The sequence below is a fragment of the Achromobacter sp. D7-1 genome (assembly GCF_059760445.1).
In genome coordinates this window covers 1-191,862 of the sequence record NZ_JCBAMT010000002.1, presented here as the reverse complement: position 1 = coordinate 191,862, position 191,862 = coordinate 1, and the positions used below count along the sequence as shown (strand labels likewise).

188 protein-coding genes, 4 tRNA genes and 1 pseudogene are annotated in these 191,862 nt (G+C 64.2%); 116 read left to right on the top strand and 77 right to left on the bottom strand.

From position 1 onward, the window contains the following. Nucleotides 1–83 precede the first annotated feature (83 nt). Complete coding sequence (locus AC6LKD_RS02205; RefSeq protein ID WP_207467133.1) at nt 84–980, bottom strand: phytanoyl-CoA dioxygenase family protein; 897 nt, start codon at nt 978–980, stop codon at nt 84–86. Between the two features lie 159 nt (nt 981–1,139). On the opposite strand from AC6LKD_RS02205, the gene AC6LKD_RS02200 reads away from it, so the two are divergent. After that, the gene (locus AC6LKD_RS02200; RefSeq protein WP_013390801.1) at nt 1,140–1,436 is read left to right on the top strand and encodes an acylphosphatase; all 297 of its coding nucleotides are present in this window, start codon (nt 1,140–1,142) and stop codon (nt 1,434–1,436) included. Between the two features lie 78 nt (nt 1,437–1,514). Here AC6LKD_RS02200 and AC6LKD_RS02195 read toward each other — a convergent pair whose 3' ends face one another. The 6 genes from AC6LKD_RS02195 to AC6LKD_RS02170 all read right to left on the bottom strand — a co-directional run bounded on the left by AC6LKD_RS02195 (nt 1,515) and on the right by AC6LKD_RS02170 (nt 6,766). Then, entirely contained in the window at nt 1,515–2,420 is a 906-nt protein-coding gene (locus tag AC6LKD_RS02195; protein ID WP_498114927.1) for an EamA family transporter, read from the bottom strand. A gap of 42 nt (nt 2,421–2,462) precedes the next feature. Then, nucleotides 2,463–3,518: a threonine aldolase family protein gene (locus AC6LKD_RS02190; protein WP_498114925.1), complete on the bottom strand. Its 1,056-nt coding sequence runs from the start codon at nt 3,516–3,518 to the stop codon at nt 2,463–2,465. 5 nt (nt 3,519–3,523) lie between these two features. Beyond that, entirely contained in the window at nt 3,524–4,258 is a 735-nt protein-coding gene (locus tag AC6LKD_RS02185) for an amino acid ABC transporter ATP-binding protein (protein WP_041652034.1), read from the bottom strand. A gap of 57 nt (nt 4,259–4,315) precedes the next feature. Beyond that, nucleotides 4,316–5,005, bottom strand: coding sequence for an amino acid ABC transporter permease (locus AC6LKD_RS02180; protein ID WP_498114923.1), 690 nt, complete (start codon nt 5,003–5,005; stop codon nt 4,316–4,318). A 9-nt stretch (nt 5,006–5,014) separates the two neighbouring features. Then, nucleotides 5,015–5,761, bottom strand: coding sequence for an amino acid ABC transporter permease (locus tag AC6LKD_RS02175; RefSeq protein WP_207467139.1), 747 nt, complete (start codon nt 5,759–5,761; stop codon nt 5,015–5,017). A 93-nt stretch (nt 5,762–5,854) separates the two neighbouring features. Further along, nucleotides 5,855–6,766, bottom strand: coding sequence for an amino acid ABC transporter substrate-binding protein (locus tag AC6LKD_RS02170; protein ID WP_498114921.1), 912 nt, complete (start codon nt 6,764–6,766; stop codon nt 5,855–5,857). 171 nt (nt 6,767–6,937) lie between these two features. On the opposite strand from AC6LKD_RS02170, the gene AC6LKD_RS02165 reads away from it, so the two are divergent. Then, nucleotides 6,938–7,870 carry a LysR substrate-binding domain-containing protein gene (locus tag AC6LKD_RS02165; RefSeq protein WP_498114919.1) on the top strand — a complete coding sequence of 311 codons (933 nt, stop codon included), beginning with the start codon at nt 6,938–6,940 and terminating at the stop codon, nt 7,868–7,870. An 18-nt stretch (nt 7,871–7,888) separates the two neighbouring features. Here the strand turns inward: AC6LKD_RS02165 and AC6LKD_RS02160 are convergent, their stop codons facing one another. Together AC6LKD_RS02160 and AC6LKD_RS02155 are read right to left on the bottom strand one after the other, a co-directional pair. Further along, nucleotides 7,889–8,563, bottom strand: a complete 675-nt coding sequence (locus tag AC6LKD_RS02160) for a flavin reductase family protein (RefSeq protein ID WP_498114917.1) — start codon at nt 8,561–8,563, stop codon at nt 7,889–7,891. An 18-nt stretch (nt 8,564–8,581) separates the two neighbouring features. Beyond that, nucleotides 8,582–9,064, bottom strand: coding sequence for a VOC family protein (locus tag AC6LKD_RS02155; RefSeq protein ID WP_013390792.1), 483 nt, complete (start codon nt 9,062–9,064; stop codon nt 8,582–8,584). 164 nt (nt 9,065–9,228) lie between these two features. On the opposite strand from AC6LKD_RS02155, the gene AC6LKD_RS02150 reads away from it, so the two are divergent. The 3 genes from AC6LKD_RS02150 (at nt 9,229) to AC6LKD_RS02140 (ending at nt 11,822) form a co-directional block, all read left to right on the top strand. Then, on the top strand, nt 9,229–10,152 hold the full coding sequence (locus AC6LKD_RS02150) for a LysR family transcriptional regulator (RefSeq protein WP_207467150.1): 924 nt from the start codon (nt 9,229–9,231) through the stop codon (nt 10,150–10,152). 96 nt (nt 10,153–10,248) lie between these two features. Continuing rightward, the gene (locus tag AC6LKD_RS02145) at nt 10,249–11,094 is read left to right on the top strand and encodes an urea carboxylase-associated family protein (protein WP_013390790.1); all 846 of its coding nucleotides are present in this window, start codon (nt 10,249–10,251) and stop codon (nt 11,092–11,094) included. Nucleotides 11,095–11,147: 53 nt separating this feature from the next. Then, nucleotides 11,148–11,822, top strand: a complete 675-nt coding sequence (locus tag AC6LKD_RS02140; RefSeq protein ID WP_498114915.1) for a GntR family transcriptional regulator — start codon at nt 11,148–11,150, stop codon at nt 11,820–11,822. An 18-nt stretch (nt 11,823–11,840) separates the two neighbouring features. On the opposite strand, the gene AC6LKD_RS02135 is transcribed toward AC6LKD_RS02140, so the two are convergent. From AC6LKD_RS02135 to AC6LKD_RS02120, 4 genes are read right to left on the bottom strand one after another with little or no spacing between them, the layout of a single operon-like run. Beyond that, nucleotides 11,841–12,242, bottom strand: a complete 402-nt coding sequence (locus AC6LKD_RS02135) for an ectoine synthase (protein ID WP_013390788.1) — start codon at nt 12,240–12,242, stop codon at nt 11,841–11,843. Between the two features lie 30 nt (nt 12,243–12,272). Beyond that, nucleotides 12,273–13,622, bottom strand: coding sequence for an amidase (locus AC6LKD_RS02130; RefSeq protein WP_498114913.1), 1,350 nt, complete (start codon nt 13,620–13,622; stop codon nt 12,273–12,275). Continuing rightward, entirely contained in the window at nt 13,606–15,114 is a 1,509-nt protein-coding gene (locus AC6LKD_RS02125; RefSeq protein ID WP_498114911.1) for an amino acid ABC transporter permease/ATP-binding protein, read from the bottom strand. The genes AC6LKD_RS02130 and AC6LKD_RS02125 overlap by 17 nt, the downstream gene beginning before the upstream one ends. Before the next feature lie 22 nt (nt 15,115–15,136). Then, complete coding sequence (locus AC6LKD_RS02120) at nt 15,137–15,988, bottom strand: transporter substrate-binding domain-containing protein (protein ID WP_498114909.1); 852 nt, start codon at nt 15,986–15,988, stop codon at nt 15,137–15,139. Between the two features lie 436 nt (nt 15,989–16,424). Between AC6LKD_RS02120 and AC6LKD_RS02115 the strand changes: the two genes are divergently transcribed. Beyond that, complete coding sequence (locus AC6LKD_RS02115) at nt 16,425–17,549, top strand: hypothetical protein (protein ID WP_498114907.1); 1,125 nt, start codon at nt 16,425–16,427, stop codon at nt 17,547–17,549. Between the two features lie 81 nt (nt 17,550–17,630). Here AC6LKD_RS02115 and AC6LKD_RS02110 read toward each other — a convergent pair whose 3' ends face one another. The 6 genes from AC6LKD_RS02110 to AC6LKD_RS02085 form a co-directional block, all read right to left on the bottom strand. Beyond that, a complete protein-coding gene (locus tag AC6LKD_RS02110) occupies nt 17,631–18,086 on the bottom strand; it encodes a DoxX family protein (protein ID WP_498114905.1) in 456 nt (151 codons plus the stop codon). A gap of 11 nt (nt 18,087–18,097) precedes the next feature. Next, nucleotides 18,098–19,984, bottom strand: coding sequence for an amidohydrolase (locus AC6LKD_RS02105; RefSeq protein WP_498114932.1), 1,887 nt, complete (start codon nt 19,982–19,984; stop codon nt 18,098–18,100). Nucleotides 19,985–20,112: 128 nt separating this feature from the next. Then, nucleotides 20,113–20,376 (bottom strand): XapX domain-containing protein, encoded by a 264-nt coding sequence (locus AC6LKD_RS02100; RefSeq protein WP_492275702.1) that lies wholly within the window; start codon nt 20,374–20,376, stop codon nt 20,113–20,115. 41 nt (nt 20,377–20,417) lie between these two features. After that, nucleotides 20,418–21,122 (bottom strand): pirin family protein, encoded by a 705-nt coding sequence (locus AC6LKD_RS02095; protein WP_492275701.1) that lies wholly within the window; start codon nt 21,120–21,122, stop codon nt 20,418–20,420. An 81-nt stretch (nt 21,123–21,203) separates the two neighbouring features. After that, nucleotides 21,204–22,796 carry an MFS transporter gene (locus tag AC6LKD_RS02090; protein ID WP_498114903.1) on the bottom strand — a complete coding sequence of 531 codons (1,593 nt, stop codon included), beginning with the start codon at nt 22,794–22,796 and terminating at the stop codon, nt 21,204–21,206. A gap of 116 nt (nt 22,797–22,912) precedes the next feature. Further along, nucleotides 22,913–23,599: a hydrolase gene (locus AC6LKD_RS02085; protein WP_013390778.1), complete on the bottom strand. Its 687-nt coding sequence runs from the start codon at nt 23,597–23,599 to the stop codon at nt 22,913–22,915. A gap of 319 nt (nt 23,600–23,918) precedes the next feature. Here AC6LKD_RS02085 and AC6LKD_RS02080 point away from each other — a divergent pair, with 319 nt between their 5' ends. Next, on the top strand, nt 23,919–24,842 hold the full coding sequence (locus tag AC6LKD_RS02080; RefSeq protein WP_498114901.1) for a LysR family transcriptional regulator: 924 nt from the start codon (nt 23,919–23,921) through the stop codon (nt 24,840–24,842). 72 nt (nt 24,843–24,914) lie between these two features. Here the strand turns inward: AC6LKD_RS02080 and AC6LKD_RS02075 are convergent, their stop codons facing one another. Genes AC6LKD_RS02075 through AC6LKD_RS02040 form a run of 8 tightly spaced genes read right to left on the bottom strand, consistent with a single transcriptional unit; the run spans nt 24,915 to nt 31,481 of the window. Continuing rightward, a complete protein-coding gene (locus AC6LKD_RS02075) occupies nt 24,915–25,340 on the bottom strand; it encodes a RidA family protein (protein WP_237709964.1) in 426 nt (141 codons plus the stop codon). Then, nucleotides 25,318–26,544 carry a pyridoxal phosphate-dependent aminotransferase gene (locus tag AC6LKD_RS02070; RefSeq protein ID WP_013390775.1) on the bottom strand — a complete coding sequence of 409 codons (1,227 nt, stop codon included), beginning with the start codon at nt 26,542–26,544 and terminating at the stop codon, nt 25,318–25,320. The genes AC6LKD_RS02075 and AC6LKD_RS02070 overlap by 23 nt, the downstream gene beginning before the upstream one ends. Then, nucleotides 26,541–27,665: a threonine ammonia-lyase gene (locus tag AC6LKD_RS02065; RefSeq protein ID WP_498114899.1), complete on the bottom strand. Its 1,125-nt coding sequence runs from the start codon at nt 27,663–27,665 to the stop codon at nt 26,541–26,543. The genes AC6LKD_RS02070 and AC6LKD_RS02065 overlap by 4 nt, the downstream gene beginning before the upstream one ends. A 23-nt stretch (nt 27,666–27,688) precedes the next feature. Next, the gene (locus AC6LKD_RS02060) at nt 27,689–28,417 is read right to left on the bottom strand and encodes an amino acid ABC transporter ATP-binding protein (RefSeq protein ID WP_492275696.1); all 729 of its coding nucleotides are present in this window, start codon (nt 28,415–28,417) and stop codon (nt 27,689–27,691) included. A gap of 26 nt (nt 28,418–28,443) precedes the next feature. Continuing rightward, nucleotides 28,444–29,106 (bottom strand): amino acid ABC transporter permease, encoded by a 663-nt coding sequence (locus AC6LKD_RS02055; protein ID WP_498114897.1) that lies wholly within the window; start codon nt 29,104–29,106, stop codon nt 28,444–28,446. After that, nucleotides 29,103–29,819, bottom strand: a complete 717-nt coding sequence (locus AC6LKD_RS02050) for an amino acid ABC transporter permease (protein ID WP_179216474.1) — start codon at nt 29,817–29,819, stop codon at nt 29,103–29,105. The genes AC6LKD_RS02055 and AC6LKD_RS02050 overlap by 4 nt, the downstream gene beginning before the upstream one ends. A 22-nt stretch (nt 29,820–29,841) precedes the next feature. Further along, nucleotides 29,842–30,729, bottom strand: coding sequence for an amino acid ABC transporter substrate-binding protein (locus tag AC6LKD_RS02045; RefSeq protein ID WP_498114895.1), 888 nt, complete (start codon nt 30,727–30,729; stop codon nt 29,842–29,844). 14 nt (nt 30,730–30,743) lie between these two features. Further along, the gene (locus AC6LKD_RS02040; RefSeq protein WP_498114893.1) at nt 30,744–31,481 is read right to left on the bottom strand and encodes an HAD family hydrolase; all 738 of its coding nucleotides are present in this window, start codon (nt 31,479–31,481) and stop codon (nt 30,744–30,746) included. A 102-nt stretch (nt 31,482–31,583) separates the two neighbouring features. Between AC6LKD_RS02040 and AC6LKD_RS02035 the strand changes: the two genes are divergently transcribed. Then, nucleotides 31,584–32,279 (top strand): GntR family transcriptional regulator, encoded by a 696-nt coding sequence (locus AC6LKD_RS02035; RefSeq protein ID WP_498114891.1) that lies wholly within the window; start codon nt 31,584–31,586, stop codon nt 32,277–32,279. A gap of 192 nt (nt 32,280–32,471) precedes the next feature. Here the strand turns inward: AC6LKD_RS02035 and gyrB are convergent, their stop codons facing one another. The 3 genes from gyrB to dnaA form a co-directional block, all read right to left on the bottom strand. Continuing rightward, nucleotides 32,472–34,919: a DNA topoisomerase (ATP-hydrolyzing) subunit B gene (gene gyrB / locus AC6LKD_RS02030; protein WP_013390767.1), complete on the bottom strand. Its 2,448-nt coding sequence runs from the start codon at nt 34,917–34,919 to the stop codon at nt 32,472–32,474. A 95-nt stretch (nt 34,920–35,014) separates the two neighbouring features. Further along, nucleotides 35,015–36,124: a DNA polymerase III subunit beta gene (dnaN, locus tag AC6LKD_RS02025; RefSeq protein WP_013390766.1), complete on the bottom strand. Its 1,110-nt coding sequence runs from the start codon at nt 36,122–36,124 to the stop codon at nt 35,015–35,017. A gap of 2 nt (nt 36,125–36,126) precedes the next feature. Further along, the gene (dnaA, locus tag AC6LKD_RS02020; RefSeq protein WP_013390765.1) at nt 36,127–37,590 is read right to left on the bottom strand and encodes a chromosomal replication initiator protein DnaA; all 1,464 of its coding nucleotides are present in this window, start codon (nt 37,588–37,590) and stop codon (nt 36,127–36,129) included. A gap of 395 nt (nt 37,591–37,985) precedes the next feature. Here dnaA and rpmH point away from each other — a divergent pair, with 395 nt between their 5' ends. The 5 genes from rpmH (at nt 37,986) to AC6LKD_RS01995 (ending at nt 42,241) form a co-directional block, all read left to right on the top strand. Next, nucleotides 37,986–38,120 (top strand): 50S ribosomal protein L34, encoded by a 135-nt coding sequence (rpmH, locus tag AC6LKD_RS02015; RefSeq protein ID WP_003816025.1) that lies wholly within the window; start codon nt 37,986–37,988, stop codon nt 38,118–38,120. A gap of 49 nt (nt 38,121–38,169) precedes the next feature. After that, a complete protein-coding gene (locus tag AC6LKD_RS02010; RefSeq protein WP_013397083.1) occupies nt 38,170–38,541 on the top strand; it encodes a ribonuclease P protein component in 372 nt (123 codons plus the stop codon). After that, entirely contained in the window at nt 38,538–38,810 is a 273-nt protein-coding gene (yidD, locus tag AC6LKD_RS02005; protein ID WP_013397082.1) for a membrane protein insertion efficiency factor YidD, read from the top strand. Before AC6LKD_RS02010 ends, yidD begins: the two co-directional genes overlap by 4 nt. A gap of 48 nt (nt 38,811–38,858) precedes the next feature. Then, a complete protein-coding gene (gene yidC / locus AC6LKD_RS02000; protein ID WP_498114889.1) occupies nt 38,859–40,535 on the top strand; it encodes a membrane protein insertase YidC in 1,677 nt (558 codons plus the stop codon). A gap of 257 nt (nt 40,536–40,792) precedes the next feature. Further along, nucleotides 40,793–42,241 carry a catalase gene (locus tag AC6LKD_RS01995; RefSeq protein ID WP_013397080.1) on the top strand — a complete coding sequence of 483 codons (1,449 nt, stop codon included), beginning with the start codon at nt 40,793–40,795 and terminating at the stop codon, nt 42,239–42,241. A gap of 81 nt (nt 42,242–42,322) precedes the next feature. Here the strand turns inward: AC6LKD_RS01995 and AC6LKD_RS01990 are convergent, their stop codons facing one another. The 14 genes from AC6LKD_RS01990 to AC6LKD_RS01925 form a co-directional block, all read right to left on the bottom strand. Continuing rightward, nucleotides 42,323–43,201 carry an ABC transporter permease gene (locus tag AC6LKD_RS01990; RefSeq protein WP_498114887.1) on the bottom strand — a complete coding sequence of 293 codons (879 nt, stop codon included), beginning with the start codon at nt 43,199–43,201 and terminating at the stop codon, nt 42,323–42,325. 11 nt (nt 43,202–43,212) lie between these two features. Then, entirely contained in the window at nt 43,213–44,046 is an 834-nt protein-coding gene (locus AC6LKD_RS01985; protein WP_498114885.1) for an ABC transporter ATP-binding protein, read from the bottom strand. Nucleotide 44,047: 1 nt separating this feature from the next. After that, the gene (locus AC6LKD_RS01980; RefSeq protein ID WP_013397077.1) at nt 44,048–45,091 is read right to left on the bottom strand and encodes an ABC transporter substrate-binding protein; all 1,044 of its coding nucleotides are present in this window, start codon (nt 45,089–45,091) and stop codon (nt 44,048–44,050) included. Nucleotides 45,092–45,141: 50 nt separating this feature from the next. Next, nucleotides 45,142–46,047, bottom strand: a complete 906-nt coding sequence (locus tag AC6LKD_RS01975; protein ID WP_013397076.1) for a TauD/TfdA dioxygenase family protein — start codon at nt 46,045–46,047, stop codon at nt 45,142–45,144. Nucleotides 46,048–46,193: 146 nt separating this feature from the next. Then, entirely contained in the window at nt 46,194–46,868 is a 675-nt protein-coding gene (locus AC6LKD_RS01970; protein WP_492275695.1) for a GntR family transcriptional regulator, read from the bottom strand. An 83-nt stretch (nt 46,869–46,951) separates the two neighbouring features. Beyond that, entirely contained in the window at nt 46,952–47,908 is a 957-nt protein-coding gene (locus AC6LKD_RS01965; RefSeq protein WP_013397074.1) for a Bug family tripartite tricarboxylate transporter substrate binding protein, read from the bottom strand. Between the two features lie 45 nt (nt 47,909–47,953). Beyond that, nucleotides 47,954–48,805, bottom strand: a complete 852-nt coding sequence (locus AC6LKD_RS01960) for a fumarylacetoacetate hydrolase family protein (protein WP_013397073.1) — start codon at nt 48,803–48,805, stop codon at nt 47,954–47,956. 4 nt (nt 48,806–48,809) lie between these two features. After that, nucleotides 48,810–49,205, bottom strand: coding sequence for a RidA family protein (locus tag AC6LKD_RS01955; RefSeq protein WP_013397072.1), 396 nt, complete (start codon nt 49,203–49,205; stop codon nt 48,810–48,812). 357 nt (nt 49,206–49,562) lie between these two features. Next, nucleotides 49,563–50,762, bottom strand: a complete 1,200-nt coding sequence (locus tag AC6LKD_RS01950) for a M20 aminoacylase family protein (RefSeq protein ID WP_492275693.1) — start codon at nt 50,760–50,762, stop codon at nt 49,563–49,565. Between the two features lie 42 nt (nt 50,763–50,804). After that, nucleotides 50,805–51,821, bottom strand: a complete 1,017-nt coding sequence (locus AC6LKD_RS01945) for an ABC transporter ATP-binding protein (protein WP_013397070.1) — start codon at nt 51,819–51,821, stop codon at nt 50,805–50,807. After that, on the bottom strand, nt 51,818–52,825 hold the full coding sequence (locus AC6LKD_RS01940; protein ID WP_498114882.1) for an ABC transporter ATP-binding protein: 1,008 nt from the start codon (nt 52,823–52,825) through the stop codon (nt 51,818–51,820). The genes AC6LKD_RS01945 and AC6LKD_RS01940 overlap by 4 nt, the downstream gene beginning before the upstream one ends. Nucleotides 52,826–52,836: 11 nt before the next feature. Next, nucleotides 52,837–53,757: an ABC transporter permease gene (locus tag AC6LKD_RS01935; RefSeq protein WP_013397068.1), complete on the bottom strand. Its 921-nt coding sequence runs from the start codon at nt 53,755–53,757 to the stop codon at nt 52,837–52,839. After that, nucleotides 53,754–54,728 (bottom strand): ABC transporter permease, encoded by a 975-nt coding sequence (locus AC6LKD_RS01930; RefSeq protein WP_013397067.1) that lies wholly within the window; start codon nt 54,726–54,728, stop codon nt 53,754–53,756. Before AC6LKD_RS01930 ends, AC6LKD_RS01935 begins: the two co-directional genes overlap by 4 nt. Nucleotides 54,729–54,735: 7 nt before the next feature. Then, nucleotides 54,736–56,322, bottom strand: coding sequence for an ABC transporter substrate-binding protein (locus AC6LKD_RS01925; protein WP_013397066.1), 1,587 nt, complete (start codon nt 56,320–56,322; stop codon nt 54,736–54,738). Between the two features lie 115 nt (nt 56,323–56,437). Here AC6LKD_RS01925 and mnmE point away from each other — a divergent pair, with 115 nt between their 5' ends. Continuing rightward, a complete protein-coding gene (mnmE, locus tag AC6LKD_RS01920) occupies nt 56,438–57,790 on the top strand; it encodes a tRNA uridine-5-carboxymethylaminomethyl(34) synthesis GTPase MnmE (RefSeq protein WP_013397065.1) in 1,353 nt (450 codons plus the stop codon). 38 nt (nt 57,791–57,828) lie between these two features. Here the strand turns inward: mnmE and AC6LKD_RS01915 are convergent, their stop codons facing one another. Continuing rightward, a complete protein-coding gene (locus AC6LKD_RS01915; protein ID WP_013397064.1) occupies nt 57,829–58,185 on the bottom strand; it encodes a hypothetical protein in 357 nt (118 codons plus the stop codon). 42 nt (nt 58,186–58,227) lie between these two features. Here AC6LKD_RS01915 and AC6LKD_RS01910 point away from each other — a divergent pair, with 42 nt between their 5' ends. Continuing rightward, nucleotides 58,228–58,785 (top strand): hypothetical protein, encoded by a 558-nt coding sequence (locus AC6LKD_RS01910; RefSeq protein WP_013397063.1) that lies wholly within the window; start codon nt 58,228–58,230, stop codon nt 58,783–58,785. Nucleotides 58,786–58,809: 24 nt separating this feature from the next. On the opposite strand, the gene AC6LKD_RS01905 is transcribed toward AC6LKD_RS01910, so the two are convergent. After that, nucleotides 58,810–59,145, bottom strand: coding sequence for a hypothetical protein (locus AC6LKD_RS01905; RefSeq protein ID WP_498114879.1), 336 nt, complete (start codon nt 59,143–59,145; stop codon nt 58,810–58,812). A gap of 184 nt (nt 59,146–59,329) precedes the next feature. Between AC6LKD_RS01905 and AC6LKD_RS01900 the strand changes: the two genes are divergently transcribed. Then, nucleotides 59,330–59,782 carry a GNAT family N-acetyltransferase gene (locus tag AC6LKD_RS01900; protein WP_492275689.1) on the top strand — a complete coding sequence of 151 codons (453 nt, stop codon included), beginning with the start codon at nt 59,330–59,332 and terminating at the stop codon, nt 59,780–59,782. Between the two features lie 56 nt (nt 59,783–59,838). Here AC6LKD_RS01900 and AC6LKD_RS01895 read toward each other — a convergent pair whose 3' ends face one another. Further along, nucleotides 59,839–61,206, bottom strand: a complete 1,368-nt coding sequence (locus tag AC6LKD_RS01895) for a ClcB-like voltage-gated chloride channel protein (protein ID WP_492275688.1) — start codon at nt 61,204–61,206, stop codon at nt 59,839–59,841. A 489-nt stretch (nt 61,207–61,695) separates the two neighbouring features. On the opposite strand from AC6LKD_RS01895, the gene AC6LKD_RS01890 reads away from it, so the two are divergent. From AC6LKD_RS01890 to AC6LKD_RS01870, 5 genes are all read left to right on the top strand, one after another. Further along, nucleotides 61,696–62,373 carry a response regulator gene (locus AC6LKD_RS01890; RefSeq protein ID WP_013397059.1) on the top strand — a complete coding sequence of 226 codons (678 nt, stop codon included), beginning with the start codon at nt 61,696–61,698 and terminating at the stop codon, nt 62,371–62,373. Further along, nucleotides 62,363–63,847 carry a sensor histidine kinase gene (locus tag AC6LKD_RS01885; RefSeq protein ID WP_498114877.1) on the top strand — a complete coding sequence of 495 codons (1,485 nt, stop codon included), beginning with the start codon at nt 62,363–62,365 and terminating at the stop codon, nt 63,845–63,847. The genes AC6LKD_RS01890 and AC6LKD_RS01885 overlap by 11 nt, the downstream gene beginning before the upstream one ends. A gap of 120 nt (nt 63,848–63,967) precedes the next feature. Then, complete coding sequence (locus tag AC6LKD_RS01880) at nt 63,968–64,966, top strand: Bug family tripartite tricarboxylate transporter substrate binding protein (RefSeq protein ID WP_013397057.1); 999 nt, start codon at nt 63,968–63,970, stop codon at nt 64,964–64,966. Between the two features lie 112 nt (nt 64,967–65,078). Beyond that, nucleotides 65,079–65,516, top strand: coding sequence for a tripartite tricarboxylate transporter TctB family protein (locus tag AC6LKD_RS01875; RefSeq protein ID WP_013397056.1), 438 nt, complete (start codon nt 65,079–65,081; stop codon nt 65,514–65,516). Then, the gene (locus AC6LKD_RS01870) at nt 65,513–67,039 is read left to right on the top strand and encodes a tripartite tricarboxylate transporter permease (protein ID WP_498114875.1); all 1,527 of its coding nucleotides are present in this window, start codon (nt 65,513–65,515) and stop codon (nt 67,037–67,039) included. The genes AC6LKD_RS01875 and AC6LKD_RS01870 overlap by 4 nt, the downstream gene beginning before the upstream one ends. Nucleotides 67,040–67,261: 222 nt before the next feature. On the opposite strand, the gene AC6LKD_RS01865 is transcribed toward AC6LKD_RS01870, so the two are convergent. Further along, nucleotides 67,262–68,428, bottom strand: a complete 1,167-nt coding sequence (locus tag AC6LKD_RS01865; protein WP_013397054.1) for a pyridoxal phosphate-dependent aminotransferase — start codon at nt 68,426–68,428, stop codon at nt 67,262–67,264. Nucleotides 68,429–68,504: 76 nt separating this feature from the next. Between AC6LKD_RS01865 and AC6LKD_RS01860 the strand changes: the two genes are divergently transcribed. After that, nucleotides 68,505–69,575 (top strand): AbrB family transcriptional regulator, encoded by a 1,071-nt coding sequence (locus AC6LKD_RS01860; protein WP_013397053.1) that lies wholly within the window; start codon nt 68,505–68,507, stop codon nt 69,573–69,575. A gap of 232 nt (nt 69,576–69,807) precedes the next feature. Further along, complete coding sequence (locus AC6LKD_RS01855) at nt 69,808–70,014, top strand: cold-shock protein (RefSeq protein WP_006216596.1); 207 nt, start codon at nt 69,808–69,810, stop codon at nt 70,012–70,014. A 687-nt stretch (nt 70,015–70,701) separates the two neighbouring features. On the opposite strand, the gene AC6LKD_RS01850 is transcribed toward AC6LKD_RS01855, so the two are convergent. After that, nucleotides 70,702–71,124: a hypothetical protein gene (locus tag AC6LKD_RS01850; protein WP_498114873.1), complete on the bottom strand. Its 423-nt coding sequence runs from the start codon at nt 71,122–71,124 to the stop codon at nt 70,702–70,704. A 1,430-nt stretch (nt 71,125–72,554) separates the two neighbouring features. On the opposite strand from AC6LKD_RS01850, the gene mnmG reads away from it, so the two are divergent. Genes mnmG through AC6LKD_RS01820 form a run of 6 tightly spaced genes read left to right on the top strand, consistent with a single transcriptional unit; the run spans nt 72,555 to nt 78,758 of the window. Continuing rightward, nucleotides 72,555–74,474, top strand: coding sequence for a tRNA uridine-5-carboxymethylaminomethyl(34) synthesis enzyme MnmG (gene mnmG / locus AC6LKD_RS01845; RefSeq protein WP_498114871.1), 1,920 nt, complete (start codon nt 72,555–72,557; stop codon nt 74,472–74,474). Further along, on the top strand, nt 74,471–75,160 hold the full coding sequence (gene rsmG, locus AC6LKD_RS01840) for a 16S rRNA (guanine(527)-N(7))-methyltransferase RsmG (RefSeq protein WP_492275685.1): 690 nt from the start codon (nt 74,471–74,473) through the stop codon (nt 75,158–75,160). The genes mnmG and rsmG overlap by 4 nt, the downstream gene beginning before the upstream one ends. Beyond that, on the top strand, nt 75,157–75,957 hold the full coding sequence (locus tag AC6LKD_RS01835; protein WP_013397050.1) for a ParA family protein: 801 nt from the start codon (nt 75,157–75,159) through the stop codon (nt 75,955–75,957). The genes rsmG and AC6LKD_RS01835 overlap by 4 nt, the downstream gene beginning before the upstream one ends. A gap of 9 nt (nt 75,958–75,966) precedes the next feature. Continuing rightward, a complete protein-coding gene (locus AC6LKD_RS01830) occupies nt 75,967–76,791 on the top strand; it encodes a GNAT family N-acetyltransferase (RefSeq protein WP_498114869.1) in 825 nt (274 codons plus the stop codon). Nucleotides 76,792–76,834: 43 nt separating this feature from the next. Beyond that, nucleotides 76,835–77,761 carry a ParB/RepB/Spo0J family partition protein gene (locus AC6LKD_RS01825; RefSeq protein ID WP_492275683.1) on the top strand — a complete coding sequence of 309 codons (927 nt, stop codon included), beginning with the start codon at nt 76,835–76,837 and terminating at the stop codon, nt 77,759–77,761. Beyond that, the gene (locus AC6LKD_RS01820; RefSeq protein ID WP_498114867.1) at nt 77,754–78,758 is read left to right on the top strand and encodes an asparaginase; all 1,005 of its coding nucleotides are present in this window, start codon (nt 77,754–77,756) and stop codon (nt 78,756–78,758) included. The genes AC6LKD_RS01825 and AC6LKD_RS01820 overlap by 8 nt, the downstream gene beginning before the upstream one ends. On the opposite strand, the gene AC6LKD_RS01815 is transcribed toward AC6LKD_RS01820, so the two are convergent. Continuing rightward, entirely contained in the window at nt 78,712–79,644 is a 933-nt protein-coding gene (locus AC6LKD_RS01815) for a LysR substrate-binding domain-containing protein (RefSeq protein ID WP_013397046.1), read from the bottom strand. The two genes, AC6LKD_RS01820 and AC6LKD_RS01815, sit on opposite strands and share 47 nt — an antisense overlap. 116 nt (nt 79,645–79,760) lie before the next feature. Here AC6LKD_RS01815 and AC6LKD_RS01810 point away from each other — a divergent pair, with 116 nt between their 5' ends. The 4 genes and pseudogenes from AC6LKD_RS01810 to AC6LKD_RS01795 all read left to right on the top strand — a co-directional run bounded on the left by AC6LKD_RS01810 (nt 79,761) and on the right by AC6LKD_RS01795 (nt 84,296). After that, nucleotides 79,761–80,348, top strand: coding sequence for a cysteine dioxygenase family protein (locus AC6LKD_RS01810; RefSeq protein WP_498114865.1), 588 nt, complete (start codon nt 79,761–79,763; stop codon nt 80,346–80,348). Nucleotide 80,349: 1 nt separating this feature from the next. After that, nucleotides 80,350–81,492, top strand: a pseudogene (gene metC, locus AC6LKD_RS01805) (cystathionine beta-lyase); the annotation flags it as partial. Between the two features lie 39 nt (nt 81,493–81,531). Next, nucleotides 81,532–83,130, top strand: a complete 1,599-nt coding sequence (locus tag AC6LKD_RS01800; protein ID WP_498114930.1) for a rhodanese-like domain-containing protein — start codon at nt 81,532–81,534, stop codon at nt 83,128–83,130. Nucleotides 83,131–83,294: 164 nt separating this feature from the next. Then, on the top strand, nt 83,295–84,296 hold the full coding sequence (locus AC6LKD_RS01795) for a Bug family tripartite tricarboxylate transporter substrate binding protein (RefSeq protein WP_013397043.1): 1,002 nt from the start codon (nt 83,295–83,297) through the stop codon (nt 84,294–84,296). 15 nt (nt 84,297–84,311) lie between these two features. Here AC6LKD_RS01795 and AC6LKD_RS01790 read toward each other — a convergent pair whose 3' ends face one another. Genes AC6LKD_RS01790 through AC6LKD_RS01775 form a run of 4 tightly spaced genes read right to left on the bottom strand, consistent with a single transcriptional unit; the run spans nt 84,312 to nt 88,869 of the window. Next, the gene (locus tag AC6LKD_RS01790) at nt 84,312–85,073 is read right to left on the bottom strand and encodes a DeoR/GlpR family DNA-binding transcription regulator (protein WP_013397042.1); all 762 of its coding nucleotides are present in this window, start codon (nt 85,071–85,073) and stop codon (nt 84,312–84,314) included. 17 nt (nt 85,074–85,090) lie between these two features. Then, entirely contained in the window at nt 85,091–86,773 is a 1,683-nt protein-coding gene (locus AC6LKD_RS01785) for an ABC transporter permease subunit (RefSeq protein WP_498114863.1), read from the bottom strand. A 31-nt stretch (nt 86,774–86,804) separates the two neighbouring features. Continuing rightward, entirely contained in the window at nt 86,805–87,812 is a 1,008-nt protein-coding gene (locus AC6LKD_RS01780) for an ABC transporter ATP-binding protein (protein WP_498114861.1), read from the bottom strand. 49 nt (nt 87,813–87,861) lie between these two features. Then, nucleotides 87,862–88,869 (bottom strand): ABC transporter substrate-binding protein, encoded by a 1,008-nt coding sequence (locus AC6LKD_RS01775; RefSeq protein WP_013397039.1) that lies wholly within the window; start codon nt 88,867–88,869, stop codon nt 87,862–87,864. A 194-nt stretch (nt 88,870–89,063) separates the two neighbouring features. Between AC6LKD_RS01775 and hisN the strand changes: the two genes are divergently transcribed. From hisN to rpoC, 17 genes are all read left to right on the top strand, one after another. Continuing rightward, the gene (hisN, locus tag AC6LKD_RS01770; RefSeq protein WP_498114859.1) at nt 89,064–89,870 is read left to right on the top strand and encodes a histidinol-phosphatase; all 807 of its coding nucleotides are present in this window, start codon (nt 89,064–89,066) and stop codon (nt 89,868–89,870) included. A 57-nt stretch (nt 89,871–89,927) separates the two neighbouring features. Next, a complete protein-coding gene (locus AC6LKD_RS01765) occupies nt 89,928–91,313 on the top strand; it encodes a glutamine synthetase family protein (protein WP_498114857.1) in 1,386 nt (461 codons plus the stop codon). 31 nt (nt 91,314–91,344) lie between these two features. Next, nucleotides 91,345–92,733: an aldehyde dehydrogenase family protein gene (locus AC6LKD_RS01760; protein ID WP_498114855.1), complete on the top strand. Its 1,389-nt coding sequence runs from the start codon at nt 91,345–91,347 to the stop codon at nt 92,731–92,733. A gap of 24 nt (nt 92,734–92,757) precedes the next feature. Next, complete coding sequence (locus tag AC6LKD_RS01755) at nt 92,758–93,921, top strand: iron-containing alcohol dehydrogenase (RefSeq protein ID WP_498114853.1); 1,164 nt, start codon at nt 92,758–92,760, stop codon at nt 93,919–93,921. A 113-nt stretch (nt 93,922–94,034) separates the two neighbouring features. Beyond that, nucleotides 94,035–94,121, top strand: a tRNA-Tyr gene (locus AC6LKD_RS01750). A 147-nt stretch (nt 94,122–94,268) separates the two neighbouring features. Further along, nucleotides 94,269–94,342 (top strand) — tRNA-Gly (locus AC6LKD_RS01745). Nucleotides 94,343–94,354: 12 nt separating this feature from the next. Continuing rightward, nucleotides 94,355–94,429, top strand: a tRNA-Thr gene (locus AC6LKD_RS01740). 56 nt (nt 94,430–94,485) lie between these two features. Further along, nucleotides 94,486–95,676, top strand: a complete 1,191-nt coding sequence (tuf, locus tag AC6LKD_RS01735; RefSeq protein WP_013397021.1) for an elongation factor Tu — start codon at nt 94,486–94,488, stop codon at nt 95,674–95,676. A 143-nt stretch (nt 95,677–95,819) separates the two neighbouring features. Next, nucleotides 95,820–95,895 (top strand) — tRNA-Trp (locus tag AC6LKD_RS01730). Between the two features lie 64 nt (nt 95,896–95,959). Next, nucleotides 95,960–96,340 (top strand): preprotein translocase subunit SecE, encoded by a 381-nt coding sequence (gene secE / locus AC6LKD_RS01725; protein WP_013397034.1) that lies wholly within the window; start codon nt 95,960–95,962, stop codon nt 96,338–96,340. A gap of 9 nt (nt 96,341–96,349) precedes the next feature. Beyond that, nucleotides 96,350–96,883, top strand: coding sequence for a transcription termination/antitermination protein NusG (gene nusG, locus AC6LKD_RS01720; RefSeq protein WP_006389586.1), 534 nt, complete (start codon nt 96,350–96,352; stop codon nt 96,881–96,883). Between the two features lie 66 nt (nt 96,884–96,949). Continuing rightward, a complete protein-coding gene (gene rplK / locus AC6LKD_RS01715; protein WP_006389587.1) occupies nt 96,950–97,381 on the top strand; it encodes a 50S ribosomal protein L11 in 432 nt (143 codons plus the stop codon). 2 nt (nt 97,382–97,383) lie between these two features. After that, the gene (gene rplA / locus AC6LKD_RS01710; RefSeq protein ID WP_013397033.1) at nt 97,384–98,082 is read left to right on the top strand and encodes a 50S ribosomal protein L1; all 699 of its coding nucleotides are present in this window, start codon (nt 97,384–97,386) and stop codon (nt 98,080–98,082) included. A gap of 249 nt (nt 98,083–98,331) precedes the next feature. Next, nucleotides 98,332–98,856, top strand: coding sequence for a 50S ribosomal protein L10 (rplJ, locus tag AC6LKD_RS01705; RefSeq protein ID WP_013397032.1), 525 nt, complete (start codon nt 98,332–98,334; stop codon nt 98,854–98,856). A gap of 81 nt (nt 98,857–98,937) precedes the next feature. Further along, on the top strand, nt 98,938–99,318 hold the full coding sequence (gene rplL / locus AC6LKD_RS01700) for a 50S ribosomal protein L7/L12 (protein ID WP_013397031.1): 381 nt from the start codon (nt 98,938–98,940) through the stop codon (nt 99,316–99,318). A 162-nt stretch (nt 99,319–99,480) separates the two neighbouring features. Further along, on the top strand, nt 99,481–103,593 hold the full coding sequence (rpoB, locus tag AC6LKD_RS01695; protein WP_013397030.1) for a DNA-directed RNA polymerase subunit beta: 4,113 nt from the start codon (nt 99,481–99,483) through the stop codon (nt 103,591–103,593). Beyond that, complete coding sequence (gene rpoC, locus AC6LKD_RS01690) at nt 103,593–107,837, top strand: DNA-directed RNA polymerase subunit beta' (protein ID WP_013397029.1); 4,245 nt, start codon at nt 103,593–103,595, stop codon at nt 107,835–107,837. Before rpoB ends, rpoC begins: the two co-directional genes overlap by 1 nt. Nucleotides 107,838–107,945: 108 nt before the next feature. Here the strand turns inward: rpoC and AC6LKD_RS01685 are convergent, their stop codons facing one another. Continuing rightward, nucleotides 107,946–108,341 carry a TssQ family T6SS-associated lipoprotein gene (locus AC6LKD_RS01685; RefSeq protein ID WP_041654618.1) on the bottom strand — a complete coding sequence of 132 codons (396 nt, stop codon included), beginning with the start codon at nt 108,339–108,341 and terminating at the stop codon, nt 107,946–107,948. A gap of 156 nt (nt 108,342–108,497) precedes the next feature. Here AC6LKD_RS01685 and AC6LKD_RS01680 point away from each other — a divergent pair, with 156 nt between their 5' ends. After that, entirely contained in the window at nt 108,498–109,763 is a 1,266-nt protein-coding gene (locus AC6LKD_RS01680; RefSeq protein ID WP_498114850.1) for a serine/threonine-protein kinase, read from the top strand. 12 nt (nt 109,764–109,775) lie between these two features. On the opposite strand, the gene AC6LKD_RS01675 is transcribed toward AC6LKD_RS01680, so the two are convergent. From AC6LKD_RS01675 to AC6LKD_RS01665, 3 genes are read right to left on the bottom strand one after another with little or no spacing between them, the layout of a single operon-like run. Further along, on the bottom strand, nt 109,776–112,100 hold the full coding sequence (locus AC6LKD_RS01675; protein ID WP_498114848.1) for a CHASE2 domain-containing protein: 2,325 nt from the start codon (nt 112,098–112,100) through the stop codon (nt 109,776–109,778). Between the two features lie 10 nt (nt 112,101–112,110). Next, complete coding sequence (locus AC6LKD_RS01670) at nt 112,111–113,220, bottom strand: FecR domain-containing protein (protein WP_498114846.1); 1,110 nt, start codon at nt 113,218–113,220, stop codon at nt 112,111–112,113. Nucleotides 113,221–113,256: 36 nt separating this feature from the next. Then, nucleotides 113,257–113,973, bottom strand: coding sequence for a response regulator transcription factor (locus AC6LKD_RS01665; RefSeq protein WP_013397024.1), 717 nt, complete (start codon nt 113,971–113,973; stop codon nt 113,257–113,259). Nucleotides 113,974–114,243: 270 nt separating this feature from the next. Between AC6LKD_RS01665 and AC6LKD_RS01660 the strand changes: the two genes are divergently transcribed. From AC6LKD_RS01660 to AC6LKD_RS01580, 17 genes are all read left to right on the top strand, one after another. Further along, nucleotides 114,244–114,945: a response regulator transcription factor gene (locus AC6LKD_RS01660; RefSeq protein ID WP_013397023.1), complete on the top strand. Its 702-nt coding sequence runs from the start codon at nt 114,244–114,246 to the stop codon at nt 114,943–114,945. 573 nt (nt 114,946–115,518) lie between these two features. After that, the gene (gene rpsL, locus AC6LKD_RS01655; RefSeq protein ID WP_005017264.1) at nt 115,519–115,896 is read left to right on the top strand and encodes a 30S ribosomal protein S12; all 378 of its coding nucleotides are present in this window, start codon (nt 115,519–115,521) and stop codon (nt 115,894–115,896) included. A gap of 166 nt (nt 115,897–116,062) precedes the next feature. Beyond that, entirely contained in the window at nt 116,063–116,533 is a 471-nt protein-coding gene (rpsG, locus tag AC6LKD_RS01650; protein WP_006216561.1) for a 30S ribosomal protein S7, read from the top strand. An 18-nt stretch (nt 116,534–116,551) separates the two neighbouring features. Further along, complete coding sequence (fusA, locus tag AC6LKD_RS01645) at nt 116,552–118,654, top strand: elongation factor G (protein ID WP_013397022.1); 2,103 nt, start codon at nt 116,552–116,554, stop codon at nt 118,652–118,654. A 78-nt stretch (nt 118,655–118,732) separates the two neighbouring features. Then, nucleotides 118,733–119,923 carry an elongation factor Tu gene (gene tuf / locus AC6LKD_RS01640; protein WP_013397021.1) on the top strand — a complete coding sequence of 397 codons (1,191 nt, stop codon included), beginning with the start codon at nt 118,733–118,735 and terminating at the stop codon, nt 119,921–119,923. 75 nt (nt 119,924–119,998) lie between these two features. Continuing rightward, entirely contained in the window at nt 119,999–120,310 is a 312-nt protein-coding gene (gene rpsJ / locus AC6LKD_RS01635; RefSeq protein ID WP_003806903.1) for a 30S ribosomal protein S10, read from the top strand. 446 nt (nt 120,311–120,756) lie between these two features. After that, nucleotides 120,757–121,446 carry a 50S ribosomal protein L3 gene (rplC, locus tag AC6LKD_RS01630; protein ID WP_013397020.1) on the top strand — a complete coding sequence of 230 codons (690 nt, stop codon included), beginning with the start codon at nt 120,757–120,759 and terminating at the stop codon, nt 121,444–121,446. A gap of 4 nt (nt 121,447–121,450) precedes the next feature. Next, on the top strand, nt 121,451–122,071 hold the full coding sequence (rplD, locus tag AC6LKD_RS01625) for a 50S ribosomal protein L4 (protein WP_013397019.1): 621 nt from the start codon (nt 121,451–121,453) through the stop codon (nt 122,069–122,071). After that, nucleotides 122,068–122,364, top strand: coding sequence for a 50S ribosomal protein L23 (rplW, locus tag AC6LKD_RS01620; RefSeq protein WP_006216557.1), 297 nt, complete (start codon nt 122,068–122,070; stop codon nt 122,362–122,364). Before rplD ends, rplW begins: the two co-directional genes overlap by 4 nt. Continuing rightward, a complete protein-coding gene (rplB, locus tag AC6LKD_RS01615) occupies nt 122,365–123,192 on the top strand; it encodes a 50S ribosomal protein L2 (protein ID WP_013397018.1) in 828 nt (275 codons plus the stop codon). A gap of 12 nt (nt 123,193–123,204) precedes the next feature. Beyond that, on the top strand, nt 123,205–123,480 hold the full coding sequence (gene rpsS, locus AC6LKD_RS01610) for a 30S ribosomal protein S19 (protein ID WP_006216555.1): 276 nt from the start codon (nt 123,205–123,207) through the stop codon (nt 123,478–123,480). A gap of 3 nt (nt 123,481–123,483) precedes the next feature. Next, nucleotides 123,484–123,813, top strand: a complete 330-nt coding sequence (rplV, locus tag AC6LKD_RS01605; RefSeq protein ID WP_013397017.1) for a 50S ribosomal protein L22 — start codon at nt 123,484–123,486, stop codon at nt 123,811–123,813. A 9-nt stretch (nt 123,814–123,822) separates the two neighbouring features. Then, nucleotides 123,823–124,617 carry a 30S ribosomal protein S3 gene (rpsC, locus tag AC6LKD_RS01600; RefSeq protein WP_006216553.1) on the top strand — a complete coding sequence of 265 codons (795 nt, stop codon included), beginning with the start codon at nt 123,823–123,825 and terminating at the stop codon, nt 124,615–124,617. A gap of 2 nt (nt 124,618–124,619) precedes the next feature. Then, nucleotides 124,620–125,036: a 50S ribosomal protein L16 gene (rplP, locus tag AC6LKD_RS01595; protein ID WP_006392071.1), complete on the top strand. Its 417-nt coding sequence runs from the start codon at nt 124,620–124,622 to the stop codon at nt 125,034–125,036. 11 nt (nt 125,037–125,047) lie between these two features. Next, nucleotides 125,048–125,239, top strand: a complete 192-nt coding sequence (gene rpmC / locus AC6LKD_RS01590; RefSeq protein ID WP_003806912.1) for a 50S ribosomal protein L29 — start codon at nt 125,048–125,050, stop codon at nt 125,237–125,239. A 2-nt stretch (nt 125,240–125,241) separates the two neighbouring features. Continuing rightward, a complete protein-coding gene (gene rpsQ, locus AC6LKD_RS01585) occupies nt 125,242–125,523 on the top strand; it encodes a 30S ribosomal protein S17 (protein ID WP_006216549.1) in 282 nt (93 codons plus the stop codon). A gap of 112 nt (nt 125,524–125,635) precedes the next feature. Beyond that, nucleotides 125,636–126,139 carry a hypothetical protein gene (locus tag AC6LKD_RS01580; RefSeq protein ID WP_013397016.1) on the top strand — a complete coding sequence of 168 codons (504 nt, stop codon included), beginning with the start codon at nt 125,636–125,638 and terminating at the stop codon, nt 126,137–126,139. 12 nt (nt 126,140–126,151) lie between these two features. Here the strand turns inward: AC6LKD_RS01580 and AC6LKD_RS01575 are convergent, their stop codons facing one another. From AC6LKD_RS01575 to AC6LKD_RS01550, 6 genes are read right to left on the bottom strand one after another with little or no spacing between them, the layout of a single operon-like run. After that, nucleotides 126,152–127,219, bottom strand: a complete 1,068-nt coding sequence (locus AC6LKD_RS01575) for a branched-chain amino acid ABC transporter permease (protein ID WP_013397015.1) — start codon at nt 127,217–127,219, stop codon at nt 126,152–126,154. A gap of 11 nt (nt 127,220–127,230) precedes the next feature. Beyond that, nucleotides 127,231–128,241, bottom strand: a complete 1,011-nt coding sequence (locus AC6LKD_RS01570; RefSeq protein WP_207467313.1) for a branched-chain amino acid ABC transporter permease — start codon at nt 128,239–128,241, stop codon at nt 127,231–127,233. Beyond that, on the bottom strand, nt 128,238–128,987 hold the full coding sequence (locus AC6LKD_RS01565; protein WP_498114841.1) for an ABC transporter ATP-binding protein: 750 nt from the start codon (nt 128,985–128,987) through the stop codon (nt 128,238–128,240). The genes AC6LKD_RS01570 and AC6LKD_RS01565 overlap by 4 nt, the downstream gene beginning before the upstream one ends. Beyond that, nucleotides 128,984–129,754: an ABC transporter ATP-binding protein gene (locus AC6LKD_RS01560; RefSeq protein ID WP_498114839.1), complete on the bottom strand. Its 771-nt coding sequence runs from the start codon at nt 129,752–129,754 to the stop codon at nt 128,984–128,986. Before AC6LKD_RS01560 ends, AC6LKD_RS01565 begins: the two co-directional genes overlap by 4 nt. Nucleotides 129,755–129,769: 15 nt before the next feature. Next, a complete protein-coding gene (locus AC6LKD_RS01555; protein WP_013397011.1) occupies nt 129,770–130,942 on the bottom strand; it encodes a substrate-binding domain-containing protein in 1,173 nt (390 codons plus the stop codon). A gap of 12 nt (nt 130,943–130,954) precedes the next feature. Then, nucleotides 130,955–131,851, bottom strand: a complete 897-nt coding sequence (locus AC6LKD_RS01550) for an alpha/beta fold hydrolase (RefSeq protein WP_498114837.1) — start codon at nt 131,849–131,851, stop codon at nt 130,955–130,957. Nucleotides 131,852–132,019: 168 nt separating this feature from the next. Here AC6LKD_RS01550 and AC6LKD_RS01545 point away from each other — a divergent pair, with 168 nt between their 5' ends. Next, nucleotides 132,020–132,979 carry an AraC-like ligand-binding domain-containing protein gene (locus AC6LKD_RS01545; protein ID WP_013397009.1) on the top strand — a complete coding sequence of 320 codons (960 nt, stop codon included), beginning with the start codon at nt 132,020–132,022 and terminating at the stop codon, nt 132,977–132,979. A 91-nt stretch (nt 132,980–133,070) separates the two neighbouring features. Here the strand turns inward: AC6LKD_RS01545 and AC6LKD_RS01540 are convergent, their stop codons facing one another. Further along, nucleotides 133,071–134,498 carry an NAD-dependent succinate-semialdehyde dehydrogenase gene (locus AC6LKD_RS01540; protein WP_013397008.1) on the bottom strand — a complete coding sequence of 476 codons (1,428 nt, stop codon included), beginning with the start codon at nt 134,496–134,498 and terminating at the stop codon, nt 133,071–133,073. Nucleotides 134,499–134,690: 192 nt separating this feature from the next. Between AC6LKD_RS01540 and AC6LKD_RS01535 the strand changes: the two genes are divergently transcribed. The 19 genes from AC6LKD_RS01535 (at nt 134,691) to rplQ (ending at nt 144,836) form a co-directional block, all read left to right on the top strand. Further along, nucleotides 134,691–135,443: an aspartyl/asparaginyl beta-hydroxylase domain-containing protein gene (locus tag AC6LKD_RS01535; RefSeq protein ID WP_041656915.1), complete on the top strand. Its 753-nt coding sequence runs from the start codon at nt 134,691–134,693 to the stop codon at nt 135,441–135,443. A gap of 353 nt (nt 135,444–135,796) precedes the next feature. Next, nucleotides 135,797–136,165 carry a 50S ribosomal protein L14 gene (gene rplN / locus AC6LKD_RS01530; RefSeq protein WP_006216531.1) on the top strand — a complete coding sequence of 123 codons (369 nt, stop codon included), beginning with the start codon at nt 135,797–135,799 and terminating at the stop codon, nt 136,163–136,165. 11 nt (nt 136,166–136,176) lie between these two features. After that, nucleotides 136,177–136,497, top strand: coding sequence for a 50S ribosomal protein L24 (rplX, locus tag AC6LKD_RS01525; RefSeq protein WP_006389623.1), 321 nt, complete (start codon nt 136,177–136,179; stop codon nt 136,495–136,497). A 12-nt stretch (nt 136,498–136,509) separates the two neighbouring features. Beyond that, the gene (rplE, locus tag AC6LKD_RS01520) at nt 136,510–137,049 is read left to right on the top strand and encodes a 50S ribosomal protein L5 (protein ID WP_013397006.1); all 540 of its coding nucleotides are present in this window, start codon (nt 136,510–136,512) and stop codon (nt 137,047–137,049) included. Nucleotides 137,050–137,061: 12 nt separating this feature from the next. Then, nucleotides 137,062–137,367, top strand: a complete 306-nt coding sequence (rpsN, locus tag AC6LKD_RS01515) for a 30S ribosomal protein S14 (protein WP_006216527.1) — start codon at nt 137,062–137,064, stop codon at nt 137,365–137,367. 10 nt (nt 137,368–137,377) lie between these two features. Continuing rightward, nucleotides 137,378–137,773, top strand: coding sequence for a 30S ribosomal protein S8 (rpsH, locus tag AC6LKD_RS01510; RefSeq protein WP_006392029.1), 396 nt, complete (start codon nt 137,378–137,380; stop codon nt 137,771–137,773). Between the two features lie 12 nt (nt 137,774–137,785). Further along, a complete protein-coding gene (rplF, locus tag AC6LKD_RS01505; protein ID WP_013397005.1) occupies nt 137,786–138,319 on the top strand; it encodes a 50S ribosomal protein L6 in 534 nt (177 codons plus the stop codon). A 21-nt stretch (nt 138,320–138,340) separates the two neighbouring features. Further along, nucleotides 138,341–138,706, top strand: a complete 366-nt coding sequence (rplR, locus tag AC6LKD_RS01500; RefSeq protein ID WP_013397004.1) for a 50S ribosomal protein L18 — start codon at nt 138,341–138,343, stop codon at nt 138,704–138,706. Nucleotides 138,707–138,721: 15 nt separating this feature from the next. Continuing rightward, nucleotides 138,722–139,243, top strand: coding sequence for a 30S ribosomal protein S5 (rpsE, locus tag AC6LKD_RS01495; protein WP_013397003.1), 522 nt, complete (start codon nt 138,722–138,724; stop codon nt 139,241–139,243). A gap of 3 nt (nt 139,244–139,246) precedes the next feature. Beyond that, on the top strand, nt 139,247–139,432 hold the full coding sequence (gene rpmD / locus AC6LKD_RS01490; RefSeq protein WP_006216520.1) for a 50S ribosomal protein L30: 186 nt from the start codon (nt 139,247–139,249) through the stop codon (nt 139,430–139,432). A 9-nt stretch (nt 139,433–139,441) separates the two neighbouring features. Continuing rightward, entirely contained in the window at nt 139,442–139,882 is a 441-nt protein-coding gene (gene rplO / locus AC6LKD_RS01485) for a 50S ribosomal protein L15 (protein WP_013397002.1), read from the top strand. 14 nt (nt 139,883–139,896) lie between these two features. Then, entirely contained in the window at nt 139,897–141,222 is a 1,326-nt protein-coding gene (gene secY / locus AC6LKD_RS01480) for a preprotein translocase subunit SecY (RefSeq protein WP_013397001.1), read from the top strand. Nucleotides 141,223–141,230: 8 nt separating this feature from the next. Further along, nucleotides 141,231–141,449, top strand: coding sequence for a translation initiation factor IF-1 (gene infA / locus AC6LKD_RS01475; protein ID WP_003806927.1), 219 nt, complete (start codon nt 141,231–141,233; stop codon nt 141,447–141,449). A gap of 34 nt (nt 141,450–141,483) precedes the next feature. Beyond that, on the top strand, nt 141,484–141,597 hold the full coding sequence (gene rpmJ / locus AC6LKD_RS01470) for a 50S ribosomal protein L36 (protein ID WP_003806928.1): 114 nt from the start codon (nt 141,484–141,486) through the stop codon (nt 141,595–141,597). 43 nt (nt 141,598–141,640) lie between these two features. Then, nucleotides 141,641–142,006 carry a 30S ribosomal protein S13 gene (gene rpsM, locus AC6LKD_RS01465; protein WP_006216517.1) on the top strand — a complete coding sequence of 122 codons (366 nt, stop codon included), beginning with the start codon at nt 141,641–141,643 and terminating at the stop codon, nt 142,004–142,006. Nucleotides 142,007–142,021: 15 nt separating this feature from the next. Further along, on the top strand, nt 142,022–142,423 hold the full coding sequence (gene rpsK, locus AC6LKD_RS01460) for a 30S ribosomal protein S11 (protein WP_006216516.1): 402 nt from the start codon (nt 142,022–142,024) through the stop codon (nt 142,421–142,423). Nucleotides 142,424–142,434: 11 nt separating this feature from the next. After that, nucleotides 142,435–143,058 (top strand): 30S ribosomal protein S4, encoded by a 624-nt coding sequence (gene rpsD / locus AC6LKD_RS01455; protein WP_013397000.1) that lies wholly within the window; start codon nt 142,435–142,437, stop codon nt 143,056–143,058. Nucleotides 143,059–143,272: 214 nt separating this feature from the next. Beyond that, the gene (locus AC6LKD_RS01450) at nt 143,273–144,259 is read left to right on the top strand and encodes a DNA-directed RNA polymerase subunit alpha (RefSeq protein WP_006216514.1); all 987 of its coding nucleotides are present in this window, start codon (nt 143,273–143,275) and stop codon (nt 144,257–144,259) included. 184 nt (nt 144,260–144,443) lie between these two features. Then, nucleotides 144,444–144,836 carry a 50S ribosomal protein L17 gene (gene rplQ / locus AC6LKD_RS01445; protein WP_006389635.1) on the top strand — a complete coding sequence of 131 codons (393 nt, stop codon included), beginning with the start codon at nt 144,444–144,446 and terminating at the stop codon, nt 144,834–144,836. A 73-nt stretch (nt 144,837–144,909) separates the two neighbouring features. Here rplQ and AC6LKD_RS01440 read toward each other — a convergent pair whose 3' ends face one another. Then, a complete protein-coding gene (locus tag AC6LKD_RS01440) occupies nt 144,910–145,347 on the bottom strand; it encodes an HIT family protein (protein WP_013396999.1) in 438 nt (145 codons plus the stop codon). Between the two features lie 113 nt (nt 145,348–145,460). Here AC6LKD_RS01440 and cutA point away from each other — a divergent pair, with 113 nt between their 5' ends. Both cutA and dsbD read left to right on the top strand, forming a co-directional pair. After that, nucleotides 145,461–145,808: a divalent-cation tolerance protein CutA gene (gene cutA, locus AC6LKD_RS01435; RefSeq protein ID WP_498114835.1), complete on the top strand. Its 348-nt coding sequence runs from the start codon at nt 145,461–145,463 to the stop codon at nt 145,806–145,808. Between the two features lie 86 nt (nt 145,809–145,894). Beyond that, nucleotides 145,895–147,709, top strand: a complete 1,815-nt coding sequence (gene dsbD / locus AC6LKD_RS01430) for a protein-disulfide reductase DsbD (RefSeq protein ID WP_498114929.1) — start codon at nt 145,895–145,897, stop codon at nt 147,707–147,709. Between the two features lie 90 nt (nt 147,710–147,799). Here dsbD and AC6LKD_RS01425 read toward each other — a convergent pair whose 3' ends face one another. Beyond that, nucleotides 147,800–148,648 (bottom strand): IclR family transcriptional regulator, encoded by an 849-nt coding sequence (locus tag AC6LKD_RS01425; RefSeq protein ID WP_013396996.1) that lies wholly within the window; start codon nt 148,646–148,648, stop codon nt 147,800–147,802. Nucleotides 148,649–148,803: 155 nt separating this feature from the next. Between AC6LKD_RS01425 and AC6LKD_RS01420 the strand changes: the two genes are divergently transcribed. The 7 genes from AC6LKD_RS01420 to AC6LKD_RS01390 all read left to right on the top strand — a co-directional run bounded on the left by AC6LKD_RS01420 (nt 148,804) and on the right by AC6LKD_RS01390 (nt 157,091). After that, on the top strand, nt 148,804–150,570 hold the full coding sequence (locus tag AC6LKD_RS01420) for an FAD-dependent oxidoreductase (protein WP_498114833.1): 1,767 nt from the start codon (nt 148,804–148,806) through the stop codon (nt 150,568–150,570). Then, a complete protein-coding gene (locus AC6LKD_RS01415) occupies nt 150,567–151,334 on the top strand; it encodes an SDR family NAD(P)-dependent oxidoreductase (RefSeq protein ID WP_498114831.1) in 768 nt (255 codons plus the stop codon). Before AC6LKD_RS01420 ends, AC6LKD_RS01415 begins: the two co-directional genes overlap by 4 nt. A 76-nt stretch (nt 151,335–151,410) precedes the next feature. After that, on the top strand, nt 151,411–152,598 hold the full coding sequence (locus AC6LKD_RS01410; protein WP_013396993.1) for an ABC transporter substrate-binding protein: 1,188 nt from the start codon (nt 151,411–151,413) through the stop codon (nt 152,596–152,598). Nucleotides 152,599–152,630: 32 nt separating this feature from the next. Next, complete coding sequence (locus AC6LKD_RS01405; protein WP_013396992.1) at nt 152,631–153,554, top strand: branched-chain amino acid ABC transporter permease; 924 nt, start codon at nt 152,631–152,633, stop codon at nt 153,552–153,554. Next, on the top strand, nt 153,551–155,323 hold the full coding sequence (locus AC6LKD_RS01400; protein ID WP_013396991.1) for a branched-chain amino acid ABC transporter ATP-binding protein/permease: 1,773 nt from the start codon (nt 153,551–153,553) through the stop codon (nt 155,321–155,323). Before AC6LKD_RS01405 ends, AC6LKD_RS01400 begins: the two co-directional genes overlap by 4 nt. A gap of 35 nt (nt 155,324–155,358) precedes the next feature. After that, nucleotides 155,359–156,069, top strand: coding sequence for an ABC transporter ATP-binding protein (locus tag AC6LKD_RS01395; RefSeq protein WP_013396990.1), 711 nt, complete (start codon nt 155,359–155,361; stop codon nt 156,067–156,069). Nucleotides 156,070–156,206: 137 nt separating this feature from the next. Continuing rightward, a complete protein-coding gene (locus tag AC6LKD_RS01390) occupies nt 156,207–157,091 on the top strand; it encodes a DMT family transporter (RefSeq protein ID WP_498114928.1) in 885 nt (294 codons plus the stop codon). Nucleotides 157,092–157,147: 56 nt separating this feature from the next. Here the strand turns inward: AC6LKD_RS01390 and hemB are convergent, their stop codons facing one another. The 3 genes from hemB to AC6LKD_RS01375 form a co-directional block, all read right to left on the bottom strand. Beyond that, the gene (gene hemB, locus AC6LKD_RS01385; RefSeq protein WP_013396988.1) at nt 157,148–158,164 is read right to left on the bottom strand and encodes a porphobilinogen synthase; all 1,017 of its coding nucleotides are present in this window, start codon (nt 158,162–158,164) and stop codon (nt 157,148–157,150) included. Then, nucleotides 158,161–158,784: a ribosome biogenesis GTP-binding protein YihA/YsxC gene (gene yihA, locus AC6LKD_RS01380; RefSeq protein WP_013396987.1), complete on the bottom strand. Its 624-nt coding sequence runs from the start codon at nt 158,782–158,784 to the stop codon at nt 158,161–158,163. Before yihA ends, hemB begins: the two co-directional genes overlap by 4 nt. Before the next feature lie 114 nt (nt 158,785–158,898). Further along, nucleotides 158,899–159,027 carry a hypothetical protein gene (locus tag AC6LKD_RS01375; protein WP_255509206.1) on the bottom strand — a complete coding sequence of 43 codons (129 nt, stop codon included), beginning with the start codon at nt 159,025–159,027 and terminating at the stop codon, nt 158,899–158,901. Between AC6LKD_RS01375 and AC6LKD_RS01370 the strand changes: the two genes are divergently transcribed. The 3 genes from AC6LKD_RS01370 (at nt 159,026) to ccsB (ending at nt 163,300) form a co-directional block, all read left to right on the top strand. Continuing rightward, nucleotides 159,026–159,727: a c-type cytochrome gene (locus AC6LKD_RS01370; protein ID WP_041656906.1), complete on the top strand. Its 702-nt coding sequence runs from the start codon at nt 159,026–159,028 to the stop codon at nt 159,725–159,727. The two genes, AC6LKD_RS01375 and AC6LKD_RS01370, sit on opposite strands and share 2 nt — an antisense overlap. Before the next feature lie 118 nt (nt 159,728–159,845). Further along, complete coding sequence (locus AC6LKD_RS01365) at nt 159,846–161,924, top strand: cytochrome c biogenesis protein ResB (RefSeq protein WP_498114828.1); 2,079 nt, start codon at nt 159,846–159,848, stop codon at nt 161,922–161,924. Nucleotides 161,925–161,932: 8 nt separating this feature from the next. After that, nucleotides 161,933–163,300 carry a c-type cytochrome biogenesis protein CcsB gene (ccsB, locus tag AC6LKD_RS01360; RefSeq protein ID WP_013396984.1) on the top strand — a complete coding sequence of 456 codons (1,368 nt, stop codon included), beginning with the start codon at nt 161,933–161,935 and terminating at the stop codon, nt 163,298–163,300. Between the two features lie 15 nt (nt 163,301–163,315). Here ccsB and AC6LKD_RS01355 read toward each other — a convergent pair whose 3' ends face one another. Genes AC6LKD_RS01355 through AC6LKD_RS01335 form a run of 5 tightly spaced genes read right to left on the bottom strand, consistent with a single transcriptional unit; the run spans nt 163,316 to nt 170,230 of the window. Beyond that, nucleotides 163,316–163,699, bottom strand: a complete 384-nt coding sequence (locus AC6LKD_RS01355; protein WP_013396983.1) for a DUF4150 domain-containing protein — start codon at nt 163,697–163,699, stop codon at nt 163,316–163,318. Nucleotides 163,700–163,745: 46 nt separating this feature from the next. After that, entirely contained in the window at nt 163,746–164,804 is a 1,059-nt protein-coding gene (locus tag AC6LKD_RS01350) for a pentapeptide repeat-containing protein (protein ID WP_498114826.1), read from the bottom strand. Further along, nucleotides 164,801–167,428, bottom strand: coding sequence for a DUF2169 family type VI secretion system accessory protein (locus AC6LKD_RS01345; protein WP_498114824.1), 2,628 nt, complete (start codon nt 167,426–167,428; stop codon nt 164,801–164,803). The genes AC6LKD_RS01350 and AC6LKD_RS01345 overlap by 4 nt, the downstream gene beginning before the upstream one ends. Nucleotides 167,429–167,430: 2 nt before the next feature. Further along, on the bottom strand, nt 167,431–167,835 hold the full coding sequence (locus AC6LKD_RS01340; protein WP_013396980.1) for a hypothetical protein: 405 nt from the start codon (nt 167,833–167,835) through the stop codon (nt 167,431–167,433). A gap of 7 nt (nt 167,836–167,842) precedes the next feature. Continuing rightward, nucleotides 167,843–170,230: a type VI secretion system Vgr family protein gene (locus AC6LKD_RS01335; RefSeq protein WP_492273843.1), complete on the bottom strand. Its 2,388-nt coding sequence runs from the start codon at nt 170,228–170,230 to the stop codon at nt 167,843–167,845. A gap of 526 nt (nt 170,231–170,756) precedes the next feature. On the opposite strand from AC6LKD_RS01335, the gene tssA reads away from it, so the two are divergent. From tssA to tssH, 10 genes are all read left to right on the top strand, one after another. Further along, nucleotides 170,757–171,806 (top strand): type VI secretion system protein TssA, encoded by a 1,050-nt coding sequence (gene tssA / locus AC6LKD_RS01330; protein ID WP_498114823.1) that lies wholly within the window; start codon nt 170,757–170,759, stop codon nt 171,804–171,806. 39 nt (nt 171,807–171,845) lie between these two features. Then, nucleotides 171,846–172,397 (top strand): type VI secretion system contractile sheath small subunit, encoded by a 552-nt coding sequence (gene tssB / locus AC6LKD_RS01325; protein ID WP_013396977.1) that lies wholly within the window; start codon nt 171,846–171,848, stop codon nt 172,395–172,397. Nucleotides 172,398–172,428: 31 nt separating this feature from the next. Next, nucleotides 172,429–173,931, top strand: coding sequence for a type VI secretion system contractile sheath large subunit (gene tssC, locus AC6LKD_RS01320; protein WP_013396976.1), 1,503 nt, complete (start codon nt 172,429–172,431; stop codon nt 173,929–173,931). Nucleotides 173,932–174,002: 71 nt separating this feature from the next. After that, nucleotides 174,003–174,470 (top strand): Hcp family type VI secretion system effector, encoded by a 468-nt coding sequence (locus AC6LKD_RS01315; RefSeq protein WP_085947903.1) that lies wholly within the window; start codon nt 174,003–174,005, stop codon nt 174,468–174,470. A gap of 13 nt (nt 174,471–174,483) precedes the next feature. Continuing rightward, entirely contained in the window at nt 174,484–175,299 is an 816-nt protein-coding gene (locus AC6LKD_RS01310) for a type VI secretion system accessory protein TagJ (RefSeq protein WP_498114822.1), read from the top strand. Continuing rightward, nucleotides 175,299–175,850: a type VI secretion system baseplate subunit TssE gene (gene tssE / locus AC6LKD_RS01305; RefSeq protein WP_013396973.1), complete on the top strand. Its 552-nt coding sequence runs from the start codon at nt 175,299–175,301 to the stop codon at nt 175,848–175,850. The genes AC6LKD_RS01310 and tssE overlap by 1 nt, the downstream gene beginning before the upstream one ends. Continuing rightward, a complete protein-coding gene (gene tssF / locus AC6LKD_RS01300; protein WP_498114820.1) occupies nt 175,850–177,754 on the top strand; it encodes a type VI secretion system baseplate subunit TssF in 1,905 nt (634 codons plus the stop codon). The genes tssE and tssF overlap by 1 nt, the downstream gene beginning before the upstream one ends. Before the next feature lie 25 nt (nt 177,755–177,779). Beyond that, nucleotides 177,780–178,415, top strand: coding sequence for a DUF3540 domain-containing protein (locus tag AC6LKD_RS01295; protein WP_498114818.1), 636 nt, complete (start codon nt 177,780–177,782; stop codon nt 178,413–178,415). 4 nt (nt 178,416–178,419) lie between these two features. Further along, nucleotides 178,420–179,523: a type VI secretion system baseplate subunit TssG gene (gene tssG / locus AC6LKD_RS01290; RefSeq protein ID WP_492273847.1), complete on the top strand. Its 1,104-nt coding sequence runs from the start codon at nt 178,420–178,422 to the stop codon at nt 179,521–179,523. Nucleotides 179,524–179,537: 14 nt separating this feature from the next. Further along, entirely contained in the window at nt 179,538–182,147 is a 2,610-nt protein-coding gene (tssH, locus tag AC6LKD_RS01285) for a type VI secretion system ATPase TssH (protein WP_498114817.1), read from the top strand. Between the two features lie 4 nt (nt 182,148–182,151). Here tssH and AC6LKD_RS01280 read toward each other — a convergent pair whose 3' ends face one another. Together AC6LKD_RS01280 and AC6LKD_RS01275 are read right to left on the bottom strand one after the other, a co-directional pair. Then, nucleotides 182,152–182,913 (bottom strand): FHA domain-containing protein, encoded by a 762-nt coding sequence (locus AC6LKD_RS01280; protein ID WP_498114815.1) that lies wholly within the window; start codon nt 182,911–182,913, stop codon nt 182,152–182,154. A 27-nt stretch (nt 182,914–182,940) separates the two neighbouring features. Continuing rightward, nucleotides 182,941–183,312, bottom strand: coding sequence for a TssQ family T6SS-associated lipoprotein (locus tag AC6LKD_RS01275; protein WP_013396967.1), 372 nt, complete (start codon nt 183,310–183,312; stop codon nt 182,941–182,943). 139 nt (nt 183,313–183,451) lie between these two features. On the opposite strand from AC6LKD_RS01275, the gene tssJ reads away from it, so the two are divergent. From tssJ to AC6LKD_RS01245, 6 genes are all read left to right on the top strand, one after another. Then, a complete protein-coding gene (gene tssJ / locus AC6LKD_RS01270; protein ID WP_498114813.1) occupies nt 183,452–183,991 on the top strand; it encodes a type VI secretion system lipoprotein TssJ in 540 nt (179 codons plus the stop codon). An 18-nt stretch (nt 183,992–184,009) separates the two neighbouring features. Further along, nucleotides 184,010–185,344, top strand: a complete 1,335-nt coding sequence (gene tssK, locus AC6LKD_RS01265; protein WP_498114812.1) for a type VI secretion system baseplate subunit TssK — start codon at nt 184,010–184,012, stop codon at nt 185,342–185,344. A 27-nt stretch (nt 185,345–185,371) separates the two neighbouring features. Next, nucleotides 185,372–186,649: a DotU family type VI secretion system protein gene (locus AC6LKD_RS01260; protein WP_498114811.1), complete on the top strand. Its 1,278-nt coding sequence runs from the start codon at nt 185,372–185,374 to the stop codon at nt 186,647–186,649. Further along, a complete protein-coding gene (gene tssM / locus AC6LKD_RS01255) occupies nt 186,646–190,275 on the top strand; it encodes a type VI secretion system membrane subunit TssM (RefSeq protein WP_498114809.1) in 3,630 nt (1,209 codons plus the stop codon). Before AC6LKD_RS01260 ends, tssM begins: the two co-directional genes overlap by 4 nt. A gap of 13 nt (nt 190,276–190,288) precedes the next feature. After that, a complete protein-coding gene (gene tagF / locus AC6LKD_RS01250; protein WP_492273855.1) occupies nt 190,289–191,023 on the top strand; it encodes a type VI secretion system-associated protein TagF in 735 nt (244 codons plus the stop codon). A gap of 19 nt (nt 191,024–191,042) precedes the next feature. Beyond that, nucleotides 191,043–191,862 (top strand): protein kinase family protein (locus AC6LKD_RS01245; protein ID WP_498114808.1); only part of this gene is annotated, 820 nt, incomplete at its 3' end.

Sequence of the window (191,862 nt, the reverse complement as noted above, 5' to 3'; positions counted from 1 at the left end):
CACCGTGTGATGGTGGTCGGCGGCGCCAGATGTGTATAAGACCCAGCCTTATCGCAGGGACTCTTGCGGCCCCTGCGCCCCCGTTATCGCGGCCAGACTTTGGACACCGCCCGGATCGTGGCCCAGGCCACCCAGCGCGGGCTGGTCAGCCGCGCGCCCGGCAAACGGCGCATCACGTCCACGGCCAGCCCGCCGCGCTTGTGCCACTGCTTCTTGCGGGTCTGGCTGTCGGTCCAGCGGCCTTCCAGCCACGGGAACTCGCGGCGTCCAGGCTTGTAGACCGGCGGCGTGTTGTAGATCAGGATGTAGGCCAGGCGCGGCGACTGCGAGGTGTTGGGTCCGGTGAAGTGCAGGGTACGGGCGTCGTGCACCGTGATGCCGCCCGGGTCCAACGGTTCCGGCACCGCCTGGTCGCGCGCGAAATCGCCGCAGCATTCCAGCGGATGCAGGGTCTTGTCGCCGCCCGGCGATCGATGCTCCAGCACGTCCCACTGGTTGGAGCCCGGGATGAACTGCATGCAGCCGTTTTCTAGCGTAGCCGGCTGCAGCGCCAGCCAAATGCTGAGTTCGTTGTAGATGAAGTCCGGCGAGCGGAACGCTTCGTCCTGGTGCCACGGGGTTTCCGGTCCGTGTGGGCCAGGCTTGAGCAGGGCGTGCTCGCCGTACAGGGCGGCCTCGGGGCCCAACAGTTGGCGCGCCAGTTCCAGGGTGCGCTCGTGATACTCGGTCTTCAGGAGGCCCGGGGCATAATGGCGCGGATCGTGCAAACTGGGAAACTTGGCGGGTTTGGACGGGTCGTCACGGCTCACAAAGTCATACTGCGCACCCTCGTTGTAGCCGGTCTTGTTCGCAAACAGGTCGAGCAGCGTCCTGCGGATGTAACCCACCTCGTCCTGCGGGCACATGTCGTTCAGGGCCAGGTAACCTTGCTCCCTGTAGCGCGCTGTCTCAGCTTCCGACAACAAACTGGTCTCTTCCATAATGGCTTCTCCAAGCTCTGGTAACGGTGTTCCCGTTGGCACGTTTTGACATGAGCTCTAACGTATCGCCAGGCGACCCCCGGGCCTATAGACCATCCGCCGTAGTCACTACCGTCTACGTACATCGCCGAGCGCGGCGCCTCATCCAAGAGAGAAACAATGCAAGACCCTAAAGCCGATACCCATATCGAGACCGTGCACGTCACGATTACCGGCACCGTGCAGGGCGTGGGCTACCGCCACGCCACGGTGCGGCGCGCCCACATGCTGGGCGCCAAGGGATGGGTGCAGAACCTGCCGAACGGCACGGTCGAAGCCCTGGTGCAAGGCACCGCCGATCAGGTCGACCACATGCTGGAATGGCTGCGGCGCGGTCCCCCGGGCGCCAGCGTGGAAGAGATCACCACCCGCCGGGAGTACACCGATAAGCGTTACATCCGTTTCGAGCAACTCTGAGGCCGCCGGGTCTGCTCGCCGTTACGGCTTAGTCCGCACGGGCGAGGCGGCGCGGGGTAGGGTTCTGGGAAGCCCGAATCAGCGTGTGCGCAGCCAGCGCCCGCCCAGCTGGTTGAAAAGCAGGCCGGCCAGGACGCAGGCCACGCCCAGCCATTGCAGCAGCTCCAGCCGCTCGCCAAAGGCCATCGACGCGGCCCACAGCCCCACTACGGGAACCAGCAGCGAGAACGGCGCGATCTTGGCGGCGGCGTGGCGCGTCAGCAATTGCGTCCATAGCGTGTAGGCCACCAAGGTGGCCAGCACCGCCAGGTACAACACCGACAGGATTTCCCCCCAGCCCATGCCCAGGATCATGCCGGTCACCGGCTCCCAGCCGTCGATCAGCACGGCCAGCAGCAGGAAAGGCAGCACCGGCGCGGCGCTGCTCCAGGCGATGAAGGCAAACGGGTCGTAGCCGGGCGCCTTGCGGCTGGCCAGCCGCACGATGATGTTGGACACGGCCCACATGAACGCGCCGCCCAGCGTCAGCGCGAAGCCCAGCATGGTCATCTGGCCCGGTCCTTCGCCGCGGCCGCCAGCGATGACCGCCAGCCCCAGCGCCGCCACGCCCAGCCCGATCCAATGATGGCGCTGCGCGCGCTCATGCAGCAGGGGCGCGGCCAGCAGCAACGTGAAGAACGCCTGCGTCTGGATCACCAACGACGCCATGCCGGCCGGCATGCCGAACTTCAAGGCGGTGAAGAGCAGCCCGAACTGGCCCAGGCCCTGCACCAGCCCATAGGCCGCCACCCAGCGCCAAGGCAGGCGCGGCGCGCGTACGAAGAGAATCAGGGGGAAGGCCGCCAGCGCGAATCTCAGCGCGCCCAGCAGCATGGGGGAAAGACCCCGCATGCCGACTTTCATGGCGACGAAGTTGGTGCCCCAGATGACCACGACCGCCAGTGCGCAGAGATAGTCTTTTCGGGAAAGATGGGTCGTGGTCATGCGGCATTATCGCATCGCGCCCGCCCCCCGAAACGGAGCAGATCAGCCGGCGTTCAGCACCGTTTCGAAAGCCCGCACGGCCGCGTCGATGTCGGCGTCGCCGATGTGGCGGTGGGTCACGCAGCGCAACCGCGTACGGCCCCAGGGGCGCACCAGCAGGCCCGCTGCCTGCAGCGCCGCGACCCACTCGGTATTGCTCATGCCGGTGCCGGCCGTCTCTACCTGCACGATGTTGGTCTGCGGTTCAGTGGCCGAGATCGTCCGCCCCAGGCGGTTGATGCCGGCGCTCAGGCGGCGCGCGCGGACGTGGTCCTCGGCCAGCCGCCCGCTCATTGCCTGCACGCCTTCCAGGCCGGCCGCGGCCATGATGCCCGATTGGCGCTGCGTGCCGCCCAACATGCGGCGCAGCACGCGCGCGCGGGCCATGACAGGCTGGCTGCCGACCAGCACCGCGCCAACCGGCGCGCTCAAGCCCTTGGACAAGCACAGGGACACCGTGTCGGCATGGCGGGCGATCTCGCCCGCCGCCACGCCCAGCGCCACGGCGGCGTTGTACAGGCGCGCGCCATCCAGGTGCACGGGCGCGCCCGCCGCACGCGCCAGACCGAGCACCGCCTGCATGTGGTCCAGCGGAAGCACCGCCCCGGCGGCATTGTTGTGCGAGGTCTCCATCGTCACCAGCGCCGTCTTCAACCTGTGGCCGCCGGACAGCAAGGCTTCCTCCAGGCGGTTCAGGTCCATGGCGCCATCAGAACCAGGCACGCCCAGGTAGAACGACCCGGTGAACGTGGCGGCGCCGCGCTCGGACGTGTACATGTGGGCAGCCGACTCCAGCACCACCTGTTCATTGCGCTGCGTCTGCGCCAGCACCGCCAACAGGTTGGCCATGGTGCAGCTGGGCACGAACAGCCCGGCTTCCTTGCCCAGCTGCGTGGCCACGTAAGCCTCGAGTTCGCGCACGGTAGGGTCGCCGTCCAGGCCGTCATCGCCGATGGGCGCGGTGCGCATGCGTTCGTACATGGCCGCGGTGGGATGGGTGACCGTGTCGCTGCGCAGGTCGACGGGTGCGCGGGCGGCGGCGGGGTGGGTCTGGGTCATGGCTGTCAGTGCTGCAGGATTTTGGAAAGAAACTGGCGCGTGCGCGGCGCACGCTCCTCCACATCGCCGAAGAACTGCTCCTTGTCGCAGTCTTCCACGATCTTGCCGCCGTCCATGAAAATCACACGGTCGGCGACGCGGCGGGCAAACCCCATTTCATGGGTCACCACCATCATCGTCATGCCTTCGGCGGCCAGGTCGGTCATCACGTCCAAGACCTCGTTGACCATCTCCGGATCCAACGCCGAGGTCGGTTCGTCGAACAGCATGACCACCGGGTCCATCGACAGCGCGCGCGCTATCGCCACGCGCTGCTGCTGGCCGCCCGACAGTTCGCCGGGATGCTTGTCCTTGTGCGCCGACAGGCCCACGCGCTCCAGCAGCGCCAGCGCGCGCTGGCGGGCTTCGTCCTTGCCGCGCTTGAGCACCTTGAGCTGGCCCAGGCACAGGTTCTCCGTCACCGACAGGTGCGGGAACAGTTCAAAGTGCTGGAATACCATGCCGGCCACCGCACGCAGCTTGGGCAGGTTGGTGCGCGGATCGCCCACCGAAATGCCGTTGACCTGGATCTCGCCCTTCTGGAAGGGCTCCAGCGCATTCACGGTCTTGATCAGCGTGGACTTGCCCGAGCCCGACGGCCCGCAAACCACCACGACCTCGCCACGGCCCACGGTGGTGGAGCAATCGTCCAGTACCTGGAAGTCGCCGTACCACTTGCTGACCTGCTTGATCGCTATCATCGGGGGCTGGGAAGAGAGTTGCATTGTTGGAACCTGTGGATAACTGGAAGGGCTGCGCTAGCGCAGCACTCGCGTGCGCTTTTCCAGCAGCTTGACCAGGCGGGACGCCGTGAAGCAGATCACGAAATACACCACCGCCACGAACAGATAGAGCTCCACCAGACGGCCATCGCGCTGGCCGATCTTGGCCGCCGCGCCGAGGAAGTCGGTCAAGGACAGCACATACACCAGCGAGGTGTCCTGGAACAGGATGATGATGCGCGTCAGCAGCGCCGGCAGCATGTTGCGGAAGGCCTGCGGCAGCACCACGTAGCGCATGCCCTGCCAGTGGTTCAGGCCCAGCGCCATGCTGGCCGACACCTGGCCGCGCGCGATCGACTGTATGCCCGCGCGCATGATCTCGCAGAAGTACGCGGCCTCGAACAAAGTGAAGGTGATCACCGCCGAATTGAACGCCCCCACGCGCAGCGGCGTGGGCGACCCCACCACCCAGGCGGCAATATAGGGCACCAGGAAGTAGAACCAGAAGATCACCAGCAAGAGCGGAATCGAACGCATCACGTTCACGTAGATATCCGCCGGCACCGACAGTATCTTGAAGCGCGACAGCCGCATCATCGCCAGCAGCGTGCCCAACGCCAGGCCCATCACGCCCGCCAGCGCGGTCAGCGTCAGCGTGAACGTCATGCCCGTCTTGAACAGATAGGGCAGCGCCGCCCAGATCACATCGAAATCGAATTTGCCCATGGTGTCGTCCTAGGGCCTTTTCGCCGAACCGATCAGTCCGGGAACCGCAACATGGCGTTCGAGCAGGCGCATGCCCAGCACCACTATGCCGTTGATGATCAGATAGATCACCGTGGCGGCGGAGAACGCTTCGAAGATATGGAAGCTGAACTCCTGCATGGAGCGGGCCTGTCCCGTCAGTTCCAGCAGGCCGATGGTCAGCGCCACCGAGGAATACTTGATGGTGCCCATGAACTCCGAGGTCAAGGGCGGCAGCACAATGCGGAAGGCTTCGGGCAGGATGATGTAGCGGTACACCTGCGTCTCGGTCAGGCCCAGCGCGGTGCCCGCCTGGAACTGGCCGCGCGGCAGCGACTGTATGCCCGCGCGCACCTGCTCGGCCACGCGCGCCGATCCATAGAACCCCAGGCACAGCACCGCCGGCACGAACTGGCCCCAGGGCTGCGGCATCTGCTTCATGGCCAGGCCCCAGGCATGCGGCAGCAGCTCGGGCAGCACGAAATACCACAGGAACATCTGCACCAGCAGCGGGATGTTGCGGAACACCTCCACATACGTCGCGCCCAGCGCATTCAACAGGCGCGAACTGGCGGTGCGCATCACGCCCAGCCACGCCCCGAACAATAGCGAGAACACCCATGCGGTAAGGGCCAGCGCCAAGGTCCAGCCCACGCCGATGAAGATCGTTTCCAGGAAGGTATGCACGCCGTCCGGCGACATCTCCAGGAAGACGCTCCAACTCCAGTTGTAATTCATGCCCGTCCCTTGATGGCGATGCCGGCCGCGCCTGGCGGCCGGTGTCCTTGCACGGCGGTGCGCGGGATGCCCGGCATCCCGCGGACAACCTGCTTACTCGTACGCCTTGGGATCGCCGGAATCGGTCGGATTGGCCAGCGCGCGCTTCAGGGCATCGCTCATCGGGTACTTCAGGTTGATCTGCTTGGGCGGGATCGGCGCATTGAAGTACTTGTCGTAGATCGCTGCCACCTTGCCCGTCTTGATCAGATCGCGCACCGCGTCGTCCACCACCTTCTTGAAGGCCGGATCGTCCTTGGGCTCCATGATGCCGTAGGGCGCCATTTCCAGGCCCTTGGTGCCGATCACGAAGGCGTCGGGATTCTTCGACGAAGCCACCGCGCCATAGGCGATGCCGTCGTCATTGGCCGACCCCGCGGCGCGGCCCGATTCCACCATCAGTATGGTTTCGGCGGTGTCCTTGGTGGGCGCCATGGTGATGCCCAGGTTGCCCTTGGCGTTCAGCTGCGAGATCAACCGGAAGGTCTGGCCGCCGGCCTGCGCGGCGATGGACTTGCCGCGGAAGGACTCCAGGTTGTTGGGATCCACGCCGCCGTCCTTGCGCGCCACCAGCACCACCTGCGCCACGAAGGTCGTGGGCGCAAACGACACCAGCTTGTGGCGGTCCAGGTTGTTGGTGGTGTTGCCGCATTCCAGGTCGATGGTGCCATTGGCCAGCAGCGGAATGCGCGTGGCGGAAGTCGTCGGGTTGTAGCGCACCTCCAGCTTGGGCAGCTTCAGGGCGGCCTTCACGTACTGGGCGACTTCCTGGCAGATCTCCACCGTGTAGCCGATCGGCTTCTGGTTGCCGTCGAGATAGGCGAAGGGGACCGAGGTCTCCGGGTGGCCCAGCGTGATCACGCCGGTTTCCTTGATCTTGTCCAGGCGGCTGGGGCCTTCGGCGTGGGCGGAGGCCGTGCCACCCAAGAGGGCCACGGCGGCGGAGATCGCAGCAAGTGCTTTCATCTGATTCCCTTGGCGCCGTTCGAGCGGCGCATGCTTATGTTCACGATCGACGGCGCCAGCCTGGCTGACAGCCGCCTCGTCCCGCGATGAGCCCCGCGGCTGGCGAAAAGTATCAACTAGCGGTATGGTTTTATCCAGTTCCAATCAAGTATTCCTCTATACGGATTTGACATGGCCATTCCACGGATGGGCCTGAGGCACATCGAGGCGTTCCGCGCCGTCATGATGACCGGCTCAATGACCGCCGCCGCGCGCCGCGTGCACACCTCGCAGCCGCACGTTAGCCGCTTAATTGCGCAATTGGAAGCCATTACCCAGTTCGCCTTGTTCGACCGCAACGGCAGCCGCCTGAGCCCGACGCAGGACGGCTCGCGCTTCTTCCAGGAAGTGGAAAAGACCTTCATCGGCCTGGCCGGCCTGGAGTCGGCCGCGGCCAGCATCCGCTCGTTCAGCGCCAGCCGCCTGAGCGTGGCCGCCATGCCGCGGCTGGCCGGCGGCCTGCTGGCGCGCATCGTCGCCGCCTTCAAGACGGAATACCCGGACGTGATGGTGTCCATCCATTCCGGCAACGCCAGCACGGTGCACAACTGGATCAGTTCGGGGTTCTGCGACACCGGGCTGGCCATGCTGTCGGGAGACTCCCCCGGCATCCAGGTCGAACCCGTGCTGACGATGAGCTGCGTAGCGGTGGTGCCCAAAGGCCATCGCCTGGCCAAACTGAAAAAACTCAAGCCCGCGGACTTCGCCGGCGAGCCGTTCGTGGCCTTTACCAGCGGCACGCCGCTGCGCGAAAAGATCGACGCGGTGTTCAGGACGGCCAAGGTCGAACGCCAGACCGTGGCCGAGGCCGGCCTGGGCTCGTCCATCTGCGCCCTGGTCGGCGCGGGTCTGGGCGTGGCCCTCATCAACCCGCTGGCCGCGCGCGAGGAATACACCGCCCACAATGTCGAGATCCGCCCCTTCAGCCCCGCCGTGCCGGTGACGGTGGCGCTGCTTTATCCGCCGTACCACACGCGCACGCGGCTGGTCAGCGTGTTCTCACGCTATGCGCACCAGCTCATGCTGGAGGAGATGGGGGATCTGAAGGCGCGGACGGGGCGGTGACGCCGCGCGCTTGTGCCATCAGCGCTCTGCGGCGCCTTGCTCCAGATACCGCTCGGCCTCGCCCGACTGCTTCAACGCCTCCCACTGCGCCAGCGTCAGCTGAGGCATCTGGAAGGCCGCCTGCGGCCGGCAATACCAGCCAGGGTTGTGCAGCCGCGCCAGCAGGTCCATGGCGGGGCCATCCAGATACAGATGCTCGCGGTCCGCGACCACGTCGTCTCGCACGTGCATGGCCGCGACTTGCGCCACGATCAGGCTGCGGCGGTCGATGCGCATCAGTTCATGTACCCGGCACTCGAACGCCACCGGCGATTGCGCCACCCAGGGCACCTCGATGCGCCGCGACGGCGACAGCTCCAGGCCGGCTTCCCGGGACTCGTCCACGCCCGCCGGAAAGTCCACCGCCGTCACGTTCATCCGTCCGGCCTGCGGAGCGGACACCAGGCTCACGGTGAACTCGCCGCGTTCGGCAATGTTGCGCGCGGTATCCTTGGGCGCGTCGCCACGCACGCCGATGCCGACGCAGATCAACGGCGGATCGCCGGACATCAGGTTGAAAAACGAGAACGGCGCCACGTTCGTCGTCCCTGCGGCGTCGCGCGACACGATCCAGGCGATAGGCCGCGGCACGATCGCCGCGGTCAGCAGCTTGTAGCGCGCCGGACCCGCCAGGTCATTCAGATCAATGAACATGGCTTATCCCCAGGCCCCTCAGTCCCGGCCCTGCGAGGGCGCGGCGCCTTGCGCGGCCTTCGCGTCGGCGAAGGCGCGGTCGCTGCGCTTGCAGCGGCAGCGGCCGATCTGGTGCAACTCGATCAGGTTGCCGACCGGGTCGCGCAGGAACAGTTGCATGAGTTCGGGCGCCGCCACGTTGTCCAGCTTCCAGTAGTCCACGGCCAGGCGCTGCAGTTCCGCCTCGGCCGCCGCGATATCGCGCACCGCCAGCGCCACATGGTTTTCCACAGGATCACAGCCCGGACCTTGGGAATAGGGCGACGGCCCGTCGCTGCCCAGCAGATGGATCTGGCAGTCGTTGCCCATGTCCAGGAAGTACCCGGCGATGCCCGGAATCTCCCAACGGCCACGGTCCGTGTCCAGCCCCAGCACGTGTCCATAAAACGCGCCCATGGCCGCGACCTTGTCCAGCGGCATGCGCACGGCGTGATGATGCAGCTCCAGAACTTCCAGCGCCATTTGTCTCTCCTTGGTTTTCATCGGCCTGCGCCCACGCGCGGCCAAGGCTGGAATGTTGGTCCCGGTCCGAACGCCGGGGAATGCCGTCCCGAGCAATCGAGAAGTGCACCAGACGCAACCCTGGAACGCCCGTCGGGTTTGTCCGCCGCGCTATGCTTGGACGCATGAAACCGCTAGACCTGAATCTGCTATTGACCCTGGACGTGCTGATCCAGGAAGGCAGCGTCGTCGGCGCGGCGCGCCGGCTGAACCTGAGCACTCCCGCCATGAGCCGCAGCCTGGCACGCATCCGGGAAGCCGTCGGCGACCCCGTGCTGGTGCGTTCCGGCCGGGGCCTGGCGCCCACGCCCCGCGCGCTGGCCCTGCATGAACAGGTGCGCCACGTGATCGATCAAGCGCAGGCCGTCTTCACGGCCTTCGGCGAAGACGTCAATCTGGCGACCTTGACCCGCGTCTTCACCTTGCGCGCCAACGACGTTTTCGTGGGCGGCTACGGCGGCCGGTTGCGCGAACACTTGCGCCGCTATGCGCCGCGCGCCGTGCTGCGTTTCGTCTCCGAAGGCAATCACGACGCCGACGCACTCAGCGGCGATGCCGATCTCTATATCGGTTCTTCGCAGAAGTTCGGCGCCGATATCAAGGTGCAGACCCTGTTCACTACCGCCTTCTGCGGTCTGGCGCGCAATGAACACCCGATCTTCAAGGCGCCCATCACCCCGCAGCGCTTTTGCGCCTACGACCACGTCAGCGTCTCACGTCGGGGACGCGCGCAAGGACCTATAGACGACACCCTGGAAGAACTCGGGTTGGCGCGCCACGTCACGCTGATCACGCCCACCTTCCACGCCGCTATCTTCGCCCTGGCCGATTCCGACCTGGTGCTGCCGTCGATGCCCCAGAACCTGATGCCCGGCGTCGAGCGCCTGGGCCTGAAGCTGCGCGCCTTCGAGGTGCCGGTACCCATGCGCCCGGTCACGGTGGTGCAGGCTTGGCCGCCAAGGCTGGACAGCGACCCGGCACACCGATGGCTAAGGCAGACGATCAAGCAGGTCTGCGGCACGCCTGCGGAAGCTTCCCCGACCCTGTAAAAATAGGGCTTCAGGCCTTTTCCTCTCCTGTATACTGCCTCACAATTGTTCAACAATCCTGGCGTTGGATCCAGGAGCGTTTCCAGGAGGCAGGCCATGTCGAATTACCCCGCGGCGTATCAGGTGAGCAAGGGTTCGGTATTGAATGTGGACCGGGATTTCTACCGGACGCTCATCGCCGACCCGGCGCAGCGCAAGCTGCTTGAAACGCACGTCGTTCCCATCCGCAGCGGCTTCGCCTGGAAGGTTCCGGCCGGCCACGTTTTCCGTATCGTCACGCTGGAAGGCCCGCAAGTGGCGGACTTCAATATGTGGAACCTGCACAATCCGCGCGAACGCATGTGGGCCTCCCGCACCCGCCAGCTGCAACAGGCGCATGTGAGCACCCACGACCGCATCTGGTCCACGCTGCCGTACCTGCGCCCCATGGTCACGATCACCGATGACACGCTGGCCGGCTACGGCACGGACAGCGACGGCGGACGCGTGCACGATCTGCTGGGCACGCGCTGCGATCCCTACGTCAACAAGCTGCTCAGCGGCGAGGACTTCCACTTCCATTGCCATTCAAACCTGACGCGCGCCGTGGCGCCGCATGGCCTGACGGAGTTCGATGTCCACGATGTTCTCAACGTGTTCCAGGTCACCGGGCTGAACGACGACGACAAGTACTTCATGAAGGCATGTCCGGCCAAGCCGGGCGACTATCTGGAGTTCTTCGCCGAAATGGACCTGCTCTGCGCCTTGTCCACCTGCCCCGGCGGCGACCTGTCCGTGCCGATGTGGGGCCCCGATGCGCGCGATCCCATCGACGTGTGTCGCCCCCTGGGCGTGGAGGTCTATGCGCTGGATCCGGCCCTGCTGCAAGGCTGGACACCGCCCGAGGTTTCACCGTATAAGGGCGTCCACGGACTGCACCCTGAAAAGGTCGAGTGGAAATAACAACAACAGGCGCCCGGCCACGCCGCGGCGCCTTGCCAGGAGCCCATGCCATCATGCCCGCCGAACGCGACAGCGGAATCTCGATCGCCGAACGCATCAGCCACCAGCTGCGCGATGACATCATGGAAGGCAAGCTGCCCCCCGGCACGCAACTGGTCGAAGTCGATCTGGCTGCTGACTATGGCGCGTCGCGCAACACGATCCGTGAAGTCCTGCATCAATTGGGCCGCGAAGGGCTCGCCACGTTCATCCGCCACAAGGGGGTCGTGGTCCGCCGCATGGAACGCAAGGATCTGCGCGAGATCTACGCGGCGCGCCGTGCCCTGGAACTGCAGGCCATCGCCGGCAGTCTGCCGTTGCAGCCCGCCTTGCTGGACAAGATGCTCGCGGCCATCGACGCGGCCGAGCGCGCGCTGTCCAGGAAGAAATGGCGCAATGTCGGCACGCTGAGCCTGCAGGTGCACCAGCATATCGTCGCGCAGCTGGGCAGCCGCCTGCTGGACGAGTTCTTTCTTACGCTCTGTGCGCAGCTGCGCCTGGTGTTCGCGTCCGAGGTCGACGAAAGCCTGATCCAGACACCCGATTGGATCGAGCGCGAGCGCCGCATCCACGGCCTGCTGGTGGAGGGCCGGCGCGACCTGGCCGCGCAAGCCCTCACAGACTATCTCGACGATTCCGAACGCACGCTGATGGCCGTGCTGACCCGCCTCAAGCAGCAGGCCAAATAGGGCTGCTGGGCGCGCCGTCTATGCGCGCGCCTGCGCTTCAGGTTCGGCATAGCTGCCGTCCGCACGGTGTGTCTCCTGTCCGCTCAAAGGCGGATTGAAGACGCAGACCAGGCGCAGGTCTCCCTTCACGGCCCGCAGTACATGCTGGTCGTTCTTGTCCAGCGCGTAGAGGGTGCCGGGCCGTATGGCGTGCGTCGCGCCCGTGGCGACGTCCAACACCTCGCCTTCGCCTTCCATGCAGTAGTTCGCCTCGTAGTGATGCTTGTAATGCAGGTGCAGTTCAGCGCCTTCGAAAACTCGGGTTTCGTGCACCGAATACCCGATGCCGTCACGCTTGATGATGATGCGCTTGCTCTCCCAGCCCGGTCCCCGGGCGTGGCGTTCGGTGTCGGTCAGGTCGTCGCTGTGGATAACTATCATGGATGAGATCCGCGGATGGGGTGGAAAAAATCAATGCTGGCGGCACGAGGCCGATCCGAGCGCATCTTCGATCTGCGCGGCGGCCAGCAGCAAGGCTCGGTCACCGCCGCGCAAGCCGGTCGCCATCAGCCCCACCGCTTGTTTCGCGGCCGGATCGCCCGGCATGGAAATGCTGGGCAGGTCCAGGCGATTGGCGAATTCCGTCAGGCTGAATGCCCGGCCGTTCTCGCGCAGATAACTGTCGTTGTCGTCCAACCGCGCGACCGCCGGCGGCAGCATGGGCACTGTCGGCGTCAGCACCGCATCCGCTCCCGCGATGGCGCAGTCGTACTCCCGCCGCAAATCCGCCAGCCGGCCCTGCGCCGCGATATAGGCATGCGCAGGCACCTGCGCTCCCAACAACATGCGCGGCCCCACGCGGGGATCGTAGCGGGCTGCGTCCGCCGCCAAACGGGACGCATGCAAGGCATACGCGTCAGCCGCGATGATGCCGCCGTCACGCGCTACCTTGCCGGCCAGCGCCAGGCAAGGCATGGATTCGCGGCGCAGCGCGACGCCCGCATCCATCAGGCATTCCAGCCATGCGGCGAAGGCGCGCCTGACTTCGGGTTCCAACAGATCCTCCACGTGGTCCGGCACCACGAACACCTTGCTCGCCAGCGGCGTCGCGCCTTGAACGCCCGGCGCCGGCATGGCCGCATCCCAGGGCGCCAGCACCTTATCCACAAGCAGGCACTGCGCGGCGTCGGCGGCGATGATGCCGGGCACATCGAAGGTGGGCGACAGATACATCATGCCCGCGTCCTCATAGCGGCCGCGAGACGGCTTGAATCCGGCAACGCCGCAGAACGCGGCCGGAATCCTGGCCGATCCGCTCGTATCCGAGGCCAGAGCCAGGCTCACCATGCCCTGTGCCACCGCCACCGCGCCGCCGCTGCTGGAGCCGCCCGCGACACGAGGCACGTCGGCCATCAACGGCGATAGCGGCGTGCCGTAGCGGGCATTCAGCCCCAGCGCGCCGTAGGCGAACTCAGTCATGTTGTTCTGCGCCAGCAGCACTGCGCCGGCGCGCCGCAGCGCATGGACCAACGCCGCGTCCCGCCTGGCGGCGGGCGCGTCGGCCAGCACCCGCGAACCCGCGTGCGTCGTCCAGCCGTGCACGTCGAAGCAAGCCTTCACGCCCAAGACCATGCCGGCCAGCGGCTCGTCATCCGGCGCTATTGCGCGCAAGGCATCCCGCGCCCGCGCCTCGGCCAGCGCGTCCTCGTCGCGGCGCGCCACCAGGGCGAGAGCCGCGCTAGCGGGGTCCGCCGACGCCCGCTCCAGGCAGGTCGACACCGCGCGCAGGGATATGTCGCAGCGCTCAGGAGACATGGACATGGCTCAGGAAATCCTTGACGCGCGGGTCCGCGCTGGCCAGCACATCGGCCGGCGGCGCATCCAGCAGGACGCGGCCGGTCTCCATGAACACCACGCGATCGGACACCTTGAATGCGAACCCCATCTCGTGTGTCACGATCAGCATCGTCATGCCTTCGCGCGCCAGCGTTTCCACTACCTTGAGCACTTCGGCCACCAGTTCCGGATCCAGCGCCGACGTCGGCTCGTCGAACAGCATGATGGAAGGACGCATGGCCAGCGCGCGGGCGATCGCCACGCGTTGCTGCTGACCGCCGGACAGCTGATGCGGATACTTGTGCGCGTGATCCAGCATGCCCACTTTGTTGAGCAGGACCAGCGCTTCGCGGCGCAATACGCCGGCGCTGCCGCGACCGTGGTACTCCGGGGCCAGCATCACGTTTTGCAGCACGGTCTTGTGCGGAAACAGATTGAAGCTCTGGAACACCATGCCGATATCAAGGATGCGGTCGCCAGGTCCCGCCTGCGCGCCGGTCCCCGGCGATCCCAGGAAGGGTTTGCCATGCAACAGCACCTCGCCACCGTCCAGCGTCTCCAGGCCGTTCAACGTGCGTATCAATGAGGTCTTGCCCGAACCGGACGGACCGATGATGCTGATGACTTCCCCGGCCTGGACCGTCAGGTCTATGCCCTTGAGTACTTCATGGTCGCCGAAGCGCTTGCGGGCCTGCCGCACTTCCAGCGCGGGCGCATTGCCGGCGGCGGTCAGCGCCGGTCCGGACTGTCCTTCCTGGATCTCGCGCCGCGCCGATTCGTCCAGGGCCAGGGGCTTGGGCGCGCGCCGCAGGATGTTCATATGCGACTCCAGCCAGCCCAGCAGCTTGTCGAACAGCGTGACGATCAGCACGTAGTACAGCGCCACCGCCAACATGGTCTCGAACACCAGGAAGTTCTGCGTGTACAAGCGTTGTCCGACCAGCAGGATCTCGGCCAGCGAGATCACCGACACCAGCGAGGTCAGCTTGGCGATCGTGATGAACTCGTTGCTCAGGGCGGGCAGCGCGATCCGCAATGCCTGCGGAATCACGATCATGCGTTGGATGCCCGCATAGCGTATGCCCAGCGCCCGTCCGGCCTCGATCTGACCGCGCGGCACGCCCAGGATGCCGCCGCGATGGATCTCGGCGATGAAGGCCGTTTCGCTTACGACCAGGGCGGTCAGGCCGGCGTAGAACGGGTCCGACAACAGCGCGCCCGCCGCGGGGAACACCTGCGGCAGGTTGTAGATGAACACCAGCAGCACCAACAGAGGCAAGCTGCGGAAGAACCAGATGTACAGACCCGCCAGGCGGCTGACGAAGGGGTTCTTCGCCTGCTTGCCCAGCGCCAGCAGGAAACCCGCCGCCACGCCTATCACCCACGTTGCCGTGCTTAGCTTCACCACCACCCAACACGCTTTCCAGAAGTCGGTGTCCCAAAGCAGGCTGACGGCGTAATCCCAATCGAAATGCATGGTTGCGGCTTCCCTCGCGGCCTTATCGCGCCGGGCCTGCCAGGGCGGCCTGGACTTCGGCGGCGGACGGCTCCTCCAACCCGTAGCGGGCCAGCAGCGCCTGGTACTCGCCGCTATCGCGGGCCCGCTGCAGCGCACCGTTCAGCGCGCTCTGCAGTTCTTTCGATTCCTTGTTGATCCCCAGCCCGATCACGATCGGATAGAGCAGGGAGGTCGAGGTGACTTTCAAGCTGTCCTTGGACTGCGCCAGCATGCCGTGCACCACCGCCGCATCCTCGATCATCGCGTCCGCCGCCTGCGAGCGCAGCGCCATCATCGCCTCGGGAGAGGTCGGAAACTCCAGCACCTTGATCTCGCCCTGGCCCTTGGGCTGGCAAGTCTCGCGCGAGACCTTCTGCAGCTTGGGCGTCCATGATGCCCCCTTGATCGACGCCACCCGCTTGCCGCACAACGCCTCCGGCCCCGTGGGCGCATACTGGCTGGAAGCCAGCACCAGCAGCGAGGCACCCGTCTTCAGGTACGGGATGAAATCGATCAGCTTGGTGCGCTCGGGCGTGACATAAAGGGCCGACGCGACGGTATCGAAGCGGCGCGCCCGCATGCCCAGGATCAGGTCGGGAAAGCGCGTGTCGACGAACACCGGCGCAAGCGACAGCTTGGAGGCCAGCAGCCGGGAAAAATCCGCGTCGAATCCGGCGGGCTTGCCACCATCCATGTAGGCATAGGGCGGGTAGGTGAGGTCGGAGCCGACCGTGAGGCTGTCCGCCTTGATGGTGGCAGCGCCAAACGCCACGGGAGCTGCCGTGCACAACATGAACGCAGCCAGTGCGTGAGCGACGCCGAGACGCGACGCCACCAGAATCTGAGTGAACATGCTTTCCCCTATGGAACGCCCTGAAAGCCGCGGCCAGATTGGGTCTGCCCTATACCCCGAGGTATTTTCGCGCCAGGATTGTTGAACAATTTTTGCGATTTTCCGGCAACGAGGAGATAGCGGATATGGGTATTTTCCCTAGCGCTTTCGCCGGATGCGGTGAACTTCGCGCTGTCAGCCATCGGGCTCGGATCTGGCCATATGCACGGCCTGCGGACCGTCATGCCATCCAAAGAGAGGACAGACGCCACTTGGCTGTTCGCCTATAGTTTTTCGCACTCCACCGCCAAGAAAGGCTGCATCTGCTATCCGGACACCCTGCGCCGGACTACATCCGGAGAGCTTGCCCATGCACCATCCTGAACCTGCATATGTCTGCAGGAAAGCGGATCCGAGGGTCTGGCGCCGGCCGCGCTGGCTCCTGATCCTGATTGGCATGCTGGCGGCCGCCAGCGCTTTCGGACAGGATGTCATCTGGATCGGCCAGCCCTCGGCCCGCGACTATTTGGCCCTGAATGTCCAGCGTGCCGTCGAAGGCTACGCCGAACTGCGCCAGCAGATGGCGCAGTTCGAGGCGCGGGTCGGGGAAGCGCGGCGCGCATACTTCGCCGCCGCTCCCGCGGATCGCGCCGCGGCCGGCGACAAGTTCGGCGAGTTGCTGTTCCAGAAGGACCTGATGATTGCGTGGCCGCGCATCAGTGCCGGCGGGGACCAGGCCCAGCGCTTGGCCAGTCTCATGACGCTCGGAAACAATGGCCGCCCGCTCGACGGCGGCATTCCGCCCAGCGCCAGACAGGCCTTCAACAGCTGGACTTCCGCCGTGGGCTTCAGCGTCGGGGCCGGGCTAGGAATGACCCCGGATCCGATCAAGGCCGCTGCCGCCCTGGCCGGCAGCGGCAGCCTGAAGGAGTACGAAACCTACCGGCGCCTGCGGGATCAGGCCGAGTACGACGACTGGGAAGCTCAGCGCAGCGGCGCGGCCCGCAAACTGATCGAGCCCGGCAGCGTGATACCCGCGCGCCTGTTTTTTGGCGAAACGCCGATGATGCGGGGATTCGATCATCGGGTGGGCAAGCCTGAAAATCATATCCTGCGCTGCATGTACGCGGGCCGCAAGGAAGAGACTTCACTTTTCTATTTCTGGCAGGGCCGGCCGCCGCAGGACATTGCCATCCTGCTTGCGATGAATCCCGGCGGCCTTGCCCGGCTGAAAGACCATGCGGTCGATCAGTGTCCCCCGGACGACAAGCAGGCGCGCGCCATCGAGGCCTCGCCAATCAAGGCGGTCATCACGCCCGAAATGGCTCGCGACGCCCGCGCACAAAGAAATTCGATTCCCCTGGATCCCATCGAAGCGCAGGCGATTCAAGACAGAAACGCCGCGGCACGCCAGAAATTGGATGCACGCAAGGCCCGCGAGGACGAGCGCAACGCGAAGCTTCAAGCCTGCCGCGAGGCGCTGCAAACGGAAGTGCTGGCCGCGCGCCAGGACCGCGACCGGGTCGCGACCGACGCGGCCCGCGCCAAGTACCGGGATTGTTCGCGCAACGCCGGCAAGTAGCCCTATGGCTGCGGCATGCCCCCGGTGTGCCAGTTACGCAGACCTTGGTCCGCCCGACAAGATAGGCTATGTTGCCTGCCCTCAGGACGTCGCCCCGCCGGACTTGGTCTCCCTGAGATCCAACCACGCCACCAGCAGCAACCCGCCCGCCAACCCCAAGTGCTCGAAGAACGAGTTGGCCGCCATGAAGCGTTCCTGTCCCAGCGGCATCTCCCAGAAGCGCAACGCGATCCCGGTCGCCACCAGCGTGAAGGCAGCCAGCGCCAGCGCACCCAGCCATCGCAGCCGGCCGGTCAGGATCATGAGAGAGGCAACCAGTTCCAGCGCGATCACCAGCACCGCGAACAGAGGCTCGGGCGACAGGCCGAAATGCGCCATCTCACGCAGCGCGCCGGGAAAGTCGAACAGCTTCACCAGTCCGCCCTGGAGGTAGGCGGCACACAGGCCCAGATAGGCCAGGAACCGGACCATCGACGCACCGAACAACGGGCGGGCCATATCGGCCAGCCGCCGTTCCCATTGAAAGAGCGTACTCATGGCGGGTCCCCTCAAACGGCCCAGCAAGAGCAGCCCAGCGCGCCGAAGAAGCCCTGCAGGTCCGAACTGGGCGCATTCGATGCCCACGCGCGGGCATGGTCATGCCCATGCAGGCCGCAAGAGCTGGCGCACGCGCAGGCCGCCATGTTGCGATAGCCCAGCGAGTTGCGGCCGGCGCCCTGCGGATCGCCCCAGGCGCCGTAGCCGCCGAACAGCCGGGTAGGCGACCAGTCGGGCATGGCGGGCGGCAGCGGGTTGTCGTCCAGCGGACCGAATTCGCCCGCGCCGTAGACCACGCGGCCGCCCACCACGGTCAGGTCCGAGGTCAGGAAGGAGATCTCGTCCTCCGTGCAGTTGAAATAGTCCTTGTCCGGCACGATGAAGTCGGCCAGCTGGCCGGGCTCGATGCGGCCGCGCTTGCCTTCCTCGTTGGAGAACCAGGCCACGTTCTCGGTCCACATGCGCAGCGCGGTCTCGCGGTCCAGGCAGTTGCGCGCAGGATAGAGGCGGGTGCCGCCCACGGTCTTGCCCGTGACCATCCAGGACAAGGACACCCAGGGGTTGTAGGAGGCGACCCGGGTCGCGTCGGTGCCGGCCGAGACCTTCACGCCGCGCTGCAGGATCTTGGCAACGGGCGGCGTGGCTTCGGCGGCCTTTGCGCCATAGCGCTCGATGAAGTACTCGCCCTGGTAAGCCATGCGGTGCTGCACGGCGATGCCCCCGCCCAGCGCGGCGATGCGGTCGATGGATTTGTCGGAGATGGTTTCGGCGTGGTCGAAGAACCAGTTCAGCCCGGTCAGCGGCGTATCGCGATGCACTTTCTCGAACACGTCCAGGGCGCGCGAGATGGTCTCGTCGTAGGTGGCGTGCAAGCGCCACGGCCACTTGTTCTGCACCAGCACGCGCACGACCTCTTCCAGCTCGCCTTCCATCTCGGGCGGCATGTCCGGGCGCTCGACGCGGAAGTCCTCGAAGTCGGCCGCCGAGAACACCAGCATTTCGCCCGCGCCGTTGTGGCGGAAGTAGTCCGTGCCTTGCTTGTACTTCACGCTGGAGGTCCAGTTGAGGAAGTCTTCCTTTTCCTGCTTGGGTTTTTGCGTGAAGAGGTTGTAGGCCAGCCGCACCGTCATCTGGTTTTCATCGGCCAGTTTCTGGATGACGGCGTAGTCGTCCGGATAATTCTGGAAGCCGCCGCCCGCGTCGATCACGCCCGTCACGCCCAAGCGGTTCAGCTCACGCATGAAATGGCGCGTGGAATTGAGCTGGTAGTCGAAGGGCAGCTTGGGGCCCTTGGCCAGCGTGGCATACAGAATGGTCGCATTGGGCTTGGCCAGCAGCAGCCCCGTGGGGTTGCCCTGGGCATCGCGCATGATCTCGCCGCCAGGCGGATTGGGCGTGGTCTTGGTGTAGCCCACCGCACGCAACGCAGCGCCGTTGAGCAATGCGCGGTCGTACAGGTGCAGGATAAACACCGGCGTATCGGGCGCGATGGCGTTGATCTCGTCGATCGTGGGCAATCGCTTCTCGGCGAACTGGTGCTCGGTAAAGCCGCCCACCACCCGCACCCATTGCGGCGCGGGCGTGATGGCGACCTGGCGTTTCAGCATGGCCATGGCGTCGGCCAGCGTACGCACGCCGTCCCAGCGCAGCTCCATGTTGTAGTTGAGGCCGCCACGCACCACGTGGGTATGGTTGTCGTACAGACCAGGCAAGGCTGCGCGGCGCTTCAGATCGACGACGCGGGTGCCTGCCCCCGCCAGCGGCATGATTTCGGCATCGGTCCCGACGGCCACGAACCGGCCGTTCTTGATCGCGACGGCGCTGGCCTGCGGTTTGCTGCGATCCAGCGTGGTGATGCGGCCATTGTGAAAAATGACATCCGGCGTAGCGTTGGACATATTGGGTTCTCCTTTCGAACTGGCGATGGCGTGGCGTCCCAACATCCCGTTGAGCGCCAGGGCGGAAGCAACACCGATGAGATCGCGGCGTGTAGGCATGCAATATCTCCTTTGATGCGGGAACCGGCTCAGCCGTGTTCCTTGTCCTGAGCCTGATGGCGGCCGGGCAATTGGCCGAGCACGTGGCTGACGGCCTTTTCCTTGTCGCAGGCGGCGACAAAGGCGGTTCCGTTGAGCAACTGCCGGCCCACCGGAACGATCTGCTCGCCAACCAATATGCCGAGCAAGCCGATCAGGGCCACAAGGGGCGGGGCGGGCGAGCGGACCTGCAGCAGGCTGTAGACCACGCCGACCAGCAGCCCGGCGCCCAGGGAAAGCAGATAGATCTTCATGTGTATCCTCATTGTGTCGATGGATAGGAAAAGGATGCCGCTCAGGCGTGCGTGTCGGCCAGGAGGATTTCCGCGTCGTCCAGGGCCATCAGGCGCAGCTCCGTTTCGTCGCGGATGGCCGCGCCGTCACCCAGCCCGATCTCCACGCCGTTGACCTTCAATCTGCCCTTGGAGGCAACCAGGTAGCCGCGCCGCGCGCCGCGCGCAAAACGATAGGTGGCGTCCTCGCCCGCCTTCAGCGCCAGCGCAAGCACCCGCGCATCGCTGCGGATGGGCAGCGCGTCTTCGTCGCCGTCCATGCCGCTGGCCAGCGTGATGAACCGGCCCTTGCAGGCTTCGCGCGTAAAGGACTTCCTGCCCCAACTCGGCGGCGCGCCGCGGCGATCCGGCTCGATCCAGATCTCGAACACCTGCGCGGGTCCGCCTTCCATGTTGAATTCGGCGTGCGTCATTCCGCTGCCCGCGCTCATGACCTGCACCTCGCCGACGCCCGTGCGTCCGCGGTTGCCCAGATCATCTTCATGAGTGAGCGCGCCTTGCCGCACGCAGGTGATGATTTCCACGTCCGCATGCAGCAAGGGCGGAAAGCCCGAACCCGGAGCGATGGTTTCGTCGTTCCAGGCGCGCAGCGCGCCCCAGTTCATGCGCTCCGGATCCTGGTAAGCGGCGAAAGAAAAATGGTGCTTCACGTCAAGCCAGCCGCGACGGGCATGCCCCAGGCTTGCAAGAGGACGGCGCTCAACCATGGCGCGCCTCCGCGTTCCGGTTGCCGGCCTGCGCGACAGCAGGCGTCGTATGGTTCATGAGCTGGCTCCCGCTGCTGCCCGTCAGTGCTTCAAGGCCAGGAAGTGATGCACCTCGGGCTTGTCCGGCCCCATATGGAAGCGCAGCGCCTCGGCTTGCAGATCGGCGTCGGCGTGCGACACCCGATGATGCTGACGCAAATGCTCAGCCCAGGATTCGACGAAGAACCATTCGACCACCCGCTGCGGATCGCCGGTATGCTCGACCACGCCCCAGGCATAGGCCCCGTCGCGCAAGCGCTCTTGCGACAGGCGCTTCATTGCTTCGAGAAAGGCGGGCCGGTCTTCCTGGCGGATGCGGTATTCGACCTGCACCAGCACCGGGCCGCGATCATTGGCGACCGGCTCGGCGAGCAGCGGCTCCGGCCAGTGATTCGACGCCTGCAGATCCGCTTCGCCGATCGGCAGGCGCACGCGATGGAACAGCAGCGCCACCACCACCAGGCCTGCGGCGCTGACCGCCAGCGCATAGGGCACGCCGATTTCCCGCGCCACCAAACCCCAGCCCAGGCTGCCGGCGGCCATCGCGCCGTTGAAGACCATCAGATAGACGGCCAGCCCGCGGCCGCGCACCCAGTTGGGCAGGATGGCCTGGGCCACGCCGTTGAACGTGGTAAGCGCGGTGATCCAGCCCATGCCCAGCACCACCAGCAGCAGCACGGCCAGCCACTGGGGCGGCGCAAACACCAGCCCCGCCATGACCGCCGCGCTGGCCACGGAAGCCAACAACACCAGCCCGTCCGTATTCAGGCGGGCGCTGAGCTTGGGCATGACCAGGGCGCCGATGATCGCGCCCGCGCCCACCGCACCCAGCAGCACGCCGTAGAAGCCGGCAGTACCTCCAAGCATCTGTCGCGCCACCAGGGGCAGCAGCGCCCAGACCGCGCTGGCGAACAGGAAAAAGACGGCGGCGCGCAGCAGTACGCGATGCAGCTCCTTGCTGGCCCGCGTATAGCGCAGGCCCGCGCGGAACGCGCCGAAAAAGTTCTCCGACAGCCCACTGTCGACGGCCACCGGACGTTTCCACCACAGCAAGGCGGCGATGACGAACACGTAGCTCAGTACGTCCAGCCCGTAAGTGACCGCCGCGCCGAAGCTGGCCAGGATTAACCCGCCCGCCGCCGGACCGATGGCGCGCGCGATGTTGATGCCCAGCGAGTTCAGCGCGACAGCGCCCTTGAGCTCCTCGCGGGGCACGAGTTCAGGCACGATGGATTGCCAGGTGGGCCCCATCAATGCCGCGCCGATACCACCGACGAAGGTCAACGCGATCAGGTAATCGACGGTCAGCGCGCCGAAGTGCGACAGCAGCAACAACGTGCCGCTTACCGACGCAAGCAGCAGCTGCACGAAGATCAGGAAGCGGCGGCGATCCAGAATGTCGGAAAGCACGCCGGCCGGAATCGCCAGCAGGAAAATCGGCAAGGTCGCGGCCGTCTGGATCAGCGCCACCGCGGTCGGGCTGGCCGACAGGTCGGTCACCAGCCAGGAGCTGGCCACGTCCCGCATGAAGCTTCCTATATTGCCCAGCACCGTCGCGGCCCACAGGACGGCGAACACGGACTGGCGCAAGGGCGCGAAGGTGCCGCGCGTCGCGTTGCTCTTCTGGTCTGGCATGGGACTCTCCTGGATCGCGCCAGGCAGCTTTCGGACCCTCAAGTCCCGCCGCCCGCCGTGTTCAAAAGCAGAATGCCGGGTCGACCAGAATCTGTCTGGCCGGCCCGGCTTGCGGTTTACTTGGCGGGGTTGGGGCCGATGCGTTCGCCGTGCTGGACGCGCTCAGCCAGCTTGTGGACGTGGGTGACCGCGTAATCGATGCCCATGCCGTAAGCGCCCGAGTGTTCCTTGACGATGGCGGTGACGGCGTCATAGGTTTCCTTGCGGGCCCAGTCGCGCTGCCATTCCAGCAGCACCTGCTGCCAGGTCACCGGCACCACGCCGGCCTGCACCATGCGGTCCATGGCGTACTTGTGCGCGTCCACCGAGGTGCCGCCCGAAGCATCAGCCACCATATAGATTTCGTACTCGCCTTCCAGCATGGCGCAAAGCGCGAAAGTGGTGTTGCAGACCTCCGTCCACAAGCCGGCGACGATGACTTTCTTGCGGCCATTGGCGGCCAGCGCATCGCGCACGTTCTGGTCGTCCCAGGAGTTCATGGAGGTGCGCTCCAGGATCTTGTGCTCGGGGAACACGGCCAGCAATTCGGGATACGTGTTGCCAGAGAAGCTGTCGGTTTCGACCGTCGTGATGGTGGTCGGGATATTGAAGGTGCGCGCGGCCTTGGCCAGACCCACCACGTTGTTCTTCAAGGTCTGTCGGTCGATGGATTGGACGCCGAACGCCATCTGCGGCTGCTGATCGATGAAGATGATCTGGCTGTTCTGCGGGGTCAGGACTTCAAGGTACTTGTTGGCGGACATGGCAGGTCTCTCTTTCAGGAAAACGATCAAATGGGGCGGTGGGAAAGAATTCGGTGTTGCTGGCAAACCATCCTGGTTCGCGCCGGCTAGTCGGTGACGGAAGCGCTGCTGGAAGCAGGCCGTGCATCTCGTCAGTCGGTATATGCATAGTAGGGAGCGGCCGCGATCCTGAGAACCCGCGGCAAGGAATTCCATCCTTTCCATTTCTTGCATGATGACGATGGCGTGACAGGCTTTTGCTGCGCTGCGTTCACCACCATTCTTGTCCGTGCCATAGGCAGGAGCTATCATCGGCGCGGGCATTTCCCGAGAACACGAGATGAGCAAGCTGCCGGATTTAGAAGGTTGGGCGATCTTCGCCAAGGTCGCCGAGACGGGATCGTTCGCCAAGGCGGCGGCCGAGTTTTCCCTGTCTCAAGCCACGGTTTCCAAGAGCATCAGCCGTCTGGAAGCCAGGATGAAAACGACCCTGTTCCACCGCACCTCGCGCAGCATGACCCTGACCGAATCGGGTTACGCAGCGCTGGAGCGCGCCGCCCGCATTCTCGAGGAAGGCGAGGCGGTCGAATCCGAGGTCACCGAAAAATCAAGCAGCCTGCGAGGCAAGATCAGGCTGTCGGCTCCCATGTCCTTCGGTGTCACCCATCTGGCGCCGATGCTGCCTCCGTTCATGCAGGACAATCCCGACGTCGCCCTGGAAATCGAATTCAGCGACAAGCAGGCGGACCTGGTGTCGGAACGCTTCGACCTGGCGCTGCGGATCTCCAACCTGGTGGACTCGACGCTGCTGGCACGGCGACTGTGCTCCGTGCGCATTCTGTTGGTGGGCGCGCCCAGTTACTTCAAACGCGCGGGCCGTCCCAAACATCCCAAGGACCTGGCGCACCACACCGCGCTGCAATACATGTATGCGCGCAACGGCTCGAGTTGGCGTTTCCGCCATGAAAAGCATGGTGATTTCTCGCAGTCCTTGCCCGTGCACCTGAACGTGAACAACGCCGAAGCCCTGACGCCCGCGCTGCAAGCGGGCATGGGGCTGGCGCTGCAGCCGGAGTTCCTGGCATGGAAGGATCTGCAATCGGGCGCGTTGGAGACCGTGATGGACGACTGGCAGGTTGATCCCATCGCGCTGCATATCGTCACGCCGCCGGGGCGCCGCCGGCCGGCCCGGGTACAGGCTTTCATCGAGTATCTGGCCGAGCGGTTGACGGCGGAGCCTTGGGCCAATGATGTGCAGGTGTAGCTGGCCCGCGGCTCCCGGCCTGCGCCAGGGTGGCGGCGCCAGTCGGAACCGGCGCGCGCCATCATTGAATGATTAGGCGAAACTTCGAACGAGTATCGCATCGACCTCGATGTCGAACGCGCTGAAACCGGACTGGATCAAGGTCCTGGCAGGCGGGGGTTCCCCAACATAGGTCGCGTAGATCGCGTCGAATTCCTGCGCATGGGCCAGGTCCCTCAAGAACACACCCACCTTGACTGCGTCGCGCAGGCTAGCCCCTGCCGCATTCGCGGCAGCCTCGAGATTGTCGAGCGCCATTCTTGCCTGGGCGGCAAAGGGCTTGTCTCCATGTCTGACGTTGTCGCGATCGCGCGGTGTCTGGCCCGAGAGAAACAGGAGTTGGCCAGCCTGCATGGCCACGCTGTAGGTGCCGGCTGGCGGCGGCGTCGATTCGCTGGAATACGCTTTTCTGATCATTTTTTCGGGGTGGCTTGGGTTAAGCGAGACGATGTTCTTCAAGGACGGTCGCGATGCGTTTGACGGCGTCGACCGCCGCCTCGTGGTTCTGCGAGAAATTGAGGCGGATGCTGTCGCCGGCGTGCGGGCTGAATTCAGTCCCCGGCGTGACCGTGACGTTAGCCCGCGACCGCAGCGTCCGGATGAAGGTCTGCAAAGTCATGTGTAGCTTGGGCAGCTGCGGAAACAGGTAGCTGCCCGCTTGCGGTGTGCGGACCGCCACACCCTCGATGCCGCGAAACAGCGACAGCAGGTCGTCGCGGATCTGCTGGTGCCTTCCGATGCGGTCGGCCAGCCATCCGGCGGGTTCGGAGAACCAGGTCTGCAACACAGCCTGGCAGTAACCCGGCGCGCGCAACGAGACGATGGCCTGGAGTTTCTCCATGCGCTGGATGATGCGGGCATTGCCAAATGCCACCCCCAATCGATAGCCGCTCAACGATTCCGTTTTTGACGGTCCCATGATGGTGACGACGTTGTCGTCCGCCTGCGGGACGCCTCGCAAATGGACATATGGCTGCCCCGCATACAGCAGACGGGAGTAGAGTTGGTCGACAATGACCGTTGCGCCGAACCTCTCGGCCAGCGCAGCGATCTGCCCGATTTCGTTGCGGGAATACACAGCCCCTGTGGGGTTGTTCGGGTTCGAGAAGAGAAAGACCTTGGCGCCCGCCTTGAATGCCGATTCCAATTGCTGCAAATCCAGGCCGGCATGCGCCGTGTTGTTCAGATAGTCGAGTTGCACAGGGATCATCTCCGCCCCCATGAATTCGACCAGCTTGCGATTGGCGAAGTAGTCGGGCTGCACGATCGCGACTTTTTCGCCGGCAGTCACGGTGCTTGCGACAGCGAGAAACAGTGCGCTCTGGGTACCGGGCGTGATGATGAGTTCTTCGGCACCCGAAACGGGATGGCCCGAAAACGCCGCCAGATCGAGCGCGAGCTTCTCGCGGATGGCCGACTGGCCACGGTATTCGGTATAGGCCTGGGAACCGCCGCGATGAACGCCTTGGACGAAAGCGTCAAGCGCCCCCGGCGTGGGTTCAAACGCACCGGCATTGACGTCGCCGTGCGAGAAATCCACGGCCACGCCCGGAAGGCTTGCGCCTTCATGCAGCAGACGTTCGCCGCCGTGGCTTTCCCGCACCTCCTGGCCCGGCGCGTTATCAATGCCCAGCTTCAGGAACTTTTCTTCAATCGCATTCATGGCGTTCTCGTCGTGTTAACAAAATGGGTGACTTGTGATGGTTCGGCGGCTCTATTCCGATCGATCTCGACCGTGTCATCGTTCTCCTGAAGCAATCGCGCCAGCAACGGCATGTCGATATTGCCGCCGGACAACACGATCAGCATGTCCTTGCCGCCTGACTGCAGCCGTCCGGCCAGTACCGCCGCCAACGCCACGGCTCCGCCCGGCTCAACCACCATGCCCAACTCCGTCAGCGAAAACCGGATGGCGTACGCAATTTCTGCGTCCGTCACGGCCAAGGCTTCATCAAGAAAATGCCGATTGATTTCGAACGGCAGTTGCGCGGGCGTTACCGCTTGCAAGGCATCCGCCAGCGTGGTCGCCGTGGGCGCGTTGACCTCCCGGGTTCCGCTGGCGAGCGAGCGCACGGTGTCGTCGAACCCGCAGGGTTCCACGGCCACCACGCGCAGGTTCGGCAGAAGGGCGTCCAGCACCAGTCCGCAGCCGGCCACCAGTCCGCCGCCGCCGCAAGGCGCGGCAAACGTACCCAGATTTGCCCTGGCCGCGGGCGCAAGCGCATCCAGCGCTTCCAGCGCCACGGTTCCTTGCGCCGCCAGCACGTCGGGGTGATCGCCAGGAGGGATCAGCGTGCCGCCTGACTCCAGCAACAACCGCATGCCGATGACTTCCCGGCTTTCGCGCCGCCGGTCGTAATGAACCACGCGTGCGCCGTGGGCCAGTGCTCGAGCGACCTTGTTGCGAGGTGCGTCGGCCGGCATGACGATCGTTGCCGGAATGCCGAGACAGCGTGCCGCCCAGGCCACGGCCTGGCCATGATTGCCGGTGGAATAGGCAACGACGCCCCGTTGCCGTTCAGACTCGCTCAAGCCCAACAGGGCGTTGAACGCGCCGCGCGCCTTGAAGGATCCCGTCACCTGGAGGTTCTCGGCCTTGATCCAGACTGGCGCGCCCACGATGCAATCGAGGGCTGCCGATCGCATGAGCGGCGTCGTGACCACATGAGGCCGGATGCGTTCGAGCGCTGCGCGGACATCGTCAAAAACGGGCACGCGCATCTTGCCGAGTGATTCGTGTGCGATGAACGCGCCAGGTCTGGTCTTCGGTCTGTTTCGTGTCATGGGGATTTTCGGATTCGATAGCTTCAATGGGAGACCAGCCGCGACAGAAAGTCCTGCGCGCGCGCGGAACGGGGCGATGCGAAGAACATGTCCGTCGGCGTGTTCTCCACGACTTTCCCGGCATCCATGAAGATGACGTTGTCCGCGGCGCGCCTGGCAAAGCCCATCTCATGCGTGACAACGGCCATCGTCATACCGTCCTGGGCAAGCTCCAGCATCACGGAAAGCACCTCGCCTATCATCTCTGGATCCAGCGCCGACGTGGGCTCATCGAAGAGCATGACGATGGGGTCCATTGCCAGCGCCCGCGCAATCGCGATGCGCTGCTGCTGGCCGCCGGAAAGCTGGGCCGGATACGCGTCGATCTTTCCAGGCAGCCCGACACGGCCCAACAATTCCCGGGCCTTGTGGTGCGCAGCCTCCCGCGTTCGCCCCAGCACCTTCATGGGGGCAAGACAGAGGTTGTCGAGCACGGTCAGGTGCGGATAGAGCTCGAAATGCTGAAACACCATGCCGACACGGCTGCGCAGATCGCTCAGATTGGAGGCAGCGGCGCCCACATCGACGCCGTCGACCCGCACGCTGCCGCGTTGGAACGACTCCAGACCGTTGAAGCACTTGATCAGCGTGCTTTTGCCGGAGCCCGAGGGTCCGCAGATCACGGCCACCTCGCCGCGGCGGATCGCCATGTCGCAACCATTGAGCACGGGGGTCGCGCCATAGGATTTGTGCAGTCCGGATACTTCGATCATGGGCGCTTCTTCTCGCTGTTCTGATGTCATACGGCGCTCCTGCGCTTGGCAGCCAGGTGTGCCGCCAGTGAAAGGGATGCGCAGAGCACGAAGTAGACGAGCGCTGCGAACAGGTACATCTCGATCAATCGGTTGTCCCGGTTGGCCACGATGCTGGTGGACGTCATGAAGTCTCGCAACGAGATGACGTAGACGAGCGAGGTGTCCTGGAACAGCACGATCGCTTGCGTGATGAGCACGGGCATCATGTTGCGCAGCGCCTGTGGCAGCACCACGAAGCGCAATGCCTGCGCACGGCTCAGGCCCGACGCCGCAGCAGCCTGCCATTGCCCCGAACGCACGCTCTGCAGGCCCGCGCGGATTATTTCCGAGTAGTAAGCTGCCTCGAACAGCGTGAAGGCAATCAACGCCGAGGGTAGCGCTCCCACGGGCTTGCCGACGATCAGCGGCACCAGGAAATAGAACCAGAAGATGACGAGGATCAATGGCACGGCGCGGAAGCCGTTCACATACACGGCAGCGGCTCCCGCGAGCAGCGCACGCCTGGAGAGGCGCGCAAGCGCCAGCAGCAGGCCAAGCACGAGGCCGCCGGCCATCGCCACCAGGGTCAGCAGCAGACTCAGCCCCAGCCCCTCCAGCAGGAACGGCCACGCCTTCACGATGACCGAGACGTCCAACATTCCGTTCATGCCCGCCCTCCTTGGGTGCCGGGGATCAGCAGTCTCTTCTCCAGGCTGCGCATGCCCGCCGTGACGCATAGCGCGATTGACAGGTACACCAACGTTGCCGCCGTGAATGCTTCGAAGCCGCTGAAGGTATAGCTCTCGATCTGGCGGCTCTGCGCCGTCATCTCGAAGACGCCTATGGTCAGTGCCAGTGCCGAGTTCTTGAAGACCGTGAGGAACTCCGAGGTCAACGGCGGCAGGACCAGCCGCAAGGCCTGGGGCAGCAGGACGAAGCGATAGGTCTGCACCAGCGTCATGCCGCTCGCATAGGCCGCGAACCGTTGTCCCCGCGGCAATGCAGCGATGCCGGAACGGACCTGAACCGCAACGCGCGCAGCGGTGAACAGGCCCAGGGCGGCAATCGCAGTCCAGACTTCAGGCATCGGCAGATCGCGTTTGAGCCAGCGACCGGCTTCGCTCGGCAGCAGTTCCGGCAGCACGAAGAACCAGATGAACAACTGCACCAGAAGCGGCACGTTCCGGAACACCGCAACGTAAGCCGTTAGTAACCAACGGATGCGGCCAGGCAAAGAGCCCAACACGCCCAGCACCAGGCCGATCACGACGGCGATGGCCCAGGCCGCGAGCGAAATCAACACCGTCGCTTGCAGCCCGGAGAGCAGCCATCCCGCGTAAGGCTCCTCGAAAAGAACGTTCCAATTCCATGCATAGTTCATCATGAGTCCCGAGCGGGTCGCGTCATTCCGGGAGTGCGGCCAATTTGAAAGCCGCCGCGAGGTCCTTCGAAAGCGGAACGCTCATAGGCGCGAACCACTTGTCATAGGAAGCGTTGAGTTCCCCTGAGCGCACGCCGCGCGCAATGGTTGCGTTCACCAGGCTGAGGAACACGGTGCTGTTCTTCTGCAGCATCAGGCCGTAGGGATCGAACGACAGAGGCCGGCCGACCACCTCGAAATCGGCCGGCGTCGGGGCGCTCTTGCGCAATCCGTAGAGCAGGATGTCGTCGGTCGAGAAAGCGTCGGCCCGGCCCGTCGAGAGCGCCAGAAAGCCTTCGGAGTTGTCCCTTACCGGAACGATGCGGACTTGCAGCTTCTTCGCTTCGATCAAGGCCTTGATCAGCCGCTCCGGAGTGGTGTTGATGGGCAACGCCACGGCTTTTCCGTCGAGGTCCTCGACCTCCTTGATGTCCGCGCCCTTGCGCACCAGGAGCCGGGTGGTCGAGATGAAGTGCGGGGCGCTGAAGTCGACCTGGGCCTGGCGGCCGAGGGAGTTGACCGTCGAGCCGCATTCGAGGTCGACGGTGCCGTTGGCGACCAACGCGATCCGGTTTTGCGGGTTCACCGCGATGTAGTCGACCTTCAGTGCCGGCATCTGCAGCCGCTGCCGGACGGAATCCACCACCTTCATGCACAGGTCGATTGCGTAACCCACGGGCTTCCTGCCGTCGTCCAGATAGGAAAAGGGAATCGACGATTCTCGGTACCCCAGGGTGATGGTTCCCTTTGCCTTGATGCGTTCCAGGATGGGATCGGTGCTCTGCGCCAACGCCGCGGCACTACCTGCCAACAACGCTGCGCCAAGGATGCCCAGCAAGGGGCGGGGCACGAGACGGGTGGTGGTGGTCATGGAGTCACTCCTAGTCAGACCAGCGTTGCAGCGGGTTGGTCAGCGCCAGTCAGGGCGGCAACAAGCTCGGCGAGACTGGAGACCGTGAGATCGGGTTTCGCCTCGGCAGCGCCTTCCCCGGACAAGCCCAGCAGCCTGCCCGGGCGGTTGACCCAGGCGCAACGCACACCCAGCCGGTTGGCCGGCGTGATGTCGGCCCGCAAGCTTTGCCCGACGTGCAGGATCCGTTCGCGCGGGATGCCCATGCGCATGAGTTCGCCTATGCCGGTATCGAAATGCGGCCAATCGGGCTTGTAGGCCCCCACGCGTTGCGCCGTGACCACCAGATCGAAGCGGAAATCCAGGTTGTCGCACGAGGTATTGAGCGAGGCCTGGTCGATGTTGCTGAAAGCGCCCACTTTGGCGGACTCCTGCAGGCGCACCAGGCCGGCGTGGCTGTCGGCGAATGCCGGCCAGGTGTGCGGCGCGGCCGCGAACTGGCGGCGCAGGTCCGGGTCCACGGCCACCTTGAACTGGGCGCAGATGCGCTCGAAGCACTTGGTCAGGACGTCGGGGTAGAGGTGCGCCGGGCGTTCCTTCTGGATCGCCGCGCGGGCGCCGTCGAAAGCCATGATCAGGGTTTCGGCGTCGGCCTCGATGCGGTTCTCGCGCGCCCAGCGCGTCAGGAACTTGGCGATCGAAGGCTCCCAGTCAATCAACGTGCCGTACACGTCGAAGGTCACGGCATCGAAATCGGAAAGGCGGAGCGTCATATGCAACCTTGGTGAAAAGTGATGGGGTCCTCGAACTATAATCGATAATCGATAATCGGCAATACCTGATGAGTCCGTATAATCCCTAGGAGGAGAAAATCTATGGACTACGGTGAAACGCCGCCGGCGGGCCAAGCCCTGGCGGATCGTTCGATCGCAGGCGCGGTGGTGGACGCCCTGCGCGGAGAGATCATTCACGGCCAGCTAAGGCCGGGTGAACGCCTGCGCCAGGACGCCGTGGCCACGCGCTTCCGGGTCAGCCAAACGGTCGTCAGGGAGGCGTTCAAGGACCTGATCCGCGAGTGCTTCCTGGTCGCGGAACCGCGTCGCGGCGTCAGCGTGGCGACGATGTCGACTGACGAGGCGGAAGAGATGACGACCTTGCGCAGCCTGATTGAGCCGCAAGCCTTGGCTTGGGCCATCCCACGGCTGACAGAGGATCAGTTCGAGACCGCCGAGCGCGTGCTCAAGGAACTGGACGATGAAAAGAACGTCGATCGGATCATCTTGCTGAATGCCCGCTTTCACCGCGGGCTGTACGCCGCTGCGAATCGTCCCAGGACGCTGACGACGGTCGAAACATTGCGCCTGGGCTTCGAACGCTACCTGCGTTACACGTGGGAATTCACGACGCACCGGGATCGCTCGCAACAGGAGCACTGGGAGCTTCTGGCAATGTGCAAGCAGGGCGAGGTGGACAACGCCTGTAGGCTCCTGACGCAGCACATCCGCGCGACGGGAGACTTGCTCGTCGAATGCCTCGCAAAGCGGCCGGTTGAACAATCGTCCAAGCTTTGAAGCGCTTGGCCCGCGCGCTGGCGCTTATCCGGGACGGGCTGGCGCATCGGCACGGCCAGGCAACGCACGGCGTATTCGGGAAGCCAAAACCCGCCGTGGTTGCGCAAAGAAAAAGGGGGCTGCAAGGCAGCCCCCTTTCACGGAATCTGGGTCTCTCGGGAAGAAACCGGATTCTCGTGGGATCCCGAGCCGTCAGGCGTCGATGTTCCCCGCCGACAGCGCATGCGTCTCGATGAAGTTGCGGCGCGGTTCGACGTCGTCGCCCATCAGCGTGGTGAAGACCTCGTCGGCCGCGATGGCGTCCTCAATCTGCACGCGCAGCAGGCGGCGCACCTTCGGGTCCATGGTGGTTTCCCACAGCTGTTCCGGGTTCATTTCGCCCAGACCCTTGTAGCGCTGCTTGGAGATGCTGCGGTCGGCTTCGCTGCGCAGCCATTGCATGGCTTCGCGGAAGTCGGACACGGTCTGTTCCTTGCGCTTTTCGCCTTCGCCGCGGGCAGCCAGCGAACGCGCGCTGACCTTGCCGGAGAAGCTCTTGGCGGCCTTGGACAGCACGGCGTAGTCCGAACCGTTGACGAAGTCCGCATCGATGATGCTGACGCGCACGTTGCCGTGATGCATGCGCTGCACCGACAGGCGATGGCGTTCGGTGGCTTCGTCGAACTGCGGCACCACTTCGACGCCGTTGCCGCTGACCGGATCGCGCATGGCGTCGGCCAGGCGGCGGGCGGAGTCGGCGGTCGACTCGGCCGATTCCAGGTTGATCTCCACGCCTTCGGCCATGGCCGACAACGCGCCCACGTCGAACACGCGCGACAGGCGCGCGATGACGCCGTCGGCCGCCACGTACTGGCGCGCCAGGTCGCTCAACTCGTCACCACGGATGATGTTGCCGCCCGAGATGATCTCGGCATCCTTCAGCGCCAGTTGCAGCATGAACTGCGCTTCTTCCTGGTCGTCCTTCAGATACCGTTCTTCACGGCCGACCTTGACCTTGTACAGCGGCGGCTGCGCGATATACACGTAGCCGCGCTGCACCAGCTCGGGCATCTGGCGGTACAGCAGCGTCAGCAGCAGGGTGCGGATGTGCGCGCCGTCCACGTCCGCGTCGGTCATGATGATGAGGCGGTGGTAGCGCAGCTTGTCGACGTTGAAGTCGGGACCGATGCTGGTTCCCAGCGCGGTGATCAGCGTGGCGATCTGTTCGCTGGCGATCAGGCGGTCGAAGCGCGCCTTCTCCACGTTCAGCACCTTGCCGCGCAGCGGCAGGATGGCCTGGAACTTGCGGTCGCGGCCCTGCTTGGCCGAGCCGCCTGCGGAGTCACCCTCGACGATGTAGAGCTCGCACAGCGCCGGATCCTTTTCCTGGCAGTCGGCCAGCTTGCCGGGCAGGCCGGCGCCTTCCAGCACGCTCTTGCGGCGGGTCATCTCGCGCGCCTTGCGCGCGGCTTCGCGCGCGCGGGCGGCTTCGACGATCTTGGCGCACAGCGCCTTGGCGTCGATCGGGTTCTCGAGCAGCCAGGATTCCAGCGTGCGGGCCACGGCTTCTTCAACCGCCGGGCGCACTTCGCTGGAGACCAGCTTGTCCTTGGTCTGGCTGCTGAACTTGGGTTCGGGCACCTTCACCGACAGCACGCAGGCCAGGCCTTCGCGCATGTCGTCGCCGGAGGTTTCGACCTTGGCCTTCTTGGCCAGTTCGTTATCGGCGATGTACTTGTTGATGATGCGGGTCATCGCCGCGCGCAGGCCGGTCAGGTGCGAGCCGCCGTCGCGCTGCGGGATGTTGTTGGTGAAGCACAGCACGCTTTCGCTATAGCTGTCGTTCCACTGCATCGCCACTTCGACGCCGACCGGCACGCCGCCCGCCGAGGACTCGGTGGTGACCGAGAACACGTTCGGGTGCAGCACGGTCTTGCTGCGGTTGATGTATTCGACGAAGCCCTTCACGCCGCCGGAGAACGCGAAGTTCTCTTCCTTGCCCTGGCGCTGGTCGATCAGGCGGATCTTCACGCCATTGTTCAGGAACGACAGCTCGCGCAGGCGCTTGGAGAGGATCTCGTAGTGGTACTCGATGTTGTTGAAGATGATCGGGTCGGCCAGAAAGCGCACTTCGGTGCCGCGCTTGTCGGTCGTGCCGGTCACCGCCAGGGGCGCGACGCGCTCGCCTTGGCGGAATTCCATCTGGTGCACTTCGCCGTTGCGGCGGATGGTCAGCCGCAGCCATTCGGACAGCGCGTTCACGCAAGACACGCCCACGCCGTGCAGGCCGCCAGACACCTTGTAGGAGTTCTGGTCGAACTTGCCGCCGGCATGCAGTTCGGTCATGACGATTTCCGCCGCGCTGCGGTGGAATTCGTCGTCCTTGTGGATGTCGGTGGGAATGCCGCGGCCGTTGTCGGTGACCGAGATGGAGTTGTCGGTGTGGATCGTGACGACAATGTCGTCGCAATAGCCGGCCAGGGCTTCGTCGATGGCGTTGTCGACGACTTCGAACACCATGTGGTGCAAGCCGGTGCCGTCGGACGTGTCGCCGATGTACATGCCGGGGCGCTTGCGCACGGCCTCCAGCCCCTTGAGCATCTTGATCGAGTCAGCGCCGTAGCCGCTGTTCTCGGGAGTGGTGTTCTGCTGATCTGACATGTCTGTATCGATAACGCTTTAAAGAACGGCCTGGCGGCCGGACCGCGGACGCAGCACGAGGCTGCGCCGCGGCACAAACCCACAAGTGGCGCGGATCAGATCCGCATGGGCATGACGACGTACTTGAACTGGTCGTCTTCGGGCAAGGTGATGAGCGCCGACGCGTTGGCATCGGGCATGACCGACCACTGGATGTTGTCCACCTTGACGTTGGCCAGCACGTCGAGCAGGTAGCCGACGTTAAAGCCCACATCCAGCGCTTCATGGCCGTAGTCGATGTCGATTTCTTCCTGCGCCTCTTCCTGCTCGGCGTTGGAAGACGAAATCTTCATCTGGTTCTGCGCCAGTTGCAGGCGCACGCCCTTGAACTTGTCGGTGGTCAGGATGGCGGCGCGCTGCAGGCTGCCCTGGAGCGCTTCGCGGTTGACCAGGAAATGGCGCGTGTAGTTCGTCGGGATCACGCGCGTGAAGTCGGGGAACTTGCCTTCAACCAGCTTGGACACCAGTTCCACGTCGCCGAAGCGGAAACGGATCTGGCCCGGCGCCACGTCGATGGAGACAGGCTCGTCGGAGTCTTCCAGCAGGCGCTGCATTTCCAGCACGGTCTTGCGCGGCACGATCACTTCATGGCGTTCGCTGATGCCGTCGGCTTCCGTCGAGCAGTGCGCCAGGCGGTGGCCATCGGTGGCGACGGCGCGCACGCGGCCCGGTTCGAACACCAGCAGCATGCCGTTCAGGTAGTAGCGGATGTCCTGTTGCGCCATGGCGAAGTGCACCATGTTGAACAGGTGACGCAGCGTGCGCTGCGGCATGGTCAGCGACACGTCCCACTGCTCGGGCTGAGCCACGGTGGGGAATTCGCTGGCAGCCAGCGTCTGCAGCGCGAAACGGCTCTTGGCCGACTGTACCGACAGCTTGTTGCTGGCCAGCGCCAGGCGCACGTCGCCGGTGTCCGGCAGGGCCTTCAGGATGTCCAGCAGCTTGCGCGCGGCGACCGTGGTGGATTCGTTGTCTTGACCCACGCCGAAATCGGCATGGGTGGTGATCTGTACTTCCAGGTCGGTCGCAATGAAGGCAACCTTGTTGCCTTCCTTGCGCATCAGGATGTTCGCCAGAATGGGCAGGGTATGGCGTCTTTCGACGATGCCCGCCACAGTCGATAGCGGTTTCAGCAATGCATCGCGTGTGGTTTGTACGAGTTGCATGTTCATCCTTTTAGAGTTTGTTCCAACACGTGCAGGGTATGGTTGAGCTCCGCTTGCTTGGCGCGGGCGTCGGAAATCTTGCGTACGGCATGCAGCACGGTGGTGTGATCACGACCACCGAACAGATCGCCGATTTCCGGCAGGCTTTTCTGGGTCAGCTCCTTGGCCAGGTACATCGCGACCTGGCGCGGCAAAGCGATATTGGCGGGCCGGCGTTTCGAGTACATGTCGGCCACTTTGATCTTGTAGAAATCCGCCACCGTCTTCTGGATGTTCTCCACGGTGATCTGGCCGTTGGATACCGACAGCAAGTCCTTCAGGGCTTCCTTGCAGACATCCACCGTCAGCACGTCGCGGCCGTGGAAGCGGGCGTAGGCCAGGACCTTGCGCAGCGCGCCTTCCAGTTCGCGCACGTTGCTGCGCAGATGCTTGGCAATGAAGAACGCCACTTCCTCGGGCATGGGCACGCCTTCGGATTCCGCCTTGCGCAGCAGGATCGCCACGCGCATTTCTAGTTCCGGCGGCTCGATGGCCACCGTCAGGCCGGAATCGAAGCGCGAGATCAGGCGGCTGTCGATGCCCGACAGTTCCTTCGGATACGTGTCGCTGGTGATGATGATCTGCTTGCGCTGGGCCACCATCGCTTCGAACGCGTAGAAGAATTCTTCCTGCGTGCGGTTCTTGCCGGAGAAGAACTGGATATCGTCGATCAGCAGCAGGTCGAGCGAATGGTAGTAGCGCTTGAAATCGTCGAACGCCTTGCGCTGGTACGCCTTCACCACGTCAGACACGTACTGGTCGGCATGCACATAGCGCACGCGCACACCGGTGCCCGCCGCCACCATGGCATTGCCGATGGCGTGGATCAGGTGGGTCTTGCCCAAGCCCACGCCGCCGTACAGGAACAGTGGGTTGTAGGACGTGCCGGGGTTCTCGGCCACCTGCAGCGCGGCGGCGCGCGCCAGCTGGTTCGCCTTACCCGTCACGAAGTTCTCGAACGTCAGGTCGGTGTTCAGGCGTGAGCGCTCGTACACGATGTTGGCTGCGTCCGCGTTCACCGCTTGCGCAGCCGCCGTCGTCGCGGGCGCAGGAGCAGGCTGGGCGGGCGCTAGCGCGGGTCCGGGCGGCGGCGCGCCGCCTGCAGGGGAACCACCGGACGGGTACGTTTGCGCGGGTTGCGGAGCGCGCACGGGCGCGACCGGCATACGCGGCGCAGTGCCTTGGGAGGGCAACTCAAACAGTACCTGCACCGGACGCTCGAACCACTCCGCGGCCAACGCTTCGATCTGGTGGGAAAAGTTCTTTCGCACCCAATCCAGCTTGAAGCGGTTGGGCGCGGCAACGCGCAGCACCGCCTGCGTTTCGTCGTACGCAAGCGGGACCAGCGGTCGTATCCACGCGCTGATTTGTTGGGGGGGGAGTTCCTGCTCAAGACGACTGACGCAGGTCTGCCAGAATTCTTTCATGTCGCTCTTATTCAAACCTCGATTCTACCTTGCCTGGGCTGGGGTTATCCACAGGGTAGGGCATAAGTGTCTGCATGGCCCAGGCTTAACTGTTTGACAAGACAGGGAAAACTTGCTGAAATGGTGGGCTTTTCCGAATTCTGTCTGTCAGAAGGTTCCACAGAGAGCTTAGCCGCGCTTTGTTGCCGGTGGTGTCTAACGATGCCTACGCCCATGCAACTGCCTGGTTTTAGCTTCTATAAGTCGCCCGGGGTTTCCCCGGTCAGAGCCCCGTCTACGAGTTGTTTTTTGCACCTGTTGCAAAAATGCTCATTAGATACCCGCTTCCTGAATGCGCGACCAGGAACCCTTCCGGGCAGGTCCCTTCTGACTTTTGTTCTTTTTGTGGATCGTCCATGAAACGTACCTACCAACCTTCCGTTACCCGCCGCAAGCGCACCCATGGCTTTCGCGTGCGCATGAAAACCCGCGCTGGCCGCGCTATCCTGAACGCTCGCCGCGCCAAGGGCCGCAAGCGTCTGGCCGTCTAAGTCCTGGTTTTCCGGTTTTTCCGGAATCCTGACGCCTGACCTGCAGTCCATGCCGCGCTCCACGCTTCCGCCGGAGGCGCGGCTGCATCGCCCCTCCGAGTTCGCCGCCGCCCTCAAAGGCCGGCGTCTTGCCCGAGGGGCGTTCTTCATTGTGAGCGCCGCTCCCAATGATCTGCCTCCCGGCCAGGATGCCTGTGCGCGCCTGGGCCTGGTGATCGCCAAGCGGTTCGCCGCCCACGCCAGCACGCGTAACGCCATCAAGCGGGTCATCCGCGAGGCGTTCCGCCATCGGCGCCTGGGGTTGCCGGCAAAAGATTACGTCGTGCGCCTGCATAGCAAGGTTGCGCCCGCCACGCTCACTGCGCTGAAACGCGCGGCCAGAGCCGAAGTGGACGCTCACTTTGAGCGGATCGCGCGATGATCAAGGCTTTACTCATTGCCCCGATCCGGTTCTACAGGTTTTTCCTGAGTCCCTGGATCGGCCGGCAGTGCCGCTTTACTCCCACCTGCTCGGCGTATGCGATCGAAGCGATCGAGCGCCACGGCGCCTGGCGCGGCTTCTGGCTGGCGGTCCGGCGAATAGGGCGCTGCCACCCTTGGTCGCCGGGCGGATTGGATCCGGTTCCGCCGGCCAAGGGAACCAATGGCCCCTCGTGCTGTTCCCACAGCCACCGCACCGAGCACGATTGACGCTAAACTGGCGGGCTTTGCTGGCCCGTATTCACCTCAGTAGGCACCATGGATATCCGACGAACCGTCCTCTGGATGATTTTTTCCTTCTCGCTGTTGCTCCTATGGAACAACTGGCAGATCCATAACGGCAAGCCGTCGCTGTTCGGCCCCACGCCGGCCGCCACCACGAGCGAGCCGCAGGCTGCCGCGAACAACGCGACGCCCTCGGTGCCCAGTGCGCCTGTCCCCGCGACCGCCGCGGCATCCGCCGTGCCCGGGGCTGCGGCGCCGGCTGCCGCGCGTTCGGAAGAAGTCGTCATCACGACCGACGTGCTGCGCCTGACGTTCGACACCATGGGCGCCCAACTGGTGCGCGCCGAGCTGCTGAAGTACCCGGCTACCGGCCAACCGGACAAGCCCACGGTGCTGCTGGACCGCGCCGCCGGCCTGAACTACGTGGTGCAGACCGGCGTGGTCGGCGCCCCCAACGGCCAGAGCTTCCCCACGCACCAGACGCCTTTCCGTATCGTGTCCTCGGAGCGCCAGCTGACCGGCGACAACCTGGTGGTCGCCTTCGAAGGCGAATCCGGCGGCGTGAAAGTCACCAAGACCTTCACCCTGCACCGCGGCCGCTATGACGTCGACGTGCGCCACGACCTGGCCAACGTAGGCGCCGCCCCCGTGTCGCCCGCCCTGTACCTGCAGCTCGAACGCGACGGCAACGACCCCGCCGACACGTCCAGCTTCTATCACACCTTCACCGGTTTCGCGGTCTACTCGGAACAGGACAAGTTCCAGAAGATCACCTTCAGCGACATCGAAAAGAAGAAGGCCAGCTACATCAAGCAATCGGACAACGGCTGGATCGCCGTGGTCCAGCACTATTTCGCCACCGCCTGGGTGCCCCCGCAGGGCAAGCAGCGCACCAACGAACTGCTGGAAGTGCAGAAGAACCTGTACGCCGCTCGCAGCATCGAAGCCGTGGGCGAGATCGCCCCTGGCGCCGCCACGCGCGTCGACTCGCACCTGTGGGTCGGTCCGCAAGACCAGAAGGCCATGGCGGCCCTGGCCCCCGGTCTGGAACTGGTGGTCGACTACGGCTGGCTGACCATCATCGCCAAGCCGCTGTTCAAGCTGATGACCTGGCTGCACTCCCTCCTGGGCAACTGGGGCTGGACGATCGTGGCGCTGACCGTGCTGATCAAGGCCGTGTTCTACCCCCTGGCCGCCGCCAGCTACCGCTCCATGGCCCGCATGAAGCAGGTCGCTCCGCGCCTGCAGGCCCTGAAGGAAAAGTACGGCGACGACAAGCAGAAGCTCAACGCGGCCATGATGGAGATGTACCGCACCGAGAAGATCAATCCGCTGGGCGGCTGCTTGCCGATGGTGGTGCAAATCCCGGTGTTCATCTCGCTGTACTGGGTGCTGCTGGCCAGCGTGGAAATGCGCGGCGCGCCGTGGATCCTGTGGGTGCACGACCTGTCGATCCGCGACCCGTACTTCATTCTGCCCGCCATCATGATGGCCACCATGTTCCTGCAGATCAAACTGAACCCGACGCCTCCGGACCCCATCCAGGCCAAGGTCATGATGATCATGCCGCTGGTGTTCGGCGGGATGATGTTCTTCTTCCCGGCCGGCCTGGTGCTCTACTGGTGCGTCAACAACACCCTGTCGATCGCGCAGCAGTGGTCCATCACCCGCGCCATGCAGCGCAAGACGGAAGCTGCAGCCAACCGCTGATATCCGCGCTTGCTCAAGAAACCGGTCCCATGCGGACCGGTTTTTTTTCGCCCCGGCAGGATGCTCCATGCCAATCCGCGACTTTCTTGATAGTTATTCTTTATCAAGTTTTATAGATCAATCAACTTCACACAGTAAGGCAAGACCCCTATGATGTGTCGGAGATAGCCCCTGGCCGGCAATGCCGGGGTTGTCCCAGACACGGCGCGGGGCCCACAGTGGCTCCCCGCATTCCAGCATTTCATAGGGAGTGTGCTATGACCGACAAGAAGACGCATCTGACCACCGCCGCAGGCGCGCCCGTGGCCGACAATAACAACACGCTGACCGCCGGCCCGCGCGGCCCGGCGCTGTTGGAAGACTTCTGGCTGATAGAAAAGCTCGCCCATTTCGACCGCGAGCGCATCCCTGAACGCGTGGTGCACGCCAAGGGCTCCGGCGCCTACGGCACCTTCACCGTCACCCACGACATCTCGCGCTACACCCGCGCCAATATCTTTTCCCAGGTCGGCAAGCAGACCCCGCTGTTCCTGCGCTTCTCGACCGTGGCCGGCGAGCGCGGCGCGGCGGACGCCGAGCGCGACGTGCGCGGCTTCGCCATCAAGTTCTACACCGAGGAAGGCAATTGGGACCTGGTGGGCAACAACACGCCGGTCTTCTTCATCCGCGACCCGCTGAAATTCCCCGACTTCATCCACACCCAGAAACGCGACCCCAAGACCAATCTGCGCAATGCCACCGCCGCCTGGGACTTCTGGTCGCTCAACCCCGAATCGCTGCACCAGGTCACGACCCTGATGAGCGACCGCGGCATTCCCGCCAACCTGCGCCAGCAACACGGCTTCGGTTCGCACACGTTCAGCTTCATCAACAAGGACGGCGAGCGCTTCTACGTGAAGTTCCACTTCAAATCGCAGCAGGGCATCGCCTGTCTGAGCGACGAGGAAGCCGCGCAAGTGGTCGCCCATGACCGCGAAAGCTCGCAGCGCGACCTGTTCGACAACATTGAGCAGGGCAATTTCCCGAAGTGGACGCTGAAGGTGCAGATCATGCCCGAGGCCGAAGCCGCGACGTATCACATCAACCCCTTCGACCTCACCAAGGTCTGGCCGCACGGCGACTATCCGCTGATCGAAGTGGGCGTGCTGGAACTGAACAAGAATCCCGAGAACTACTTCGCCGAAGTGGAGCAGGCCGCCTTCACGCCAGCCAACGTGGTCCCGGGCATCGGTTTTTCGGCCGACAAAATGCTGCAGGGCCGCCTGTTCTCGTATGGCGATACGCACCGCTACCGCCTGGGCATCAACCACCATCAGATCCCGGTGAACGCGCCGCGTTGCCCGTTCCACAGCTTTCACCGCGACGGCGCGGGCCGCGTCGACGGCAACGCCGGAGCGACGTTGAACTACGAGCCCAACAGCGCGGGCCAGTGGAAGGAAACCCCGTCCGCGGGCGAACCGCCCCTGCCGTTGGACGGCCAGGCCGCGGCGCGCTGGAACCATCGCGTGGACGATGACTACTACTCGCAGCCGGGCGCCTTGTTCCGCCTGATGACGCCGGCGCAGCAAGAGCTGTTGTTCGGCAACATCGGCCGCCACATGGCCGGCGTGCCGGAAGAAATCCAGCGCCGCCAGCTGGAACATTTCCGCAAGGCGGATCCCGCCTACGCCGCCGGCGTTGCCAAGGCGCTGGGACTGAAGCTGTAAAGCGCGACGCGCCCATGCATAAGGCGGCCCATCCGGGCCGCCTTTTTTTGTGCTCGCAACCCCGCTCTGCGTGGCGGGCAATCAGCGCTGCATGCCCCAACGCCTGACCGTCACACGCTCCACGGTATCGAACACCAGGTTTTCCACAAGCAAGCCGATGATGACGACCGCCGCCAGCCCCGCGAACACCCGGTCTGTGTATAACTCGTTGCGGTTCTGGAAGATGTACCAGCCCAGGCCGCCCTTGCCGCTGGAAGCCCCGAACACCAGTTCCGCCGCGATCAGCGTGCGCCACGCAAACGCCCAGCCTATCCTCAACCCCGCGAGGATGGCCGGCAAGGCGGCGGGCACCAGGATCTGCAGCACATAGCGAAGACCGGTCAGGCCGTAATTGCGACCCGCCATGCGCAGAGTCTCCGACACCCCCAGAAAGCCCGCATACGTGTTCAGCGCCAGCGCCCACAACACCGAATGGATCAGCACGAACACCAGGCTGCCTTCGCCCAGCCCGAACCACAACAACGCCAGCGGCAATAGCGCGATGGCGGGCAGGGGGTTGAACATGGCGGTCAAGGTGGACAGCAGATCGCGCCCGAAGCGCGTCGACACCGCCAGCGTGGTCAGCACGAAGGCCAACGCCACGCCGGCCGCATAGCCCTGCGCCAGCACGCGCAACGACTGCCCGGCGCGCGCCAGCAGCTCGCCGCCGGCGATGCCCTGCACGAAGGCCACCGCCGTCTGCGTGGCGCTGGGTAGCAGCAGATCGTTATCGGTATAGCGCGCCGCCAGGTCCCAGATGCCGGCCAGCAGCGCCAGGATCGCCAGCTTGCGCAGGCTGGCGTGCTGCCATAGGCGCTCATGCCAGGGCAGGGACGCCTCAGCCGCTTGCGGCGGAAGAGGCGGCAGTTCGTACTCCACTTCGGGGCGTACGGGCACGGCGCCCGCGTAAGCAGTACTCATGCATGTTTCCTTCAGGCCGCAGCCCGTTCGGCGGGCGCTTGCGCCGGCGCGACATCGAACAGCCGGTCATGAATGCGTCTGGCAGCCGACTGGAAGGCCGCGGAGCCCTGGCTGTGCAGCCCGAAGGCATGCGCGTTCAGCTCGGCGCGCACGCGCCCCGGATGCGGCGACAGCAACAGCACGCGGCTGCCCAGCACCAATGCCTCTTCGATCGAATGCGTGACGAACAGCAGCGTGAAGCGCTCGCCTTCCCACAATGCCAACAGTTCTTCCTGCATGCGCCGCCGCGTCAACGCGTCCAGCGCCGCGAAGGGTTCGTCCATCAGCAGTACCCGCGGCTGCATGGCCAGGGCGCGGGCAATGGCCACGCGCTGCTTCATGCCGCCAGACAAGGTGTGCGGATAGGCATCGGCGAACGCGGACAGCCCGACCTTATCCAGGTAGTGCATGGCGCGCTCGTCGGCCTCGCGCCTGCCGAGCTTGCGCGAGGCCACCAGCGGAAACGCCACGTTCTGGCGCAGCGTCTTCCACGGCGGCAATTGGTCGAATTCCTGGAACACCACGATGCGGTCTGGCCCGGGGCCACGCACGGTCTTGCCGTCGACGGCGATGCGGCCTTCGGTCGGCTCGATGAAGCCCGCGATCGCCTTGAGCAGCGTGGACTTGCCGCAGCCGGATGCCCCCAGCAGGATAAAGCGCTCCGCATCATGCACGTCGAAACTGACCTGATGCGTGGCGCGCACGCGCCGTTCGCGCGTCTTATATTCGATCGACACCTTATCCACAGCCAGCAAAGGCGCGGCCTTTTCGGTGTTATCCACAGGGGCTGCGGCGCTCAGCCCCATATCAGCTGCCTTGCGCGATGATGGCATCGTCAAAGAAATAGTCGCGCCAGCTTGCCGGCGCGTTCTTGATCGCGCCGACCTTGTGCATGAATTCGGCTAGCGCGTAGGTATTCTGCGGTTCCAGCTTGAATTGCACGTCGGGATTCTTGATCACCTTGATCAGGAAGTCGCGGTCCAGCTTGGCGCCGGTGACGCGCAGATAGGTGTCCGCAGCCTGTTCCGGATTGGCGGCGGCAAACTGGGCGGCTTCCTGCAATGCGGCCTGGAACGCCTTGTAGGTCTTCGGATTTTCCTTGCGGAATTTCTCGGTGGCGAACAACACCGTCGACGAACTGGGTCCGCCCAGCACGTCATAGGATTTGAGCACGATGCGCGCATTGGGATTCCCGGCGAGTTCCTGCTCCTGAAAGGGCGGGTTGCCGAAATGCCCGGTGATTTCCGTGCCGCCCGCGATGATGGCAGCGGCCGCGTCTGGATGCGGCAGCGCGACGGAAATCTTGTCCAGCTTGTTGAACTGCGCATCGCCCCACAGCTTGGCCGACGCCAGCTGCAACACGCGCGATTGCACCGACACGCCCACCGCCGGCACCGCGATGCGATCCTTGTCGGTGAAGTCGGCAATCGTCTTCACGTTGGGATTGTTGCTGACCAGGTAGTAGGGAAAGTTGCCCAGTGAAGCCACGCCCTTCACGTTCTGCTTGCCGCGCGTGCGATCCCAGATCGTCAGCAGCGGTCCCACGCCCGCCCCCGCGATATCCACCGCTCCCGACAGCAGCGCATCGTTCACCGCCGAGCCGCCAGACAGCTTGGCCCACTCGACCGAGATATCCACACCATCGGCCTTGCCGTGCTTTTCGATCAATTGCTGGTCACGCGCCACGTTCAGCAGCAAATAAACAATGCCGTACTGCTCGGCGATGCGGATGCGGCCTTCCGCCATGGCCGGCGTGGGTGAAGCCAGCGCCAGCACGGCAAGTATCAGCGCTAGGCCTGCGCCGGTAGCGGCCTGGACCAAGCGATCACGTAGAGCGGAGGAAAAACCCATGGCGGTCCCTGTGGATAAATGGTTTGCGCGAAATTGCGGCAGGCTGACCATCAGAAAGGCAGGTCGCCTTCGATGGTGGTGCGGTACAGCTTGCGGCGCAGATGGTCCGGCGTGCCGCCGGCCAGGTGGATCAGGGAACGGTTGTCCCAGAACACCAGGTCATGCGGCTGCCATTGGTGGCGGTAGATGTGTTCGGGCCGGATGCTATGGGCGAACAGCTCGTCCAGGATCTGGCGGCTCTCGTCTTCGGGCAGGCCTTCGATACGGGTGGTGAAGCCCTCGCTCACGAACAGCGCGCGGCGGCCGGTTTCGGGATGGGTGCGCACCACCGGATGAATCACTTCCTGCACCTGCGCCACCTGCTGCGCGCTGAGATTGGGGCGCCACGCGCCTTCCTTCTGCAATTGGCCGTATTTGGCCAGATAGGAATGCACGGCGCGCTTGCCTTCGATGGCGTCGCGCAAGACGGCCGGCAGGGTGTCGTACGCCACATGCATGTCGGCGAACAGCGTGTCGCCCCCTTGCGCAGGCAGCTCCTGCGCGTGCAGCAGCGAGCCCAGGCTCGGCAGTTCCTTGTACGAGATGTCCGAATGCCAGTACTTGCCGGCATCGCCCAGCCCTATCGGCTGGCCGTCTTCGACGATGTTGGAGACGATGAGGATCTCGGGATGCCCAGGCAGATGGAATTGATGCAGCACATGGATCATCAGGCGGCCGAAGCGGCGGCTGAAATCGATGTGCTGTTTCGGCGTGATGCGCTGGTCGCGGAACACCAGCAGGTGATGGTCCAGATGCGCACGATGCACCTGGGCGAAATCGGCCGGGGCCAGCTCGCGCGACAGGTCGATGCCGACGATTTCTGCGCCTGTCACGGCCGCCAGAGGGCGGATCGAAAAGGCTTGCGTCGCGGGTTCGGCATACGCCTCGGACAGGCGCAACGCGTTGCTCTGGGACATGGATCGCTCCTTGCGCGAATGCCGCCGGCCAGGCCGGCTCAGGAACGATCCATTATGAAAACGGGCAACCCCTACGCAAACGAATTATTCGGCCTTTGTTCAAGCCTGCGCGTCATATGGCGCGCCCTCGCGTTGCGGCTATAAGCTTATTCGCGCGAAAGGAACTTGCCGCGCACGGAGCCGATATGCTGCTCCATCTTGCGCACCGCGGCCTTTTTATCGCCGCGCTCGACCATCTTGTACAGGTCTTCCAGTTCCGCCACATTGGGCTTTTCGGCCTTGCCCGCAGGCGGTCGGAACCACAGGCGCATGGAACGGTCCAGCAGACTGCCCGCAAACTCCGCCAGGATGTCATTGCGGGCGGCTTCGTACAGCGTCTGGTGGAATCTGCGGTCGATTTCCATGCTGCCCAGGCGGTCCTGGCGTTCATGGCATTCCCAACCTGCCGCTACCAGCGCTTGCAAGCGTTCCAGCAGCGCCGGCGTGGCATTGTCCACAGCCAGGCCGGTCAGATGCGGTTCAACCAATAGGCGCGCCGCAATCAGTTCGAGGAAGCTGTCTATGGTTTCCGCTTTGACCAGAATGCCCTTGCGCGGCAGGATGTCGACCAGGCCCTCGCGATCCAGCCGGTGTATGGCCAGGTGGATGGGGCTGCGGCCAAGCGACAGCTGTTCGCTCAGTTGCGCAACATTGATCTGGTCCCCCGCGCGCAGCTCCTGCGTCAGGATCATGCGCTTGATCGCGATATACGCCTGTTCGCCGAGCGAAGCCGCCGGCGCGGTGTCTTCCTGCAGTCGCTTGGGGGTAAGGGTTTTGGGCATGCGGTGATGGTTGCTGACCACGCGCCGCTACCGGCGCAGACCGCTGCGATTATAGCGACCGGTGCGGGCGGACCAGCGTTTCCTCAATCGATGCGCACGTTGCCATCCTTGATGGCCTGCCCATATTTGGCGGATTCCGCTTTCATGAAGGCCGCAAACGTGTCCGGGGCGGAGGCCGCCGCCACCATGCCCTGCTGTGCCAGGATCTGGCGCACGTCGGCGTCCTGCAGCGCTGCCGAGTACATCTGGTTCAGGCGCTGCACCCGTTCCGCGGGCACGCCGCTACGCGTCAGCAGCCCCATCCAGGTTTGCGATTCGAAACCCTGCAAGCCGGCCTCGGCAAAGGTCGGCACATCGGGCAGTGCTGGCGTGCGTACGCTTCCAGCCACCGCGAGGGCGCGCAGCTTGCCCGCCTGGATATGCGGCGCGACCACGCCCACGTCCCCCAGGGTCGCATCCACTTCGCCGCTCAGCACCGCCATGGTGGCCGGCGCCGCGCCCTTGTATGGCACGTGCATCATGCCCAGGCCGGCCTGCTTTTTCAGCATCTCGAAGCCCAGGTGGCCCGATGAACCATTGCCGAACGAAGAGAAGGTCGCCTTGTCGCCCTGTTCCTTGGCCCACGCCAGAAACGCCTTCAGATCGCCGGCCGGGACCTTGGGTCCGACCACCAGCACATGCGGGTTGGACGCCAACTGCGTGACCGGCTGGAAGTCCTTCACGCTGTCATAGGGCAACTGGTTCAGCAAGTAGGGATTGATGACGAAGCTCGCCGCGATCAACAGGACGGTGTTGCCGTCTGCGGGCTTGCCCAGCAAGGTCTGCGCGCCTATCACGGTGCTGCCGCCAGGACGGTTTTCGACAATGATGTTGGCGCCGTTGTTCTTGGCAATGGCCTTGGCCAGCGCCCGCGCCAGCGCGTCCGAGGAACCGCCCGCGGTGTACGGCACGATCAACGTCATGGGCTGCGACGGGAAAGTGTCGGCGGCGGCGTTCACGCTGGCCAGCCCCAGCGCGACTAACAGTACGGTTTTCTTCATGATATCTACCCCTTGATTTTTCATCGGTGCCGAACGCTCGTCGGCTTATTCCGCGTAGCGCAGGCCCGCTCGCACGACGTTGCGCAATGAGCCTATGCCTTCCACCCAACATTCCACGACGTCGCCGTCAGCCAGGAACACGGGGGGTTGGCGAGCCGCGCCTATCCCCTCGGGCGTGCCGGTCAGGATGACGTCGCCCGGCAGCAGAGTGAGTCCTTGCGACAGCTCGGCGATCACACGCGCCACGCTGAAGATCTGGTTGCGTGTGTGGCCATGCTGCATGCGCACGCCATTGACCTCGCAGCCCAGGGCGAGATTCTGCGGGTCGCCGATTTCATCCACGGTGATCAGGACCGGCCCCATCGGGCAGGTCGCGTCCAGGCTCTTGCCCTTGAACCATTGCGCGCCGTGCGCGCGTTGCAGATCGCGCGCGCTGAGGTCATTGGCTACCGTATAGCCGAACACATGGCTGAGGGCATCGGCTTCGGCGATATCGCGTCCCTCCTTGCCGATCACCACGGCCAGCTCGACCTCCCAGTCCAGCTTGGCGGTATAGGCCTCGTGCAGCGGCACGCTGTCGCGCGGCCCCACGACCGTGGTGGGCAGCTTGCTGAAGAAGGTAGGGCGCTCAGGCAGTTCGACCTCCTGCCCTTCGCGCTTGCCTTTGCTTTCGTCGTAGTGCTTGAGATAGTTCCAGCCCACGCAGAACACATTGCGCTGCGGGATGATGGGCGCAAGCAGACGCACCGACTCCAGCGGCACCGCCGCGCCGCTGGCCTGCACGACATTGCTTAGCAGCGCCTGTACGTCTGCCACGCCCTGGAAGGGCGTAATGGCCTGGCCATCCAGCCGGCCCAATACCGGGCCGGACTCGCTGGCATAGCGAACAATTTTCATGGTGTCAGTCCGCGAGACGCGCCTGGCCCTGGATTTCCACCAGGATCTCGGGCTTGGCCAGGGCGGATACCTGCACCAGTGCGCAGGCGGGGAAATCACCGCTGAAGAATTCGCGGCGCGCCTTCCACACCTGCTGGTTGTCCGCCATGTTGGTCAGGAAGATCGTCATCGTCACCATGTCGTCGATCTGGCCGCCTGCGGCTTCCAGCAGATGCTTCATCTTTGCAAAGATGACCTGGGCCTGTTCATAGGCATCCGCGCCCTGGATCGTCGTGCCGTCGTTGGCGCGGGCGGTCAGCCCAGACAGATAAACCGAATCTTTCACGCGCAGGCAGTTGGACCACAGGCCGGGTTCGGCTTCGGCGACGTGGGGGCTGGTGATGCGTACTTTGTGGACCATGGGATTTCCTGTTCAAGGTAGGGTGGGAACGGCCAATTAAAATAACAGTGATATTTCACAGTTATATCAATGCTAGGCTGGCGCGCCCAAATGAGTCAAGGCCGAGCCGGACTCGCGGACATACGCATTTACCCTTGGAACGGGAGAATTTCGCCGGTGTAGCGCGCGGCGAAGCCTGTGGATAAGTCTTGGGATAAGCCTGGTGGCAAGCTCGGGAAAAGCGGTGGATTGCCGGGGGATATCCCGGTGGATAGGCGGTGAATAGCCAGTGGACAGGCTGTGCACAACTCGGCCACGCCATGAAAAAGGCGCAGACCTTTGAAAGTCTGCGCCTTTTAAATCAATGACTTGCGTGGGTCAGGACTTCGGCAGAAACGCCTGCACCAGTTTCACCCAATAAGTCGCGCCCACCGGCAGCAGGGCGTCATTGAAGTCGTAATTCGGATTGTGCAGCTGGCACGGACCCATGCCGTGATAGGTTTCCATGCGGTGGTCGCCGTCGCCATTGCCCAGGAACAAGTAAGTCCCCGGCACCGCTTCCAGAAAGAAGGAGAAGTCCTCCGCACCCATGAAGGGGGGCATTTCGCGCTGCACATTTTCAGCGCCGAAGGCGTCTTCGGCCACCTGGGCGGCGAAGGCGGTTTCCTTTTCCCAGTTGACCAGCGGCGGATACGCGCGCACGAAATCCAGTTCCCCTGTGCCGCCATATACCTGCGGCAAGGTGGTCGCGATGCGGCGCATGTCGGCCTCGATCTTGTCCAGGGTCTCTACCGAATACGTGCGCACGGTGCCGCGCAGCACGGCTTCGCCGGGAATCACGTTGTAGGCGTCGCCCGCGTGGATCTGCGTGATCGACAGCACGGCCTGATCCAGCGGATTCTTGCCGCGCGAGATCACCGTCTGCAGGGCGTGCACCATGTCGGCCGCGACGATGATGGGGTCCACCGATGCGTGCGGCTGCGCCGCGTGGCCACCCACGCCCTTGATGACGATGTCCCAGCGGTTGCTGGAGGCCATGGTCGGTCCTGCGCGGAACCCAAACTGGTTGACCGGCATGCCGGGCATGTTGTGGATGCCGAATACCGCGTCGCAGGGAAATTTCTCGAACAGGCCGTCCTGCATCATGGCGCGCGCGCCGGCGTTGCCGCCTTCTTCGGCCGGCTGGAATATGAACACCACCGTGCCGTCGAAATCGCGATGGGTGGACAGGTACTGCGCCGCCCCCAGCAGCATCGTCGTGTGCCCGTCATGGCCACAGCCATGCATGCGTCCGCTGATGGTGGACTTGTGCGCGAAGCGGTTGTGCTCCGGCATGGGCAGCGCGTCCATGTCGGCACGCAGGCCTATCGTCTTCTTGCCGCTGCCGCCGCGCAATATGCCCACCACACCGGTTTTCCCCAGCCCGGTGTGGACTTCCAGGCCCCAGCCGCGCAAACGCTCCGCCACCAGCGTCGACGTGCGCGTTTCCTGGAAGGCGAGTTCAGGATGGGCGTGGATATCGCGGCGCAAGGCAGTGAGGTCGCCGTGGGCGCGTTCGATTTCGTCTATGGTTTTCATGGCTGTGGATAAGGCGTAATAGTTGGGTTCAAGTATTTGGTTTCACGCATCGTTCAGATGGCAGGCGCTGAACTGTCCCGGCGCAACTTCCCGCAACAGCGGCCGCTCCGTCTTGCAGCGCGGCATGGCATGCGGGCAGCGGGGGTGGAACGCGCAGCCCGCCGGCGGATCCAGCGGCGACGGCAGCTCACCCTTGATGGGCTGGTAAGTGCGCCGCCCCGGCTGCAGCGTCGGCAGTTCCTTCAGCAAGGCCTGCGTGTACGGATGGTTGGCGCGCCGGAAGACCGTGTCGGTGGGCGCCAGCTCCACCACGCGGCCCAGGTACATGATGGCCACGCGGTCCGATATGTGGCTGACCACGCTGAGGTTGTGGCTGATAAAAAGATAGGTCAGGTCCAGGTCGGCGCGCAACTGTTCGAACAGATTAAGCACCTGGGCCTGGATCGAAACGTCCAGCGCCGCGACCGCCTCGTCGCAGACGATGACCGAAGGCTTGAGCGCCAGGGCCCGCGCAATTCCTACGCGTTGCCTCTGGCCGCCGGAGAATTGATGGGGATAACGCTGTGCAAAAGCCGGATCCAGCCCGACCTGGCGCATCAGCCCGGCCACATATTCAGCCTTGTCGCGCGCGCGGACCAGGCCGTGCGCCACGGGCGCCTCGCCGATGATCTCGCGCACGCGCATGCGCGGATTCAACGAGGCATAGGGATCCTGGAAGATCATCTGCACGCCCAACTCATAGGCGCGCCGCTCCGGGCCCGCCATGGCCTTCACAGCCTTGCCCTTGTAGCTGACCTCGCCCGCGGTCGGCGGCAGGATGCCGGACACGATGCGGCCCAGCGTGGATTTGCCGCAGCCCGATTCGCCGACGATGCCTATCACTTCGCCTTGCCGCACATCCAGGTCGACGCCGGCCACCGCATGCACGACCTGCGTCTTCAAGCCGGCGCCCAACAGGTTGGCGATGCGGCCTGCCAGGTCCACCGGCTGCACGAAACGCAGCTCGACCTCGCGCAGCGACAGGATGGGAACCGCGGACTCGCGTTCTGCTGCGCTCATTTGATGTCTGGTCCTCCGGCATGCCAGCAACGCACCCATTGCGCCGGGCGCACTTCCACCGGCTGCGGTTCGACCAGACAGGCGTCGGTAGCGCGCGGACAGCGCCCGCGGAACGCACAGCCTTGCGGCAGGTTGAGCAGCGACGGCGTCATGCCCGGAATCGGAACCAACGGCTTGCCGCGGGATTCGGGCGTGGGAATGGAAGCGATCAAGCCATGCGTGTAGGGATGCATGGGATGGCTGATGACGGCCTGCGTGCTGCCCGTTTCCACCACGCGGCCCGCATACATGACCGCGACGCGATCCGCCAGGCCCGCCACCACCGCCAGGTCATGCGTGATCCAGATGAGCGCCGTGCCGGTCTCGCGGCACAGCTTCTGCACTTCGAACAGGATCTGCCCTTGTATGGTCACGTCGAGCGCGGTGGTGGGCTCGTCGGCGATGATCATGCGCGGCGAATTCAACAGCGCGATCGCGATCGCCACGCGCTGCCGCATGCCGCCGGACAACTGATGCGGATAGGTGCGCAGCCGCTCCTCGGGCGAAGGGATGCCCACCATGGCCAGCGTCTGCACGGCGCGCTGGCGCGCCTGCTCGCGCGATACCTTGCCATGCGCCTGCACCGCCTCGATCATCTGCGTATCGACGCGCAGCACCGGATTCAGGGTCATCATGGGATCCTGAAAGATCATGGCGATCTCCTGGCCCCTGATCGCACGCCAGCGCGCGGGCGTTGCGGTGCGCAGGTCTTCGCCGTTGAACCGCAAGGTGCCGTCGACGATGCGACCCGGCTCATCCAGCAGCCCCATCAGCGAAAAGCCGGTGATGCTCTTGCCCGATCCCGATTCGCCTACCAGCCCCAGGATCTCGCCTTCAGCCAGCGTCAGGTCCACGCCATCCACCGCCTTCACCACGCCGTTGCGCGTGAAGAAATGCGTCTTCAGGCCATGCACCTCAAGAATGGGCGTGGGTGCCGACAAGGACTTTTCCACAGGAGTCTGCATCGCACCCGCCCTCAGTTCGCGTGGCGCGGGTTGAGCACATCGCGCAGATGGTCGCCCACCAGGTTGATGGCGACGATGGCCAGCGCCAGCGCAATGCCCGGGAAGAAGGAAATCCAGTACTGGCCGGACAGCAGGTACTCGAATCCGTTGTAGATCAGCATGCCCAGCGACGGCTCCGTCACCGGCACGCCAACGCCCAGGAATGACAGCGTGGCTTCGAGCGCGATAGCGTGCGCCAGATCGATGGTGGCGATCACGATCAAGGGCGGCATACAGTTCGGCAGCACATGGCGGAACAGCACGCGCCCCCAGGACAGCGACATGCAGCGCGCTGCCTCCACGTATTCCTTGCCGCGTTCGACCAGCGCCGCGCCGCGCGCGGCGCGCGCGAAGTACGCCCACTGCACCACGATCAGCGCGATGATCACCTTATCCACACCCTTGCCCAGAATCGCCAGCAGCATCAGTGCAACCAGAATGGCGGGGAACGACAACTGGATATCCACAATCCGCATCAGCAAGGCATCGATGCGGCCGCCGAAATAGGCCGCCACCAGACCCACCGTGGCGCCGATGCCGAATGCCGCGAGCACCGACACGCTGGCCACCAGCAGGCTGGTGCGCATGCCGTACAGAATCGCCGAAAACAAGTCGCGCGCCAGGCCGTCGGTGCCCAGCCAATAGCGCATGCTGCCGTCGCCGCTTTCGCTGCCCGGCTTGAGCTTGGAATCCATGATGTCCAGCGTCGCCAGGTCATAGGGATTCTGCGGCGCGATCCACGGCGCAAGCAGCGCCGCGCCCACGATCAGGACCAGCATGATCAGGCCCAGCGTGGCCAGCTTGCTGGCGAAGAAATCCGACAGGAAGCGGCGCCAGGGTGTTTGCTCCTTGGCCTGAACCGGCGGCGCGGCGGCGGTGGCGGGTGTGTTCATCGGCGGCTATCCAAGCGTACGCGGGGGTCCAGCACCGTGTAGATGATGTCCACCACCAGATTCAACATGACCAGGAAGAACACGATCAAGAGCAGGTATGCGACCACCACCGGACGATCCAGATTGATGATGGAATCGATCAGCAGCTTGCCCATGCCCGGCCAAGAAAACACGGTCTCGGTGACGACGGCGAACGCCATCACCTGGCCGAATTCAAGGCCTGCCACCGTCACCACCGGGATCAGAATGTTCTTGAGCAGATGCACGCCCAACACGCGCTTTTCAGACAAGCCCTTGGCGCGCGCGAACTTGATGTAGTCCATGGGCAAGGCTTCGCGCGTGGCCGCCCGCGTCACGCGGATGATCATTGCGCACTTGGCGATTGCGATCGTGGCCGCGGGCAGCGCCAAGCTCAGCCAGCCGTCAAAGGTCAACACGCTGAGCTGCAGCGAGCCGATGCTGACGGTCTGGCCGCGCCCGCCCGCCGGCACCCAGCCCAGGATCACCGCGAACACCATGATGAGCATCAGGCCGACCCAGAAGTTGGGCAGCGAAAAGCCCAGCACCGAGCCTGTCATGATGGCGCGCGAACCGACCGCCTTGGGCTTCAGGCCCGCCAGGATGCCCAGCGGCACGCCGATCAGCACCGACAGCAGCATGGCCACACAGGCCAGCTCCACGGTGGCCGGCATGCGCTCCAGGATCAGCCTCATGGCCGGTTCGCCCGTCAGGAAGCTATTGCCGAAATCGCCGCGCACCGCCTGGCCCATGAAGATCAGGTATTGCCGCCAGAGCGGCAGGTCCAGGCCCAGCGATGCGCGCACCGCGGCGCGTTGCGCCTCGGTGGCCTCGGGGCTCGCCAGCATCGACACCGGATCGCCCACCATGTAGATGCCGGCGAAGACCAGCGCCGACATGACGAGCATGACGACGATGGTCTGCAGCAGCCTTCTTACGATTGTTGCAAGCACTAGCGCCTTACTTCTTCAGCGTTGCAAACTGCGCGAGCGTGACCTGGTCGGGACGGCCCTGATAGCGGATGTCGCTCTTCATCGCCCATACCGACAGTTCAAAATGCACCGGCAGCATGGCGTAGTCGTCCATGGCGATGTTGCTGGCCTTGGACAACAGGTCCGCGCGCTTGGCGTCGTCCATGGTGGACGAGGCTTCCTTCACCAGCGCGTCCATATTGGGGTTGGAATAGCGGCTGCGGTTGGTGGTGCCCAGGCCCGCTTCCGGATTGCGCGTCACCAGCAACGACGTCAGCGCGTTGGACATCTCGCCGCTGGTCACGGACCAGCCCGCCAGATAGGCCGAGAACGCATAGCTGTCGCGGTTCTTGAAGAACACCGGGGGCGCCATTGCATCCACACTGGTCTTCACGCCGATGCGGGTCCACATCGACGCAATTGCCTGCGCCACCTTCGAATCGTTGACATAGCGGCCCGACGGCGAACCCAGCGTGATGGAGAATCCATTGGGATAGCCCGCTTCCTTCAGCAGCGCCTTGGCCTTTTCCACGTCGGCCTTGGGCGCCTTGGAATGTTCCTTGCTGGAACCGAACATGGGGTAGGGCAGCAGATTGCCTGCGGGCAGCGCCACGCCGCCCATCACGCGCTCGACCAGCGCATCGCGGTTGATCGCCAATGACAGCGCCTCGCGCACGCGCTTGTCCTTCATGGGGTTCTTGTCGGTGCCTTGCACGCCGGGCGACGGTTCGGCGAACTGATCCAGCGCCAGGTACACAACGCGTACCGACGGCGTTTCTTCCACATATAGCTTCTTGTCGCCCTTCAGCTTGGGCAGGTCATCGGTCGGAGGATCCTCGATCATGTCGACGTCGCCGGCAAGCAGCGCGGCCACGCGCGCCGCCGCGTTGCTGATGGGGCGGTAGACCACCCGATCCCATTCGGGCTTCTTGCCCCAATAATTGTCGTTGCGCGCCAGCACGAATTCAGCGCCACGCTTCCACGACACGAACTTGTAGGGACCGGTGCCGATCAGGCCGTCGCCGCTATTGAGTTCGGTGGTCGTCTTGCCTTCCGCGGCCGGGCCGGACGCCGCCTTCTTCGACATGATGGGCAATTGCGCCAGGTTCACCAGCAGGTTCGGCGCCACGTCCTTGGTGGTGATGCGCACGGTGCTGGCATCGACCGCTTCGGTCTTCTCGACCGAGCCCAGATACAGCGTGAAGGGCGAAGGGCTGTTGGGCACCTTGGGCACACGCGCATAAGTAAAGACCACGTCTTCCGCGGTGAACGGCGTGCCGTCGGAGAACTTCACATTGGGACGCAGTTTGAAGGTCCACACCTTGCCGTCCACGGTCCAGGACTCGGCCAGCGCGGGCTGCGGTTTGAGCTGCGCGTCGGTGGCAACCAGGGTATCGAAAATGGTCTGGGAGATCTGCGTATTGGGCGTGAGCGCGTGATACTGCGGATCCATCGAGGACGGCTCGGTCTTCAGGGCGATCACCAGATCGCGGGCCATAGCCGAACTGAATGTGCCGAAGGCCAATATCACCGCGGCTGAGCCGCAGGCCAAGACACGCGAAAACCGAGATGCCATTGTGATCTCCCTGGATTGTTTCGGGTTTTGAACCTCCGGGCCACATTAACCAGCAAACAAGGGACGGCGCAACAGTTATATTCCCTTATTGTTCTCGCCTCGCCTTGCCCGAAATATGTCCGCCTACGCCCCCATCGCCGCCATCGCAACCGCCCCCGGAAGAGGCGGTATCGGCGTCGTCCGCATCTCCGGCACGGACCTGTCCGAACTCGTACGCCGCCTGTTCCAGCGCGAACTGACGCCGCGCCATGCGCACTACCTGCCGTTCAAATCCGGCGCCGGCGAATTGCTGGACGAAGGCATCGCCATCTACTTCCGCGCGCCGCATTCCTATACCGGCGAAGACGTGCTCGAACTGCAAGGGCATGGCGGCCCGGCCGTACTGCGCCGCGTACTGGAAAGCTGCCTGGCCGCAGGCCGCGACCTCGACATCCGGCTGGCCGAACCCGGCGAATTCACGCGCCGCGCCTTCCTCAACGACCGCATGGACCTGGCTCAGGCAGAAGCCGTAGCCGATTTGATCGAGGCCTCGTCGGTGGCCGCGGCGCGCGGCGCCATGGCATCGCTGTCGGGCGATTTTTCCGCGCGCGTGAACGACCTGTCGGACCGCATTATCCATTTGCGCATGCTGGTCGAAGCAACCCTGGATTTCCCCGAAGAAGAGATCGACTTCCTCGAAAAGTATCAAGCCCGTCCTACCCTGGAAGCCTTGACCGCCGATCTCTCCAAGCTGATCGCGCAGGCGCGCCAGGGTGTGATCCTGCGCGAAGGCCTGCACGTGGTGTTGGCCGGCCAACCCAATGTGGGCAAGTCCAGCCTGCTCAACGCGCTGGCCGGCGACGACATCGCCATCGTCACGCCGATCGCGGGCACGACGCGCGACAAGGTGGTGCAGGAGATCCACATCGACGGCGTGCCGCTGCACATCGTCGATACGGCGGGCCTCAGGGAAACCGAGGACACGGTGGAAAGCATAGGCATCGCGCGTACCTGGCAGGAGATCGAACGCGCCGACGTGATCCTGCATCTGCAGGATGCCACCCAGCCCGGCGACGAGCTCGACGCGCAGATCACCGCGCGCCTGCCGCCGCGCACGCCGGTGCTCAAGGTTTTCAACAAGGTGGACCTGTTATCCACACCCTTTGCTGCCGGCCCTCAGGAACTAGGCATCTCGGCCAAGCGCGGCGCGGGTCTGGACGAACTGCGCGCGGAGTTGCTGCGTATCGCCGGCTGGAATCCCGGGGGCGAATCCCCCTGGCTGGCGCGCGAACGGCATCTGCACGCCCTGCAGGATGCGGCGGAGCACCTGGAACTTGCCGGCGCGCATGCGGAGCAGGACGACCGGGTGCTGGACCTGTTTGCGGAAGAACTGCGGCTGGCGCATGACAGCCTGTCCAGCATCACGGGCAAGTTCACCAGCGACGATCTGCTGGGCGAGATTTTCTCGAGCTTCTGCATCGGGAAATAAGCCGCGCTATCGCGTGTTGCAGCGCCGCAGCCCGGCATTCAGTGCTTGCGCGCCGCTTCCACCAGGCATTCGGACAAGCGGTCGAAATGCGACAGCGCGGCCTGGCTCAATTCAACCTGCTTGCGGCGCGCATCTTCGGTATCGACAAGCAGCACCCAGCCTTTCTCACGCATGGATTTCAAGCGCGCATGCAAAGTCGCGGGCGAGCCTATGCTGTCCACCGCCATCACGTCGCGCACGGACAAGCGGCGCTGTTCCTGCGATGCCCGCGCTATCAGCGTGAGTATGCGTTCTTCCATGGGATCGAGCGACGGCAAGGAAGGCAGGCCGCGCAGCGCATCGGCCAGGCGCAGAAAGCGCAGGTAGATATCGGCAGGTCTCTTTTTTTCTTTCATGGATAATGGACGCAGCGACCGATAAGCGGCGGAATTCGAGGCATGGAGAACATTCTAGATCAGGGCAAATGGGCTCTGGTGACGATGGCACTGTTCCTGGGCAGTCTGGCAGTCAATGAGTGGGTTTTCACCAACCTTGAGTTTGTGCGCGGCATCAACTGGATCTATCTGCCAGCAGGCGTGCGCCTGATATGCACGCTGCTGTTCGGCCTGCCAGCGGCGCTGGGCCTGTTGGCGGGATCCTGGCTGGCCTGCTTTTTCTATTATTTTCCCGACGACGTCCTGCGCTCGGTGGCGGGCGGCATCATGGCCGCCGCCGCTCCCTATCTGGCTTACCGCTGGGCCAGATCGGCGTTGCGGCTGCAGCCGGACCTGGGCAATCTCACCGCCTGGCGCCTGCTGATTTGCGCCGTAGTCTATGCACTGATGAACACGGCGATTCACCATCTCTGGTTCTTTCTGCAGGGAGAAAGGTCCGCGCTCGCGGACGGCTTCATCGCGATGCTGACCGGAGACATTACTGGATCCTTGTTCGTGTTGTACACGCTCAAGATGATCGGGGCCATGGGGCGCTCACTCCTGCGCCGGCGGCCCGCATGACAATACATGGTCCTGCGCTCAGGCTCAGCCCGTCACTGCGGCAGAGTTGTCCTCGGACTCGCTCTCTTCCTTGATCTGGGCGCGAGGCGACGCTTCGGCGTGACCCAACACGCGTTCGGCGCGGTCGGCCAGCTGACGCATTTCCCGCGCTCTTTTGCCATGCAACATCCGCCCAAACGCGTTGAGGTTGAGCGCCATGGTGCTCAGCTCCGACAACTCACTTTCCGACAAGGCGATGCCGCTATCCCTGTGCTGCTCGACCCGATCCAGCACGCCTGAGCAAGCCTCGTGGAACTTTGCATACTCATCCCACAGGTTGTCGGACGCGCCATTCACCGGGAAAGACGTATTAGGTGCCATTGACACTCCTTTGCGGGATCACTCAGCATTTTCTTCGGTGATCGCACATCATCTTCGGGGTATACACGCGAACTATTAGTTATAAATTTTATAACTATTTGGCAAAACAATCCTGCGACGGTCTTAACGTCCTATATTCCTGGGAAATCCGCCCACGCCGAGCAGCGCACTATCTGGAATTCGCATGCCCCCCGACATACGCCTCGCCACCTCCGAAGACCTGCCCGACATCGAGCGGATCGTGGCGCAAGCCTACGGACCCTATGTCGCCCGCATTGGCGCGATACCCGGGCCGATGCGGGATGATTATCTGGCCCGGGTCGCGCAGGGCTTGGTCCATGTATTGCGGGCGCAGGATGCTGTGCAGGGTGTCCTGGTCCTGATTCACGAAGACGATTGCCTGCTGCTGGACAACATCGCGGTGGCGCCGCAAGCGCAGGGCAAAGGCTATGGCCGCGACCTGATGCTGTTCGCCGAAGACGCGGCGCGCCGGGCGGGGTATGACTGCATTCGTCTGTACACCCAAGAGAAAATGACCGAGAACATCGCTATCTACACGCGATACGGGTATGTGGAGACCCATCGAGCCGAAGAGATAGGTTTGAAACGCGTCTTCATGAAAAAGGCCCTTATTTAAAGGGCCTTTCTCAACAAAATAAAATACGAATATTTGCTCGTATTATTGAAACTTGATCACTCTTCGCGCTCCCTCGCCACGACGCGTTGTGCGCGCCGATTGCTGGCCAGAGATTTCGCGTACACCGATTCCGGCCGTATGCGATGCGCGATCACGTAACCCGTAATGCAGGCCAGCATCAGCGGCAGCATGACTTCATAGCTGAGCGTCATCTCGAAAATCATCAGTATGGACATCAATGGCGCATAGGTGGTGGCAGCCAGCAAAGCCCCCATGCCGACCACTGCATAACTGGATACCGCCGACAGATCGCCCGCGGGAAACAAGGCCTGCAGGCCGGTCCCGTACAGGGCGCCCAGCGCCGCCCCCACGAACAGCGTGGGCGTGAACACCCCGCCCACCGCGCCCGACCCCACGCTGGCCGCGGTGGCCAGCGTTTTCAACAGCAGAATGGCGGCCACCGCCTGCCAGGCCCATTGCGTATGCAACATGCTGTTGACCACGCTGTAGCCATTGCCCCATACCTCGGGATTCACCACCGACAAGGCGCCGACGATCAGGCCGCCCAATGCCATGCGTACCCACAGCGGCGCGGGCACGCGACCGAACGCGGCACGCGCCGTGTCCAGGAAACGCAGGAATTGGGGCGCCGCCAGGCCTGCGATCGCCCCCAACCCCAGATAGTTGATGACTTCCCATCCGGAGACGAAAGTGAAGGGCGGCATATGAAAAACCGCGTCGTAATGCAGGATCTGGCGCGTCACTATGTTCGCCACGACCGACGATACGACCAGCGGCACCAACGTGGCCGAAGCGATCGCTCCAAAAACGATCTCGGAAATGAACAGGGCGCCGGCAATGGGCGCGTTGTAGGCGGAAGTGATCCCCGCCGTGGCGCCGCAGGCGACCAATAAACGCAAATGCCGCGGCGGCAGCACCAGATAACGTCCCGTCAGGGATGACAACATCGCCGCCAACTGCACCATGGGTCCCTCACGGCCGATGGAGGCGCCGGAGCCGATGGAAAAAATCGACGACAGGCTGCGCGCAACCGTCTGGCGGAAACCGATGACCCCGCGGCCGATGGAAATCGCCTCCATATAGTCCGCCGCGCCGCGCTTGGGCAGCCATCTGGCCGCCATCTGCAGGATGAGGCCGGCTACGGCGCCGCCTATGGCCGGCATCAGGAAGCGTTGCCATGGGCTCAGCCCCCGGGCGACTGACACCATGCCATGCGGCGCATCTACGCCGCCGAGCAGCATCTGCGCCCACCCCAGCATTTCCCGGAAGACCACGGTGGCCAGCGCCCCCAACAGGCCCATCAGCGCCGCGGCGCACAGCGTGGCCGGCAAATTGTCCGCCAGCAAACGGCTTCTCAGCCAGATTGCCCAACCCGATTTCTTGATTCTGATTTCTGTCGCCATGGCGGAATTCTACGGCGGAACCTGCTCACTTTTTGTTCAGTTCCCAGTCAAGAATGGCTACGCGTCTCCCCTCGAATCCCGCTTTCCGCGAACGCCTTGGAGCGCCTCCAAACGCCTCCAGAAGGGCAAAAAAACAGGGTGGCAACCGGACGTTTTTCGGGGTAAAAGTGCCGCTTTTGGAGCTCGTCCGGCAGAAAGGCCCTGTGGATAACTCCTAAGTAGCCGCCTTGTGCACATTTTGTGGAGGCAAGTTGAACAAGCAGGGGTTTCGGACAGGGTCCAAAATCTTGTCCAACTTCAGCTTTTTTCCCACACAGAGTTCTTGCACAGGCAAAAACGGCTGCAAGCTGATGAAAAAAAAGAGGTTTTCAAGGTTAAGGTAGTTATCCACAGGCCTTATTAATCATTAGTCTTTATATAAAGAGAAATAAAGGAAAAGCCAAACATGCTCTCCCATTCCGCCCAGCCATTCCCCCCCGGACTCCGTCCATGCGCATCCTCCTGATAGAAGACGAAGCCGAACTTGCCCGCTGGCTTTCAAGAAGCCTGGCGAGACACGCGGGTTTCGTGGTTGAGTGGGCTGATGACGGATTGGTCGCCGAAAGAAGACTGGCGATGGAAGAATTCGACGCGGTCATCCTGGACCTGGGACTTCCGGGCATGGATGGCCATGCTTTGCTGGCGAAGATCCGCGCGCGGGACGACCGTACGCCGGTGCTGGTCTTGACCGCGCGCGATTCGCTGGCCGAAAAAATCGGGACACTCCACCAGGGAGCAGACGATTTCCTGCCAAAACCGTTTGTTGTGGAAGAGTTGGAAGCGCGATTGATCGCACTGATCCGGCGCAGCCGCGGACGCGAACACCCGCGACTCACCCTGGGAAACCTGGTTTTCGAAACTTCCGCTCAAAAATTCACGGTCAATGGACAGCCCTTGCAGTTATCCCCACGTGAGCACTCGGTTTTGCGAGTACTGATCCAGAAAAGCGGTGAACCCATCAACAAGCAGCAGATCCTGGACCGCATCCTGACCGACGATGCGGACATCAACCTGGAAGCCATCGAGGTCGTGGTGCATCGTTTGCGCAAAAAATTGGCGGATACCGGTGTGCAAATCGTGACCATGCGAGGCATGGGCTACTGCCTGGAGAACCTTGTTGACAACTAGAAGTGCGGAAAAAAAGGGATTTTTCGCGTCAAAAAAGCGCAATCGCACCCTGAAGACCCAGCTTCTCTGGTGGCTGATCCCCACGCTGGTCTTCGTGATGATGGGCGCGCTTTGGCTGTCGAACCACCAGTTGCGCAACCAGGTCGACATTGCCTACGACCGCTCGCTTTCCGGAGCGCTGCGCGCCATCGACCACAACATATCCACAGCCAGCGGTGGATTAGCCATGGAGCAGCCGTACCTGATGCTGGAATTTTTCGAGCTGACGGCCAATGGCAGCGTGTTCTACAGGGTCGCCACCGAGGACGGGCTGGCGGAAATAGGCAATCCGGACCTGCCCATGCCTGCCGAACCCCTGGTTTCTGGCGAGCCGCGCTTTTTCTACGCCGATTACCAGGGCACGCCCGTACGGGTTGCGGCCCTGGCCCGGCCGATGGATCCCCCCCTGTACGCGAATAAAGGGGGACGGGTTATCGTGCAGGTGGCCGAAGGCCTGGATACCCGGCAGGCGTTCCTGCACCAGGTGCTGGTGCGCTCGGTGGAGCGGGACCTGGCCGTGATCCTGATCAGCGTCCTGGTGATCATTCTGGGGGTTTTCATGGCCCTGCGCCCCCTTGTGAGGCTGCGTCAGGAGGTGGAAGGCCGTTCTGCGGACGATTTAAGCCCCGTGAGCGCTTCGGAGATGCCAGGTGAGGTCCTACCCCTAGTCTCGGCCGTAAACCTCCACATGGCCCGTTTTGCGGCTCAGGCGAGGGTCCAGAGTCAGTTCCTGGACGACGCGTCGCACCAGTTGCGCACGCCGTTGTCGGTTTTGCGGACCCAAACGGCCTATGCCTTGCGCGAAACAGACCCCCAGGAGGTCCGTACAGCCCTTCTGGCGATGCAAGAGGGCTTGGACAGGGCCACACGCACCACCAACCAAATGCTCGCCCTGGCGCGCGCTAAGGACGCTTCCCTGGCCGAAGGCGGATTTACCCCGGAACCGGTGGACCTGGTCGATCTGGCTGATGGGGTCATCCGTGGCCTGCTTCCGACCGCCCGCGCCCGCCAGCTCGACATCGGCCTGGAAGCCGATATCCGGCCGGTTACTGTGCTGGGGGCGGAGTGGCTGCTTCGGGAAGCGGTCAGCAACCTGGTGGACAACGCCATCCGTTACACCTCGTCCGCGGGGGAGGTCACGGTGAAGGTCCAGGTGGAAGCCGGGCAGGCCAGGCTGGTGGTCGAAGACAACGGCCCCGGCATGTCGGCGGAAGACATTGCCCGCGCCTGCATCCGCTTCCGGCGGGGAGCAGCGGGCAAAAACAAGCCCGGCGCCGGTCTGGGACTCGCCATCGTGGGGACCATCGCCGAGACTCTGGGGGCGCGTCTACAGCTGGAAAACCGGGTCCCGTTGCCAGGCCTGAGGGCGGCATTGGTGTTTACCCTGGAAATGCGGGAGGATGCTGCGCCGCATCAGGAAAACAGCCGGAATTGAAAGCTTTTGGAAAGCTTTGTTTTTGTACGGTTGCGTCCACTGGGGCCGTTATCGCGGAAAGAACCGTCTGAGCAGAGCTTCCAGCCATACCTAGACCTATAAATCTCGGAGACGCAAAAAATGCAGACTAGTCTGAAACTACGCCTGGCCGCCGTCGCGGCGCTGGGCGCGATTACCTTGTCGATGGGCGTCGCCCACGCGGCCGACGAGCCGCGTCGCCCGGAATGCATCGCGCCTGCCCAGCCCGGCGGCGGTTTCGACCTGACCTGCCGTCTGGCCACCGAAGGCCTGAAGCACAGCGGCGCGCTCAAGAGCGCCATGCGCATCGTCTACATGCCGGGCGGCATCGGCGCGGTGGCCTACAACAACATCGTGGCCCAGCACCCGAACGAGCCGGGCACCATCGTGGCTTTCTCGGGCGGTTCGCTGCTGAACCTGGCCCAGGGCAAGTTCGGCAAGTACAACGTCAACGACGTGCGCTGGCTGGCCGCCATCGGCACCGACTACGGCGTGGCCGTGGTCCGCAACGATTCCCCGTACACCGACCTGAAGAGCCTGATGGACGCCTTCAAACAGGATCCGACCAAGATCGTGCTGGGCGCCGGCGGCACCGTGGGCAGCCAGGACTGGATGAAGGCCGCCCTGACCGCCAAGGCCGCGGGCGTGGATTTCAAGAAGATGCGTTTCGTGGCGTTTGAAGGCGGCGGCGAAGCCGTGACCGCTTTGCGCGGCGGCCATATCCAGGCCTACATGGGCGACGCGGCGGAGGCCTTCACCATGCTGGAAGGCGGCGCCCCTATCCGCGTCCTCGCGGTGTTCAACGACCAGCGCCTGCCGGGCAAACTGGGTACCGTGCCCACGGCCAAGGAACAGGGCTATGACATCGTCTGGCCGATCATCCGCGGCTTCTATGTCGGCCCGAAGGTGTCGGATAGCGATTACCAGTTCTGGGTCGACGCCTTCAACAAGACCACGGCTTCGCCCGAGTTCGACAAGCTGCGCCAGCAGCAAGGCCTGTTTCCCTTCAACAAGACGGGCCCCGAGCTGGACGCCTACGTGAAGAATCAGGTGAAGGTCTACGGCGAGCTGGCCGATTCCTTCGGCCTGATCAAGAAGTAAGCCGAAAGGCGTTTCTCCCTATCGCGTTCATCAGGGTTTCTCCGCCGCCGGCTTTGCCGCGGCGGCTGGGGATCCCTGCGCCGCGCGATGCGACTACAACGGAAAAGTGATCATGAACGATCGAATATTGGGCGTGGGGGCACTTGCGCTTGCCGCCTTCATGACGGCGGCCGGCTGGGGAATCGAAGCCCCGTTCGCCTACGAGCCGGTGGGCCCGCGCGCCTTTCCGCTGCTGCTGGCACTGATCATCGGCCTGTGCGGGCTGTGGCTGGTTTACAAGGGCGGCCATCAGGTCGAGGCCAATCCGCCTGGCGCGAACGGCCGCATCGCGCTGATGATGGCGTTCACGGTGGCTTATGCCTTCCTGTTCCAGTGGCTCGGCTTCGTGATCGCGACGTCCTTGATGACGGTATTCGTCGGCCGCCTGTTCGGAGGTAGCTGGATCAAGTGCGCCATCGGCGGCGTCGTCATGAGCCTTTTCTTTTTCGTGCTGTTCGACAAGGTGCTGGACGTGGTCCTGCCTGGCGGCCTGCTGGAGACCCTGATATGAGCGGCATTCTTGATCATTTGGCGATCGGCTTTGGCGTAGCCTTATCGCTGACGAACATCCTGGTGGCCATGATCGGCTCGTTCATCGGCACCATGGTGGGCGTGCTGCCCGGCCTGGGGCCGGTCAACGGCGTGGCGATGCTGATACCGATTGCTTTCGCCATGAACCTGCCGCCCGAGACCGCGCTGATCCTGCTGGCTGCCGTGTATGTGGGCGCCGAGTATGGCGGCCGGATCACCGCGATCCTGCTGAACGTGCCGGGCGAGGCCAGCGCCATCATGACGACGCTGGACGGCTATCCGTTGGCGCGTCAGGGCCTGGCCAGCGTGGCGCTGTCGCTGTCGGCATGGTCCGCATTCTTCGGCGCCATCGTGTCGGTACTGGGCATCATTCTGCTGGCGCCCTTGCTGGCGAAGTGGGCGTTGGCTTTCGGGCCGGCCGAGTACTTCGTGCTGATGATTTTCGCGTTCTGCTGCCTCACCAGCCTGTTGGGCAAACAGCCCATCAAAGGCGTGCTGGCGGCAATGATAGGGCTGTCGATTTCGGTGGTGGGCGTGGACGCGAACTCGGGCGTTTACCGCTATACCTTTGAATCGGTGCATTTGGCCGACGGTATCGATTTCGTGGTGGTTGTGATCGCGCTGTTCGCGGTCAGTGAGATGCTGGAAATGCTGGAGAAGGTGATGGCCGGCCACAGTGTCGAGGTCAAGCCCAGCGGTCGCAAGCTCTTCAACTTGAAAGAGATGGCTTACACCTGGTGGAGCGTGGTGCGCAGCGCGCTGGTGGGCTTTGGCGTGGGAGTGCTGCCAGGCGCCGGCGCCAGCGTGGCCGCTGCCGTGGCGTACTCGCAGGAAAAGCGCATCATTGAAGCCAAGGATCCGGAAGCCAAGTTCGGCAAGGGCGACATGCGCGGCCTGGTTGCGCCGGAAGCCGCCGCCACGGCCTCAGCCATCGGTTCGTTCGTGCCCATGTTGACCCTGGGCGTGCCCGGTTCGGGCACCACGGCGGTGATGATGGGCGCGCTGACGCTCTACAACATCACGCCGGGTCCGGTGCTGTTCGACACCAAGCCGGAACTGGTTTGGGGCCTGATCGCTTCGCTGTTCGTGGCCAACGTGCTGCTGTTCATCATGAACGTGCCGCTGGTGCGCTTCTTCTCCAAAGTGCTGTCGGTACCGGGATGGCTGATGGTGCCGGGCATTCTGTGCATCAGCTACATCGGCGTCTACGCAATTAATGCGGGCACGTTCGATCTGCTGCTGGTTGCCGGTATCGGCGCTTTGGGATACTTCCTGCGCAAGTTCGGCGTGCCCATGGCGCCGCTGGTGCTGGGTGTCGTGCTGGGCAACATGATGGAGCAGAACTTGCGCCGCGCCTTGTCGATGACCGACGGCGACGTGGCCGTGCTGTTCGCCAGCCCTGTGTCTATCTCGATGTGGGTGGGGGCGGCCGCGGTCGTGATCGTGCCGCAAATCATGCGCCGCATGCGCGCCGCGAAAAAGCTTGCCGCTGGTCCGGTCTGATCCCATGTCGGCGCGGCTGTTGTAAAGGGCAACAGCCGCACTGCGGGATCTTGGCCGGGAACTGCAAAGGGCGCCTTATGGGCGCCCTTTTTTTGTCGATTGAATCACACAGATAGTGAGTTCTATATATACGAGCTTTTACTCATGTTTTTTGCGAAAAGCTCTTTCATATGGCGTCCGCGTGAAATCACGGATCCCTGACGAGTCGATTTGGAAGCGGCGTCAAACTTGCGCCAGGCGTTCCAGGGCGGCATCGAGGGTCGCGTCTTTCTTGGCGAAGCAGAAGCGCACGATGCGGTGGTTCGATTCAGGCGCGTCGGGCTGGCGGTAGAACGCGGATACCGGTATCACTGTGACGCCATGATTCACTGTCAGATCGCGCGCGAAGTCGGCTTCGTTCTGCTTGGATATCTGGCTGTAGTCGGCCAGCAAGAAAAAGGTGCCGGGGCTGGGCAGGGGGCGGAAGCGGGTCTTGGCCAAGCCCTGCGCCAGGCGGTCGCGTTTGGCCTGATAGAAGGCCGGCAGATCGAGGTAAGGCTTGGGGTCGCGCATGAATTCGGCCAGGGCGAACTGCATGGGCGAGGGCACGGTGAACACCATGAATTGATGCACTTTGCGCAGTTCCGCGCTGAGCTGACGCGGCGCGCAGCAATAGCCGATCTTCCATCCCGTGGTGTGATAGGTCTTGCCGAAGGACGAGATCACGAAGGCATGCTCGGCCAGCAGCGGGCGTCGCGCCACGCTGGCGTGTGGCTTGCCATCGAACACGATGTGTTCATAGACCTCGTCGGACACCAGCAGCACGCCGGTATCTCGCACGATGGCTTCCAGTGCGTCCAGGTCGCTATCGTCCAACACCGCGCCCGTCGGATTGTGCGGAAAGTTCAGCATCAGCAGACGCGTCTTCGACGTGATGGCTTCGCGCACGCGCTGCCAGTCGATGCGGTAGTAGGGATCGGCCTCGGTGGGGGCGCGCAGCGGCACCGGCACGGCAGTGCCGCCCGCCAGGCGGATCGCCGGCAGATAGGAGTCGTAGCAAGGTTCGATGACGACGACTTCGTCGCCACTGCCCACGGCGGCCAGCACGGTTGCCATCAACGCTTCGGTCGCGCCGCTGGTGACGGTGATTTCGGTTTCAGGATCGTAGGCATGGCCGTAGAGCTCGCGCGTCTTGGCGGCGATGGCTTCGCGCAGGGGTGCGACGCCAGGCATGTAGGGATACTGGTTGTGGCCGTCGGCCATGGCCTTGGTCACCAGGGCGCACAAGGCGGGGTCGGGATCGAAATCGGGAAAGCCCTGGCCCAGGTTGATGGCTTTGTGCTCGATGGCCAGGCGGCTCATCACGGTAAAGATGGTGGTGCCAACGTCGGGGAGTTTGGATCGGATCATGGTGGACGCGAGAGTGAACGTTGCTAGCAGAGAGAGTTTTCGTAAGTATCCCACTAACTCATAATTCGGTTTTCTCATGAGCTTAAGGCGCGACGGTATCGTGGTTCAGAACATGTTGTTGAGGGTATTGGGCGGTTTGGCGATCGCCTTGGCCGGCGCGTTGTTGGCGGTGTGGGCGCATATTCCGCTGCCATGGATGCTGGGGGCGCTGCTGCTGACGGCTGCGACGCGTATCGCGGGCCTGGGCACAGCGTGTCCCCGGCCGGCGCGCAATGCCGGCCAGTGGGTGATTGGAACTTCCCTGGGCCTGTACTTCACGCCGCAGGTGATAGGCCACATCGGCAGCAATGCGGGCCCCATCATCGTCGGCATGTTGTTCGCCTTGGGCTTGGCATTCATGGGCACGGCGATTCTGCGCCGCTACACCGACGTCGATTTCAAGACTGCCTGGTTTTCTTCGGCGATCGGCGGCGCCAGTGAAATGGCGAACCTCGCCGAACGCCATGGAGCCCGCATAGACCGCGTGGCGACGGCGCATAGCGTGCGCGTGCTGATGGTGGTCGTCGCGGTGCCTTTCATCTTTCAATGGTGGGGCGTGGCGGGCCTGGATCCGACGGTGCCCGGCCCCAAGGTGGTCCATGGCTGGGGACTGGCGCTGCTGGTTGCGCTGACTTGCATAGGGGGCACGGCTTTCATGAAGCTACGCTTGCCCAATCCCTGGGTGCTGGGTCCTATGTTGGTCGCCATGCTACTTACGACCAATGGCATCGAGCTGTCGGCGTTGCCGGACTATGTACCGAAGATAGGCCAGTTGCTGATCGGCTGGTCGCTGGGCGACCGCTATCGGCCGGATTTCTTTCGTGCCGCGCCGCGTTTCATTGCCGCGGTGGCGGGCTTTACGGTGGCCGCGCTGGCGCTCGCATTCGGCTTGGGCGCATTGCTGTCGCTGTGGTCCGCCGCGCCGATCCCGACACTGATTCTCGGCACTACGCCAGGCGGCATCGCCGAGATGGCCATCACGGCCAAGGTGCTGCAGTTGGGTGTTCCGGTGGTCACCGCGTTCCACGTCATGCGCATGGTTTTCGTCGTGATCGTGACAGGCCCGATCTACGCTTTTATGGCGCGCCGCCAGGGCCGCGCGCCGTAGCGGAACGAGATCCAGTATTAAAAATACGACATTGGGGTAAACAACTATATGAGTCTGTAATGCGTGCTGAGTATGCTGATTACGCAGTTGATTCAAGCAGCGCGCGGACTCGTTCTGCAGCTAGGCGGCAAACGGGAACGCAGCAGCAACGCAGGTACCACTACCGGTCGTTCAGTTCTCACGGCGTCCTTGATTCATTGCATTTCGAGTTAATTACAGGACGCTAGAAAAAATGGCTCAGAAGGGCAAAGTTAAGTGGTTCAACGCTGACAAGGGTTACGGTTTCATCACGCCGGACGTTGGTGGTACCGATGTTTTCGCACACTTTTCCGCCATCCAGGGCCGCGGCTATCGCAGCCTGAACGAAGGCCAGGAAGTCGAATTCGAAGTCAAGGATGGTCCGAAAGGACCTCAAGCGGCCGAAATTCGCCCGCTCTAAATCGGGAAATCCCAATTTCCCGTCTGCCAGGTCCGACCTGGCTACAACGCCCCAAGACCTTCTGGTCTGGGGCGTTGTTTCATTTGGCGGCGCGCGCTTTATCCGTCTGCGCCAACAGAGTAGTTAGTGTTCACTAACATATCCTCCAGCCGTGGATAAGTTTGTGGATAATTATTTTTGGGTATGAGTATTTTCGTGCTCACCAATGAAGCAATAGTCTATCCGCAACGGGGTTTTGCACAGTTATTCCATCTTCCTTGGAACAACAATGTCCGGCCGCCAGGATGTCGGGCCTGTCTAGGTTTGCAGGCACTGTTTATATGTAAACAGGGCGATTCCCTAGGGAATACAGGCATTTAACGCAGTTTTCTGGCGGTTGCGCGGCCAGGGCGCTTACGCTTCGCGATACTCCCGGCTGGCCATCACGGCCCGTTTTACCTCTGGCGGCGGAGGGTTGTTCACAAAGATATCCCCATCCCGGTTATGCACAGAATTACATCCTTTGGTGCCCCGGGAAGGCCCATCTGCCTGTGGATAGAAATGGGGATAGGCTCGGAAGATAGCGCTCGGGGAGCATCGTCCGGCCCTAATGCCAGCCCGATGACATGGGTTGGGCTTGATCGGCGATGTTGCAAGCGAGCCGGAGTTCTCTGCCGAATTTCAGCCCGGCGGGTTTTCCACAGGGATTCACATGAAAGACAGGCCCTCGCCCAAAAGGATGATGGTGAACCCATCTATGGAGGTGCAAGATACTTGTCTGATCAAGGAATCTGTCCCGGGTCGTTCGCGGCTTTCGCGTAGCGGCGGACCGCAGGATGGATGTGCGTGGATAAACGTGTGGATAATCCGGTCCCGCGATTTTTCGAGCGGCATTTTGACTGAAGCGAGCTGACAGAGTTCCGCGTCAGTTTGGGATCGATGGTCGTCATTCGTCTTTTTCGAAAACTCGTCGGATGGTGGGGCGATCTTATCCACATAGTTGTCCACGTTTTTTTGCCACAACGTGGCTTTATTTTGTGGCATGCGTGGTCGCACGCTTGGCAGGCATCCAAAATAGAAATAATCGATTGCTGCCATAGGGAACGGCGTTGTGCATTTGTGCTTTTTCATAGTTCTTGGCACTTTGCTGTTTTGACGGAACGTTCTCTTTTTTCTCCAAGGCTACGCTGTTCTCGGCGACTTATCCCCAGAGTTGTTCCACGTGAAACGGCTGATGCCGTCTGGCTATCGGATTTGCTAGCTGTTGATAACCCTATGCGAGTTCAACGACACACGGTTGGATAGTGAAGGGGTTGATGGGCAACTATCCAATGTTCTGTCTGGCTTGCTATACCCTCAGTTGGCAGGGTGGGTGTACTGCTTTGCTTGTCTGGTTCCGAGGAGCGTTCAACGTTTCAGTTTCCAGCCAGATTTCGATGGAGTTCAAAGTGATTTCTTGAGTCTGACAGGATGGTTTTCCGGGCTGGGAATTGCTGATGGCTTCACAGTTGAAGATCAGGATTTAGGTTGATCACGCGGGGTGAGTGTTGATGTCTATGGTCTTTGTGGTTTCACGTGGAACAAGAAAATGCTCTTTTTTTGGGTAAGGGGTAGGGTAGGGGTCGAAAAATCGCTTTTTTTCGTAGAAACCATCAAATGATCGACTTAGGCCGCGGACAAAGCAGAGCTTGCGGGATTACGGTCCATGCTCGATTCTGTTGCAGTGAAGGCTGATTTTGGGGCGTCGATTTCAAGCATTGCATTCTGGAGTAGCCCGTCCTCTGTTTCACGTGGAACACTTTGGTTCGGCCTTCGGTGTCTGCTTATCGCGTATTCGCTAGCAGGCGTATGTTTCACGTGGAACAGTGCAAGTGGGCGCCGCGAACTCCGATGTTTCACGTGAAGCATCACCGAAAAGTATCCAGTAGAGAGCCTGCAGAACGCGCTTCTCCATTTCCAAGTTCTGCTCAGTTGCTACTACCTGCGAATGCTGGAATGACTTCGGTGCCTAGGGATGCAGCAATGGCGCTGGCTTGAGCTCTAGAAACGTAGCCGTTTCATGTTTCACGTGGAACATTTGCGACCATGTACGCGGAAGCGGGAGAGGGGATGCCGACTTTGACGCGGGGGATTGCTCATGCCCATATATGGCATCTCTTCTCTGTCCGAGACCCTGGTGTTGCCCGCGTCTTGTCGCGGCTTGAATTGAGCAAGCATTCGCGTTTGCACAGGTGTTTCACGTGGAACATATAGGGTTCGGGTTGATGTGATGAACACATTTTCCGGATGGACGTACCCCGCCAACCTGTTCAATTCAATGACTATCCGCTGCAAACGGGATGAGTGCGCCGAAGGCACGCGGTGTTTCACGTGAAACCTAATAGGCAAAGCAGTGGCAAATGCCGACATATTCATCAACCGCAGCGCTGTCCCGTTGCCTTTTTGCCTACGACGATAGGCCTTGAATGCACTCATGCTGCGCCGAAGCATGTTTCACGTGAAACATGCAATCCCTGCCTCTATAATGAGCACCGAACGCTCTCTTATCTTTCCCCCCCATCATGGACTATCCCCGCGAATTCGATGTCATCGTCGTCGGTGGCGGCCACGCCGGCACCGAAGCTGCGCTGGCTGCTGCCCGCACCGGCGCCCAGACGCTGCTGTTGACGCACAACATCGAAACCCTAGGCCAAATGTCTTGCAATCCCTCCATCGGTGGGATCGGCAAGGGCCACCTTGTGAAAGAAGTGGACGCCCTGGGCGGCGCCATGGCCTTGGCAACGGATGAAGCAGGGATCCAGTTCCGCATCTTGAATGGTTCGAAAGGCCCGGCAGTCCGGGCCACGCGCGCCCAAGCGGATCGCGTGCTGTACCGCAAGGCAATCCGTGGCCGCCTGGAAAACCAGCCGAATCTTTGGCTGTTTCAGCAAGCGGTTGAGGACCTGATGGTGGAGGGCGACCGCGTGGTCGGCGCCGTTACCCAGATCGGACTGCAATTCCGGGCGAAGTCCGTGGTGCTGACCGCGGGCACGTTTCTCAACGGCCTGATCCACGTGGGCCTGCAGAACTATTCGGGCGGTCGTGCTGGAGATCCTCCGGCCGTCTCGCTGGGTCAGCGGCTGAAGGAACTCAAGCTGCCGCAAGGCCGACTGAAGACTGGCACGCCGCCGCGCATCGATGGCCGCTCGATCAACTACAGCATCCTGGAAGAGCAGCCTGGCGACTTGAATCCGATTCCCGTGTTTTCCTACATGGGCAATGTCGGCATGCACCCGCGTCAATTGCCTTGCTGGATCACGCACACCAATGCGCGCACCCACGACATCATCCGCGGCGGCTTGGACCGCTCGCCGATGTACAGCGGCGTGATCGAAGGGGTGGGCCCGCGCTACTGCCCGTCCATCGAAGACAAGATCCATCGCTTTGCCGACAAGGAGTCGCACCAGGTCTTCCTGGAGCCCGAGGGCCTGGACACGCATGAGGTCTATCCGAATGGTGTGTCGACCAGCTTGTCGTTCGACGTGCAGCTGGCGCTTATCCATTCCTTGCCAGGACTGGAGAATGCGCACATCCTGCGTCCCGGCTACGCCATCGAGTACGACTACTTCGATCCACGTGGATTGAAGAGCACGCTGGAAACCAAGGCGATCGGGGGGCTGTACTTTGCCGGACAGATCAACGGCACCACGGGCTACGAAGAAGCCGCCGCACAAGGCCTGCTGGCCGGCGTCAATGCTGCGCTGTTCGCGCTGGATCGCGAGCAGTGGACCCCGCGCCGTGATGAAGCTTATCTGGGCGTGCTGGTGGACGACTTGGTTACGCGCGGCGTGACCGAGCCGTACCGCATGTTCACCTCTCGGGCCGAGTACCGTTTGAGCCTCCGTGAAGACAATGCCGATCTGCGTCTGACGGAAATCGGCCGCCGTCTTGGCATCGTCGACGATGCGCGCTGGGACGCCTTCAATCGGAAGCGCGACGCCGTGGCTGCCGAAGTCGAGCGCTTGAGATCTTCCTGGGTGAATCCGCGGCTGTTGCCCGCGGAAGTTGCCGAGCCGCTGCTGGGCAAGGCAATTGAACGTGAGTACTCACTTGCAGATCTGCTGAAACGGCCCAGTGTTTCCTATGAAGCCTTGATGGCCGCCCGCAACGCCGATGGCTCGCTGCTGGCTGGCCCTGGCGTGGTGGCGGACGAGGTGCTGGCCGAGCAGGTTGAGATCCAGGTGAAGTACGCCGGCTATATCGATCGCCAGCAGGTCGAAGTCCAGAAACAGATCGCACACGAACAGCAGGCCATTCCCGCCGATGTCGATTACGACGCGGTGACCAGCCTGTCATTCGAAGTGCGCCAGAAGCTCAAGACCCACCGGCCGGAAACCGTCGGCCAGGCCGCGCGCATCTCCGGCGTGACCCCTGCTGCAATTTCATTGCTGCTGATCCATCTGAAGCGCCTGCATTACGGCTCGCGCAAGCAAGCGGCATGAGCGCACACACCGATACGGCCGGCGCGGACATGGCCGGCCGCCTGTCTCGCGCATGCGAGCAGTTGGGCTTGGAGGCCGATGCCGCCACGATGGCCAAGCTGCTGAATTATCTGTCGCAGATGCAGCGCTGGAACCGCACCTATAACCTCACCGCCATCCGCGATCCGCAGCAGATGCTGATCCAGCATCTGTTCGACAGCCTGGCCGCCGTCGAGCCGTTCAACGAGGCGCTGGGCGCTTCAGGCACGCCGGCCAAGGTCTACGACGTCGGGTCGGGCGGCGGCCTGCCTGGCGTCGTTCTGGCGATCATGCGGCCGCACTGGTCGGTGACCTGCGTGGATGCGGTCGAAAAGAAAACGGCATTCGTGCGGCAGATGAGCGGCGTGCTGGCCTTGCCCAATCTGCAGGCCAGCCACGCCCGCATCGAAACGCTCACGCCTGCCGAGTGCAACATTGTCACGTCGCGCGCCTTCGCATCCTTGGACGATTTTGCGCAACTCGCAGGTCGCCATGTACGCAACGATGGTACCCTCGTCGCCATGAAGGGCAAGGTCCCCGAGGACGAAATACAGGCGCTGCATGCGCGCGGAGAATGGCAAGTCGATCACATCCAGCCGTTGCGCGTGCCTGAGCTAGAGGCCGAGCGCTGCCTCATCTGGATGCGCCGTAGTCAAGGAACCCTATGAAGAACATACCCCCCAGCACCTCCGCCCGCATTTTCTGCATTGCCAACCAGAAGGGCGGTGTGGGCAAGACGACGACCGCCATCAATCTGGCGGCGGGCCTTGCCACGCACAACCAACGTGTGCTGCTGGTGGATCTGGACCCGCAAGGCAATGCCACGATGGGTAGCGGCATCGACAAGAACTCGCTGGAGTCGAACCTGTACCAGGTGCTGATCGGTGAATCGAATATCGAGCAGGCCCGCGTCAAATCCGAATCGGGCGGCTATGACGTGCTGCCCGCCAACCGCGAACTGTCTGGCGCCGAAATCGACCTGGTGCAAATGGACCAGCGCGAACGCCAACTGAAGGCCGCGATCGATACCGTCGCCACCCAGTACGACTTCGTGCTGATCGATTGCCCGCCCACCCTGTCGTTGCTGACCCTGAATGGCCTGGCCGCCGCCCATGGCGTCATCATTCCGATGCAGTGCGAGTACTTCGCGCTGGAAGGCCTGTCCGACCTGGTCAATACCATCAAGCGCGTGCACCGGAACATCAATGACGACCTGCGTGTCATCGGTCTGCTACGCGTCATGTTCGATCCGCGCATGACCTTGCAGCAACAGGTGTCCGCGCAACTCGAGGCGCACTTCGGCGACAAGGTTTTCAAGACCGTCGTGCCGCGCAACGTGCGCCTGGCTGAAGCGCCCAGCTACGGCATGCCCGGCGTGGTGTACGACCGCGGCTCGCGCGGCGCGCAGGCCTATATCTCGTTTGGCGCTGAAATGATCGAGCGCGTGAGGAAGGACCTGAAGTAGGCCGCAACCATGTCCGCCGTCACGCTCTTTTCCCAGACCGAAACGCAAGCCTCCAGTACGCCGCGCATCGACGCGCGCGACAGCTTGCGCACGCGTCTGGAAGAGGCCGCGCTGAATGCCACGGCGGTGGGCGCGCAGCTGCTCTATGATGGTTGGCTGGTGCGCTTTGCGCATTCGCCTGTCAAGCGCGTGCGCAGCATCAATGTGCTGGGGTTATCCACACGTCCGCTGGACGAGCGGCTGGCGTATTGTTCATCGTTGTATGCGCGCCATGGCTTGCCCATGGTGCTGCGCATCACCTCCATCGGTCCCGATTTTTCCCTCGACGCCGAACTGGAGTCCCGCGGTTATACCTTTACCGACGAGACCCGAGTCATGTGCACGCCGCTCGCTCCCAGGGCCCATGTCCGGGGCGATCTGCACTTCAATATTGCCGATACCGAGCGCTTCGCGGCGGCGGTCGGGGCGATGCGCAACTCGGAATCCGGACACATCGCTGAACATCGGATGCGCCTGCAAGGACTGGCTGTGGATATCTCGCCGGTGCTGGCAACGGACGCGGCGGGACAGTGCGTAGCCGCGGGCCTGGCTGTCCGCGATGGCGATCTGCTCGGCCTGTTCGACATCGTTACCGACCCGGGGCAGCGACGTAAAGGCTACGCCGCGGCCCTGATTGAACACCTGTTGGCAACAGGCGCCGCCGGCGGCGCCACGACGGCCTATTTGCAGGTCGAGCCGGAGAATACAGCCGCGCGCGCTTTGTATGGCCGCTACGGTTTTAAAGACTGTTACGCGTATTGGTACCGCCTGCCCGCCGAGCAGGCGGACGCCTGAGCCTGGCTCGGGATACAAAAACAGAAGGAAAGAGGATTTAATTATGGCCACCAAGAAACCCAAGGGATTGGGCCGCGGACTGGACGCCTTGCTCGGCGCCGACGCGCCTGCCATCGAGAACATCGGCAAGGCTGCTGCCGCCGCCAAGCCCGAGGGTCCGCCGTCCACCTTGCCCGTCTCGAAGATGCGCGCCGGCAAGTATCAGCCGCGCACGCGCATGGACGAGGGCGCGTTGGGCGAATTGGCCGAATCGATCCGCACACAAGGCATCATGCAACCCATTCTTGTGCGCGCCCTGGGCGAGGTCGCGCCCGGCCACTATGAAATCATCGCCGGCGAACGCCGGTTCCGCGCGGCCCAGCTCGCCGGCCTGAAGGAAGTACCGGTGCTGGTGCGCGAAGTGGCCGACGAGAACGCGGCCGTCATGGCGCTGATCGAAAATATCCAGCGCGAAGACCTGAATCCGCTGGAAGAAGCGCAGGGCGTGCGCCGGCTGCTGGACGAATTCGGCCTGACGCATGAACAGGCCGCGCAAGCGATCGGCCGCTCGCGCTCGGCTACCAGCAACCTGCTGCGCCTCTTGAACCTGGCCGCGGCCGTGCAGACCATGCTGTTGGCGGGCGATGTGGACATGGGCCATGCGCGCGCACTGCTCGCCGTGGATGCCGCCACGCAGATCCAGCTGGCCAACCAGATCATTGCCCGCCGCCTGTCGGTGCGCGAAGCCGAAAAGCTGGTCGCCAAGACCGCCAAGGAAGCCGAGTCGTCCAACGCACCCAGGAAGAAGGCCAATGGCGCATCGCGCGACCTGACGCGCCTGGAAGAAGCCCTATCCGACCATTTGGGCACGCGCGTTGCGCTGAAAGTGGGCGCCAAGGAAAAGGGTCAGATCGTCATCGACTTTCACGGCTGGGAACACCTGAACTCCCTGCTCGAGCGCCAGGGCCTGTCCGGAGTGGTGGATGCCTGAGCGCGCGCTGCCCGTCATTGCGGTACTGGCGACGGGCGGCACGATCGCCGGCGCCCAGGTCGACGCGACTTCGGCCGGCTACAAGGCGGGCTCGTTTTCTGTTAACGACTTGCTGGCCGCCGTGCCGCAGCTGGCTGGCATCGCCGAGATCCGCGCCGAGCAGGTCGCCAACGTCGGCAGCCAGAACATGACGCACGCCGTGTGGCGCGCGCTGGCCGAGCGCGTGGACGCATTGTGCCGCGATGCCTCGGTGGCGGGTATTGTCATCACGCATGGCACGGATACGCTTGAGGAAACGGCGTACTTCCTGAGCCTGGTCATACGCCACGACAAGCCCGTGGTGCTGGTGGGGGCCATGCGTCCCGCCACCGCGCTGGGCGCCGAAGGTCCGGCCAATCTGTACAACGCGGTGGCGCTGGCGCGCCATCCCGAGGCGCGCGGCCGCGGACCGCTCGTCGTCATGAATGAAGACGTGCACTACGCCCGCGAAATCCAGAAGATCGCCAGCGCCGGCCTGTGCGCGTTCACCTCGCCCAATCGCGGCCGCGCGGGTGTCATGCATGGCGGCGCACCGTTCTTCTATTCGCGCAACACCACCACGCATACCGTGGAAAGCGAGTTTTCACTCGCATTGCTTGAAAAAGCCGGCTGGCCCCGCGTGGATGTCGTCTACGCTCACGCCAACCTGCAGGCAGACCTGATCGATTTTCTCGCTGATGCCGCAGACGGCATCGTGCTCGCTGGTGTGGGCGACGGCAATGCCACCGACCTGGCCATCGAAGGCCTGAGCCGCGCCGCGGCCAGCGGCGTGGCGGTGGTGCGCTCCAGCCGCACGGGCAGCGGCTTTGTCGCGCGCGATGTCGAACTCGATGACGCTCGCCTGGGATTCGTTGCCGCGCGCGACCTGAATCCCCAGAAGGCCCGCATCCTGCTGATGCTGGGCCTTTCGATCACGCGCGATCCGGCGGCCCTGCAGGATCTGTTCGACCGCTATTGATGCGCGGCGGCTGGACCGCCGCATTCTCCTGCTGCGCCAGTCCCAGGCTGGTCCTGAGCATGTCGTAGACCTGCCGCGTCAGCGGATTGATCAGGTCCGGCCTTATCCACAGGAAGTACGTTACGTCGGGCAGGGGCGGCAGCCCTTCCTTTTCGCCCAACACGCGCATCTCCGGCCCCAGTAGTTCCACGCTGCGGGCCGTGACACCCAGTCCGGCGCGCAAGGCGGCCTTTATCCCCACCAGAGTCGGCGCCACATAGTTGGTGTGCCAGCGCACGCGCGCCTGTTCCAGGGCCGTGAGCGCCAGCCGGCGGAAGATGCTGGGCTCGTCGGCCAGCACCAACGGCACCGGCGCATGCATGTCGTGCACGTAGTCGGCGGAGGCCAGCCAAACCGTGGGCGAGGTGCGCAGCGCCACGCCCTCGAAGTCCTGATCGAAGCGTGTGGATATCGTCAGGTCAAGCTCGCCGGCGCGCAGGGCATCCATCAGGAAGGGGCTGCGGTCCGTGCGGATTTCCAGCTTCACGCGCGGCGCCGCACGCGCGATGTGCGTCAGCAGCGTCGGCAGGATGGAGTCCGCCACGTCCAGCGGCGCGCCCAACCGCAGATCGCCTTCCAACGGCCCGTCTTGCAAGGCGCGCAGCGCCTCGTCGTTGATGGCCAGCATGTGGCGGGCGTACTCCACCAGGCGGCGTCCGTGCGACGACAGCACTTTGTTGCGGCCCTGTTTCTCGAACAGAGGCTGGCCGATGAGTGACTCCAGCCGCTGCATCTGCTGCGTCACGGCCGATTGCGTCTTATGCAGCCGATTGGCGGCTTCCGAGAAGGTCTCGTGCCGGGCGATGGCGGTCAGGGTGCGGAGCAGGTCCAGATCCAGGTTGCGCATGGTGGTCTAGAAAGTATTAGAGATGCTAATGGAATCTTAAGGCAATTTAAATTGTTCCACGGGAGGAGGACGGATACAGTCAATTCCATAACTCATGAAAATAGGGAAAATCGAAAGTGAGCACCGCACATCCTCATCAGGCTGGCATCGCCAGCGCCATCGGAAATATTAAAAAAACTGTAGGAAATAAGGGGCTGAACCGCGACAGCCTCCAGACCGTGCTGGATGAGTTGGTCGGCCTGGCCAGCCATACCGACTGGTGGGCCGCCGACCGCTATCCCGCGCCGGAAGACGGTGAGCGCCAGGCCCGCTACCTGATCGCCGAAGACGCCGACAAGAGCTATGCGCTCTATCTGAACGTCATGCGCCCCGGCAAGCAGATCGTCCCGCACAACCACACCACCTGGGCCTGTATCGCGGCCGTGGAAGGCGTGGAATACAACTACGTCTACGACCGCAGCGACGACGGTTCCGTGCCCGGCGTGGGCCGCCTGGAAAAGACCGGCACCGTGGTGGTCGGTCCCGGCGCGGGCATCGCACTGATGCCGGACGATATCCACGCCGTGGAGATCCAGGGCGACAGCGTCATCCGCCATCTGCACATGTACGGCCGCGCGCTGGAAACGCTGACCGAACGCCTGGCGTTCGATCTGGACGCCGGTACCTGCAAAGTCATGCCGATCGGCGTGCAAACCCGCCGCTGACATGGACAAGCCCTATCGGTCCGCCACGCGCCTGCTGCGCGCCGGTCGCCCACATCTTGGCTGGGTCAATACGCCGGTCACGCGCGCCAGCACCTACGTCTTCGACAGCGTGCAGGCTTGGCGCGATACGCGCAGCCGCCGCGAGCAGGAGCGCCTGCCGTCCTATGGCGCGCGCGGCACCGATAGCACGCACGCGCTGGAAGACGCCTTGGTGGAACTGGAAGAGGGCTATCGCGCCAAGCTGTATCCCACCGGGCAGGCCGCCATCGCCACGGTGCTGCTGGCCTATCTGCGCGCGGGCGACCACGTGCTGATCACGGATGCGGTGTATGAACCGGTGCGCCGCTTCTGCGCGGAACATCTATCGCGCATGGGGATTGCGTACACGTACTACCGGCCGGACGGCGCGGGCATCGAGGCGCTCATCCGTCCTGAAACCCGCATGATCTATGCGGAGTCGCCGGGCTCGCTGACCTACGAGATGCCGGATCTGCCGGCACTGGCCGCGCTGGCCCACGCGCATGATTGCTGGTTGGCTGTGGATAACACCTGGGCCTCCGGCTTGGTGCACAAACCGCTCACGCTGGGCGCCGACATCTCGATCCTCGCGGCCACCAAGTACCTGGGCGGGCATGCCGACGTGATGATGGGCGCGGTGATCTCCAATGCGCACGCCTGGAATCCGCTGGAGCGCGCCACCGTGGATCTGGGGCAGACCGTCGGCGCCGATGACGCCTACCTGGTGCTGCGCGGCATGCGCACGCTGCCATTGCGCATGGCGCAGCACGCCCGCAGCGCTCTGCGCGTGGCCGATTTTCTGTTGGGCCGCCCGGAAGTGGCGCATGTCCTTTGCCCGGCCTTGCCGGGCGATCCTTCCCATGCGTTGTGGCTGCGCGATTGCAGCGGCGCGAATGGTCTCTTGACGGTGGAATTTGCCGACGCGGTCGGCATGGACGACGTCGAGCGACTTATCAACAGCCTGCGGCTGTTCGGCATAGGCGCATCGTGGGGCGGCTTCGAAAGCCTGGTGATCCCCGTCAATCTGCGTGCCGCGCGATCCCTGCCGGATTCCACGCCACGTGGCGTCATGCTGCGTCTGCATGTGGGCCTGGAAGACCCCGACGACCTCATTGCCGATCTTGAGCAAGCGCTATCCCAACTCTTTCCGTCCTCTCTGAACACCATGATGCATCCCACCCAAGACCAGCTCGTCGCCGACGTCGATCCGCACACGCTCAAGCAATGGTTGCATGACGGGGCGGAGATCGCGCTGCTGGACGTGCGCGAGCACGGCCAGTATGGCGAGGGGCATCTCTTTTACGCCGCGCCCGTGCCCTACAGTCGGCTGGAAGTGGATATCGTGCGCCTGGCGCCGCGGCGCGATGTGCGGATTGCCATCTACGACGAGGGCGGCGCCGACGACACGGCGGCGCGCGCCGCGCAGGCTTTGGGCGCGCTGGGATACCGCAACGTGCGCCGCCTGGCTGGCGGTATCGCGCAATGGCAGCGCGACGGCTATGCCGTGTTCGCCGGCGTGAACGTGCCCAGCAAAACCTTCGGCGAATTGGCCGAAGAAGTTTTCCACACCCCCCGTATCGGCGCGCGCGATCTGGCCGAGCGCCAGCGCCGCGGCGACGACCTCATCGTGCTGGATGGCCGGCCTTACGCCGAGTATCAGAAGATGAGCATCCCCGGCGGCATCTGCTGCCCCAACGGCGAACTGGCGCTGCGCGCCCACGCGCTGGCGAGCAATCCACAGACCACCATCGTGGTGAACTGCGCCGGCCGCACGCGCAGCATCATCGGGGCGCAGACGCTGATCAACCTGGGCGTGCCGAATCCGGTTTACGCGCTGGAGAACGGCACCCAGGGCTGGTACCTGGAAGACCTGCAGCTGGAACACGGTGCGCGCCGCCGCTACGACGACGGTGTCGCGGCGCAGGACCTGCCCGCGCTGGCGCAGCGTTCCTTGCTATTGGCCGAAAGCCATGGCGTGCCCATGGTGAGTGCCGAAGAGGTACAGGGGTGGTTGCGCGACAAGACCCGCAGCACCTTCCTGTGCGATGTGCGCGGCGCCGAAGAGTACGCGCAAGGTTCCTTGCCCGGCGCGCAGCATACGCCTGGCGGTCAGCTGATCCAGGCCACGGACCAGTACCTGGCCGTGCGGGGCGCGCGCATCGTGGTGTTCGACGCCGAGGGCGTGCGCGCGCCGGTGGTCGCTAGCTGGCTGAGGCAGATGGGCTGGGATGCCAGCGTGCTGCGCGAAGGCGTGCACGCAAGCCTGGACAACCCTGTGGAAAAAGCGCCGGTGCCGCAATTGCCCCTGATGACCGATGCGCAGCTTGCCGCTGCGCTTGCGCAAGGTGCGCAACTGGTCGACCTGCGTCCCAGCATGCGCTATCGCGCCGACCATATCTCCGGCGCGCGCTGGTCGATCCGTCCGCGCCTGGCCAGCCTGCGCTTGGACGCGGCACGTCCCGTGGTGCTGCTGGCCGAGGACGCGGCCCTGGCTGCGTGGGCTGCGCAAGACCTGCGGGCGCAGGGCGTGAGCGACATCCGGGGCAACACCGGCGATCCCGCCAGCTGGCGCGCGCAGGGCATCGCATTGGCGTCCGCGCCGGCCGAGCCCGCCGACGCCGACTGCATCGACTATCTGTTTTTCGTGCATGACCGCCACGACGGCAACAAGGCCGCCGCGCGCCAGTACCTGGCCTGGGAGACCAACCTGGTCAAGCAGATCGATGAACGCGAATTGGCGGGCTACCGCTTTCCGGCCGGCTGATACCGGAACCGCCGCGCAGGCCTGATCCGGTCCGGCGGCACAGCAGACGCATCAATCCGAAAAGTACGCCCCGGCCTTCATGGCCGGGGTGCGGACGGTTCACGCCGAACCGGAATGCAAAGGACGGCCGAGTATCCGGCTGCCAATCACAAGGGGAATTCCAGATGAAGCACCATGCATCGCACGTACGCAAGGCCGCCGCCGCGGCCCTGGCTGGCCTGCTGTGGGGGACTGTTGTCCACGCCCAGGCGCCCGCGCCTTTGCCGGACTATCCCAAGCAGGCCATCACGGTCGTGTCGCCATTTCCGCCGGGCGGGGGCAATGACGGCGTCGCGCGTCTGCTCGCGCAGGAACTGGGCGCCATCACGGGCCAGAGCGTGGTGGTGGAAAACCGCTCGGGCGCGGGCGGCAACGTCGGCACGGCGCAGGTGGCGCGTGCCAAGCCCGACGGCTACACCCTGGTGATGTCGCAGACCAGCGTGATGGCGGTCAATCCGCGTTTGTACAAGAACGTGGGCTTTGATCCGGTGAAGGACTTCATGCCCATCTCGCAGATCACCTCCGCGCCGTTGGTGCTGGTGGCCCGCAGCGAAAGCCCCTACCGGACCCTGAACGACTATCTGGAAGCCGCGCGCAAGCAGCCCGGCGTGGTGACCTACGCGACCCCTGGCAACGGCACCATGAGCCATCTGATGGGGGCGCTGCTGTCGCAGAAGGCCGGCGTGAAACTGGTGCACGTGCCGTACCGGGGCGCGGCACCCGCCATCACCGACCTGATGGGCGGCACGGTGGATATGTTGATAACTTCGCCCGCGTCGGCCGAACCCATGGTCGCCGCCGGCAAGCTGCGCATCCTGGCGCTCAGCCACGAGAACAGCATCGGCATTTTCAAGGGGGCGCCCACGCTCAAGCAGGCGGGCATGGAGGGCATTACCGCCGACGATTGGTACGGACTGTTCGCGCCCGCCGGTACGCCGCCCGAGCGCATTGCCTACCTGGCGCAAGCCGTGGCGCAGGCAATGAAATCGCCCGCCGTGATCGCCAAGATCAACAGCGGCGGCAGCTGGGCGGTGGGCAGCCAGCCTGCTGCGTTCAAGACGCGGCTGCAGGAGGACACCGTGTATTGGGCCGACATGGTGAAGACTGCCGGCGTGTCGCTGGACTGACGCGGCGGGCTAGCGCTACACCGCCACGACCTTGCCGACCGCGGACTTCAAGGCGGCGTAGGCGGGCGACTTCTGCGCGCTGGTGTTGGTGACCAGATGGTCGATGCGGTCCGCGCTGCAATAGGACACGCGGCTGCACAGGCCGATCTTGCTGAAATCGGCCAACAGCACCAGCTGCTTGGCGTTGGCCGCCATGGCGCGCGCCACCTCGGCCTCGCGCAGGTCGTAGTTGGTGGCGCCGAATTCGGCGTCCACGCCCACCGGCGACAGCAGCGCCAGGTCGGCGCGATAGCGATGGATCTCGGCGATCGTGATGTCGCCGGCCGTGGCGCATACCGGGCCGCCCACGGATCCGCCCAGCATGATCAGCTGGTTGGCGCCGTTGCCGGCCGTGCCCACTTTCAAGGCCACGTCGAACGAATTGGTAATGACGGTCAGCCCCGACAATTTGGCCAGTTCGTCGGCCAGCACGCTGGTGGTGCTGCCGGCGTCCAGGAACAGGGTCTGGCCGCTGGATACCAGGCCTGCCGCCGCGCGCGCGATGGCGCGCTTGTACTTGACGCGGGTGTGCACGCGTTCCGCGATGGGCGGTTCGCTGTGCACCGGCACGGCGCCGCCGTGCACCCGGCGCAATTCCCCCATGGCCTCGAGTTCGAGCAGGTCACGCCTGACCGTTTCCCGCGAGACCCCCAGTTCGCCGACGATACGGTCGGTCGATACCTGCTGCAATGAAGACAGCAGGGCGCGGATTCTCTGATACCGCTCTTCTTGCCACATGTCCGATGCTTCCTAATCTATGTCCGGCGCCGTGCGGCCGCGGCGATCAGCGCGCGCAATGCCAGCAGGGACCCTCCCACGACCAGCATGATAAGGGTTGAATAGGCCGCGGCCTGCGAGACGAAGCCGGCTTCGTCCAGACGCAGGACAGAAACCGGCGCCACGCTGACGGAAGGCGTGACCAGGAAGATCACCGCCGACAGGGTCACCATGGACCGCATGAACAGAAAGAAGAACACGCCCAGCACGGTCGGGCCGATCAGCGGCAGCACCGCGTCGCGCAGCACCCGCAGCGTGCCGCCGCCCAGGCAGCTGACTGCTTCCTCCAGTGCCTGCGGCACCGCGCGCATGCCGGTCATCATCGTCAGGAAGCCTTGCGTGTGGTAGTGGTAGAAGTTGCACAAGGCGATCAGTGCGGCGCTGCCATACAGCGCATACAGGGGCGTACCAGGGGCGTTGAAGGCAAAGATGTACGACAGGCCCAGCACCAGGCCCGGAACGCCTACCGGCAGTACCGACACCAGGTACACCAGCTTGGCCCATGCGCGCGGAATCCGGCATACGCCGAAGCTCAGGAAGAACAGCAGCAGTACGCCGCCGCCCGCCGCCGCCAGTGAGAGGTACAGGGACGTCCAGAGCGGCGTGTAGCCGCCGCTGACGGTGATGTCGTAATGCTTCAGCGTCCATTCCATGCGGTACGGCCACAGCCGCATGAAGCTGGCGAAGATCACCGTGGCCACCGTCAGGATGATCGTGCCGCACGCAAGCAGCACACCGGCGGTAAACGCCGCGTCGCGCCCGGGGGCCGGCTGCGGTGAGACCCGCAGGCCGCTGGGCGAGGCCGAGCCGAACTGGCGCTGCGAGGCGACGCGCTCGATCTGCACCGATATCAGCGAGGGCAGCAGCAGCAGGATGCCGACCACGGAGCCCATGCCGAAGTTCATCTGCCCGGATACCTGGCTGTAGATCTCGGTGGCCAGTACCCGGTAGTTGCCGCCGATCACGGCGGCGTTGCCGAAATCGGTAATGGTGATGACGAACACTACGAATGCCGCGCTCAGCAGGCCGAATTTGCAGTTGGGCAGGGTGATGTCGAAAAACTGGCGCGCGCTGGAGGCGCCCATGACTTCGGCCGCGTCGTAGTAGCGCGCGTCCATGTTGCGCAAGGCCGCCTGCAGGATCAGCACGGCCTGGGGCAGGGCGTAGAACACGTTGGAGATCAACAGGCCCCAGAAGCCGTAGATGTCGATTTCCCAGCCGGTCCAGCGGTGCACCAGCCCATTGCGTCCCAGCAGGAAGATGAGCCCCAGGCCCTGCACCAGCGACGGCGCCAGCAGCGGCAGCACCAGCGCCAGCCGCACGGCGGCCTTGCCGCGCATGCAGCTGCGGTCCAGGCCATAGGCGATGGCGAAGCCCAGCGTGATGCTGACCACCGTGGTGGCGGCGCTCATGACCAGGCTGTTGAGCGTGGCGGTGAGGACGCCGCGAGTGGCGAAGACCTCGGCATAGTTGCCCAGGCCGACCGAGCCGTCTTTTTCGACCAGGCTACGCCAGGCGACGGTAGCCAGCGGATAGAGGAAGAACAGCGCCAGGCCCGCCAGGGGGATGCCGACGCAGGTCCACAACAATACGCGGTCCGCCGACCAGGGCGCGCGGCCGGCGGGCGCCGCGATGGCCGTGCTGGCGTGGGCGGCGCTCAAGCGGCGGCTCCGGTTCGCATGCTGCGGTCCGTCATACGCTGACCCAGGCACATTGGCCCGGCTCCATGTCCAGGCGCACGGGGGCGCCGCGCGACAGGCCGGCGGCGCCATGCTGTTCCACCAGAAGTTCGCGCCCCTGCCAGGCGACCCGCAAGCGGGTGAGATTGCCCATGAAGGTCATGTCTTGCACACGACCCGGGCCTTGCTCATCCGCGGCGATGCGCAGGCTTTCCGGCCGCAAGCAGGCCTCGTAGCGTTCGCTGGCTCCCTCGGGCCGCGTCGCCAGCAGCTGGGGCATGGCTTCGCGCACCCAGTCGGTGGGCAGCAGATTGCTCAGCCCCACGAAGTTCGCCACGAAGCGCGTGCGCGGCCGCAGATACAGGTCGGAAGGCGAGCCCACCTGTTCGATGCGTCCATCGTTCATGCAGACGATCTTGTCGGCCAGCGTCAGCGCTTCCTCCTGATCGTGCGTCACCATCACGGTGGGGATCTTCAGGCGCCGCTGCACCTCGTGGATCTCGGCGCGCATGTCGGTGCGCACGCGCGCATCCAGCGCGGAGAGCGGCTCGTCCAGCAGGATCAGCGCCGGATCCACCGCCAGCGCGCGCGCCAGCGCTACGCGCTGCTGCTGGCCGCCCGACAGCTGGTGCGGGTAGCGTTCGGCATAGTCGGGCAGTTTGATCAGTGCCAGCAGTTCTTTCACGCGCGTGGCGATGCGGTCGCGCGGCTCGCCGCGGATGCGCAGGCCGTAGCCCACGTTTTCCGCCACGGTCATGTTGGGGAACAGGGAATACGACTGGAACACGATGCCGAAGCCGCGCTTGCGCGCAGGCAGCGCGCTCAGGTCACGTCCGCCCAGCGTGATGGTGCCGCGGTCGAATGGCAGCAGGCCCGCCACGATGCGCAGCAAAGTGGTTTTGCCACAGCCGCTGGGGCCGAGCAGGCAGACGAATTCATGCTCGCCCACGGACAGGTCGATGTCTTGCAGCGCTACCGACGCATCGAACGTCTTGCGTATCCCGCGCAATTCCAGATACATGGCGTCTCCAGGACGGGCGGCGGCCGGCTTGCCACCGGCCGCCGGCCCATCAACGCTTGATGGTTTCCTGCCAGGTCTTGATGGTGGCGTCCCGTTCCGCGGCTGACTTGGGGAAGTCCACGGGATACAGCACGGCGGTCAGGTCCTTGGGCAGGCCCGCGGCCTCGGCGGCCTTGTTGGGCGTGGCGCCGGGGATGGTCACCAGTTCCTTGTACTTGCTGTACAGGCCGCCCGCTTGTGCCGACAGCGTCCAGTCGAGGAAGCGCTTGGCGTCGGCGGGATTCTTGGCCGTCTTCATCAGGCCCGAGGCTTCCAGCTCGTAGCCCACCCATTTGGACGGAATCACCATCTTGATGGGAAAGCCTTCCTCGATGGACTGCATGGCGGGGAAGGCGAAGGACACGCCGATGGCGTACTCGCCGGCACGCGCCATTTTGCAGGGACGCGAGCCGGACGGCGTGTATTGCGCCACGTTCTTGTCCAGGTCCTTGAGCAGCGCCCAGCCCTTTTCCTTGCCCATGCCCTGCAGCAGCGCGACGATCTGCAGATAGCCGGTGCCGGAGGCCGCGGGGCTGGGGATAACGATTTCGCCCTTGTAGACCGGCTTGGTCAGGTCTTCCCAGGACGTGGGCATGGGCAGGTTCTTGGACTTGAGCCTGTCCGTGTTGACACAGAATGCGGCGACATAGCCGGTGGCCGCGAACCACTTCTGGTCGGCGCCCTTGTACTGGGCGGGCAGGGCGTCCATGCCCTTGGCCGCGTACGGCTCGAGCAGGTTCTGCAGGCGCGGGTCCAGCATGTTGCTGACGGCGAAGCCCCAGATCACGTCCTGCTGTGGGTTGGAGGCCTCGGCGATCAGGCGGGCGCCCAGGTCGCCGGTGGACAGCCGCAGCACATTGACCTTCACATCGGGCATGGCGGCGTTGGCGGCCTTCAGGTAGGCCGCGATCTCGTCTTCTTCGAGGGCGGTGTAGACGGTGATGGCGCCGGCATGGGCCTGCGTCCAACCTAGGGAAATTACTGCAACCACAAGGCCAAGCTTCTTCATACATTGCATGATGGGACTCCGGTTGGAATACACGGCAACGGTGGCGAGCTACGTAGGCGGGCAGTCTTCTGCAACCCATCCGGCAGGTTGCAGTTTTATGTATGTTTGCAAATTTGTGGCAACGTGTCTAGACTGGAAAAACCTGTATTCAAGGGTTTTTTTGGCGTAGGCGCATCCTCCCGCGCCACGCCTGGAGCTCATCGATGCAAACTTCACCGCCGTTATCCGCGCAGCAGCTGGCCGCGTACTCCTCGTTCGCCCAGACGCTGGCGGACCGTGTGCGCCCCTTGTCGCGCAAATGGTTCCGGCACCCGCTGGACGTCGACACCAAGGCCGACGCAAGCCCGGTCACGCAGGCGGACAAGGAGGTCGAGGCCGCCTTGCGCGAGGCCATCGCCCAGCACTATCCCGACCACGGCATCTTTGGTGAAGAGTTCGGCGCCTCGCACGCCGAAGCCGAGTTCGTGTGGTCGCTGGATCCCATCGACGGCACGCGCGCCTTCATTTCCGGCAACCCGCTGTGGGGCACCTTGCTGGCGCTGCTGCACCGGGGCAAGTCCGTGCTGGGCGTGATCGACATCCCCATGCTGGACGAACGCTGGATCGGCGCGGCCGGTGCAGCCGCGCAGCTGAACGGCGTTGTCTGCCGCGCCAGCGCCTGTACCGAGCTGCGGCAGGCCATTTTGTACGCCACCTCTCCCGACATCTTTGTCGGCGCGGAACTGGCCGCTTTCGAGGCGCTGACGCAGGCCGCGCGCATGCGCCGCTACGGCGGCGATTGCTATAGCTACGGCCTGCTGGCCAGCGGGCACGTCGACCTGGTGGTCGAGTCCGGCCTGCAGCCGTATGACTATCTGGCGCTGATGCCCGTGATCGAAGGGGCTGGCGGCGTCATTACCGATTGGTCGGGGCAGCCGCTCAGCCTCGAATCGCAGGGCCGCGTCGTCGCGGCCGCCACGCCGCAGTTGCATCGCCAGGCGATGCGGGTGCTGGGGGCGGCCATGACCTGAACGCCGCGTCGCCCGCCCGCAGTTCAACGCAACGCTTCAGCCACAAGGTGAAAGAGCATGCATGCACTAGGGGTAGCAACGGTGGAAGACGCGGAGCGGCTGGTGCAAGCCAGCCAGCTCTCGCACATCAAGGTAGGCTTGTCCGACGTCGACGGCGTCATGCTGGGAAAATACTTGCGGCGCGACAAATTCCTGGGCGCGCTGCGCTCGGGGCTGGCGTTCTGCGACGTGGTGTTCGGCTGGGATCTGGACGACCAGCTCTACGACAACACCAAGTACACCGGGTGGCACACGGCCTATCCCGATGCCAAGCTCAGGATCATCCCGCAAAGCGGCCGCCGGCTGCCGCTGGAACAGGGGCCGGGCGGCGAAGACATGCTGCTGTTCCTGGCGGAATTCGAGGGCGACGCCGGCGCCATCTGTCCGCGGCGGCTGCTGCACCGCACCCTGGACCGCGCCGCGGGCATGGGCTACGACGTCTACGCCGCGCTCGAGTACGAATTCTTCATGTTCCGCGAGACGCCGCACTCCGTGCGCGCCAAGAACTATCGCAACATGGAGAACTGGACCCCAGGAAATTTCGGCTACTCCGTGCTGCGCAGCACCGTCGAAGGCGACTTCTACCGCAAGCTGCTGGACATGTGCGAACGCATGGACATGCCTATCGAGGGGCTGCACACCGAGACGGGACCCGGCGTGCTGGAAGCGGCCCTGGCGGTGGACCTGGCAGCTGCCGCGGGCGACAAGGCCTTTCTGTTCAAGACCTTCACCAAGGCGCTGGCGCAGCAGAACGGGCTGATGGCGACCTTCATGGCGAAGTGGTCGCACGATCATCCGGGCCAAAGCGGCCACATCCATCTGTCGCTGCGTGACCACAAGACCAACCGTTCTGCCTTCTACGACGAATCGCGGCCGCATGGCATGAGCGCTACGCAAGCCTCCTTCATGGCTGGCGTGCAGCGCTATCTGCCGGAGTTCATGGCCCTGTACGCGCAAACCATCAACAGCTATTCGCGCCTGGTGCCCGGATATTGGGCGCCGCTGGACGCTACCTGGGGCATGGAGAACCGCACCACCGCGCTGCGGCTGATTCCGGGCAGCGACAAGTCGCAGCGCGTCGAGGTGCGCATCGGATCGGCCGACGCCAATCCCTATCTGGCCTTGTCCGCCGCCCTGGCTTCGGGGCTATATGGCATCGAACAAGGGTTGACGCCCGAGCCCATGGTGCAAGGCAATGCCTACACGCAGCAGTTTCCAGCGCATCTGCGCCTGCCCACCACCTTGTGGGAAGCCGCGCAGCGGCTGCGCGAATCCGAAGCCGCGCGCCATCTGTTCGGCGACGCCTTCGTCGAGCACTACGCGGCCACGCGCGAATGGGAAGAACGGCAGTTCCGGCGCCACGTGACCGACTGGGAACTGGCGCGCTACTTCGAAATCATCTGAATTCAAACCAAACCGCTTGCGCAGGGCAGACATGACTCAGGAACTTATTACCATCAGTCCCATCGACGGGCGCGAGGTTGTGCGCCGTCCCTATGCCAGCGAGGCGCAGATCGCGCAGGCGCTTGCCGACGCCCAAGCCGCGCAAGCCGCGTGGCAGGCGCTGGGCGTGGAGGGGCGGGGACGCATCGTGTCGGCGGCAGTCGATCGCTTCGTCGCCGCGAAGGAAGAGGTCGCGCGCGCCATTACCATCCAGATGGGGCGTCCGTTGCGCTACACGCCGGGCGAGGTAGCAGGCTTCGAGGCGCGCGCGCGCCACATGATCGCGATCGCTGGCGATGCGCTGGCACCCATCCAGGTTCCGGAACAAACCGGCTTCACTCGCTTCATCAGCCGCGAACCGATAGGCGTAGCGTTGACGATAGCGCCATGGAACTACCCTTTGTTGACGGCGGTGAACAGCATCGTGCCTGCGCTGATGGCGGGCAACACCGTCATCCTCAAGCATTCCGACCAGACGCCCTTGTGCGCCGAACTGATCGACCGCGCGTTCCGCGAGGCGGGGGCGCCCAAGGGCGTGTTCCAGTATCTGCATGCCAACCACGACATCGTGCATCGGCTGATCCGCGCACCGGAGATCGGCTATGTCTCGTTCACCGGCTCCGTGCGCGGCGGGCATGCCGTGGAAGAGAGCGCGGCCGGGCGTTTCATAGGCGCAGGCCTGGAACTCGGCGGCAATGATCCGGCCTATGTGCGGGCAGACGCGAAGATCGATCACGCGGTCGAAACCCTGGTGGACGGCGCGTTCTTCAATTCGGGCCAGTCCTGCTGCGGCATCCAGCGCATCTACGTGGCGCGTGCGCGGTACGACGAATTCGTCGAGCGCGCCGCCGAACTGACGCGCAGCTATGTCCTGGGGAATCCGCTGCACGCCGATACCACGTTGGGTCCCGTAGTGCGTGCGAAGGCCGCCGCCGAGATACGCGGAATAATCGATGAAGCGGTGTCGGCCGGCGCCAGAAATATGATGGATAGCTCACATTTCAAGGAAGCGAGCATAGGCTCGCCTTATGTTGCGCCAGCGTTGCTGACACAGGTCGATCACCGCATGCGCATCATGAACGACGAATGCTTTGGGCCTGCGGTCGGCATCATGCCGGTGGACAGTGATGAGGAAGCCATCGGCCTGATGAACGACAGTCCTTATGGGCTGACGGCGGCGGTCTTCACTCAGGATCAGGAGGCCGCGTTGCATATCGGCGGACAGGTTCGCACCGGAACGTTCTTCATGAACCGCTGCGACTATCTGGATCCCGCGCTGGCGTGGACCGGCGTGAAGAACTCCGGCCGCGGCGTGTCCTTGTCTGCGGTCGGCTACGAACAACTGACGCAAGCCAAATCCTTTCATCTGCGCAGCGTCTGACAGGACGCCATCAGGAAACCAGCCATGACTCTGCCCAGCGTAAATTGGAACTATCCCACCGCCATCAAGGCCGGCCCCGGCCGCATCAAGGAACTGCCGGAACTGTGCCGCGGGCTTGGCATGACGCGTCCGTTGCTGGTGACGGATCCCGGGCTGGCCGCCTTGCCCATGGTCGCGGACGTGCTGCGCGCATGCGGTGACGCCGGCCTGGAGTGCGGCCTGTTCCACGAAATAAAAGGCAACCCCACGGGCCGCAACGTCGACGATGGCGTGCGCGCATACAAACAAGGCAGCCACGATGGCGTGATTGCATTCGGCGGAGGTTCCGCGCTGGACGCTGCCAAGGCAATCGCACTGATGGCGGGACAGGCGCGGCCCTTGTGGGATTTCGAGGACATTGGCGATAACTACCTGCGGGTCGATGTGGCAGGCATGGCGCCAGTGGTGGCGGTGCCGACCACCGCGGGCACGGGTTCGGAGGTAGGGCGCGCGTCCGTCATCACCGACGAGGCCGCCGAGGTCAAGCGCATCATCTTCCATGCGCGCATGCTGCCGTCCGTCGTGATCCTGGACCCGGAACTGACAGTCGGCCTGCCGCCGAAGATCACGGCGGCAACCGGCATGGACGCGCTGTCGCACAATCTGGAGGCCTACTGTTCGCCATTCTTCCATCCCATGGCGGCTGGCATCGCGATCGAAGGCATGCGTCTGGTGAAGGAATATCTGCCGCAGGCGGTGGCCGATGGCGGGGACCTGCAGGCGCGGCTGCAAATGCTGGTGGCTTCCAGCATGGGCGCGACGGCTTTCCAGCGCGGGCTGGGCGCCATGCATGCGCTGGCGCATCCGCTGGGCGCGTTGTACGACGCGCATCACGGCACGCTCAACGCAATCCTCATGCCCTATGTGCTGAAAGCCAACCAGCATGCGGTGGCGCCGCGCCTGGAAGCGTTGGCGCGTTACCTGGGCCTGCCCGATCCTGGCCCGGGAGCGGTGCTGGATTGGGTGCTGAGCCTGCGCGAGACGCTCGGCATTCCCCACACCCTGGCGGAAATTGGCATCGACGATGCCCAGGCGGAGCGGGTCGGGCGCATGGCGGCCGAGGATCCCTCGGCCGGCGGCAACCCCGTCAACTACACGCCAGAGCAGTATTCCGATCTTTTCCGTGCAGCAATTCGCGGAAACCTGTAAGCTTCGCCCCCTCTGCGCGGAAACGCAGTGGGGGTTGAAGAAGGATTTTGAATATTTCGTCCGAAGCGTTTGACAGCGGATTTGAAAGTGTTCATAATCTCGAATTCTCCGCTGGAGGAGTGCCCGAGTGGTTAAAGGGGGCAGACTGTAAATCTGTTGGCCTTGCGCCTACGTTGGTTCGAATCCAACCTCCTCCACCAGAGACCCATACCCAAATCCAGGCGCGGTTGGCCTGGATTTAAAATGTAAGGCCCGGAAAGCCGAACGACCTTCGCAAAGAAGGCTGCAACGTTTTCCAGGGCTTTGGATTGAAAAGGTTTGGGAAAGAGAAGGTGAAAGGGTATGCCGCGGGTGTAGCTCAATGGTAGAGCAGAAGCCTTCCAAGCTTACGACGAGGGTTCGATTCCCTTCACCCGCTCCAAGATTTTTAAATGCCCATGTGGCTCAGTGGTAGAGCACTCCCTTGGTAAGGGAGAGGTCGCGCGTTCGATCCGCGCCATGGGCACCACAAATTTCGAAGTTCTTTTCTTCAGTCTGAAGCGCAATCCAGGTCAGGAGTCAGCCATGGCAAAAGGCAAGTTTGAACGTACCAAGCCGCACGTGAACGTGGGTACGATTGGTCACGTTGACCACGGCAAAACGACGTTGACGGCCGCTATCACGACCGTTCTGTCGAACAAGTTCGGTGGCGAAGCCAAGGGCTACGACCAGATCGATGCGACTCCTGAAGAAAAGGCTCGCGGCATCACGATCAACACGGCTCACGTCGAGTACGAAACGGAAGCGCGTCACTACGCGCACGTTGACTGCCCGGGCCACGCTGACTACGTGAAGAACATGATCACGGGCGCGGCGCAAATGGACGGCGCGATCCTGGTGGTGTCGGCCGCTGACGGCCCGATGCCGCAGACCCGCGAACACATCCTGCTGTCGCGCCAGGTTGGCGTGCCGTACATCATCGTCTTCCTGAACAAGGCTGACATGGTTGACGACGCCGAGCTGCTCGAGCTGGTGGAAATGGAAGTTCGCGAACTGCTGTCGAAGTACGACTTCCCGGGCGACGACACGCCGATCGTGAAGGGTTCGGCCAAGCTGGCGCTGGAAGGCGACAAGGGCGAACTGGGCGAGCAAGCCATCATGGCTCTGGCCGCAGCACTGGATTCGTACATCCCGACGCCCGAGCGCGCCGTGGACGGCACGTTCCTGATGCCGGTTGAAGACGTGTTCTCGATCTCGGGTCGCGGCACCGTGGTGACCGGCCGTATCGAACGCGGCATCGTCAAGGTCGGCGAAGAAATCGAAATCGTCGGTATCGTTCCGACGGTCAAGACGACTTGCACCGGCGTGGAAATGTTCCGCAAGCTGCTGGACCAAGGTCAAGCCGGCGACAACGTGGGCATCCTGCTGCGCGGCACCAAGCGTGAAGACGTCCAGCGTGGCCAAGTGCTGGCCAAGCCGGGCTCGATCACCCCGCACACGGACTTCACGTCCGAGGTGTACATCCTGTCCAAGGAAGAAGGCGGCCGTCACACTCCGTTCTTCCAGGGCTATCGTCCCCAGTTCTACTTCCGCACGACGGACGTGACGGGCACGATCGAACTGCCGGCCGACAAGGAAATGGTTCTGCCGGGCGACAACGTGGCCATGACGGTCAAGCTGTTGGCTCCGATCGCCATGGAAGAAGGCCTGCGTTTCGCCATCCGTGAAGGCGGTCGTACCGTCGGCGCCGGCGTCGTCGCCAAGATCCTGAAGTAAGCAATACCCGGATGGGTAGAGCGGGCTGAAAAGTCCCTCTATCCATCTTTGCCGTAAAAGTAGTATGATGTCTGGTTCCGCAACCTTGCGCGTAGCGCCAGGTGGGAAGTCAGTGAATGTGTAGTGCAAGCCAGTAGTGTTTTAGGGGCATAGCTCAATTGGCAGAGCGTCGGTCTCCAAAACCGAAGGTTGTAGGTTCGATTCCTACTGCCCCTGCCACCGCCAGGATAAACCCGCGGGAGATCATCGCGAGTTACGCATTCACGGCGGCTCGCGTCGCAATATGTCTAATACCAGCGTAGAAACCGTAACCAGTACCGCCGACCGGGTCAAGCTCGGGCTGGCGGTTCTTGTCGTTATTGCTGGCATCGTCGGGTTCTCCGTGCTGAGCGCGCAACCGATGCCTGCTCGTGTCGGCGTTTTCGTCGGCGGTCTCGTGATCGCAGCCGTGATCGCCTGGTTCAGCGAACCCGGCCGCCGCACCCTGAGCTTCGCCAGCGAGTCCTACAACGAAGTCAAGCGTGTCTCGTGGCCCACGCGCAAGGAAACGACCCAGATGACGGGTATCGTTTTCGCGTTTGTGGCGGTCATGGGCCTTTTCATGTGGGTGCTCGACAAGGGCATCGAATGGATTCTCTACGGCCTGCTGTTGGGCTGGAAATAAGGACGGCGAATGAGTAAGCGTTGGTATGTCGTCCATGTGTACTCCGGCATGGAAAAAAGCGTACACAAGGCCCTGAACGAGCGCATCGAGCGCGCGGGCCTGCAAACGTCGTTTGGCCGCATTCTTGTGCCCTCCGAGGAAGTCGTCGAGGTCAAGGGTGGCCAGAAGTCGATCACCGAGCGCCGCATTTTCCCCGGTTATGTCCTGGTTGAAATGGACCTGACCGACGAAACGTGGCACCTGGTCAAGAACACCAACCGCGTCACCGGCTTTTTGGGTGGCTCGGGCAACCGTCCGACCCCGATTTCCGAAAAGGAAGTCGAGAAGATCCTCTCCCAGATGGAAGAGGGTGTCGAGAAACCCCGCCCCAAGATCCTGTTCGAAGTGGGCGAGATGGTTCGGGTCAAGGAAGGTCCGTTTGCGGACTTCAACGGCAACGTCGAAGAAGTCAACTACGAAAAGAGCAAGGTGCGTGTGTCCGTCACCATTTTTGGTCGCGCCACGCCCGTCGAACTCGATTTCAGTCAGGTCGAAAAGACCTAATTTCAACCCCCGGGGAGCTCCCAGGCCTCAGTGCCCAGGAGCGATATAACCCGCAAGGAGCAAAGCATGGCGAAGAAGATCGTCGGCTTTATCAAGCTGCAAGTGCCGGCTGGTAAGGCTAACCCCTCCCCCCCGATTGGCCCGGCCCTGGGTCAGCGTGGCCTGAACATCATGGAATTCTGCAAGGCGTTCAACGCCAAGACCCAAGGCATGGAGCCTGGTCTGCCGATTCCCGTGGTGATCACCGCCTTCGCGGACAAGAGCTTCACCTTCATCATGAAGACCCCGCCCGCGACGGTCCTCATCAAGAAGGCCGCCGGCGTGCAAAAGGGTTCGTCCAAGCCGCATACCGACAAGGTCGGCACGCTGACCCGCGCTCAAGCTGAAGAGATCGCCAAGGCCAAGGGCCCCGATCTGACCGCCGCTGATCTGGACGCCGCCGTGCGTACGATCGCTGGCAGCGCCCGCAGCATGGGCATCACGGTTGAGGGGATCTAATCATGGCAAAACTGTCCAAGCGCGCCGCCGCCATTGCGCAGAAGATCGACCGTACCAAGATGTACCCGGTCGCTGAAGCCCTGACCCTGGTCAAGGAAACCGCCGTCGCCAAGTTCAATGAATCCATTGACGTGGCCGTGCAGCTCGGCATCGACCCGAAGAAGTCGGACCAACTGGTCCGCGGCTCGGTCGTTCTGCCCGCCGGCACCGGCAAGTCGGTCCGCGTCGCCGTGTTCGCCCAAGGCGACAAGGCTGAAGCCGCCAAGGCCGCTGGCGCCGACATCGTCGGCCTGGACGACCTGGCTGACCAGATCAAGGCCGGTCAAATGGACTTCGACGTGGTCATCGCCTCGCCCGACACGATGCGTGTCGTGGGTGCCCTGGGCCAGATCCTGGGCCCCCGTGGCCTGATGCCGAACCCGAAGGTCGGCACCGTGACCCCGGACGTCGCCACCGCTGTCAAGAACGCCAAGGCCGGTCAGGTTCAGTACCGTACCGACAAGGCTGGCATCATCCACGCAACGATCGGCCGCGCGTCGTTCGGCGTGGAACAGCTGCAAACCAACCTGGCCGCTCTGGTCGACGCCCTGCAAAAGGCTCGTCCCGCAGCTGCCAAGGGTATTTACCTGCGCAAGCTGGCCGTTTCGTCCACGATGGGCGGCGGTGCGCGCGTGGAAATTGCCTCGCTGTCGGCCAACTAAGCCGATAGCAGTAAACGTACTTTGGGCTGCATCCGGATTCCTCCGGATGTTGCTGTCAAAGACCGCTGGAGCAGGGTGGTTCAAGCAGTACCGGACCACTCCGCTTAATCCCGAAGCCCGCAAGGTTCGGATCCAGCGTAGACGGCGTCCCCAGGAAGATTTCTTTACACGAAGAACTCGACCAGGCGCCGCATTCGGTTGACGCGCAAGGCTCAGGCCCCAGGCGTCTTTTGATGGAGTGTTCAAACCGTGAGTCTCAATCGTCAAGAGAAAGCGGTGGTAATCGAGGAAGTCTCGGCGGAAGTCGCCAAGGCCCAATCGATTGTTATCGCTGAGTACCGTGGTCTGGACGTCGCCTCTGTCACCGTACTGCGCAAAACTGCGCGTGAATCGGGCGTGTATCTGCGTGTTCTGAAGAACTCGCTGGCCCGTCGTGCTGTTGCCGGCACGGCTTTCGAGCCGTTGGCTGAGCAACTGACCGGTCCGCTGATCTATGGCATCAGCGCTGATCCGGTTTCGGCGGCCAAGGTCCTCGCAGGTTTCGCGAAAAGCAACGACAAGCTGGTCATCAAGGCGGGCGCTCTGCCCAACAGCCTGCTGAACCAAGACGGCGTGAAGGCCCTGGCCACCATGCCCTCGCGCGAAGAGTTGCTGTCGAAACTGCTGGGCACCATGCAAGCCCCCATCGCGCAATTCGTGCGTACGCTCAACGAAGTTCCGACCAAGTTCGCCCGTGGCCTCGCGGCTGTGCGCGACCAAAAGGCAGCGGCCTAATCGCCCTGCTGTCCGGAATTCGCTGAACGACCGAGCGACACCCAAACCCTGGCATTACCAAATTATTTGGAGTTCTGAAAAATGGCACTTAACAAAGCTGAAATCCTTGACGCCATCGCTGGCATGACCGTGCTCGAGCTGTCCGAGCTGATCAAGGAAATGGAAGAGAAGTTCGGCGTGTCGGCTGCTGCCGCCGCTGTCGCTGTCGCTGCTCCCGCCGCTGGTGGCGCTGCCGCCGCTGCTGAAGAGCAAACCGAGTTCACCGTCGTTCTGACCGAAGCTGGCGCCAACAAGGTTAGCGTCATCAAGGCCGTGCGCGAGCTGACCGGTCTGGGTCTGAAGGAAGCCAAGGACCTGGTCGACGGCGCTCCGAAGCCCGTCAAGGAAGCTGTGGCCAAGGCTGACGCCGAAGCCGCCAAGAAGAAGCTGGAAGAAGCTGGCGCCAAGGTCGAAGTCAAGTAAGACCTGCGTCAACTTGCCCGGGGACAGCGCAGTTTGCAGTCCCCGGGCTTTTGCGTTTCCAGGAAACCCCTACTGGGGTCATGCCTTTACAGAGGGGTTTCCTGGAGTCGTATCACCTGGGGCCGTGGTTGACGGCCCATGCAACCTCGAGTCGGAGTGCTCATGCCTTACTCGTACACCGAAAAAAAGCGCATCCGCAAAAGCTTCGCCAAGCGTGAAGACGTTCAAAACGTTCCCTTCCTGTTGGCGACACAGCTTCAATCCTACCTAACTTTCCTGCAGGCGGATACCGCCCCGTCCGATCGCGTAGCCGACGGTTTGCAGGCGGCGTTCTCGTCGATTTTCCCGATCGTTAGTCACAACGGTATGGCGCGCTTGGAGTTCGTGAGCTATGTGCTCGGCGAACCGGTGTTCGATGTCAAGGAATGTCAGCAACGTGGCCTGACCTATGCCTCGCCCCTGCGAGCCAAGGTCCGCCTGGTGCTGCTTGACCGCGAAGTCAGCAAGCCCACCGTGAAGGAAGTGAAGGAACAGGAAGTCTACATGGGCGAAATTCCGCTCATGACGGGCACGGGTTCCTTCGTCATCAACGGCACCGAGCGTGTCATCGTCTCGCAGCTGCACCGCTCGCCTGGCGTGTTCTTCGAACACGACCGCGGCAAGACCCACAGCTCCGGCAAGCTCTTGTTCTCGGCACGCGTGATTCCTTACCGCGGTTCGTGGCTGGACTTCGAATTCGACCCGAAGGACGTCCTGTTCTTCCGCGTCGACCGCCGCCGCAAGATGCCTGTCACGATCCTGTGCAAGGCCATCGGCATGACGCCGGAATCGATCCTGGCCAACTTCTTCGACTTCGACAACTTCGAATTGAAGAGCGAAGGCGCGATGATGGAATTCGTGCCCGAGCGTTGGAAGGGCGAAATGGCCCGTTTCGACATCTCGGACCGCGACGGCAAGGTCATTGTCGAAAAAGACAAGCGCATCAACGCCAAGCATCTGCGCGACCTGGCTGCCGGCGGCATCCAGCGCATCTCCGTGCCGGAAGACTTCCTGTACGGCCGCGTGCTGGCCAAGAACATCGTCGACCCGGACACCGGTGAAGTCATCGCCAACGCGAACGACGAGATCACGGAAAGCGTGCTGGGCGCCCTGCGCGCCTCCAACGTCTACGACATCCAGGCGCTCTACACGAACGACCTGGACCGCGGTCCGTACATCTCGCAGACGCTGCGCACCGACGAAACCGCCGACCAGATGGCCGCTCGCGTCGCCATCTACCGCATGATGCGTCCCGGCGAGCCGCCCACCGAAGAAGCGGTGGAAGCGCTGTTCCAACGTCTGTTCTACAGCGAAGAAACGTACGATTTGTCGCGCGTCGGCCGCATGAAGGTCAACAGCCGTCTGGGCCGTGGTGAAGACATCACCGGTCCGATGACGCTGACCAACGAAGACATCCTTGAAACCATCAAGGTGCTGGTCGAGTTGCGTAACGGCCGTGGCCAGATCGACGACATCGATCACCTGGGCAACCGCCGCGTGCGTTGCGTCGGCGAACTGGCCGAGAACCAGTTCCGCGCCGGCCTGGTGCGTGTCGAGCGCGCCGTCAAGGAACGTCTGGGCCAGGCCGAGACGGAAAACCTGATGCCGCACGACCTGATCAACTCCAAGCCGATCTCGGCCGCCATCAAGGAGTTCTTCGGTTCGAGCCAGCTGTCGCAGTTCATGGACCAGACCAACCCGCTGTCGGAAATCACGCACAAGCGTCGCGTTTCCGCACTGGGCCCGGGCGGTCTGACCCGCGAGCGCGCCGGCTTCGAAGTCCGCGACGTGCACCCGACCCACTATGGCCGCGTCTGCCCGATCGAAACGCCGGAAGGCCCGAACATCGGCCTGATCAACTCCATGGCGCTGTACGCTCGCCTGAACGAGTACGGCTTCCTGGAAACGCCTTACCGCAAGATCATCGACGGCAAGGTCAGCGAGCAGATCGACTACCTGTCGGCCATCGAAGAAAGCCACTACGTCATCGCGCAGGCCAACGCCGCGCTCGACGAAGAGGGCCGTTTCGTGGACGACCTGGTGGCTTGCCGCGAAGCCGGCGAAACCATGCTGACCGCTCCGGCCAACGTGCACTACATGGACGTTGCCCCGTCGCAGATCGTGTCGGTTGCCGCCTCGCTGATTCCGTTCCTGGAGCACGACGACGCGAACCGCGCGCTGATGGGCGCCAACATGCAACGTCAGGCCGTGCCTTGCCTGCGTCCGGAAAAGCCGGTCGTGGGTACGGGTATCGAGCGCACCGTGGCCGTTGACTCGGGCACGACCGTGCAAGCCCTGCGTGGCGGCCTGGTCGACCACGTCGACGCCGAGCGTGTCGTGATCCGCGTGAACGATGAAGAAAACGTCGCCGGCGAAGTCGGTGTCGATATCTACAACCTGATCAAGTACACCCGTTCCAACCAGAACACGAACATCAACCAGCGTCCTATCGTCAAGCGTGGCGACAAGGTTGCCAAGGGTGACGTGCTGGCCGACGGCGCATCGACCGACCTGGGCGAACTCGCCCTGGGTCAGAACATGCTGATCGCGTTCATGCCGTGGAACGGCTACAACTTCGAAGACTCGATCCTGATCTCTGAAAAGGTCGTGGCCGATGACCGCTACACCTCGGTCCACATCGAGGAACTGACGGTCGTTGCCCGCGACACCAAGCTGGGTCCGGAAGAAATCACGCGCGACATCAGCAACCTGGCCGAGACGCAACTGAACCGCCTGGACGATTCGGGCATCACGTACATCGGCGCCGAAGTCAGCGCCGACGACGTGCTGGTCGGCAAGGTCACGCCCAAGGGCGAGACCCAGCTGACGCCGGAAGAAAAGCTGCTGCGCGCCATCTTCGGCGAAAAGGCGTCCGACGTTAAGGACACCTCGCTGCGCGTGCCCTCGGGCATGACCGGCACCGTGATCGACGTGCAAGTGTTCACGCGCGAAGGCATCGTGCGCGACAAGCGCGCCCAGTCCATCATCGACGATGAACTGCGCCGCTATCGCCAGGACCTGAACGACCAGCTGCGCATCGTTGAAAACGACCAGTTCGACCGTATCGAAAAGATGCTGGTCAACAAGACCGTCAACGGCGGCCCGCGCAAGCTGGCCAAGGGCGCCACGATCACCAAGGCATACCTGGCTGATCTGGACCGCTGGCAGTGGTTCGACATCCGCCTGGCCGACGAGCCGCACGCCGTCGTGCTGGAGCAGGCCAAGGAATCGCTGGAGCAGAAGCGCCACCAGTTCGACCTGGCCTTCGAAGAAAAGCGCAAGAAGCTGACGCAAGGCGACGAGCTGCCCCCGGGCGTGCTGAAGATGATCAAGGTCTACCTGGCCGTGAAGCGTCGTCTGCAGCCTGGCGACAAGATGGCAGGCCGTCACGGCAACAAGGGCGTGGTCTCGCGCATCACCCCGGTGGAAGACATGCCGCACATGGCTGACGGCACGCCGGCCGACATCGTTCTGAACCCGCTGGGCGTGCCCTCGCGGATGAACGTCGGCCAGGTGCTGGAAGTGCACTTGGGCTGGGCTGCCAAGGGCGTGGGCCATCGCATCGCCGACATGCTGCGCGACGAACGCACCGCACAGGTCAAGAACATCCGTGCCTACCTGGACAAGGTCTACAACACGACCGGCACCGGCGCCCGCATCGACGAGCTGACCGACGAAGAAGTCATGGAAATGGCCCAGAACCTCAAGAACGGCGTGCCGTTCGCGACGCCCGTCTTCGACGGCGCGACCGAAGAGGAAATCACCACGATGCTGGAGCTGGCCTATCCGGACGAAGTCGCCAAGCGCATGGCGCTGACGCCGTCGCGTACGCAGGCATGGCTGTACGACGGTCGTACGGGCGAGCAGTTCGAGCGTCCCGTCACGGTCGGCTACATGCACTACCTGAAGCTGCACCACTTGGTCGACGACAAGATGCACGCGCGTTCGACCGGCCCGTACTCGCTGGTTACCCAGCAGCCTCTGGGCGGCAAGGCGCAGTTCGGCGGCCAGCGTTTCGGGGAAATGGAAGTGTGGGCGCTGGAAGCATACGGCGCCGCCTACACCCTGCAGGAAATGCTGACGGTGAAGTCCGACGACATCACCGGCCGTACCAAGGTATACGAAAACATCGTCAAGGGCGACCACGTCATCGACGCCGGCATGCCGGAATCGTTCAACGTGCTGGTCAAGGAAATCCGCTCGTTGGCCCTGGACATGGATTTGGAGCGTAACTAATGAAAGCGCTACTCGACCTCTTTAAGCAAGTCTCGCAAGACGAGCAGTTCGATGCCATCAAGATCGGCATCGCCTCGCCCGAGAAGATCCGTTCGTGGTCCTACGGCGAAGTTCGCAAGCCCGAGACCATCAACTACCGCACGTTCAAGCCCGAGCGCGACGGCCTGTTCTGCTCCAAGATCTTTGGCCCGATCAAAGACTACGAGTGCTTGTGCGGCAAGTACAAGCGCCTGAAGCATCGTGGCGTGATCTGCGAAAAGTGCGGCGTGGAAGTCACCGTCGCCAAGGTTCGCCGTGAACGCATGGGCCACATCGAGCTGGCCAGCCCCGTCGCGCACATCTGGTTCCTGAAGAGCCTGCCGTCGCGTCTGGGCATGGTGCTCGACATGACCCTGCGCGACATCGAACGCGTGCTGTACTTCGAAGCCTGGTGCGTGATCGAACCTGGCATGACGCCGCTCAAGCGCGGCCAGATCATGTCGGATGACGATTTCCTCGCCAAGACCGAAGAGTACGGCGACGATTTCCGTGCCCTGATGGGCGCGGAAGCCGTGCGCGAACTGCTGCGCACCATCGATATCGACCGCGAAGTGGAAACGCTGCGCGGCGAACTGAAGGCCACCAGCTCGGAAGCCAAGATCAAGAAGATCTCCAAGCGCCTGAAGGTGCTGGAAGGCTTCCAGAAGTCCGGCATCAAGGCCGAGTGGATGGTCATGGAAGTGCTGCCCGTGCTGCCGCCGGACCTGCGTCCGCTGGTGCCGCTGGACGGCGGCCGCTTCGCGACCTCCGACCTGAACGACCTGTACCGCCGCGTCATCAACCGCAACAACCGCTTGAAGCGCCTGCTGGAGCTGAAGGCTCCGGAAATCATCCTGCGCAACGAAAAGCGGATGCTGCAGGAAGCCGTCGACTCGCTGCTGGACAACGGTCGCCGCGGCAAGGCCATGACCGGCGCCAACAAGCGCCAGCTCAAGTCCCTGGCCGACATGATCAAGGGCAAGAGCGGTCGTTTCCGTCAGAACCTGCTGGGCAAGCGCGTCGACTACTCGGGCCGTTCGGTCATCGTGGTGGGTCCGCAGCTCAAGCTGCACCAGTGCGGCCTGCCCAAGCTGATGGCCCTGGAACTGTTCAAGCCGTTCATCTTCAATCGCCTGGAGATGATGGGTCTGGCCACGACCATCAAGGCTGCCAAGAAGCTGGTGGAAAGCCAGGAACCGGTGGTTTGGGACATCCTGGAAGAAGTCATCCGCGAACACCCGGTCATGCTGAACCGTGCGCCCACGCTGCACCGTTTGGGCATCCAGGCGTTCGAACCGGTCCTGATCGAAGGCAAGGCCATCCAGCTGCACCCGCTGGTTTGCGCGGCGTTCAACGCCGACTTCGACGGTGACCAGATGGCCGTCCACGTGCCGCTGTCGCTGGAAGCCCAGCTGGAAGCGCGCACGCTGATGCTGGCCTCAAACAACGTGCTGTTCCCGGCCAACGGCGAACCGTCGATCGTGCCGTCCCAGGACATCGTGCTGGGTCTGTACTACACGACGCGCGAGCGCATCAACGGCCGCGGCGAAGGCATCTTCTTCACCGACGTCGCTGAAGTGCAGCGCGCCTACGACAACGGCGAAGTCGAGCTGCAGTCGCGCATCACCGTGCGCCTGAAGGAACACGAGCGCGACGAGGCTGGCGAATGGCAGCCGGTGATCCGCCGTCACGAGACGACGGTCGGCCGCGCGCTGCTGTCCGAAATCCTGCCCAAGGGCCTGCCCTTCACGGTGCTGAACAAGGCGCTGAAGAAGAAGGAAATCTCGCGCCTGATCAACCAGTCGTTCCGCCGTTGCGGCCTGCGCGACACCGTGATCTTCGCTGACAAGCTGATGCAGTCGGGCTTCCGCCTGGCCACGCGCGGCGGTATCTCCATCGCCATGGGCGACATGCTGATCCCGACCGCCAAGGAAGGCATCCTGGCCGAAGCCAGCCGCGAAGTGAAGGAAATCGACAAGCAGTACTCGTCGGGTCTGGTCACGTCCCAGGAACGCTACAACAACGTGGTGGACATCTGGGGCAAGGCCGGCGACAAGGTCGGCAAGGCGATGATGGAACAACTGGCCACCGAACCCGTGATCAACCGTCACGGCGAGGAAGTGCGCCAGGAATCGTTCAACTCCATCTACATGATGGCTGACTCGGGCGCCCGCGGTTCGGCCGCCCAGATCCGCCAGCTGGCCGGCATGCGCGGCCTGATGGCCAAGCCGGACGGCTCGATTATCGAAACGCCCATTACCGCGAACTTCCGTGAAGGCCTGAACGTACTCCAGTACTTCATCTCGACTCACGGCGCGCGTAAGGGTCTGGCCGATACGGCACTGAAGACCGCCAACTCGGGTTACCTGACCCGTCGTCTGGTCGACGTGACGCAAGACTTGGTGATCACCGAGGACGATTGCGGCACTTCGCAGGGCTACAACATGAAAGCCCTGGTCGAAGGCGGTGAAGTCATCGAGCCGCTGCGCGACCGGATCCTGGGTCGTGTTGCCGCCATCGACATCATCAACCCGGACACGCAGGAAACGGCCATCGTCGCCGGTACCCTGCTGGACGAAGACCTGGTCGACACCATCGACCGCATCGGCGTGGACGAAGTCAAGGTCCGCACCCCGCTGACCTGCGAAACGCGTCACGGTCTGTGCGCGCACTGCTACGGCCGCGATCTGGGTCGTGGCTCGCCGGTCAACCAGGGCGAAGCGGTTGGCGTTATCGCCGCCCAGTCCATCGGCGAACCGGGCACGCAGCTCACGATGCGTACGTTCCACATTGGTGGCGCGGCGTCGCGTTCGGCTCTGGCCAGCGCGGTGGAAACCAAGTCCAGCGGTAACGTCGGTTTTGCCAGCACGATGCGCTATGTCACGAACGCCAAGGGCGAACGTGTGGCGATCTCGCGCTCCGGCGAACTGGCGATCTTCGACGACAACGGCCGCGAACGCGAACGCCACAAGATCCCGTACGGCGCGACCGTGCTGGTGGGCGATGGCGAAGCCGTGAAGGCTGGCGCGCGTCTGGCGACGTGGGATCCGCTGACCCGTCCTATCGTGTCGGAATACGGTGGCGCCGTGCGCTTCGAGAACATCGAAGAAGGCGTGACCGTTGCCAAGCAGGTGGACGAAGTCACCGGCCTGTCGACGCTCGTCGTCATCACGCCGAAGACCCGTGGCGGCAAGATCGTCATGCGTCCGCAGATCAAGCTGGTCAACGAGCAGGGCGAAGACGTCAAGATCGCCGGCACCGATCACTCGGTGAACATCTCGTTCCCGGTGGGCGCGCTGATTACCGTGCGCGACGGCCAGCAGGTTGCCGTGGGTGAAGTTCTGGCGCGTATTCCGCAAGAATCGCAAAAGACCCGCGACATTACCGGCGGTCTGCCGCGAGTGGCCGAGCTGTTCGAAGCCCGCTCGCCCAAGGACGCCGGCATGCTCGCCGACGTTACCGGCACGGTTTCGTTCGGCAAGGACACCAAGGGCAAGCAGCGTCTGGTCATCACCGACCTGGAAGGCGTGAGCCACGAGTTCCTGATTCCGAAGGAAAAGCAGGTGCTGGTGCACGACGGCCAGGTGGTGAACAAGGGCGAAATGATCGTGGACGGCCCGGCCGATCCCCACGACATCCTGCGCTTGCAAGGCATCGAGAAGCTGGCGACCTACATCGTCGACGAAGTGCAGGACGTGTACCGTCTGCAGGGCGTGAAGATCAACGACAAGCACATCGAAGTGATTGTTCGTCAGATGCTGCGTCGTGTGAACATCGTTGACGCGGGCGATACCGAGTTCATCCCGGGCGAGCAGGTCGAGCGCTCCGAGCTGTTGAATGCGAATGACCGCATGCAGGCTGAAGACCGCATTCCTGCCACGTACGACAACGTGCTGCTGGGTATCACGAAGGCCTCGCTGTCGACCGACTCGTTCATCTCGGCCGCATCGTTCCAGGAAACCACGCGTGTCCTGACCGAAGCCGCCATCATGGGCAAGCGCGACGATCTGCGTGGTTTGAAGGAAAACGTGATTGTCGGCCGCCTCATCCCTGCAGGGACGGGTCTGGCTTATCACCACGCACGCCGCGACAAGGAAGAGCTGGAGGCCGCGGAACGCGAAGCCGCCCGCCAGTTGGCCAACCCGTTCGAAGACTCGCCGGTCACGGTGGGCTCGGATGCGGAAACGCCGGCATCCGACCTCGGCGCCGAGGATTCCGCCGAATAAGCGGAAACACCCGGCAGGGATGCCGCGCGCAGTCTGGCGCGGCATGCCCGGAATCAAAAAGGCCGCTGATGCGAATCAGCGGCCCTTTTTTGCCTGGCGCAGGGGAGGTTACTTAGCGACCTGTGCCTGCGCGTGCCGGAACACGGGCCCCCAGACGGGATGGCCAGCTTCGTTCGGCGCCAGCTCGAAGGCGGGGTCCAGAGCCAGGATGCGGGCAAAGCTGTCCTCGCACAGGCGCGGATATTTGCTCACGCAGTAGCTAAACGCCTGCAGCTTGTAGGCTTCGATGCGCACGGCCTTGGTGGAGGTGGCCAGGGCGTCGGAGGTGGCGACGCCGCGGATGACTTCGCCGTAACGGCCGGCGCTGTATTTGTCGCGTACTTGCTGCAGCTGGTCCAAGGCTTCTGCGGTGGGCGGCGCTTCTGGCTGCTTGGACGTAACCCCGGCGCAACCCGCCAGGAGGGCCGACAAGCCGAGCAGACTACTCAGAACGCGAATTTTCATGGCTTCCAAAGGTGTAGAGAGGTTTAGCGGTACGCTATCGTGCCACAGCCTGATGCGCTCGGACATTTTCCGCAATGTCCTGGCGGTGCGGATTGGATAATATTCGCCTTATTCCATCGTTAATTTAGCTGTCATGCGACAGCGCCAGTCCCGATCATGTCTTCTTCCGCCGGCCTCTTGACGCCGCGTGGCCCCTTTTCCGGCGCCGCGCCGCTTGCACTGCGTCCGCTGAGCGCCATCGCCGCCAGCACGGCGGGGGGCGTACCGGAAACCCGCATCAAGCGGCTTCTGTCTGACCTGCTGCCATCCTTGATGGCCCTGCACGCCCAGGGTGAAATCTGCGGCGATATTTCGCTGGATACCGTGGGCATGGACGAAAGCGCCCGCGCCCATCTGGTGCCGGAACTGGTCGTGGCGCGTTCGCGCCGAGCCACCCGCACGCCGACCCCCGGTTTTGCGCCGTTCGAGCTTTATAGCGATTCGGTGGAATGGCCGCGCGGCCCGTGGAGCGATATTTACGCCCTGTGCGCGGTGATGCACGCCTTGGTCATAGGGAGCAAGCCGGCGCCGGCGCCCGAGCGCCGCGCGGAGGATACCTACGAGCCGCTCGCCTCCCTGGGATTGCCGAAGTACAGCCAGGACTTCTTGTCCGCGATCGATGCCGGCCTGGCCATGGCGCCCGCTGATCGGCCGCAGACGCTGGCGGATCTGGCCGGCATGCTGGGCATCGCCGCTCAGGTCGAGACAGCGCCGGATCTGATCGCCCCGTTGCCGGCCTCCCATGCGGCGCCGCCTGCAGCCGCCGCTGCGGCGCACCAACCGGCGCGCGGACGCCATCCCCTGCTGGTGCTGCTGCTCGTCGTGGCGCTGATCGGAGCGGGCGTATATGCCTGGTTCGAGTCTGGAATGGGCGCTCCCAACGCGCTGATCACCCGGTCCGAAGTGGTTCAGCCGAATCCGCCGGCCGTGCATCCGATGCCGCCGCCCGCGCCGGGCGCCGGGCCGGTGGCGCCGCCATCGCCTCCCGAGCTTCGAGCCCCGCAGGAATCGGCGCCCCAGACGCCTGCGCCGGAAAGCGCGCCAGTCCTGGGCGAAACTCCGCCTCCGTCGGCGCCGCCTGCGGAGGCGCCAGCGACCGTGGCCGTGCCGTCCACGGCCGTGCCCGCCGAGGCTCCCGCAGCCGTGGCCGAAGAGACCGCCAAACCCAAGCCGATTCCGATGCTGGTGCGGCTGGACATCCGCCCATGGGGCGAGGTCTGGATCAATGGCGTGGCGCGCGGCATCAGTCCGCCGGTCAAGGAACTGCGGCTGATTCCCGGCAAGTACCAGGTGGTGCTGCGCAATGCCGGCCTGCCGCCGTACCGTACGACGCTGGAGGTCAAGGCAGGCAAGCCCGCCGTGATCTCGCACGTCTTCCAATAGGGGGCGCCGCGGCTACGTCGCGGAGATCTCTTCTGGCGCCATGGGCAGGCGCAGCGTGAAGACTGAACCCGCACCCAGTTCGCTGCTGACTTCGACCGTTCCGCCGTGGCGTTCGGCGACCGTGCGCACGAACGCCAGACCCAGGCCGGCGCCACCGACGTCGCCGCGGGTTTCGACGCCCACGCGCGAGAAGGGTTCGAACAGCCGCGCCAGATCCTGCGCCGCAATGCCCTGGCCCTGGTCGCGGATATTGGCACGCCAGAAGCCGGGCTCCTCGTCGATGCCGCATTCGATCCGGGTTTGCGGCGGGCTGTACTTGATCGCGTTGTCGATCAAATTGCACAGCGTGCGCATGAGTAAGGTTTGATCGCCTCGGACATAGGCGGCGGGCAGCGGCAGCGCGAGGACGAGTTCGATGCCGCGTTTCTGCGCCGAGGCCCAGAACTCGTCCACGGCGTCTTGCAGCAGGCTGCCCAGATCCAGTTCCACTGCGCTGATTGTCATCGACTCGGCGCGAGTGAGGTGCACGAAGTCGTCGACCAGGCGCAAGGTGCGGTTGGCGAGTGCGGCGATGCGGCCCAGGGTTTCGCTTTGGTTCTCGGGCGAGCCGCCCTCCTGCTTCATTTCGACCAGCGCGAGAATGGAACTTTGGGGGGCGCGCATGTCATGCGAGATGAAGCGCAAGGTTTCCTCGCGCTGGCGCTCCGCCTGACGGATGCGCGAGATGTCAGTCAGCGTGGCGACGGTGCCGGCGAAGTCGCCTTCGGCGGTGTGAATGGGCGCGCATTTCAGGATCAGGTCGCGTCCGGCATGGTCGCGTACTTCCAGGTCGGCGCTCCATGGCGATGACGCCGCGACCGGTCCCTGGCCGCTGAGCGCCTCGGCCACGCGCTGGCGCGTGGCGGGATCGGAAATGGTCTTTTCGAGCAGATGGGTGGCCCGGCGCCCGACGCGGGGAGGGCGCATTCCCAGCCGCTGAAAATACATGACCGCGGCCTGATTGCGGAATTGCATGCGGCCGTCCTGATCGAAAACGAGCGTGGCGTCCGGCATGCCGTCCAGGCCGTCGGCCAGGAAGCGGCGCAGGTTGCGCACGCGGGCCAGCGCCCGGCGCAGCTCGCCGACCCGACTTTCCAGCGACGCGCTGGGACCCGCGCCCTGGGCGCCGGCCTCGTTCAACACCGGCGGGTACTCGCGCTGCAGCCGGCGCAATTCGTTGTCCATGTAGCGCAACGCGGCCTCCTGGCTGCGCCAGCTCCAGAGCGGATAGCACAGCGCCACGCCCAGCAGCGCCGCAGCCGGCGCGAACCACACATAGGCATAGGCCAGCAGCAGGAACGCCATCAGCAGTATGACGATGAACAGCGCCAGGTTGACCAGCAGGGCCTGCTTGGGCGACAGCCGCCACAGGGCCAGGCAGGCCAGCAGCACGGGCAGCGCCGCGAACAGCGCATTGCTCCAGGCGGGCGGCAGCCGATAGGCGATATCGTCGCGCGCCGCGTGCAGCAGGTTCGCGATGATCTCCACCCCCGACATGCCGCTGACGTCGTGCGACACCGGCGTCGGGTAGGCGTCGCCCAGGCCGGTAGCCCAGGCGCCGACCAGCACATACTTGCCGCGCAGTTCGTCGGGCGACAGGTCGCCGCGCAGCACGGACAGGTAGGACACGGTGCGCGTATGCGCGGTGGGACCGGAGTAGGGGATCAGGATGCTGCCGTCGGGCGCGGCGCGGTTCAACAGTTTCTGTGCCGCATCCGCTTGGCCGCCGACGTCCAGCATGACCATGGCCAGATGGTTCCAACGGCGGTCTCCGAGCTGCGCGCTGAGGGTTGCTGCGCGCACCACGCCATCCGGGTCGATGCGCGCGTTGATGAAGCCTTTGGCGGCGGCGGCCTGCGCCACGCCGGGGATGGGCTCGTTGACTGCCGAAGGGCGGTCGAGCCGGTCCAGCACGACCGGCAGGACCGTACGGCCATGTCGCCGGATGCTGTCGGCCAGGATGCGGTCGTCGTTCGGATTGGCCATGTCCGGTTCGGCGAAGATCAGGTCCAGCGCCACGGCGCGGGCGCCTTGCAGGCGGTCCAGCAACGCCGCGTGGACCGCGCGCCGCCATGGCCAATGGCCCAGCGCCTTGATGCTGTCGTCGTCGATCGCGACGATCAGGATGTCGCGATCGGCGTCGCGCCCGCTCAACGACAAGGCGCGGTCATAAAGGATTTGATCGAAGCGCCCCAGGCCATTGAACGAGCCCAGGATGGCGGCCAGCACCGCCAAAACCACCGTCAGCCACAGCCCTGAGCGCGAGGTCCGGTCCTGCGGATCGGCGGCGTCGGCCATGAGACGGGCTCTAGTAATCGGTCAGCGTGATCAGGCCGCCCGTGCCGCTGGCCACGCCCGAGCCGTCGGAGGTCAGGAGCATGTTCGCGCCCTCGAAGGTCGCGATCGCATCGCGTCCGTTCAGGCCCAGGTCATCCACCGCGCGCACGGACACGTAATAGGTTCCCGGACCGGGCGCGGCGAAGCGGATATCGTTGCTGGGAAAGCTCGTCGAAGATACCGGCAACGCGCCTTCGGCATCGCGCGAGACGCGCACCACGTAGCTCTGCGCGCCGGACACGGGCGAGACGTCGGCGGTCCAGGTGCCGCCGCCCGCGCGTGTGGGTGTGCCCAGTTGCGGCGCATCGAGCAGCGCGCGCATGCCCGAGACCGCGCCGTCCGAGCCCACCGCGGCGCCGTAGCCCGTGGCCACCGCGACCGGTTTGGCTGGGGGCGATCCGGGTGCGTGGGGCTGCAGACGCACGCTGCCTTCCAGCACTTCGCTATGTACGCCCTGCGCGCCACTTTGTACGCGGAAGCGCGTGCCGCGCACGCCAGTGACCGCGACCGGTGTGCGGATCTCGAAACGGCCCACGCCTTGACCGGAGGGCGCCACTGACGACTCCACGCCGCCGCTTTGCACCCGGACGACGGAATCCGTCAGCGCAGTGCCTTCGAATTGGCGCAGGCGCGTCAGTTCGACCGAGCCGCCGGCCGGCAGCGTCAGCTTGGAGCCGTCGGCCAGTTCCAGCGTGACGAAGCCGTTGGCAGCGGTGCCGACCGTACTGCCTTCAGCCACGGTGTCGCCGGCCCGCAAGGCCTTGCCGTCGACATTCGCCTGGCCGCTGACGTGCACGACGCGGGCGTCGGCGGGCCGCACGGGAATCATGGACAGCGGGATGCGCAATTCCAGCCCGATGGGCAGCGTTTCCGGCGTGACTACCTTGTTCAGGGTTTGCAGCTGGCTCCAGTTGGCCTGCTTGTGGGTATATCGGGTTGCCAGGTCGATCAACGTATCGCCTTGGCGCACACGGTAGATGAAGTCGTCCCCAAGCGCGCCAGCGGGCTGGCTGCGGGTCGGCGCCATCAGCGCCAGGCAGGAGATCATGGCAAGCAAAGAAAGCGCGCGGCAGCGGCTCATGACTATCGGTTCTCCAGGGGGGGCGCGCGCAGGCGCTTACTGCGGATTGGCTGCGATGTCTTCCGGCGAGCTGATTTGCTCCAGCCGGTAGCCCAGCGCATAAGAGGACGTGAGGCGCACGCCGTGTTCGGGACGCAGCTGGAGCTTTTGCCGGATGTTCGACAAATGGGTGTCCAGGGTGCGGGAGGTCGCGGGAATTTCCCGGTTCCATACGCATTCGGCCAGCACGTCGCGCGACATGAGGCGGCCGACATTACGGAAAAACAGCAGGGCGAGCTCGAATTCCTTGGGGGCGAGCGACACCACGGCGGAATCCAGGGTGATCGTGCGGGCGGCGGGTTCGATGCGATAGCGCGCCACGTCGAAGGCATCGTCCGCGGGTTCGGCGATCTGGCTGCGGCGCAGCAAGGCCGCCACCCGCGCCAGCAGTTCCAGGGGGCGCAGGGGTTTGACGATGTAGTCGTCCGCGCCGGCGCGCAGACCTTCCACCAGATCGTCCTCGCTGGAACGATTGGTCAGGAAGATGACCGGGATGCGCGGGCCGATATTGGCGCGCAGCCACCGCACCACATCGTCGCCGTCGATGTCGGGCAAATGCCAGTCCAGCAGCACCAGGTCGAATTGCTCAGTGCGCAGCGCGGCCAGGAGATCCCGGCTTTGCTGATAACTGCTGCAGGTGTATCCGGCAGTGGTCAGAACTTGCTGGATGCGTTGTGCTTGATCCAGGTCGTCTTCCAGCGACGCGATTTTCATCAGACGTGTTCTCGCGAAGGTTTGCTACGCAAGCGCGCGCTATGGCGCCCTACTGCAAGATGGGAAAGGAATATATAGGTGTAAACGAATGATAACTCGGGAGGGGCCCCGGCTGGCTACGTTATGGCAAGAACTGTCAAACATTGCAAAGTTGACGAATCTTGACTGGAGTTGTTGCGTAACAACGCGCCACACTGTCTCAATCGTTCTCCCCCCCGCGGTAAGGCGTGGGGCGGAGCCGGTCGAGGTTGTTGGTCGTATGGAACAGATATGAATCAATTGCGCATACTTATGATGTCACCCGACGAGGCCGCCCGCGGCGTCGCCGTGTCCGCATTGCTGCAAGCTGGTATTTCTGCACGCGGTTGCTCGACGTCTCTCGAATTGTTTGGATTGCTCAACGGCGGCGGCTTTGACGTCGTGGTCCTGGATGTCGGGACCCTGGGCGAAATCGGCTATGCCCTGGTGGCCCGCCTGCACGGCTCATCGTCCATGGGCATCGTGGTCACGGGAACCGGCATGTCGGTGGATAGCCGCCTGCGCTGCCTGCAGAGCGGTGCCGACGCCTGTCTGCCAGATCCGCAGGATCCCCGCGAGCTGGCCTGCATCCTGCTGTCCTTGGCGCGCCGCCTGCCCGCCGGGCAGGATCCGTCCCTGGCCGAGCCGGCCCAGAACGGCCAGTGGGAGCTGCGCGACCAGGGCTGGACCCTGGCGGCGCCCACGGGCGCCACCATCTCGCTGTCCGCCAATGAGCGCCTGATCGTGCGTTCGCTGCTGGAAGTGGCGGGCAAGGCCGTGGGCCGGAACGAGCTGGGCGACGAGTTGCAGGTGGAAGGGGGCGGAGTCCGCGCCAGCGGTTCCCGCAGCATCGACGTGATCGTCAGCCGCTTGCGTCGCAAGGCCGAGCTGGCCGGGGTCATGTTGCCCATCCGCACGGTCTACGGCAGCGGCTACCTGTTCGCCGACCAGTAGCGGGGCACGGCTATACTGGCGGTGCCGCGCCTGGCGGCAGCCCCGGCGCCAGAGCGCCCGGCCGCTATCCGCAGTCAGCATATCGCTGCTCCTGCCGATTGCCGCAGTCAATGACCCTGATTTCAGGCACCCCGATTTTCGGCGTATGCGGCCCTAATTTTCACGAGCGCCGCCTAACTGGCATGCTTCTGCCGGCAACGCGCCACACGCGCGGCTTACAATTTTCTTTGACAGCAGCCCTTGATCTCAGTTATGCTAAAGGGCTTACTGCTTTATTTCGCGCGCAAAATCTGGCCGCGGTAGGGTTCAGAAGTACGGTGTCTGGGAACAAGGTGCGTCACGAGCCTTTCGTTTCAAGCCATACGGCTTCGCGGCAACGGGTCTTTCCGGCGCCGTCACCCCACGGCATCCAGCTTTGTGCGTTTTGTCATAGTTTGTTGGCAAGCCCGCTCTTTTACGTATATGAACGTTTGAGGCGGTTTTGCGCGAACTGCCTTCTCCGAAAGTTCACTGCTTGAGGAGACGAGTACGTAAGTACTTACCCAGTGGTACGTAAAAGGGATTTCAAAGGTCATGCCTACCATTAGCCAACTCGTGCGCAAGCCGCGCGAAGTCAGCATCATCAAAAGCAAGAGCCCCGCGCTCGAAAACTGCCCGCAACGCCGCGGCGTGTGCACTCGCGTGTACACCACCACCCCCAAGAAGCCGAACTCCGCTCTGCGTAAGGTTGCCAAAGTGCGTCTGACCAACGGTTACGAAGTCATTTCGTACATCGGCGGTGAAGGCCACAACCTGCAAGAGCACTCGGTGGTTCTGGTGCGTGGCGGTCGTGTGAAGGACTTGCCCGGTGTGCGTTATCACATCGTGCGCGGTTCCCTCGACCTGCAAGGCGTCAAGGATCGTAAGCAAGCCCGCTCGAAGTACGGCGCCAAGCGCCCGAAGAAGGCTTAATAACGAGTCAGCAGTACCCCCGCGTGGCGGCAGTCCGTCACTAGGGAAGTGCGACCGCGCCATCCAGATGATGGGAAGGTGCGCGGCACGTAAGGGGTCGTCTCCATGGACGGCCATGGCCGTGTAATGAAACACGGTTCAACTGAACAGACACAAGGAAGCAACAATGCCCCGTCGTCGCGAAGTACCCAAGCGCGAGATTCTGCCCGATCCCAAGTTCGGCAGCGTCGAACTCGCCAAGTTCATGAACGTCGTCATGCTGGACGGCAAGAAGGCCGTCGCCGAGCGCATCGTCTACGGTGCCCTCGAGCAAGTGCAAACCAAGACCGGCAAAGAGCCGATCGAAGTTTTCAGCCTGGCGATCAACAACATCAAGCCGATCGTCGAAGTGAAGAGCCGCCGCGTTGGCGGTGCCAACTACCAAGTGCCGGTTGAAGTGCGCCCCGTGCGCCGCCTGGCCCTGGCTATGCGTTGGCTCCGTGAAGCCGCCAAGAAGCGTGGCGAGAAGTCGATGGATCTGCGTCTTGCTGGCGAACTGATCGACGCCTCCGAAGGTCGTGGCGCCGCGATGAAGAAGCGCGAAGACACGCACAAGATGGCAGAGGCCAACAAGGCCTTCAGCCATTTCCGCTGGTAATTTAAGGACTAACCCACCATGGCCCGCAAAACCCCGATCGAGCGCTATCGCAACATTGGTATCTCTGCGCACATCGATGCAGGGAAAACCACCACGACCGAACGTATCCTGTTCTACACCGGCGTCAATCACAAGATTGGCGAAGTGCATGATGGCGCAGCCACCATGGACTGGATGGAACAAGAACAAGAGCGTGGCATCACCATTACGTCGGCAGCAACGACGGCGTTTTGGCGTGGCATGGCGAAGAACTATCCCGAACACCGCATCAACATCATCGACACCCCGGGGCACGTGGACTTCACCATCGAGGTGGAACGTTCCATGCGCGTCCTGGACGGTGCTTGCATGGTCTACTGCGCGGTGGGCGGTGTTCAGCCCCAGTCCGAAACCGTGTGGCGCCAAGCCAACAAGTACGGCGTGCCGCGTCTGGCCTTCGTCAACAAGATGGACCGCACCGGCGCCAACTTCTTCAAGGTCTATGACCAGCTGAAGAACCGCCTGCGCGCCAATCCCGTGCCGATCGTGATTCCCATCGGCGCCGAAGACACGTTCCAAGGCGTGGTCGACCTGGTCAAGATGAAGGCGATCATTTGGGACGAAGCCAGCCAAGGCATCAAGTTCGACTACGCAGACGTTCCGGCCGAGCTGGAAGGCCTGGCGAACGAATGGCGCGAAAAGCTGGTTGAAGCCGCTGCTGAATCGTCCGAAGAGCTGATGAACAAGTACCTGGAAACGGGTTCGCTCGACGAAGAAGAAATCAACCTGGCCATCCGTCAACGCACCATCGCTGGCGAAATCCAGCCGATGCTGTGCGGCACCGCCTTCAAGAACAAGGGCGTGCAGCGCATGCTGGACGCGGTCATCGACTACCTGCCTTCGCCCGTGGACATTCCCGCGGTCGACGGTCAGGACGACGATGGCAACCCCGTCACGCGTGAAGCCAACGACGACGAGAAGTTCTCGGCTCTGGCGTTCAAGCTGATGAGCGATCCGTTCGTGGGTCAGCTGACCTTCGTGCGCGTTTACTCGGGCGTCCTGAAGTCGGGCGATACGGTCTACAACCCCATCAAGGGCAAGAAGGAACGTATCGGCCGCATTCTGCAGATGCACGCGAACAACCGCGAAGAAATCAAGGAAGTGTTGGCAGGCGACATCGCCGCCGTGGTGGGTCTGAAAGACGTGACCACCGGCGAAACGCTGTGCGACATCGACTCCCACATCCTGCTCGAACGCATGATTTTCCCGGAGCCCGTGATTTCGCAGGCCGTGGAACCCAAGTCCAAGGCTGACCAGGAAAAGATGGGCCTGGCGCTGTCGCGCCTGGCGCAGGAAGATCCGTCGTTCCGCGTGCGCAGCGACGAAGAATCCGGCCAGACCATCATTTCCGGTATGGGCGAGCTGCACCTGGAAATTCTGGTTGACCGCATGAAGCGCGAATTCGGCGTGGAAGCGAACGTCGGCAAGCCGCAAGTGGCCTACCGCGAAACCATCCGCAAGACCTGCGACGAAGTTGAAGGCAAGTTCGTCAAGCAGTCGGGCGGTCGCGGCCAGTACGGTCACGTGGTTCTGAAGGTCGAGCCGTTGGCTCCTGGCGGTGGCTACGAATTCGTGGACGCCATCAAGGGCGGTGTGGTTCCTCGCGAGTACATCCCCGCGGTGGACAAGGGCATCCAGGAAACGCTGCCTTCGGGCGTGTTGGCTGGCTACCCGATCGTCGACGTCAAGGTCACGCTGTTCTTCGGTTCGTACCACGACGTGGACTCGAACGAAAACGCGTTCAAGATGGCCGGCTCCATGGCATTCAAGGAAGGTCTGCGCAAGGCCAGCCCCGTGCTGCTGGAACCGATGATGGCCGTTGAAGTCGAAACGCCTGAAGACTACGCTGGTACCGTGATGGGCGATCTGTCCTCGCGTCGCGGCATGGTTCAGGGCATGGACGACATGGTTGGCGGCGGCAAGACCATCAAGGCCGAAGTTCCGCTGGCCGAGATGTTCGGTTACGCCACGAACCTGCGTTCGCTGACGCAAGGTCGTGCCACGTACACGATGGAATTCAAGCATTACTCCGAGGCCCCCAAGAACGTCGCTGACGAAGTCATCGCCGCTCGGGCCAAGTAAATAACCCTTGCCGGGGCCGCCCATCCGGACGGTCCTGGCAGAAATCCAAGTTTCCTTGAAAGTCAAAGGATAGAGATCATGGCAAAAGGCAAGTTTGAACGTACCAAGCCGCACGTGAACGTGGGTACGATTGGTCACGTTGACCACGGCAAAACGACGTTGACGGCCGCTATCACGACCGTTCTGTCGAACAAGTTCGGTGGCGAAGCCAAGGGCTACGACCAGATCGATGCGACTCCTGAAGAAAAGGCTCGCGGCATCACGATCAACACGGCTCACGTCGAGTACGAAACGGAAGCGCGTCACTACGCGCACGTTGACTGCCCGGGCCACGCTGACTACGTGAAGAACATGATCACGGGCGCGGCGCAAATGGACGGCGCGATCCTGGTGGTGTCGGCCGCTGACGGCCCGATGCCGCAGACCCGCGAACACATCCTGCTGTCGCGCCAGGTTGGCGTGCCGTACATCATCGTCTTCCTGAACAAGGCTGACATGGTTGACGACGCCGAGCTGCTCGAGCTGGTGGAAATGGAAGTTCGCGAACTGCTGTCGAAGTACGACTTCCCGGGCGACGACACGCCGATCGTGAAGGGTTCGGCCAAGCTGGCGCTGGAAGGCGACAAGGGCGAACTGGGCGAGCAAGCCATCATGGCTCTGGCCGCAGCACTGGATTCGTACATCCCGACGCCCGAGCGCGCCGTGGACGGCACGTTCCTGATGCCGGTTGAAGACGTGTTCTCGATCTCGGGTCGCGGCACCGTGGTGACCGGCCGTATCGAACGCGGCATCGTCAAGGTCGGCGAAGAAATCGAAATCGTCGGTATCGTTCCGACGGTCAAGACGACTTGCACCGGCGTGGAAATGTTCCGCAAGCTGCTGGACCAAGGTCAAGCCGGCGACAACGTGGGCATCCTGCTGCGCGGCACCAAGCGTGAAGACGTCCAGCGTGGCCAAGTGCTGGCCAAGCCGGGCTCGATCACCCCGCACACGGACTTCACGTCCGAGGTGTACATCCTGTCCAAGGAAGAAGGCGGCCGTCACACTCCGTTCTTCCAGGGCTATCGTCCCCAGTTCTACTTCCGCACGACGGACGTGACGGGCACGATCGAACTGCCGGCCGACAAGGAAATGGTTCTGCCGGGCGACAACGTGGCCATGACGGTCAAGCTGTTGGCTCCGATCGCCATGGAAGAAGGCCTGCGTTTCGCCATCCGTGAAGGCGGTCGTACCGTCGGCGCCGGCGTCGTCGCCAAGATCCTGAAGTAATCCGGATCACTTAAGCAGCAAACAACCAGCGGGGGTGGCCTCGTCGCTCCCGCCTCTCGTTCTTTAGGAAACGCCATGAAAAACCAAAAGATCCGTATCCGCTTGAAAGCCTTCGATTACAAGCTGATCGATCAATCGGCCGCTGAAATCGTCGACACCGCCAAGCGTACCGGCGCCGTTGTCCGCGGCCCGGTGCCGCTGCCCACGCGTATCCGTCGCTATGACGTCCTGCGCTCGCCGCACGTCAACAAGACGTCGCGCGACCAGTTCGAAATTCGCACGCACCAGCGCCTGATGGACATCGTTGATCCCACCGACAAGACCGTTGACGCCCTGATGCGTCTGGACCTGCCGGCCGGCGTCGACGTCGAAATCGCGCTGCAGTAAGTAAAGCGTATCGGGCCTGCTACCTTCGCCGGCAGGCACGAAAAAGATGGCCGCTTCCTTATGGATGCGGTCATTTTGTTTTTTGGCTGCGTTGCGCGCAACGTTTGCCCAGGGGCGGGCAGTTGTGTTCAACCCGCCTCCGCATTCTGGTTAGCGGGTGCTCACTGCCGCAATCAGGTCCGTCAGGCAGCGCCGCCGCTGCCCACATCCGCCGGGTGTGGCGAAATCGCCCCTTGCAATGAGGCCGAAGCACGCTAAGTGCTTGTGCTGACTGAAAAAAACATGCTAATATGCCAAGCTTGCCATTTTGTGGCAAGAGCAACTATGGAAAATAGGAAGGCGCACTCCGCCTGAATTCAGACCAGGTTGAACATAGTCGTAGGGCAAAGGCCGTTACCTTTTGCCTGATTAGCCCCGACCAATCGCAGTCGGGAATGGAGAAAACGATGTCGAATTCGACACCCACGCCCGCCGCTCACCGGCTGGGGCTGGTGGGTCGCAAGGTCGGCATGACCCGCATTTTTACCGAGGAAGGTGAATCCATCCCGGTGACCGTGCTGGACGTGTCGAACAACCGTGTGACCCAAGTTAAGTCGCTGGAAACCGACGGCTACGCCGCGATCCAGGTGGCTTATGGCACTCGTCGTGCCTCGCGTGTGGCTCAGCCGCAAACGGGCCACTACGCCAAAGCCGGCGCTGAAGCCGGTAGCATCCTCAAAGAATTCCGCCTTGATCCCGCTCGCGCCGCTGAATTTGCGGCCGGTTCCGTGATCGCCGTGGAATCGGTGTTCGAAGCCGGCCAACAGGTCGACGTCACGGGCACCACCATTGGTAAAGGCTTCGCCGGTACCATCAAGCGTCACAACTTCGGTTCGCAACGCGCGTCGCACGGTAACTCCCGTTCGCACCGCGTCCCGGGCTCGATTGGTCAAGCACAAGATCCGGGCCGTATTTTCCCGGGTAAGCGCATGGCCGGTCACCTGGGTGATGTCACCCGCACCGTTCAAAACCTCGACGTCGTTCGCGTTGACGTTGAGCGTGGCCTGCTGCTGGTCAAGGGCGCTGTCCCCGGCCACGCTGGCGCCGATATCATCGTGCGCCCGGCCATCAAGGCCCCGGCCAAGAAGGGAGCATAAGTAAATGGATCTCAAGCTCCTGAACGACCAAGGTCAGGCCGCTGCTACGTTCAGCGCACCCGACACCATCTTCGGCCGTGACTTCAACGAAGCGCTGATTCATCAGATCGTGGTGGCTTTCCAAGCCAACGCCCGTTCGGGTAACCGCGCTCAGAAGGATCGCACTGAAGTCAAGCACTCGACCAAGAAGCCCTGGCGCCAGAAGGGTACCGGCCGCGCTCGCGCCGGTATGACTTCGTCGCCGCTGTGGCGTGGCGGTGGTCGGATTTTCCCGAACTCGCCGGAAGAGAACTTCAGCCAGAAGGTCAACAAGAAGATGTACCGCGCCGGGATCCGTTCGATCCTGTCGCAGCTCGCTCGCGAAGACCGCATCGCTGTTGTCGAATCGTTCGATCTGGCATCGCCCAAGACCAAGGACGCAGCTGCAAAGCTGAAGAGCCTGGGCCTGGACTCGGTCCTGATCATCACCGACAGCGTTGATGAAAATGTTTACCTCGCCACCCGCAACCTGCCGCACGTTGCCGTTGTCGAGCCCCGTTATGCCGATCCGTTGTCGCTGGTCCACTACAAGAAAGTGCTGATCACCAAGCCGGCCATCGCTCAACTCGAGGAGATGCTGGGATGAACGCTGAACGCTTGATGCAAGTCATTCTGGCCCCGATCGTGACCGAAAAGGCCACCTTCGTCGCTGAGAAGAATCAGCAAGTCGCTTTCCGTGTCGTGGCTGACGCTACCAAGCCGGAAATCAAGGCTGCCGTCGAACTGCTCTTCAAGGTGCAGGTCGAGTCCGTGCAGGTCCTCAACCGTAAGGGCAAAGTCAAGCGCTTTGGCCGATTCGTTGGCCGTCGTCGCAATGAGCGCAAGGCTTACGTGTCGCTCAAGGACGGCCAGGAAATCGACTTTGCGGAGGTGAAGTAAATGGCCCTCGTAAAAGTTAAGCCGACTTCGGCTGGCCGCCGTGGCATGGTGAAGGTTGTCAGCCCGAACCTGCACAAGGGTGAGCCCTACGCGCCGCTGCTGGAAAAGAAGACCCGTGGTTCTGGCCGTAACAACAACGGTCACATCACGATCCGTCATCGTGGCGGTGGCCACAAGCAGCACTACCGCGTCGTCGACTTCCGTCGCGACAAGGACGGCATCCCGGCAAAGGTCGAGCGTCTGGAATATGACCCCAACCGTACGGCGCACATCGCTCTGCTGTGCTACGCCGACGGCGAACGTCGTTACATCATCGCTCCGCGCGGTCTGGAAGTTGGCGCCACGCTGCTGTCGGGCGTCGAAGCCCCGATCCGCGCTGGCAACACGCTGCCGATCCGCAACATCCCGGTGGGTACGACGATTCACTGCGTCGAAATGCTGCCTGGCAAGGGTGCTCAGATGGTCCGTTCGGCCGGCGCTTCCGCCGTCCTGCTGGCTCGCGAAGGCATCTACGCTCAAGTGCGTCTGCGCTCCGGTGAAGTCCGCCGTGTGCACATCGAATGCCGCGCCACCATCGGTGAAGTCGGTAACGAAGAACACAGCCTGCGCCAAATCGGCAAGGCCGGTGCAATGCGTTGGCGCGGTATCCGCCCGACGGTTCGTGGCGTTGCCATGAACCCGGTGGATCACCCGCACGGTGGCGGCGAAGGCCGTACCGGTGAAGCACGCGAACCGGTCAGCCCGTGGGGCACCCCGGCGAAGGGTTTCAAGACCCGTCGCAACAAGCGGACGAACAATATGATCGTCCAACGGCGCAAGCGCAAGTAAGAGGCGAACACTATGTCACGTTCGATCAAGAAAGGCCCGTTTGTCGATGCTCACCTGATCAAAAAGGTGGACACGGCCGTCGCGGGCAAAGACAAGAAGCCGATCAAGACCTGGTCGCGTCGCTCCACGATCCTGCCCGAGTTCATCGGTCTGACGATCGCTGTGCACAACGGCAAGCAGCACGTTCCCGTTTACATCAACGAGAACATGGTCGGTCACAAGCTGGGCGAGTTCGCGCTGACCCGTACGTTCAAGGGTCACGCCGCGGACAAGAAGGCGAAGAGGTAAGCGATGGAAACTACTGCCATTATCCGTGGGGTTCACATCTCCGCTCAAAAGACCCGACTGGTTGCGGACCTGATCCGCGGCAAGTCCGTCTCGCAAGCGCTGAACATCCTCACCTTCTCGCCGAAGAAGGCTGCCGTCATCCTGAAGAAGGCTGTCGAGTCCGCCATCGCCAACGCCGAGCACAACGACGGCGCCGACATCGACGAACTGAAAGTCACCACGATTTTTGTGGACAAGGCTCAGTCGATGAAGCGCTTCTCCGCTCGCGCCAAGGGCCGCGGCAACCGTATCGAGAAGCAGACCTGCCACATCACGGTCAAGGTCGGAGCTTAAGGAGTCACGATGGGTCAGAAAATTCACCCCACTGGGTTCCGTCTCGCGGTCACCCGTAATTGGTCCTCGCGTTGGTTCGCCGACGACAAGGCCTTCGGCACGATGCTGGCCGAAGACATTCGCGTTCGCGAGTACCTGAAGAAGAAGCTCAAGAGCGCCTCCGTCGGTCGCGTGATCATCGAGCGTCCCGCCAAGAATGCCCGCATCACTGTTTACTCGGCTCGTCCGGGCGTGGTGATCGGCAAGCGCGGCGAAGACATCGAAAGCCTGAAGGCTGATCTGCAGCGCCTGATGGGCGTGCCCGTGCACGTCAACATCGAAGAAATCCGCAAGCCGGAAACCGATGCTCAACTGATCGCCGACTCGATCTCGCAACAGCTCGAGAAGCGCATCATGTTCCGTCGCGCCATGAAGCGCGCGATGCAGAACGCCATGCGTCTGGGTGCCCAAGGCATCAAGATCATGAGCTCGGGCCGTCTGAACGGTATCGAAATTGCTCGCACCGAGTGGTATCGCGAAGGCCGTGTGCCGCTGCACACCCTCAAGGCCAACATCGACTACGGCACCTCCGAAGCCCACACGACCTATGGCGTGATCGGCATCAAGGTCTGGGTCTACAAGGGCGACATGCTGGCTAACGGCGAATTGCCGCCGGAAACCGCTGCCCCGCGCGAAGAAGAACGTCGTCCGCGCCGCGCTCCGCGTGGTGATCGTCCGGACGGTGCTCGCACCGGTCGTCCGGGTGGTCGTGGTCGTGGTGGTCCCCGCAAGGCGGACGCTGCTCCGGCGCCTGAAGGAGAATAACCATGCTGCAACCCTCTCGCAGAAAGTATCGCAAAGAGCAGAAGGGCCGCAACACCGGTCTGGCGACCCGTGGTACCCACGTGTCGTTCGGCGAATACGGTCTGAAGGCCACCGGCCGTGGCCGTCTGACCGCTCGCCAGATCGAAGCTGCTCGTCGTGCCATCAATCGTCACATCAAGCGTGGCGGCCGTATCTGGATCCGCATTTTCCCGGATAAGCCCATCTCGCAGAAGCCTGCCGAAGTCCGTATGGGTAACGGTAAGGGCAACCCGGAGTACTGGGTCGCTGAAATTCAGCCCGGCAAGGTGCTCTACGAAATGGAAGGGGTTAGCGAAGAGCTCGCGCGTGAAGCTTTCCGCCTGGCCGCTGCCAAGCTGCCGATTTCGACCACGTTCGTCGCGCGTCATATCGGTGCTTAAGGAGTACTAACATGAAAGCTAGCGAACTCCGTTCGAAAGACGCCGCCGAGCTCGGCAAAGAGCTCGAAAGCCTGCTGAAGGCACAATTCGGTCTGCGTATGCAGAAGGCCACGCAGCAACTGGCCAACACCAGCCAGCTGCGCAACGTGCGTCGCGACATTGCGCGCGTTCGTACCTTGCTGACCGAGAAGGCAGGGAAATAAAGATGAGCGAAACTCAAAACACCCAAGTGGCCAAGCGCCAGCGTACGCTGGTTGGCAAGGTCGTCAGCAACAAGATGGACAAGACTGTCGTCGTGCTCGTTGAGCGCCGCGTCAAGCACCCCATCTTCGGCAAGATCATCATGCGTTCCGCGAAGTACAAGGCGCACGATGAATCGAACCAGTACAACGAAGGCGATACGGTTGAAATCGCTGAAGGCCGTCCCATCTCGCGCTCGAAGTCGTGGCGCGTGGTGCGTCTGGTTGAAGCCGCACGTATCATCTAAGTAAAGCAGTCCATCGGAACGGTCCGCCGTTCTGATATAAGACGGCAAGGGATAAAACCCTTGCCGTTTTTTTTCGCCCGAACTTTTTGTGTCGAACCCAGGAATCAGGACAATGCGCGGTTTCATGAACGCGGCCCGGCTTGGCTTGTTGATGGCGTGCGCCTGGATGGCGGCGCCTCCGCTTGCCGCGCAAACGCGGCAGGAGTCACCGCCGGCGCAGGATCCCGCGGCCTTGGGCCGGGCCTTGCTCGATGCCGGTCCCGATGCGCGGGTGCGCCTGGACGGGTTGTCGCGTGATCATGCGGCGATCTTTGGTACAGAGGATGCGAATGAGCAAGCGTTGATGGACCAGGAACGCGCCATCGGGGAACGCAGGGAGCAGATGCGAGTGCTGGAAAAGCTGCTCAGCGAGAAACCTGCGGCCGACCCGCATCCGCCCGCGATGATCCCTTTGAATCCTGGCGCAAACATGACCATGCCGAGCTTGGCGCCGACCCCGTCCGGCTCGCAGCTGAACCGGGGTTCCCTGGACACGCGCCGCAGCCTGGACGAAATGCAGCAGCGAGTTGACGGTTTGCGGCGCGACGCGGATGCGCTGAGTCAACGCGGCCGTTGATGACGGCAGGCTTCAGTGGCGCCCGGCCAGTTCCCGCAGCCGCCCCGCGATGCCCGTAGGGAAGTAGTACACCGACACCACGAACAGGATCCCCAGCCACAGCAGCCACCGATCCGGCTCGAACAACAGCGCCAAGGGCGCCACGCCCGACACCGCATCGTGGATCACGTGCAGGCCGTCCTGCAGATAGCTCTGCGCGAAGACGAACAGGCTGGCGCCCACCACGGCGCCATACATGGTGCCCATGCCGCCTATCACCAGCATCAGCAGGATGTTGAGCATGATCTCGAACGACAGCGAGGTATCCGGGCCGTTATAGCGCAGCCAGAGCGCGTACATGGCGCCAGCCAGTGTCGCGAAGGCCGCGGCCAACAGGTTGGACAGGCTGCGGTACAACACGGTGCGGTAGCCGATGGCTTCCGCACGGAACGGGTTCTCGCGGATAGCTTGCAGCACGCGGCCGAACGGCGAATTCACGATGCGCAGCAGCAGCAGGAACAGCACCACGCAGACCGCGGCGATCAGGTAATAGGTGATGATGCGGCCGTCCACCGTCACGCCGAAGATCTGTTCGGAGAAGGGCCGAAAGGCCGGCCGCAGCATCTGCGGCACCTTGAAGTTCAGGCCGTCCTCGCCGCCCGTCAGATCGGACAACTGCGATACCAGCGTCTGGAACGCCGCGGCCACCGCCAGCGTGATCATGGCGTAGAAGATGGCGCGCACGCGCAGGCTGGCCAGGCCGATCAGCAGGGCGAACGCGAGCGATACCACCAGTCCGCCGCTCAGGCCCACGAGTACCGCCGTCCAGCTCGGTTCCATGCGTATGCTGGCGATCGCCACGCCATACGCGCCGATGCCGAAGAACATGGTGTGCGCGAAGCTGACGATGCCGGTGTATCCCAGCAGCAGGTCGTAGCTGGCCACGAGGATCACGAACACCAGGATCTTGGCGGCCACCGCCAGCGACTTGGGACCGGGAAAGAGGAAGGGCGCGGTGGCGAGCAGAGCGACGATGGCGATCAGCGCCAGGGCCAGCAGCGTGCTGCGGGGGGGATCGCCGGAAAGCAGGCGTACGGACATGTCGGCGATTCCTAGCGATTCGTGACCGGATACACGCCCTGTGGACGCCACAACAAGATGGCGACCATCAGCGCAATATTCGAGAACAGGGCGGCCTTGGGCAGCAGGAAGCCGGTGTAGTTGGCCATCAGCCCAACCAGCAGCGCGCCGATCAGGCAGCCCACGGTGGAACCCAGGCCGCCGATCATGATGACGATGAAGATCAGCACGTTCACCTGCGCGCCCAGCTGCGGCACGATCGATTGCTGATACATGCCCCACAGCACGCCGCCCAGTCCCGCCAGCATCGAGCCGGCGACGAACACGCCCACGAACAGATGGCGGATGCGGTAGCCCAGGCTTTCCACCATTTCGCGGTCCTCGACGCCTGCGCGGATCAAGAGGCCCAGCTTGGTGCGGTTGAGCAGCCACAGCATGCCGCCCAGCACCAGCAGCCCCGTCAACAGGGCGACGATGCGGAATTTCTCGATGGCGGCATCACCCAGCAGGAAGGCCCCGCGCAGCGCTTCGGGCAACGGCAGCGAAATCGTCTGCGGCCCCCACAGCATCTTGATGATCTCTTCGCCGATGATCATGCCGCCCATGGTGATCAGGATCTGCTTCAGATGCTGCCCATAGACGGGGCGCACGATCACGCGTTCAAACGCCAGGCCCACGGCGCCCGCGACCAGCATGCCGACGATCATCGCAGGCAGCACCGCGCCCAGGTTGATCCACAGGCTGCCGGATTGCGTCCAATCGGCCATGGCGCCCAGCACCGTGGCAGCCATATAGGCGCCGATGGCAATGAACAATCCATGCCCGAAGTTCAGCACGTCCATCAGGCCGAACACCAGCGTCATGCCGGAGGCCACGATGAAGATGATCATGCCCATGGCCAGTCCCGCCAGGGTCAGGGTGACCCAGGTGGAGAAGGAACCCACCAGGGGCAGGGCCAGCGCGGCCAGGGCCAGCACCAGCAGGACCGGGCGCAGGTCCGCGCGCACGCGCGGCAGCGGGGTATCGATTTCGAGCGTGCTCATTGGTGGCTTCCCAGCGACAGGCCCAGGAGGCGCGTCTGTAGTTCGTCGTCCGAGGCCAGCTCGGCCATGCCGCCCGCGTGGACGACGCGACCGTTGTCCATCACGGCGACGTGATCGCCGACCAGGCGCGCGAAGTTGAAGTTCTGCTCGACCAGCAGGATGGTGGTGGACGCCTGCTTCAGTTCGATGAAGGCGTCGATCATGTTCTGGATGATGGCGGGCGCCAGGCCCTTGCTGGGCTCATCCACCAGCAGCAGCCGGCGCGGCTCGATGATGGCGCGCGCGACCGCCAGCATCTGCTTCTGTCCGCCCGAGAGCTTGCCGGCGGGATGCAGCCAGAACTTCTTCAGCGCCGGAAAGAATCCGAAGATCCACTCCAGCCTTGCGGTATCCAGCTGGCTGGCGTTGCGGGCCTGGCGCGCCGCCAGCAGGATGTTTTCCTTCACCGACAGGTCGGCGAAGATGCCCATGTTCTCCGGCACGTAAGCCATGCCCATGCGCGCCATGTCGGGCGGCGAGGTGCGCGTGCCCGGGCCGCCGACGGGCGCGCCGTCGAAGTTCACCTGGCCTTGCGACGCGCGCCACAATCCCATGATGGTGCGCAGCGTGGTGGTCTTGCCTGCGCCATTGCGGCCCAGCAGCATGGTCACAGCCGCGGGCGGAACGGCGAGATCCACGCCGTGCAGGATGTGGTACGCGCCGATGTGCGTGTGCACGTCCTTCAGTTCCAGCAGCGCTTGCGTCATGCCGGCTTCTCCGTCGGGCTGACGCCCAGATAGGCCTGCTGCACAATGGGCGAGGCGATCACCGTAGCAGGGTCGCCATCGGCCATCAGCTGGCCGTTGTGCAGCACCACGATGCGGTCCGCCAATTCGCGCACCACGTCCATCTTGTGCTCCACCAGCAGAATCGTTTTGCTCGGATCGTTCTTAATTTCGCGGATCAGCTCCAGCACCACGGGCACATCGTCCACGCTCATGCCTGCCGTCGGCTCGTCGAACATGAATACCTGCGGCTCCAGGGCGATCAGCATGGCGATCTCCAGCTTGCGCTGGTCGCCATGCGGCAGGTCGGCGGCGGACTGGTCGCGGCGCGCGGACAGGCGGGTGCGTTCGAGCAGCGCGTCGGCGCGCTCGATCAGGCCGCGATCGTCGCTCCAGGTGCGCCAGAACCGGATCTGGCGCCAGCCCATGCCTTGCTGGCGGGACTGCAAAGCCAGCCGCACGTTCTCGTGCACGCTCAGGCGTGGGAACAGCTGGGTCAGCTGAAAGGCGCGGCCCAGCCCCGCATGCATGCGCGCGGGCGCGGCCAGCGAGGTCAGGTCGCGCCCGTTCAGGCGCACCGTTCCGGCGCTGGCGCGCAGCTGGCCGGAGATCAGATTGAAGTAGGTGGTCTTGCCCGCGCCGTTCGGGCCGACAATGGCGGTCAGGGTGCCAGGCGCATAACTGCAGCTGACTTCGTTGACGGCCACATGTCCGCCGAAACGGATCGTGAGCGATTGGGTTTCCAGCATGGATGGGCAGCGGGATCAGCGTTTGTTCTGGATCGGCACCGACATCTGGTCCGGCGTGATTTCCTTGACCAGGTCCTGCACCGCCCAAGGCACCGACGGATCGTTCTTGATGCGGAAGTGGTACATGGACTGCATGGCCTGGTGGTCCTCGGGGCGGAAGGTCATCTTGCCCTTGGGCGTATCGAAGCTCATGCCTTCCATGGCCTTGATCAGCGTGTCGGTATCGGAGTCGCCCTTGGTCTTGGCCAGCGCGGTCGCGATCGCGATGCCCGAGGCCATGCCGCCCGCGGTGAAGAAGTCCGGCGGCTGGCCATATCGCTTCTGGTGTTCCGCCACCAGCCAGTCATTGATCGGATTCTTGGGAATGCCGTAGTAGTAATAGGTGGCGCCTTCCATGCCGGCCAGCGACTTCAGCGGCGTCATGGCGGCCAGCGTGTTGCCGCCCGTGGCGATCTCGATGCCGAAGCGCTTGGGATCCAGGTCGGCGATCTTGAACGGATTGCCCGCGCCGGCCCACAGGATGAAGATGATCTTGCGGCCTGGCTTGTCTTTCAGCGCATCGAACAGGCGTTGGGCGCCGGCGGTGAAGTCGGTGGCGTTGGCCGGCAGGTATTCCTCATGCACGATCTTGGCGTTCTTCAAGGCGCCCTTGAATGCCTTCACGCCATCGCGGCCGAAGGCATAGTCCTGCGCCAGCATGGCGATCGAGGTACCGGCCTGATCGAAGGCGACTGCGTTGGCGATGGCGTCCTGCGACGAATTACGGCCAGTGCGGAAGATGTACTTGTTCCACTTGTCGCCGGTGATCGAATCCGCCACGGCGGGTTCGACCAGCAGGATCTTCTCGTATTCCTCGGCGATGGGCAGCATGGCCAGCGCGACGCCGGACGAGGTCGGGCCCACGGCGATGTCGGCGTTGTCGTCGGCGTAGGCCGAGGCCAGCTGGGCGCGCGCCACGTCGGGCTTGCCCTGGTTGTCCTTTTCAATGACGCGGATCTTGCGGCCGGCGACCGTCATGGTGCCTTGCGTCGCATATTCCAGCCCCAGCATCAGGCCGTTCTGGGTCTGTTTGGCATAGGCTTCGAGGGGGCCGGTCTTGTCGTAGACGTGGGCCACGACGAAGTCTTTTGCCGCTATCGCGGAATTCATGCAGAGGCCGGCGAGCGCGGCGAGCAGGACGCGTTTCATGGGAGTCTCCTGTTATTGGGGGCGGTGATCCGCCGTGTGGTCCGGCGTGGCAAGGAATAGTTGGATGGCGTCGATCTGGGGGGCGACGTTCAGGGCAGGGGCATGGCCGCAATCGGGGAAGTCGATGCGCTGCGCGCAGGGTCCGCGGCGGGTCATGGCATCGGCAACCTCGGGCAGCAGCAGGTCCGAATCGGCGCCGCGCAGCAGCAACAGCGGCATGCGCAGCGAGTCATAGCCGCTCCAGCGGTCGTAGTCGGCGGGATGGTTGCTGAACTGGCCGACGATGGCCGGGTCGTAGTGCAGGGTGATGCGGCCGTCCGGCAGCCGGCGCACCGAGGTTTCGGCCATCCGGCGCCATTGCTCGTCGCTCTGCCAGCCGTAGGGCTTGTAGGCGACGCGCAGCCAGGCTTCCAGTTGCGTGACCGTGTCAAAAGCCGGCGGCGCGCCGACGTAGGCCACGATGCGGTCGATGGCGGCTTGCGGCAGCTCCGGGCCGATGTCATTGACGACCAGATGCGAGATCCGGTCGCGCAAGGTGGTGGCGGCGGCGTGCATGCCGGTGGCGCCGCCCATGGACGTTCCCACCCAGCGCACGCGCGCCAGCGACAACCCGTCCACCAGGGCGCGGGCCAGCGTGGCATAGAAATCCAGCTGGTACTCGGCAACCGGGTCGGGGCTCCATTGCGACAGGCCGCGGCCGATCGCATCCGGGCAGATGATGCGGTAGTCATCCGCCAGCGCCTGGGCCAGGTCGTCAAAGTCGCGGCCGGTGCGGGCCAGCCCATGCCACATGATGACGGGGGGCGCGTCGGCGGCGCCCCATTCGGTGTAGTGCAGCTCGCGGCCTGCGCAGCGCAGGTAGCGCGAAGCCGGCGCGTGGCGGCCGGCCGCTGTGGGCGCTGGTGCCATGAGTCTCCTCCCGGGTTGTCCAGGTTGTGTGCTTATCGGGCTGAATATAGACTTGCGCCAAGCGCGCCTTCAAGGCGCCGGACGCCCCGCAGCAGGGTGAGTCAAGAATATGTAGACGCAGGATCACGAGCGCCCGGCCGCGGCGCCGGCGTCCAAGGAGACCGAGCCATGTCCGATACGGAATTCGCCATTTCGGCCAGCGCCAGCGCTGACCGGCGCGACGAATGGCGCGCGGCGTTGTCGCACGCGTTCGGTCCGTTCGAGGTGCATCGCGGCCGGCCCGACAGTTTCGCCGGACATGTGCGCTACGCGCGCCGGGGCAGCCTGCAGTTCAACGACCTGCATTACCAGGGCCAGAAGCTGGAGCGCACCACCGGCAACGTGTCGCGCCTGGACCAGGAGTTCTATACCTTCGGCCTGCCGCTGGCAGGACCTCTGGCCGTGCAGCAGCAGGGGCGGGAATTCCAGGTTGAACCTGGCTGCGTCTACCTGATGAACCAGAGCCTGCCTTATCAGGCCACGGCGCAGGGTGCGTCGGGTTACCGCAGCCTGAGCGTATCGTTTCCGCGTAGCGCATTGCTGCAGCGCGATTCCCGCATCGGCGCTTTCTACAAGCTGCGCGTCGATGACGGCTCGCCGCGCGGCGCCTTGCTGGCCAGCTACATGGACCACCTGTTCAAGGGCGTGGACGGCTGGTCGGACCTTGAAGCCTCGGAACTCGGCGAGCGCCTGATCGACTTGATCGTGTTGTTCCTGGTGCAGTCGGGTCAGGGGCACGCGTCGGAGTCGGACAGCAGCGTCACGCTGGCGCACCGCCAGCGCGTGCTGGCCTACATCCGCCAGCATCTGGCGGATCCGGCGCTGTCGCCGCAACAGGTGGCGCAGGGCTGCGGCTTGTCCGTGGCTTACCTGCATCGCATCCTGCGCGCGGGCGGCCTGTCGGTGGAATCCTTCATTTTCGATCAGCGGCTCGACAAGTGCCGCGCACTGCTGCTGAATCCGCAGCATAGCCACCGCAGCATCGCCGAACTGGCCTACCAGGTGGGCTTCTCGCATCCCTCGCATTTCAGCCGGCTGTTCAAGCGCCGCTTCGGCATGACGCCGCGCGATCTGCGGGCGAGTTCCTGACGAGCCCTCTGTCGGCTCCGCTTGGCGTTCTAGATGCCAGACAAGAAAAAGCCCCGCAGGGTTGCTGCGGGGCTTTGTGTTGCCGTCAGGGTCAGATGTGCGTGATGAACTTCGTGACCAGGTAGCCGTCGAACGTTTCCAGGCCGCCTTCGCTGCCGATGCCGCTGTCCTTGATGCCGCCGAAGGGCGTCTCGGCCAGCGCGCTGCCGAAATGGTTGATGTTGACCATGCCGGCTTCCAGGCCGTTGGAGACCTTGGTGGCCGTCTGCAGCGAGTTCGTGAACACGTAGGACGACAGGCCGAAGGGTAGGCTGTTGGCGCGGCGCAGCACTTCATCGGTATCCGTGAAGCGGACCACCGGCGCGACCGGGCCGAAGGGCTCTTCGGTCATCAGCATGGAGTTGTCGGGCAGATCGGTCACGACCGTGGGGGCGAAGAAGAAGCCCTTGCGGTCCAGCGGGCCGCCGCCGACCACGACCTTGCCGCCATGCTTCTTGGCGTCGTCGATGAAGGCGCTCATGGCGGGGACGCGGCGCTCGTGCGCCAGCGGGCCCATGTCGGTGCCTTCTTCCAGGCCGTCGCCGACCTTGATGTTCTTCAGCACTTCGGAGAAGCGCGCAAGGAACTGTTCGTAGGCGCCGTTCTGGACGTAGAAGCGGGTGGGCGACACGCACACCTGGCCAGCGTTGCGGACCTTGAACTTGGCCAGCATGGTGGCGGCGCGGTCGATGTCGGCGTCGTCGAACACCAGCACGGGCGAGTGGCCGCCCAGTTCCATCGTGACGCGCTTCATGTGGGCGCCAGCCAGCGCGGCCAGCTGCTTGCCCACCGGCACGGAGCCGGTGAACGACACCTTGCGCACGATCGGCGAACGGATCAGGTAGTCCGAGATCTTGGCGGGCTCGCCCCAGACGATGTTCAGGCAGCCCTTGGGCAGGCCGGCATCATGGAACATGCGGGCAATCGCCATGACAGCGCTGGGCGAGTCTTCAGGACCCTTCAGCACCACCGTGCAGCCGGCGCCGAGCGCGGCGGCGATCTTGCGGATGGCCTGGTTGTACGGGAAGTTCCAGGGCGTGAACGCGGCGCAGACGCCGATGGGTTCGCGCACCACGAACTGGCGCACGTCGGGATTACGCGGCGGGACCACGCGGCCGTAGATGCGGCGGCATTCCTCGGCGTGCCAGTCGGCGTGTTCGGCGCAGGAGGTGACTTCGCCCACGGCTTCGGCCAGCGGCTTGCCCTGGTCCAGCGTCATGTTGCGGCCGATTTCCTTGGCGCGCTCGCGCGACAGCGTCGCGACCTTGCGCAGGATGGCCGAACGGTCCATGGGAGAGGATTTCTTCCACGACTCGAATGCGCGCTGGGCGGCGGCTAGCGCGCGATCCAGATCCGCTTCGGTGGCGTGGGGCAACTGGCCGAGAACTTCCAGCGTGGCCGGGTTGATGACGTCCTGGGTGCGCCTGCCCTCTCCGGCGACGAATTCGCCGTCGATATACAGCGCCAACTGTTCATACATGCCTGTCTTCCCTTGCGAAATAGGAGTGGATAGCGATCACTGTCGCCCATGCCAGTCTAAACCAGCTTGTCCGTCGAGGGGAGGGCCAATGGCCGGCGGCGCATTGGAGCCAATCTGCCGGTGCAAGTCTTGCGTGCCTGCGCCGGCATGGACAAAATGGTGCATCTTTGGCTGTCTATCCGGCTACTCATTGTGCAACCCGTCGATGCGCGTCCGCCCAGCAAGCCCAGTTTCTACTCGCGCGTCTTTTTCCGCTTCATAGATTGGTTGCGCAATCGCATCGCCCAGGCTTCGTTGGTCGGCGACCGTCCCATTTTCGACAACGGCCAGTTTCCCTGGGTAGCCGCGCTCGAGGCCCAGGCGCCTGCCATCCGCACTGAACTGGCGGGCCTGCTCTCCGAGCGCCAGCACCTGCCCGCGTTTCACGAAATCTCGCCCGATGTGGGCCAGATCACCTCGGACGACCAATGGAAGACCTTTGTCTTCATGGGTTACGGCCTGCGTTCCGAACGTAATCTGGCCCGGTGTCCCGCCACCGCCCGGGCGCTGCAGGGGATCCCGGGCATCCGCACGGCATTCTTCTCCATCTTGGAGGCCGGCAAGCGCATCCCCCTGCACACGGGTCCGTACAACGGGGTCCTGCGCCTGCATCTGGGGCTGGTGGTGCCGGAACCGGCCGAGCAATGCTGGATCGAGGTCGGGGGCGAGCGCTACAGCTGGCGCGAAGGCCGGGCGGTGGTGTTCGACGACCTTTACCCCCACCAGGTCCACAACGACACTGCCGGCTTGCGCGCCGTACTCTTCGTGGACTTCGAGCGGCCCTGCCGCGCTCCGGTAAAATGGCTGAACCGCCTGGTGCTCATGGCCGCGCCGTTCACGGACGAGATCCGTCGCGGCAAGGCCAATCATGACGCCTGGGAGAAGGGCTACTACCGCCAGAAATAGGGGGCGGATAGCCTCGGTCCACCCCTTTCCCAGGGGGAGCGTGGCTTTTGTGGGTTATCCACACAAAGTGCTTGCGCTCAAAAACTAACCACGTTAGAATTATCAGCTTTCCCAGATTGTCGATCGAGTTGGCCCGCGCCTATGCAGGTTAGCCCGACGTGTTGGGGGAATACCCGCAGGATTTCAACCCAGGGTCGTTGCGTTGCCAACCAGTTGCGTGAGTAGGGCGAAAGCTCAAGACATGCCAACACAAAAGCAGGGCGGCAGACCTGACGGGACCAAAACTGGCAGGAATTGCAGTGTTCCCTTGTTGGGAAAACCGTATTTCCAGTTAAGTTGGAACAGGAAAAATCATGATCCAAATGCAGACCACGCTGGATGTGGCCGATAACACTGGTGCGCGTCATGTCATGTGCATTAAGGTGCTCGGTGGCTCCAAGCGCCGTTATGCCGGTATCGGCGACATCATCAAGGTGAGCGTCAAAGATGCGGCTCCGCGCGGACGCGTCAAGAAAGGCGAAATTTACAATGCCGTGGTGGTTCGTACCGCCAAGGGCGTGCGCCGTAAAGACGGTTCGCTGATTCGTTTCGGTGGCAATGCCGCCGTGTTGCTCAACGCCAAGCTGGAGCCCATCGGCACCCGCATCTTCGGACCCGTTACGCGCGAACTGCGTACCGAGAAGTTCATGAAGATCGTGTCGTTGGCCCCGGAAGTGCTGTAAGGAGCCCTACGATGAACAACATTCGTAAAGGCGACGAAGTCATCGTCCTGACCGGCCGCGACAAGAAGCGTCGCGGTACCGTGCTGGCGCGCGTCGATGCCGACCACGTTCTGGTCGAAGGCGTCAACGTCGTCAAGAAGCACGTGAAAGCCAACCCGATGGCTAACAACCCGGGCGGGATTGTCGAAAAGACCATGCCGATTCACATCTCGAACGTCGCGCTGTTCAACCCGGCCACCGGCCGTGGCGATCGCGTGGGCGTGCAAGAAGTCGAAGGCCGCAAGGTTCGCGTGTTCCGTTCCAATGGTGCCGTTGTCGGCGCCAAGGCGTAAGGGGCGATAGACATGTCTCGTTTGCAAGATCTCTACAAGAGCAAGGTCGCTGCCGACCTGCAAGCCAAGTTTGGCTACAAGAGCACGATGGAAGTGCCGCGCATCACCAAGATCACCCTGAACATGGGTGTGTCGGAAGCGGTGTCGGACAAGAAAGTCATCGAGCACGCTGTTGGCGACCTGACCAAGATCGCCGGCCAGAAGCCCGTCGTGACGAAGACCAAGAAGGCTATCGCCGGGTTCAAGATCCGCGAAAACTACCCGATCGGTTGCATGGTCACGCTGCGCGGTCAACGCATGTACGAATTCCTGGATCGCCTGGTGGCGGTTGCGCTGCCTCGCGTGCGCGACTTCCGCGGTATCTCGGGTCGTGCGTTCGACGGCCGTGGCAACTACAACATCGGGGTGAAAGAGCAGATCATTTTCCCCGAAATCGAGTACGACAAGATCGACGCGCTGCGTGGGCTGAACATCAGCATCACCACCTCCGCGAAGACCGACGAAGAAGCCAAGGCGCTGTTGACGGCCTTCAGCTTCCCGTTCCGTAACTAAGGGGCTGATGACGTGGCTAAACTTTCCCTCATCAATCGCGACATCAAGCGCGCCAAGCTGGCTGACAAGTTCGCTGCCAAGCGCGCTGAGTTGAAGGCGATCATCGACGACCAGTCGAAGACCGACGAAGAACGTTACCAAGCTCGGCTCAAGCTGCAACAGCTGCCGCGCAATGCCAACCCGACGCGTCAACGTAACCGTTGCGTGGTCACCGGTCGTCCGCGCGGTGTGTTCCGCAAGTTCGGCCTGACGCGCCACAAACTGCGTGAAATGGCGATGAAGGGTGAAATCCCCGGCATCACCAAGGCCAGCTGGTAGGAGAAACAATATGAGCATGAGCGATCCCATCGCCGATATGCTGACCCGCATTCGCAATGCGCAGCAAGTGGACAAAGTTACGGTGAACATGCCCTCCTCGAAGCTGAAGGCGGCCATTGCCGCTGTGCTGAAGGACGAAGGCTACATCGACAGCTTTGAAATCAAGGGCACCCAGGCCAAGCCTGAGCTCGAGATCACCCTGAAGTACTACGCTGGCCGTCCGGTTATCGAGCGCATTGAACGCGTGTCGCGCCCCGGTCTGCGTATCTACAAGGGCCGTACCAGCATTCCTCAGGTCATGAACGGCCTGGGCGTGGCTATCGTTTCGACCTCGCGCGGCGTCATGACCGACCGTAAGGCTCGCGCCAACGGCGTCGGCGGCGAAGTGCTGTGCTACGTGGCCTAAGGAGAAATTCGAATGTCACGTATCGCTAAGTATCCGGTCGAACTGCCCAAGGGTGTCGAAGCTGACATCAAGCAGGATCAGATCACCGTCAAGGGCCCGCTGGGCAGCTTGACCCAAGCCCTGACTGGCGACGTCACGGTTGCGTTGGACAACGGCAAACTCACGTTTGTCGCCGCCAACGAAAGCCGTCACGCCAACGCCATGTCGGGTACCGTGCGCGCTCTGGTGGCCAACATGGTCACCGGCGTGAGCAAGGGCTTCGAGCGCAAGCTGACCCTGGTTGGCGTGGGTTACCGCGCCTCGATCCAAGGCGATGCCGTTAAGCTGCAGCTCGGTTTCTCGCACGACGTTTTGCACCAGTTGCCGGCCGGCATCAAGGCCGAGTGCCCGACCCAGACGGAAATCGTCATCAAGGGCGCCAACAAGCAAGTCGTCGGTCAGATGGCCGCTGAAATCCGCGCGTACCGCGAACCCGAACCCTACAAGGGCAAGGGCGTGCGTTACTCGGACGAACGCGTCGTCATCAAAGAAACCAAGAAGAAATAACGGCGCACGCAAGGACGAATCATGGACAAAAAAGTTTCCCGTTTGCGTCGTGCGGTTCCGACCCGCCGGAAGATCAACGAGCTGCGCGTTCATCGCCTCTCGATTTTCCGCTCGAACCAGCACATCTACGCCAACATCATTTCGCCGGAAGGCGATCGCGTTCTGGTCAGCGCCTCGACGGTCGAAGCCGAAGTGCGCGCGCAACTGGCCGGCCAAACCGGTCAGGGCGGCAACAAAGCCGCTGCGTCGCTGGTTGGCAAGCGCGTGGCCGAAAAGGCCAAGGCTGCCGGTATCGAACTGGTCGCTTTCGATCGCTCGGGCTTTCGTTACCATGGCCGCGTGAAAGCGCTGGCCGATGCCGCGCGTGAAGCCGGCCTGAAGTTCTAAGCGAGGATCTGTCAAATGGCTAAAGTACAAGGCAAGAACGCCGCGGAAAAAGAGAACGATGACGGCCTCCGCGAAAAGATGATCGCGGTCAACCGCGTGAGCAAAGTGGTCAAGGGTGGTCGCACCATGAGCTTTGCCGCGCTGACCGTGGTTGGCGATGGCGATGGCCGCATCGGCATGGGTAAGGGCAAGGCGCGTGAAGTGCCGGTGTCCGTTCAGAAGGCTATGGAACAAGCCCGCCGCGGCATGTTCAAGGTCGCTCTGAAGAACGGCACGCTGCACCACACCGTGGTTGGCAAGCATGGCGCCGCTACCGTGCTGATCTCGCCCGCTGCTGAAGGTACCGGCGTTATCGCTGGCGGCCCGATGCGCGCTATTTTTGATGTGATGGGTGTGCGTAACGTGGTTGCCAAGAGCCTGGGCTCGAGCAACCCCTACAACATGGTTCGCGCCACGTTGAACGGCCTGCGCGCCTCCATGACCCCGGCTGATGTTGCTGCCAAGCGCGGCAAGTCGGTCGAAGAAATCCTGGGGTAAATCATGGCTCAGAAGCAGATCAAAGTGACCCTCGTGCGCTCGGTGATCGGTACCAAGCAATCGCACCGTGATACGGTTCGCGGTTTGGGCTTGGGTCGCATCAACAGCAGCCGCGTGTTGGTCGATACGCCCGAGGTGCGTGGGATGATCCGTAAGGTGGATTATCTCGTTTCCGTCTCGGAAGCCTAAGGAATCACCATGTCGGATATGCAACTTAATTCGCTGAAGCCCGCTGAGGGCAGCAAGCACGCCAAGCGCCGCGTCGGCCGTGGCATCGGTTCGGGTCTGGGTAAGACCGCCGGCCGTGGTCACAAGGGTCAGAAGTCGCGCTCGGGCGGTTTCCATAAGGTTGGCTTCGAAGGCGGTCAAATGCCGCTGCAGCGTCGTCTGCCCAAGCGTGGTTTCACCCCGCTCGGCCAGCACCTGTACGCCGAAGTCCGTCTGTCGGACCTGCAAGCCCTGCCCATCGACGAAGTCGACGTGCAAGTGCTGAAGGCCGCTGGCGTGATTGGCCAGGCGGTTCGTTACGCCAAGGTCATCAAGTCGGGTGAACTCTCGCGCAAGGTCGTGCTCAAGGGCATTACCGCGACGGCCGGCGCTCGCGCCGCCATCGAAGGCGCGGGCGGCTCGCTTGCTTGATCACGAGGTGACGAGTGGCTAACGCGCAGGCATTGGGCAAAACCGGAGCACGGTACGGCGATCTGAAGCGCCGCCTCGTGTTCCTGGTGCTCGCCCTGGTGGTTTACCGTTTGGGTACACACATCCCCGTACCGGGCATCAACCCGGATGCGCTGGCGGACTTGTTCCGTCAGAACCAGGGCGGGATCCTGGGCCTGTTCAACATGTTCTCGGGCGGGGCGCTCTCGCGCTTCTCGATTTTTGCCCTGGGGATCATGCCGTACATTTCGGCATCCATCATCATGCAGCTGATGTCTGTGGTGGTGCCGTCGCTGGAATCGCTCAAGAAAGAGGGCGAAGCCGGCCGTCGGAAGATCACCCAATACACCCGCTACGGCACGGTCGTGCTGGCGCTGGTGCAGGCTGTGGGCATTTCGGTAGCGTTGGAGTCCCAGCAGGGACTGGTGATCGATCCGGGCATGCTGTTCCGCTTCACGACCGTCGTGACCTTGGTCACCGGCACCATGTTCGTCATGTGGCTGGGTGAGCAAATCACGGAACGTGGTCTGGGCAACGGGATTTCCATCCTGATCTTCGCAGGTATCGTTGCGGGTCTGCCCGCGGCGCTGGCTGCACTGTTGGACCTGGTCCGCACCAACTCGATGTCCGTGCTTTCCGCACTGTTCATCGTGGCTCTGGTGGTGCTGGTTACCGCTTTTGTGGTGTTCGTGGAACGCGGACAGCGCAAGATCACGGTGAACTACGCCAAGCGTCAGGTCGGCAACAAGGTCTACGGTGGTCAAAGCTCGCATTTGCCGCTGAAGCTGAACATGGCAGGGGTGATTCCGCCGATCTTCGCGTCGTCGATCATTCTGTTCCCGGCCACGATCACGAGCTGGTTCTCCAGCAGTGAGAACATGCGCTGGCTTAGCGACCTGGCTGCGGCCCTGTCGCCTCGTCAACCGCTCTACATCACGCTGTACTCGGTCGCGATTATTTTCTTCTGCTTTTTCTACACGGCTCTGGTGTTCAACAGCCGCGAAACGGCGGACAACCTGAAGAAGAGTGGTGCGTTTGTTCCGGGCATCCGTCCGGGCGAACAAACAGCGCGCTACATCGACAAGATCCTGATGCGTCTGACGCTCGCAGGTGCCATCTACATCACGTTGGTGTGCCTGTTGCCGGAATTCTTGGTGATGCGCTGGAACGTTCCTTTCTACTTCGGTGGTACGTCCCTGTTGATTATTGTGGTGGTGACGATGGATTTCATGGCACAGGTTCAGGCCTACATGATGTCTCACCAGTACGACTCGTTGCTCAAGAAGGCTAACTTCAAGGGCGCGGGTTTGCCGATGCGGTAAGCAAAAGAATGTCCAAGGACGACGTCATTCAGATGCAAGGCGAGGTTCTTGAGAACCTCCCGAACGCGACATTTCGCGTCAAGCTCGAAAACGGCCACGTGGTGTTGGGCCATATTTCCGGCAAGATGCGTATGCATTACATCCGGATCCTGCCGGGTGACAAGGTCACAGTGGAGCTCACGCCCTATGATCTGACGCGAGCCAGGATAGTTTTCCGCTCCAAATGAGCGGAACCGGATTACGGAAAATTAGGAGTCAACCATGAAAGTAATGGCATCGGTTAAGCGGATCTGCCGCAACTGCAAAGTTATCAAACGTCACGGCGTGGTGCGCGTTATCTGCACCGACCCGCGTCACAAGCAGCGTCAAGGCTAACTCGGGTTAGCGACTACGCAACAGATTTATTCAAGGAATAGTCATGGCCCGTATTGCTGGCATTAACATCCCGCCGCAACAGCACGCCGAGATCGGACTGACCGCCATTTTTGGCATTGGTCGTACGCGCGCTCGCAAGATTTGCGAAGCGGCAAACGTACCCTTTGACAAAAAGGTCAAGGATCTGAACGACGCTGAATTGGAACGCGTCCGCGAACATGTTGGTCTGTTCACGGTTGAAGGCGACCTGCGTCGTGAAGTACAGCTCTCGATCAAGCGTTTGATCGACCTGGGAACCTACCGCGGTATGCGTCACAAGCGCGGTTTGCCCGTGCGCGGCCAGCGCACTCGCACCAACGCCCGGACCCGCAAGGGCCCGCGTCGTGCTGCTGCGTCCCTGAAGAAATAATCGAGGAACTGGATTATGGCGAAAGCTTCCACCAGCGGCGCTTCGCGCGTGCGCAAAAAGGTCAAGAAGAACGTCTCGGACGGCATCGCGCACGTTCACGCTTCGTTCAACAACACCATCATCACCATCACCGACCGTCAGGGCAACGCACTGTCGTGGGCCACGTCGGGCGGTGCTGGCTTCAAGGGCTCGCGCAAGTCGACCCCGTTCGCCGCGCAGGTCGCTGCTGAAACGGCTGGCCGCGTCGCGCTGGAGTACGGCATCAAGACGCTGGAAGTGCGCATCAAGGGCCCCGGCCCCGGTCGCGAATCGTCGGTCCGCGCTCTGAACGCGCTGGGCATCAAGATTTCGTCCATCGCCGACATCACGCCCGTTCCGCACAACGGCTGCCGTCCGCCGAAGCGTCGTCGTATCTAAAGGGAATCCACATGGCACGTTATATTGGACCCAAATGCAAGCTCTCGCGCCGCGAGGGTACTGACCTGTTCCTGAAGAGCGCCCGTCGCTCGCTGGATTCCAAGTGCAAGCTGGATTCCAAGCCTGGCCAACACGGCCGCACTTCGGGTGCCCGCACTTCCGACTACGGCCTGCAGCTGCGCGAAAAGCAAAAGCTGAAGCGCATGTACGGCGTGCTGGAAAAGCAATTCCGCAAGTACTTCGCTGAAGCCGAGCGCCGCCGTGGCAACACCGGCGAAACGCTGATCCAGCTGCTGGAATCGCGCCTGGACAACGTCGTCTACCGCATGGGCTTCGGCTCGACGCGCGCCGAAGCTCGCCAGCTGGTGAGCCACCGCGCCATCGAACTGAACGGCCACACGGCTGACATCGCTTCGATGCTGGTCAAGGCTGGCGACGTCGTGTCGATCCGCGAAAAGGCCAAGAAGCAAGGCCGCATCAAGGAATCGCTCGATCTGGCCACCAGCATCGGCATCCCCCAGTGGGTGGAAGTCGATACGACCAAGTTGACCGGTACGTTCAAGTCGGCCCCCGATCGCGCTGACGTCGCTCGCGACATCAACGAATCGATGGTCGTCGAACTGTACTCGCGTTAATCAGGCCTGCCGGCGCTACCTTCGCAGTGCGCCGGCGAGCTGGTCTCGCGACCCGTTTGCACGCTCCGCAGCAGCCCGCTTTCCGCTTTTTGGCGGAGCGGGCTTTGCGGTAAGTATCGGCCGGTGTTTTGGCGCCGTCCGCGTTTCAAGTTTCACCCTGTCCATCAGCCTTATCGGTGTAACGAGCCGAGGGTATTGAAAAGGAACACAGTAAATGTCCACTCAAGGTTTCCTGAAGCCGCGCTCCATTGAAGTCGAACCGGTCGGCACGCACCATGCCAAGATCGTGATGGAGCCGTTCGAGCGTGGCTACGGTCACACGCTGGGCAACGCCCTGCGCCGCATCCTGCTGTCTTCGATGACCGGCTACGCGCCGACCGAAGTCCAGATGACGGGCGTGGTGCACGAATACTCGACCATCCCGGGCGTTCGCGAAGATGTCGTCGACATCCTGCTGAACCTGAAGGGCGTGGTCTTCAAGCTGCACAACCGCGACGAAGTGACCCTGGTCCTGCGCAAGACTGGCGCGGGCACCGTGCTGGCCAGCGACATCGAGCTGCCGCACGACGTCGAGATCATCAACCCCGGCCATGCCATCTGCAACCTGACGGACGCAGGCAAGCTGGAAATGCAGATCAAGGTCGAAAAGGGCCGCGGCTACGTGCCGGGCAACGTGCGCGCGCTGTCGGAAGACCGCACCCACACCATCGGCCGCATCGTTCTGGACGCCTCGTTCAGCCCGGTCCGCCGCGTCAGCTACGCCGTTGAAAGCGCCCGCGTGGAACAGCGTACCGACCTGGACAAGCTGGTCCTGGACATCGAAACCAACGGCGTGATCTCGCCCGAGGAAGCGGTGCGCCAGTCGGCCCGCATCCTGATGGACCAGATCTCGGTCTTCGCCGCCCTGGAAGGCGCAGGCGATTCGTACGAAGCCCCGGTCCGCGGCACGCCGCAGATCGATCCGGTGCTGCTGCGCCCGGTCGACGACCTGGAACTGACCGTGCGTTCGGCCAACTGCTTGAAGGCCGAAAACATCTACTACATCGGCGACCTGATCCAGCGTACCGAAAACGAACTGCTCAAGACCCCGAACCTGGGTCGCAAGTCGCTCAACGAGATCAAGGAAGTCCTGGCCGCACGCGGCCTGACGCTGGGCATGAAGCTCGAAAACTGGCCCCCGCTGGGCCTGGAGCGTCCCTAAGTCTTGCAAGGGTGCCGCGCCTGAAAAGGGGCGGTTCCCGCGGGCAGCCGGCCTTGCGCCGGCTGGTTTGCGAAATCGTCGTAAAATGCACCGTTTTCTACCGGACCGCGGCCTGATTGCAGGTTGATAGAAGAGCCGGCAACCCGATGGCGACAGCCATCTTTAGATTCAAAGGAAACTTATCATGCGTCACGGTAATGGCTTGCGTAAGCTCAACCGCACCAGCAGTCACCGTCTTGCCATGTTCCGCAACATGGCCGTTTCGTTGATCACCCACGAAGCCATCAAGACCACGCTGCCGAAGGCGAAAGAATTGCGCCGCGTCATCGAACCCCTGATCACGCTGGGCAAGGAGCCCACCCTCGCGAACAAGCGTCTGGCTTTTGCCCGTCTGCGCGATCGCGATGCCGTGGTGAAGCTGTTCGCCGAAATCGGCCCGCGCTACGCGGCCCGTAACGGCGGCTACACCCGCGTGCTGAAGATGGGCTTCCGTCAAGGCGACAACGCTCCCATGGCTTTCATGGAACTGGTTGACCGTCCGGAAGTTGATGAAGCCGCTGAGGACAGCGCCGAATAACTTCGGTAGCTCGATAAGCGACAAGGGCGGGTCTTCGGACCCGCCCTTGTTTTTTTTGTGCAGCCGCCGCGCGCTACGAGGCGTGCAGTTCGCCCCGCAATTGCGCCGCCGTTGCGACCAGCGCTGCCGCGTCGGGCTGGGGCGGCATCTTGAAAGTCAGGTCCTGCTGCTCGATGTATTGGGTGGACGTGACGTCCTGCGGATGATGCATGGGGATGACGTGCGCATGCGCGTGCGCCACGTGGATGCCAGTGAAGGCGAAGCCCACGCGCTCCACGTCATACAGGCGCTTCATGTGACGCCCGAGCCTCTGTCCCAGGTTGAGGATGCTGCCCGCCAGGTCGGCCGGCATGTCTTCGTAATAGGGATAGTGCTGCTTCGGGATGATGAGCGTGTGCCCGGGGCGCACCGGATGGATATCGAGAAACGCCAGCAGGCGCTCGTCTTCGTGGATCACGTGCGCAGGGATTTCGTGGCGGGCGATGCGGCAGAACAGGCAGTTATCGGACATGCGTGCCTCGGTGGGAGCGGCGGCGCGTTCAGGCCCGGCGGATCCGGTCGATGGCCGCAATACCGATAAAATACCCTGAGTTATGTCCCATACGGGTATCCCGAGGAGCCTCCATGTTGCGAGATGACGACGTTGTGCTGGTCATCAGCAATGCGCCCGACCTGCTGCTGGCCAAGCGGATTGCGCATATCCTGGTTGAAGACGGCCTGGCCGCTTGCGTGAACCTTGGCGCGCCGGGCCTGTCCATCTACATGTGGAAAGGAGAGGTCGAAGGGGCGGAGGAAATCCCCATCCACATCAAGACCACATACGCGCGCCACCAGGCTGTCGTGCAGGCCCTGGCGCAGATGCATCCCTACGATGTGCCCGAGATCATCGTGCTGCCCGTTATCGGCGGCGCCGCGCCCTATCTGGACTGGGTGCGTGAGCAGACGGCCATCACGCAGAACAAGAGAGACTGATGTTGCAACTAGCCGGTATCGGCGCGCCCCGGCGCGAGTCCTGCGCGTCACGCGCCTTCTTCAGGCATCTTGCGGCCTTGCTGGCCATGATGCTGCTGTTGCTGGGCTGGCAGGCGGCCGCGCGCGCCGAGGCCGAGTTCCTGGATCCTGAGAAGGCCTTCGCGTTCAGCGCCCAGATGGTGGCGCCCGATACGCTGGAAATGCGCTACCGCGTCGCGCCCGGCTATTACATGTACCGGGAACGCTTCGGCATTACCATCAGTCCCATCGGCGCCGCCACCCTGGGCGAAGCCGTCTATCCCAAGGGCGAGGTCAAGTACGACCCGACCTTTGAAAAGGACATGGAGGTCTTTCACCAGGACGTGGTGATCCGCGTGCCGGTGACCGCAGGCGGACAGCCTTTCACCCTGACCCTGACCGCGCAGGGCTGCGCGGACGCGGGCCTGTGCTATCCGCCCATGGACAGCAGTGTGAAATTGACTCCGGTGGCTGGCGGCTACGCGCTGGCTGGTCCGGGAGGAAGCCCCGCGGCTGCATCGGGCGCCTCGGGCGGCCTGGGCGCGCTGGTCAATGCCGGCGATACCGGCCTGGCCGACGCGCTGGGCGGGCTGGGCTGGGTCAAGACCGCTGGCGTGTTCCTGGTGCTGGGCCTGCTGCTGGCCTTCACGCCCTGCGTGCTCCCCATGATTCCCATCCTCTCGTCCATCGTGCTGGGTGGCGCGGCGCAGGCCAAGCCGTCGCGCGGCCGCGGCCTGGCGCTGGCCGCGACCTACGTGCTCGGCATGTCGGTCGTTTACACGGCCCTGGGCGTGGCGGCAGGACTGAGTGGAGCGGGACTCGCGGCCTGGCTGCAGACGCCGTGGATCCTCACGCTCTTCGCGATACTGCTGGCCGTGCTGGCGCTGGCCATGTTTGATGCCTTCACGTTCCAAATGCCGGCCGGCGTTCAGGGTTGGCTGTCGCAACGCTCGGCGCGCATCCCGGGCGGGCGTTACACCGGGGCGCTGGTGATGGGCGCCTTGTCGGCGCTGATCGTCGGGCCCTGCGTGGCCGCGCCGCTGGCCGGCGCGCTGCTGTACATCTCGCAGACCGGCGACGTGGTGCTGGGCGGATCGGCCCTGTTCGCGATGGCGTGGGGCATGGGCGTGCCGCTGTTGATCGTGGGCGCGTCCTCGGGCGCCTTGCTGCCCAAGGCCGGTCCCTGGATGGACGGCGTGAAGCGTCTGTTCGGCATGCTGTTGCTGGCGACCGCCTGGTGGATGCTGATTCCGGTGGTGCCGACCTGGGTGCAGATGACGGGCTGGGCCTTCCTGGCGGTGGTGGGCGCCGTGATGCTGCGGGCTTTCGATGCCCTGCCGGAAGGCGCGGGTTCGGCACGCATGTTCGGCAAGGGCGTGGGCTTGTTGCTGGCGCTGGCGGCGGCGGCCTGGCTCATCGGTGCGGCCAGCGGCGGGCGCGACGTGCTGCAACCCCTGTCGCACCTGGCAGCGCGTGCCGGTGCGCCTGCTGGCGCGAGTGCCGCCACGGCGGCCAACAATGGCGAGGTGCATTTCACCCGCGTGCGCAACAACGCCGAACTGGACGCCTTGCTGGCGCAAAGCAGCCAGCCTGTGATGCTGGATTTCTACGCCGACTGGTGCGTGTCGTGCCGCGAGATGGAGCGCTTTACGTTCACCGATCCGGGCGTCGCGCAGCGCATGTCGGGCATGTTGCTGGTGCAGGCCGACGTGACCGCGAATAACGCCGACGACCGCGCGCTGCTCAAGCGTTTCCGCCTGTTCGGCCCGCCGGGCATCATGTTCTTCGAACCGGGAGGCAAGGAATTGCCCGAGGCGCGCGTGGTGGGCTTCCAGGACGCCAAACGCTTCACCGAATCGCTGGACAAGGTGCTGGTGCGCTGAAGCGCCGCGCGCTTGCCGCAAGGCTGATCTGCAATACATGAAGGCCGCTGCACGGATGCATCCGCGCAGCGGCCTTTTGCTTTGCCGGTTCTAGTCCTGGCGCGTCGCGCGCGCGTCGCGGTTCTGCCAACCCAGCTCCGCCGAGATGGCGTCGGCGCAGCGCTTGATGTCGTCGATCAGCGGGCTGCTCCAGCGCACGTCGAACACGCCGGCCGCGCCGATCGCGGTGATCGCGAGCACGACGTTGCCGTTCGAATCGAACACGGGCGCGCTCAGGCCATTGATGCCGGGGATGGGATCGCCGACGGCGCGGGCCACCCCTCGCTGACGGACTTCACGCAGGGTCCGTTCGAATTTCTCGGTCTGGCCCAATGAAGGCACCGCGCCCAGGCGCAGATGGTCTTCGTGCAGCAGGCTTTCGATCTTCTTCGGCGGCAGCAGCGCCGCGAATACCTTGCCCGTCGCGGTGTTGGTCAGCGACATGACCGTGCCGGTGCGCATGTTGACGTGGATGGGGTAGTTGGATTCGTGCAGATGCACGATGACCGGGCCGAGGTTGCCGAGCACCGCGATAGCGATGGTCTGGCCGGTTCTTTCGGCGAATTCGCGCGTCATCGGGATGGCGATCTTGATGGGATCGAGCCGGTGCAACGCAGCCAGGCCTAGCTGCAGCGCGAGCGGACCCAGTTCATATTCGCCGCTGTTCGGGTCCTGTCTGACCAGGCCCAGATTGCCATAGCTGACGAGATAGGCGTGAGCATTGGCGCCAGACATGCCGGCGGCCTTGGCCAGCGCGCCCAAGGGCAGCGAGGACGAATGTTCCAGCAGCGCCAGCAGGATCTTGCCGCCGACTTCGATGGACTGGATGCCGCGCCTGCGCGGCGGCGAGGCGGGCGTGCGATCGGCAGTGCGCTTGCCGGAGCTGGGTCTGGTGGCCATTTTCTTTTATCGAATGTGATTGCCTATGTTAGTACTTTCGCTAATCGTGAACCATATTGACATTATCAAATGCGTTCTCTACAGTCGAAAGAATAAGAAGGCCGCCCCGGTTTCGCGATCGGAAGCAGGCCACCCCTCAAGGGTATGGAGACAACGTGGAAGATTCTCGTCAATACGACTGCGACGTGTTGGTGGTCGGGTCGGGCGCGTCGGGCATGGCTGCCGCAATCACCGCGGCGACGTCAGGCCTGAAGGTCCTTATCGTTGAAAAAGAGCCGCGCTTTGGCGGCTCCACCGCGCGTTCGGGCGGCTGGCTGTGGATACCGGGCACATCGCTGGCCAAGGTGCAGGGCATCCATGAAACACCGGACGAGGGGCGCGCTTATCTGCGCCACGAAGCCGGCAGCAGCTACAACGCCGAACGCGTCGACGCGTTTCTCGAACATGGCCCGCGTGCCGTGGATTTCTTCACATCCAACACCGAAGTGCAGTTCGACATGCCGCTGGTGTTTCCCGACTATCACGCGGAAGCGCCCGGCGGAAAGCAGGGCGGCCGATCGATGGTGGCGCGGCCCTACGATGGCCGCAAACTCGGCGCGCACGTCCGGGACCTGGCGCCCGCGCTGCCCGAACTGACGGTGTTCGGCATGATGCTGGGCTCGGGCAAGGAGATCGTGCACTTCATGCGCGCCACTCGCTCGCTGGCTTCGGCCTGGTACGTGGCCAAACGCCTGACGCGGCATGTCCTGGACGTGGCCAAGCATGGGCGCGGCATGACGCTGACCAACGGCAATGCGCTGGCGGGACGCCTGGCCGCTTCCGCGTTCAAGCTGGGCGTTCCCTTGTGGCTGAATGCGCCGGCCAGGTCGCTCATCATCGAGGATGGCGCCGTGCGCGGCGCGGTGGTGCAGCGCGACGGCGCGACCGTGCGCGTGCGCGCCGCGCGCGGCGTGGTGCTGGCATCCGGCGGTTTTCCGTATGACATCGAACGCCGCAAGCAGTTGTACGCGCACGCGCCCAACGGCACGGAGCACTACTCGCCATCGCCCGCGGGCAACACCGGCGACGGGCTGCGCCTGGCCGAGAGCGCGGGCGGGCAGGTCAATACGACACTGCCCAATGCGGCCGCATGGGTGCCGGTGTCCGTCGTCACGCGTAAGGACGGCAGTCCGGGCTACATGCCGCACTTCATCGACCGCGCCAAGCCGGGCGTCATTGCCGTTACGCGCAACGGCCGCCGCTTCGCCAACGAGGGCAGTTCGTATCATGACTTCGTGCAGGAGATGGTGCGCGCATGCGAGGGGCAGGGCGATACCTGCGCCTGGCTGATCTGCGACCACAAAACCCTGCGCAAATACGGCCTGGGCAGCGTCGCGCCCTTTCCGCTGCCCATCAAGCGCTATCTGGATACGGGCTATCTGACGCGCGGCGCGTCGGTGGCGGAACTGGCGCAGAAGACCGGCATCGATGCCGGCAGCCTGCGCCAGACGGTCGAAGCGTACAACCGCGAGGCCGCGCTGGGACGCGATCCGCAATTCGGCAAGGGCAGCAAGGCCTACAACCGCTATCAGGGCGATGCGCTGCACGGTCCGAACCCGTGCGTTGCGCCGATAGTGAAGGGGCCGTACTACGCGATCAAGGTCATGATCGGCGATATCGGCACTTTCGCCGGTCTGAAGGTGGATGGGCAGGGTCGCGCTTTGAACGAACTTGGCGCCGTCATCCCCGGCCTGTACGCCGTGGGCAACGATGCCTGCAGCATCATGGGCGGCAACTATCCCGGCGCCGGCATCACCCTGGGGCCGGCGCTGACCTTCGGCTACATCGCGGGACAGAGCATCGCCGCTGCCGGCAAGGCCGCGTCGGGCAGACCGGCAGCGGGCGTGCCGGCTGCAGACGCCTCCGTGCAGGCGGCTGCATGAGCGCCGCGCCGGCGGGGCTGCTGCAGGGCAAGCTGGCCCTGGTGACGGGAGCGGGGCAGGGCAACGGACGGGCATTGGCGTTGGGCCTGGCGGCCGCGGGCGCGCGCGTGGTGGCAACCGACATGCAGGCCGACAACGCCATGCAGACGGCAAGCGCCATCATCGCCGGGGGCGGCGAGGCCTGGAGCCATGCGCTCGACGTGACGGACCCCGAGGCCTGCGCGGCGGTGGCGGCGCAGGTCCAGCTGGAAGTGGGGCCGATCGATGTGCTCGTCAACAATGCCGGCATCTTGATCCGCGAAGGCATAGACAGTCCGCGCGCCGCCGAGAACTGGCGCCGCGTGCTGGACGTGAACCTGAACGGCAGCTTCAACATGATCCATGCCTTCCTGGGAGCGCTGCGCGCCACGCGCGGCGTCATCATCAACGTGGGCTCGATCGCGTCATTCGCGGGGGTGGGCGCTACCCTGGGCTACTCGCCCTCCAAGGGCGGCGTGAAGATGATGACGCAGGCCATGGCGCGCGATCTTGCGCCCGACGGCATACGGGTCAACGCGATCGCGCCGGGCGTCATCGAAACGCCGATGACGCAGTACACGCGGGACGACCCGGCCCGGCTGGCGAATTTCATGCAGCGCATACCGCTGGGACGGGTGGGACAGCCCGAGGACCTGGTGGGCCCCGCTGTATTCCTGGCTTCGCCGATGGCGCAGTACGTGACAGGCGTGTCGCTGCCGGTGGATGGCGGCTACCTGGCGGTATAGCGGCGGACGCCGTGCGCCAAGCGCAAGAAGAAGAATCATCGACGTGCAGCACATCTGAAAAACACTGGAGACAACGATGAAAGCAACGGGGATTTTTTCCACCTTGTCCAAGGCGGCCGTCTTGTGCGCGCTGGCCGTGGGTGCGCAGGCCTACGCCCAGGACATCAAAATCGGCTTTAACGGCGACCTGTCGGCCTCGCCGTCCGCGCAAAGCGGACAGGCCGCCGTGCTGGGCCTGCGCACGGCCATCGACGACATCAATGCCAACGGCGGCCTGCTCGGGCGCAAGCTGGTACTGGTGGTGCGCGACGACCTGTCGCAACCGCCCAAGTCGATCCAGAACATGACGGACCTGATCGATAACGAGAAGGTCGTGGCCATCGTCGGTCCCACCAATTCGGGCAATGCGCTGGCCTGGAAGCACATCCCGAACCAGAAGAAGATTCCCGTCATGGGCGCCATCGGATCCGGCACCGACATCACCAAGCCCATGCGCGCTGGCGCCGACAACTACATGTTCCGCGTCGGCATGGTGGATCGCGAACAGGTGGACGGCGTGATCGGCTACCTGAAGAAAAATCCCAAGGTCAAGAACGTAGGCTTCATGATCGAGACCACTGGCTACGGCCAGAGCGCGCTCAAGGACCTGGAGGAAGTCGGCGCGGCGCAGGGTGTCAAGGCCGTGGCGGTCGAGAAGTTCGGCGTGGCCGATACCGACATGACGTCGCAGTTGAACAAGCTGAAGGCCGCAGGCGTGGATACGGTGGTGATCTGGGCGCAGAGTACGCCCATCGCCCACGTGTTCCGCAGCATGGAGAAGATCAACTGGTTCCCGTTGACGCTGACCTCTTGGGCCGCGGACAACATTGCCTTCTACGACACGGCGGGCAAGACCTTGTCGGAGAAGCCCTTCTTCCTGCGCACCATCACCGACAACCGCACGCCCGCGCAGCAGAAGCTGTATGACCGCGTCTCGGCCAAGATGACCTCGCCCACCGCGTTCGGCTTCCTGGCGCATGCCTACGACGGCATGAACCTGCTGGGCATGGCGATCAAGCAGGCGAACTCTACCGATGGCGACAAGGTGCGCCTGGCGCTGGAGAACCTGGATGGCACCTATGAAGGCGCGATGAAGACCTACACCAAGCCGTTCTCGGCCACGACGCATGACGCGCTGCTGGTGAGCGACTACAAGTGGGCACATTGGCAGGACGGCAAGCTGGTGCCCTATGCGGACGACGTGACCGTCGCCGTTGCCAAGTAGAAGCAGGACAGCGACAGGGATAGGGAGCCGTCATGTTGGCGACATTGTTGCAGGCGCTCGTCAGCGGGCTGGCCGTGGGAGGCGCGTATGCGCTGGTGGCGCTGGGTTTCAGCATCACGTTCACCACCACGCGCACGCTCAATTTCGGACATGGGGAGTTCGTGTCCGTGGGCGCGTTCATCGGGGTCGGCGCCTTGTTCCTGTTGGCCGGCAAGCCGGTCACCACCGCGGCCTTCACGGGCCTGGCGCTGAGCGGCTGGGAGTATCTGCTGGCCGGGCTGGCGGCGGTGCTGGTGATGGGCTTGTTGGGCGTGTTGCTGTACGTGTTCGGTGTGCGGCCATTCGCTTCGCGGCCGGGCATGGCGTGGGTCATGAGCACGCTTGGCTTCGGCATACTCCTGCAGAGCGCCGCGTTCGCGGTTTGGGGGCCGGCGCCCGTCACGGTGCCCGCGCCCTTTGGCGATGAGGTGATCCGCGTGTTCGGCGCAGGCGTGCGCAGCCAGGAGCTGCTGCTGCTCGCGGTGGCGGTGGCCGTGATGGTGTTGTTCGACCGGATCATGAACCGGACCATGCTGGGCAAGGCGATGCGGGCGGTGGCCGCCAATCCCGCGGTGGCCAACCTGATGGGCATCAATGTGAACGCGGTAATGACCGGGGCCTTCTTCGCCAGCTCGGCGCTGGCCGGGTTGGCGGGGTTTCTGGTTGCGCCGATCACGTCGGCCTCGATTTTCATGGGCCTGGCGATCGGCCTCAAAGGCTTTTCCGGCGCGATGATAGGCGGCCTGTCGAATCCGCGCGGCTGCGTGCTGGGGGGATTTGTGCTGGGGCTGCTGGAGTCCTATGTGAACCTTTGGCAGTCGCAATGGCGCGAGGTAGCGATTTTCGGGCTGGTGATCCTGGTGCTGGCGGTCAGGCCTACAGGCCTGTTTGGCAAGCGCCTGGTGGAGAAGGTATGAACCGGCACGGGCAGTCCTTGATTACCGTGGCGTTGGCGGCGGCGCTGGCCGCATTCGCGGCTCTCGTGGACAACGACTACTACCTGCGCATCGTGTTCATGGCCTGCGTGTACTACCTGTGCGCGGCGGGCGTGAACGTGCTGGTGGGCTATGCGGGGCAGAAGTCGTTGGGCCAGGCGGGACTGTTTGCCGCCGGCGCCTACACGGCGGCCTTGCTGACCTCGCGCTGGCAGGTCGATCCCTGGCTGGCCTTGGCGGCGGCGCCCGTGGTGGCTGGGGTGTTCGGCGTATTGATCGCCTTGCCGTCGCTGCGCGTGAAGGGGCCTTACCTGGCCATGGTGACGCTGGCCTTCGGTATCGTGATGGAGAAGATCGTCACCGAATGGGTGGACGTGTTCGGCGGCCCTTCGGGCCTGTTTGGCATCATGCCGCTGACCTGGGGCGGGAACGCATTCACCAATCAGCAGTGGGTGTGGTTCGCGCTGGTGCTGTGCGTGGCGACGCAGCTGTTGTTGCGCAACGTGCTGGATGGGCGCTTCGGGCGTGCGCTGCTGTCGGTGCAGGCCGACGAGATCGCCTCGTCCTCCGTCGGGGTGCGCGTGTATCGCGCCAAGGTCATCGCGTTCGTGGTGGCGGCGGTGACTTGCGGCATCGCGGGCGCGCTGGTGGCGCAGCAGAACCAGTACATCAACTCGGATTTCATCGGCTTCAACCTGTCGATCTTCATCCTGCTGCTGGTGCTGTTCGGCGGGGCGGGATCGAAGGCGGGGCCGGCAGTGGGCGCGATCGCGCTGACCATTATCGACGCGCTGCTGGCACGCTGGCCGTCGGTGCAACACTTCTTCTACGGTGCGTTGCTGTTGTTCGCGCTGTACTTCATGCCGGGCGGCGTGATGGGGCTGTTCTCGCGCCGCGCGCGGCGGGTGGCGGACGCACGGCCGCAAGGAGCGGGCGAGGCCGCGACGCCGGCCGTGGCCAAACCGGCGGCCCCGGCGCAGGAGGATCTGCTGCTGGTGGTGGAGAGCCTGTGCAAGGCCTACGGCGGCGTGAAGCCGGCGCAGGACATTTCCTTCTGCCTGCGGCGCGGCCACGTGCACGCACTGATCGGGCCGAACGGCGCGGGCAAGAGCACGCTCATCAACATGCTCAGCGGCGTGGTGCTGCCGGACGCGGGCGTGGTCCGCTTCCAGGGCACGGACATCGCGGGCGAGCGGCCGCACGTCATCTGCAAGCTGGGCATAGGCCGCAGCTTCCAGAACCTGCGCCTGTTCGGCGAGCTGTCGGTGCTGGACAACGTGCTGCTGGGCCGCCACAGCCGCATGAAGAACGGCTTCTGGGCGTCGCTGCTGGGACTGCCCGGCGCGCGCGCCGAGGAGCGCCGCGCGCGCGAACACGCCTACCGGCTGGTGCGCATGGTAGGGCTGGAGCATCTGGCCGATACGCCGGCGGGCAGCCTGCCCTACGGCTTGCAACGGCGCGTGGAACTGGCGCGCGCCTTGGCGACCGAGCCGACCCTGCTGCTGCTGGATGAGCCGGCTGCAGGGCTTAACCCGCAGGAGACGGCGGAACTGGGCGAACTGCTGGTGCGCGTCGGCGCGTCCTGCGGCATCACGCTGTTGATGGTCGAGCATCACATGGATCTGGTGATGGCGATCTCCGATCACGTGATCGTGCTGGACTACGGCATCAAGATCGCCGAGGGCAAGCCCGCGCAGGTGCAGGCGGACAAGCGCGTGATCGAGGCGTATCTCGGAACCGGCATGGCCTGAGGCCAGGCCATTTGCGTATGAACAGGCCGTAGACGATGCTGAAACTAGAATCCGTGCAGATTTCGTATGGCGCCATCCAGGCGGTGCGCGACGTGTCGCTGGAGATCCGCGCGGGCGAGATCGTGACCATCATCGGCGCCAATGGCGCGGGCAAGAGCACGCTGTTGAAGGGTGTGGCGGGCCTGGAGCCCTTGCAGGGCGGACGCGTGACCTTCGACGGACGCGACATCACGCAGGTGGCGGCGCATCAGCGCGTGGGCCTGGGTCTGGCGCTGTCGCCGGAAGGGCGGGGCGTGTTCGCGGACCAGACGGTCTACGACAACCTGGTGCTGGGCGGCTATACGCGGCGCAGGGACTCCGCAGCCGTGGCCGCGGGCGTGGAGCGCGGCTACCGGCTGTTTCCGCGGCTGCGCGAACGGCGTGAGCAACTGGCCGGCACGCTGTCCGGCGGCGAGCAGCAGATGCTGGCGATGGCGCGCGCCCTGATGAGCGAACCGCGCCTGCTGTGTCTGGACGAACCGTCACTGGGGCTGGCGCCCCTGATCGTGCAGGACATTTTCGCGGCCATCCGCAAGCTGCGCGACGACGGCCTGACCATCGTCCTGGTGGAGCAGATGGCCAACCAGGCGCTGGGCGTGGCGGACCGGGCCTATGTGCTGGAGACCGGGCGCATCACATTGAGCGGTACGGGCGCGGAACTGCTGCGCGATCCCAACGTGCGTGCGGCCTACCTCGGCGCGCATTGAGTCCGGCACGCAGGCGCGATACCATGTCCGCAGCGCCGCGTGGGCGGCGCACTCCACTCCCTTCCAGGCCGGCGCCCGTGACGTCCCCGACAGTTGATGCAAGCCAGGACCGCACAGGTCTTATCTATCTTCAATTGATGTTCGTCATGGCCACTTGGGGCCTGAACATCGTCTCGGTCAAGTACCTGACGCTGCACATGGATGTGCAGGCCCTGGCGGCCGTGCGCATCGTCATCGCGTTCATCACCGTCACCCTCATCATCAAGGCCCGCCGTGGCCGCATCCCCAGGCTGGGCCGTGCTGAACTGGGCTGGGTCGCGTTGGCGGGATTCCTGGTCGTGTATGCGCACCAGATGGCGCTGGTGACGGGCCTGCGGGTGTCGTCGGCGGCGAACGGCACGCTCATCATGGCGACCAGCCCCTTGCTGTCGGCGCTGCTGGCCGCCATCTTCTATCGCGAGAAACTGACGCTGGTGCGCATCGCCGGCGCCTTGCTGGGCCTCTTGGGCGTGGGCATGGTGGTGGTCGGCAGCGGCGCGCAGATCGGCCTGACGGGCTGGGGCGACGCCATCGTGTTCGTGGCGGTGCTGGTGTTCGTGTGCGGCGGGCTGGTGATCCAGCGCATGTCGCGCAGCATGGATCCGCTGGGCATGCTCTGGTACATGTACCTGGCCGGCGGCCTGATGCTGGTGGTGCACGCGGCGCTTACGCCCGCGTCTTACCAAGGCGATACCTGGCAGATGACGTGGTGGCCGTGGCTGGTGCTGCTGTTCTCGGCGGTGATCGCCTCGGGCGTCAGCAATATAGTCTGGAATGCCGGGATTGCGCGGCTGGGCATCAGCCGCGCCGCCTTGTTCGTGAACTGGCTGCCGATCTTCGGCCTGCTGTTCGCGGCCCTGTTCCTGGACGAGCACGTCACGCCCACGCACGTCGCGGGGCTGGCGTGCGTGCTGGCGGGAACCTGGCTGGGATTGCGGCGCGGGGCGCCAGTGGCGGGCCGCAGTGCGGCCGCAAAGACCTGAATGCGGCGGGCGTCGCGGGCGGCCTGCGTTGGCCGCGGCCGCGATGCCGTCAGCGCTTAGCGCTGGCTTTTCAACAGCTTCGCGGCTTCGATCGCGAAGTACGTCAGGATGCCGTCGGCGCCGGCGCGCTTGAACGCCAGCAGCGCTTCCATCATGACCTTGTCGTGGTCCAGCCAGCCGTTGGCGGCGGCGGCCTTGATCATGGCGTATTCGCCGCTGACCTGGTAGGCGAAGGTCGGCACGCGGAACGTGTCCTTGACCCGGCGCAGCACATCCAGATACGGCATGCCGGGCTTGACCATGACCATGTCGGCGCCTTCCTGCAGGTCGGCCGCGACTTCGCGCAGCGCTTCGTCGAGGTTGCCCGGGTCCATCTGGTAAGCCATCTTGTTGGACTTGCCCAGATTCGTGGCCGAGCCCACGGCGTCGCGGAACGGGCCGTAGAAGGCGCTGGCGTACTTGGCGGAGTAGGCCATGATCTGCGTGTGGATGTGGCCCTTGGCTTCCAGCGCGCGGCGCACGGCGCCGATGCGGCCATCCATCATGTCGCTGGGGGCGACCATGTCGACGCCGGCCTCGGCCTGCGTCAGCGCCTGCTTGACCAGGATTTCCACCGTGGCTTCGTTGATGACGTAGCCGTTCTCGTCGATGACGCCATCCTGGCCGTGGCTGGTGTACGGGTCCAGCGCCACGTCGCACAGGATGCCCAGTTCGGGGACCTGCTTCTTCAGTTCGCGCACCACGCGCGGGATCAAGCCATTGGGGTTGGTGGCTTCGATGCCGTCAGGCGTCTTGAGCGAGGGATCTATGGCGGGGAACAGCGCCAGCACGGGAATGCCCAGTTCCACGCATTCCCGGGCCACGGGCAAGAGCGTGTCCAGCGAATAGCGGACCACGCCCGGCAGGGACGGCACGGCCTGCTGCAGGCCGGTGCCTTCGGCCACGAACACGGGATAGATCAGATCGTTGACCGTCAGCGCGTTCTCGCGCACCAGGCGGCGGGTGAAGTCGTCGCGGCGCAGGCGGCGCGGGCGGGATACCGGGAATTCAGGGGAGATGATCTGCGGGTTCATGGTACGACCTTGGGAGAAATCCAGTTTTCTATGTGCGCACCCGCCTCTTCGAGGCCGATGCGTTCAGGCGCCGAGAAGGGGATGGTGTGCAAGGCGCCGATGTCGGCCAGGTCCTTGCGCACGGAGAATACGGTGCGCATGCGCTGGCCGTAAGGCAGCTTGTCGGCCTTGGTCAGCAGCGCCAGCACCGGCCGTCCGGTGGGGGCGATGAAATTGGCAAGGCGGCGGTCCAGTTCGGTGACGCCGCGGCGGATGTCGATAAGCAGCACGATGCCGACCAGCGATTCGCGGTCGCGCAGATAGCCGCCCAGGATGTCGGCCCACTTTTCTTTCTCGTTGCGGGCCACGGACGCGTAGCCGTAGCCAGGCAGGTCGACAAGAAAACCGATGTGGCCTTCCGGATCCAAGGGGTCGGGCAGGCCGAACATATTGATCAAGCGCGTGCGGCCCGGCGTCTTGCTGGAGAAGGCAAGGCGGCGCTGGTTGCACAACACGTTGATGGCCGTGGATTTACCGGCGTTGGAGCGGCCGACAAAGCAGACCTCGGGAGCGCCGGCGGCCGGCAACTGGTCGAGGCGAGCCGCGGAAGTGAGGAAAGAGGCGCGATGTAGGAGGGACACGGGTGGCTTTGGATACGGTTGGTTTCGAGCCCTATTGTATAATCCGGCGTTTGCAACAGTGGTCCCCGTGCGCGGAGCCGTCTTTTTTGCTTACTGTTTCGCTTGCTGAATGCTTTATCCGGCAAGTTCGCAGCAACATCGCAGGCAGGAAGGCAAAACAGGTTCGATACGGTATTCCAGGGTGTGCGGGCAGGCGTGGGCGCCTTTTTGCGCCTTGATCGATGCGATCGTCGAGGTCTTCATGAAGCGTGTGCTGTCCCGGATGTTGGTTGCGAGCGGGCTGTTGCTCGGCGCCTCCGCCTTATCTACTACGAGTTTCGCCGCCGAAGGCGCTGCGGGCCCGGTAAAACCAGATGCCGCCAAGGGCGGACAGCTGTTTGACCAGGGCGATGCGGCCAGGGGCATCATCGCCTGTGCGTCCTGTCATGGCGCGGCGGGCAATAGCACCATACCGGTGAACCCCAACCTGGCCGCGCAGTCCCACGAGTACCTGGCCAAGCAATTGGCGGACTTCCAGATCAAGCCTGGCGCCAAGCTGCCGGTGCGCAACGGCGCGGGCGGCAATCCCACCCCGATGACGGCCATGGCGCAGAATCTGACGCCCGCCGACATGCAGAACATCGCGCTGTACCTGGCGCAGCAGCCGCTCAAGGAGCCCGCCACGGCCGGCCAGGAGAAGCTGGTTGATCTGGGTCAAAAGATCTGGCGCGGCGGTTTGCCGGATCGCAAGGTTCCGGCGTGCGCCTCGTGCCATTCTGCCAATGGCGCAGGCATTCCCAGCCAGTACCCCCGGCTGTCGGGCCAGTTCCCCATGTACATCGAAGAGCAGCTGAAGCTGTTCCGCAGCGGCGACCGCAAGAACGACGTCATGTTCGCCATCGCGGACCGCATGTCGGACGCGGACATCAAGGCCGTGTCGGATTACGCCGCCGGCCTGCGGTAGGCGTCAGCCCGCCACGCGCGCGGCTGGTCCGCGTTCTGCAAACCTGGCGCAGCGGAACCTCGTTCCGCCGCGCGCTGTCTATGAGGGGGGTAGCCGATAGCGCGGCCCCCCTTTTTTCATGAATTCGACACGTACACACTCCCGTCCCTCCCTGCGCAGCCTGCCCGGCGATTTCTTCGAATTGCTGGGCTCGATGCGTTTTGCCGTCAGCTTGCTGATGTTCATCTGCGTGGCGAGCCTGGTGGGGACCGTGCTGCAGCAGAACCGCTCGTCGAACAACTACATCGACCAGTTCGGGCCGTTCTGGTTTGAAGTGTTCGACAAGTTTTCCATCTGGCACGTCTACAACAGCTGGTGGTTCCTGCTGATCATGGGCTTTCTGGTCGTGTCGACCTCGGTCTGCCTGATCCGCAACGCGCCCAAGATGCTGCGCGATGCGCGCTCGTTCCGCGAGCATGTGCGCGCCAGCAGCCTGCGCGCCTTCCCGCACCGCGTCGAAACCGAAGAACCCACCGACGTGCCGCAGACCGCTGCGGGCCTGAAATCCCTGCTGGGCCGGCTGGGCTATGCCGTGCGCGAACGCCAGGATGCGGATGGGGTGCTGCTGGCGGCCAAGAAGGGCAGCGCCAACCGGCTGGGCTATGTGTTCGCCCACGCCGCCATGGTCATCATCTGCATCGGCGGCCTGCTGGATAGCGAATTGCCGGTGCGCCTGCAGGTCATGTTCGGCGACAAGAAACCCATCGTCGAAAACATGCTGATCTCGGAAGTGCCGGAAAGCGGTCGCCTGTCGGTCGACAACCCGAGCTTCCGCGCCAGCGTACTGGTGCCCGAGGGCGGCCAGGCCAGCACCGCGGTCGTGATGGTGGGCGACGGCGCCCTGGTGCAGCCCATGCCCTTCACGCTGAAGCTCAAGAAGTTCGTGGTCGACTATTACTCCACCGGCATGCCCAGCCGCTTCGCCAGCGAGGTCGAGGTCACCGACCCGGATACCGGCAAGAGCTTTGATTCCACCATCGAGGTCAATGAGCCGCTGCGCTTCAAGGGCATGACGGTCTACCAGTCCAGCTTCGACGACGGCGGCAGCACGGTGGTGCTGAAAGGCTACCCGCTAGTAGGATCCGACCCCGCTACCTTTGCCGTTGACGGTACGGTGGGCAAGACCAGCGAAGTAACCGCTCACACTGCTCGCGGCGCGCGCAGCATGGGCGTTGAAATCACCGCCCTGCGGCCCATCAACGTGGAAGACCTGACCCGTGGCGATCCCAAGGGCGGCAACCAGAGCTTCGCCGAACACGTTGCCTCGGTATCCGGCAGCGCCGCGGGCAAGAAGAACGAAAACCTGCGCAACGTCGGCCCCAGCGTCGAATACAAGCTGATCGACGACGCCGGCCAGGCCCACGAGTTCCAGAATTACATGCTGCCCGTGGAGCTGGACGGCGCCGCCGTGTTCCTGGCCGGGGTGCGCAACAACGCCTCCGAACCCTTCCGCTATCTGCGCATTCCGGCGGATGACGACAGCTCGATCGCCGAATTCATGCGACTGCGCGCGACCCTGGCCGACCCCGCGGCGCGCCAGGAAGCCGCGCGCCGCTTCGCGGAACGCAACAGCCCGGCGGGGACGGATCGCCAGCCGCTGCAGACGGCTGCCGAGCGCGCCCTGGAAACCTTTGCCTCCGGCGGTCTGCAGGCCGTGGCGGCGTTCCTGCAGGCCAACACGCCGCCGCAGGACCTGGAACGAGCGGCCGATGTCGTGATCCGCCTGATCGGCGCCAGCATGAACGAATTGCGCGCCATCGAGCGCGAGCGCGCCGGCTTGCCGGCGGTGGCCGTCGAGGGCCCGGACGCGGAACGCGCCGCGGTGTGGTCGCGCCTGGCGGTGGCGGCCCTGTCGGACCTGACCGTCTACCCGGCGCCGGTGTTCCTGTCGCTGGCGGATTTCCAGCATGTACAAGCCAGCGTGTTCCAGGTTAGCCGCACGCCGGGCAAGAACACCGTGTACCTGGGCAGCCTGCTGCTGGTCCTGGGTGTGTTCTCGATGTTCTATATTCGAGACCGCCGCATCTGGATCTGGGTCAAGCCGCAAGGCAACGGCAGCAGCGTCCTGGCGGCCATGACGTCCCAGAAGCGTACACTCGACTTCAACCAGGAGTTCGAACGCTTCAAGCAGGCGCTGCTGCGCCAGAAGAGGTCTTAAGGTTTCCTATGTCCACTACGACCACTACGCATCCTTCCTCGCCGCAAGCGCGGGCCGCCTCGCCCGATCAGCTCTGGCAGGACGCCTTGTCCGAAACCGGCGACAGCCGCGCGCAGCGCGGCAGGCCTGACTGGACCGACGCCGTCTTCTTCCTGCTGCTGTCGGTGGGCGCGGGCTTCGCGCTGACCCGCTACAGCAACGCGATGGACTACTACGAGAAGATCATCCTGTGCGGCACCGTGCCGGTGCTGGCCTGGATGGGCTGGCTGTGGCGCCCGCTGCGCCACCTGATGATCGCCTGTGCGATTGCGGCCGGACTGGCGTTGATGCTGTACGGCAACGACCTGGCCCGGGCCGAGCAGGTGTTCTTCCTGAAGTACCTGTTCTCCTCGCAGTCCGCGATCCTCTGGATGTGCGCGCTGTTCGCGCTGGCCATGGTCTGCTACTGGATCGGATTCTTCAGTCCCACGGCCGCCTGGCTCGGCACGGCACTGAGCTGGGGCGCAGTATTCGCGGGCGTCACCGGCCTGCTGGTGCGCTGGCGCGAAGGCCACCTGATGGGGCCGGACCTGGGCCACATCCCGGTCAGCAATCTGTACGAAGTGTTCGTGCTGTTCGCGCTGATCACGGCGTTGTTCTACCTCTACTACGAACGCAAGTACGCCACGCGCGCGCTGGGCGGCTTTGTGATGCTGGTGGTGACGTCGGCCGTGGTGTTCTTGCTGTGGTACTCGTTCACGCGCGACGCCGGGCAGATCCAGCCGCTGGTGCCGGCGCTCAAGAGCTGGTGGATGAAGCTGCACGTTCCCGCCAACTTCATCGGCTACGGCACGTTCTCGCTGGCGGCGATGGTGGGCTTTGCCTACCTGGTCAAGCAGCATGGGCAGACTACGTCCTGGGCCAAGCTGGCGCCGTTGTTCGTGCTGGGCGTGCTGCTGTGCGCCGAGCCCATGGTGTTCCGCACCGACGGCCTGTCGGCCACCTGGATGCTGTATTTCGGCGTGGGGGCGGTGATCGTGGGCGCCATCCTGCTGGGCCGCCGCCGCATCGCCGCGGCGCTGCCGTCGCTGGAGGTGCTGGACGACATCATGTATCGCGCCATCGCGATCGGCTTCGCGTTCTTCACGGTCGCCACCATCCTGGGCGCGCTGTGGGCGGCCGACGCCTGGGGCGCGTACTGGCAGTGGGACCCCAAGGAAACCTGGGCGCTGATCGTCTGGCTCAACTACGCGGCCTGGCTGCACATGCGCCTGATCAAGGGCCTGCGCGGCACCATGGCGGCCTATTGGGCGCTGATGGGGCTGCTGATCACCGGCTTCGCTTTCCTGGGCGTGAACATGTTCCTGTCGGGGCTGCATTCCTACGGCGAACTGTAGGCGGGCGCGGCCTGTTCAGGCCGTCAGCACGACCATCACAGGCTGCGGCGAGTACACCTTGAAGCCGGGCGCATTGATGGTGTTCTGCAAGGTCAGGCTGGTCATGCGGACGATGGGCGCGCCACGCACCAGCATGGTGAACGCGCCCGTCATGTAGCGCGACTGCCCCATGAAGGTCTGCGAGATCAGGCCGCCCCCCACGCCGGCGGTATCGCCCAGCGTGACGGGTATCAGGGTCGCCATGTTGTGCACGGGCGCGGCCATCAACCATACGTTCCAGACCACCGGGATCCCCATGGACGATGTGGCCGTATCGATATGCGGCACCGGCGGCACGGGCGTCTTGCAGACATCCGGCACGCCCACGGCCAGGCTGGGCAACTGGCAGACTGCGAGCATATTTATCTCCTTGTGCGATGAGTGGGCGGCGATGCCGCGCGCGGGGTCAAGTGGTGGCGCGCCCGGCCGACCAGAGTTCGGCTTCCAGCAGGGGCCCGTCGTTTTCGATGATGCCGCAGCGTTGCGTCCAGCGCGTGCCTTGCGTCAATGCGCGATGCATGCGCGTGCGCAGGAAGGTGGCATTGCGCAGGTCGGCCTGGCCCAGGTCGGCCAGCGAGAAATCGGCGTCGGTCAGATTGGCGCCGCGGAAATCGGCGTTGGCGCAACGCGCGCGCTGGAAGACACACAAGGAAAGGCTGGCGCCGCGCAAGGAGGCGCCGTCCAACGTCGCCTCGGCCCAGATGGCGCCGTCGAAGCGGCCGCCTTGCAGGTCGGCGCCGCTCAGATCCGCCTGAGGGAACAAGCCTTGGGGCGCAGATGCTCCAGCGAAGCGCGCGTCGCGCAATGATGCGCCCTTGAAGCCGGCCTGGCGCAGATCGGTATTGCGGAAATCCGCGGCATCCAGCTGGCAGTCGGTGAAATGGCAGAGCGGGTAGGCTTGCGAGGCGAAATCCTGGCCTGCCAGATTGCATTCGATGAACATGGTGCTTTCCGCGCTGGCGCCCGCCAGCGCGATGCTGCGCAGGTCCAGCTGGTGGAACAGGGTGAAGCTCATCCAGGCCTGCGACAGGTCGGCGCGCGCCAACGTGCTGCGCGAGAAGATCGAGCGTTCCAGGCGGGCAGACCGGAAGGAGGTGGCTTCGAGCGAGGTGGAGTTGAAGGAAGCCTCCCTCAACTCGGCATGCTCCAGGCTGGCCTGGCCCAGATCGCATTCGGTAAAACTGACGCCATGGGCGTGACTGCGGTCCAGCACCAGGCCGCGGGCCTGGCAGCGGAACAGCCGCGCCGTATCCAGATTGGCGCCGGCGGCGTTCAGGCCGGTCAGCACGCAGTTGATGAACTGGCTGTCCTGCAACTGGCAATCGCTCATCGTGGCGCCGCTCAAATCCACCTGGTCGAAAAATGCGCCGGCCAGATCCAGGCCGCGCAGGTCCTGGCCGGCCAGGCTGAGGTGCGCTATCGGTTCGCCATGGCGCACTTGGTCCAGCAATTGATCCAGGTTCATGCGGCGCTCTCCGGCTGCCGGGCGGGCCAGAGCTTGGCGCCCTGGGTATAGGCGTCGTCCAGTCCGGTGCTGCCGTCGATCAGCGCCTGCGCGACATCCGCGCGAAAGAGGTTGGCGCCTGTCAGATCGGCGCGCAACAGGATGGCCTTGCCGAGCAGGCTGTTGATCAGATTGGCATTGCGCAGGCGCGCGCCAGTGAAATCGGCGCGTACGAAGTGCGTATCGGGGGCGGTGACGCTGCTGAGGTCCGCTTCCCGCAGGCTGCAGTTCGAAAAATCGCTGGCGGCAAGCTGCGCGCCGCGCATGTCGGCCCGGTCGAGCATGGCGCCGCGCGCGCTGCCCACTTTGAACTGCATGCCGCGCAGGCAGGCGCCGGCAAGCTCCACACGGCCGGCGAAGGCGCAGCCATCGAGCGTGCCGCTCTCCAGGCTGAAGCGGCCGGAAAACGCCACGTCCATGAAGCTGACGCGCTGCAGGTCCGCGCGGGAAAAATCGGCGTTCGCCATTGTTCCTTGCATGAACACGCATTGATTCAGCCGCGCGCCGTGAAAGCGGCAGTCTTCGAAATTGGCATTTATCGTGGCCCATTGCTCGAACGAAGCGCCGCTCAGGTCGCAGCCGCGCAGGCGAGCCTGATGCAGGCGTCCCAGCAGCCAGGTGCTGCCGGCAAAGCGGCATTCTTCGCAGTTCGCATGGTCCCAGGTAGTGTCCTGGATCCGGCTGTCCGTGAAATCCGTCTGCACGCATTGCGTGCGGCCCAGGTTCGCGCGCGACATATCGGCGCCGCGCATGCTGGCGCGTGTCAGGTCGGCGCCGGCAAGCACGGCGTCGGTCAAGTTGCAGCCATCCAGGCGCGCGTCGGCGAGCTTGGCGCCGGCCAGTATGGCGCGCTGGAAGTCGACACCGGAAAGATCCATTCCGCTCAGATCCGCGCCGGTCAGGTTCATATCCCGGCAATCGCGGTTGCCTTTCAGGCGCGCTTCCAGCTTCATGCGTGTGCGCCGCGCGCGCAACGGCGGCATGGGCGGGGGCGGCGCAAACTGATGCGCCGATTGTTGATATGCCTGATGCACCTGCGGACCCAGGGTCTGGCCGAGCGGCGGCGGCGAACCCGGGGCGTCCTGCGCGCCACGTCCGGCCTGCGTGTGAGGGTTGGCGTCGAAGTCGGCGATATGCCGCTTCACCACGCGCGGATCGAAGCCGGCCGGCAGCTTGCCGTCATCGTCCAGCTTGCGCAGCGCGTCCATGTCGACGCCCGCGACTGCAACCATGGACGGCAGGTTGGGGTCGGCCAGGGCACGCGCCGCGGGGCCGCTGGACAAGCGTTTGGCCTCCTCCAGCTCCTGCTGCATGCGCAGTATCGTCTGCGGCAGATCGGACAGGCTCGGCGCTTGCGGTGGCGGCTCCAAGGGAACCATGTACAGATCGGGATCCAGGCCTTGGGCGAGCAGCGATTCGCGTTCGCGGGCATGGCGCCGGGCTGCGCCGGCATAGATGTTGCGATTCGACGGCCGCTGTACGGTAGCCTCCATTGCGGCTTGCGGCAGTTCGCCGCAGATGTCTTCCGGCACCAGCTGTGCATCGAGCAAGGCGTAGACGGCGCCGAGCTCCGCATCGAGGCGCTGCCCCACCACGGCCTGATAATGGGCCATATCGCGGGCCTGGCCGGCGTGTTCGAGCGCGGGCATGAGGTGCAGGATATCGGCCGCGTCGTCTTCGCGCACCGGCAGCGCGCCATGCCAGATCAGCGCAAGTTGTGCGCGGTCGGGGAAGAACCAGGCCGTAGTCAGGCGCAACGCGACTTCTTCAAGTGCGTTGCCATCGGCATGGCGGCTGACGAAGCAGCGGGCGCGCCAATCGGGCAAGCGGCCCCGCTGCACCGGTTGGTCCGGGTGCATGTTCCATAGCTCGTACTCCGTGCCGCCGGCCAAGGCCGCGTTGGGAGCGCCCCATTGGTCGGCCGGGGCGGCGTTGAAGAAGCGCCAGTCCATGTCGGATGCGAAGCCGGGGAAGTCATGCTCCAGCCACTGTTGGCCATATTGGCGGCCCAGCAGCGCGGCCCGTTGGGGCCAGTCCATGGGCATGGCTGTGAAACCGGCGGGCGCCACGCGCTGGGAGGGCGATGCGATGCGCTCTTGCGGGTGTTCGATGTTGGGGAGCCTGCGCACGCGCACGCCGTTGATGTCTTCTTCCTGTGCGCCTAGGCCCAGCGGGTTTTCCGCGCAGCCTGGACCGCCATAGGCATGGCTCCAGTCCAGACGCATGCGTTCGAACGGCTGGGGGGCGGTGGCCTTGCCGTCCAGCCAATAGCGGTCGCCGAACACCAGCAGCGACTTGTCGATCGCGCCGACCTTCAGGCGCACGGCGCAGGCACCAGGGCTTGCCGGATCGTGCGGATAGGCGTGGCCCGCAACCAGCACCTCCGGACACAGCTTGGGCGTGGCCAGGTCCAGCAGGCCGCCGGCTTCGGCGCCCGCCAGTTTCCACAGTTCCTGGTCCATGAGCAACGTGGGTGTTTGCCTGATGTCGACCAGCGCGAAAACAGCGACGCCCAACATGTCGCGGCGCTGCCAGCGGTAGGGGCGGGTAAGCAGGCCCAGGCGTAGCGGCTTGATGGTTTTCATGGCTATCCGGTGGCCTGGTCCACGACGACCTCGCGGGTCGCGGGATCGACGCGCACCTGTATGGTTTTGCCAGCGCTGAAATCGCCCAGGTGCAGCGGCGACAGCGGCACGCTGAGTGTGCGTGACAGGGCAGGCGTGGCGCCGGTGGCGAAGACTTCCAGGTCCAGTTCGACGATGAAGTACAAGGTGTCGCCGATGCGGCGGCGCGTGTCGCGCGCGGCGGTCACCCGCGCGGTGCCGGGCAGCCCGCTGGCGCGCAAGCCGTCCTGCCGCTGTACCTCCCTGCGCCCCGCCGCGCGGCGCTGGCGCTCGCGCCACAGCATGTATGCGGCCTGCGCCAGCGACAGCAGCAGGCCCAGCCACACCCACTTGGCCCAACTGGGCCAGGCGTTCAGGAAGTCGGACATGGCGGCCTCAGATGATGCTCCAGAGGCCCATCATCGAGGCGCCCAAGCCGACTTTTTCCGCGGCAACGGCGTCGAACTGATAGCTGGAGCCCGTGGTGCGGTAGGAAACCAGCTGGCCGATGCTGCTGACCAGGGCGTAGTTGGTGAAGGAACCGTTCAGCATGACCGTGGTGCGGAACAGGGCTACGCGATGCATGCCGAATTCCGCCTTTGCCACCGCCAGGCCGATGGAGAATGGCGTGGCCTGCAGCCAGCTCTCCTTGGAAAGGTCCTTGACGTTAGCGGCGTCCAGCACGACGTCGGCAGGGGTCTTCAACGTGATGTTGCCATCGGCCTTGACCAGCACGGTCGATCCCGTCGACTCCATGTCTATCTTGCCCTTGGCCTTGAGATCCATGGTGGAAGTCTCGGACTCCACCCGCATTGCGGTCTTGGCCTTGACGTCCATGTTCGCGTCGGTCGAAAGCAGTTCGACCTTGCCCTTGGCTTTCTCCGTGAGCGCGCCGGTCTTCACGTGATGTAGCGAGTCGCCTTCGTTCACGTAGACCTGCTCGCCGTTCTTCAACGTCTCCTTGAAGAGACCGGTGATCTCGCGTTCCTCGCCCTTGGCCGCGACAGTCGTCTTCAAGCCGTTGTCGAACTTCTCGTCCATCAGGCCGTCTTTCACATTGACCGTGCGCGACGCCTTGACGGTGTATTCCTCATGTCCCTTTACGAACACATCTCGGGTCTTTTCGACGCGCAGGTTGTCGGTGCCGGTGACCTTGATGTCGCGGTTGCCGCCGATCTTGGTGGTGTCGTTTTCGCCGATGGTGGTTGTGCGATTCACATCCGTCGTATGGAATTCGTTGGCTTCCACCTCGGTGCAGAGTTCGCGCTCCGCGTGCAGCCAGATGCGTTCGCTGCCGCTCTTGTCCTCGAACATGAGCGCGTTCGCCGTCGCCGGCGTGCCGCTCTTGGAGCGGCTCAGGAAGCCGCTTTGCGTGGCATTGTCCGGCAGGTCCCAGGGCGGCAGATTGTTGGCGTTGAAGACGCGGCCGATCACGATGGGGCGGTCGGGCTGGCCGCCGATGAAGTCGACGATTACCTCGTCGCGCACCCGCGGCAGCTGGATGCCGCCAAAGCCGCCGCCGGCCCAGGGGCTGGATACGCGCACCCAGCAGGAGCTGTTCTCGTCCTTCTTGCCGTAGCGGTCCCAATGGAACTGCACCTTGATGCGGCCCATCTTGTCCGTCCAGATTTCCTCTCCTTCCTTGCCCACCACCGTGGCGGTCTGCGGGCCATGGGTACGCGGAACAGGCGTGACGCGGGGTGCGCGGAATTGCGTGCTGGACGGCAGCACGACGAACTCCAGGTCGAAACTGCCGGGGTCGGGCTGGCCGCTGGCATAGCCCGTTTCGCGGATACGGTAGTACGTGCTGACCACGAGATATTCGCGGTTCTCGGCCTGGCGCGGATGATTGCGCAGTGTGAAGAGATGGCCCGTGGCCAGTCCGCGCGCGTTGGATGCGCCGGCGCTTTGCTCTTTCCTGCATTGCAGATCTTCGAGCCGCACGCGCGTGTAGTGTTCCGCGTCGTCGGGGTTGGTGTAGCCGCCTTGCCATTCGTACATCTCCAGGTCGCCGTGGTCGTGGGCGCCGGGATTATTGCGGCGCGCCTCCAGGCTGGCGGCGGGCGTGAGCGGGTGGTAGTCCGTGGTAGCGAAGGCGCCGGGGGTGATCTGCTCGGCCACTTCCCATTTGTGGACATGGTCTTCGCGCGGGACGGTGATGCGGTCCGGCCCGTAGTAGGGGATCTGCTCGTAGTCCGCGACGGGTTCGTGCTGCGTGATGTCGTCGGTAAGCACCAGCGTGTGCTTGCCCTTGTCATGCTTGAACCAGAAGTAGATGCCTTCGTGCTCCATCAGGCGGCTGATGAAGGCGTAGTCGGTTTCCTGATACTGGACGCAATATTCCCAGTTGCGGTAGCTGTCCACCAGCTTGAACTCGACAGGATAGTCATAGTCCTTCAGCACTTCGCGGATGACGTCGGGCACGCTCTTGTTCTGGAAGATCTTGTTGTCCGAGGTCTGGGTCAGGTACCAGAGCCACGGGCGCACCGTGGCGCGATAGATGGTGTAGCGCGAGGTGTTGTTCTCGCGACCGACGAGGGCGCAGCGCGTGACGTGTCCGCCGAGATAGCGCGGCGCGGATGATCCGGTCTCGATCTCCAGCGTCAAAGGCTTACCCAGTAGCGACTTCATGTCCAACGAGTACGACTCGGAGACCAGCTCGACCTCCAGCTCGAACAGTTGCGAAAGACTTTCGGCGCCATGCATGGCGCGGAACTTCAGCTGTTCCGGCGGCAGGGGCGTATGCGCCTTGACGACACGATCGCTGGGCACGTTGCGGTCCATCTCACCGTCTCCTTATGAGAATGCTGCGCCTGTTGTTGCGTGTGCTGCTTTGGATTTTTTCGCGGGCGCGCACAAGGCGCGTCACGAGGACTGCAATGGGATGACCGGCCACGGGATGGGGCCGCTTGCAAAGGACGGGCATGGCTCACGATGAGCGGGCATGCGACCGGGGAAATCTGTCTCTGAGTCTTCTTGAAGCGCGCCGGTCTTGCCGCCAGCGTGAGCGCCGATTGTAGGCAGGGGCCAAAGCGCCCGAGAAGCGCTATCACATGCTTTTGTGTTTTTTACGCTTCGGTAACAGTCCTTCCGTGTGCCGGCCAATTCCGTAAGGTCTGTGTCTAAAAATCAGTGCTGCTGGGAGATAAGTGTTCAATTTTTTACTCGGGTGTTAGCTATCTGTAAGAAAAATCTGTAGTTGTTAGGTTGCCGTTGCATGCGGAAAGAGATGCCTAGAATTCACCCTTCCGTGGAGCAGCGCGGAGCGTAGTGGTTGTATCCAGGCAGCATCCCAGCAGGCATTTAAGTGATGACTATGGAATTCGCCGACATCCTCAATACACTCGATTCACGTCTGCCCTGCGGGGAAGACCTCGAATACGACGCTGACTTTCTGCAACTGCAGCAAGCCGCGGCGGGTCGCGACGAACAGCAGTTCGGTTCGACCATCATCGCCGCGCAGCCGCCTGATTGGCGCGAAGTCGAATGCCTGGCGCGCGCGCTGCTGGAACGCACCCGCGACCTGCGCATCATCGGCCTGTTGACCTCGGCCTGGACTGAAATCCGCGGACTGCCCGGCTACAGCGACGGCCTGGCGCTGGCCGTCGACACCCTGGAACGCTATTGGGAGCCGGTGCATCCCCGGCTCGACAGCGTCGGTGAAAACGATCCCATGCCCCGTATGAATGCGCTGGCGGCCTTTGGCGACATGCAGGGCTGCGCGCGCAGCGTGCGTTCGGCCAGCCTGGTCAGCGGCGTGCACGGACAACTGACTTTGCGCGATACCGAGGCGCTGCTCGATGGCAGCCGACAGGACGCGGACGCCTATCCGGGCGGGCGTCCGCGACTTGTCGAGCGCCTGCGCCAGGCCTGGGCGCAAGGCAATGCCGACGCGCAGGCGCTGCAGTCCGCGGCCGACGCGCTGCGGCGCATGCAGAAACTCGTGGCGGACAAGCTGGGTGATGCCTGGACGCCCGATTACGCCGCCATGCTTCGCACCCTGGACCTGGTACTGGAGGCGACGCGGGACCTTCAATCCGCGCCGCAGGCCGAAATTCTGGCGGACGATGCACCCGCTGCTGCGGCCCCTTCCGCCGCCACGCATCTCGCCGCCGACGGCGCGGCGTGCAGGCAGGACCTGCCCATCCAGTCGCGCGACGAAGCGCTGGCGATGCTCTCCAAGGTATGTGCGTACTTCGAGGCCAACGAGCCCGGCCATCCCGCGCCTTATCTCATCCGCCGCGCCCAGCAGCTTATCCCGATGAGCTTTCACGACATCATCAAGAATCTGGCCCCCCAGGGGTTGGAGCAATTCGAGGCATGGCTGCCGCGGTCCGAGGCAAACCGGCAGGAACCGTAAGGCGGGCCAGCCGCCGCACCAACAAGAGGAGACGACACCATGGCGACCAGCCTGAAGGGAAGCGGCCAGAAGTTCATCGCAAGAAACCGCGCGCCGCGGGTGCAGATCGAGTACGACGTGGAGATTTACGGCGCGGAGCGCAAGATCCAGCTGCCGTTCGTGATGGGCGTGCTGGCGGATCTGGCCGGCAAGTCCGAAACGCCGCAGCCGGAGGTGGGCGAGCGCAAGTTCCTGGACATCGATATCGACAACTTCGATGAACGCATGCGCTCCATCCAGCCGCGCGTGGCGTTCCAGGTACCCAACACGCTGACGGGCGAAGGCAATCTGAACGTGGACGTCACGTTCGAGAGCATCGATGATTTCTCGCCGGCGACCGTCGCTCGAAAAGTCGGCGCGCTGAACGAATTGCTGAGCGCGCGCACGCAGTTGGCAAACCTGTTGACGTACATGGACGGCAAGACCGGCGCCGAGGAACTGATCGGCAGCGTGCTCAAGAACCCGGCGCTGATGAACGCGTTGGCGGCGGCGCCGAAGCCGCAAGAGGAGCCGCGCGCATCCGACGCCCCTGCCACGGATCCCGCCGCCTGATTTCCGCACGAATCGCTTTTCGGAGAATGCCATGACCGCAGTGGCCAAACGCGCCGACGCGCGCGCTGTCGAGACCTTGCAGGCGGACGACCTGTCCGCCCTGCTGAAGAAGGAATTCAAGCCCAAGACCGAGCAGGCGCAGGAGGCGGTGGAGCACGCCGTGCGCACGCTGGCGCACCAGGCGCTGGAGAACAGTGGCGTCGGGCTGTCGTCGGACGCCTACCGCACGATCCAGGCCATCATCGCCGAGATCGACCGGAAGATGTCGGAGCAGATCAACGGCGTGATGCACCACCCCGATTTCCAGCAGCTGGAGGGCGCGTGGCGCGGCCTGCATTACCTGGTCACCAACACCGAGACCGACGAGCTCCTGAAGATCCGCGTGATGTGCATGTCCAAGTCGGAGCTGGGCCGCACGCTCAAGCGGCACAAGGGCGTGGGCTGGGACCAGAGCCCCATCTTCAAGCGGGTGTACGAGGAAGAGTATGGCCAGTTCGGCGGCGAGCCCATCGGCTGCCTGGTCGGCGATTACTACTTCGACCATAGCCCGCCCGACGTGGAACTGTTGGGTGAGATCGCCAAGATCTCGTCCGCCGCGCACTGCCCCTTCATCGCGGGGGCCTCGCCCAACGTGATGCAGATGGATTCGTGGCAGGAACTGGCCAACCCGCGCGATCTGACCAAGATCTTCACCAACACGGAATACGCTGCATGGCGCAGCCTGCGCGAGTCCGAGGACTCGCGCTACATCGGGCTGGCGATGCCGCGCTTCCTGGCGCGGCTGCCATACGGCGCCCGGACCAATCCGGTCGACGAGTTCGACTTCGAGGAAGACACCGACGGCTCGAACCACGATCGCTACACCTGGACCAATTCCGCCTACGCCATGGCGGCCAACGTGAACCGCTCGTTCAAGCTGTACGGCTGGTGCACGTCCATTCGCGGCGTGGAATCGGGCGGCGCCGTGGAGAATCTGCCCTGCCATAGCTTTCCCACCGATGACGGCGGCGTGGACCTGAAGTGCCCGACCGAAATCGCCATCAGCGACCGGCGTGAAGCCGAGCTGGCCAAGAACGGCTTCATGCCGCTGGTGCACAGGAAGAACTCCGATTTCGCTGCCTTCATCGGCGCGCAATCGCTGCAAAAGCCGCACGACTACTACGAGGCCGACGCCTCGGCCAACGCCAAGCTGGCCGCGCGCCTGCCCTATCTCTTCGCGTGCTGCCGTTTTGCCCATTACCTGAAGTGCATCGTGCGCGACAAGATCGGCTCGTTCCGCGAGCGCGACGACATGGAGCGCTGGTTGAACGACTGGATCATGAATTACGTGGACGGCGATCCCGTGAACTCCTCGCAGGAAACCAAGGCGCGCAAACCGCTGGCCGCCGCCGAGGTGCAGGTGCAGGAGATCGAGGACAACCCTGGCTATTACTCCGCCAAGTTTTTCTTGCGGCCGCACTATCAGCTGGAAGGGCTGACGGTGTCGCTGCGGCTGGTTTCCAAGCTGCCTTCGCTCAAACAGAACGAAGGCTGAGTGGCGCTGACAAATCGGGGCGCAACCGTGCCCCATAACTCCGGGAGACAGATGTGGCAGTGGACATGTTCATGAAAATCGATGGAGCCAATGGCGAATCCAAGGACTCCAACCACAAGGACTGGACCGACATCGTGTCCTTCTCGTGGGGCGCCACCCAGCCAGGCAACCTGGCCAGCGGCGGTGGCCTGGGTGCGGGCAAGGCCAGCTTCAACGACCTGCACGTGGTAGCCCGCATCGACAAGGCCGCGCCCGCCGTGATGAAGCACTGCGCCAGCGGCAAGCATCTCAGCAAGATCGAGCTGTCCATGTGCAAGGCGGGCGGCGAGCAGATCGAGTATTCCAAGATCACGCTGGAGGACGTGCTGGTGTCGTCGGTGCAGATTTCTGGGGACCGCAGCGCGGAGGGCGTGGTGGTGAACTTCGCGTTCCAGGCGGCCAAGGTCAAGCAGCAGTACTGGGAGCAGACCGACAAGGGCGGCAAGGGCGCGGAAAGCCTGGTGGCCTGGGATATCAAGCAGAACAAGGAAGTAGGCTAGGGCGGAGGCACCGATGTCCATAGCGACCGTTCCTTTCGGCGCGCTCAGCCTGGCTGGCCAGTTGGACGAGCTGCAGGCGCAGGTGCGCCGGCAGCCCGCCGACGCGGACCTGCGCGCGCAGCTGTTCCAGCTGCTGGCGGTGCAGGGCGATTGGGCGCGCGCGGCCGAGCAACTCAACGTCTGCGGGCATCTCAATGCGCAGGCGCGCCCGACGCAGGTGCTCTATGCCAGCGCCATCGCGGCGGAGCGCGAACGCGAGGCGGTGCTCGCCGGGCAGGGCGAGCCCGCGCTGCTGGACGAGCCCGGTGATTGGCTGCGAGACATGATATCGGCGCTGCGCCTGGACGGCACCGCGCCGGCCCAGGCCGCCGAGCTGCGCGGCAAGGCTTTCGAGGCAGCCAGCGCGCATGCCGGCCTGCTGGAGCTGGCGGCGCAAGAGGCGGCGCAGCCGTTTCAGTGGATCTGCGATGGCGACAGCCGCCTCGGCCCGGTGTTCGAGTTCCTGACGGGCGGGCGCTATGTCTGGCTGCCCTTTGCCGGGCTCAAGCGCGTGCGTTTGCTTGCGCCGGAAGGCCTGTGCGATCTGGTCTGGGCGCAGGCCGAGATCGAACTGACCGATGGCCAGGCGCGGCAGGGCCTGGTGCCGGCGCGCTATCCGGCGGCGCCGGGTGCGCGCATGGTCGAACTGCCGGATTCGGCCAAGCTGGGCAGGACGACCGATTGGCGCACGCTGCATGGCGATACCTACGCGGGCGTGGGGCAGAAGATGTGGCTGACGGATGCCGCGGAAACTGCCCTGCTCGAGGTGCGCAGCCTGGAGCTGGCGTGATGGGCCACGCAGACCGTCCAGGCGATTGGGAACCGCTGTCGCGCGGCCAGCGAGCGGCGCGGGACCGCCTGCAGCCGTCGCTGCTGGATCGCCTGATGGATAACGATCCCGCCAAGCGCGAGGAACCGCGCGAAAACGCCATGCTCACGCATGAGGCGTTGCGCGCGGCGGTGCTGCGGGACCTGCGTTGGCTGCTCAATACCGTGAACCTGCAGGCGTCCCAGGACTTGTCGGCGCATCGGCCGGTGGCCGCGTCCGCGCTGAACTTCGGCGTGCGGGCCATGGCGGGAAAGCGCATGTCGGAGATCGACTGGATCGACGTGGAAGAGTCGATCCGCGAAGCGATAGCCGCATTTGAGCCGCGCATCCTGCGCTCTTCGGTGGAAGTGCGCTGTGTGTCGGACGCTGGCACGCTGGAGCACCACAACGTGCTGAGCCTGGAGATACGCGGCATGCTGTGGTGCGTGCCGCAGCCGCTCGAGTTCCTGTTCCGCACGGACATCGACCTGGAAAGCGGCCACATGGATCTGCGCGATCTGGGCGGTGCTTGATGGACGACCGCCTGCTCGATTACTACAACCGGGAACTGGTCTATCTGCGGGAGCTGGGCGCGGAATTCGCGCAAGCCCATCCCAAGGTGGCCGGACGCCTGGGCATGAATGCTACGGAGGTGGCCGACCCCTATGTCGAGCGCCTGCTGGAGGGCTTCAGCTTTCTGACTGCCCGCATCCACATGAAGATGGATGCGGAATTTCCGCGTTTCTCGCAACGGCTGCTGGAGGTGGTGTACCCCAACTACCTGGCGCCCACGCCAGCGATGGCCATCGTGCAGTTTGCGCCCAGCATGAACGAGGGCACCTTGGCGGGAGGCTTCGAGCTGCCACGCGGCACGCTGCTGCGCGGCCGCGTGGCGCGCGGCGAGCAGACGCCCTGCGACTTCACCACCGGCCACGCCCTGCGCCTGTGGCCCCTGCAGGTCACGCAGGCGGAGTTCACAGCCGCGCCGCAGGATCTGCCGCTGGCGCGCCTGGGCCTGACGGGGCGCACCGCGCGGGTGCTGAGCGCGCTGCGTATCCGGATAGAGGTATGCGGCGGACAACGGCTGGAAGACCTGGATCTCGATCAACTGGTGTTTCACTTGAACGGCCAGGACCTGCAGATGCAGCGCCTGCTGGAAGTGGTGATGGGGCATACCGTGGCGGTGCTGGGCCATGACGCCGCACGGCCGCTAGCCTGGATCAACAGGCTGCCCCCGGGGGCGGTGCGCCATGAAGGCTTTGCCGACGAGCAGGCGCTGTTGCCGGGCGACGCCCGCGTGTTCCAGGGCTACCGGCTGCTGCAAGAGTACTTCGCGTTCGCGCAGCGCTATCTGTTCTTCAGCATCAACGGACTGAAGCAGGGGCTGCGCACGCCCGCGATGCCCCAAGGCGCGCAGCGCGAGACCCGCGCGTTCGACCTGACCCTGCTGTTCTCGATGGCGGCGCCGGAACTGGAGGGTGCGATATCGGCCGCCAATCTGGCGTTGCATTGCGTGCCGGTGATCAACCTGTTCGCCAAGCGGGCGGACCGCGTGGCGGTGACCCCCAGGACTTCCGAGTACCACGTGGTCATCGACCGCAGCCGCCCGCTGGACTACGAGGTCTACGGCGTGACGCGCGTGGCGGGCCACGCTTCCGCACAGCGTCAGGAGCAGGAGTTCCGGCCATTCTATGGCTCGCTGGGCAGCGATCCCGACGAGCACGGCGCCTACTTTTCCGTGCGCCGCGAGCCGCGGCTGGTTTCGGACATTGCGCAGCGCAACGGCACCCGCAGCGGCTACATCGGCAGCGAGGTGTTCCTGTCGCTGGTGGACCGGCGGGAAGCGCCGTTTTCCGGCGACCTGCGGCACCTGACCCTGGAAACCCTGTGCACCAACCGCGATCTGGCGCTGCTGCTGCCGCTGGGGACCGAGACCGACATGACCCTGCGCGTGTCGGCGCCGGTGCGCTCGGTGAAGGTGCTGCACGGACCCACGCGGCCGCGCGCTGCGCTGGCGGAGAATGCCGCGACCTGGCATCTGATCAGCCACCTGGGCCTGAACTACTTGAGCCTGACCGACCTGGACGCAGAGCAGGGCGCGCAAACCCTGCGCGAGATGCTGCACGTCTACGGCAGCCTGGCCGAGCCCGCCACGCGCCGGCACATCGCCGGCCTGCGGCATGTCAGCGCCACGCCGGTGCATCATCGCCTGCCGGTGCCAGGCCCCATCGTCCATGGGCGCGGCGTGCGCATTGCGCTGCAGGTGGACGAGACGGCGTTTTCGGGCATCAGCCCCTATCTGTTTGGTGCCGTGCTGGAGCAGTTCTTCGCGCGCCACGTATCGATCAATCTGATGTCGGAGCTGATCCTCTCGAGCTTGCAGCGCGGCGAGATCGCCCGCTACCAGCCCCGCATGGGACGCCGGCCCGTGGTCTAGGGCCTGTGCACACAAAAAGGAGCGCATGATGAAGTCCGCGACACCTCTGAGCCGCATGGCTTACGACCCCGTCCATCTGCTGGGCGAGTTGCTGCGCCGCGAACCCGACGGCAGCTACGCCGTGGCTTGCGACGGCCGTGTCTGGACCGCGCAGCGCGCCGCCAGCTGCCTGCTGGAGCCGCAACCGGGCGACGAGGTGCTGATCAGCGGCCCCGACCCCGCCCGGGTCTACCTGATCGCCATCACCATGCAGGCCGATCCGGGACGCACCACGCTGCAGGCCGAGGGCGAACTGGTACTGCGTTCGCGCAGCGGCGGGGTGCTGCTGGAGAGCGAGCGTGCCGTGCGCGTGCGCGCGTCCGAGTACGCGGTGGAAGCCGAGGAAGAACGCCATACCTGCGGCAGCATGCGCATGGTGGCGAAGCAGCTGCATGCCACCGTGGGTGAGACGCGGCTGGTGGGCCGGAACTATGAGGCGGTGCTGGACCGCATGACGCTGATGGCGCGGCTGTCGCTGCGCAGCGTCAGCGAGATGGACCAGGTGCGCGCCGGCACCATCGATTTCCAGGCGGAGCAGAGCGCGCGGCTGCACGCGGCCTACACGGTGGTGACGGGCGGCGACCTGGTCAAGGTGGACGCCAAGCAGATCCACATGGGATAGGACGGTGGACATCGCCCAACCCCTTGCCGCTGCCGAAAATCCGCCCGCCGCGCCAGACGGCGCGCTGGCGCAATGGTGGCGCGCGCTGGAGCGCGAACCGCACGCCCACGACCTGTTCCATGCCTTGCGCTGGATAGATGCGCTCTCCGGGGCGCGCAAGCCGCTGGGCCGCGACACGGTCGCGCGCCACGAACCCGTGCGGCTGCGGCAGGAGCCGTCGATGGCATTCGCGCCATCCACCGTGGCGGGCGCGCGCGCAGCCATGGGCGGCCGGCCCGCGGAACTGTCGATATTCAGCTTCGGCCTGTTCGGTCCGAATGGACCCTTGCCTCTGCATCTGACGGAACACGCCCGCGAGCGCATGGCGCATCACGGCGACCGCACGCTGTCTGCATTCGCGGACGTGTTCCACCATCGGCTCATCCTGCTGTTCTACCGCGCCTGGGCCGATGCGCAGAGCACGGTCAGCCTGGATCGCAAGGATGAGCGCTTCACGCGCTACGTGGCCAGCCTGCTGCACATGGGCGAACCGTCGATGCGGCGCCGCGACGCCGTGCTGGACCATGCCAAGTACCACATGGCGGGGCATCTGACGCGCCAGACCCGCAACCCGGAAGGACTCAAGCACATCCTGCAATCGTTCTTCGGCCTGCCGGTGCGCATCCGCGAGTTCGTGCCGCAGTGGATCCGCCTGGAACCGGCACAGCGACTGGGGCTGGGCGGCTTGGCGGGGCTGGGGCGCGACACGGTGCTGGGGGTCGCGGTGCGCGACGCCCAGCACAAGTTCCGCATCGAGATCGGTCCCTTGGCGCTGGCGGACTACCAGAGCTTTCTGCCTGGAGGCGAGCGCGCCCGCCAGCTGACGCATTGGGTCAGGCATTACATCGGCATGGAGCTGGCCTGGGATCTGCGCCCGGTGCTGCGTGCGCAGGATGCGCGCGGACTGGCCCTTGGGGCGCAGCGACCGCTGGGCCTCTCTTCGTGGCTGGGCAAGCGCCGGCCCGAGCAAGGCGAAGCTGGCGATCTCCTGCTGGATTATGAAAGCCGCGGCCGTATCCCGCCGCGTGGCCGCTTGCCGGCTTCAACCTCAACGACCACACGCGCCTGACGCGCCACCCTGCCATGTCGGATATCGGCCGCATCGACCTCTTCGGAAAGCTCAATCCGCTGCTCTACCAGACGCTGGAGGGCGCCACCGCGTTCTGCAAGCTGCGCGGCAATCCCTATGTGGAACTGGTGCATTGGGTGCATCAGATCCTGCATGCGCAAGACAGCGACCTGCACCGGATTGCGCGCCGCTTCGGACTGGACATGGCGGCATTGCAAGCCGACCTGACGGCGGAGCTGGACCGCCTGCCGGCCGGGGCGGGTTCGGTGTCCGATCTGTCCGAACACATCGATTACGCGGTCGAAAGGGCCTGGGTGTTGGGATCGCTGCGCTATGGCGCGGCACGCATCCGCAGCGCCCATCTGCTGGCGGGACTGGCGCGGACCTACGCGCTGCGCCACGTGCTGCTGGGCATGTCGGCGCAGTTCTCGCGCATCGTGCCGGATACGCTGCTGGAACAGCTGCAAGAGATCGTGCAGGGCTCGCCGGAAGACGCGGCCGAGGCGGCGTCCGTTGCCGCCGCCGGGGCGCCGGGCGAGGGCGGTTCCGCGCTTGCGCGCTTCGCGGTCGATCTGACCGCTCGCGCGCGCGCGGGCGAGATCGATCCGGTATCCGGACGCGATGAGGAAATCCGCCAGCTCATCGATGTGCTGATGCGGCGGCGCCAGAACAACCCGCTACTGGCCGGCGAGGCCGGCGTCGGCAAGACGGCCGTGGTGGAAGGCCTGGCGCTGCGCCTGGCGGCGGGAGAGGTGCCACCGCAGCTGCGCGACGTTGCGCTGTATCTGCTGGACATCGGCCTGTTGCAGGCGGGCGCGGGCGTGAAGGGCGAGTTCGAGCAACGGCTGCGCGGTGTCATAGACGAGGTGCTGGCCAGCGAGCGGCCGGTGGTGCTGTTCATCGACGAGATCCACACGCTGGTGGGCGCAGGCGGCGCCGCGGGCACGGGAGACGCGGCCAACCTGTTGAAGCCTGCGCTGGCGCGCGGCCAACTGCGCACCATAGGCGCCACCACCTGGTCGGAATACAAGAAGTACATCGAGAAGGACCCGGCGCTCAGCCGCCGCTTCCAGGTCATACAGGTGCACGAGCCCGACGAGGCGCGTGCATTCGGCATGCTGCGGGGCCTGGCTGAAACGCTGCAGGCCCATCATGGCGTGCTGCTGCTGGACGAGGCGATCGAGGCGGCGGTGACCTTGTCGCATCGCTATATTCCCGCGCGCCAGCTGCCTGACAAGGCGGTGGCGCTGCTGGACACGGCCTGCGCGCGTGTTGCGGTCAGTCAGCATGCGGTGCCGCCCAGCCTGGAGGACGCGCGCAGGCGGGTCCAGGCACTGGAGTTGGCGCAGCGCATCGCCGAACGTGAACTGCGCCTGGGCGAAGGCGACGCGCAGCGGATCCAGCGCCTGGCGGCCGAGCAGGCCGGCGCCGCGGACGATGAGCGGACGCTGGCGGCGCGCTGGGAGTCGGAACGTGCGTTGGCCGGGCATGTGCTGACATTGCGCAAGACGCTGGACCTTGCAGCGTCCGATGCGCAGGAAGACCAGCGCCGCGCGTTGACGCAGGCGCGCGTAGCGCTGGCGGCCAGCCAGGGCGAGACGGCGATGGTGCATTGCGCGGTCGATGCGGCGGCGGTCGCGGCGGTGGTGGCCGACTGGACCGGCATCCCCGTGGGCCGCATGCTGCGGGACGAGGCGCGCGCCGTGCTGGATCTGGCGGATACGCTGTCGACGCGGGTGATCGGCCAGCGCGAAGCGCTGGAGGCGGTGGCGCGCCGGGTCCAGACCTCTCGTGCCGGCTTGACCGACCCGGACAAGCCGGTGGGCGTGTTCCTGCTCTGCGGCCCCAGCGGCGTCGGCAAGACGGAGACCGCGCTGGCCTTGGCCGAGGCGCTTTACGGTGGCGAGCAGAACCTGATCACGATCAACATGAGCGAGTTCCAGGAGTCGCATACGGTGTCCACGCTCAAGGGCGCGCCGCCTGGATACGTGGGCTATGGCGAGGGCGGCGTGCTGACCGAGGCGGTGCGCAGGCGGCCCTACAGCGTGGTGCTGCTGGACGAGGTGGAGAAGGCGCACGCCGACGTGCATGAGATCTTCTTCCAGGTCTTCGACAAGGGCTGGATGGAGGACGGCGAGGGGCGCTACATCGATTTTCGCAACGCGGTGATCATCCTGACCTCCAACGTGGGCGCGGACCGCATCGCGGCGCTGTGCCGCGACCCGGAGCTGTTGCCGGACAGCGCCGCGCTGGCCGCGGCATTGCGCGAGCCGCTGCTGCACGCTTTTCCTGCTGCCTTGCTGGGCCGGCTGGTCGCGGTGCCCTATCTGCCGCTGCCGGACACCATGCTGGCACGCATCGTGGACCTGCAATTCGAGCGCGTGCGCCGCCGCCTGTCGGAGCACCACGGCATCGTGCTGGAGGTGACGCCCGAAGCCACCGCGCTGGTCGTGGCGCGATGCGCCGAAGTGGAGTCGGGGGCGCGCATGGTGGATGCCGTGCTCACCAACACGGTGCTGCCCAGGATCAGCCGGGAGCTGCTGGGCGCCTCGATGCAGGACCGCAGGCTGAGCAGGGTAGGCCTGTCAGCCGCCGACGGGGAGTTCCGTTATGACTACGCCTGAGACTTCAGCGGTCTTGGTCGCCGGGCTCTGGCTTGACGGGCGCGGGCCGCAAGTAGCCGCCGATCTCCCGCAGATGGTCGGATGCGCTGCGATGGTCCGCGGACTCGCGCGGACGGCCCAAGGCATCATCGACGGGATGGGCGCGGTGCTCGGCCAGCGCATCGTCGGCGGGCAGGGCGGACGGGGTGCCGTCCGAGAAGATGCTGGGCGTGCCATCGCCGGGCGCGTCGAACAGCGCCAGGGGATCGGTGAGCGCGCTCGCCACCGCGCCATCGCCGGGCGGCAGGTGGCGCAAGGGGTCTTCCGGATTGCGCGCCTGGGCGGAGTCCAGATCGAAGGGATGCGTGGAGACGTCCGGCGCGCTGCCCACGGGCAAGGTGCCCGGGCCGATCAGGTCGCTGAAGATGTCGTCGTCGGCGACCACGGACGTAGCGGCTGCCGCCGTTTCGGGCGCGCCCGTATCTGCCCGCAGCCGGTAATCGCCGATCTGCAATTCGTCGCCGGGATTCAGCGGCACTTCCTGGTCCCGCGCGAGCGCCTGGCCATTGACGCTGACGGCGCTCATGCTGCTCAGGTTCAGCACAAAGCCGGCGTCCGCGTCGTTGACGCGGATCGCCGCCTGCACGCGGCAGATGGCGCGCGTGGGATCGGGCAGGGCCAGGTGATTGTCGAGACTGCGGCCTATCGTGGCGCCGGGCGCCGTGAACACGGCGTGGATGGGGTCGAAGGCCGGATCGCCGGCACGCTGGAACACGATGAGTTTCACGCCTGTCTCCTGGGCGCCGTCGGCGCGTTAGCGAGTCTGGGACGCCTGCGCCGCCTGGAAAGCCGGTCCCCACAGGGGATGTCCGGCCTCATTCGGCGCAAGCTGGAACGAAGGTTGCAGCTGCAGGATGCGGACGAAGCTGTCCTCGCACAGCTGGCGGTAGTTGGTCACGCAGTAGCTGAAGGCTTGCAGCTTGAGGGCTTCCACCCGCGTGGGCGTGGGCGCGGAGGCCAGCGCGTCGGAAGTCGCCACGGTACGCACGACAGCGCCGAAGCGGCTGGCGGCATATTCGTCGCGGACCTGCTGCAAGGCGTCCACGGCCTGCGGCGATGGCGTGGCGGCACAGGCGGCGAGCAGGGCGAGAGCGGATATCAAGCTGATGCGTGCGGGCTGTTTCATGGCGCGGGCGTGTCGTTCGGGGTGGGTAGGCCTGGTCATTCCGCCGATGATAGCGGCCCGTCGTGCAAGGTATGCGTCGCGGCGTAACAGACGTGTGTACTTTTATTTCCGAGGTCCTATGAGCAGTCCATGCCTACGAATGATTCCGACGGGACGGCGACGCATCGCGGCGATTCTTGCGGGCGTGCTGGCGGCGGCGCTGCTCGCGGCATGTTCGTCGACGGCCAGGCGCGTGCCCGTGCCTTATGCGATCGAGCTGCGCGCGGATCCCAAAGTCAACCAGAACGCGGGCGGCAGGCCGTCGCCGGTACAGGTGACGATCTACGAGTTGAAGTCAGCCAGCATCTTCGAATCGCGCGACTTTTTCACCTTGCAGGGCGATGCGCACGCGGCGCTGGGCGCTGAGCTGCTCAATGTCGATCAGGTGATCCTGAAGCCGGGCGAGACCAAGGTGGTGCAGTACCCCGGCAATGCCGAGGCGCGCGTGGTGGGCGTGGTGGCGGCCTATCGCGAACTGGAGCAGAGCAAGTGGCGGCTGCTGGTGGCGCTGCCCGAGGCGCAGAACACCAATATGTACAAGGTCTGGCAGTTTTCGCCGAATGAGGAGACGGTGAAAGTCGCGGTCAAGCGCGACGGGCTGGAAGAAGTGGATCGCAGCCGTTCGTGGTGGCCCTTTTAGATGCTGAGAGAACCGGACATGGTGAGCAGAGACAAAGTGATCTGGTCGGAGGGTATGTTCCTGCGGCCCCAGCATTTCCAGCAGTTTGAACGCCATATGCTGCACACCGCGCAGCAGCGCGCGGCCGCGCTCCAGGGGTTCTTCTGGGGCTTTAGCCAGCTGTCGCTGGACCGCGACGCGCTGGCGATAGGCAAGGTGGCGCTGACGCGGGCGCAAGGCGTCATGCCCGATGGCACGCCATTCGATTTTTCGCACCCGGACGCGGCGCCGGCGGCGTTCGAAGTGCCGGCGCAAACGCGCGGCGCGCGCATCCTGCTGGCCCTACCGCGCGTGCGCGCCGGCGCCAGTGACGTCATCTACGAAGGCGAGGAAGACACGCTGGCGCGCTATCTGGTGCACGAGGCCGAGGTGGAGGACAGCGGCTCGGTGGCCCTGGAACCCGTCCTGATGCAGCTGGGCCGCTTGCGCTTGCGGCTGATGCTGGAGGACGACCTGACCGACGACTGGCTGGGCCTGGGTGTGGCGCGCATCCTGGAGCGCCGCTCGGACAACCGAGTAGTGCTGGACGAGGGCTACATAGCGCCCTGGGTGGCGGCGGGCGAGCATCCGGTCCTGCGCGGCTTTGTCGATGAATTGCACGGGCTGCTCGACGCGCGCAGCGAGGCGCTGGCCGCGCGCTTGTCGCAGCCCGGCCGCGGCGGCGTCTCCGAGGTGTCGGACTTCATGCTGCTGGAGACCGTCAACCGCTATATGGGCTCGGTCTGGCATGCGCGCCAGAGCCCCGCGCAGCATCCCGAGCGCCTGTTCCACGACTGGCTGATGCTGGCCTGCGACCTCGCCACTTTCACGTCCGCGACGCGGCGGCCGGGCGTATTGCCGGGGTATGCGCACGACGATCTGCAGGGCAGCTTCACGCCCCTGATGAATGAGCTGCGCCGTTCGTTGTCAGCCGTGCTGGAGCAACGTGCCTTGCAGATTCCGCTGCAGGACCGCGGCCAGGGCGTGCGCGTGGCGCAGATCCAGGACGCTGAACTGTTGCAATCGGCCGGTTTCGTGCTGGCGGTGCTTGCGGATCTGGGTGTGGAGGCCGTGCGCACGCGCTTTCCGGCGCAGGTCAAGATCGGTCCGGTGGAACGCATTCGCGACCTGGTGCACCTGCAATTGCCGGGCGTCGCCGTGCGTGCGCTGCCGGTGGCGCCGCGGCAGATTCCATACAGCGCCGGACATGTCTACTTCGAATTGGATAAGAGCGGCGAATTCTGGAAGCAGCTGGAGCGCACCGGCGCGCTTGCGCTGCATCTGGCGGGCGATTTTCCCGGGTTGACGATGGAGTTCTGGGCGCTGCGCGATTGAGCGCAGTCCAACCAGACGGAGACAACTATGCATGCTTCGGATCACACGCTGGCCGGCCCTCCGGGCGGCATGGGCGAGGGCGCTGCCAGTACGGCGGGCAGGCTGCGGCCCCACGACTACGTCATCAGCGGCACCAATCCGCTGGTGGCGGCGGCGAACCCGCTGCTGGACCTGATTCCGCAGATCCGCGCAACGGCGACCCATCCGTCGCCCGCGATGCTGCGCGAGCACCTGCTGGACGAGGTGCGCCAGTTCGAGCTGCGCGCGCAGCAGGCGGGCATACCCAACGAAACCATACTGGGCGCGCGCTATTGCCTGTGCACGGCATTGGACGAGGCCGCCGCGCTCACGCCATGGGGCGGGGGCGGGGTGTGGTCCGCGCACAGCCTGCTGGTCACTTTCCACAACGAGACCTGGGGCGGCGAAAAGTTCTTCCAGCTGCTGGCCAAGCTGTCGCAGAACCCGGGGCAGCATCTGGATCTGCTGGAGCTGCTGTACTACTGCCTGCTGCTGGGTTTTGAAGGACGCTACCGCGTGATCGACAACGGCCGCTCGCAGCTGGAGACGCTGCGGCAGCGTCTGCTGCGGATCCTGCGCGGCGCGCGCGGCGAGTATCCGCTGGCGCTGTCGCCCCATTGGCGCGACGAACCGGCGCAGACGCCCTTGCGCCGCTTGCCCGTGCCGCTGTGGGTGTTCGGCGCATTGGCCGCCGTGCTGGCGCTGGCGCTGTACTGGGGCCTGGGCTGGCGCCTGGGCAGCCAATCCGACGCCGTGTTCGCATCCATCGCCAAGCTGCGTCCGCCTACCGTGCAGATCGCGCCGACGGCGGTGAAGCGGCCGGCGCCTGCGCCGCGGCTGGCGGTGTTCCTGGCGCCCGAGATCCGCGATCAGCTGGTCTCCGTGCGCGACGAGGTGGACCGTAGCGTGGTGGTGCTGCGGGGCGACGGCGTGTTCGAGTCGGGCGCCAGTTCCGTGCGCGACCAGTATCTGCCGGTGTTGTCGCGCGTGGCCGATGCCTTGCGCGAGACGCAGGGCAGCATTCTGGTGCGCGGCTACTCCGACAATACGCCGATGCGCAGCGCACGCTTCCCGTCCAACTGGCACCTGTCGCAGGCGCGCGCGGATGCGGTCAAGGACATGCTGGAGCAGCGCCTGGGCCAGACGGCCAGGGTGCGCGCGGAGGGCCGCGGCGATGCCGATCCGGTGGCGCCCAACGACACGGCAGCGGGCCGCGCGCTGAACCGGCGAGTGGAGATCACGGTGCTGGTGCCGCCGCCGGCGCACGAGCAGGGAGGACAGGAATGATCTACAGGCTGTTCGGATGGTTCTTCAGCCGCCGCGTGTGGAACTTCCTGGGGCTGGTGGCCCTGGCGGTGCTGATCTGGATCGCGGGGCCGCTCATCGCGATCGGCACCGTGCGCCCGCTGGAAAGCGAAACAGTGCGCACTGCGGTCATCGTGGCGATGTTCGCAATCTGGCTGCTGCGGTTGCTGTGGCGCAAATGGCGCGAGGGGCGTTTGAACGCACAGTTGCTGAGCCAGCTGCGGCGGCCCAAGCCCAAGGCGGACAAGCCTTTGGAGGAGGCCGCCGGCAATGACGAGATACGCCAGCTGGAGGCGCGGTTCCACGAGGCCGTGGAACTGCTGCGCAAGACACGCTTCGAGAGCCGTGGCAAGCGCAGCGCGCTGGACCGGTTCTCGAAGCAGTATCTGTACCAGTTGCCCTGGTACGTGATCATCGGTGCGCCGGGCGCGGGCAAGACCACCGCGCTGGTGAATTCGGGGCTGAACTTTCCCCTGGCGGAACGCTATGGCAAGGTGGCCCTGCGGGGAGTGGGCGGCACCCGCAATTGCGACTGGTGGTTTACCGACGATGCCGTGCTGTTGGACACGGCTGGGCGCTACACCACGCACGAAAGCGATCCGACTGGCGACGAGGAAGAGTGGCGCGGCTTTCTCGGCCTGCTGTCCAAGTATCGCGGCCGGCAGCCCATCAATGGCGCCATGCTGACGGTCAGCGTCGAAGACCTGCTGTCGGCTTCCGACGCGGAACGGGCGCAGCATGCGGCGGTGTTGCGACGCCGGCTGCAGGAACTGCGTGAACAGTTGGGCATCGCGTTTCCGGTCTATGTGCTGGTGACCAAGACCGACCTGCTGTCGGGCTTCGAAGAGTACTTCGCTTCCTTCACCCGCGAGGAACTGGCGCAGATATGGGGCTTCACCTTGCCGTATGCGCGCGCGCAGGAGCCGGACTTCGACCTGTACGAGGCCTTTCACGAGGAATATGCCTTGTTGCAGCGGCGCCTGGATGACGCCTTGCCCGACGTGGTGGCGGCCGAGAGCGATCCGGCGCGGCGCGCGCTCGCCTATATGCTGCCGCAGCAGTTTGCCGGCCTGCAGGCCATCCTGGGCCATTTCCTGAGCGATGTGTTCGCGACCTCGAAATTCGAGGCGCGCGTCATTCCACGAGGCGTCTACTTCACCAGCGGCACGCAGGGCGGCGAAACCTTCGACCAGGTGACCGGGCATCTGAAGCGCTACCTGCGCATCGACGGCGGCGCCGCGTCCGCGGCCAGCGTACCGGGTGAAGGAGAGGGCCGCAGCTACTTCCTGAAAAATCTGCTGCAGGACGTGATCTTCCGCGAAGCGGGCCTGGCGAGCCGCAACCTGCGCTGGGAACGCCGCTACCGGCAGCTGCATTGGGCGGGCTACGGCCTGGTGACAGCGGCCTTCGTGGCCTTGATCGGGGGGTGGGCGATGAGCTATCGCAACAACGCCGATTACGTGGAGGAAGTGGCGCGGCGCGTACCCGCAGTGGAGAAGCTGACGCGCGACATCAAGATCACGCGCACCGGCGACCTGCTGGGACTGATGCCCTTCCTGGACAGCCTCTGGTACCTGCCGCAGCATGAAGGCTTCGAGATCGACAACCCGCCGCTGAGCTATCGCTATGGCCTCTACCAGGGCCAGAAACTGCAGGCGGCGGCGCAGGGCGTGTACGGCAACACGCTGGACCAGGTGCTGCTGCCGCAAGTGGCGCGGCGCGTCGAGACCGCGTTGCGCGACGCCTCGGCCAGCGACCTGGAATATTCCTACGAGGCGCTGCGGGCCTATCTGATGCTGTACGAGGCCGAGCGCTATGACGCGGAGTTCATGCATGCCTGGCTGCTGTCGGACATGCAGACCACCTTGCCCGAGGGCTACACGCGGCGCCAGTATGAACAGCTGTCGCTGCACCTGCGCAACCTGACGCAGAGCCATGTGCTGGCCTCGCCGTTTCCCAAGGATGACGCGTTGGTGGCACAGGCGCGCGAGAAGCTGGCGCGCTACACGCTGGCGCAACGCGCCTACAGCCGGCTGCGCCGCACCCTGGCCAACGCCGATGCGGCGCCCGAGATCACGGTGGTGACGCTGGGCGGCGCGCAGGCCAGCGCCGTCTTTGTGCGCAAGAACGGCAAGCCGTTGAGCCAGGGCATACCCGCGCTCTACAGCTATCGCGGCTACTGGGACGTGTTCAACAAGCGCGTCACCGGCGTGGCCGAGGTGCTGCGGTCGGACGATGCGTGGATCTTGAACATACCCTTGCGCAGCCAGCTGGACCAGACGGCGCAACGCCAGCTGGTGGTGGACATCAAGCGCTTGTACATGAACGACTACGTGGCGCAGTGGGACGGCTATCTGAACGATCTGCAGCTGGCGCCCAGCAAATCGCTGCTGCAGAACATCCAGATGGCGCGCACCTTGTCGGCGCCGGAGTCACCGCTGGTGCGGCTGGTGCGCGGCGTCGCGCGCGAAACCTCCTTGCTGCGCGATACCGGCAAGGACGACCGTTCGCTGGTGGATCAGGCGCGCGACCGCGTCAGCAGCACGCGCGAGGCGCTGGAGCAGATGTTCGGGCCGACCGGGCCGGGCGCGGCCATGCGGGCCGACGCCACCGACGAGAAGCTGGAGCGCATCGTGGACCAGCACTTCGAACCCTACCGGCGGTTGGCCGAAGGCGAGGGCGCGACGGCCGGCGCTGCTTCTCCGATCGCCGCAACCACGGGCCTCATCAACGAGCTCTATACCTATCTGACGGCGGCGGACGCGGCCTTGCGCAGCGGCAGTCCCGCGCCCAGTTCGGATGCCGTGACCAAGCTGCGGGCGGAGGCGGGACGCCTGCCCGGGCCGTTGCGCGACGTGCTCAATTCCCTGTCCGTGAACGCGTCCGGCGAGGTGTCCGACGTGGCCCGGGCGCGCATGGGCGAGACCGTGTCCGCCACCATAGGCATGTTCTGCAGCCAGTCCGTGGCCGGACGCTACCCGTTTTCCGGCCGTTCCACGCGCGACGTGGCGCCCAACGACATGGCGCGGCTGTTCGGGCCCAACGGCCTGATGGACGACTTCTTCCAGAAGAACCTGGCGAACCAGATCGACGTGTCCGGACAGCGCTGGCGCTTTAAGCCCGGCATCGATGGCAAGTCGGGTGAGAACTCCGGCACGCTGGATGCCTTCCAGCGCGCCGGCGTCATCCGCGACGTGTACTTCATGGCGGGCAACCCCATGCCCTCGTACCGGGTGGCCATCAGGCCCGTGGAAATGGACGCGGACATTACCCAGTTCGTGATGGACGTGGACGGCCAGGCGGTGCGCTACGCGCACGGCCCGCAGGTCGCGACCACGGTGCAGTGGCCCGGCCCCCGCGGTAGCAACCAGGTGCGTATAGAGCTTACGCCGCAGGAAGGGGCGGCGGGCATGACCACGTCCGGCCCCTGGGCGCTGAACCGCATGCTGGATCGTGCGCAGCTGCGGCGCGGCGCCACGGCGGAAATCACGCTGGCCACATTCGACCTGGGCGGGCGCAAGGTGGTGCTGGAGATCACCGCCAGCAGCGTCAAAAGCCCTTTTCATCTAGCCGAGATGCAGGCCTTTGCCTGCCCCGGCGCGTCATGAACAGGACATGGACATGGAGCTAGCAGTGGAGCGGGGACGGGTGGGCTGGTACGGCAAGATTCCGGCGGCGGGAGATTTCGTGCACCGGCGTCTGCCGCGCGAGCTGATCACCTGGTGGGACCGCTGGTTGCAGTTCGGGCTGGCTGCGTTGAAGCAAGCGCCGGACGTCAACGCCGCGCGCGGTTTCGCGTCGGCGCCCATCTGGAATTTCGCGATTCCATCGGGGCCGGGCGCCGGCGTCGCGCAGCTGGGCTGCATCACGCCCAGCCGCGACCGGGTGGGCCGGGGCTATCCGCTGTGCGTGGTCATGGCCGTGCCGCCCGAGCAGTACCACAGCAGCATCCTGGACGGCGCCAGCGACTATTACCGGCAGGTCGGCGCCAGCTTGCTGGCCGCGGTGCGCCATGGTTGCCCGGCGGAACAGTTCGACCGCAGCCTGCAGCAGTTGCGCATGCCCGTGGCGGCGGCGCGCGTGTCCGCGCCAGGCGCAGGCGCCGCGCCGCGCGCGGGCAGCGACATCATGGACATCCTGAGCGCGGGCCGGGAGCAGGATTCCGCGCCGCTGGCGCGCCGTGCCCTGGGTGCCTGGCCCGATCTGCCGTTCTGCTTCAATCCCAGTTCCCACACCAGCTATTGGTGGACCAACCAGGCGGACGGCGCGGCTTTGCAGACCTACATTCATGGTGGCGCGCTGAACGCCACGCTGTTCGCCAGATTGTTCTCATCCCTGCCGACCTGGCATCCCTGAACCTGCCGGAGGACCGCGCATGCTTCGAACTTCAGCTGTGCCGCCGGGACCGGGCCCGGCAGGCTTGCCGGCCGCTCCAGATGAGGCGCGCCTGGCCGAGATCTTGCGCCTGCCGCCCGGGCGGCTGCGTGAACAGGAGATCCTGCGCGTCGTCGCCGGTTTTTCCGCGTCCCTGGCCGCCTTGCACGAGGCCGGCGGGGTGCACGGCGGCATCTGCCCCGGTGCCGTGATCCGCGATGCGCAGGGTGTTGCCGTCCTGGCGCCACCTGCCGATGTTGCGCCGGATGAGGAAGACGCCGTCCGGCACGCGGGTTACGCCGCGTTCGAACAGTACACGGACGATCCGAGCCATGCTTGCGGCCCTTGGACGGACGTGTACGGGCTGTCGGCGCTGGCGTACTTCCTGGCGTCGGGTGCAGCCCCTCCGGGCGCGTTGGCACGGCGCGTGCGCGACGACTGCCTGCCTTTGGACGAATGGCAACCGGGCGCCTATCGAGCGGCGTTCTGCGCCGCCGTGGACGAGGGGCTGGCGATGGAGGAGCAGGCCAGGCCGCGGACGGCTGCGGCGCTTGTCGCGGCGATGGGTGCGATCCCGCCGGCCGTGGCGGCTGCTGTGGCGCATCCAGCGCCGGCGCCGGCGGCGGATCCGGAGCCGGAGCCGGAGCCGGACATATTTGCGCCCTCATTGATGGCGGAGACGCCCGCCGACGAATCTGCCGATCCACCGCCGGTTGCCGCCCGCCTGACCGCGATGCGGCCGGAGCACCCGGCGCGGGCGCGGCGCATGTTGCCGCTGGCCGTGGCGGGCCTGCTGCTGCTTGCGGCGGGCGGGTATGCGT

Excerpts from the sequence above, each read along its gene's own strand:
- AC6LKD_RS02205 (WP_207467133.1), bottom strand. The coding sequence starts at position 980 with ATGGAAGAGACCAGTTTGTTGTCGGAAGCTGAGACAGCGCGCTACAGG.
- AC6LKD_RS02200 (WP_013390801.1), top strand. The coding sequence starts at position 1,140 with ATGCAAGACCCTAAAGCCGATACCCATATCGAGACCGTGCACGTCACG.
- AC6LKD_RS02195 (WP_498114927.1), bottom strand. The coding sequence starts at position 2,420 with ATGACCACGACCCATCTTTCCCGAAAAGACTATCTCTGCGCACTGGCG.
- AC6LKD_RS02190 (WP_498114925.1), bottom strand. The coding sequence starts at position 3,518 with ATGACCCAGACCCACCCCGCCGCCGCCCGCGCACCCGTCGACCTGCGC.
- AC6LKD_RS02185 (WP_041652034.1), bottom strand. The coding sequence starts at position 4,258 with ATGATAGCGATCAAGCAGGTCAGCAAGTGGTACGGCGACTTCCAGGTA.
- AC6LKD_RS02180 (WP_498114923.1), bottom strand. The coding sequence starts at position 5,005 with ATGGGCAAATTCGATTTCGATGTGATCTGGGCGGCGCTGCCCTATCTG.
- AC6LKD_RS02175 (WP_207467139.1), bottom strand. The coding sequence starts at position 5,761 with ATGAATTACAACTGGAGTTGGAGCGTCTTCCTGGAGATGTCGCCGGAC.
- AC6LKD_RS02170 (WP_498114921.1), bottom strand. The coding sequence starts at position 6,766 with ATGAAAGCACTTGCTGCGATCTCCGCCGCCGTGGCCCTCTTGGGTGGC.
- AC6LKD_RS02165 (WP_498114919.1), top strand. The coding sequence starts at position 6,938 with ATGGCCATTCCACGGATGGGCCTGAGGCACATCGAGGCGTTCCGCGCC.
- AC6LKD_RS02160 (WP_498114917.1), bottom strand. The coding sequence starts at position 8,563 with ATGTTCATTGATCTGAATGACCTGGCGGGTCCGGCGCGCTACAAGCTG.
- AC6LKD_RS02155 (WP_013390792.1), bottom strand. The coding sequence starts at position 9,064 with ATGGCGCTGGAAGTTCTGGAGCTGCATCATCACGCCGTGCGCATGCCG.
- AC6LKD_RS02150 (WP_207467150.1), top strand. The coding sequence starts at position 9,229 with ATGAAACCGCTAGACCTGAATCTGCTATTGACCCTGGACGTGCTGATC.
- AC6LKD_RS02145 (WP_013390790.1), top strand. The coding sequence starts at position 10,249 with ATGTCGAATTACCCCGCGGCGTATCAGGTGAGCAAGGGTTCGGTATTG.
- AC6LKD_RS02140 (WP_498114915.1), top strand. The coding sequence starts at position 11,148 with ATGCCCGCCGAACGCGACAGCGGAATCTCGATCGCCGAACGCATCAGC.
- AC6LKD_RS02135 (WP_013390788.1), bottom strand. The coding sequence starts at position 12,242 with ATGATAGTTATCCACAGCGACGACCTGACCGACACCGAACGCCACGCC.
- AC6LKD_RS02130 (WP_498114913.1), bottom strand. The coding sequence starts at position 13,622 with ATGTCCATGTCTCCTGAGCGCTGCGACATATCCCTGCGCGCGGTGTCG.
- AC6LKD_RS02125 (WP_498114911.1), bottom strand. The coding sequence starts at position 15,114 with ATGCATTTCGATTGGGATTACGCCGTCAGCCTGCTTTGGGACACCGAC.
- AC6LKD_RS02120 (WP_498114909.1), bottom strand. The coding sequence starts at position 15,988 with ATGTTCACTCAGATTCTGGTGGCGTCGCGTCTCGGCGTCGCTCACGCA.
- AC6LKD_RS02115 (WP_498114907.1), top strand. The coding sequence starts at position 16,425 with ATGCTGGCGGCCGCCAGCGCTTTCGGACAGGATGTCATCTGGATCGGC.
- AC6LKD_RS02110 (WP_498114905.1), bottom strand. The coding sequence starts at position 18,086 with ATGAGTACGCTCTTTCAATGGGAACGGCGGCTGGCCGATATGGCCCGC.
- AC6LKD_RS02105 (WP_498114932.1), bottom strand. The coding sequence starts at position 19,984 with ATGTCCAACGCTACGCCGGATGTCATTTTTCACAATGGCCGCATCACC.
- AC6LKD_RS02100 (WP_492275702.1), bottom strand. The coding sequence starts at position 20,376 with ATGAAGATCTATCTGCTTTCCCTGGGCGCCGGGCTGCTGGTCGGCGTG.
- AC6LKD_RS02095 (WP_492275701.1), bottom strand. The coding sequence starts at position 21,122 with ATGGTTGAGCGCCGTCCTCTTGCAAGCCTGGGGCATGCCCGTCGCGGC.
- AC6LKD_RS02090 (WP_498114903.1), bottom strand. The coding sequence starts at position 22,796 with ATGCCAGACCAGAAGAGCAACGCGACGCGCGGCACCTTCGCGCCCTTG.
- AC6LKD_RS02085 (WP_013390778.1), bottom strand. The coding sequence starts at position 23,599 with ATGTCCGCCAACAAGTACCTTGAAGTCCTGACCCCGCAGAACAGCCAG.
- AC6LKD_RS02080 (WP_498114901.1), top strand. The coding sequence starts at position 23,919 with ATGAGCAAGCTGCCGGATTTAGAAGGTTGGGCGATCTTCGCCAAGGTC.
- AC6LKD_RS02070 (WP_013390775.1), bottom strand. The coding sequence starts at position 26,544 with ATGAATGCGATTGAAGAAAAGTTCCTGAAGCTGGGCATTGATAACGCG.
- AC6LKD_RS02065 (WP_498114899.1), bottom strand. The coding sequence starts at position 27,665 with ATGACACGAAACAGACCGAAGACCAGACCTGGCGCGTTCATCGCACAC.
- AC6LKD_RS02060 (WP_492275696.1), bottom strand. The coding sequence starts at position 28,417 with ATGATCGAAGTATCCGGACTGCACAAATCCTATGGCGCGACCCCCGTG.
- AC6LKD_RS02055 (WP_498114897.1), bottom strand. The coding sequence starts at position 29,106 with ATGAACGGAATGTTGGACGTCTCGGTCATCGTGAAGGCGTGGCCGTTC.
- AC6LKD_RS02050 (WP_179216474.1), bottom strand. The coding sequence starts at position 29,819 with ATGAACTATGCATGGAATTGGAACGTTCTTTTCGAGGAGCCTTACGCG.
- AC6LKD_RS02045 (WP_498114895.1), bottom strand. The coding sequence starts at position 30,729 with ATGACCACCACCACCCGTCTCGTGCCCCGCCCCTTGCTGGGCATCCTT.
- AC6LKD_RS02040 (WP_498114893.1), bottom strand. The coding sequence starts at position 31,481 with ATGACGCTCCGCCTTTCCGATTTCGATGCCGTGACCTTCGACGTGTAC.
- AC6LKD_RS02035 (WP_498114891.1), top strand. The coding sequence starts at position 31,584 with ATGGACTACGGTGAAACGCCGCCGGCGGGCCAAGCCCTGGCGGATCGT.
- gyrB (WP_013390767.1), bottom strand. The coding sequence starts at position 34,919 with ATGTCAGATCAGCAGAACACCACTCCCGAGAACAGCGGCTACGGCGCT.
- dnaN (WP_013390766.1), bottom strand. The coding sequence starts at position 36,124 with ATGCAACTCGTACAAACCACACGCGATGCATTGCTGAAACCGCTATCG.
- dnaA (WP_013390765.1), bottom strand. The coding sequence starts at position 37,590 with ATGAAAGAATTCTGGCAGACCTGCGTCAGTCGTCTTGAGCAGGAACTC.
- rpmH (WP_003816025.1), top strand. The coding sequence starts at position 37,986 with ATGAAACGTACCTACCAACCTTCCGTTACCCGCCGCAAGCGCACCCAT.
- AC6LKD_RS02010 (WP_013397083.1), top strand. The coding sequence starts at position 38,170 with ATGCCGCGCTCCACGCTTCCGCCGGAGGCGCGGCTGCATCGCCCCTCC.
- yidD (WP_013397082.1), top strand. The coding sequence starts at position 38,538 with ATGATCAAGGCTTTACTCATTGCCCCGATCCGGTTCTACAGGTTTTTC.
- yidC (WP_498114889.1), top strand. The coding sequence starts at position 38,859 with ATGGATATCCGACGAACCGTCCTCTGGATGATTTTTTCCTTCTCGCTG.
- AC6LKD_RS01995 (WP_013397080.1), top strand. The coding sequence starts at position 40,793 with ATGACCGACAAGAAGACGCATCTGACCACCGCCGCAGGCGCGCCCGTG.
- AC6LKD_RS01990 (WP_498114887.1), bottom strand. The coding sequence starts at position 43,201 with ATGAGTACTGCTTACGCGGGCGCCGTGCCCGTACGCCCCGAAGTGGAG.
- AC6LKD_RS01985 (WP_498114885.1), bottom strand. The coding sequence starts at position 44,046 with ATGGGGCTGAGCGCCGCAGCCCCTGTGGATAACACCGAAAAGGCCGCG.
- AC6LKD_RS01980 (WP_013397077.1), bottom strand. The coding sequence starts at position 45,091 with ATGGGTTTTTCCTCCGCTCTACGTGATCGCTTGGTCCAGGCCGCTACC.
- AC6LKD_RS01975 (WP_013397076.1), bottom strand. The coding sequence starts at position 46,047 with ATGTCCCAGAGCAACGCGTTGCGCCTGTCCGAGGCGTATGCCGAACCC.
- AC6LKD_RS01970 (WP_492275695.1), bottom strand. The coding sequence starts at position 46,868 with ATGCCCAAAACCCTTACCCCCAAGCGACTGCAGGAAGACACCGCGCCG.
- AC6LKD_RS01965 (WP_013397074.1), bottom strand. The coding sequence starts at position 47,908 with ATGAAGAAAACCGTACTGTTAGTCGCGCTGGGGCTGGCCAGCGTGAAC.
- AC6LKD_RS01960 (WP_013397073.1), bottom strand. The coding sequence starts at position 48,805 with ATGAAAATTGTTCGCTATGCCAGCGAGTCCGGCCCGGTATTGGGCCGG.
- AC6LKD_RS01955 (WP_013397072.1), bottom strand. The coding sequence starts at position 49,205 with ATGGTCCACAAAGTACGCATCACCAGCCCCCACGTCGCCGAAGCCGAA.
- AC6LKD_RS01950 (WP_492275693.1), bottom strand. The coding sequence starts at position 50,762 with ATGAAAACCATAGACGAAATCGAACGCGCCCACGGCGACCTCACTGCC.
- AC6LKD_RS01945 (WP_013397070.1), bottom strand. The coding sequence starts at position 51,821 with ATGAGCGCAGCAGAACGCGAGTCCGCGGTTCCCATCCTGTCGCTGCGC.
- AC6LKD_RS01940 (WP_498114882.1), bottom strand. The coding sequence starts at position 52,825 with ATGCAGACTCCTGTGGAAAAGTCCTTGTCGGCACCCACGCCCATTCTT.
- AC6LKD_RS01935 (WP_013397068.1), bottom strand. The coding sequence starts at position 53,757 with ATGAACACACCCGCCACCGCCGCCGCGCCGCCGGTTCAGGCCAAGGAG.
- AC6LKD_RS01925 (WP_013397066.1), bottom strand. The coding sequence starts at position 56,322 with ATGGCATCTCGGTTTTCGCGTGTCTTGGCCTGCGGCTCAGCCGCGGTG.
- mnmE (WP_013397065.1), top strand. The coding sequence starts at position 56,438 with ATGTCCGCCTACGCCCCCATCGCCGCCATCGCAACCGCCCCCGGAAGA.
- AC6LKD_RS01915 (WP_013397064.1), bottom strand. The coding sequence starts at position 58,185 with ATGAAAGAAAAAAAGAGACCTGCCGATATCTACCTGCGCTTTCTGCGC.
- AC6LKD_RS01910 (WP_013397063.1), top strand. The coding sequence starts at position 58,228 with ATGGAGAACATTCTAGATCAGGGCAAATGGGCTCTGGTGACGATGGCA.
- AC6LKD_RS01905 (WP_498114879.1), bottom strand. The coding sequence starts at position 59,145 with ATGGCACCTAATACGTCTTTCCCGGTGAATGGCGCGTCCGACAACCTG.
- AC6LKD_RS01900 (WP_492275689.1), top strand. The coding sequence starts at position 59,330 with ATGCCCCCCGACATACGCCTCGCCACCTCCGAAGACCTGCCCGACATC.
- AC6LKD_RS01895 (WP_492275688.1), bottom strand. The coding sequence starts at position 61,206 with ATGGCGACAGAAATCAGAATCAAGAAATCGGGTTGGGCAATCTGGCTG.
- AC6LKD_RS01890 (WP_013397059.1), top strand. The coding sequence starts at position 61,696 with ATGCGCATCCTCCTGATAGAAGACGAAGCCGAACTTGCCCGCTGGCTT.
- AC6LKD_RS01880 (WP_013397057.1), top strand. The coding sequence starts at position 63,968 with ATGCAGACTAGTCTGAAACTACGCCTGGCCGCCGTCGCGGCGCTGGGC.
- AC6LKD_RS01875 (WP_013397056.1), top strand. The coding sequence starts at position 65,079 with ATGAACGATCGAATATTGGGCGTGGGGGCACTTGCGCTTGCCGCCTTC.
- AC6LKD_RS01870 (WP_498114875.1), top strand. The coding sequence starts at position 65,513 with ATGAGCGGCATTCTTGATCATTTGGCGATCGGCTTTGGCGTAGCCTTA.
- AC6LKD_RS01865 (WP_013397054.1), bottom strand. The coding sequence starts at position 68,428 with ATGATCCGATCCAAACTCCCCGACGTTGGCACCACCATCTTTACCGTG.
- AC6LKD_RS01860 (WP_013397053.1), top strand. The coding sequence starts at position 68,505 with ATGAGCTTAAGGCGCGACGGTATCGTGGTTCAGAACATGTTGTTGAGG.
- AC6LKD_RS01855 (WP_006216596.1), top strand. The coding sequence starts at position 69,808 with ATGGCTCAGAAGGGCAAAGTTAAGTGGTTCAACGCTGACAAGGGTTAC.
- AC6LKD_RS01850 (WP_498114873.1), bottom strand. The coding sequence starts at position 71,124 with ATGAAAAAGCACAAATGCACAACGCCGTTCCCTATGGCAGCAATCGAT.
- mnmG (WP_498114871.1), top strand. The coding sequence starts at position 72,555 with ATGGACTATCCCCGCGAATTCGATGTCATCGTCGTCGGTGGCGGCCAC.
- rsmG (WP_492275685.1), top strand. The coding sequence starts at position 74,471 with ATGAGCGCACACACCGATACGGCCGGCGCGGACATGGCCGGCCGCCTG.
- AC6LKD_RS01835 (WP_013397050.1), top strand. The coding sequence starts at position 75,157 with ATGAAGAACATACCCCCCAGCACCTCCGCCCGCATTTTCTGCATTGCC.
- AC6LKD_RS01830 (WP_498114869.1), top strand. The coding sequence starts at position 75,967 with ATGTCCGCCGTCACGCTCTTTTCCCAGACCGAAACGCAAGCCTCCAGT.
- AC6LKD_RS01825 (WP_492275683.1), top strand. The coding sequence starts at position 76,835 with ATGGCCACCAAGAAACCCAAGGGATTGGGCCGCGGACTGGACGCCTTG.
- AC6LKD_RS01820 (WP_498114867.1), top strand. The coding sequence starts at position 77,754 with ATGCCTGAGCGCGCGCTGCCCGTCATTGCGGTACTGGCGACGGGCGGC.
- AC6LKD_RS01815 (WP_013397046.1), bottom strand. The coding sequence starts at position 79,644 with ATGCGCAACCTGGATCTGGACCTGCTCCGCACCCTGACCGCCATCGCC.
- AC6LKD_RS01800 (WP_498114930.1), top strand. The coding sequence starts at position 81,532 with ATGATGCATCCCACCCAAGACCAGCTCGTCGCCGACGTCGATCCGCAC.
- AC6LKD_RS01795 (WP_013397043.1), top strand. The coding sequence starts at position 83,295 with ATGAAGCACCATGCATCGCACGTACGCAAGGCCGCCGCCGCGGCCCTG.
- AC6LKD_RS01790 (WP_013397042.1), bottom strand. The coding sequence starts at position 85,073 with ATGTGGCAAGAAGAGCGGTATCAGAGAATCCGCGCCCTGCTGTCTTCA.
- AC6LKD_RS01780 (WP_498114861.1), bottom strand. The coding sequence starts at position 87,812 with ATGTATCTGGAATTGCGCGGGATACGCAAGACGTTCGATGCGTCGGTA.
- AC6LKD_RS01775 (WP_013397039.1), bottom strand. The coding sequence starts at position 88,869 with ATGCAATGTATGAAGAAGCTTGGCCTTGTGGTTGCAGTAATTTCCCTA.
- hisN (WP_498114859.1), top strand. The coding sequence starts at position 89,064 with ATGCAAACTTCACCGCCGTTATCCGCGCAGCAGCTGGCCGCGTACTCC.
- AC6LKD_RS01765 (WP_498114857.1), top strand. The coding sequence starts at position 89,928 with ATGCATGCACTAGGGGTAGCAACGGTGGAAGACGCGGAGCGGCTGGTG.
- AC6LKD_RS01760 (WP_498114855.1), top strand. The coding sequence starts at position 91,345 with ATGACTCAGGAACTTATTACCATCAGTCCCATCGACGGGCGCGAGGTT.
- AC6LKD_RS01755 (WP_498114853.1), top strand. The coding sequence starts at position 92,758 with ATGACTCTGCCCAGCGTAAATTGGAACTATCCCACCGCCATCAAGGCC.
- tuf (WP_013397021.1), top strand. The coding sequence starts at position 94,486 with ATGGCAAAAGGCAAGTTTGAACGTACCAAGCCGCACGTGAACGTGGGT.
- secE (WP_013397034.1), top strand. The coding sequence starts at position 95,960 with ATGTCTAATACCAGCGTAGAAACCGTAACCAGTACCGCCGACCGGGTC.
- nusG (WP_006389586.1), top strand. The coding sequence starts at position 96,350 with ATGAGTAAGCGTTGGTATGTCGTCCATGTGTACTCCGGCATGGAAAAA.
- rplK (WP_006389587.1), top strand. The coding sequence starts at position 96,950 with ATGGCGAAGAAGATCGTCGGCTTTATCAAGCTGCAAGTGCCGGCTGGT.
- rplA (WP_013397033.1), top strand. The coding sequence starts at position 97,384 with ATGGCAAAACTGTCCAAGCGCGCCGCCGCCATTGCGCAGAAGATCGAC.
- rplL (WP_013397031.1), top strand. The coding sequence starts at position 98,938 with ATGGCACTTAACAAAGCTGAAATCCTTGACGCCATCGCTGGCATGACC.
- rpoB (WP_013397030.1), top strand. The coding sequence starts at position 99,481 with ATGCCTTACTCGTACACCGAAAAAAAGCGCATCCGCAAAAGCTTCGCC.
- rpoC (WP_013397029.1), top strand. The coding sequence starts at position 103,593 with ATGAAAGCGCTACTCGACCTCTTTAAGCAAGTCTCGCAAGACGAGCAG.
- AC6LKD_RS01685 (WP_041654618.1), bottom strand. The coding sequence starts at position 108,341 with ATGAAAATTCGCGTTCTGAGTAGTCTGCTCGGCTTGTCGGCCCTCCTG.
- AC6LKD_RS01680 (WP_498114850.1), top strand. The coding sequence starts at position 108,498 with ATGTCTTCTTCCGCCGGCCTCTTGACGCCGCGTGGCCCCTTTTCCGGC.
- AC6LKD_RS01675 (WP_498114848.1), bottom strand. The coding sequence starts at position 112,100 with ATGGCCGACGCCGCCGATCCGCAGGACCGGACCTCGCGCTCAGGGCTG.
- AC6LKD_RS01670 (WP_498114846.1), bottom strand. The coding sequence starts at position 113,220 with ATGAGCCGCTGCCGCGCGCTTTCTTTGCTTGCCATGATCTCCTGCCTG.
- AC6LKD_RS01665 (WP_013397024.1), bottom strand. The coding sequence starts at position 113,973 with ATGAAAATCGCGTCGCTGGAAGACGACCTGGATCAAGCACAACGCATC.
- AC6LKD_RS01660 (WP_013397023.1), top strand. The coding sequence starts at position 114,244 with ATGAATCAATTGCGCATACTTATGATGTCACCCGACGAGGCCGCCCGC.
- rpsL (WP_005017264.1), top strand. The coding sequence starts at position 115,519 with ATGCCTACCATTAGCCAACTCGTGCGCAAGCCGCGCGAAGTCAGCATC.
- rpsG (WP_006216561.1), top strand. The coding sequence starts at position 116,063 with ATGCCCCGTCGTCGCGAAGTACCCAAGCGCGAGATTCTGCCCGATCCC.
- fusA (WP_013397022.1), top strand. The coding sequence starts at position 116,552 with ATGGCCCGCAAAACCCCGATCGAGCGCTATCGCAACATTGGTATCTCT.
- tuf (WP_013397021.1), top strand. The coding sequence starts at position 118,733 with ATGGCAAAAGGCAAGTTTGAACGTACCAAGCCGCACGTGAACGTGGGT.
- rpsJ (WP_003806903.1), top strand. The coding sequence starts at position 119,999 with ATGAAAAACCAAAAGATCCGTATCCGCTTGAAAGCCTTCGATTACAAG.
- rplC (WP_013397020.1), top strand. The coding sequence starts at position 120,757 with ATGTCGAATTCGACACCCACGCCCGCCGCTCACCGGCTGGGGCTGGTG.
- rplD (WP_013397019.1), top strand. The coding sequence starts at position 121,451 with ATGGATCTCAAGCTCCTGAACGACCAAGGTCAGGCCGCTGCTACGTTC.
- rplW (WP_006216557.1), top strand. The coding sequence starts at position 122,068 with ATGAACGCTGAACGCTTGATGCAAGTCATTCTGGCCCCGATCGTGACC.
- rplB (WP_013397018.1), top strand. The coding sequence starts at position 122,365 with ATGGCCCTCGTAAAAGTTAAGCCGACTTCGGCTGGCCGCCGTGGCATG.
- rpsS (WP_006216555.1), top strand. The coding sequence starts at position 123,205 with ATGTCACGTTCGATCAAGAAAGGCCCGTTTGTCGATGCTCACCTGATC.
- rplV (WP_013397017.1), top strand. The coding sequence starts at position 123,484 with ATGGAAACTACTGCCATTATCCGTGGGGTTCACATCTCCGCTCAAAAG.
- rpsC (WP_006216553.1), top strand. The coding sequence starts at position 123,823 with ATGGGTCAGAAAATTCACCCCACTGGGTTCCGTCTCGCGGTCACCCGT.
- rplP (WP_006392071.1), top strand. The coding sequence starts at position 124,620 with ATGCTGCAACCCTCTCGCAGAAAGTATCGCAAAGAGCAGAAGGGCCGC.
- rpmC (WP_003806912.1), top strand. The coding sequence starts at position 125,048 with ATGAAAGCTAGCGAACTCCGTTCGAAAGACGCCGCCGAGCTCGGCAAA.
- rpsQ (WP_006216549.1), top strand. The coding sequence starts at position 125,242 with ATGAGCGAAACTCAAAACACCCAAGTGGCCAAGCGCCAGCGTACGCTG.
- AC6LKD_RS01580 (WP_013397016.1), top strand. The coding sequence starts at position 125,636 with ATGCGCGGTTTCATGAACGCGGCCCGGCTTGGCTTGTTGATGGCGTGC.
- AC6LKD_RS01575 (WP_013397015.1), bottom strand. The coding sequence starts at position 127,219 with ATGTCCGTACGCCTGCTTTCCGGCGATCCCCCCCGCAGCACGCTGCTG.
- AC6LKD_RS01570 (WP_207467313.1), bottom strand. The coding sequence starts at position 128,241 with ATGAGCACGCTCGAAATCGATACCCCGCTGCCGCGCGTGCGCGCGGAC.
- AC6LKD_RS01565 (WP_498114841.1), bottom strand. The coding sequence starts at position 128,987 with ATGACGCAAGCGCTGCTGGAACTGAAGGACGTGCACACGCACATCGGC.
- AC6LKD_RS01560 (WP_498114839.1), bottom strand. The coding sequence starts at position 129,754 with ATGCTGGAAACCCAATCGCTCACGATCCGTTTCGGCGGACATGTGGCC.
- AC6LKD_RS01555 (WP_013397011.1), bottom strand. The coding sequence starts at position 130,942 with ATGAAACGCGTCCTGCTCGCCGCGCTCGCCGGCCTCTGCATGAATTCC.
- AC6LKD_RS01550 (WP_498114837.1), bottom strand. The coding sequence starts at position 131,851 with ATGGCACCAGCGCCCACAGCGGCCGGCCGCCACGCGCCGGCTTCGCGC.
- AC6LKD_RS01545 (WP_013397009.1), top strand. The coding sequence starts at position 132,020 with ATGTCCGATACGGAATTCGCCATTTCGGCCAGCGCCAGCGCTGACCGG.
- AC6LKD_RS01540 (WP_013397008.1), bottom strand. The coding sequence starts at position 134,498 with ATGTATGAACAGTTGGCGCTGTATATCGACGGCGAATTCGTCGCCGGA.
- rplN (WP_006216531.1), top strand. The coding sequence starts at position 135,797 with ATGATCCAAATGCAGACCACGCTGGATGTGGCCGATAACACTGGTGCG.
- rplX (WP_006389623.1), top strand. The coding sequence starts at position 136,177 with ATGAACAACATTCGTAAAGGCGACGAAGTCATCGTCCTGACCGGCCGC.
- rplE (WP_013397006.1), top strand. The coding sequence starts at position 136,510 with ATGTCTCGTTTGCAAGATCTCTACAAGAGCAAGGTCGCTGCCGACCTG.
- rpsH (WP_006392029.1), top strand. The coding sequence starts at position 137,378 with ATGAGCATGAGCGATCCCATCGCCGATATGCTGACCCGCATTCGCAAT.
- rplF (WP_013397005.1), top strand. The coding sequence starts at position 137,786 with ATGTCACGTATCGCTAAGTATCCGGTCGAACTGCCCAAGGGTGTCGAA.
- rplR (WP_013397004.1), top strand. The coding sequence starts at position 138,341 with ATGGACAAAAAAGTTTCCCGTTTGCGTCGTGCGGTTCCGACCCGCCGG.
- rpsE (WP_013397003.1), top strand. The coding sequence starts at position 138,722 with ATGGCTAAAGTACAAGGCAAGAACGCCGCGGAAAAAGAGAACGATGAC.
- rpmD (WP_006216520.1), top strand. The coding sequence starts at position 139,247 with ATGGCTCAGAAGCAGATCAAAGTGACCCTCGTGCGCTCGGTGATCGGT.
- rplO (WP_013397002.1), top strand. The coding sequence starts at position 139,442 with ATGTCGGATATGCAACTTAATTCGCTGAAGCCCGCTGAGGGCAGCAAG.
- infA (WP_003806927.1), top strand. The coding sequence starts at position 141,231 with ATGTCCAAGGACGACGTCATTCAGATGCAAGGCGAGGTTCTTGAGAAC.
- rpmJ (WP_003806928.1), top strand. The coding sequence starts at position 141,484 with ATGAAAGTAATGGCATCGGTTAAGCGGATCTGCCGCAACTGCAAAGTT.
- rpsM (WP_006216517.1), top strand. The coding sequence starts at position 141,641 with ATGGCCCGTATTGCTGGCATTAACATCCCGCCGCAACAGCACGCCGAG.
- rpsK (WP_006216516.1), top strand. The coding sequence starts at position 142,022 with ATGGCGAAAGCTTCCACCAGCGGCGCTTCGCGCGTGCGCAAAAAGGTC.
- rpsD (WP_013397000.1), top strand. The coding sequence starts at position 142,435 with ATGGCACGTTATATTGGACCCAAATGCAAGCTCTCGCGCCGCGAGGGT.
- AC6LKD_RS01450 (WP_006216514.1), top strand. The coding sequence starts at position 143,273 with ATGTCCACTCAAGGTTTCCTGAAGCCGCGCTCCATTGAAGTCGAACCG.
- rplQ (WP_006389635.1), top strand. The coding sequence starts at position 144,444 with ATGCGTCACGGTAATGGCTTGCGTAAGCTCAACCGCACCAGCAGTCAC.
- AC6LKD_RS01440 (WP_013396999.1), bottom strand. The coding sequence starts at position 145,347 with ATGTCCGATAACTGCCTGTTCTGCCGCATCGCCCGCCACGAAATCCCT.
- cutA (WP_498114835.1), top strand. The coding sequence starts at position 145,461 with ATGTTGCGAGATGACGACGTTGTGCTGGTCATCAGCAATGCGCCCGAC.
- dsbD (WP_498114929.1), top strand. The coding sequence starts at position 145,895 with ATGATGCTGCTGTTGCTGGGCTGGCAGGCGGCCGCGCGCGCCGAGGCC.
- AC6LKD_RS01425 (WP_013396996.1), bottom strand. The coding sequence starts at position 148,648 with ATGGCCACCAGACCCAGCTCCGGCAAGCGCACTGCCGATCGCACGCCC.
- AC6LKD_RS01415 (WP_498114831.1), top strand. The coding sequence starts at position 150,567 with ATGAGCGCCGCGCCGGCGGGGCTGCTGCAGGGCAAGCTGGCCCTGGTG.
- AC6LKD_RS01410 (WP_013396993.1), top strand. The coding sequence starts at position 151,411 with ATGAAAGCAACGGGGATTTTTTCCACCTTGTCCAAGGCGGCCGTCTTG.
- AC6LKD_RS01405 (WP_013396992.1), top strand. The coding sequence starts at position 152,631 with ATGTTGGCGACATTGTTGCAGGCGCTCGTCAGCGGGCTGGCCGTGGGA.
- AC6LKD_RS01400 (WP_013396991.1), top strand. The coding sequence starts at position 153,551 with ATGAACCGGCACGGGCAGTCCTTGATTACCGTGGCGTTGGCGGCGGCG.
- AC6LKD_RS01395 (WP_013396990.1), top strand. The coding sequence starts at position 155,359 with ATGCTGAAACTAGAATCCGTGCAGATTTCGTATGGCGCCATCCAGGCG.
- AC6LKD_RS01390 (WP_498114928.1), top strand. The coding sequence starts at position 156,207 with ATGTTCGTCATGGCCACTTGGGGCCTGAACATCGTCTCGGTCAAGTAC.
- hemB (WP_013396988.1), bottom strand. The coding sequence starts at position 158,164 with ATGAACCCGCAGATCATCTCCCCTGAATTCCCGGTATCCCGCCCGCGC.
- AC6LKD_RS01370 (WP_041656906.1), top strand. The coding sequence starts at position 159,026 with ATGAAGCGTGTGCTGTCCCGGATGTTGGTTGCGAGCGGGCTGTTGCTC.
- AC6LKD_RS01375 (WP_255509206.1), bottom strand. The coding sequence starts at position 159,027 with ATGAAGACCTCGACGATCGCATCGATCAAGGCGCAAAAAGGCGCCCAC.
- AC6LKD_RS01365 (WP_498114828.1), top strand. The coding sequence starts at position 159,846 with ATGAATTCGACACGTACACACTCCCGTCCCTCCCTGCGCAGCCTGCCC.
- ccsB (WP_013396984.1), top strand. The coding sequence starts at position 161,933 with ATGTCCACTACGACCACTACGCATCCTTCCTCGCCGCAAGCGCGGGCC.
- AC6LKD_RS01355 (WP_013396983.1), bottom strand. The coding sequence starts at position 163,699 with ATGCTCGCAGTCTGCCAGTTGCCCAGCCTGGCCGTGGGCGTGCCGGAT.
- AC6LKD_RS01350 (WP_498114826.1), bottom strand. The coding sequence starts at position 164,804 with ATGAACCTGGATCAATTGCTGGACCAAGTGCGCCATGGCGAACCGATA.
- AC6LKD_RS01345 (WP_498114824.1), bottom strand. The coding sequence starts at position 167,428 with ATGAAAACCATCAAGCCGCTACGCCTGGGCCTGCTTACCCGCCCCTAC.
- AC6LKD_RS01340 (WP_013396980.1), bottom strand. The coding sequence starts at position 167,835 with ATGTCCGACTTCCTGAACGCCTGGCCCAGTTGGGCCAAGTGGGTGTGG.
- AC6LKD_RS01335 (WP_492273843.1), bottom strand. The coding sequence starts at position 170,230 with ATGGACCGCAACGTGCCCAGCGATCGTGTCGTCAAGGCGCATACGCCC.
- tssA (WP_498114823.1), top strand. The coding sequence starts at position 170,757 with ATGACTATGGAATTCGCCGACATCCTCAATACACTCGATTCACGTCTG.
- tssB (WP_013396977.1), top strand. The coding sequence starts at position 171,846 with ATGGCGACCAGCCTGAAGGGAAGCGGCCAGAAGTTCATCGCAAGAAAC.
- tssC (WP_013396976.1), top strand. The coding sequence starts at position 172,429 with ATGACCGCAGTGGCCAAACGCGCCGACGCGCGCGCTGTCGAGACCTTG.
- AC6LKD_RS01315 (WP_085947903.1), top strand. The coding sequence starts at position 174,003 with ATGAAAATCGATGGAGCCAATGGCGAATCCAAGGACTCCAACCACAAG.
- AC6LKD_RS01310 (WP_498114822.1), top strand. The coding sequence starts at position 174,484 with ATGTCCATAGCGACCGTTCCTTTCGGCGCGCTCAGCCTGGCTGGCCAG.
- tssE (WP_013396973.1), top strand. The coding sequence starts at position 175,299 with ATGGGCCACGCAGACCGTCCAGGCGATTGGGAACCGCTGTCGCGCGGC.
- tssF (WP_498114820.1), top strand. The coding sequence starts at position 175,850 with ATGGACGACCGCCTGCTCGATTACTACAACCGGGAACTGGTCTATCTG.
- AC6LKD_RS01295 (WP_498114818.1), top strand. The coding sequence starts at position 177,780 with ATGATGAAGTCCGCGACACCTCTGAGCCGCATGGCTTACGACCCCGTC.
- tssH (WP_498114817.1), top strand. The coding sequence starts at position 179,538 with ATGTCGGATATCGGCCGCATCGACCTCTTCGGAAAGCTCAATCCGCTG.
- AC6LKD_RS01275 (WP_013396967.1), bottom strand. The coding sequence starts at position 183,312 with ATGAAACAGCCCGCACGCATCAGCTTGATATCCGCTCTCGCCCTGCTC.
- tssJ (WP_498114813.1), top strand. The coding sequence starts at position 183,452 with ATGATTCCGACGGGACGGCGACGCATCGCGGCGATTCTTGCGGGCGTG.
- tssK (WP_498114812.1), top strand. The coding sequence starts at position 184,010 with ATGGTGAGCAGAGACAAAGTGATCTGGTCGGAGGGTATGTTCCTGCGG.
- AC6LKD_RS01260 (WP_498114811.1), top strand. The coding sequence starts at position 185,372 with ATGCATGCTTCGGATCACACGCTGGCCGGCCCTCCGGGCGGCATGGGC.
- tssM (WP_498114809.1), top strand. The coding sequence starts at position 186,646 with ATGATCTACAGGCTGTTCGGATGGTTCTTCAGCCGCCGCGTGTGGAAC.
- tagF (WP_492273855.1), top strand. The coding sequence starts at position 190,289 with ATGGAGCTAGCAGTGGAGCGGGGACGGGTGGGCTGGTACGGCAAGATT.